The organism is Halioglobus sp. HI00S01 (genome assembly GCF_001635445.1).
Taxonomy (GTDB): domain Bacteria; phylum Pseudomonadota; class Gammaproteobacteria; order Pseudomonadales; family Halieaceae; genus Halioglobus; species Halioglobus japonicus.
Genome location: NZ_LWEE01000015.1, coordinates 114574 through 345259, shown reverse-complemented (window position 1 = coordinate 345259; position 230686 = coordinate 114574). Strand labels below are relative to the sequence as shown.

The window sequence follows — 230686 nt, the reverse complement described above, 5'->3', positions numbered from 1 at the left end:
CTTCAGATGAGATTTTTCGAATCTTCATGTTTGGTTCTTCCATGATCCTGTCCTTTTAGTGATTTAGTATGCATCCATGCTTTCCAGTCTGGATCTACTCATTACTCGGTAATCATTTTTATCTCCTTGGGGTCTAATGTTTATAAGTTGTGGGGCAGTTGAGATGTACTATTCTGTCGGCGAAACTGACTGTAGATTCTCGGTGGGCGACGATTATTCGGGACATGGGTAATCTGGAAATGTTCGCTGAGAGGATTTTCTCGCATAAAGTGTCTAGATGACTTGTCGCTTCATCCATGAAGAGGACCTTTGGCTTCCGATAGAGTGCTCTGGCAATGCAGATGCGCTGTTTCTGACCGCCGCTAAGGCTGGTGCCCATGTCGCCGACCAGCGTGTTGTACTGCATGGGTAGCCTGGTAATGTCTTCGTGAACGCATGCGGATATTGCCGATTGAACGATGCGGTCCATGTCCGGCACATTGTCGAAGAAGCAGATGTTGTCGGCGATGCTGCCGCTCAGCAATTGATCGTCCTGCATGACGCAGGCGATTTGCGCCCGGTAGTTATCGTGACTGAAGATATCCCGGTTGTTCCACAGTACTCGCCCTGAAGTGGGGTGAATAAGGCCCGCAAGGCATTGCAGTAGTGTTGTTTTTCCGCATCCACTGGCCCCGGTAATCGCCACTGCCTCGCCGGGCTCGATAAGCAGGTTTATGTCTTCGAACACCGGTTCTGAGGTGCCGTTGTAGGTGAAGGAGAGCGATTCGATTTTGAGGCAATGGTCGAGGGTTTGTTGCTCAGCGGATGTGCTTATCAAGGGTGTCGGTCGCGGCTCTGCGGCGGTGAGTGCGATGTCGGCCAGACGATCCAGGTGGACATTGAGCATTCGCAGCGACATCCATTGCTCGATCAGGCTGCCTACTCCCTGCACGAAGCGTTGCGAATAAGCGATGAAGGCGTAGAGCATGCCTATCGTCATAAGATTCGCCATGACAAAACCGGCTGCGAGATAGACGAGTAGCATATGGCCCGCGCCGAAAAGTGCGGTATTGATTCCTGTGTGGAGAATACCCAGCTTCTGTACGCCAATATCGGCGGCGATTGTTTTGGTCAGGCGGTGCTGCCATTGCTGCACCCGTTCTGTTTCACATTGGTGCAGTTTCACTGGCGTTATTGCGCGCACCGACTCCATCAGAGAACTTTGCGCCACCGCGTCAGCCTGAATCGTCGCCTCGGTACGGCGGCGTATCGCCGGGAACAGTGCGATTCGGATGCCCAGGTATAGCAGGGTGACCAAGAGCATCAGCAGCGTCAGTGGGGGGCTGTAAATAAACATGGCTACCAGCGCAATTGTAGATAGCACGCCATCGACAACAATGGCGACCAAGCCCTCAGAGAGAAGTTGTCGTATTGCGCCCAATGAGCTGTATCGCGATACGATGTCCCCTAGGTGGCGCGAATGGAAGTAGCTAAGGGGCAGGCGCAGCAAGTGGTTGACCAGATTGGTAGCGAGCTGCAGGTTCAGTCTGCTGGATAGGTTCAGAACCAGCATGGCTCGTAGACTGCGGTTGATGACCTCGAACACGAGCAGAACTGCGAAGCCCAGAGCAAGTGCGCGCAGGAGGTCAATGTCCCGGCGTGGAATCGCTTCGTCGACTACAAACTGCAGATATAGCGGTGATGCCAGCAATACAATCTGCAGCATCAATGATAGCGTGATCACCGCGCCGAGGCTGCGTCCCAGACCGTGAACACCTGTCCATAGGTCAGAGAGCCTGAGTTTGTGGCGATCCTGCAGAGGCTTGAAATCGATTGCCGGGGACAGTTCCATGGCGATGCCACTTACCGAAGTGGACAGTTCGTCATAAGAGCACAGCACCTTGCCCCGGGCAGGGTCGTGAATAACTGCTTGAGTTCCTTTCATGCCCCGGAGTACTACGAAGTGATTCATGTTCCAGTGCAACAGGCATGGCGTCTCCAGTTCCTTGATCACGTCCAACTCGAAGCGCAGCGCGCGTGGCATGAGATTTATCTGCCGGGCAATGTCCATCAATGTCTTCAGAGTGGCCCCCTGAATCGATTGCGGAAAACGACAGCGCAGCGAGCGCAAATCGATATCATGGCCGAAATAGCGGCCCACCATGGCCAGGCAGGCGAGTCCGCATTCGGCTGCCTCAGCCTGATAAATCACCGGCAGCCCGCTCGAGAAGGCGTTAGAGCCGCGGTCTGTGGCGAGTGCGGTCATGTTCACAGCAAACGCCCCTTGAGTACATAGATCGGGGCAAGCAGCCATTCGAGCAAGGAACGCTCGCCAAGAATAATGATGGCATCCAGTGTCATGCCCGGAAGCAATGGAAGTCGATCCCCCTGGGCCTCCACTTCCTGATTGCGAAGGCTTACCGTTAACTGATACACCGGTTCAGCAAGGACTAGCGGATTGTTATCGATGTGGCTGGGAATCAGGGCCTGGCCGGAGAATTGCGTAATCTCGCCTTCGAATGAGCCAAATTTCTGGTGTGGAAACGCATGGTATTGCAGAGCAACGGACTGCCCTTTGCGTAGAAAGCCGGCGGCGCGAACCGGGACGAGTAACTTGGCTTCAAGGTGTTCGCTGGTGGTGATTCGCATCAGCGGGCCTGCTATCCCTGCGACCTTTGCGCCACGCCTTGCCTGGAGGTTGCTGACTGTGCCCTCCCGGGGCGCGGTAACGGTGAAGTGACCATCAGCTTCGAGTTGGGAGATCGATTGCAATACCTGGCTAATCTGAAAATCCAGCGCGGCGATGGATCCTTCGGTGTCATTAGGGAGTAGTTCGAGTTCGCTTTGCTGTATCGCTATGCGCGATGCCAGGGCCCGCTCACGCTGCCGAAGCGCGGCAAGTTCCCTGACGCCAGTCAGATGACGCAGGTCGGCATTGTCAGCGCTGTGCTGGGGCAGGTGCCCGGCTTGAGCAAGAGCGCGCGCATCTCGCCCTCTTGATTGCAGAATATCGACCTCTGCGCTCGCAGCGAGAATTTGTTCAGCGAGGTAATCAAGCTCCTGTTCGGACTGTGACAGGGAATTTCGAGCGCGCTGAGCCAAATGGGTGAATCGCGATAGCGTTAACTCACGACGATTGATTAGCGATGCATGTTGCTCCCAGAATTGGTCGAGAAGGCTCTCTTCCATCACTACGCCAGAAGTCATTGTGCGTGCGCGGCGTAGTGAGAGCAGAGGCTTTCCTGGGGCGACATGCTGCTCGTCGCGAACGTGAATCTCGGCAATAGTGGCGTCGGCGGGCGCGGTGATATCGATGGAACCCTGTACCGGCTGCAGCCATCCCTGCACGATCTCACGGCTGGCGTAGCGGCCATTCATCAGGAGTGTGATGGTCAGCAAAAACCAGCCGAGTAGAAGGGCTGTACACACCAAATGCGGTACGCGAGGCATGAGCAGAACCTCGCCGGAGAGCCGCTGGCGCTGGGCGTCCAGCGCTTGCTGTCGAAAAAGTTGCATCGCTCACACATCCTTGTGTTGCCTGCAGTCCGTGAGCATCAGGTTAGGTACACCGGGCCCGAATCGCAATTACGCTGAACTGCCAATTTAGGTCGATTCGGCTCGATTATCTATCTGGAGTGTTAAGTTCGAGCCACCGGATCGACTTTCGGTCGTTACCGAAATTGTGGAGACAACTGCGATCTGGTGCTATCCATAGACAACACCTATGGATGGGAGAGTGAGTCGAGCACCACCGGCCTTTTCTTGGAGGTAGAGATGCAAGACTATGGAGGGAGTTTGCTATACGCGGCCTGTATCGGACTGGGACTGTTGTTTGCCTACTAAGATGGGTCTGATTTAGATGGGCTTATAGTCGGCGCGATGGTTGGCGTTGGTCTGGTGGTCGCGCTCTTGTCAGTGCAGATATTGGTGCAGCTGAATAAGAACAGCGAGTGGGATGATTAGCAATGCCAAGAACCAAAGGCCAAAAACTCGCCATAGCCCTGCCGTTGATAGTGGTGCTGTGCTCAGCATGGATCGTTGCCGAAAACTGGCTCACCCGCGGCACCCTGAATACGTCTTATCTTATTATGGGGGCTATTGCCCTGGTCCTGCTCTGGATCAATATCCACGAAACCAGGGAATAGCCACTCAGACGTGGGTGGCTGTCTCACCCGGTTCCAATACCAGATACCTGCGCAGATAGTGAACGCCCAGGTAGAACGGCCCAGTGTCGATTAAGGCGACGGTCGCTTTGAAGATGTAGTTGCTCGCCACCAGTACCATCATCATTTTGAAGGTGAGTTCGTCGCGCAGGAAGGCGGCGCCGAAGGTCACAGTAATCACCATAACCGAATCCACCATCTGGCTCATCAGTGTGGAGAAGTTGTTGCGAACCCACAGATATTTGCCTTTGGTGACGCGCTTCCAGAAGTGGAACAGCTGCACGTCGCAGTACTGCGCTGCGATATAGGCGAGCATAGATGCAAACACCGCGCCGGAGGTGGTGGCATAGATCAACTGATATAGCCCCACGGTTTGCTCCACCGTATCTCCGTTGGGCAGGTGTACGGGTGCAGCCAGTTGCAGGATCTGCCAGGGCGGCATCTGGTCGGCGGGTACTGAAGGCAGCGCGTTGCCCAGCAGCAATACACCCAGAATCATGAAGTTCAGTCCCAGCCCTACTGTGACCAGGAAGTTGGCGCGCTTGCGTCCATACAGCTCGCAGATAAGGTCTGTGCAGAGGAACGTCAGGGGGTAGGGCAGCACACCTACCGCGAGTGCCATCGGGCCCAACTGTACAAATCGGGTAATGCCGATGATATTCAGCAGCGTCATGGCGCACAGGAATGTTCCTGCCAGCACCAGAAAAACGCGTTCGCGGCGTTCGTTAAGTTGCCCGCTGGTCAATTCGCTCATCAGGATTCTTTCTGGCCGAGGTTCGCGTGGAGCACTGCACCGTTGATCACGGGGTTAGCGTGCGCCCAGTTAAGTAGCGCGGCGATCTCCGTGGGATCAATTAGCCTGCCGAAGCTGTTCATGCTGCCGATAGCCTGCTCTGTTTCGGGATCGGTGCCAATGTGGGTCCTAAGCATCTCGGTGTCAGTAAAGCCGGGGCAGACCAGCGCGGTGTGTATACCGCGACCCATGAGGTCCTGGCAGGTGGCGCGCATCATGCCCAATTGAGCGTGTTTACTGATGACGTAACTAAAGGAGCCTGATACGGCTTTCTCGGAGAGTGTCGAGCCAACATATAACAGGCTGGACCCTTCTGGCATGATCGGTAGCAGCGCCTGGTTGAGGCTGTTGATAGCCACCACATTGGTGTCCAGTACGGCTGCCAGGCTGTCACTGGCACAGTCGTCGGCGGCGTCTTTGCGCATCTGGCTGGCGTTGTGAATGAGGGTTATGCACTCGGCTCCCGCGAGGGCGGAGGTCAGCTCATTGCAGGCCGCTTCGATGGAGGCGGTGTCAGCAAGGTCGCAACTGATATTGTTGACCCCGTCCAGCGGGCAGGCCCGGCGCGAGAGGTTGTATACCTGGTAGTCCTGTTCCAGAAACAGCCGCGCTGTTTCCCTGCCAATACCTACACTGGCACCAGTGATAATTGCTGCCTTCATAAATCCGCCGTTGTTTTGATTGCGTAAAAGAGTCGATGATTTTAACCGGAGCGTCAAGCGAGCCCGGTTGCGCTCTACATACGCACGCACCACAATGGACGGATGACCAGAACAACAACCCTGCATATCGACAAGGAGAGCCACAAGTTCTCTGCGGCCCATTACACGATCTTCTCCGCCACGGAGCGAGAGCGGCTGCACGGCCATAATTACTCCGTGTCGGCCCGAATTGTTGCCCCAATGGGCGACAATGGCTTTGCCGCTGACTACAACGTATACAAGCGCCGTATTGCCTCGCTCTGTGAAAAATTGGATGAGTACATGATTCTCGCCGCCGATTCGCCCTATCAGGAGATCGAGGAGCAGGGTGAAAGCTATCGGGTCCGATTCAACGGCGAGGAAATGAGCTTTCTGAAGTGTGATAGCCTGCTGCTACCCTTGCGCAATGCAACCGTCGAGGAATTTTCCCATTACCTCTTGCAACAGCTGCTCGCAGAGTGTGCAGACGATGGTCTGGTGGAACTCGAGGTGTGGGTCGCCTCCGGGCCGGGGCAGCGGGCCAGCGCCCTGTGGAGGCAATAGGCCGCGGATCTCCCTGTGCCGCACAGCTTTGCTAATCTGTTTGTGAACACCGAATACCTGTAACGCCCGCAAGGCGACAATAAGAAAGGAGTGGTGAAAATGAGCATGAGCAAGAAACTGGGCGCCGAGTTCATCGGTACCTTCTGGCTGGTTCTGGGGGGGTGTGGTAGTGCGGTGCTGGCCGCCGGTGCCCCTGAAGTCGGTATTGGCTGGCTGGGTGTCTCCCTGGCCTTTGGTCTTACGGTATTGACGATGGCCTTTGCCATCGGCCACATATCCGGTTGTCACCTGAATCCCGCTGTGTCGGTCGGCCTGTTGGTCGGCGGGCGCTTCCCCGCGAATGAATTGGTGCCTTATATCATCGCCCAGGTCCTCGGCGGCCTTGTCGCCGGTGGCGTGCTATACGTCATCGCCAGCGGCGTGGCTGGCTTCGAGACAGCAGGATTTGCCTCCAATGGCTATGGTGAGCATTCACCGGGTGGCTACAGCCTGACCGCCGCGCTGGTCTGTGAGGTGGTGATGACCTTCATGTTCCTGATTATTATTCTGGGTGCCACGGATGAGCGCGCTCCGGCGGGCCTGGCCCCGATTGCGATTGGTCTGGGCCTGACGCTCATTCACCTGATCAGCATTCCGGTCACCAATACCTCGGTGAATCCTGCGCGCTCTACCGGCGTTGCCCTGTATGAAGGCGGCTGGGCGATCAGCCAGTTGTGGCTGTTCTGGATAGCCCCGATTGTCGGTGCTGCGCTGGCCGGTATTGTCTACAAGTGGCTGGGCAACGAAGACTGAAGGAACAGGCAGGTTGGCCAGCGCCACCGACGCGAGGCTGAAGGTTTATCAGGCGACAGCACTGTTCAGCGTGCTGTTTGCTCTGGTGGGTTTCTCCTACAACGTCTGGCGGCTGGAGGTTACCGAGCACAACAATAATGTGCGTGAGGCCTCCTTCGAGTTACTGCTGCAACTGGCCGAACTGGAACAAGTGGTTTATGCCGCTCACTACGATCGTGATCTGAACCGGGGCAGCCCCCGGGACGGTTGGGTCAAGGTAGGGTTGATTAACGATCTGAGCGGCAGCTGCAGCGAGGCCGTGGTGGCCTCTGCCGCAGCGCTTAAATCGGTGTGGAGCGCGAACTGGGCTGAGGTGGCCGAGGAGCGCACCGCGGCCGATGCGGTTGTCGCCGCCATCGATGGGGTGCGAGCCGAGGTGAGGGCGGTGCTGGCGGATTTAAACTAAGCCAGCAGGCGCTTCCTCAGGCCGCAATGCCGCTGTGCCTCAGCAGTGGTTCAATGCTCGGTTCGCGGCCGCGGAAGGCAATAAACGCCGCCATGGGTTCCTTGGAACCGCCGACCTCCAGCACCTCTTGCAAAAAAGACAAGCCGGTGTCGGCATTGAAAATACCTTCTTCCTCAAACCGTGAGAACGCGTCTGCGGAGAGCACTTCGGCCCACTTGTAGCTGTAGTAGCCCGCGGCATAACCGCCGGCGAAAATGTGCGAGAAGCTGTTCTGAAAGCGATTGAACCCGGGGATCGGCATCACGGCGACTTCGCTGCGTACAGCGTCGAGTATCTTTTGTACGTCAGTGCTATCGCCGCCTTTCCAGGTCATGTGCAACAGGAAATCAAACAGAGCAAACTCGAGCTGGCGAACCATCATCATGGCGCTTTGGAAGTTCTTTGCTGCCAGCATTTTGTCGAGCAAGGCCTGCGGTAGCGGCTCGCCGGTTTCATGGTGGCCGGAAATAAATGCCAGCGCCCCGGGCTCCCAGCACCAGTTCTCTAGAAATTGCGACGGTAGTTCCACCGCGTCCCAGGGCACGCCGTGAACGCCGCTGACGGCCGCCACAGTCTGCTGGGTCAGCATGTGGTGCACGCCGTGACCGAATTCGTGGAACAGGGTGGTCAGCTCATTGTGGGTAAGCAGCGCCGGCGCATCCCCCACCGGCGGCGTGAAGTTGCAAACCAGGAAGGCCACGGGAAGCTGGATGCTGTCGCCCGCCATTCGGCGGGGGCTGAAGCCGTCCATCCATGCGCCACCGCGCTTGTGGGCGCGGGCATACAAATCCAGATAGAAACGGGCGATCACCTCGTCGTCGCGCATTATTTCGTAGAGCTGTACGTCGGGGTGGTAGCTGTCGAAGTCGGCGACCTCGCGAATAGTGACGCCCCACAGACGCTTTGCCACTTCGAATAATCCGGGCAGTACTCGATTCACGGGTAGGTAGGGGCGAATGTCTTCCTGGGAGACTTCGTAGCGCGCCTGTTTGAGCTTCTCACTGTAGTAGCCCACGTCCCAGGCATTCAGGGTGGCCACGCCGTGCTCTTCACGGGCATAGGCCTCCAGCTCATTGAACTCAGCCTGTGCCTGGGGCCGGGATTTAGCCGCCAGCTCACGCAGGAAGGCCACGACCTGGTCGGGGTCATCAGCCATTTTGGTGGCCAGTGACAGCGCGGCGTAGCTATCGAAATCGAGGATCTCGGCAAGTTCCCGGCGCAGGTCGAGAATTTCCACCATGGTGGTGGCGTTGTCGAACTGGCCGGCGTGGGGGCCCAGTTCCGATGCACGTGTGGCGTTCGCCTCGTAAACTTCGCGGCGGAGCTCGGCATTGTCGCAGAACGTCAGTACCGGAAAGTATGAAGGGAACTCCAGGGTGATCAGATAGCCATCGAGGCCTTTTTGCTCGGCGGCCTGCCGAGCTACCGCCAGGGCGCTGTCGGGCAAACCTGCCAGCTCTTCCTCAGTGGCCTGGCGCGACCAGGCATTGGTCGCGTCGAGCACGTTCTCGCCAAACTTGGCCCCCAGCTCAGACAGTCGCGCCTTGAGCTCGCCGTAGCGCTGTTTCCGATCCTCTGGCAGCGCGACCCCTGCCAGTTTGAAGTCGCGCAGGGCGTGGTCCAGCGCTGTTCTTGCACCGGCATCCAGCGCGGCGTAGTCGTGGCTGTCGGCGATGCTCTGGTACGCCTGATAAAGGGATTGGTGTTGGCCGCTCCAGGTGCTGTAAGCGGAGAGTAGCGGCAGACAGGCGTTATAGGCATCGCGCAATTCGTCAGAGTTGCGCACGTGGTTCAGGTGCGACACGGGTGACCAGGCGCTGGCGAGCTCCTCATCCATGGCCTCGATAGCGCCCGGGAGATCGTCCCAGCTGAATGTGTCGCTGTTGGTGAGCAGGGTATCGATGTCGCGTTTGTTGCGCTCAATCAGGCCTTCAATCCTGGCCTTGATCTGGTCTACGTCAATCGTGGAGAAAGTGGGCAGCTTGTTGGCGGCCGTTGCTGGATACGTCATGGCGGGTTGTCCAATAGGCGGTGGTATCTGTTTACTGTGGGGGGTGTCCCGACCTTTTACAAGGGCAGCGCCCAGCTGGCCAGAGGGTGATAGCTGACGCCCTGACGTCCCTGGCGGGATTCGTAAAGGCTGAAGTGATCGCAGGTCATTGGCAGTGCTGGCGGCTGCGCCGGTGCGGAGGGTGGTGTATCGCAGCTGCGATAGAGGGTGACATGGGGCTGGTAGTTGTTCCGTTCGCGCCGGCCTCCCTCACTGACGCCAATGCGATTGAGTCGCTTGGCGAGGGCAGGGAGGTGGTCGGGCCAGCGGCTGGGCCCCAGCCAGCAGATGCGCGGCTTTGACCAGTAGCCGATGTTGTCCAGGGTGAGGGTGAGCCCTGCCGGATTCAACTGGTCAACACAGCTGTCAACCGCATCACACAGTCGCTCCAGGCGTCGCTGGTCCAGCTCACCCAGGAAAGCGAGGGTAATATGAAAATTCGCCGCCGGCACCGCGCGTCCATCCACGGGCAGGCTGCGGTCACGCCAATCGGCTATGGCCCGGGCTTCCCCGGGAAGCGGTTCCAGCCCGAAGAACAGCCGCATTAATCGTCGCTTTTCTTTTTCTTCATCAGGGGCGCAAAACCATCGTTGCTTAGCTGCTTGTTGCCGGGCTTGCCCTTGGCTTTCTGGTTGCGTGCGCGCGATTTCGCCTTGGCGGCCGGTTTCTTGGTTCTCTTTTTGCTACCGCTGGCCTTGCCGGACGACTTGGTCTTCTTGGGGCCCGAGTACTTGGCCTTCAGTCCAGGCAGGGCGCGTTTTTCGAATTCAGTCTTTAGGTAGCGCTGAATGCTGATCATCAGGTTCCATTCGTTGGCGGCCACCAGCGACACCGCGAGGCCATCGGCACCGGCGCGGCCGGTCCTGCCGGTGCGGTGCAGGTAGTCATCGCCGGACCGGGGCAGGTCGTAGTTCACCACCAGGTCGATGTCCTTTACGTCGAGACCGCGGGCGGCAACGTCCGAAGCGCTGATAATGTCAATTTTGCTGTCGCGATACTGCGTCAGAACATGCTTGCGCTCCTCGGTGCTGAGATCGCCGTGGAGCGAGCCACAGCGCAGGTCGTTGTGGCTCAGCAGGCCCGCGAGGCGCTCTGCTGTCACCCTCTTGTTGGCGAAGACCAGCGCGCGGGTAAAGCCACCTTTCTGCATCAAGGCCACCAGCAGTTTGTCCTTGTGCTCCTGGCTGTCTGCCAGAATGCGCTGGTGGTGAATACTGCTGTGGGGCGCCCGGATTTCGTTAATTGCGATGGTTTGCGGCTTGTTGAGCAGTTCGCGGGTGACTACCGCGAGGCCCTTGTGTTTGAGGGTGGCCGATAACAGGATGACCTGGCGCTTGTCGCCGCAGTACTTGGCGACATCCAGTACTTCCTCGCGAAAGCCCATGTCGAGCATGCGGTCGGCCTCATCCAGAATCAGGGTCTGCAGCGACGCGAGATCGGCACTGCCCTTTTCGCAGTGCTCCAGAAGCCGGCCCGGTGTCGCAATAATGACTTCCGGGTTTTTGCGCAGCAGGGCTTTCTGGTACTTGAAATCGGCGCCGCCGGTAATCGCCTGTGCCGACAGTTGGGTCTTGGTCATCAGGTCGCGGCAATTTTTGAGCACCTGGCGCGCCAGTTCCCGGGTGGGTACCAGAATCACCGCCAGGGCGCCGGCATTGCGATCGGGCTTACTGGTGAGAATGCGCTGCAGTGCTGGCAGCAGGTAGGCGAGGGTTTTGCCGCTGCCTGTTTCCGCGGTCACCCGCAGATCGCCACCTTCCAGGGCAGTGGGCACCACGGCCTGTTGCACCTCGGTGGCCTCGTCGAATCCCAGTTCAGCCATGCTCAGGCGCAGGCCGCGATCCAGTTCTAGTTGTTCCAGCACGGGCGCTGTCTCCCACAAATCATCATCTGCTATTATCGGCGACTATCTAGGGGAATAACAGCACAGCTATGACACTGTCGGGAAGAATACTGGTTGGCCTGCTGGCAGGAGTTGCCACAGGCCTGTTCTTTGGAGAGATGGTGGCGTGGTTCAAGGTTGTTGGCGATGTATTTGTCCAGCTGCTGCAGATTACCGTTCTGCCCTATATCGTGGCTTCGCTGATCGCCGGTATTGGCCATATGAGTATGGCTCACGCGCGCAACCTGGCCTGGCGCGGTGCAGTGGTGCTGTTGTTTATCTGGGCAATGGCCCTGGCCCTCATTTTCTGTGCAGCGCTGGCCTTCCCAGATGTCGATACAGCCTCCTTCTTTGGCAGTTCCACGCCCATGGTGGTGGAGGAGGCCAATCTGTTGGAACTCTATCTGCCGGCCAATATTTTCTACTCCCTGTCGAACAATCTGGTCCCCGCGGTGGTGTTGTTCAGTATACTGGTTGGGGTGGCGTTGATCACCATCGACGAGAAAGAAGGCATTCTCAAGGTATTCGATGCGGTCGCCGCTGCCATGGCCCGTATCAACCAGCTGATGGTGCAGCTTACGCCGCTGGGTATCTTTGCTATTGCCGCGGCTGCGGCCGGCACCATGACGATCGATGAAGTGGGGCGTGTACAGGTGTACCTGGTCACGTATATCGCCCTGGCATTGCTCATTACCTTCTGGATATTCCCCGGTCTGATCGCCGCCATGAGTGGCATACCCTTTAAGGAAGTCTTCAATACCTTCCGCGACCCTCTGGTGACAGCATTTGCCACAGGCAATCAGTTTGTGGTGCTGCCACAGATCGCCGAGAACTGTAAAGAGCTGCTCAAGCGCCATGGCGAGGACAGTGAGGAGTCCCATTCCGCGGTGGATATTCTGGTGCCGGTGTCGTTCAACTTTCCGTCGCTGGGCAAGTTGCTGGTGTTGCTGTTTGTGTTGTTCTCAGCCTGGTTTACCGACACTGCTCTGGATATGGGCGACCGGGCTTCGCTGGCATTTGGCGGGTTGCTGAGCCTGTTCGGCAGTATTAACGTGGCTGTGCCCTACATGCTCAATTCACTGCAGATTCCGGCGGATATGTTCCAGTTGTTCCTGGTCACGGGCATTGTCGCGGGTAGGTTCGGAGCGATGCTGGCGGCGCTGCATATTATTGTCATCTCCGTCATCGGCAGCCTGGCCCTGGTTGGCAGGTTGCGGGTCTCGATGCGCTCTATGGTGCGCTATCTGGGGCTCTCTGTTGCGGCTATGGTGCTGATGATTGGCGGCCTGCGCCTGTACTTTGCGCATTTCGTGCCGCCGCCACCGCCGCGCGATGAGGTGCTGGCCAATGTTTCGCTGGCGAACGAGTGGCTGCCGTTCACCGTGCATACCGAGCTGCCCGAGCCTGACTTTACCCGCCTCGAGGGAACGCGCCTGGATCATATTTTTGACACGGGTGTGCTGCGGGTGGGCTATCGCCCGGAAAATCTGCCCTGTAGCTTTATCACCCCGGACGGTGAACTGGTGGGCTTTGATGTCGAGATGGCCCAGTACCTCGCCATCGACCTCGGGGTCGCCCTCGAGTTCGTGCCGTTCTCGTTTGAAGAGCTCAAGCCCATGCTCGATTCGGGCCAGATTGATGTGGCTATGTCATGCATTGCCAGTCTGCCGGATCGCTTTGCCATGGCCAGCTTTACCCGGGCCTACCTGGAGCTGCGGCTGGGCTTTGTCACCCTGGATCACCAGCGCCAGATGTTTGAAGATCTGTACACCCTGCGCGCTCAGGGGCCCTTGCGGGTGGCGTTGATTCAGACCCACTATCACGAAGAGCGGCTCAAGCACCTGATTCCGGAAGCCGATATTGTCAGGCTGGAATCGGCCGAGGAGTTTTTCATCGATACCAGTCATGGGGCGGATGCCCTGGTGCTCTCTGTGGAAGAGGGTTCTGCCTATGCTTACCGCTACCCCCAATACACGGTAATCGAGCCACCCGTGCAAATTGGCTATCCCGCTGCCTATGCGGTACCCAAGGGCGATATCGAGACCATGGAGTTTCTCAATAACTGGATTGAGCTCAAGCGCATGGAAGGCACCATCGACGCCATGTACAACTACTGGATGCTGGGTGGCGCTGCTCAATCCCGTGAGCCGCGCTGGTCGATTATTCGCAACGTTCTGGGTTGGGTTGACTAAGCCTGCTGTCGGCGTGCCAATTCCTGGAATTGGCACTACACTTCTTCGAGCAATCTGACTTCAACTAGGGACGTTTTCATGCTTTCTCGTATTCTGTGTTTGTTGTTCGCTTTTGGATTGGCGCAGGCCGCGCATACTGCCGACTATGACATCAAGACAGATTCCCGTGTGGTGGCGTTTGGCGATGTCCATGGCGCCTACGACGACTGGATACAACTGCTACAGGAAGTAGGCGTCATCGACGCACAGCTGAACTGGACGGGCGGCAATACGCACCTGGTATCCGTGGGCGACCTGATTGATCGCGGCCCGGGTTCGCGTGAGGTCGTGGAACTGATGATCAAGCTGGAATCACAGGCCAGGCAGGCCGGTGGTGCTGTCCACATGGTACTCGGTAACCACGAAGTCATGGTGCTCACCGGCAAGCTCAACTACGTCTCGGCGGCGGAGTTTGCAGCCTTCGCCGAGGACGAGACAGCGGCAGAGCGCGACGCGCTCTTTAGCCAGTACCAGCAATTCAACCCCCAGGCCGATCGCGCCAGTTTCGACGAGGCGATGCCACCGGGGTACATCGGTCTGCGCAAAGCCTATGCCACAGATGGCAAGCTCGGGGCGTGGTTGTCTCGTCAGCCGTTTGCCGTGAAAGTGAATGACAAGCTGTATATGCATGGCGGTGTTGCGTCAAATATCACCGACATGGACCTCAAGGAATTGAACTTCAAGTTACAGGGTGAACTGCAGGGCTATCTGGCGGCCATAGATGCGCTGCGCAAGGCCGGGCAATTGCCGCTGTTTGTCAGTCGCGACGACAGCCTGACGTTTATCAACACCCAGGTAGAGGCGTATTCCGCCGCCAACCCGCGCTCCCGGCCCAAATGGTTTGAAGATGTGCGAGTCGCATTCGCCGCCCAGGAGTACCTGGTGTTTGATCCCTTTAATGCGCCTACCTGGTATCGCGGCACCAGTCGTTGCCACCCTCTGTCGGAGTCGTACAATGTCGAGAAATTTCTCAAGAAAGTCGGCGCCCGGCAGGTGGTTGTCGGCCACGATCCCAATCCCGGAACGGCGATCTCGCGGATGGATGGCCTGGTGATCAGGCTCGATACGGGTATGTACCGGCCGGTTTACCGCGGGCTGGCATCTGCCTTCATTTCCAATGATGGCCCCGATTACGTGCATTACCTCGGGGCGTCGGAACGCGCCGAAGTCGCCGAGGAGAACACCAGCCTTTCGCAGCGCCTGTCGGCGATGAGTGATGCCCAGGTGGAAGATTTTATGCGCACCGCCCCGGTCACCAATGTTGAGGAGATTGGTACCGGCGTCACCAACCCCTGGCGTGTGACCCAGGTGCGCGATGGCGTTACCAACGATGCGGTGTTCAAGTACGAGGACACACACCCGGGCATGGAGAACGCGAAGAAATTTATCAGCCGGCGCTATAACGACAGCGATCGCTACCAGTACGATGTGGCTGCCTACAAGCTGGATCGGATGTTGGGCATGGAAATGGTGCCGGCGTCTGTGATCACCGAGGTAGAGGGCAAGGAGGGTGCTTCCTCTGATTGGGTAACAGGTTCAATCAACGAGCGCGACCGTCTCGAACTCGACATGCCTTTTGACAGCTTTTGTAAGCAGTGGGAACAGTACCGGATGCGGTTTGTGTTCGACATCCTTACCCATAATACCGATCGCAACCTCACCAATATTCTCTGGGACAAGCGGTCGTTCATGCTGCGATTCATCGATCATAGCCTGGCCTTCCGCACTTCCGATCGTCGCCCCAAGCAATACGCCAAAGTGGATCTGGAAGTCTCTGACCTGCTTGCCGGACGCCTGCAAAGCCTGAACATGGACAACCTGACCCAGGAGTTGCGTCCCTATCTGCACCCGCGTCAGATTGAAGCCATTCTCAAGCGGCGCGACCGCATCCTCAAGGAAGCTGAGCGCACCGGCGACTAAGGGCCCCTTGCTGTGACGACCTCGTCTCCCGCCGGCGGTGGCTGGCTGCGCCAGACGCTGCTGCTCGGTGTGGAACTGCGCCCGGGCGAACTGCGCGGTGTGCTGGCCATGTTTGCCACGCTGTTTCTCATTCTCTTCACCGCGTATCTCCTCAAGCCTGCGCGGGAGATGCTGATCCTCACCGAGGGCACGGCGGAGATTCGCAGCTATGCGGTGGCGCTACAGGCGCTATTGCTGCTGGTGTTTATTCCCATCTATGGCAAGTTTTCCCGCCAGTTCGACAGCTACCGCTATATGCGCATTGTCAGTGTCGTGTGCGTGGCTACCCTGCTTGCATTCGCCGCGGCGGGACAGGCCGGCATGGCGATATCGGTGCCTTACTTTGTGTGGCTGGGCGCCTATAGCGTGCTCATCATCGCCCAGTTCTGGGCATTTGCCTCTGAGCTCTACAGCCGCGAGGCAGGGGAGCGGCTGTTCGTTATTGTCGCACTGGGGGCTTCGCTGGGAGCCTGGGTGGGGTCGGCCTTGTCGCGCGAACTGGTTAACTACATGAGCGCCTATGGCCTGATGATTGCGGGCGCGGTCACCCTGGCCGTTGCCGCACTGCCAGCGCGGTGGGCGACGCTCTCGGTGCCCAGTGAATCGCGTGCCACTGAAGCTACTGAACAGACCAGCCATCCTTCCATCTTCGCCGGCTTCCAGTTGGTGTTGAGTCGCCGCTATCTGCTGTTAATGGCGGCGTTTGTCATCATGCTTAATCTGGTGAACACCACAGGCGAATATCTGCTGTCTGCCATTCTTGAGCAGATGTACGCCGAAGGCAGTGCCAATGGCAGCATTGCCGTCGACAAGGGGACGTACGTTGGTCGTTTCTACGGCGGGTTTTATTTCACGGTGAATTTGCTCGGCGTTCTCATCCAGTATTTTGCGGTGTCCCGGCTGATCAGAATGGGTGGCTTAGCTGTGGCCTTTCTGTTGACGCCCTGTATTGTTTTTCTCGGCTACGCCTCGTTGGCGTTGTTGCCGATACTGGGCTGGTTCCGCTATTTCAAGGTGGCCGAGAATAGCCTGGACTATTCCCTGCAGAATACCGCGAGACAAATGCTTTACCTGCCGCTGTCCCGTCAGGAAAAGTACGAGGCGCGCGCGGTAATCGACCCCTTCGGTCAGCGCCTCGGCGATATGCTGCAGGCTGGAATCATTTTTGCTGGGCTGCACTGGTTGGGCTGGCAGTCTACCGACTTTATCCCCGCTGCAGCGCTGATGGCGGCCACGGGATTGGTGCTGGCCTTATTGATTGTGCGCGAGCGCGCGCGGATACTGGCGGCCCAGAAAAACGAACAGCAGCAGGAATAAATTATGGTTAAGCGCGTCAGTATCTCCGAGAACGGTGGGCCGGAAGTCATGCACTTGGTTGACGAGCCTCTGGAAGCCCCGGGTACTGGCATGGTTACGGTCCGCAATCACGCCATAGGCCTGAATTACATTGATACCTATCACCGCAGCGGTCTGTACCCGCTGCCGTTGCCGACTGGCTTGGGCGGTGAAGGAGCTGGGGTCGTTGAGGCGGTGGGTGAGGGTGTTGATCTGCCTGTGGGAACCAGGGTTGGCTACTGTTCAGCGGGCCTGGGCGCTTATGCAGAGGCAGTTAACCTGCCTGCGGCGCGCCTCGTGCCATTGCCCGATGGCATTGATTTCGACACTGCCGCTGCCTCCCTGCTCAAGGGACAGACCACCGAGTACCTGATTCAGCGTACCTACTCTCTCCAGGCCGATGAATACTGCCTGTTCCACGCTGCCGCCGGCGGGGTCGGACTGCTGTTTGGTCAGTGGGCCGCTGCCATCGGCGCCAAGGTCATTGGCACCGTGGGCTCTGATGAAAAGGCGGCGCTGGCACGCGCGCACGGCTATGCGCATGTGATCAACTATCGCACCGAGAACGTGGTTGAGCGGGTGATGGAGATCACCGGCGGCGCGATGTTGCCGGTGGTTTACGATGGGGTGGGGGCTGACACCTTCGATATGTCGCTGGACTGCCTGAGGCCCCGCGGGCTGATGGTGAGCTTTGGCAATGCCTCGGGTGCGCCTGCACCGCTGGAGCTGCAAACCCTTACCGCCAAGGGCTCTCTGTATATTACCCGGCCCACCATGGTCACCTATACCGCCACAGCAGAAGAGCTGCAGCAGTCCAGCACAGACCTGTTTAATCGTATTATGGCGGGTGATATTCGAGTGGAGATCAATCAGCGCTATGCGCTTGGTGACATACAGCAAGCGCATAGCGATCTGGAAGGACGCAAGACAACGGGTTCTACCGTCATCCTGCCTTGATCAGGTAATGGTCGCCTGCACGGTTTCGTTGTCGGAGAACTTGCCTTCGAACAGCGGAGATGTCAGGTAGCGCTCCCCCGAATCCGGCAGAATCGCTACGATGGTTTTGCCGGCGTTTTCCGGACGCTGGGCCAGGCGGTCTGCCACTACCATGGCTGCCCCGGAGGAAATTCCCGCCAGAATGCCTTCTTCCTGCATGAGGCGATGTGCCATGGCCATGGCTTCATCGCTGGTCACCTGCTCAACGGCATCGACCATGTCCAGATCCAGATTAGCGGGGACAAAGCCCGCACCAATGCCCTGGATCTTGTGGGGGGCGTGAGTGGGCTCTTCGCCGGCCAGTGAGGCAGTAATCATGGTAGTGGTGTCAGGCTCAACCGCCACGGTGGTAATGGCCTTGCCACGCGTGTTCTTGATATAGCGGGAGGTGCCGGTCAATGTGCCGCCGGTACCCACGCCGGAGACCAGAATGTCAATGCCGCCTTCCGTGTCGCCCCAGATTTCCGGGCCCGTTGTCTGTTCGTGGATGGCCGGATTGGCCGGGTTCTCGAACTGGTGCGGGCCCCAGTATTTGTCCGGGTCGGAGGCAATGATCTCCTCCGCAGCGCCAATCGCGGCGGCGATGCCCTGGGTGGCGTCGGTGAGGCGAATTTCTGCGCCCAGGGCCTTCATCAGCATGCGGCGCTCCAGGCTAAAGGAGTTGGGCATGGTCAGGATGCAGCCGTAGCCCTTGGCTGCGGCCACAAAAGCCAGGGCAATGCCGGTATTGCCGCTTGTGGGTTCGACAATGGTCATGCCTGGTTTGAGGCTTCCATCTTTCTCGGCCTGGTCCACCATGGCGGCGCCAATCCTGCATTTCACCGACATGGCGGGGTTGCGGTTCTCGAGCTTGGCGTAGATGGTGCTACCCTCGGGGCCCAGTCGGTTTATCTTCACCATGGGCGTGCGGCCGATAGTTTCGGCGTTGTCGTTGAATATTTTGCTCATTTTGATGTCCTTATTAAGCGAGAACCCGCGGGGCGGGCGAAACAGGCAAAGCCTAGTACTGGCGGGGGTTTCTGTCTATGTTTAGACGCGATTTCGCGCTCGCGAAATTTTCTCAGAAATATTTTGAACTAAGCCGAATGGGCCCGGTCTTAATTTATAGTTGCGGCGCTACATGAGACTCCAGTGCTGCTACTTACTGGATCCGTCCAGGTTTCATATCCCTTTGTTTTGAGATGAAGTGTGCATTCCGCTCCCCCGCAAGGGGGAGCGTTTTTTTTGTCTGGGAAATACGCCCTGACAGCGTTAGTTGCTCAATCAGGGCAGTTCGCTGGTCTCTGTTGAGGCAGGGTCTTCAACCGGCACCGCCACCTGGCCCGTGGCCATGGCCAGCGCTTCCAGCGTCTGCGGGCCTACTAGGCTGTGAACCAGTTGGCCATCGGGATTGAGAATGAATGTGGCGGGCAGAACCACGGGGCGCTCTACACCCAGCAGTGCGGCTGGGTCTTTGGCCATAATGGGAAATTCAATCCCCAACTCCTTGACCTGCTTGGCGAGGGGGACACCGGTTGCGCCGTCATAATTGACGCCCAGCACCGCTACCTGCGGGTACTTGGCATCGAGAGCGTTCAGCTCCGGAATCTCCTTGATACAGGGTTTGCACCACTCCGCCCAGTAATTAATAACCAGCCACTGGCCTTTGTAATTTTCCAGCTTTAGCGCCTGGGATTCGGCGGGAGGTTCTGCGCTACAGGCGGCGACCACGATGGCGAGGAATAGGGTGGCGAGGGTCTTCACTGTTGATATAACTCCACTAGGCTCATGTGCATCAGTTCCCGCTGCTGGTGACGCTGGCCGCGCAGCAGACGGTAGGCGTTTTCCTGCCAGTTCATGTCGGCAGTAATGTCTTCCCGCTCCAGGGGTTGTTCATCGTTAACCCAGGTTTTCAGTTGCCAGAAGGGCACCGAGTGCAGATCGCGTGCGAGCAGGTAGTGACCGCGATCGCTTTGGGTGATGACCTGTTGTTCGATCAGGATGTCGCGCAGTTCGCGCCAGGTGACGCTGTCCAGGCCGCGGGTGACGAGATGGCTGTTGTTGAGCAGCTCGGTTTCGCGCACGGTGTCGCCCGCCTGCTGCTTGGTCCAGAACAGGTACAGCACATCGAGGGCCTTTAACACGTTCGGCCGGCAGGCCTGTTCTTCGTCCTGGTAGGCCGACAGGCTGTGTACCAGAATGCCGCCCATCAGCACGATGTTCCACGACAGGTATATCCACAACAGAAAAAGCGGCACTGCAGCGAAAGCGCCATAGATAAACGTATAGCTTGAGCCCACCACCAGGTCGGTGAATACGGCACGGGCAGCGTGGAAAGCCAGCGCTGTCGCGAGGCCGCCAACCAGCGTGTGCTTAAAGGGCACCCGGCAATTGGGTACGGCAATGTAAAGTAGCGTGAACGACAGTGTGCTGAGAACTAACGGCGAGACTTTCAGCAGGACCGCCTTGGCACCAAATATGTCGTACTCGTCGAGTACATGGGAAAACGACGCGAGATAAGTGCTTATGCCCAGTGCCAGGCCCAATGCCACCGGTGCCAGGCTGAGTACGGCCCAGTAGAGCAGGAAGCTGGAAACCGCACTGCGATTTTCGCGGGCCCGCCAGATCAGGTTGAATGCCTTCTCGATGTTGCGCAGCATCAGCACGGCGGTAATGACCAGAAAGACAATACCCGGCCCAGTGAGGTTCTTGGCCTGGCGGGAAAACTCGCTCAGATAGGTTTCCACCTCGGAGCTGGTGTCGGGCATAAGATGCTGGAACAAAAATTCCTGCATTTGCTCTTCCAGGCCCTGGAACGTGGGAATTGCGGAGGCCATGGTGTACAGCACGGTGAGCAGGGGCACCATGGCAAACAGGCTCATGTAGGTCAGTGCCGCAGCGTTCTCTGAACAGCGGTCTTCCTTGAAGCGCGAGAGCAGGTAGCGAGTTCTTTGCCAGGCCCCACGCAGAATGTCCTGATACGGTTGCATCTGGTTATTATGCATGAATGATGGCCCCCCGGGTAAACCCCTTTGATATACTTCGTGGCCTGATCAATACAGTCTTCGGAGCCTCCCATGAGCGAATTCACCATTTACCACAACCCGCGCTGTTCCAAGTCGCGTAACACCCTGGCGCTGTTGGAGGAAAATGGCATAGATCCCGAAGTGGTGCTCTATTTGGAGACTCAGCCCGACGAGGCCGAAATCCGCGCTCTCCTGTCCAAGCTCGATCTCACGGCAGCGCAGCTGGTGCGCAAGGGCGAGGATGCCTACAAAGAGAACGGTTTGAGTAAAGATTCCAGTGACGCAGACATTGTTACGGCGATGGCGAGCCACCCCAAACTGATCGAGCGCCCGATTGTGGTTCGCGGCGATCAGGCTGTGTTGGGCCGCCCCCCTGAAAACGTTTTGGACCTCATCAACTGATGGCGGACCCGTACGTACTGGTGCTCTACTACTCGCGTCACGGCGCCACCACCGAGATGGCGAAACAGGTGGCGCGGGGTGTCGAATCGGTGTCGGGCGTTAGCGCCCGGCTGCGCACAGTCCCGGCGATCTCCGCGACCACCGAACAGACCGAGGATGATATCCCCGAGTCGGGCCCGCTCTACTGCGACGCCGACGATCTGCGCGACTGCGCCGGCCTGGTGCTGGGAAGCCCCACGCGCTTCGGCAATATGGCCGCGCCCCTCAAGTACTTCATCGACCAGACCTCCAGCCTGTGGCTCTCCGGGGCGATGATCGATAAGCCGGCGGCTGTATTTACCTCGACTTCCAGTATGCATGGCGGTCAGGAATCCACCTTGTTGAGCATGATGTTGCCGTTGTTGCACCACGGTATGGTGCTGGCCGGGCTGCCGTACAGTGAGCGCGGCCTGATGAGCGCGACCTCGGGCGGCACACCCTACGGTGCATCTCATTGGGCGGGTCCTCAAAATGACCGCGCTCTGGACGATAATGAAGCTGCCCTGTGCCGTGCCCTGGGGGCACGCGTTGCGCGGCTGGCTGGAGGAGAAAGCCTATGAGTTCCGTTACCGAGCGCACCCGGGTAATCGTCTGGCTCAGTTATTTCGTACTCTTAACTGCACAGGTACTGGAACTGTGGATGGGTGCCGCACCCTGGATCGTCTGGGTGGCTTTTCTTGTGCCATTGGTAGTTTTTGTTCCGGGCATGTGGCGGGACAACCTGCGCAGTTATATTTGGTTGTGTTTTGTGCTGCTGCTGTACTTTATGCGCCTGGTGGTCGCGCTGTTTGCAGACCCGGGCAGCCCGGTGGCGATCTCGGGTATGGTCGCTGTCGTCATTCTGTTTATCTCAGCGATGATGTATGTGCGCTGGCGCGCCCGGGAACTGAAAGAAGCTGCAGCCACAGCTGCAGGTCACGGAGAGTAAAGTATGAGTAAACCCTCGCTGATTCGGCGTTTCTTTGGCGGGATCTGGAAGGCCATTACCTGGGTACGTCTGGGGCTTGCCAATCTTTTGTTTCTGGCGATGTTGGCCATCATTTACTTTGTTTACTTTGGTGGCGGCCCCGAGCCTTTGCCGGAAAAGGCAGCGCTGTTGTTGAATCCTGTGGGCAGTATTGTCGATCAGAAGCGCCCCGTGGATCCCATGGTGGCTCTGGTCGGTGAACAGAGCCCTGCCGATCGCGAAGTACTGCTACAGGATGTGATTGACGCGATTGAGGCCGCTGCTGAGGACCCTGCGATCAACGCCATGGTGATGGAACTGGGCGGTCTCGCCGGTCTGGGTATCTCCCGTACGGGTGAAATCGGCAAAGCCCTGGAGGCTTTCAAGGCCACGGGCAAGCCGATTGCTGCACGAGCAGACTTCTATACCCAGAATCAGTATCTGCTGGCGAGTTATGCCGACGAGATCATCGCCCACCCGCTCGGCGGGGTCGCGATAGAAGGCTTCAGCAGTTACCACAATTACTATCTCGAAGCGCTGGAAAAACTGTCAGTCGATATGCACGTGTTCCGGCGTGGCAAGCACAAGTCTGCCGTAGAGCCGTTTATGCGAAACGATATGTCGCCCATTGAGAAAGAAGCTACGCAGGTCTGGTTGGATGACATCTGGGCCCATTACACCGCCCAGGTAGAGGCGCGACGTGAACTGGAACCGGGTGCCCTGAACGCCTACGTCAACGGCTTGCCGCAGCGCATGATTAATGGCTCAGGGGATACCGCGCAGGATGCGCTCGATGCGGGCCTGATCGATCAGTTACTGTCGCGTGGCCAGGCCAACGAATGGTTGGTTGAAATGGTCGGCGTGGCGGATGATGAGGGCCATTACGAGGCCGTTGAGTTCGAGTACTACCTCTCCCGCAAGGGACCGGTTAGTGATGCGGGCATCCCGGAAGGGCGGGTTGCGGTGCTAACCGCCCAGGGCAATATCATGCCGGGGGAGCAGCCGCCCGGCACCATCGGGGGTGATAGCCTCGCCTCGCTCATCAGTCATACCGTCGAGCAGGGCAATGCGGATGCGATTGTGCTGCGGGTCAATTCCGGCGGCGGAAGCATGTTTGCCTCTGAAATTATTCGGGAACGCGTTCTCCAAGCGCGGGCCAGTGGCATTCCAGTGGTAGTTTCGATGGGTGCAGTAGCAGCGTCCGGCGGCTACTACATTGCCGCAGATGCGGATGAAATATGGGCAACGCCCACAACCATTACCGGCAGCATTGGTGTTTTTGCCGCGTTCCCCACGCTGGAGGGATCCCTCAAGAAACTGGGCATTCACACCGATGGTGTTGCGACATCCGATATTGCAGGCTATTTGCGCCTTGACCGCACGCCCAGCGATGAGATCAAGGCAGCGGTGGATGCAGGCGTTGGCTACGCCTATGACAGCTTCCTGGCGGTCGTTGCTGAAGGGCGTGGCATGAGCCTTGACGAGGTCCAGGAGGTAGCCCAGGGGCGTGTGTGGAGCGCGGATGCGGCACTGGAGAACGGGCTGGTTGACCATCTCGGTGGCCTCCACGATGCCATTGCATCAGCGGCGGCGATGGCCGAGCTGGAGGCGTATGAACTTGAGTTTGTACAGCCACAGCTGTCACCCAAGGAGCTGTTCTGGCAGCAGTTGAGCGAGCGCGTGGCGCTGCCCGCAGTGTTGGGTGGTAGCGAGATCGTTTCGGTGTTGCGCAGTGTGTCCCAGCCAGTGGTTCAGGCCGTGACTGAAATCCAGTCACTGCAGGACCCGCGCAATATGTTTTATAAGTGCCTCGGCTGTTCAGTGGTGGAGTAAGCTTTGCGTTGGCTTTCGCAGCGGGTAATCAGCTTTGGCCACGCACTGCGTGGCGTCAAGACCCTGCTGGCTGAACCCCATGCCCAGATTCACCTGTCCGCTACCGTGGTAGTGGTGGCGCTGGGGTGGCTGGTGGAGCTGAGCCGCAGCGACTGGCAGGTCCTGGTATTGACGATCGCAATCGTGTGGTTGGCGGAGGGGCTTAACACTGCGCTGGAGCATCTATGCGATGCTGCTGTGCCTGACCACCACCCGTTGATCGGCAAGGCCAAGGACGTGGCTGCCGCCAGTGTTCTGGTCACGGCACTGGGTGCCGTGATCATTGGCACGCTGCTTTTCCTTCCCTATCTGACCGAGGCGGTTTCAGCTGCTGCCGGCGACTCGTCGGCATCGCTGAACAGCCTGCCCAGGTCGTCAAGAATCATATACAGGCTCGGTACCAGCAGCAGCGTGATGACTGTTGCGAAGACAATACCTACGGCCAGTGAAATCGCCATTGGCACCATAAACTGCGCCTGGGCGCTGCGCTCCAGCAGCATCGGGAACAGACCCAGGAATGTGGTCATCGAGGTGAGCATGATCGCGCGGAACCGGCGGCAGCCGGCCTCGATGATTGCCTGGTATTTGTCGCGGCCCTGGGCGACGGCCTTATTCACATAGTCGACCAGAATCAGGCTGTCATTCACCACCACGCCCGACAGCGCGATAATGCCCATTAGCGACATCATGCTGATGGCGTGGCCGAAAATCCAGTGGCCGACCACGGCGCCAATCATGCCAAAGGGGATCACACCCATGATGATGAGCGGCTGTAAATAGGACTTGGTCGGGATAGCCAGTAGTGCGTATATGCCAAACATGGACAGCGCAAAGCCGATGAGCATGCTCGTCACCATCTTGGTCTCTTCGTCCGCAAGGCCTGATTTATCCCAGGTGAGGCCGGGGTATTTCTTCGCTAACTCAGGCAGAACATCCGAGATCACCTCGCTCATGACCTTGGCGGGCTCAACAATCGTGGTGTCGGCCTCGGCGGTAACCTCGGCGGCGCGACGGAAGTTGATGCGAGTGATTTTCTGCAGACCTTCGCGGGTGTTGATCTGGGCTACTGTATCGAACGGCACCTCGTCACCCGAGGGCGTGCGGATATACATGTTGTCCAGGCTGGCGACGGTCTCACGGTCGGCGATCGGGTAGCGAACCATTACCTTGATTTCATCAATGCCCCGCTGGATGCGCTGTGCCTCGGCCCCGTAAAACGCATGTCGGACCTGGCTGCCGAGTTCGTAGCGGGTCAGGCCCAACGCCTCGCCCTCGGGTAGCAGATCGATATGGAACTCTTCACGTGTGTCGGCAGCGCCGTTGCGAATGTCACTGAGTCCATCGTACTTGCGCAGGTGTTCAACCAGTTCCTCGGATGCCTTGCGCAGCGCATTGAAGTCCGGGTGCATCAGGTCGAAGGAAACTTCGGGACCAAAGTTAGGGCCGTCAGATGACTGGAAGCCCAGTACGTCGGCGCCATGGATAATGCCCAACTTGTCACGAACCCTGCTGATCACCTCTTCGTTGGACAGCCTGCGCGTGTCCTGCTTGGTCAACTCGATGTCGATACGCCCTTCAGTGTCGTCATAGGCGAAGGCGCCCACATGGGCAACGAGGCCTGCATCGGTGTTGTTCTTGCGGCGGTATTCCCGGTCAACTTCGTGCAGCGTTGCCACAATGGTCTGTACCGCTTCGACGGTGCGCTCTTCCGGCGTGCCGTCGCGCATGCTTAGCTCGACCTGCACAAATTCACCCGGTGTGTGGGGCGATATCACGGTTCTGACGACCCCGCCTAGCACCAGGCCCGCGCACAGGATGAAGACGGCAAGGAAGCTCGCCAGGGTGACATAGCGATTGGCCACACACCGCTCTACCGTGGGGCGGTAGCGATTGTCGATAAAGTGGCGCAGCCGCGCATTTACTTTTTCCTGGACGTTGTCGATAGAGAGCAGAATAGGGTTCTTCGTCGGTCGGCTGTGGGCCAGGTGGGCCGGAAGAATCCACTTGGATTCGATCAGCGAGAACACCAGGCAAAGAATCACTACCCAGCCCATCGCTGCGGGCATGGGTGCGAACACACCTTGTACGAACAACGTTGGTGTGAAGGCGACGATCGTCGTCAGTACCCCGAATGTAGCGGGAGTGGCTACACGGTAAACGCCATTAATCACATTATTGACGCTGTGCCCGTGGGCCTCGGTTTCCGAATAGGCACTTTCACCCATAATGATCGCATCGTCGACCACGATACCCAGCACCAGGATAAAGCCGAACAGGCTGATCATGTTGAGACTGGAATCGATATAGGGCGTATTGATGATGGCCATGGCGCCCAGGAAGCAAACGGGAATACCTATCATGACCCAGAAGGCCAGTTTAATCTCCAGGAACAGGGCCAGGGTGATGAATACCAGTAGAGCGCCCACGGCGAGGTTTTTCACCATCATGCCCAGACGTTCTTCGAGGTAGTAAGTCGTGTCGGCCCAGATATCGAGCTTTACGCCATCGGGCAGAGAAGCTTGTTTCTGGGCGACGTAATCCTTGGCGATTTTGGCGGTTTCGACGATGTCCTGCTTGCCCATGGAGAACACGTTGATGCCGAGCGAGTATTCCCCGTTGAAAGAGGCATAGCCAGAGCCGTCGACAAACCCGTCGCGCACCGTCGCTATATCCCCGAGCATAAGGCGTGTGCCGTCTGGCCAGGTTTTCAGGACGATGCTCTCAAAGTCCTGCTGTACGTAGGCCTGGCCCAGGGTGCGCAGCATGATATCGCCATTGCGGGTTTGTACCGAGCCTGAGGGCAGGTCGAGCGACGATACCGAGATGGTGTTTGCCACTTCGGCCAGGGTGAGGTGGTACTCGCGTAGCAGTGGCTCGGAAATCTCCACGGAGATCTCGTAATCGCGGGCACCGACCACTGTTGCTGAAGAGACTTCTGGGAAGGTCAGCAGTTCGCGACGTACTTCATCCGCGAGGGCTTTCATGCTGCGCTCATCAAGAGCGCCTGAGATCTGGATGGTGACAGCGGCGAACAGCAGGTCTGGCTGGATGAGAATCGGCTCTTCAGCATCGGCCGGGAAGGTACTGATACCGTCGATGCGATTCTGGACATCGTTATAGAGTCGGGCTATGGGAACGCCGTCCTGGGGTTCAATAATCACCCGACCGAAGGATTCCAGGGAGTCGGATTCAATACGTTTAATGCCGTCGAGGTCGTTAATGGCCTCCTCGACCTTCATGATCAGGCCCTGTTCAACTTCCTCGGGCGCTGCTCCCGGATAGGGGATATTGATGAATATCACCTGGAAGTCGAAGGCTGGGAAAATGGCGCGCTGGATACTGAACGCGCTGCCGAGGCCGACGGTGATGATGATGAGCATTAACAGGTTGGCGGCAACCGGGTTGCGCGCGAACCAGGCGATAATGCCTGAGCGTGACTGATCCTGTGTGCTCATTCAGCGACCGCCGCTGCAACAGGCTCGAGCGTGCCTTCGAGTGTACCTTCCAGGGGGTCCTGAAAAAGGTCCTCCAGCGTTTCTTCCGGAATGACAGGTTCACCGCCGCCATTGAGTACATCGCTATCGGTGCTGGAGTTGATTTCTACCTTGGTGCCAATGAGTGACGCGTCAAGCGACGTCAGCGAGACACGATCGCCGTCATCCAGGCCGGCGCTAACGTAAATGGTGTCGCCGCCGGTACGCAGAACTTCGACTCTGCGGTTGCGCAGCAGATTGTCTTCGTCGATGACCCAGACCAGATTACCGGCGCGCAGAATATAACGGGGCAGGGCGACGATGTCGTCGAAGTTACGACCTGAAATATCGGCGTTCACGAACGTGCCCAGTCGCAGAGGTTCACGATCGGGGGTGTTGAGGGCGTAGGGATCATCGACGCGGGCCACGGTGTAAAGCACCCGGGAGCGTTCATCAAACACACCTTCGGTGCGATGCAGGCGCGCAGGCCAATGCTTTACCTCACCGGCTACGTCGGTGTAGAGATCGATGCTGGCGCCATCGTCGTACCCAGACACACCCGGCAGGGCCAGATAATCGAGCTTGCTCTGGGGAATGGGCAGTCGCACCTCGGCCTGGTCGACGGAGAATACGGCGGCGAGACGGGTGCCGGCGCCGACAAATTGTCCCAGTTCGCTGTCCTTGCTGCGAATGATCGCGTTGTAGGGCGCTTTGATCACGGTGCGTTCGAGGCGATCGCGCGCCGTGTTCAGGTCAGCCATGGCTGCCAGCAACTGAGCCTCGGCTTGTTCCAACTGGGGTTTGCGGAGGTACAGGTCCTTGGCTTCCTGACTGCGCTGGGCATTGGCGGGCAGTTTCTGCCACTCGCGCAGGGCGACTTCAGCACGGCCCTTTTCCTGGGCCAGGTTGCTCTCGGCAGACTCTACAGAGGCCTGGGCGCGGAGCAGGTCGGTCTGGTAATCGCGGGGGTCGATACGCATGAGCACATCGCCCTCGGAGACGAATCCGCCCACGAGGAAGTTTTCGGCCGTTTCGATAATGCGTCCGGAGACTTCCGACAGCAACGCCGTTTCACGCAGCGGGGTCACCGTTCCCTGCGCCTGAACGTGAACATTAATGGTTTCCTTGACGGCCACGGCGACATCAATGGTTACCGGCCGATACTCGGGCTCGGCCATTTGCGCCGGGGGGCGGTTCAGAAAAAGTATGGCCGCGATGGTAGCGGCACCGCCAAGCAGCAAGGCAGAAACTAGCGTTTGTTTTTTGATGGAAGCCACGGATCCGTCCGTTAGTGAAAGGCCTGTTTATACCACAGCGCGCCTTTTCGCTCTGTGAAAAACTTGTAATATCCGGTAGTTACGCGTGAGTTGGACGTTCTGGATTAGCGCTTTGGGGAGCCTGCTGGACCCCCGGGGGGAGTGGCGGGCGCAGCTCGCTGCGCCCGCGTCAGTGTCAGTCGGCGCTGTTGGCCTGATCCATGTGAATGTCCATCTGCGGGTAGGGAATGCTGATACCGGATTCGTCGAACTTCAGCTTCACCGCCTCGGTGGTGTCCCACAGTACCCCCCAGTAGTCCTCAGCGTTCACCCAGGGCCGTACCAGGAAATTAACACTGGAATCTGCGAGCTCGCCCAGGGCAACCACCGGTGCGGGTTCAGCCAGCACACGCTCGTCGGCGGCGACGATGGCTTCGAGGATTTCCTTGGCCTTTTTCAGGTCATCGTCATAGCCGATACCAAAGACCATATCGACCCGACGTGTGGGCCGGGCAGAGTAGTTGACGATATTGTTACCCAGCACAGCGCCATTGGGAACAATCACTTCTTTGTTATCCGGCGTTGTCAGCGTGGTTGTGAAAATGCTGATCGCATCCACCGAACCTGAAGTACCGGCGACTTCCACAAAGTGCCCCTTGGTAAACGGACGGAAAATAATCAGCATTACGCCGGAGGCGAAGTTCGACAGCGAGGATTGCAGCGACAGGCCAATGGCGAGACCGGCTGCACCGAGCAGGGCCACCAGTGAGGTGGTGTCGATGCCCAACTGGCTGAGCGCGGCAATAACAACGAACAGAAGAAGAACCCAGCGCAGAATAGAGCACAGGAACTTCACCAGAATGTCGTCCATGCCGCGGCCACGCATAAACTTGTCGGCAACGCCGACAACGCTGGCTACCAGCGCGCGACCGACGATGAAAATGGCCAGCGCTAGCGCAATTTTGATTCCCCAGGGGAGAATGTAAACGTCCAAGACAGAATTCATGTCCATAAAACGGATTCCTTAGGTTTTTATCGGAAAAGACTTCTTAAACTATAGACGAGGTCCTATTCTTTGCAATGTGCAGCTGGTGGTGAATCTGCTTAAACCGGCTGAGCTGAGATCAGCTGACAGCCGGTGCTATAGTCCTGCTGATTCACATGTCAGGGAGAGAGCGTTTAATGCCTACCATTTTTGAACAACCCGCCGATTTGCTGGGGGCCGTTGGCCAGCAGCTGGGTCACAGCGACTGGCTGGAAATTGACCAGCAGCGTATCAATCTGTTTGCCGACGCAACCTGCGATCACCAGTGGATTCACGTCGACCCTGAAAAAGCGGCCGAAGGCCCGTTTGGTGCAACCATTGCCCACGGCTACCTGACCCTGTCACTGGCCAATCTGTTTCTGCCGCAGATCATGGAGGTGCGAAATACTTCCATGGGTGTGAACTATGGCTGTGAGAAAGTGCGTTTCCCGGCCGCCGTACCCGTCGGCAGTCGAGTTCGCGGCGTGGGCGAAGTCATTAGCGCCGAAGAGCTCAAGGGCGGTGTACAGGTGGTGGTACGCATGACCATCGAGATCGAGGGCGGCGAGCGCCCGGCCTGTGTCATAGATACTATTAGCCGATTTTTTCCGTGAGAGACTGATTTGTCAGATTCCCCCGAACACTCAAAAGGCCTGAGCCGCCGCGCCCTACTCGGGGCCGGCGCAGCCGTGGTCACCTCCGCCGCGGCGGGTGCGGCTGCGCTGCCTGCGGCCTCGATTGGTGGCTGGGATCTGACGACAGACGTACTCGTGGCGGGCTCCGGTGCAGCAGGCATTTGTGCTGCACTGGAAGCGTCTGCTGCCGGGGCCAGGGTGCTGCTGATCGAGTCACTGGGGCAGCCGGGCGGCAGTTCAGCGATGTCAGGCGGCGTTATCTACGCAGGTGGCGGCACTGCACTGCAAAAGTCCAACAAGATCGACGATTCTGTTGTGGAGATGTACCGGTTTCTTAAAGATGTCAGTGGCCCGGGCGTCTCGCTCCCCAAGGTACAGCTGTACTGCGAGGAATCAGTGGCGCACTTTGACTGGCTGCTGCAACAGGGCGTGCCGTTCGGCGGGGGGTTCACTGCCGCCAAAGGTCTGCCGATGGGCGACGAGTCCCTGTACTTTTCCGGCACCGAGCAGGCCTGGCCTGCCCGCGACCTTGCCAGGCCCGCTCCCCGCGGGCATGTACCCGGTGTGCGGGGCATGAATGGCGGTCGCAAATTAATGGAGGTGCTACTTGCCAAGGCCGCCGCGGCGGGCGTGAGAATACGCACCAAAACCTCCGCGAAACACCTGGTGACCGAGAGTGATGGTCGCGTGGTCGGCATGCTGGTAGAGGATGGCGCTGGCAGGCGCCAGCGAATCAAGGCCTTACGCGGCGTGGTATTGGCCTGTGGCGGCTTTGTCCACAACCGGGAGATGCTCGAGTTGTATGCGCCGCAGCTGGCGGATTGCTCAGTGCCTTGGGGCAATGCCGGCGATCAGGGGCAGGGCATTAAGATGGGAGTTTCCGCAGGCGCTGCGGCATTGCGGATGCACGAGGGGTTTGCCATCGCGCCGATTTATCCGCCTGAACACACGCTGGCGGGGCTGTTAATCAATAACGTGGGTCAGCGCTTTGTGGCTGAGGATGCTTACCATGGCGTGCTCGGTCACCATATCGCCTTTCATCAGGGCGGTCAGGCATGGCTGATTACCGACCAGTTCAGCACCTTTGGCTACGATCAGGATAACTTCCCGATGGTGGCCCAGAGCAACTCTGTGGGTGGCCTGGCAGATCAGCTGCGACTGCCGCGCGGCAGCCTGCAAAACACGGTCGCCTACTTTAACCGGTTCGCCGCCCGGGGAGAGGATCCGATGTTTCGCAAAGCGTCGGCGTTTTTGCGACCGCTGCAGGCGCCACCCTTCCAGGCCTGGGACATGTCCGTCGACAAGGCGTTCTTCCCGGTACATACCTTTGGCGGCCTGCACACCAGCCTCGACGGCGAAGTCATCAGCAGCTTCGGTGAGTCGATTCCCGGCTTGTATGCCGCGGGACGCAATACCGCGGGGCTGCCTACCGCGCCCTATATTGCCAGTGGTCTTTCGCTGGGCGACGCAACTTTTTTCGGCCGCCGGGCAGGGCGCGCCGCAGCAGGAGCGGGTTGATGTTAAGAATGGTCTTGCTGATATCGCTGGCACTGTTCGCAGGTGTGGCACAAGCGCAGTTGCCCGAGCTCTCGAGCACGCTGCCCCAGGGAAGTGCCGAGCGTGGGCGATTGGTGTTTGCCCCCTGCAGGACCTGTCACTATCCAGAGGCCTATGTGGGGCACAATAACGGTCCCAACCTGAGCGGTATATTCGGAATGGTCGCGGGTAAGCAGAAAGGGTTTCGCTACTACTCCGAGACGTTTGCCCAGGCCGAATTTGTGTGGACACCGCAGCTGATGTACGCGTGGCTGGAGGCACCGATGGAGATGTTTCCGGATACCACCATGATGAGCTTGGGCGTGCCGGATCCGCAGGACCGGGCTGACCTGATCGCCTATTTGCTGCAGGCGACGGCGGTGCAGGTCGAGCAGTGAAGGCCGGGGCGACGCACCGTCGCCCCAGTGTGGGTTAACGTTTTACGATGACGGACGAGCCGTGGCCAAAGAGACCCTGGTTGGCGGTAATTCCTACCTTGGCGCCCTGTACCTGACGATCACCGGCTTCACCGCGCAGCTGCCAGGTTAATTCACATACCTGGGCCAGTGCCTGGGCGGGGACCGCCTCGCCAAAACAGGCCAGACCGCCGGACACGTTCACTGGAATCTTACCGCCAATCGCTGTGTCGCCGGCGCGCAGTAACGCCGCCGCTTCGCCGCGAGGTGCCAGTTGTAAATCCTCAATCCAGTCCAGCTCCAGTGCGGTAGAGAGGTCGTAGACTTCAGCCAGATCGACGTCTTCAGGGCCAATGCCTGCTTCCTCGTAGGCCTTCAGCGGCAGCGTGGAACGGAAAGAGTGGGCTTCAATGCCCGCTGCTGCCGCAGAGTCGGTGGCGATATCCGGCATCTCAACCACGCCGCTGGCAAACGTTGGCGTGGTGGTAGAGATGGCGGCGACGCGGGGAGCGTCGCCTTTGCCGAGCTTTTCAGCGTACTCAATGCTGGAAACAATCAGCGCCGCGCCGCCATCGGAGGTGGCGCAGATATCCATTAGGCGCAGCGGGTCGGCCACCATGGCAGAGGCGGCCACGTCTTCAGCGGTGAATTGTTTCTTGTACCGGGCGCGAGGGTTATGCGCGCCGATGCGCGAGTTCTTGACTTTAACCGCCGCGAAATCCTCCAGGGTGTCGCCATACACATCCATGCGTCGACGCGCGTACAGGGCGAAGTACGTGGGGTTGGTAATGCCGAGGTAAAAGCGGACCCAGTCTGGATCTTCCGGGCGATAGCCTTTGGCGGGTGCCAGGAAACCCTTGGGGGTGGTGTCTGCGCCAACCACCAGGGCAACGTCGCACTCACCGGCGAGGATTTTGTTACGGGCAGCCGCCAGGGCCTGGGACCCGGATGCGCAGGCCGCATAGGAGGTGTTGACCTCGGCGCCCTGCCAACCCAGTGCCTGGGCAAAGGTGGCACCGGCGACATAACCCGGATAGCCGCAGCGCACCGTGGCACCGCCGGACACAAACTTTACGTCCTGCCAGGGTACACCGGCGTCCGCCAGGGCTTCGCGGGCCGCAGCCACACCATACTGCACGAAGTTGTGGCCCCATTTACCCCAGGGGTGCATGCCGGCGCCGAGAATTGCTACTTCATTAGACATTGTCGTTCACTCCAGCTCAGGCCTCTGCGGGCTTCCACTTCCAGGTCATCTTGATATCGTCATCGGTCTCGTGCAGTTGTTCCAGTACCAGTTCGACCGGCATGCCGACCTTGAGGTCTTCACAGCTGACCCCTTCGATGACCTGGCCGAGGACGACCATTTGTTCTCTTTCCAGCTGTACCGCTGCGATGGCGTAGGGCTCGAAGGGCTCGGCGGCCACGAAAGGTTCGGGCGGCTTGTAGCAGGCGTTGGTATAGCTCCAGATATGCCCCGTGCGGCTCAGTTCCACTTCGTCAAAGTCGGTGGAGTCACACGCCGGATTGCGGCAGTAGTCGTGGTTCTTGGGGAAGAAGTAAGTACCACAGTGTTTGCACTGGGTGCCGATCAGGTGGGGCTTAACTTCCATGGTATGCCAGCCGTCAATGGCCGGCGCAAGCGGTTTGTCGCTCATGAGAACCTCCAGAAAAAACGCCGGTCAGGGTAAACCGCCCGCTGCAGGCAGGCAAGGCAGCGCCGGATTGACCCAGAGGGGGTTTACCTAAACAGACCTGTATTGAGCCCGGCGGCGGAGTTAGGCAAAGTGAGCCCCATGTGTGGAAGATTCAATGTCATTGATAGCCCAGGGTTGCAGTCGTTACTGCGCGACCTCGGAATTGATCTCAAGCTGCCCACTGCCACTAACATCGCGCCGACAGAAGGTGTGGGGTTGGTTCTCGACACGGGGGCGGGCAGACAGATGGATGCCGCGCGCTGGTGGCTGACGCCTTCCTGGGCGCCGGCGGTTGATCAGAAGTACAGTATGTTCAACGCCCGCTCCGAAAGTCTCTCGACCAGCCGCGCATTTCGCACGCCCTTCAAGCGTCAGCGCGGTATTGTGCCGATGAGTAGCTTTGTTGAGTGGCGCACAGTGGCGGGGCGCAAGAGCCCCTGGTTGATTTCCAATGCCCAGCATGCGCTCGCGGTTGCGGCGTTGTGGGATGTTTGGGATGGCGATGGTTCGCAGATGCTCAGCTGCACGCTGGTGACCACCGCTGCCGCAGAACCTTTTGCACCCTGGCATAAGCGCATGCCGGTGGTATTGGCGGAAGATGAATGGAGCCGGTGGTTGGACAATAGTCGGCCGATTGCTGCCAATGATCCGGTGTTCCGCAGCGAATTGAAATCGGAATTGTACCTGCAGGAACTGCCCGCAAGCATTGGTAATAGCAGAAACAAAAACCCCTCCGAGATGGAGGGGTTTGGAGAGCTGATCGAGCTCCGCCCCTGAGGGCGGAGTTCAATTAGAAGGAGTAGCGCAGATCCAGGCCGTAGGTCAGCTGGTCGTCGATGCGGGTGTGGTAGGCACCCAGTACATCAGCAGCCAGGCCGCCGGGGTTCACGGCGTACTCTTCGTCCAGCAGGTTGTTACCCCACAGCGCAATTTCGATGTTCTCATCGTCATTGGTCCAGGAGATACGTGCGTTCAGCAGCTTCTGGTCCTGGAAGTACCAGGGGCCAGTGGTGTAGATCGCAGTGTCTTCGTTGGGGCCGGTGTCCTCGTTATACACGTAGTGCGCGTGTACCAGCAGGAAGCCGGTGGGGATCTCAGGGGTCCAGTCGAACTTCAGCGTGTACTCTGTGCCGGAGTCGTCTTCGATGGTCTCGCCACCGGCGAGTTCACCTGCCGAGTTGAAGTAGGTGTCAGAGGTTTCTTCGGTTTCACGATAGGTGGTGAGTGCACCCAGGCGCAGGCTGTCGGTGACTGTCCAGGTCAGCAGCAGCTCGATACCGTCTACTTCCAGGTCTTCGCTGACGATACCGGGGGCCGCGGTGGGATCATCCGGGCCTTCCTTGATGTCGCGCTGAACCTGACGATCGTCCAGTTCGTGGCGGAACACAGACAGCTCGGTACGCAGTGTCTCGTTAAAGAAATCACCCTTCAGGCCGACTTCGAAAGATTGAATCTCTTCAGGTGCGAAGGAACCGGTCTGTACGGACTTGAAGCTCTGGCCGTCAAAACCGCCGGACTTGTAGCCGGTGGAGTAAGAGGCGTAGGCCATGGCGATATCACTGAATTCCCAGTCGGCAACGAGGCGGCCGGTGGTCTTGTTCCAGTCGTCGCTGGACTCAAACTTGCCAAACCACTGATCTTCCGGTGCGCCGGTCTCGGCAGGGTTGTAGTTCACGCGGGCAGGAGCGATCGGCCAGTCGATGGTCGAGGGATAGGTCTGCCAGGAGTAGTCCTTCTCATCATAGCTGTAACGCAGGCCGGCGGCGATGCGAATGGTGTCGGTGAGCTGGTAAGTGCCGTCAATGAATACGCCCCAGTTGACGAAGTCACCGGTGTTATCCATGGTTTCAGTGAAGTATTCACCGCTGAATTCGGGCGGCAGTACGGCTACGCCGGCAAAGTTGGATACGTCCAGCCACCACTGGTCGGGCTGGTCGCCGAAGATATCCCAGGCATGGGTATCCTGATCGGGTTCAATACCGACTTCTGGAAGAAGATCGATGCTGACGAACTGCATGTAGGAGTCAGCCAGCAGGCCGATGTCGGTGCGCTGGAATACGTTTTCCTGGCTGTAGTTCGCGCCGAGGATCAGGTCGAGGTTGTCCTGTACAAAGTTGAAACGGATTTCACTGTAAAGAATGTCGGAATCTTCGATGTTGTTGGTGTCGAGGTAGCGGCGCATTTGGGCAGTGCCGTCCTCTTCCTGCAGGTTGGTGGTTTCCCACTCGCGGTAGCTGACGATACCGAACATGGACCATGCATCGTTGATGACGTGGTCGATCTGTAACGATACACCGTACATTTCACGAGTTTCTTCCTCGTTGTTGCGGTTGCTGTCGTATGCATTGCCTGCACCGGCTACATCATGTTGGTCCTTGCTGCGGAAGGGATCTTCGCTGCCCTGGTAAGAGTACTTGGGGTTCACGCCGATAGCGGCGCGGGGCATTTCATCACGGTCTTCAAAGTCTGCCGCCAACTGGACGGAGGTGTCTTCGGACACGTCCCACAGCAGTACGCCGCGGCCGGCAATAAAGCCTTCATTGCGGAAGTCGTCACCGTTCGTGGCGGTTTCAGTAAAGCCGTCGCGCTGGTGAGAGAACAGGTTGCCGCGGAAGAATACATTGTCTGTAACTGGAGCATTCACCATGCCTTCCATGCGCAGCATGTTCTGGTTGCCGACGCGCGCTTTTACAAAACCCTCAAATTCTTCGTGGGGCTTGTTGGGCACGATGTTGATTACACCGGCGGTGGCGTTGCGGCCGAACAGCGTGCCCTGGGGGCCTTTCAGGACTTCAGTGCGCGAGATGTCGGTGAACGGGATAGAGGTTACAGCGCGGGGCATGTATGAACCGTCGTAGAACACGGCCACAGAGGCGTCCTGACCCGAGCTGATATTCGGGCTGGAGATGCCGCGAATCGAAATGCCGAACTGGGTGGTACCGCCGACGGTGTCCGCAATATCCACACCGGGCATGAAGGTGTCGATGTCCTGAATGGTGGCGGCGCCAGTGTTAATCATGTCCTGGGTGGTGAACGCGTTCACCGAGCCAGGTACAGACATGAAATCCTCTTCACGCTTCTGGGCGGTGACCACAATTTCTTCCAGGGCCAGGCTGTAGCCGCCGGCGCTGGTCTGGGCGAAGGCCGGAACGGCCAGCGTGCTTGCGCCCAGTGCAAACAGGGCAGTCTTTACGGCCTTATGCAGGGGCTTTTTCGTCGCAGCTTGCAGGCCGCGATCGGTGCTTGGGTTACTCATCGGTTATGTCCCGTAGTTCAATGTATTTGTATCGTTAATGCTGTCCGGCGCCCTGCGACTCTAAGCGGTGCAGTGACCTTCCGGCTTTCACGTATAAGTTGTTGTTATAAGGCCGGTTTCCCTACCAATTCTGGGGCTGATTCTACCTTCACAGGCGACCTCAAAGCCTGCGGAAAATCGACATCTCAGAAGTTTTTCCACGAAGGCGCGAATTGTTCGCACAAAACCTTAAACCAGGCTGAAAAAGAATGCCTGAGATGCCTTTATTGTACGATGGTACAGGATAAACCCCGGGTAGAATGTGAACCCTTTCACAATGTGGAGCAATCAAAATGGGTCTGTATGCAATGACCGGCGGCGCCACCGGTATAGGTGGTGAACTGAGAAAACAGCTGCTGGAACGTGGCCATGAAGTCATCTCTGTAGATATTAAAGAGGGCGATATTATTGCTGACCTCTCAAATCGCGAGGGGCGCGAGGCAGCCATTGCCGGCATCAGGGAGCGGGCGCCTGAGGGACTCGACGGATTCATTCCCTGCGCAGGCCTGCCGCCAGTGGCGCGCCCACTGGGATTGATTCCTGCCGTGAACTACTTCGCTGTCGTAGAAATGGCAGAAGGTTTGCGCGATCTGGTGGGGCAGCGCCGGGGCAGTATGCTGCTGGTGGCGTCGAATTCAGCGCCTATGGTTCCTAAGGACGACCCCTACGTCGAGCTCTGTTTGGCGGGTGACGAAGCCGCCACAATCGAAGATATCTCCGGCAAAGACGGCCACACTGCTTATGCGGGTTCCAAGCGCGCGGTAACCGCCTGGATGCGTCGCAATGTGGTGGACTATGCCAAGGCCGGTGTGCGGCTGAATGCGGTGGCTCCCGGGATTACCATGACCCCGCTGACCGAGCAGGTGTATGCCGATGAGGAATTGGGGCAGGCGATGCGCGACTTTGGTGGCATGGTGCCCTGGGGCGGCACTGCCCAGCCGGACCAGATCGCCAACGTGATGCGGTTCCTGCTGTCTGAAGAGGCGGACTTTGTCTGTGGGTCGGTTTATTTTATCGATGGCGGCTCAGATGCCATGCTGCGTCCCGACGATTTCTAGTCGAGCTGGCTGCGCACTGCGCCGGCAATCTCTTCGCTGAGTTGCCACAGCAATTCGCTGTACGCCCCGGCAAGTTGCGGGGCCAGCTCAGCCTGTCCATCCAGACCCGTGGTCAGTTGGGTCAGTCTCCGTTCCATTGATTCGCCGCTGGCGGGTCGATAAACCAGCCACTCTGCCACCAGGCTCGCTGTTCCGGGGCGTGCGTCGAGGCTGTGGATATGCAGCTTGATGCCAAATTCCGGCAAGCGCTTGGAGTGATAGGGGAAGGTCTGGACACTGTTGGTCTCGAGCAGGTCGGCCAGATTCAGGCTAACCACTCTGCCAATGCCGCCCTCCAGTGGCTCCGCCCAGCGCTGCACGCTATCGATCTCAATCTGGTTTCCCCCGGTGCTGTAGACCAGTTGTTCCCTGCGCAGATAGGCCGGGACTTCGACGGGCCCCACGCCGATTGACGGAGAGCTGTTGGCGGGGATACTGTTCACCTTGGTCTGCAGCAGGTAGTGATTGCTGGGTGTGCTGCTACAGGCAGCCAGTAACAGTATGCCGCAGGCCAGTGCAAATACTCTCATGATTAGTCTCCTTGCCTGCCGCGGAGCAGGGCCTCGGGTTGTTCCTCCAACGTGCGGCCCAGCTGTTGCAGCGCGCGCCCGGCCTGTGAGAGATCACGCAGAGCCCGGTTGAGTTCGTAAACAGTAGCGGAATCCTGGTCCAGCAGTGATTCCAGTTCTGAGACGCCGCTCTGGAATGTGCCTATGGCCTTCTCGAGTTGAGCGAGATTCCCTTTTACCAGCGCCGCCAGCTCAGGTAGCTCCTGGTTGGCGGTGTTGACCGTAGTGTTGGCGCCGTCCAATAGTTGATCCAGGCGCGGACCGCTGCTGTCTATCTGTGCCGACAAGCGTTCGCTGAGATCGGTGAGTGATGCCAGCGTGCTCTGGGCTTGGGCTGGGAGCCCCTGAAAGCCCTCGCTGGTCACGAAGTGGTTGAGGCCTGAAGCCACAGCTTCCAGATCGCCGGCGACGCGCGCAAAATCAATGGTTTCGAGCTTGCGTTGCAGCCGCTCCAGTTCGGTGGGAATCGTCGGTATCTGCAGGTAGGGCGAATCCACATCGGCGAGCTTGATCTCGCTGTTGGGGTGGAAATCCAGCTGAACATAGAGAAGCCCGGTCAGCAGGCTCTGGGTGTTGAGCTGGGCGCGCAGCCCGCGAGAAATCAGTTCCTCGGTGAGGGATTCGGTGCTGGTGCCACTGCGGCGCACGTTCTCGCCGCGAATCTCGGCTTCAACGAGCATGATCAGGTCGACGGTTTCCGTGTCCAGGATGAGTTCGATATCGGTGACCTGACCCACCTGAACGCCGCGCAGGGCGATGGGAGCGCCGAGTGTCAGTCCTTTCACGGAGCCTTCAAATACCATGACGACCTTGCTGCGTTCGCTGCCGAAACCGGTTCCGAGGACGAAAATAATCATCGTCACCGCGATCAGCAGGGCGCCGGTCACAAACGCCCCGATGGCTACCGTGTGGGGTTTTTCACTCATGGCTTACTCGCTTCTGGCTTTTTATGCTCAGTGCTCATCTTTTTCTGCTCAACTCGCCGCGGCCTGCTCTGAATCACTCGCGCTTTCCCTGGCCAGGAATTGTCGCACGACCGGCTGGTCGCTGTGATCACGCAATTCACGGGGATCGCCGTAGGCAATCATGGTTTTGCTTTGTGCATCCAGGTACACCGAGTTTGTGGCAATGCCAAAAATACTCGGCAATTCATGTGTCACCATGACCACTGTTGCGCCGATGGATTCCTGCAATTGTACGATCAGCTCGTCCAATAGCCGGGAGCTGATTGGGTCCAGTCCTGCAGAGGGTTCGTCAAAAAACAATATCTCGGGGTCCAGGGCTATGGCGCGGGCCAGGGCAGCGCGTTTACGCATGCCACCGCTGATCTCCGAGGGATAGTACTCCTGATAACCCGCGAGCCCGACGAGGGCGAGCTTATAGGCCACAATGTCGGCGATATCGTCCGCGGCAAAGTCTGTGTAGAGCTGCAGCGGCAGCGCGACGTTGCCACCCACGGTCATAGCACTGAACAAGCCTCCGGACTGGTAGGTAATGCCCCAGCGGCGGCGCATGGCCTCGCAGTGGTCAGCGGTGGCGTTCACGAAGCTGTCACCGGAATAAAGTATGTCCCCGGAGGCGGGAGGCAGCAGCCCCAACATGTGTTTTAGCAGGGTGCTTTTACCGCAACCACTGCCGCCCATGATGACGAAAATGTCGCCGCGGTGAATGTCGAAGTTCAAGTCGCGCTGAATCAGCAATGATCCATAGGCCATGGTCAGGCCGCGAACGGCGATATGGGTATCCATCAGATACCTACCTGCTGGCAAATGATATTGATCGCCGCATCAGCCACGATCAGATAAACGATAGACGTGACGACGGCCTCGGTGGCGGCCTGGCCGACTGCGGCAGAGCTGCGGCCGCTGTTAATGCCAGCGCGACAGCCAGCGGCCGCGATCAGAATGGCGAACACCACGCTTTTGCACATGCCAACCAGGATATGGTTCATGTGCAGAGCGGTCTGGCCTTCAGCGATATACATCAGTGGTGTGATTCCCATGCCGCCGGCGACGATACCGCCGCCAATAATGCCGAGCAGATTGGCGTACACGGTCAGCAGCGGCATGATGACCACCAGAGCCAGCATGCGTGGCACAACGAGAAATTCCATGGGCGAAATTCCCATGGTGGTGATTGCGTCAATCTCTTCGTTGGTCTGCATGGTGCCCAGTTGCGCGGCATAGGCGGCGCCGGTGCGTCCCGCCATCACAATTGCCGTCATCAATACGCCCATTTCGCGGAGCATGCCGATAACCACCAGGTCGGCCACATAGATTTCCGCGCCGAACTGCTGCAGCTGCACCGCACCCAGATAGGCCAGAATCATACCGACCAGCACGCTGGTCAGGCTGATAATGGCAAAGGCATTGGGCCCGGCCTGATAGCAAAACTGCCGGAAATCGGTGTAGCGGGTGTTGGCCCGGCCGCGGACGAGGTTGATCAGCGCGACGCTGAGTTCGCCGATAAAGGCCAGCGTTTCCCGTGTTCGCTTCCAGAATGTCCTCAGCAGCCCCGTTGGGTTCAATTGCTTCCATACGGATGTGGGGGGAGGGTCCGGGGGCGTGTGCTCGGGAACGGCAGTCGCCACGCTCAGCAGGCGCTCGACGCCCTCGGGCATCTCCCGGGTGCTGAACGCCAGTTCGGCATCGCGACATTGATTGAAACATTGCAGGAGAAACGCCATCAGGACTGAGTCCCACTGGCCAATGGCAGAGCCGTCGACGATCAGGCTCTTGCTCTGCACGAAGGGTAACTCGTCCCGGAGAATATCAAAGTCGCGGTGTGCGTTTCCCTGGGCCCAGTCGCCCGAGAGCTCCAGGATCGCCTGGTCGGGATCCTCAGTGAGAAGTTGGAAGCCAGCCGGGTTGGAGTCCATGCGGTTCGTGATCAGCCCTTTGCTATCAGTCTACTGCCAAGCTCAGAGAATACCAATGATTTACTGCTGGTAGGGCAGGGGTGGTTTGCCTGCCTGGATGGCGGCCTCGGCGCGGGCGTAGATATCAGCCACCGATTCGGTATTACCTACTTCGTAGCGCCTTGCAATCATGGTCATTGGGAACACAAAGGTATCGGTGTTGCGATAGCGCAATGCGCGGCTGCGCCCGATCTTATCCTCGTAAATGACCCAGTGCAGATCGTGCTCTTTTGCCAACAAGTCGCCCATTACTACACCCATTGCCTGCAGTTCGCGGGTTTGTCCCGGAGCAATGAGGCGGTCGTCGATAACCCGTTGTAGCAGCTCGAGATCATTGCGTTTCACCATCTGGAAACGGCGGCCATACTCGCTTGCCACGAGATTGCCCATGAGGTCACGCTGCTGCTGGAGATACCCCACGTCCAGTTTGGAGGGTTCGCTGATGTGCAGTTCATCCTCGTCGGCCGCCGCGATCGGTGTAGCTGTGATTAGCGCGGCCATGAACAGTGAGGCAAGGAATTTATACATAGGGACGATTCCATGGGGTTTGAGTAGCCATTCTAGGTCCCCCGCCGGCTTAGCGAAAGGGCGCTGCCGGGGCGTTGACGCGGTTGTTATTCCGCCCCCTACATGGATAATGGCCCTCTTCCCTCGGGCGAGCAGTTTCGGACGGCCCTGGATCAGTATCGGAGACAGTAAATGATTAGCGGTAGCATAGTTGCCCTGGTAACGCCCATGAATGCAGATGGTGGCGTGGACTGGGCGGCCCTGGAGCGGCTCCTGGAACTGCACATCGAGGCGGGTACAGGTGCTATTGGTGCGGTGGGAACCACCGGCGAAAGCGCTACATTGAGTGTGCCCGAACACTGTGAAGTGATTAAATTCTGTGTTGACTCTGTGGCTGGCCGCATTCCAATCATGGCTGGCACCGGTGCCAATGCCACTCGCGAGGCGATTGAACTGACACGCGCCGCTGCCGATGCCGGCGCCGATTGCTGCCTGTTGGTCACTCCTTACTACAATCGCCCCACTCAGCGAGGCCTCTATGCACACTTCAGGGCGGTAGCTGACGCTGTTGATGTGCCTCAGATTCTGTATAACGTGCCCGGTCGCACTGCTGTCGATATGGACAACGAGGTCGTTGCCGAGTTGGCGACACACCGGAATATTGTAGGCATCAAGGATGCCACGGGCGATCGGGAGCGCGGTCGTGACTTAATCGCCCGATGCGGCGATGAGATTGCCGTTTACTCTGGCGATGATCCCACTGCAATGGACCTGATGTTGGCCGGTGGTAAGGGCAACATCTCGGTTACCGCGAATGTTGCCCCCCGGCAAATGGCACAGCTGTGTGCGCTGGCCACGGCGGGTGATCGCGAGGGCGCCAGTGCCATCAACGAATTGCTGACACCACTCAACAGCGCGCTGTTCCTGGAAGCCAACCCAATCCCTGTGAAATGGGCCATGGCGCAACAGGGATTGATTGGCGAGGGCATTCGCCTGCCACTGATCGTGTTGGACGAGCAATACCACGCCGACGTTCGAGCCGCGCTGGAGGCTGCAGGAGTATAATGATTTCACTAAGCACAGCGATGCGCATTCCAGCGTCTATTGCCCTGGCGGCAGCACTGAGCGGCTGCGGCTATCTGTTTGGCGACGGGGGCATGTTCCCCGATCGTTCTCAAGACTATAAAAAAGCCGAAGAAGTCCCCGTGATCGCAGTTCCGGATGGCAAGGACTCGCGGTCGCTGCAGGAAATTTATCCAATCCCTGAAGTGGAACAGGATGTGGTACTGGCGGGCGACTTCGAGGTGCCACGCCCTACGCCACTGGTCGCGGGTAACTCCGATCAGCTGGTGCGTATTCAGCGGCTCGGTGCCGAGCAGTGGGCACTGGTCGCAGAAGCTCCTGGAGAAGTCTGGCCACAGGTGCGCAGTTTTCTGACGGGCGCGGGTATTTCGGTGGCCCGGGTGGACGCGCGTGCGGGTCTTATGGAGACCGGTTGGTTGGAGCTGGAGTCACAGCCTATTGCTAGCCGCTTCAGAATTCGCATCGACCAGGGGGTTCAGCGCGGTACCAGTGAGCTGCATGTGCTGCAGATGATTCAGGCGGGCGATGTCGATAACTGGCCCTCTACGTCGGATAACCCCGATCAGGAAACCGAAATGTTGCGCGCCCTGGCACAGTACATTGCCAACGCCGCAGGCAGCGCCCAGGTATCCATGGTGGCCAACCAGACCATTAATGCTACAGGTAAGATCGCCCTGCAGGAGACTGCGGCCGGTGAACCTTATATAGCGCTGGAACTGCCCTACGATCGCGCCTGGGCATCACTGGGCCGGGCGATTGAGAAATCGACCTTCGAGATTTCGGATCGGGATCGCAGCACCGGCGACTACTTTGCGGTATTCCTGGGTCAGGCTGCGCTTGAGGAAAGCAGCTGGTTCGATTGGCTGTGGGACTCTGACGATGATCAGCCTCACGTGGGCGAGACGTTTGTGATCAGCCTCAAGCGTGAAGACGACAACAATATGGCGATCTTCCTGCGGCCGCAAGATTCAGAGATAGCGTTCACCAAGCGTGAGCAACAGGCCATGCTCAGTTTGATCAAGGGTAATATCAACTAGGGCCTGTAGTGCGTTTTGCATCTCTCGGATCTGGCAGCAAGGGTAATGCGACCCTGGTCCAGGCCGGTGACACACTATTGATGGTGGACTGTGGTTTCTCCGTGCGGGAAACCACTCGCCGCCTGGCCCGACTGGGCCTTGTCCCTGACGACCTATCCGCGATTCTGGTGACTCACGAGCATAGCGATCACTGTGCGGGCGTTGCCAAGTTGTCACGCAAGTTCGACATCCCTGTATACCTTTCCTACGGCACTGCCGGCAGCGGGCGCTGTGACGGTGCCTATGAGTTGCGCTGCTTTAACAGCGAGGACTGTTTCGCCCTCGGTGATATTTCCGTGCAGACGGTGAGAGTGCCCCACGACGCAGCCGAACCCTGCCAGTACCGGTTTGATGCAGCTGGCCTCAGCCTGGGGATTCTGACCGATCTTGGCTGTATTACGCCGCATGTCGTCGAGGCTTATCGCCACTGTGGCGCGCTCGTGCTCGAGTTCAACCACGATCAAGACATGCTTCAGGCGGGCCAATATCCGCCCCAGTTGAAACGCCGGGTCGGCGGTGACTGGGGGCACTTGAACAACATGCAGGCCGCGGATTTACTCGGGCACCTGGCGCCAGCGTCCCTCAGCCACCTGGTGATTGCCCACATCAGTGAACAAAATAATGCGCGGCCGCTGGCGGAAGCCGCTCTGCAGCCGGTGGGTGAGCGTGCCCGCAATATAGTCTGGGCCTGTCAGGCTGACGGCTTTGGCTGGCTGGAGGTTTAGGAGGACGGTTCCTGAGCCTGCTCGGCGGCATCTTCGGCGGCGCGATCGCGCTTCCAGCGACGATTGCTCCACAGCCAGCTTTCCGGATCTTCGCGAATGGCTTTTTCAGCGAGCGCCACGTAGCGGTCGGTGATGAGGTGGGATTCCTTGTCGTAGGGCCGCTCGGCGAGTTCATGGAACTCGATTTCATAGCGTCCCTTGCTGCGTCTATGGCACTGGGCGAAAACCACGGGAAAGCCTGTCATTTTAGCGATGGTCTCCGTACCCAGGTAAAAATTGGCTTCCTGATTCATAAAGGTCGTCCAGTACCCGCGTTCGCTGCGAATGGGCGACTGGTCGGCCACCATGACAAAGATTCTGAATTCTCTGCGGCGTCCGAGAATGTCCCGGGTGGCCTTGTCCATGGCCAGTGGGCGTGAGCCGAACTGGCTGCGAATGTCATAGATCAGCTGATCAACCTGAGCGTTGTGCAGCGGCTTGTACACGGGGTCAATGGGAATGCCCAGCTCGGCTACCGCGCCATGCAGCATCCACTCCCAGTTACCCTGGTGGATGGTGACAACAATCACGGAGCGGGTGTGGTCCTCGCTGGCCTTGCGCAAAACCTCAGGGTTGAGCACCTTCATACGATCGAGAAATTCATCCCGCTGCATCCGGCGGGCTTTGAGGATCTCCAGCGCTACCTGGGCGAGGCGGCGATAGAAACGCCTGCCGATATCCGCCCGCTCGGCTGCTGACAGCTCCGGAAATGCCCCCGCAAGATTTTCGCTGACGACTTTGCGCCGATATCTGGTCACGTGGTACAGCAGTACATAGACCAACCACGCCGTGACATACAGCAGCGGGAATGGCAGAAAGGCGATGAGGCGATAAATCATCGTTGCGGGCAGTGGCCGGGCAGTGTCAGTGTGTCCAGTTGCAGCAGGGCGCCACCGCCGGGGCAGGTAAGGGAGCCGTTGCCGCGCAAGTCCAGGCTCTGCAGCGCTGGCAGGTCGTAAAGCGGGCGGGGGTCAACAATTTGATTGCTGCGTAAGTCCAGTTCAATCACCAGACTGAGTTTGCCCAGCGGTGCGACGCTGGCAATGCTGTTGTCCCGCAGGATGAGCCTGCTGAGCCCAGTAAATACTTCGATCCCGGAGAGGTCTGCAACGTTTGAATCCGAACAGTTCAGGTCGCGTAGTTGGCTGGCATGGGTGATGTTCAGGCGTTCAATCTCGTTTTGTACGCAGCTGGCCAGTGCCGGGTCCGCTATCGTGTATTCACTGAATAGCGGGCGGGGCGTGTACACCACGCGATCGTTTACCGAAAGATCGTAGCTGCCGCAGCCTGCCAGGAGCAGCAGCGCAGTCACCGTCAGAATTCTCTGGATCACTGCAGAGTTCTCCTTACAATGGGTGAGGGCCTTGGCCCGGTCACATCAGGGTTTCTATAATAACACCTGAGCACTAAGGAAAAGAGAATAGAAATGGACGAGAAAGGCAGTAATACTCATACCGATGCCGCCGCGATGTCCATCGTGCAGCGGGGTAATCTCAAAACTCTCGAGCAAACCCTGCGTAAGCAGTGGCGTCTTGGCCAGAATATTGTGTTGTGCTGGAGCGCTGACGAACGCGGTCTGCTGGTGGTCATGGTGCCCCACTACTTTCTCGGCAACTATTGTGCTGGCGATAACCATGACAACGAGGAATTTGTTCGCGAATTGATTTCCGGCAGTCGGCGGCGCAGTCGCGACGATATGTTTGCTATCTCGAAGCGTCTGGAGGTGGCGCCCACCTTTATTAAACTGAGCTCACCACTGAGTGATGAGGCCGCTGTGCTCAACGCAGTTGAACAAATGATTTGCCGCTATGGCGTCAGTTATGTTGATAGCCGTGCGGTGCTGCTGTTCGATATTGTTGAGTTTTCGCTGTTCACGCCGTTTGAACAGGCGAGCCAGCTCAACAGTCTGTCCTACTCCTTTAACTCCGCCTATAACAAGCTGGCATCGATTGGCATTGATATTGATTTTGCCCGCACCACCACCGGTGATGGCTACTACGTCTGGAACAAAAGTCTCGGGCCGGAGGCAAATCGCGATTTGTTCTACTTCATGTTACTGGTCGTTGCCGATAACGCGGTTGCTCGCGCCGCATCCAAAGGCAACACCGTCCCGAGAATACGCACGGCCTATCATGTGGGTGGGCACTATGAGCTCTACCAGGCTGCGGGCGTTAACCCGTCCGTGTTCAGCTATATCGTCGGTGATGTCACGATTGAGCTGGCGCGTATGGTCGACACCGCAGTGGCCGAGCAGATCTTGGTCGGAGAATTTGATACGTCGATTGTCGACAGTAATCTGGGTTCCCAGAAAGTGCCGGCGCCGGCATTTGTCAGCGCTTGTAACAGAGGGCTGGCAGCACTGGCAGGCGTGCAACTCTCCGGTAAACGCCTCAATGCCATGCGGTGCCAGCTCACTGAATATCTCGATTGCGATGCAACGCGCCAGATATTCCGCCTGCTGATTACCGATAAACACGGTCTGTCGCGGTACGCGCACAATCTTCAGGTGAGTCTCGACCTCGAGGGCAGAAGGCTTGAACTGGGTCTCGAACAAGCGCGCCTGAACAGCGCAATGACGGATACGGCGGCTCCCGAGCCGCGCCAGGAGGCTGTCGTGCCTGATTCAGCGCTGGAGCCCGCCGCGTCAGCTGAGGAATTGTTTGATGACCTGGCACAACTGCTCGCCAGGCGCAGGCAGGGTGGCGTTGGCGAGGAGTAATACGGCTGGCATTGTGCCGGCGGATCCTGTCTATTTGGTCACAGCGGAAACGCTGGGAGAGCAACTGAATCTGCCAGTTCTGCCGGTGGGTACCGTGGCCCGGGATTGCACTGAGTTTGATCTGCTCCTGCATTGCGGTGACGGATTGTCCCTGCAATTGACCGGGCGGAGAGCTCCGGGGCCAGTGACAGTGGATTTTGGCGCCGCAGATATGCGTCACAGGCGCCAGTCAGGTCACAATGAGTTACTGGGGCGTGCTGTCGGGGTTGGGAAAAAATCCAGCTTGCATGTGGTCGATGCCACTGCCGGGCTGGGACGGGACAGCTTCGTGCTGGCAGACCTTGGCTGCCATGTATTGATGTGTGAGCGCAACCCATTGATTCAGAGCCTGTTAAGTGATGGCCTGGCGCGGGCCGTTCGCGGTGACTCGTGGTTGCAGGAGGTCTCCGGAAGGATGGTGCTCTGGCAGGGTGACAGTACTCTGGCGCCGCAGCGGGTAGATGATCCTCGGGATGTGATTTATCTCGATCCTATGTTTCCCGCCCGCGACAAGAGCGCCGCGGTCAAGAAAGAGATGGCGCTGTTCCAGTTTCTGCTGCAGGACGACAACCAGGATCAGGCTGGATTGCTGCACTGGGCCCTGGCCCAGGATGTGGCCAGAGTCGTCGTTAAGCGGCCGCCCAAGGCGGGCTTTCTCGATGAGCTGAAACCCTCGCACAGTATAAAGGGCAAGGCTGTGCGCTATGATGTTCATGTGTTGCGCGCTCTGGCCTGACACCCACCCTGATCACGGGGTATGATCCTCGCCTCTTGAATAACACCTGATGGATATCGCATGCCTGATTCGAAAACTATCGCGCTGGTCACAGGCGCTTCGTCTGGCCTCGGCATAGAGTTTTGTCGCCAGTTGGCATCCCGTTGTGATGTGATTATCGCGGTAGCGCGTCGCCTGGATCGATTGGAGGCGCTGGCGGAGGAGTTGGCGGCAGAGTGCGAGGTTCACGCTGTGGCGGCGGACCTGGCGACTGTCGAGGGTGTTGCCCACACCATGGAGATGTTACGCCAGAAGGGGCCGGTCGATATTTTGGTGAACAATGCAGGTTACAGCCCTTACGGCCACTTCGCTGATTCTGCTATTGAAGAGCAGCGAGGTATGTTGGCCCTGCATTGCGATGCGACCATCACCCTGTGTCGCGCAGCGATTGGTTTTATGGTTGAGGCCGGTGGTGGCGCGATCATCAATGTGTCGTCGCTGGGCTCATTTGTGCCCGGACCGGGCCTGACCGTGTATGGGGCTACCAAAGCGTTCCTGAACTATTTCTCACAATCGCTGGCGGCAGAGGTTGCCGATCAGGGTATCGAAGTGCAGGCGCTGTGCCCCGGGCTGGTGCGCACCGAGATCCACGACTCAATGACCGAGCAGGGCTTTGACGGTTCCCGGTTCCCCGATGAGATGTGGGCGGAGAGCGAGGAAGTCGTCGCCGCCAGTCTGGCCGCATTGGGTAGCGGCCAGTTGTTTGTGATTCCCGGTACAGGCAATGGCGATATTGCCCGCATGGGTGCTCAGGCCATGCTGACGTCAGTTGGCGGTTAACAGCCGCTCCATAATGCCTTTGTAGATGGCGGTGAGACGCGGCAGGTCTGGCGCGTTAACCTCCTCGTTGAGCTTGTGAATAGTGGCGTTAATCAGGCCCAGCTCTACCACCTGAGCTCCGGTGGGCGCGATAAACCGTCCATCGGACGTGCCGCCTGATGTCGACAACTCGGTCTCTGTACCGGTGACATCTCGAATGCTCGCCACCGCCGCCTCTACAAGGGCGCCGCTGGAGGTGAGGAAAGGCTGGCCGCTGAGATTCCAGTCAATGCTGTAGTCCAGCGCATGCGCATTCAGAATGTCTTCGGTGCGGCGACGCAATTCAGCGTCGGTCACTTCGGTTGAGAAGCGGAAGTTGAACATCACCTCTGCCTCGCCGGGAATAACATTGGTGGCACCGGTGCCGCCATTGATATTGGATACCTGCATAGAGGTCGGGGGGAAGAAGTCGTTACCCTCGTCCCAGACTTCCCCGGTCAGTGCCTGTAGCGCCGGTGCCAGGGAGTGAATGGGGTTGGATGCCAGGTGTGGGTAGGCGATATGCCCCTGAACGCCGTGCACCGTGAGTCGCGCATTGAGTGACCCGCGGCGGCCGTTTTTGATCACGTCGCCGAGGGAGGCCGTGCTGGAAGGTTCACCCACCAGGCACCAGTCAATCTGCTCGCCGGCATTGGTGAGATGTTCGACAACGCGCACCGTACCGTTTACTGCCGGCCCCTCTTCATCAGAGGTAATCAAGAAACCAATACGTCCGTGATGGTCGGGGTGTTCAGCGATAAATTCCTCACAGGCCACGACCATTGCCGCGAGACTGGCCTTCATATCGGCAGTGCCACGGCCGAACAGGGTATCGCCGATCAGGGTGGGTTCGAAGGGCGGGGTATTCCACTGCTCCAGTGGACCCGTGGGAACAACGTCGGTGTGGCCGGCGAAGACCAGGATGGGGCCGTCTTCGCCGTGTGTGGCCCAGAAATTGTCGACTTCGCCGAAAGGCAGTGGGGTGCAGTCGAAGCCGATGGCCGTCAATCGCTCCATCATCATCGCCTGGCAGCCGGCGTCCTCCGGGGTTACCGAAGGGCGTCGAATCAGGTCGAAACATAATTCCAGGGTCTTATCCATGTTGGTCACTCAATCAGTTGTGAGCGTGCAGCTCTTCGTTCAATTCAATGGCGGAGCGGTTGGTCAGGCATTCCACCGCGCCATTGGCGGAGTTGCGGCGGAACAGCAGATCGTTCTTACCGGTCAGGTCGCGCGCCTTAACCGTCTCAACGGTGTTGCCTTCACTGTCGAGCATAGCAACCTTGGTACCCGCGGTGACAAACAGTCCTGCCTCCACGGTGCAGCGATCACCGAGGGGAATCCCAATGCCGGCATTGGCGCCGATCAGGCACTCCTGGCCAACGGAAAGCACAATGTTGCCACCGCCAGAGAGTGTGCCCATGGTGGAGCAGCCACCGCCAAGGTCTGAGCCTGCACCGACCTTCACGCCTGCGGAGATCCGCCCTTCGATCATGCCAGGGCCGTCGGTGCCCGCGTTAAAGTTAACAAAGCCCTCGTGCATGATCGTGGTGCCTTCGCCCAGGTGTGCACCCAGGCGCACGCGCGCGGTGTGGGCAATGCGCACGCCGCCCGGGACTACGTAATTGGTCATTTTCGGGAACTTATCGACGCAGCTTACTTCCAGTACTTCACCGCGCAGACGCGCGGCCATCTGACGCTCGGGCAATTCCTCGAGATCGACAGCGCCCTCGCTGGTCCACGCCACATTCGGCAACACGCCAAACAGACCGGTCAGGTCGGTACCGTGGGGCTTCACCAGGCGGTGAGACAGCAGGTGCAGTTTGAGATATCCCTCAGGTACGTTGCCGGGGGCCGTATCTTCCTTAAGTAACACTGCGGCGGCGGGGCGGCCGCTGTTGCGCATGCGATTCGCGAATGCTGCCAGCTCTGTCTCGCCGGCAGAAGTAAGCTTGTTTTCGATCTCGCGCAGTTGTTCTGGTGTCAGTACAGCGCCGCTGTCACAGTGATCTGCCGCAGCCGCCAGTTCTGCCGGTGGATTGAGAACCGGCTGCGGATAAAAAATTTCTAGCCACTCGCCCTTGGCGTTGAGTGTGCCGACGCCGAGGCCGAAGGCAAAGGCTGCATCTGTCATGTTTTTGTCCTGCTCTTACCCTGTCAGAGGGTGTGGTGATTGAATATCTGGGCGTACTGATCCGCTTTGAAACCGCAATGGTATTCGCCGCCGGTGTCCAGCAGGGGGCGTTTGACCAGTGTGGGTTCCTCGACAATCGCGCTCAGTGCGCTGCCTCGATCCATTCCCTCGCGCTGCTCGGAGCTGAGGCCCTTCCAGGTCGTGCTGCGACGATTGACCACCGTCTCCCAGCCCAGGCTATCCAGCCAGTTGGCTACCTGATCGGCGTCAACGCCGTCGGCGCGGAAGTCGTGAAAGCGGTAATCCACGCCTTTTTCGTCGAGCCACTTGCGTGCTTTTTTTACCGTGTCGCAATTTTTGATACCGTAGAGTGTAATCACTGGCGTTCCTGTGGCTAAGTATGAAAATCAAGGGGGCGCTAGCATAGCAAAAAAATCACAATAACCGAGGTGAAATAATGGAATCGATCGACCACTCCCTGGCGCTGCCTATGCTGGGTATGCTGAGCCTGACACTGCTGGTCTGGATCTACATGTTTGTCCAGCGTGGGGGGTACATGACAGCCAACGCCATTGATATCGAAGATGTGCGCTCGCCAGACCAGGTTGCAGCGCAGATTCCGCCGGAATCCTCCTCAGCCAGCCACAACTTCAAGAACATGTTCGAGCTGCCGGTGCTGTTCTATGTGGTCTGCCTGTACCTGATGGTCCTGGGGCAGGTGGACAGTATTCACGTGACCTGCGCCTGGGTATTCGTCGCGCTGCGAGCGCTGCACTCACTGATTCACTGCAGTTACAACCGGGTATTACACCGATTTTTGGCTTACTTGATCTCCAGCCTGGCCCTGTGGGCAATGGTGATCAGGGCGGTGCTCGCCGCGATGTAGCGGCCTTATGCTGCGCCGGCGCTCTTCAGGATGTCAGCGTAGGCGCTGCCATTGCGGTGCTCGCTGACAATGGCGAGTACCGTGCGGCCATCGCGGCCTGCAGCATTCACATCGCGCTGTTGCTCGGTAAACATGCCAAGAAATAGCGCAAAGTCGTCGGCGCGCATGCTCTGGTATGCCTTCAAAAGGATGTGGAAATCCTCATTGCTGCCGTCGTGAGGGCGGAAATTCAGGAAGCTGCGAACGTGGTCTTCGGTCCAGACTTCGTCGATAACTTTTTGTTTGTCTTTCTTCATTTCAGTTTTTGCGCAAGTAGTTTGTTAACCATGCCAGGGTTGGCCTGGCCCTTAGAGGCTTTCATAACCTGGCCGACAAAATAGCCGACCAGTTTTTTTCGTTTGGCGTCGTCAGCCGCCAGGTACTGCTCGACCTGTGCGGCGCTGTTGGCGATGACTTCATCGACCATAGCTTCAATGGCGCCTGTGTCTGACACCTGCTTCAGCCCTTTGGCGTCGATAATTTCATCCGCCGTGCCTTCACCCTGCCACATGGCTTCGAACACCTGCTTGGCAATTTTGCCCGAGATGGTGTTATCGAGAATGCGGGCGATCAGATTGCCCAGTGCATCCGCGCTGACGGGCGAGGCAGTAATCTCCTGTTCGACCTTGTTCAGCTGTCCGAGCAGCTCAACCTGCACCCAGTTGGCGGCAATCTTGGCATCGCCACAGGCCGCGACAACCGACTCATAGTAGTCGGCCAGCGCAATGCTGCCTGCGAGCACATTCGCATCATATGCAGACAGATTGTACTGCGCCATGAAGCGGTCGCGCTTGGCGGTGGGCAGCTCTGGCAAACTCTCGCGGACGGCCTGGACATAGGCTTCGTCAATGACGACAGCCAGCAGATCCGGCTCAGGGAAGTAGCGATAATCGTTGGCCACTTCCTTGCTGCGCATAGAGCGTGTTTCGTCGCGGTCGGGGTCGTACAGGCGGGTCTCCTGGATCACCTTGCCGCCGTCTTCCAGTATGTCGGNTTGACGTTCGATCTCGTGGCGAATCGCGCGCTCTACAAAGCGGAACGAGTTGACGTTCTTGATTTCAGCCCGGGTGCCGAATTCTTCCTGACCGTGCGGGCGCAGGGAAATGTTGATGTCGCAGCGCATCGAGCCCTCGGCCATATTGCCGTCGGAGATGCCCAGATACGTGACCAGGCTGTGCAGGGCCTTGAGGTAGGCCACCGCCTCCGCCGCCGAGCGGATGTCTGGTTCGGAGACAATTTCCAGCAATGGTGTGCCGGCCCGGTTGAGGTCGATGCCGCTCATGCCATGAAAGTCTTCGTGCAGCGATTTGCCGGCGTCTTCCTCGAGGTGGGCGCGGGTAATGCCGATTTCGCGAGTGCTGCCGTCTTCCAGTTGGATCTCAAACGTGCCCGTGCCGACGATCGGTGCCTCGAACTGGCTGATCTGATAGCCCTTGGGCAGGTCTGGGTAAAAGTAGTTCTTGCGATCGAATACTGAGCGCATGCCGATCTCGGCGCCGATACCCAGGCCGAACATGACGGCCATGTGCACCGCCTCTTTGTTCAGTACCGGGAGCATGCCCGGCATGGCGAGATCGACTGCGCTGGCCTGGGTGTTGGGTTCGGCACCGAACGTGGTTGGTGAGCCAGAAAAAATCTTCGACTGCGTGGCCAGTTGCAGGTGTACTTCAAGGCCGATGACTGTTTCCCATTGCATCAGGCGGCACCTCCTTCGGCGATGGCAGGCATGGCTTTGTGCCAGTCGGTGGCCTGCTGCAGGCGGTGTGACACGTTCAGCAGACGCGATTCCTCAAAGTGGCGACCAATCAGTTGCAGGCCCACCGGCTTGCCATCAACCAGGCCTGCTGGAGTGGAGATGCCCGGCAGACCGGCCAGGTTGACGGCCAGTGTGTAGACATCTTCCAGGTACATGGCAACCGGGTCATTGCTCTTGGCGCCCAGTGCGAAAGCCGGACCTGGTGTGGTGGGGCCGGCGATAACATCAACTTTGTCGAAGGCGGCCATAAAGTCGTCGCGGATCAGGCGGCGTGCCTGCTGTGCTTTCTTGTAGTAGGCGTCGTAGTAGCCGGCCGAGAGCGCGTAGGTGCCCACCAGAATGCGGCGCTTCACCTCGTCGCCAAAACCCTCTTCCCGGGTCCGGGTATACAGGTCGTGCAGGTCGGCCGGGTTGTCGCAGCGGTGGCCGTAGCGAACGCCATCAAAGCGCGACAGGTTAGTGGAGGCCTCCGCTGGCGCGATGATGTAGTAGGCCGGAATCGTCAGGGCGGCATTGGGAAGGGAAATTTCCACCAGCTCGGCGCCCTGGGCCTCAAGTTCCCTGAGCGCTGCCTGAATGCATTCGCCCGTTGCCGGATCCAGTCCGTCGCCAAAATATTCGGCGGGCAAACCGATGCGCAGGCCCTGCAGGTCGTTGTTCAGCGCAGCTGTGTAATCTTCGGTGGCCTGTTCGGAAGAGGTGGAGTCCAGAGGGTCGTGCCCGGCCATTACATTCAACAGCAGGGCGCAGTCCTCGGCGGTATGGCCCATGGGGCCGCCCTGATCGAGGCTAGAGGCATAGGCAATCATGCCCAGGCGCGAGACTCGGCCGTAGGTCGGCTTGAGGCCGGTGATGCCACAGAACGCCGCAGGCTGACGGATGGAGCCGCCGGTGTCAGTACCGGTGGCTGCCGGGGCGAGTCGGGCAGCGACGGCAGAGGCAGAGCCGCCCGAGGATCCGCCTGGAACCAGCGACAGGTCCCAGGGGTTGTGGGCAGCGCCGTAGAAGCTGTTCTCGTTGGAGGACCCCATGGCGAACTCATCCAGGTTGGTTTTACCCAGAATGACTGCGCCGGCGTCGCGGAAGCGGCGAATCACGGTGGCGTCGTAGGGGGGCACAAAGTTGTCGAGCATGCGCGAGCCGCAGCTGGTGCGCATGCCTTCGGTGCAGAAGATGTCTTTATGGGCAATGGGTACACCCGTCAGTGGGCCACCCTGGCCGCTGGCCAGCAGGGTGTCGGCCTCGGCTGCAGCGGCAAGCGCCGCTTCGCGATCTACGGTGATAAAGGCGTTCAGATCGCCGTTCAACCGCTCAATACGGCCGAGATAAGTGCTGGTGAGCTCGACACTGGAAAAGCGTTTGTTTCGCAATCCCGCGGACAGCTCGGCAACAGTCAATTGGTGCATGGAGATAATCCTGAGGCGGCGCAGGCCGCTTATTCGATAACTTTGGGGACGAGATACAGCCCGTCTTCCGTGGCGGGTGCGATGGCCTGGAAGGCGTCGCGGCGATTGAGTTCAGTGACCTCGTCCGCGCGCAGGCGCGCCGTGGCGTCCAGCGGGTTGGCCATGGGCTCCACCCCGGCGGTATCGGCGGCCTGGAGTTGGTCCACCATGCCGAGAATCTCGGTAATTCGCTGGGTTACTTCGCCGATCTGGTCGGCGCCGATGCGGATGCGTGCGAGTTCCGCAATTTTCTCTATTTCGTCTTGCTCGATAGCCATGCTTGTCTAACCAGAGGAGGGCCGCCCCGGAGGCGGCAGGGGGCGTAAACTTATCACATTTGCGCCTTGCCCAAAATCCCCGGCGTTGATACAGTTGCTCGAATAATCCGACAATATATAAGTCGGTCAAAATCGCCCGTAATCTGGCTCTCAGGGAGCAATTTGGTGCGGTTGGTAGGGAGCTTCGCGGTCTGTCCAGCCCAGTTCTCCATCCTAGTCATAAGGTAGTAAATTTTAATGCTGAAGAAATTGCGTGGAGTGTTCTCCAATGACCTCTCCATTGATCTGGGTACGGCCAATACCCTGATCTACGTTCGCGACAAGGGTATTGTGCTGGACGAGCCATCGGTAGTCGCCATCCGGATCCACAATGGTCAGAAGACCATCGAGGCCGTGGGCACCGAGGCCAAGCGTATGCTCGGCCGCACACCTGGTAATATCACCGCCATTCGCCCTCTCAAAGACGGCGTGATCGCGGATTTCCAGGTCACCGAGAAGATGCTCCAGCACTTCATCGCCAAAGTTCACGAAAGTAAATTTATCCGCCCCAGCCCCAGAGTGCTGGTGTGTGTGCCCTGCATGTCGACCCAGGTTGAGCGCAGGGCGATTCGCGAATCTGCACTCAGTGCCGGTGCGCGCGAGGTACGCTTGATTGAAGAGCCCATGTCGGCTGCCATTGGTGCAGGACTGGACGTGGAGGAAGCCACCGGCTGTATGGTGGTGGATGTGGGTGGTGGCACCACCGAAATTGCGATTATTTCCCTCAACGGCATCGTCTATCGCGACTCCGTGCGAGTCGGCGGCGATCGGTTCGATGAGGCTATTGTGTCCCACGTGCGGCGCCGCTATGGCAGCCTGATTGGTGATGCCACAGCAGAGCGCATCAAGGTCGAGGTCGGCTGTGCCTTTGCGGGCAGTGAGTTGCGTGAAATCGATGTTCGTGGTCGCAACCTGGCCGAAGGTGTGCCGCGCAGCTTTACGCTCAACAGCGATGAAATCCTGGAGTCACTGCAGGACCCCCTGACGTCCATCGTGCAGGCCGTGAAGTCCGCGCTTGAACAGTCTCCCCCTGAGCTCGCTGCCGATATCGCTGAGAGCGGTATCGTACTTACTGGCGGCGGCGCATTGCTGCGCGATCTGGACAGACTGATCTCCGAGGAAACCGGCTTGCCCGTGATTGTTGCCGAAGATCCCCTGACCTGTGTAGCCCGCGGTGGCGGCCGGGCCATGGAGTTGATGGATCGTCGAACCATCGATCTGCTCTCTACCGAATAAGGCGATTTCTGGCCGCGCAGCTAGCGCGGTCAACCATTGCCTGCGGCCGCGCGAATTTGTTCGCGACCCCGGTCGCTCCTGCAGTAGAATGGGGCTGATGCCTGAATTGCCAGAATAGGAATTGTCATCAAGCCACTGTTCGTCAAAGAGTCCACCCTGGGGTTGCGCCTGCTACTGGCAGTGGTGCTACTCGCCGCCCTGATTGTCGCCGATTTACGCTATAACGCCCTGCAATCCACGCGCTCAGTGATGGAAATCGCTGCCGCGCCGGTTTATTGGGTAGCGGATCTTCCCGGGCGGATGGCCGAGTGGAATGAGGACAATCTCGTCTCCCGAGATGACCTGCAGGAAGAAAATGCCCGCCTCAAGCGCGAGAATCTGGTACTTCAGGGGCGCTCCCACCAAATGGCATCGCTGCAGGCCGAAAATGTTCGTCTGAGAGCACTGCTCAATTCCAGCGCGATATTGCGCGATGACGTACTGGTTGCGGAGCTGATCGGCGTATCACCCGATCCAGTTCGTCACCAACTGGTGCTCAATAAGGGTGAAATGGACGGCGTATATGTCGGCCAGCCCCTCATTGATGCGGACGGTTTGTTGGGTCAGATTGTCGAGGTCAGCCCGATCAACTCGCGCGCACTGCTGATTACCGATGCTACCCACTCCATTCCAGTGCAGGTTAACCGCAACGGCGTCCGGGCCATTGCGGAGGGTACTGGTAGCCTCGGATCACTGGAAATCCATCACGTATCAGCGACGACGGATATCCAGGAGGGTGACCTGCTGGTGACATCGGGTCTGGGCGGGCGTTTTCCGGTCGGGTACCCGGTGGCGGTGGTCGACAAAATAGAGCGCGACCCCGGCCAGCCGTTTGCATACATTACTGCCATGCCCAGTGCGGCGCTGGATCGCAGTCGTCACGTGCTACTGGTATTCACTCCAACTCCTGCTCGGGAAGGCTGACCTTGGTTGAGCAGGGTGCACACGGTTATTGGGCCATTCTGGTCTCTTTTTTTGTAGCGCTGGTATTGGCCGTCATGCCCCTGCCGCTGTGGCTGGCATGGGGGCGCCCCGAGTGGGTTGCGGTGGTGTTGATCTACTGGGTCATTGCCTTGCCGCACCGGGTGGGTATGGTCACCGGGCTGCTGCTGGGGGTGATGCTCGATATTCTCGAGGGCGCCGTGCTTGGGCAAAACGCCTTCGCGCTGGCGGTGGTGGCCGCACTGTCCATGACCCTTTATCAGAGGCTGCGTGTGTTCAGCCTGGGACAGCAGGCGGGCGTCGTGTTTGTCCTGGTGGGCATTAACCAAATGATTTGCCAGTGGGTCCAGAACCTGCAGGGAGCGGGTGCAACGACGTTGTTGTTCCTGTTGCCGGCCTTCTCCAGTGCGTTGCTGTGGCCGTTTGTGCTGCATATTCTGCGTGGTGCCCGGCGCCACTATCGGGTGAGCTGAGATGCGCCTGCTGCTTGCATCGGCCTCGCCACGCCGTCGCGAACTGCTGGCACAGCTAGGCGTGCAGTTTGATCTGGAGCCGGCGGATATCGACGAAACCGTGAATGTCGGCGAAAAGCCCGCTGACTATGTACTGCGGATGGCCAGAGAGAAAGCCGCCGCGGTAGCCGGGCGGCATACCGGTGAAGCACTGGCCGTGCTTGCCGCCGACACCTCGGTGGTCATTGAAGATGATGTCCTGGGAAAACCGGTTGATCACTTTGACGGCCTTGCCATGCTGGCGCGCCTGTCCGGACGTTGGCACAGCGCCATGACGGCGGTTTGCCTGTGCTGTGAGGATGGTCAATCCGAAGAAATCCTGGTTGAGACGCGCGTGCGTTTCGGCCAGCTGACCCGGGCCCAGTGTGAGGCCTATCTGGCCACAGACGAGCCCTGGGACAAGGCCGGCGGGTATGGCATCCAGGGGCTGGCGGGGGCTTTTGTCAGCAGCATCGAGGGCAGCTACAGTAATGTCGTCGGCCTGCCTCTCCATGAGACCTGGCAGCTGCTGGCAGCGGCCGGTGTCACCACGCGACTGGAGCGGACTGAAGACATGGGAGGTAGTGAGTGAGCGAAGAAATCCTGGTCAATGTCACGCCCATGGAAACCCGGGTAGCGGTTGTCGACAATGGCGCCCCCCAGGACATCCACATCGAGCGCAGTGCGAATCGCGGTATCGTCGGGAATATCTATGCAGGCAAAGTTGTTCGGGTGCTTCCGGGCATGCAGGCTGCCTTTGTCGAAATTGGTCTGGAGCGAACCAGTTTTATCCATGTCTCGGATATTTATGTCGCTGGCGGTCGCAGTTCCGACTCAATTCGCGATCATCTGCACGACGGCAAGAAAGTCATTGTTCAGGTGACTAAGGAACCTCTGGGAACCAAGGGAGCCCGCCTGACGACCGAGCTCTCGGTGTCCTCGCGCTATCTGGTATTTATGCCGCAAACTTCGCATGTCGGTGTCTCGCAGCGCATCGACGATGCCGCTGAGCGAGAGCGTCTGCAGGCACTGTTGGCTGAGGGGCTGGAACTGGAGGATATGGCACAGGAAGGCGGTTACATTTTGCGCACCGCTGCGGAAGGAGCGGGTCTCGACGAAATTCGTGCCGATCTGCGTTTTCTCAAGCGTCTCTGGAAAGCAGTCACCCGGCGTGCCGAAGCGGCGACCAAAGCGGAACTACTGTACACCGATCTGCCGCTGCACATGCGCACTGTGCGCGATCTGGCTCGCCCTGGCGTGAGTCGCATCCTGGTCGATAGTCGTGAAAGTTTTACGGCCCTGCAGGAGTTCTGCAGTGACTATGTGCCGGAGGTATCGGGGCTGCTGGAGCACTATCCCGGTGAGCGCCCGCTGTTTGACCTGCACGGCATCGAAGACGAAATTCAGCGCGCCCTGGGGCGTAAGGTCGAGCTGAAATCAGGTGGCTATCTCATTATCGACCAGACTGAGGCGATGACGACCATCGATGTGAACACCGGTTCATTTGTCGGCCGGCGCAATTTGGAAGAAACGATTTACAAGACCAATCTCGAGGCGGCAACCATGCTCGCCCGGCAGCTGCGGGTGCGCAACCTGGGCGGCATTATTATCGTTGATTTCATCGATATGCGTGATGAGGAGCACCGTCGCCAGGTGCATCGGACCCTGGAAAAGGCCATGCAGAAAGATCCCGCGCGCAACAAGATTACCGGCGTATCTGAGCTCGGCCTGGTCGAAATGACGCGCAAGCGCACGCGTGAGAGCCTTGAGCATGTCCTGTGCGAAGATTGTCCCGTTTGCCAGGGACGCGGGGTACTGAAATCGGCCGAAACCGTCTGCTATGAGATATTTCGTGAAATTATGCGCGACGCCAGGGCCTATGACACGGCCGACATCATGGTGTTGGCCACCCAGGGTGTGGTGGACAGGTTGCTGGATGAAGAGTCTGCCAACGTCGCTGATTTGGAAGAATTCATTGGTAAGACCATCAGCTTCCGGGTAGAACCTCACAGTAATCCGGAACACTTTGACATTGTACTGCTCTAAGTCCTCACCATGAGTGAAGATACCTCGCCTCGCAACTCCTTTTTTCATCGTCTCAGTTCCCTGCTCTGGGCCGGGGCGGTGCTGGCGATTGTGCTGCTGGCCAGCTACGTCAGTCTGGGGCGTTTGCTCAGCCAGAATCTGCAGAATTTCCAGGTCGAGATCCTGGCAGAGCTGAATGGGCGAGTCCCCTTCGAGATTCAGGCGGATAGCCTGCGGGGGGAGTGGCGCTCCTTTACTCCGGAGATCGTGCTCGAGGGACTGCGACTCAAATTGCCCGGGGCCCAAGGTGACACGGTAGAACTCAGCGGTGGCCGCGTGGGTCTCGACGTGCTGGATTCGTTGCTGGCGAGAAATCTCCACATTACGTCCATTGAGTTGGACGCCCTCGAGCTCTACGGTGAGCTCGATGCTGAGGGACGGCTGGTTTTTCCGGGACTACAGGGTGGGAACACCCCGGTGGGCAGCTGGCTGCGAGAGTTCCTGCTCAACGTGGAGTTTGCGGCGCTCAATCAAAACAAGTTACGCCTGGCCTTGCCCAGCGGCGAACAGCGCACGTTTGACCTCAACCTGCAGCTGCAACGCGCCGGCAGCCAGCGGCAGTTTTCGGCCCAGTTGGCATCGACACGTGGTATTGATATTGAGTTGCGTGGCACGGGGGTAGGAAATCCCTTCGAGGCTGATGCGTTCACGGGGCAGCTATATCTTGCTATCGCCTCCAGTGATATCGCCGCTGCCGGGGAGATGCTGCCGACGCCGGCACTGTTGTCGGCTGAGGGCGAGCTCGACACCCAGGTCTGGTTGGACTGGCAGCGCGGCGTACTCGATGTCGATATGGACCTGCGCTTGCGCAACCTGATGCTGCAACCCGTGGCGGCCGAGTGGCGCATGCCCTTGGACGAATTGTCGATGTCCATGAGCCTGGTGGAGCACAGTAACCGCCGTACGCTGTATGCATCGAACGTGCTGGCGCGCAGCGGGGACGTGGAAGTATTGCTACCGCGCTTGCAGCTCGACACCTGGGGCGAGTCCGGGCGTTTACGGGCGCGGGACGTGCCGGTGGAACCGCTCAATCAGCTGGCCCTGACCTCCGGCGTACTGCCCGACAAGGTTGCAGCCGTGTTTTCCACACTCGACGCCAAAGGCGATGTCACTGCACTGGAATTGACCGTGGGTGAGTTGAGTAATCCCGTGGCGGACTGGCAGGTAGAAGCCAATTTCGACAACGTGCAGGTCAACTCGTGGAAGGGGGCGCCGGGCGTGACCTCCGGCGCAGGTTACCTGGAGCTGTCTGACAGCGGTGGCTATGTGGTTATCGACAGCCAGCAGTTAACGATGGACTTTCCCACCGTGTACCGGGAGCCATTGTTCTTTGACGACTTCAGCGGCACCCTCAATATCGACTGGGATGATCAGTCCCTGTTGCTTGACAGCGGCCTGATTACCGCAGCGGGTGTCGTCGGTACGGTGAAATCGCTGTTCCGCCTGAACATTCCCTTCAAACCGACACCGACCGGGCTGGAGATGGATCTGGTTATTGGTATCCAGGATACCCATCCCGTCCACCGTCTGAAGTACCTCCCCTATATCCTCAATGACAACCTGCTTGACTGGCTCAGAGGCGCCATTGGTGAGGGCGAGGTCCGGCAGGGCGCCTTTATCTGGCGGGGCAGCCTCAAGCGCGGTAGCGCACCGCTGCGCACCGTGCAGTTGTTCTTCAACGTGGCTAATACACGGATCAATTATCACCCTCAGTGGCCGCCGGTTAGCAAGGTGGCGGGCACTGTGCTGATTGACGATGTGGACGTCAGTGTCTGGGCCGATTCTGCTCAAATGTATGAGGCTGAGCTGAGCCAGTTGTCGGTTGAAGCCTGGATGAATCAGAGCAAGGAAATGCAGTTGGCGGTGCACGGCGAGCTGGCCGGCGATGCTTCAGACGGGTTGCTCATCGTCAATAATTCGCTGCTGGCAGACCTGACCAGCGATGCATTTTCCCGCTGGCAGGCATCGGGAGAGCTTGAGGCGGAGCTCGATTTACAACTTAATCTGGCGCGACCTGGGAGCGCCCCCACGGTGGAGGTCAATGCAGTCCTTGCGGATACCTCGCTCAGTATTGAGCCAGGCAATTTGGCCTTGGAAGCGGTGGCGGGCCGGGTGCGTTATAACTCCCAGTCGGGGTTCAGTTCCGAGGATTTGACAGGCCTGCTGTGGCAGCGCCCGGTCACCGCGCGACTACAGCAGCGCGCTCTGGATCCGGCGCTACCTGTTGCCGGATTCAGCAACGCTGTATTGGAGGTCGGCCTGGAGAGCACGGTAGATACCGCGGCGCTGCAAGAGTGGCTGCCCTTTGAGGTTATGCATCTGGCCAATGGTGAGGCTGATGTTTCCGGGCTGCTCGCGATTCAGGCGGGGCAGGCACCGCAGCTGCAACTGGATTCAATGCTCGAGGGGGTGAGCCTCGATCTTCCTGCGCCCTATACCAAAGCCGCCCATGAAGCCCGTCGCTTTCAGCTACTATTGCCGCTGGAAAGAGATCGCGTGAACCTGGATATCCGTCTGGGCGGCGATTTGAGTGTCAGTTTGCTACAGGCGCAGGGCAATTTACTGGGAGCATCTGTCGGGGCAGGGGTGACTGCCGCACCCGTGGAGCTTGGTATTGTTCAGGGGAATGGCCAGTTATCGTACCTGGACCTCGAACAATGGTTGGCGTTTAGCGACCGCTATCTGATACCGATGGAGGAGGGCGATGCTCGGGTCGAGCAAGAGCCGGACGTTGAGCCGCAGCTGCTACGGCTGCAACTGGACGAGATTTACGTGGACCGGGCGCGATTGTGGGGCAAGGAGTTTGCTGACGCCCGATTCAGCCTGGCGCTGGACCAGCAAATCATGCAGGTGCAGGCGGAAACCAAGTGGTTGCGCGGTACTTACTTCCAACCCACCGAGGGGCGAGCGGGGCTCAAGCTGGATTATCTCGATTTCACGGGCATGAGTGCCGCGCTGGGCGAGGTGGATGAGGAAGTCGCTGCAGAGGCAACTGCGCCACAGCTGCTGGAGATACCTGACATGCAGGTGGTGGTGTCGAATCTGGCGCGGGGTGAGGAAACTTTGGGTGAGTTCCAGTTCAGTCTGGCCTCCGAAGGCACGTCGGTGCACGCGCGCGATATTACCGGCGAGATCGCGGGACTGCGCTTATCCCCTGAGGCGCCTGCGCAGCTGCACTGGCGTCAGAATGAACAAACGGAACTTACTGCGCCGATGAGATTTAGCGACTTCGGCGATACCCTGGAGCAGTTTGATTACGGTCGCTTCCTGGAAACCGCCAGCGGTTCCCTGGAGATTGCGTTAACCTGGCCGGGCTCCCCCCAGGCATTCTCGCTGGCAGAATCCGACGGGCGCATTGATATTGGTATGGGGCGTGGGCGTTTCCTCGAGACGCCTGCAGGCGCGACGGGCGCCTTGCGCCTGGTGAGTATTTTTAATCTGGCTGAAGTCGCGCGGCGTCTCAGCCTGACGCATATGTTTGAGTCGGGGGTGCCTTTCAATAGTTTGCAGGGGCAGATGAATCTCGCCAGTGGAACCCTGGAAGTACCCGCCATAGCCATAGAGGGCAGTTCCAGTCGGTTTGTGTTCAGCCTTGAGACCGACCTGGAAGCAGAGACCCTGGATGGCGAACTGGTGGCAACCCTGCCAGTGGCCAATAACCTGCCCTGGGTGGCTGCGCTAGCCGGCGGCCTGCCGGTGGCAGCGGGCGTCTTCGTGGTGTCGAAGGTATTCGAAAAGCAGGTTAATCGACTATCCAGCGGGGTTTACGCCATCGGTGGTACCTGGAGTGAGCCCAGCATTGAATTTGATCGCATTTTTGACGATGAAACACGGCGCCAGGTCGAAGCCCTGGTCGAGGCGGTGGACCCCAACAACGTGCCCGATCCCAACGAGACGGCGTTAATCGCCGTAGAGCCGGTGGCCCCCAATTCACCCATTGATGAGGGTTCTACTGCCGACTAGGCGTGCTCTTGAAGTTCACGCAGGTAGCGAAATAGCTTGCGGCTGGCCGCCGGTGGCTTATTGTTTTTCTTCTCGCGCTGCGCCTGGAGTACCAGCTGGCGCAGTTGCTGACGATCCGCGTCAGGCCACTTGGCCATGACCTTCTCTACGCCATTTACTCCTGCCGCGAGCACGTCATCGCGCAGGGCCTCGAGCTCGTGAAATTTCTCATTGGCAACTTTGGCCGGCTTGTGCAGGGCTTCAAGCGCGTTTTCAATCGGTGTTGGGTCAACGTCGCGCATCAGCTTGCCGATAAACTGCAGGTGTCGCTTGCGGGCGTTATTACTGCGGATATTGCGCGATTCCAGGATGGCTTCCATCAGCCGGTCATCCTCGATGGGAATGCGCGCCAGCTCCTTGTCCTTGAGGCGGGTGAGTTTCTCGCCCAGGGCTTGTAGGGCCAGCATCTGCCGCTTTATTTCGGTTTTGCTGGGGCCTTCTTCGAGTTCGTCGTCAAATTCTTCGGGATCGTCACGCATAAAATAGAGTCGCCAGGCCGAGGAAAGAGACAAAGCCCACTACATCGGTCACGGTGGTGAGAATGACACCGCCGGCGAGGGCGGGGTCGATATTCAGGCGCGATAATAACAGAGGGAGGGCTGCGCCGGTAAAGGCCGCGGTAATCAGGTTAATCACCATGGCAGCGGCGATGATAATGCCGATATCCCAGTCATCAAACCAGAGTGAGGCGGCAACTGCCACCACGGCCGCCCACAGCAGGCCATTAATCAGCCCGATACCAAGTTCGCGCACCAATAGCCAGTTCTGGTTGTTCTTCCCCACCTGACCGATCGCAATACCGCGAATGAGCACCGTCAGGGTCTGGGTGCCGGCGATGCCCCCCATAGAGGCCACAATGGGCATGAGCACCGCCAGGGCAACGACCTTCTCGATGGTGCCTTGAAACATGTTGATCGTGGAAGCGGCGATAAAGGCGGTGACAAGGTTGATGCCCAGCCACACTGCGCGTCGTGGCGCTGCCTTTGCCAGGGGCGCAAAGGTGTCTTCTTCTTCATCCAGACCAGCCATGGACATGAAGGAGTGGTCGGCGTCTTCCCGGATCACGTCAACCACGTCGTCAATGGTAATCCGGCCGAGCAGTTTGCCGCTCTCGTCGACCACCGGCGCGGACACCCAGTCATTGCGCTCAAACAGGCGGGCAACCTCATCGTCGGGCGTGTCGACGGGGATAGGGTCGATGTCGGTGACCATCATTTCGCGCACAGTGGCCGAGGGGTCAGAAACCAACAGCGTCCGCAGGGGCAGCAGGCCGATATACTGATCGGTGCGGTTGACTACGATGAGGTTGTCGGTCATCTCCGGGATCTCATCGTGGCGACGCAGGTAGCGCAGCACAACGTCGAGCGTCAGGCGGGCACGAATGGTAATGGTGTCCGTGTTCATCAGGCCGCCGGCGATATCGTCGGGGTAGTGCATTACCTGCTCGAGGCGAGCACGGTCCTGATGGTCCATGGCAGTGAGGACTTCGCGGGTTACCCGGTCCGGCAGCTGCTGGAGAATGTCGGCGATATCGTCGTCTTCCAGGCCCTCGGTAATGGTGGCAACCTCAGCGGCGTCCATGCGAGACAGGAAGTGCGCCTGCAAGTCATCCGACAGCTCACCGAGCACTTCACCTTCGACCTCGACGTCGACCATTTTCCAGAGAATGTGGCGGAACTTTGGCGGAGAGGATTCCAGTAAATGGGCGATGTCGGCGGGGAGGAGGCCGTTCAGCATACGCCGCACGTCAACCATGGCGCCGCTGTCGAGCGCCAGGGTCAACCTGTCGAGGGTAGCCTGTGATTTGGCCAAGTTATGGGGCATGCCCGCACTCCCTATGTGGTCCGCGACTGCGCGGTAGCCGGGAAATTATCCGGCAAAGCGCCGTATTCAACAACGGGATTAGTTACGCGGCGTTATTCGGCTTCGTCAAAACGATTGGCGATAAGCGCGGTAATGGCTTCCAGCGCCTGCTGCTCATCGCGGCCGTCGATGCGTAAATCCAGCACCGTGCCCTTGCCTGCAGCGAGCATCATGACAGACATGATGCTTTTGGCGTCGACCATATTGCCGTCGCTGCCTGCTTCAATGGAGCTCGAGAATGCCGATGTGCAGCCCACAAGCTTTGCTGCCGCCCTGGCGTGCAGGCCGAGCTTGTTGATGATGGTCACCTGGGTTTCTATCACCTTACTGCAATTCCCTGTGGCGTAAGTGTATGGCTGGAAACTGCTCCTGATAGTGCCGGAACAGGCGGTCAGCCAAATATACTGAACGATGTTGACCGCCGGTACAACCCAGCGCAATTGTCATGTAGCTGCGGTTGCTGTCCTGGTAGCGCGGCAACCAATTGTCCAGGTAGGTCCTGATGTCGTTGAACAGTTCATCCGTGAGCGACTGGGCTTCGAGGAATTCACGCACTTGTGGGTCGAGCCCGGTCATGAGTCGCAATTCCTTTACCCAGTGCGGGTTGGGTAGCATGCGCACATCAAAAACCAGATCGGCATCAGCGGGGACGCCGCGTTTAAAGCCGAAGGATTGTACGAGTACTGACATGCTGCCGCTGGCTGCGCCCAGCAGCCGTTGTTTGATCGCATCGCGCAGTTCGTAAATGGTCATCTGGCTGGTATCCAGCACCAGTGATGCGGCGCTGGAAATAGACTCCAGCAGTTGCCATTCGCGCTCGATAGCCTCGGGCAGTGCCAGGGCCTCAGAGGTCAGCGGGTGCTTGCGCCGGGTCTCACTGAAGCGTTTGATGAGGGTGGCTTCCTGGGCGTCGAGAAACAGAATCTCGGTGCTTACCGAGGCGGGCAGCGATTCCAGAATAGCGCTGAAGTTGGCGAGATCCTTCCACGCATTGCGAGCGTCGATACACACGGCGGTGCCGCGAAAATGGGTAAAGTGGTCGCCGCGGGTTTCCTCTACCAGCGCAGGGAGTAGGGAGCAGGGCAGATTATCAATACAGTAGTAGCCTTCATCTTCGAGCTGATGCAGGGCAGTACTTTTGCCCGAGCCCGACCGGCCACTGATGATAATAAGCTGCATTGCGCTATCCTGTGGCCAGATCGTAAAGGGCCGCGGTGTTGTGGGCCTGGCGCAGGCGCTGACAGAACTCGGCGTCGCTGAATTTGCGGGCGATATGCGCCAGCGTATCCAGATGCTGCTGGTGCGCTTCACTGGGCACCAGTAACGCGAAGACCAGATCGACCTGACGGCCGTCCGGTGCGTCGTAGTCAATGGGCTCAGCGAGCGTGATCAGCGTACCCAGTGGCTGGGTGCAGTTGTCAATGCGGCTATGGGGAATGGCAATGCCGGCACCGAGACCGGTGCTTCCCAGCTTTTCGCGGGCGATGAACTGGGCGAAAATTTCGTCGTAACTGAGTGAGAGTTGGTCCTCGCTGATAATGCGGGCAATGGTTTCGAAAAGTCTCTTTTTGCTGACTCCGGGCGCCTGGCAGGCAGTGCGCTCCGGAGTCAGGAGATTATCCAGCGGTTGTTGCATGGCTGGGTTTAGTGTCCTCTGGTTTTTTCCTTGTGTTTAATAAGCTGGCGGTCAAGCTTGTCCGCTAGGGCGTCAATCGCGGCATACATGTCCTCGGACTCCGCATGGGCGAAAATGTCAGCCCCTGATATGTGTACGTTGGCTTCTGCTTTCTGAACCATTTTCTCCACGATCAGCGTGACCTGGGTGTTGGTGATCTGATCAAAATGTCGCTGCAGTCGTTCAAATTTACTCTCGACATACTCCCGCAGGGCTGAGGTGACCTCTACGTGGTGTCCGCTGACATTCAGTTGCATACACTTGCTCCTTCTTCTGATGAATCCAGGCGGTGGCCCGGAACCGGCAGTACCGGATTTAATCCTCTGAAGTAAAGTCTAGACCAAGCCATGGCCGGCGCGTAACTTTTTCCCGCAGGTAGCCCGCCGTCATCTAGACCAACCTCTTGCGTTCGTTCGACGGAGGAATCAGCAGGGTGTCGCGATACTTGGCGATGGTGCGCCTGGCGACTTTAATCCCCTGTTCCTCCAGCAGCTGGGTGATCTTATTATCACTCAGTGGTTTGCGCGGATTCTCAGCCGCGACCAGTTTTTTGATAAGGGCGCGAATAGCGGTGGAGGAGCATTCTCCCCCGGCCGTCGTGGCCACATGACTGGAGAAGAAGTACTTCAATTCGAAAATGCCGCGAGGTGTGTGCATGTACTTCTGGGTGGTGACCCGGGATATTGTTGACTCGTGCATTTCCACTGCCTCGGCGATATCGTGCAGCACCAGTGGCTTCATGGCTTCTTCGCCATATTCCAGAAAATTGCGCTGATGTTCGACAATTTTCGTGGCAACTTTCATCAGAGTTTCGTTGCGACTCTGCAGGCTCTTCAAAAACCAGCGCGCTTCCTGCAGGTTGTCCTTGAGATAAGTGTTGTCTGCACTGTTATCGGCGCGCTTGATGAGGCTGGCATACTCCGCGTTGATACGCAGTCGCGGGGCGATGTCCGGGTTGAGTTCCACCAGCCAGCGGCCGTCTTTCTTGCTCACGAATACATCCGGAACAACGTATTCGACTTCGCTCGGAGCGAAGGTTTCCCCGGGGTTGGGGTCCAGGGTCTGAATCAGCCCCAACACGTCTTTCAGTTGCTCTTCCTTCAGTCGTGTGCGGCGCATGATCTGGCTGAAATCGCCGCTGGCGAGTTGACCGAGATGGCGATTCAGTATTTGCCGGGCTTGTTCAAGGTAGGGGGTGTCAGCCGGTAGCTGCTGTAGCTGCACCAGAAGACACTCCTGCAGGTCGCGCGTGCAAACCCCGGCAGGCTCGAACTGCTGCAGCATATGCAGCACTGCGACAACCTCGTCCTCATCGATCTCCAGTTCATGCCCCTGCAGCGACTGATGGATGTCTTCAACACTTAACATCAGTCGCCCGTTGTCGTCCGTGGCATCGATGATCGCAAGCGCTATCACTCGGTCGGTGTCCGATAGCCGGCTCAGGCCAAGCTGCCATAGCAGATGCTCCTGCAGCGACTGGCGCGCACCGCCGCGGGTTTCAAAGTCGCTGCCGGGAACGTCCTCGGGAGGGGGTGGCGGGGCTGAGCCGGAGGGCAGTAGGTCCTCCCACTGGGTGTCTACGGGCAGGTCGTCCGGCAGGGTCGCCGAAGCGGTATCCTGGGGAGTGTTTTCCCCTGCGGTAGCGGTTTGCTCCAGGTTTTCGAGGGGGCCGTCGTGGCTGGGGGTGCTATCGGTGTCAGGGGGGCTGTCTACCGGCCCCGGCTCGTCTTCGCCGGCTTCCAGCAGGGGGTTGTTATCCAGCGCCTGTTGAATCTCCTGTTGTAAATCCACGGTCGACAGCTGCAGCAGGCGTATTGCCTGTTGCAATTGGGGGGTCATGGTCAGCTGCTGGCCCAGCTTTAACTGCAGCGATTGTTTCATGAGTGGATTTTGCGCCCTCAGGTGCACTTCGAGAGGTGCACTTCGAGAGGTGCACCGTGCTATACATCGAGAAGAAGTGTAGCTTCCCGCTGACGGGGGTGGCAAGGTTGTGGCGCGAAATTTGCTTGTTGACATGTGCCCCCAAAAGGGACAAGGGCTATAGCGAGAATTGTTCGCCCAGATAGATGTCGCGAACGCGCTGGTTGGACAGCACATCATTGGCGGTGCCAGAGGCGATAATATGCCCCTCGCCGACAATAAAGGCCTTTTCGCAGATATCGAGGGTATCCCTGACGTTGTGGTCGGTAATCAGTACGCCGATACCGCGGTCACGCAGATGCGTAATAATGTGCTTGATGTCATTCACAGAAATCGGATCGACGCCGGCGAAGGGTTCATCAAGCAGGATGAAGTCGGGCTCGGTGGCCAGGGCTCTGGCGATTTCAATGCGTCGCCGCTCGCCGCCGGACAAGGCCTGCCCGAGGCTGTCCCGTAAATGCTGGACATTAAACTCCTCGAGCAGCTGGTCGCAGCGCTCCCGGCGCTGGGCCCGGTTGAGGTCCGGCCGGGTTTCCAGGATTGACATAATGTTGTCGGTGACGGTGAGCTTGCGGAAAATGGACGCTTCCTGGGGCAGATAACCGATGCCGTGGCGGGCCCGCTCGTGCATTGAGAGTGGGGTAATGTCGTTGCGGTTGAGCTCAATGCTGCCCCGATCGGCCTTGACGATTCCAATGATCATGTAGAAGCAGGTCGTTTTGCCGGCGCCATTGGGGCCCAATAAGCCCACCACCTGGCCGCTCTCCAGTTGGATGGAAACGTCCTGTACAACCTCGCGACCCTTATACGCCTTGGCCAGATTACTTGCGATCAGTGTTGCCACTGGCTTCCTTTTCCTTTTGTACCGCGGCCGCTTCGATCACGACCTGTACGCGGCTGTCTTCACGGTTTTTGTCGGAGTCCGCCCTTACCAATTGTTCGGTGATAAAGTAATCGATGCTGTCGCCGGTCACGGTCGAACCTTCCTGCTCGATGCTGGCGTTATCGCGCAGCTGCACCCGATCTTCACTCTTGTGATACTCGATCACGTTGGCACGGGCTTTGATCAGACCCTTGTCGGGTTCCGGTTGCTGCTGCATGTGTGCCGGGGAGCCCTCGGCGAGGATACGGTCAGCTTTTTCCGCATCATGATAAACGGTGATGCGCTCCGCCTTGATGTGCAGGCTGCCCTGGTCCATGGTCACATTGCCCTGGTAAAGGGTGAACCCCTGTTTCTCGTCGCGCACAGCTTCGTCCGCCTCAATCAGAATCGGCTGATTACGGTCGTCCGGCAGGGCGATCGCGGCGGTGGTAGAGACCAGGCTCGCGACAATCAGTAAACACGCTGCCAGCGGGGCAGGTCGCTCATGGCGACGGAACATAAATGCTCTCCACATTGGGTTTCAGGCTAATTGTTTCATTCTCCAGGTTGGCGACCATGCCATCGGCAACCGTCTGGTTTTTCCCCTGGGTAATCGTCACCTGCCGATTGCTCTCGGCGATTTGGGTGTCCAGGAAAATATCCATAAGGTGCGTGTTCATGCGAGTGCCGGTCTGGTCGTGGGACAGTACCACATTTTTGCGTAACAGGAGGCGCTCATGTTTGTGCTCCCAGCGGCCGCGAGTGGCACTGGCAGACCAGGTCTTGCCATCGGCACTGAGGGAGTAAAATTTGGGGTTCATGATCATCGAGTAGTTGCCCTCGCGAAACCGGTCGACCCGCTCGGCCTCGAGAATATCGCTGAGGTAGCCCTGTTCATCGAATGCCCAGGTTCGAACGCCCTCAATGTAGGTGAGCGGCAGTGCCTCGTGACGCTCACTGGTCGCCACATCCGCGGTACTGGCGGTCCTTGGGTTCCAGTAGTAGGTGGCTGCGAGCAGGATGGTCAGCGCCAGCAGGATTTGCAGGGTGGGTCTTGGCATTAGTTGAACTCGGCCAGTAGCGTATCCAGTGAGCCGCGCATGTGCAGGATCCACTCGCCGGCTTCGCGGACTGCACCGCGCCCGCCAGCGGCCTCACTGACCCAGTCTGCGGCGTCGTGCAGCGCGGTGGCACCGTCGCTGACGGTCAGGCCAAGGCCGGCGGCCCTGACAGCGGCCAGGTCGGGCAGATCGTCGCCCATGTAAGCGCATTCGCGAAGCTCGATACCGCGTGAATCACACAGTGCCTGGAGGGCGACCAGTTTGTCTTCGCGGCCCTGTATGACGTCGGTAATGCCGAGCTCGCGCGCGCGTCTGGCGACGATCTCAGACTGGCGGCCAGTGATAATGACGACATCCACCCCGCCGCGCTGCAACAGTTTTATACCCAGGCCATCCTTGATATTGAAGCTCTTCAGTTCTTCGCCATTGTTGCCGTAGTAAATGCAGCCATCGGTGAGTACCCCATCGACATCCAGGGCGAGCAGCTTGAGTGATTGCGCGATTTCTGTGTGGATCATTAGGCTATTCCCGCATGCAGAAGGTGCATGAGATGGAGGACACCGCGAATCTCCCGGCTGTTGTAGTCGGTAATGATCAGCGAGGTAATTTCCGATTCTTCCATGGTCTTCATGGCTTCCGCGGCGAGTATGCCTGGCGCTGCGGTTTTCGGATTGCGGTGCATCAATTCGCCCATAGAGGTGGTGGTAATGTCTACCCTGGCATCGAGGGCTCGACGCAGGTCGCCGTCGGTAAAGACGCCTTCCAGCAGGCCGCCGCTATCGACAATGGCGGTCATGCCAAGGCCCTTGGCGCTGATTTCGAGCAGTGCGTCCGACAGCGATGTGGTTGTGGTCACCGTGGGAATGGCGTCGCCGGTCTGCATAAGGTCAGCCACCTTGAGCAGCAGCTTTTTGCCCAGCGTTCCGCCGGGGTGGGAGAAGGCGAAATCCTCGGCAGTAAACCCGCGGGCTTCGAGCAGCGCAATGGCCAGCGCGTCGCCCATCACCAGCGCGGTGGTGGTCGATGAGGTAGGCGCCAGGTTGAGCGGGCATGCCTCGGTTTCTACGCCGGTGTCGAGGTGGGCGTCAGACGCAAGTGCGAGCGTTGAGTCGGGGTTGCCGGTAAAGCTGATCAGCGCGGCTCCAATCCTTTTCAGCAGCGGCAGAAGGGTGACAACTTCGCCGACTTCGCCGCTATTGGACAGCGCGATAACGACATCGTCGCCGGTAATCATCCCCATGTCGCCGTGACTGGCTTCGCCGGGGTGGACGAAGAACGCCGGGGTGCCGGTGCTCGCCAGCGTTGCGGCTATTTTGCGGGCGATGTGCCCGGATTTGCCCATGCCGGTAACGATAACCCGGCCTCGACAGCCCAGCAGAATGTCACAGGCGCGATCAAATGCTTCGCCGATGCGCGATTCGAGTTCGGTGACTGCGGCCGCTTCCATACCGATGGTGCGCCTTGCTGAGGCGGCGTGGGAGGAGCTGGACTGTGTTGCCATAGACAGACCCTGTCAGATGGTGATGTACAGCCAGTAATAATACAGTCCGTAGAACGAGACTAACAGAGTTCCTATAGTGCGCCCGACATAGGCGTGACCTTCCTGGGAGCGACTGCGGCGCCGGCTGATGTAAATGGCCAGCGCTAGGAAAACTGTGAGAAACGTCATGGTGGGATAATCGCGCGTCACCACCGAGCTCTCGAGTGTCTCCGCACCGACAATGCCGGGGATGGACATAACGGCCAGCAGGTTGAACAGGTTGGAACCAATCACGTTGCCCAGGGCAATTTCGGTATGGCCGCGCAGGGCGCTGGCGATGGTGGCAGCCAGTTCCGGCAGACTGGTGCCGATGGCGACAATGGTCAGGCCGATGACAAGTTCGGATACACCCAGGGTTTCGGCCACTTCGACGGCGCCCCATACCAGCATGCGGGAGCTCGCGATCAGCAGTGCCAGGCCAAGCGCAAAGGTGAGCCAGGCGCGCAGGGGTTTGAGGTGGGGCAGGTACTCCTCTTCAGCCTCTTCGACCAGCACCTCGTCGTGAGTCTGGCTGCGCACCATGTGCACCATGATGAGGGCCAGTGAGCCGAGCATCAGCCAGCCATCGACGATGGAAAGGACATCGTCGATGAGCAGCACGCCAGCCCCAAAGGTGACGATGAGCAGGGTCGGCATTTCTTTCTTCATACAGCTCTCGTGCACCATCATGGGTGCCACGAGCACAGTAATACCAAGTACCAGGCCGATGTTGGCGATGTTTGAGCCAATAGCATTGCCAATGGCGAGGTCACCCGCGCCGGACAGGGCGGCGGTGAAAGAGACCAGCACTTCCGGAGCTGAGGTACCCAGGGACACGATTGTCAGGCCGATGATGATGGGCGACATACCCATATTTTCCGCAATCGAGGATGCCCCGGCCACGAACAGGTCGGCACTCCAGATGAGAATAATAAAGCCGACCAATATGGTGGCGGCAGCTAACAGCATAGAAAATCGTTTCCTGTTACAGTAAACGCCCTTCGCGCGGGGAACACTCCCGGCAAGCTGTTGTCTGACAGCTAGAGGACCTGTACCCCGCGCCCGATTTGTGGCGCAGTGCAAGTCGCGATTATACAGGGCACGGCCCGAGAGCATAGTAGCTTTGATGGTTAAGGGAGAAGAGATGAGATTTGTATCGCAGTTCACGTCACTGGCGGTGTGTATGATGCTGGCGTTTACCGTCAGCGCTGAGGGTGAAGCCCCAGGTGCGCACGACGTTGTTCGGGAGGCCAGCGAGAAGGTGATGCAGGTTGTCGAAGAGGCCCAGGGCTACGCCGAAGAGGACCCCGACCGCTACTACGGCGAGGTGCAAGCCATTCTTGATCCCGTTATCGACTTCCGCGGATTCGCTCGCGGTGTCATGGGTCCCTATGCCAGCAGCGACAGGTACCGCTCCCTCGATGAGGCCGGCCGCGCCGAGCTGCGCGACCAGCTGGATCGCTTTACTGAGGTGATGCGTGTGGGGCTGGTCCGCACCTACAGCAAAGGCTTGCTCGCCTTTGGCGGGTCGCGCATTGAGGTATCCGCTCCGGCGCCGGATGAAGCCGAGCAGCGCCGGGTGGCGGTTGAGCAGCTTATCTACACCGAGGGCACCCAGCCTTACATACTTATCTACCAGATGGGCCGGGACAAATCCGGCGACTGGAAGTTGCGTAATGTGATTATCGAAAGCGTGAATCTGGGCGAAATCTACCGCAACCAGTTTCAAGCGGCAGCACGCAAGGAGGATGGCAACCTCGACGCTGTCATCGACAGCTGGAGCGCCATTGAAGTCGAAGATGAGAGCGATAGCTGACACAGTCGCCAATCCCTGCATTTTCTCCTAAAATGCCGCCCTTTGTCCGCGGGCCGCTCTGGCCCTGCGGCCGACAGCTTAACGGGAGAGAACTATGGATGCCGCCACGGTAAAGAACCTGCTAGAACAGCACCTGCCGGATTGTGAGTTTCAGGTGCAGGGCGAGGGCAGTAATTACGACATCATCGCCGTGGGCAGCGTGTTTGAAGGTCTGCGTCCGGTCAAGAAGCAGCAGCTGGTATACGGCGCCCTGAGCGAAGAGATTGCCACCGGCGCTATCCACGCGGTGAACATTCGCACTTTGACGCCCGCGGAGTGGCAGGCCGAGGCCTGAGATTTCCACGCCGGGTCTGTCCATGCAAAAACTGCTGATCAAGGGTGGTGGCGCGCTGAACGGTGAGCTGCGCATTTCCGGCTCCAAGAATGCCGCACTTCCCATCCTGGCTGCGACCCTGTTGGCCGACGCGCCGGTGGTGGTGCGCAACCTGCCACATCTTCAGGATGTGACGACCATGATCGAGTTGCTCGGTTGTATGGGGGTGACCCTGACCATTGACGAGAAGCTTGGCGTGGAGGTGGATAGCCGCTCGACCTCGCGTTATGAAGCGCCGTATGAGTTGGTGAAAACCATGCGCGCCTCGATTCTGGTGCTCGGGCCGCTGCTCGCGCGCTTTGGCACGGCCAGGGTGTCTTTTCCCGGTGGCTGCGCCATCGGCAGTCGCCCGGTTGATCTGCACCTGCGAGCGCTCGAAGCCATGGGCGCCACGATAGAGGTTTTGGAGGGCTATATATACGCCCACGCCGACGGCCGTTTGCGCGGCGCGCACATCGTCATGGAGACGGTGACCGTCGGTGGGACCGAGAACGCCATGATGGCCGCGGTTCTTGCCGAAGGCCGTACGGTGATCGAGAACGCAGCGCGTGAGCCTGAAGTGGTGGATCTGGCAAACTGCCTGGTGGCTATGGGTGCGAACATCTCTGGTCACGGTACGGGTACCATTACCGTGGAGGGCGTGGAGCGGCTGCAGGGCGGCGAGTACACCGTTATGTCTGATCGGATAGAGGCAGGCACTTACCTGGTGGCTGCAGCAGCTACGCGAGGGAGCATACGCCTGCGGGACGTTAACGCGCATGATCTCGACTCGGTGTTGGCCAAGCTCGAGCAGGCGGGCGCAGTTATTGGCTCAGGNGACGATTGGATCAGCCTGGATATGGAGGGGCGCCAGCCTCGGGCGGTGAATATCCGCACGGCGCCTTTTCCGGGCTTTCCGACGGATATGCAGGCCCAGTTTACCGCCATGAATGCTGTGGCTCAGGGAACCGGTACCGTGACGGAAACGGTGTTTGAGAACCGCTTGATACAGGTCCATGAAATGAACCGTATGGGCGCGAACATTGTGCTCGAGGGGGCCACTGCGATTATTACCGGTCGGGACCGGCTGCAGGGCGCCCCGGTGATGGCGTCAGATCTGCGCGCCTCGGCCAGTCTGGTGATCGCCGGCCTGGTCGCCGATGGAGAAACGCAAGTAGACCGCATTTATCACATAGATCGCGGTTATGAATGTATAGAAGAGAAACTACAATCGCTGGGTGCCAATATTCGTCGCCTGCCGGACTGACTATGACTGAAACCATTACCATGGCCCTGACCAAGGGGCGCATTCTGAAAGAAACGCTGCCGCTGCTGGCGAAAGCGGGGATTGAGCCGACCGAGGACATTGCCAAGAGTCGCAAGCTGGTTTTCGAAACGACGGTACCTGGCCTGCGCTTGCTGGTCATTCGCGGTACCGATGTGCCTACCTATGTGCGCCACGGCGCGGCGGATATAGGCGTGGTTGGCAAGGACATCCTGCTCGAGCATGGCGCGGAGGGGCTGTATGAGCCACTGGATCTGGGTATTGCGCGCTGCCGCCTGATGACTGCGGGGCCCGTGGGATGGCGCCCGAGTGGTGCCCGTATCCGGGTGGCGACCAAGTTCGTCAACATCGCCCGGGAGCACTTTGCCCGCCAGGGCGTGCACGCAGACGTGATCAAGTTATACGGGGCGATGGAGCTGGCGCCGATCATGGACCTGGCAGATCTGATTGTCGATATTGTCGATACCGGCAATACGCTGCGGGCCAATGGCATGGAACCGATGGATGAAATTGCCACGGTGAGCTCGCGGCTTATCGTGAACAAGGCCGCCATGCGTTCCAGCTGCGCCGGCATAGAGCGCATTATTGCCGACCTCACCAGCGCGGTAGAGGCACCCTGATATGCAACGACTCGATTCCATTCAAGCTGATTTCGCGCAGCGCCTGGAGGCGCTGACCGCCTGGGAGGAAGAGCTGAACCTGGCGGTGAACGATACCGTGCGTGAGGTGCTGGCGGATGTGGCGCAGCGCGGTGACGCGGCGCTGCTGGAGTACACGGCGCGCTTTGACCAGCTCGCGGCGCAAACGATGGCGGAGCTTGAGATTTCCCGGGACCGCCTGCACGAGTCGTTGGAACAGATTCCCACGGCTCAGCGCGAAGCGCTGGAGGCGGCTGACTCTCGTATTCGCAGCTATCACGAGCATCAGGTGCAGGACAGCTGGCAGTATCGCGACGAACAGGGCAACTTGCTTGGCCAGCAGATTCGCCCCCTGGATCGCGCCGGCCTCTATGTGCCTGGCGGCAAGGCCAGCTACCCCTCCTCTGTGTTGATGAATGCCCTGCCTGCCAAAGTTGCGGGTGTGGGTGAAATTATCATGGTGGTGCCCGCCCCCGGCGGCGAACTCAATCCCATGGTGTTGGCTGCGGCGGCCATTGCAGGCGTTGACCGGGTATTCACGCTGGGGGGCGCGCAGGCGGTGGGCGCTCTGGCCTATGGGACGGCGACTGTGCCTGCGGTGGATAAAATCGTAGGCCCCGGCAATATCTATGTGGCCACTGCCAAACGCCAGGTGTTTGGCCGCGTGGGCATTGACATGATTGCCGGTCCCTCTGAGATTCTGGTGATCAGCGATGGCAGTACCGATCCTGATTGGGTGGCAATGGATTTGTTCTCCCAGGCCGAGCACGATGAGAATGCCCAGGCGATTTTGTTGTGTCCGGATAGTGCCTATCTCGATCGCGTTGCAGAGGCCATTGATCGGCTGTTACCCGACATGGATCGCCGCGACATTATCCAGGCCTCATTGTCGGGGCGCGGTGCCATGATCAAAACTCGGGATCTGGCGGACGCCGTCGCCATTAGCAACCAGCTTGCGCCAGAGCATCTGGAATTATCCGTGGCAGATCCGGAGCAGTTGCTGCCCGATATCCGCCATGCCGGCGCCATTTTCATGGGGCCTTATACATCTGAATCGCTCGGCGACTACTGTGCCGGCCCCAATCATGTGCTGCCGACCTCGCGCAGTGCGCGATTCTCCTCGCCGCTGGGCGTGTACGATTTCCAGAAGCGCAGCTCGCTGATCATGTGCAGTGAGCAAGGTGTGCAGACGCTGGGAGAAGTGGCTTCTGTACTGGCCCATGGGGAGTCGCTGCAGGCACATGCCCGCAGCGCGGAGCTGCGGCTCAAGAAGTAGCCTTACTATCTGACAGGGCTGGTCTGGCCCTGGACGCCAACCACAGCCCGCAATTCCAGGCTTTGCTGACGGCGCCGGATTGAGATCGCGATGGTGTCACCGGGCCGCAACTGGGCGATGTGGTGCATGGTCTGGCGACCGTCGAGAATCGGGTCGCCGTTAATGTGGGTAATAACATCGCCCTGGGCAAGGCCGGCGCGTTCCGCCGGACTGCTCGCTGCGACATCCATAACCAGCAGGGCCTGGCCTTCACCTTGTACGGGCCGGATTGGGTCCACACTGACGCCCAGCCAGCCGCGGATGACTTCGCCGTATTCAATCAGGTCGTGCATGACAAACGCGGCCATGTTGATGGGAATAGCCAGGCTAATGCCAATGCCTGTTGTGCCCTCGCTATCGCCGCCGCTGGTATAGATCAGGGTGTTAATACCCATTAGCTGGCCGCGGGCATCGATCAGAGCACCTCCCGAGTTGCCCTGGTGTACCGAAGCATCGGTCTGGATATAGTCTTCGTAAGCCGCGTTTGGCTGCAGCCCCCAGCGGCCCAGAGCCGACACAATACCCTGGCTGACGGTGTGTCCAAATCCGAGCGGATTGCCAATGGCCAGTACCACATCGCCCACCTGCAAGCGGTTGGAGTTGCCAGTGGAGATGGGTTTGAGATCCGGCAGGTCAATGCGCAGTACCGCCAGGTCGGTGGCAATATCTGAGCCTACAACCGCCGCGTTTGCGGTGCGGCCATCGTGCAGCAGGACCTGAATGGAATCGGCGCCGGCGATAACGTGGTGATTAGTGAGGATATGGCCTTCGGCGGTCATGATGACGCCTGAGCCCAACGAGCGTTCTATGCGTTCGCGCACGGACTGGGAGGGTGCCAGGACCAGGGCAGAGCGGCGGTCGAGTAACGGTGCGCGCTCGAGAATACGCTTGGCGGTGTAAATGTTCACTACCGATGGACTGGCGTCTTCGACGGCGTTGGCGTAGCTGCTGATAGCCTGCCCCGGTGCGGTGGCGTCACTGGCGGGTAACACCCAGCGATCCAGGATGAGTAAGGCGGCCAGGATGCCGGCGATGGTGGGCCAGGCGATAAATTTCAGGCTCTCTTGCATTGGATTTGTCAGCGCCCCTTCCTGCGGTAAAGTACCGCTTGATTTGCCGTTCGACGATTCGAGTGGTGGGACATTGTATCTGATGCAGCTCGGCTGCGAACAGGATTTGACCAAATGAGCACAACGCTGGACGAACTGCTGGCTTATATCGACACAACCTTGGAGCCTGGGAGGTTTCGCGATTACTGCCCGAACGGATTGCAGGTGCAGGGCCGGGACAAAGTGACCCGGATTGCCTCGGGCGTCACGGCCAATCAGGCCTTACTGGATGCCGCGATCGAATGGGGTGCCGATGCCATATTGGTGCACCACGGCTATTTCTGGAAGGGCGAGTCTGCGCCCGTTGTGGGGATGAAGCGCCGCCGCCTGGGTGCACTGCTGGGCGCCGATGTCAGCTTGCTCGCCTATCACCTGCCGCTGGATGCGCACCCCGAATTGGGCAACAACGCTCGTCTGGGGCAACTGCTGGGGATTGATGGCTTTGAGCCGCTCGACCCGGAGGATCGCCAGGGCGTGGGCAATATCGGCAATTTGCCGGGTGGTCAGACAGCCAGCCAGTTTTGTCGCCAGATTGAGGCGCTCACGGGGCAGGTGCCGCTGCTGATTGGTGAGGCTGACGCGCGTGTCAATCGTGTGGCCTGGTGTACCGGGGCTGCGCAATCCTATATCGATGCCGCCGTGGCCGCGGGTGCGGATTTGTTCCTGACGGGTGAAGTGTCGGAGCCCACGGTGCATACGGCGCGGGAGGAGGGTATTCAGTTTGTCGCCGCCGGTCACCACGCCACCGAGCGTTATGGTGTGCAGGCGTTAGGTGAGCGGCTGGCGCAGGTGTTCTCTATCGAACACCGGTTTATCGATATCGCTAACCCGGTGTGACGCCTAGACCCGCGGGGGGACGGTGGGGGACTCCTCGGCTGCGGTTGCAGTGCGGTCCAAGCCAAACTCTTCGTTCAGCATGCCTTTTTCATCAGGTGATGTTTTTGGCGCGTAGTCCAGGGGTTGTTGAATGTCTGCCAGGTTGGCAGGAATCTCGGCAGGGTCCTGGCTGGCAGCATTCACCATGGCGACTGGCCCCTTGCCCTGGCACAGGTCGCTGGCGCCCTTGGCGAGATGATTGTGCACATCGCGATAGCTGCTGGTAAGTTGGTTAAGCAGCTGTGCCGTCTCTGAAAAGTGCTCGACCACTTCGTCTTCGTACACTTTCTTGTCTTGCAGAACCTGGTCCAGTTTGCGCTCTACTTCACGGTGTTTCTGGCCGGCAGGAGAGGAGCGGCGACCGATGAGCAGGCCTGCGGCCAGGCCGGCAATCAGTGCTGCTGCGGCAGCGGCAATTACAATAGTCAGGTCGTACACAAATCAATCCTCTTGCCAACATCCCGCCTGAAGCGCGGGCCGCCAGTATACAAGGATTGCCTGAGTCGCCAAAGGGTCTGACCACATTGCCCCCCAGAAGGACGCGCTCGCGCTGCGCACGTGGCGGTTTGTCAAAGGGCGTGCATTGCCAACGGCAGGCGCGGTGGGTAAAGTGTGCCGCCAAATTTCAGCCGGTATTGTCATGTCTACACCCTGGCAGCGCTATCAGTCAGATCTCCAGCGGGAGGGGTTTAGTCACGACCCTGCCCAGGAGGAGGCCGTACGCCTGTTGCAGGACCTTTACGAGCGCCTGGTGGCGCGCTATCAGCAGCGCGAAACCGGTCTGGGCAGCTTTATCCGGCGCCTGCGCAAGCAGCCATTGGAGCCGGAGATCGGCCTTTATCTGTGGGGCGGGGTGGGGCGCGGCAAGACCTATCTCGTCGACACGTTTCACGACAGCCTGCCTTTTGAGCGCAAACTCAGAATCCACTTTCATCGCTTCATGCAGCGCGTTCACATTGAGCTGACGCAGCTGGAGGGCGAAAAAAATCCGCTCGAAATCGTCGCGGATCGCCTGGCAGAGGAGGCGATCGTAATCTGCTTCGACGAGTTTTTTGTCACCGACATTGGCGATGCGATGATTCTGGGAGGGCTCATGGAGGCCCTGTTTGCCCGTGGCGTCAGCCTGGTGGCGACTTCCAATATTGTCCCTGAGAACCTCTATGAGAACGGCCTGCAGCGCCAGCGTTTCCTGCCCGCGATTGCGCTGGTCCAGAAATACACCAAGGTGGTGAACGTCGACGCGGGTATCGACTACCGGCTGCGCACGTTGCAGCAGGCCGAGTTGTATCACTATCCATTGGATCAGGCGGCAGATCTCAGTTTGCGCAGTAGTTTTGAGGCCCTGGCGGTAGAGCCGGGTAAGCATTGGGAGCGTATCGAGATCAACGGCCGCTATCTGACCGTGCGCTGTCTTGCCGACGATGTGGCCTGGTTCGAATTTGCCGAACTTTGTGACGGGCCGCGCTCCCAGAACGACTACATCGAGCTGGCACGTATTTTCCATGCGGTGCTGCTGTCCGGCGTGCCCCGGTTTACCTCGGATCTGAACGATCAGGCCCGCCGCTTTATCAATCTGGTGGATGAGTTCTACGATCGCAATGTGAAGCTGGTGCTTACCGCACAAGCCCCGCTGCTGGAGCTCTATGCCAGTGGCAGCCTGGAGTTTGAGTTCCAGCGCACTCAGTCACGTTTGCAGGAGATGCAGTCTCACGAGTATCTGGCCCGTGAGCACCGGCCCTAGGCCCCGTCCCATTGGGGAATCGGCGGAGTGTGAAAATTCCCACAAACGTCCGCCGATAGGTGCCGATAAGTCGCGAAATAACTTCGATTTTCTGCTTGAAAAGGATGGGGGCAGCGGGTAGTATTCGCGCTCTCGAAATTGGAGCCCTCCAAGAGGCGGTTATTCTCATGAAAACTTATAGTGCCAAAGCAGAAGACGTATCCCGCGACTGGTTCGTGGTGGATGCCTCTGACAAAACCCTGGGGCGCCTGGCAAGTGAAATTGCGCATCGTTTGCGCGGCAAGCACAAGGCCGAATACACACCTCACGTAGACACTGGCGATTACATCGTCGTGATCAATGCGGAAAAGGTTCGTGTAACCGGCGCCAAGGCGACCGACAAGATTTACCACAGCCACACTGGTTACCCCGGTGGTCTGAAGTCCATCTCTTTTGAAAAGCTGATCGACAAGGCCCCTGAGCGCGTTATCCAGGGTGCAGTTAAAGGCATGCTGCCGCGTAACCCGCTGGGCCGCGCCATGTTCAAGAAGCTGAAAGTGTACGCGGGCAGCGAGCATCCGCACGCCGCACAACAGCCGCAAGCACTTAATATCTAACGGGTTTTATTATGTCAGCTACTCAATATTACGGAACCGGTCGCCGCAAGACCTCTACTGCACGGGTTTTCTTGCAGTCTGGTGCCGGTAACATCACCATCAACAAGCGTCCGCTGGACGAGTACTTCGGCCGCGAAGTGGCACGCATGATCGTGCGCCAGCCGCTGGAGCTGGTTGAGATGAACGACAAGTTCGACGTCAACGTGACCGTTGCAGGCGGCGGCAGCTTCGGCCAGGCCGGTGCGATTCGCCACGGCATCACCCGCGCGCTGATGGAGTACGATGAGTCTCTGCGCGGCACCCTGCGCGGTGCGGGCTACGTGACTCGCGACGCTCGTGAGGTTGAGCGTAAGAAGGTCGGTCTGCGCAAAGCGCGAAAGCGTCCTCAGTTCTCCAAGCGTTAATTCGCTTGTCGGTCCGGATTCGGGCCGAGACAGGATTCGAAACGTCCGCTCCCGGATGGGAGTGGACGTTTTTTTATGCCCACGTATTGCATAATTGATTAGGGCCAATTCACACCGTAAAACGCTTAAGAATCAAGGCGCTTACCTTGTAACAAAGGGCCAAAATCCGTACTATTTGCACGATTTTGTGAGGCGCGGATTTCGGGGCGACATTTCCCACGCCCGCCCGCGTCAAACCTAGGGGAGAAAAGCATGAGTAGTGATGGCGTAAACACCGGCAGGAGAAAGTTCCTGACGGCTGCCACCAGTGTGGTGGGCGCTGCCGGCGCAGTGGGCATAGCTGTGCCTTTTCTGGGTTCCTGGAACCCGTCAGCCAAGGCGAAAGCCGCCGGCGCGCCTGTTAAGGCAGACATCGGCAAGCTCGAGCCGGGCCAGATGGTAGTGGTCGAGTGGCGAGGTAAGCCCGTGTATGTCATGCACCGGACACCCGAGCAGGTCGCGGACCTTCCTAAGCTCGACGGCATTTTGAAGGATCCCCAGTCCGAGATCTCCGAACAGCCCGCCTACATCGGCGGTGTTGATCGCTCACTGCGTCCGGAAATTCTCGTGGTTGTTGGTCTGTGCACGCACCTGGGCTGTGCGCCCAAATTCCGTCCTGAAGTCGGCGCAGCCGATCTCGGCGGCGATGACTGGCTGGGCGGTTTCTTCTGTCCTTGTCACGGTTCCAAATTTGACCTGGCGGGGCGCGTCTATTCAGGCGTACCGGCTTCCGCCAACCTTGTGGTTCCCCCGTATTCCTTCGAGGGTGACAACGTCCTTGTAATCGGCGTGGATACGGAGGCTGCCTGATGATCAATATGCTTGTTGGATTGCGTGACTGGGTTGATGAGCGTCTGCCTATCATGCGCGCGTGGGACACCCACATGGGCAAATACTACGCGCCCAAAAACTTTAACTTCTGGTATTTCTTCGGGGTCCTGTCCCTGTTGGTACTCGTCAACCAGCTGCTCACCGGTATCTGGCTGACCATGAACTACACCCCCAGCGCGGAAGACGCGTTCGCCTCTGTCGAATACATCATGCGCGATGTCGATTACGGCTGGATTCTGCGCTATATGCACTCCACCGGGGCCTCGGCCTTCTTTGTGGTGGTGTACCTGCATATGTTCCGCGCACTGTTATACGGATCGTATAAGAAGCCGCGCGAACTGATCTGGATCTTCGGCATGCTGATCTTCGTGGTCCTGATGGCTGAGGCTTTCGTGGGTTATGTGCTGCCCTGGGGCCAGATGTCCTACTGGGGAGCCCAGGTTATTATTTCGCTGTTTGGCGCGATCCCGGTTGTCGGTGAAGACATTGTGACCTGGATTCGCGGTGACTACCTGATTTCCGGCGCTACCCTGAACCGCTTCTTCGCCCTGCACGTGGTGGCGTTGCCCATCGTGCTGCTGGCCCTGGTAGTACTGCACCTGCTGGCGCTGCATGAGGTGGGTTCCAACAATCCCGATGGTGTGGATATCAAGAAGCACAAAGACGAAAATGGGGTGCCTCTGGACGGCGTTGCCTTCCACCCCTACTACACCGTTCACGATCTGCAGGCGATTGCGGTGTTCCTGTTCATTTTCTGTGCGGTGATGTTCTTCCTGCCGGAAATGGGTGGTTTCTTCCTCGAGTTCGCGAACTTTGAGGAGGCCAATGGTCTTAAGACGCCCGAGCACATTGCCCCGGTCTGGTATTTCACTCCATTCTACTCGGTGCTGCGTGCAGTACCGGACAAGTTCTGGGGCTTCGTGGCGTTTGCTGCTTCAGTCGCTATTCCTTTCCTGCTGCCCTGGCTGGACCGCAGCCCGGTACGCTCCTGGCGCTACCGCGGCAACATCACCAAAGTGATGCTGGTGCTGTTTGTGGCTTGTTTCTTGATCCTGGGCGTTCTCGGCGTTCGTTCAGTGACCGATGGTCGTACTGTCCTGGCGCAGATTTGCTCGGTGTTCTACTTCGCGTTCTTCCTGCTGATGCCGATCTGGTCGTCTATGGACAAGACCAAGCCTGTGCCCGAGCGTATTACTACCGATGGCGGTATTGGCTTCTGGGGCAGCATGGGCGGTCTGGCGCTGATTATGGCGTTGACAATTCTGCCGCTCAAGGCCGTGGGTGCCGAATCCGCTTTTAACTGTGGCGAGATCGAATGTGATGAGTTTGTCGTCGATCTGGAGGACAAAGCTTCCCTGCAAAATGGCGCCAAGCTGTACATGAACTACTGCATGGGCTGTCACTCTCTGCAGTACTCGCGTTATAACCGTGTGGCTGACGATCTGGGCATTCCCGCTGACCTGATGGAAGCGAACCTGATGTTCGATCCCGCCAACAAAATCGGCGATCTGATGGAAAATGCCATGGACGACGGTACCGCCAAGGTCTGGTTTGGTGCGACCCCGCCGGATCTGACGCTTGTGGCACGTGCGCGCTCTTCGATAAGCCGTACGGGCCCGGAGTGGCTGTACACTTACCTGCGTAATTTCTACCGGGATGACAGCCGCCCCTATGGCGTCAACAACCGCGTATTCAAGGATGTGGGTATGCCCCACGTCATGCTTGAAATGCAGGGCATGCAGGAGTGTGCCATGGGGCCGGTCAAGGCCAGCAACGGCGGCATTAAGCGCGATCCGCTCACAGGCGAGAATATTCTCGAGGATCCCTGTGGCTCCTGGTCCATCGCTGAGCCCGGCACATCGACGCCAGAAGAGTTCGATGCGGCCATTTACGACCTGGTGAATTTCCTGGCTTATACAGCCGAGCCAATGGCAATGGAGCGCAAGCGCACCGGCGTCTTTGTACTGCTATTCATCGTACTGTTCTTTGTCTTCGCCTGGTTGCTCAACCGCGAATACTGGAAAGACGTACACTGATCCTGAGCAATCGCACTGCAGCAGCGTGGCGGGACGCCACGCTGCGTTTTTGTTTCTAGCTTATTTAAAGAGGAATTTTCCATGGGTGTTGTGGCAAAGCGGTCTTCAATGACCTTTTTCTCGGACCCCACCAGTCACTACAGCCACCGGGTACGCATTGTCCTGGCGGAGAAAGGCGTGACCGTGGACCTGATTGAATCCGACTCGGCACACCCCCCTGCGGAGCTGTCCGAACTGAACCCCTACAACAGCCTGCCGACGCTGCTGGATCGCGACCTGGTGTTGTACGAATCCAAAGTGATGATGGAATACCTGGACGAGCGCTTCCCGCACCCGCCGCTGTTGCCGGTGTACCCGGTGGCTCGCGCCGAGAGCCGTCTGCTGATTCACCGCATCGAAAAAGACTGGTGCGCGCTGGTGGATGCTATCCAGCACACCCGCAGTGAAAATGTGATCAAGAAGTCCACCAAGGAACTGAAGGAAAGCATCACCGCTATTGCGCCGATTTTTGCCGAGAAGCCCTTCTTCATGAGCGAAGAGTTCACCCTGGTGGATTGCTGCATTGCCCCCATTTTGTGGCGCCTGCCTTCCCTGGGTGTGGATATCCGCAATACAAAGCAGACCAAGCCGCTGTTTACCTATATGGATGCACTGTTCAATCGCGAGTCCTTCCAGGAAAGCCTTTCCGAGCAGGAACGGGAAATGCGCTCCTGAGGGAGCGCCAGTCTCTGCTCGATATCACGCCAGGATGACACCTAGTCGCCCCTACATCATGCGCGCACTCTACGAGTGGATCGTGGACAATAGCTGCACGCCCTATATTCTCGTCGATGCCACCATGGAGGATGTTTCGGTGCCCGAGCAGTATGTTAAGGACGGTCAGATTGTTCTCAATATATCGCCGACAGCGGTGATGGACCTGGACATGAGCAATGATGCCGTGGTCTTTAATGGTCGCTTCGGGGGTGTGGCTACCGATGTCTATGTGCCGGTGACGGCTGTGGTGGGTATCTACGCTCGAGAGAACGGCCAGGGTATGGTGTTTGAGTCGGAAGAGCCGCCGGAAGACGATCCCACACCGCCCGAAGACACACCACCGGAACCCTCCGGTAAGCCCGAGGGGCGCCCCTCGCTGAAAATCGTCAAGTAAGCACGCCCTGCGACGGGGCGTGCCGGCGACGCTTAATCGATGAGCTCAAACAGTTTTACTACTTTCTGCACGCCACCAATATCGGATGCCTCTGCCGCAATGCGCTCGGCTTCTTCGCGGGTGGCCAGACCCATAAGATAAACCACGCCGTTCTCGGTCACCACCTTGACGCGGTTCCCCTGGATATCGGTATTGCCCAGCAGGAATGATTTCACTTTAGTGGTTATCCAGGTGTCTGACGTGCGGGTCATGCCTGAACTGGGCGCCGAAATTTCCAATTCATTGTAGATGCGTCGCACACCACGAATCTCGCGGACCACATCCGTTGCCTTGCTTTTGAGTGCCTCGGAGGCGACCTGGCCGACCAGCAAAACGTAACCGTTGTAGCTGACGATGTTCAGGTGGGCATTGTCAAAGGCTTCATCGGCGGCGTGGATATTCACCCTGGCTTTGGTCTCTATGCTGTCGTCTTCAATCAGGCGGCCCCAGGTGCGCTCGCCCTGATCCTCCTCGATGGTGTTGGATTCCATAGAAGCGAGCATGTGGCCGCAACCGGCTAGGCTTAGCAGCGAGGACAGGAAGAGGCATTGCAGCAGGCGTTGGGTCATGAGTGTCCGATTCCGAATAAATTAGCTTCAATGAGTTGGCAAAGTGTCTGTAGCACCATGGTGTGTAATTCGACCACGGTGCGCCGGCAGGTTCCGTTCACCGCAATGGAAAAGTGCGCATCGGCCAGAGCGGCGCCAGCGCACAGTGTCAGGCTGGTCATGCCGCGATCGTTGGCGCAGCGCAGTGCCTCTAGTATGGCTGGGTCCGGATCGAGGCTGCTGCTGATGGCAAGCAGTACGTCGCCTTCCTGTCCCAGGGCACGCAAGCTGTGGCTGAATCGCCCTGCGGCAGGAATGCTTCCGGGGATGCTGTTGTCGGTACAGATGTTCAGCGCAGGTAGTGCCGGGCGCTCTTCGCCGACGCTGTAGAGCAGGCTGGTGCAGAGCAGCTGGGCGAGGGCGGCGTCCACGCCGCTGCCACAGCTGATAATTTTGCGGTCCTGCAGTAGCGCCTGGGTCGATAGTTCGGCGGCACTGGCGATGGGGTCGGCGAGCTGATCCACCGACATGGCGGCGCTCTCGAGTGTGCCCTGAAAGCGTTCAGCAATGATCTGGTAGTGGTCCACGGGTTCTCTTTCTCTGCGATTGGCGCCGCGTTTTAGAAGGCCGAACGAATCCAGCGAACGGCGGGGTTATCGGGGGATTGTCGCGGCTCAATGGCAACCACGTCAAATCTGCAGTGCACGGCCGTGGTTTGATAGCGTTGCAATAGGTAGTGGAGAGCGGTTCTGCGCAGCTTGTCTTGCTTTCGCTGATCGACCGACTCGGGGGCGCGGGCGTAACGTGAGATGCTGCGCGCACGGACTTCAACAAAGACCAGCTGGCCGCGGTCACATGCTATGAGGTCGATTTCGCCCAGCTTGCAGCGATAGTTTCTGCTCACTATCTGCAACCCCTTTTGCTCTAGCCAGTGGGCTGCCCATTGTTCGTAACTGTCCCCGAGAGATTTCATCTCAAAGGGATTCTAGTCAGCGCGGTGTCACCCTGCCTCTATCAAATTCAGCCGGCACCAGCTCGCGTTCAATCTGTAGCTGCGGGTTGAGGCTGAGCAGGCCCGTGTTGCCGCGAATTAGCAGATCAGGGCCAGCCTGGAGTTGCAGGAATCTTGATTGCAACAGATAAGCATCCACACCCAGTGCGTTCAGGCGGGGGTAGGCGTTGTTGCCGCCGTCTGCCAGTTCTGCCTGAAGCGCAGGACTTGAGCCCAGTAACCAGGGGAGTTCGACCAGGTTCAGGCCGTTGAGGTCCCGGTCGCGTTCGTCGGGGCTGCCGTGGTAGACGCTCGATGTGGCGTAAACCGGCAGTGCGCCAGCGTAGTGGAAGGCCAGCAACGGTTTAAGCGAGCGGGCTTCTGCGGCATTGCGTGCCAGCAGGAAGATGGCGTCGACATCCTCGCGGCGGCGCGGGGTAAATTCCACCGGTTCTGCGAGCATGTCACGGATCTGGCGTCGACGGGCCTCGCTGCTGGCGATGCCCAGGCCGTTCTTGATGCTGACGGAATAATCGTCCTGGCCGGTGTATGCAATGGCACTGCTAAAGCTGCCCCCCAGTGTCTGCCAGCGCTCGCGCAGGGCCTGCTCCATTTTGTCGCCCCATGCCCCGGCCGGCCGCAGTAGTAACGCGCGGCGGGCGCCATCGCCAAATGCCACCTCTGCGATTTGGGCTGCCTCGTCCTCGGGCGCCAGGGCGAACTGGATCAGGGCGCTATCGCCCGGTGGCAGGGCGCCGTCCATCTGGTTGAGAGCCAGTACGGGAACGGGACGCGAGGGTGACAGAGCAAGTTCGGCGACCGCGTTTTTGCTCAGTGGGCCGACCACCATGCCGGCGCCGCCAGTGACGGCGGCCTGATAGGCTTCGGAGATCGTCGCGTACCGGTCACTGTCAATAATCCGCACCTCGTAGGGCGCGGCATTGCCCTTGCGCGCCGTGAAATAGCTCGCCAGATAGCCGTCCCGAACGGCTTTTCCTGCAGGGGCGAGACGCCCGGACAGCGGGAGCATCAGTGCTACCTGTGAAGGTGCGGCGGGTGTGCCCTGCAGGTATTGCAGTCCGCCGGGCAGCGGCGAACCCGCGGGATGGGCGGGGTAGGTGGATTGCCACTGCGGCAGTTCGCTGGCGATGTGGGTGGGATCCTGGTTGGCAATCGCTGCCAGGGCCAGCCATCCGCGCCATTCGGTCTCGATGCTGGCGGCGGCCGCTTGTTCAATGTCCGTTGCTTTCACGCGCATCAAGTCGTGCCAGACACTGCGTTTCAGGGCGGGCTGGTCGGCGCTGGGCGCGATGGCGATTAACTGGGTGCCCAGTTGGGCGCTGGTGAGGTGGTCGCGCTGTAGGTCGAGTAAGTGGCGGCGAAAGTTGTAGACACGATAGGTAATAGCGGGGTGAACGCCGGGGGAGGCCGCTTGGTTCAGCAGCGAAAGTGCCCGGTCCTCTTCGCCGCGCATGTGCGCTATGCGCGCCTCGAGATAGTCCCAGAGTGCCTTGTCGTTTGTGCCCAGCGGTTCTTCCGACAGCGGGGCGAGTGTAGTTTCTGCGACCATCCACTCGCGGCGGGCCAGCGCCGCCTCCGCTACGCGAAACTCAGCATCGAAAGCACTGGGGGGCATGTTCAGTTCCTTCATGCCGGGCGTTATCTCAATGGTGGGTCCGGCCGTCGTGGAAGTCTCTTGCGGCTGCGGGCCGGCGCACGCGATTAACAGCGCGGACAGGGCGGCACCGAGTCCGGTTTTACAACGACGCCAACGGGGGGATTGAGTTGCTCTCATGCTATGCTGCACCGATTGAATTCTGGCAAGCCTGCCACAGAGTGCGGCGGCACGCGATAGTATAAGGGGTATTTGTGGACACCGGGTTGTATATTGTTGCAACACCCATCGGTAATCTCGGCGACATGGGGCAGCGGGCGATAGAGGTATTGGCGGGCGCTGACCTGATCGCCGCCGAAGATACGCGGCACAGCGCCAGGCTGTTGCAGCACTTTGGGGTGACCACGCCTGCTATCCCCTATCACGAACACAGTGGTGACCGTACCCCCGAGCGGATCATGCAAACCCTCGCTGAAGGTGGTGCGGTGGCGCTGATCTCCGATGCCGGTACGCCGCTGATTTCTGACCCGGGGTATCGTCTGGTCAGGGACGTACAGTCTGCGGGTTACCCGGTCGTCGCAATTCCCGGTCCCTGTGCAGCGATCGCCGCGCTCAGTGCTTGCGGTCTGCCCACTGATCGCTTCCGTTTTGAAGGCTTTCTGCCCGCCCGAGCCGGCCCTCGGGAGCAGCGGTTGCAGTGCCTGGTGGACGAATCAGCCACGCTGGTGTTTTACGAGGCGCCGCACCGCGTCCTTGAAGTGCTCGGGGCAATGGCGGCGGTGTTCGGGGAAGAGCGTGAGGCGGTACTGGTGCGCGAGCTGACCAAAACCTTTGAGACTTTGCGCCGGGCGCCGCTAGCTGAGTTGGAGGCGTTTGTTGCGAGCGACGCCAATCAGCAGAAAGGTGAAATTGTCTTAGTGATTGCCGGCCGCGATGAGCGCGATGTCACCCTGGATGCGGCCACGGCGAAGTTGCTGCAGCGTCTGGCCGAGGAAATGCCCGGCAAAAAAGCCGCTGCTATCGTTGCGGAGCACACGGGGCTCAGAAAACGTGAACTCTATGACTATTTACTTGCGCAGAAGGGATAGGTAGTCTTCGCCGCGAGTCGGTTGGGCGATCGCTCTTCACCTGGTGGAGGGAGGAAAGTCCGGGCTCCACAGGGCAGGGTGCCAGATAACTTCTGGGGGGCGCGAGCCTACGGAAAGTGCAGCAGAAAGGAAACCGCCTCTGCGTGCAGAGGTAAGGGTGAAAAGGTGCGGTAAGAGCGCACCGCGCGGCTGGTAACAGGCGCGGCGATGGTAAACCCCACTCGGAGCAAGACCAAATAGGAACTCGTGTGCCGCGGCCCGCGGTGGGTTCGGGTAGGTCGCTTCAGGCAGCTGGTGACAGTTGTCGCAGATGAATGGTCGTCCACGACAGAACCCGGCTTACAGACCGACTCGCTTACTGAAGCCCCCCGACCTGCCGGTCGGGGGGGTTCTTCATCTTTGTCACCCGGTTTTTATGGCCTCTTATTCCGATTGGAAATAAAGAAACTCCCTTAGATGAAAAACTAACCTGTAACTTAAAGTAAATCATTAAGTATTCGAGTTAGGGGGCTGTTTTCTAAAAATATTTAACTTGATAAATCTCGTTTTTCTCGTTGAAATCGTTCGTAAAGGCTTGAATTTACTGCGTTTTTTCTGGGAGGGCGCGGTTGACCTACTCCATCTGCAGGCCTATAGTGTCGAAAAGTGGGAATAAGTGGATAAATCTGTCTTTTTGTGGATCAAAAGGACGGTGGAGTGGGGAAGCACGCCGTGTTTCGTGGAGTACAGCACATATCAATGGATGCGAAAGGACGCCTGGCAATGCCGGCGCGTCAGCGCGAGCCGTTGCTGTCCCAGTGCGAAGGCAAAATTGTTGTCACCATTGATACCCAAACCGCCTGTTTGGCGGTCTATCCCCTGCCAGAATGGGAGCGCATCGAGCGCGAAATCCAGGCGTTGCCGGCTCTGAAGCCCGCAATCAAACGTTTCCAGCGCCTGGTACTCGGCTATGCCACCGATATTGACCTGGATGCCAGTGGGCGCATGTTGCTGCCCCAGTCCCTGCGCGACTACGCCGAGCTGGAGAAAAAGCTCGTGCTGGTCGGGCAGGGCAACAAGATGGAGATCTGGTCTGAAGCATTGTGGATGGCCGAACGGGAGCAGGCGCTGGCGGATGCAGGTCCGCTAACCGAGGTTCCCGACGAATTATTGTCGCTGACACTGTAGGTGGCCAGCATGCATCTGACAGTACTGCTACGAGAGGCAACTGACGCTCTGGTAACGGCGCCCAGTGGTTTCTACGTCGATGGCACTTTTGGCCGCGGTGGACACAGCCGCGCGGTGCTGGACTGTCTAGCCGACGACGGCCGGCTGTTAGGTGTTGATAAAGATCCCGTCGCGATTGACTCCGCTCGAGAGCTCGCAACCACTGACTCCCGCTTCAGCTTCTATCACGGCTCATTTGCCGACCTCCCTTCCCACTTGCACGAGATCGGCGCTGACCAGGTCGATGGTATTCTCGTGGATCTCGGCGTTTCCAGCCCCCAATTGGACGAGGCCGATCGCGGCTTCAGCTTCCTGCATGACGGCCCACTCGACATGCGTATGGATACCACATCCGGTCAAACTGCTGCCGAGTGGCTAATGTCTGCCGAAGAGCAGGATATCGCCCGGGCGCTTAAGGAGTACGGCGAGGAGCGTTTTGCCAAGCGTATCGCAGCGGCGATTGTCGCGGCTCGGCAAGAAGCGCCCCTGACCACCACAGGCCAGCTGGCGCGTATCGTCAGCGAGGCGAACCCCCGCTGGGAGAAGCACAAGCATCCTGCAACACGGGCGTTTCAGGGCATTCGCATTCAGGTGAATCGTGAGTTGGACGATCTGCGTGATCTGCTCGACGGCGCGCTCGATGTGTTGAGAGTCGGCGGGCGCCTGGTCGTGATCAGCTTCCACTCGCTGGAAGATCGCATGGTCAAGCGCTACATGCGCGATATGGCTCGCGGCGAGCAGTTGCCTCCGGGCGTTCCGGTCACCGATGCGGCACTGAATCGCCGTATGAAGTTGGTTGGCAAGGCCGTGAAGGCCAGCGCGGATGAGTTGGGCGAGAACGTCAGGGCGCGCAGCGCGGTCATGCGTGTGGCGGAGAAAATCGCATGAGCCCGCGAGTCAAAGGCAAGAAGATGATGACCGCCGCCGTGAGTGGCCAGGCACCTGCCCGGCGTGCAACGCTGTTCTGGGGCAATTTGGTGCTGGCCGTCCTGGTATTGGGCTCAGCTTTTGCCGTAATTCATTCGACGCACGCCTGTCGTGATCTGTATACCCACTTGCAGGCGCTGGAGGCGCGTCAGTGGCATCTGCAGGAAGACTACGGACGTCTGCTGCTCGAGGAGAGCACCTGGGCATCACATTATCGGGTTGAGAAAGTGGCGCGATCCGAGCTGAAAATGGCTGAGCCTGATCTGGCTCGCTATGAAGTGGTGGGTCGATGAAAACGGCCAGGAAGAAGTCTGTGCCTGCGGCGATCTCCATGTGGCGCCTGTATCTGGTTGCCTTTGCGTTGCTGTGCATGGCGGTGGTGCTGATTGGGCGGGTGCTGTCACTGCAGATTCTCGATACAGAGCGCGGCTACTCGTTCCTGCAGAATCAGGGGGATGCTCGCTCATTGCGCAGTGCCGAAATCCCCGCCTATCGCGGTGTGATTACCGATCGCCACGGCGAGCCTCTGGCGGTAAGCACACCGGTGGTGTCTATCTGGGCCAATCCGCGTCACCTGGATAGAGAGCGCCTGCCCGAACTTGCCGCAGCATTGGGGATGAGTCTGTCCTCCCTGCGCGAGCGGGTGGCGAGGTATGAAGGTAAGCAGTTTATGTACCTGGCTCGTCACCGCGTACCCCATGAGGCGCGCGAGATTCTTGCCAAGCGTATTGCCGGTGTTTATGGCGAGCGGGAATACCGCCGCTTCTACCCCGCAGGTGAGGTGGCCGCGCAGTTGGTGGGCTTTACCAACCTTGACGATGAAGGCATTGCCGGTATGGAGGTGGCTTATGACGAGCACCTTCGCGGCGTGCCGGGCAAGAAGAAGTACATCAAGGATCTGAAGGGGCAGATGGTCCGCGATATCGGCGTCGTGCAGCCTGCCCGTCCGGGCAAGCCGCTGCGCTTGAGTATCGACCTGCGCTTACAGCATCTTCAGCATCGCGAGCTGGCCAAGGCCGTGACGGCAGCGGGTGCAGAGAGCGGCACGGTGGTGACGCTGGACGCGCATACCGGTGAAGTGTTGGCCATGGTGAACTACCCGGTCTTCAACCCCAATAGCCGTAAGAACATGAAGGGCGGCACCACGCGCAACCGGGCGGTAACGGATACCTATGAGCCAGGGTCGACCATGAAAACCCTGACGCTGGTGGCCGCCCTGGAAAGCGGCCTATATACCACCGAGACCATGATTGATACTTCGCCCGGTTGGATTCGGGTGGGGCCAAAGACCTATCCAGACCCGCGCAACTATGGCGATATCAGCCTCTCGCGGGTCATCGAGAAATCCAGCCAGGTGGGCGTGACCAAGCTGGCGGTCGAGCTGGGGCATGAGCCTATCTGGGAAGTCTTTAGTCGCTTCGGTATCGGCCAGCCCCTGGGTACAGGCTTCCCCGGCGAAAGCGCAGGCCTGCTGCCAAACCGCCCGCGCTGGTATTCGACCGAGAAAATTTCCCTGGCCTTTGGTTACGGCATTACTGCAACACCTTTGCAATTGGCCCGCGCTTACAGTGCCTTCGCCAATAATGGCGTGATGCAGGAAGTGTCCTTGCTGGCCCACGATGGTGTACCCGAAGAGGGTGTACAGGTGGTAAGCCCCGATGTGGCCGCCCAGGTGCTGACAGTATTGGGGCGGGTCACTGGTGACAATGGTACTGCGCGCAAGGCGCGTGTGGCCGGTCACCAGGTCGGCGGAAAGACCGGCACGGTTCACAAGGTGGGTCCGCAGGGGTATGTCGACAACGCCTACGTGGCGCTGTTTGCCGGCGTTGCACCGGTCGACGATCCCCGGGTGGTCACCGTGGTGGTGATTAACGATCCGCAGGGCGAATCCTACGGCGGTGGTGCTGCAGCAGCGCCGGTCTTCTCCGCTGTGACCCAGGGTGCGCTGCGCCTGCTGGGTGTGACTCCGACTGAACTGCCCGAAGAAGTGGCCGTTGCCGGCGCCGGGCGCGGAGGTGCAGCGTGATGGGGCTGGCTGAGCTCATTGCAAGCCCTGGCTGCGAGGGTGGGGCAACTGCGGTGCGCGGCATTGAGCTGGATAGCCGTAAAGTCCAGCCAGGCGATGTATTTCTGGCGATGCCGGGCGAACTGCACGACGGCCGGCAGTTTATTGAGCAGGCTGTGGCCAACGGCGCTAGCGCAGTGATTGCCGAGCCGCCGGTGGCCGGTTTTGTAGATGCAGTGCCGGTGCCGCTGGTTGAGCTGCCGGAATTGCAGCAGGAGTCCGGTTACCTGGCGGCGAGATTCTTCGGTGAGCCTTCAAGCGCGTTGCACATGGTGGGCGTCACGGGTACCAACGGTAAGACCACAACCAGTCGTCTGGTGGCGCAACTGATGAGGGCGCTGGGTAAACCCTGTGGCGTGATTGGTACGCTGGGAGCAAGCCTGGAAGATGGCGTGGCGCAGGGCGGTAATACCACGCCGGATGCCGTGTCACTGCAGCGCCAGTTGGCGGCCTGGGTCGACGAGCAAGTGCTTGCCGTATGTATGGAAGTGTCTTCGCATGCGCTGGTGCAGGGTCGGGTGAATGGCGTGGCCTTTGAGACAGCGGTCTTCACTAATCTTTCGCGCGACCACCTCGACTACCACGGGAGCATGGAAGCCTACGGGCGGGCCAAGCTGGCCTTATTCGACACCGACGGCCTGCGCCAGGTGCTGGTGAATGCAGATGATCCGTTCTCTGCCCGTATTCTTGATGTCATAGGGCCTGACGTGCAGGCCTACCGCTACTCCTTACAGGATGCCTCCGCTGACGTTGTCATCGAGCAGACAGGCTTTGCGAATGGTCGTGTCCATGGCCGTATGCGCACGCCCTGGGGCGAGGGTGACTTCGCCAGCCCGTTGGTCGGTCACTTCAATCTCTCCAACCTGGCTGCTGCAGTGGCAGCGGTGGTGCTGGCGGGAGAAGAGCTGGAACACGTACTTGCTGCCGTGGCCGATCTGCAACCTGTTCCCGGACGCATGCAGGCCATCGAAAACTCGCTGGGTTTTCAGGTAGTGGTGGATTACGCGCACACGCCCGATGCCCTGGAGCAGGCGCTGGTGGCACTGCGCCCCTACGTAAGCGGCCAGCTCATCACCGTATTTGGCTGCGGCGGCGACCGTGATCCCGGCAAGCGCCAGGTGATGGGGCGCATAGCCTGTGCCCGCTCCGACCGGGTGGTTGTCACCAGTGATAACCCCCGAGGCGAGGATCCCGCTGCCATCCTGGCGGATATTGAAACCGGATGCAGCGGCAAATACATGTTGGAAGTGGATCGCAAAAAGGCTATCGATGCTGCCGTTGGTCTGGCCCGGCCTGGCGACTGTGTGGTGATTGCCGGCAAGGGGCACGAGGACTACCAGATTATTAACGGTGAAAAATTGTATTTCTCTGATGAGGCCGAGGCCCGCAGTGCGCTGCAAATGAGGGCCTCAGTATGATGCGGGCCTATAGCCTCAGTGAGTTGCGCGAACCCCTGCAGGCAACACTGCAGGGCGAGGATTGCACTATCGAAGGCGTATCCACCGATAGCCGCGATATAGCCGCCGGCGATTTGTTTGTTGCCCTCAAGGGTGAAAATTTTGACGGCCATGACTATCTCGAGCGCGCTGCCAATAGCGGAGCTATTGCGGCGCTGGTAATTGATAGCGCCGACGTGTCGATGCCCTGCCTGACGGTGGCTGATACCGAGCGTGGCCTGGGCTTGTTGGGAGCCTATAACCGCGCCCAGTTCGATGGCCCGCTGGTGGCGATCACCGGCAGTTCCGGTAAGACCACGGTCAAAGGCATTGTGCAGTCGGTATTGTCGCAGCGGGGTGAAACCCTGGCGACAGACGGCAACTTTAACAACGAAATCGGTGTACCCCTGACGCTGCTGCGTTTAACGCCGTCGGCGGAGTTTGCGGTGGTGGAAATGGGCGCGGCAGGCAAGGGTCATATTCGCTGGCTGTGTGACATTGGTCGGCCAACGGTATCGGTGCTGCTTAACGCCATGCCTGCCCACCTGGATGGTTTTGGCAGTGTCGAGCAGGTCGCTGACGCCAAGGCGGAAATCTACGATGGTCTGGATGGTGCAGGTGTCGCGGTGATTAATGCGGATCAACCCTGGGCAGACAGCTGGCGTCAGCGTGCCGCACAGGCGCGGGTTGTCGACTACTCCATCGTTTCCGGTGCGGCTGATGTCAGTCTCGTTCAAGCGCGCTCTCGCGGCATCGAGGGCAGTGAATTGCGGATTTCCACGCCCCGGGGCGAGTTCGATACAACCATTGCATTGCCGGGTGAACACAACCACAGCAATGCCCTGGCCGGTGTTGCGGTTGGTCTGGCCTGCGGGTTGAGTCTGGATGAAATCGCGGCCGGTATCGCTGCGGTGCAGCCTGTGTCAGGCCGCTTGTCTGCGGCGCGCAACGCCGCTGGCGCACTGGTCATCGACGATTGTTACAACGCAAACCCGGGATCTGTCCGGGCCGCCATGAAGACCCTGGCAGAGACGGCGGGTCGACGCACCATCGTGCTTGGTGCCATGCGTGAGCTGGGCGCCGATAGTGGCAGCCTGCACCGCGATATGGGTGAATATGCGCAGCAATTGGGTTTGGAACAGTTCTGGGGCGTCGGTGAGGAATTGCGCGATGCAACCGAGGCATTTGGTGCGGGCGGTCGCTGGTTTGCTGACTGCGCCGCAGTGCTCGAGGCATTGCCCGGCGCTTTCGGCACCGAGGATACGGTATTGATCAAGGGCTCACGCGGTGCGCGTATGGAGCGCGTGTTGGAAGGGCTTATGGTGCGCCGTGGTGGGGGAGAACACTGATGCTGCTATTGCTTGCTGAATATCTGAGTCAGTTTGAGGGCGGGTTCCAGGTCTTTCAGTACCTGACACTGCGCGGCATTCTGGCGGCGGGAACGGCACTGGCCATTTCCCTTATCGTCGGCCCCTTCATGATCCGTAAGCTCAGCTACTACCAGGTGGGACAGGCTGTGCGCGACGACGGGCCGCAAAGCCATTTGAGCAAGGCCGGCACGCCGACCATGGGGGGTGCGCTGATTCTGGTGGCGATAGCGATCTCCACACTGTTGTGGGCGGATTTGCGCAATGTTTATGTGTGGATTGCGCTACTGGTGACCGCGGTATTTGGCGCGGTTGGCTGGGTGGATGACTATCGCAAGGTGGTGGAGAAAGACTCCCGGGGCCTGCCTGCCCGCTGGAAGTACTTCTGGCAATCCGTGGCGGGCCTTGCGGCCGCGTTGTACATGTATTTCTACATTGATACACCGGTGACCACTGAGCTGTATGTGCCCTTTATTAAAGACTTTGCCTGGAATATGGGGCCGCTCTTCATCTTGCTCACCTACTTCGTGATTGTCGGCTCCAGCAATGCGGTCAACCTGACCGATGGTCTCGACGGGCTGGCAATCATGCCTACCGTGATGGTGGGCGGTGCGCTGGGCATTATTGCCTACCTCACCGGCCACGTGAATTTCGCCGAGTACCTGCAAATTCCCTATGTCGCCGGTAGCGGTGAGATGGCGGTCTTCTGCGGTAGCATCGCCGGTGCGGGGCTTGGCTTCCTGTGGTTTAACACCTATCCCGCCCAGGTCTTTATGGGTGACGTGGGTGCACTGGCACTAGGTGCGGCACTGGGTACGGTGGCGGTTATTACGCGCCACGAGATTGTGTTCTTTGTGATGGGCGGCATTTTTGTGTTGGAGACTGTGTCCGTGATTCTACAGGTGGCGTCTTTCAAGCTTACCGGTAAGCGGATCTTCCGCATGGCGCCCATTCATCATCACTTTGAATTGAAAGGCTGGCCCGAACCACGGGTCATTGTGCGCTTCTGGATTATTACCGTCATGCTGGTTCTGTTTGGGCTGGCGACGCTGAAGTTGAGATAAAGGTGAATCAGGCAGTGATACAAGGCGTCATAGCAAGCAGTGTGAACCGGGTCGTGGTGGGACTCGGGGTCACTGGTTTGTCGTGCGCGCGCTTCCTGCACTCGCAGGGGCAGGCCTTCTCCATTGTCGATACCCGCGAAGATCCGCCCGGCCTGGCGGAGATTGAGGCCGAGATGCCGGAGGTGCCGGTTTACGTTGGCCAGTTCCCCGCAGAAATACTGGCTGCCGCCGATGAACTCATTGTGAGCCCGGGCATTGCCCCCGACGATCAGATGCTGGCACCGGCGATCGCCGCAGGCGCGCGCATCATGGGCGATGTTGATCTGTTTGTGGCCGAGGCAACTGCGCCAGTGATTGGTATTACCGGATCCAATGCCAAGTCCACAGTGACCGAGTTGCTCGGCGCCATGGCCCGCGAGGCGGGGCTGGATGTTGGTGTGGGTGGCAACCTGGGTACGGCGGCGCTGGACTTACTTGCCCCGGAGCGAAAGCTGTATGTGCTTGAGTTGTCCAGCTTTCAGCTGGAGAGAGCCAGCCATTTGAACCTCGCGGTGGCCACCGTGTTGAACGTGAGTGCCGATCATCTTGATCGTCACGGCAACATGGTGCGTTATCACCAGGCCAAGCATCGTATTTTCCAGAGCTGCCACAAAGCCGTGGTCAATCGCGATGATCCGCTCACAGTGCCCCTGCTGCCGGACGCTGTTGAGGTTGTCAGCTGGCGTCTCGGTGAGCCTGAGCTGCGCGGTTTCGGTATTCGCGACGGGCAGTTGTGTTTTGGTAACGACGTACTCATGCCCGTGGCTGAGCTGGGTATTGTTGGGCGACACAACCAGGCGAACGCGCTGGCGGCCCTGGCATTGGGTAGCGCCGCCGGGCTGCCCGTAAGCGCCATGTGCGTTGCATTGAAAGCATTCCGCGGCCTGCCGCATCGCTGCGAGCTCGTGGCAGTGCACAACGAGGTGCGTTACATCAATGATTCCAAGGGCACCAACGTGGGAGCTACCCAGGCTGCCCTGGCAGGTCTCGGCGGTGACCACGACGTGGTCTTGATCGCGGGAGGTCAGGGCAAGGGCGCTGACTTTAAAGCCCTGCGAGCACTGGTAACACAGCACTGCAAGCGCCTACTTGTGTTGGGTGAAGACGCGCCGCTGATGGCAGATGCCCTGGCTGGCGCAACCGAGATCGAACGGGTCGAGTCGATGGACGAGGCGGTTGCGCTTGCAGCGCAATGTGCTGTCGATGGAGATACGGTGCTGCTGTCTCCGGCCTGCGCGAGCTTTGATATGTTCTCCGGGTTTGCCGCGCGCGGTGACGCCTTCCGCCTGGCCGTGCAAGCGCTTGAGGTGCAGGCATGAGTCGCGCTGTCGCGCCAAACCTGATGCCCGATGCGGGCATTCTGCTGCTCGGTGTGGCACTGATGCTGGTGGGGCTGGTAGCTATCAGCTCGGCATCGATCGAGTATGCTGACATCAACTACAAGAGCACCTGGTTCCACACGATTCGTCATCTGATCTATATGGCGCTGGCCCTGAGTGCGGCCTTTGTTGTGTACCGTATTCCGCTGCAATTCTGGGAGCAGACTGGCTGGATCTGGCTGTTCATCGCCCTGGCGCTGCTCATTCTGGTGTTGATACCCGGCGTTGGGCGCGAAGTGAACGGCAGTCAGCGCTGGCTGCCACTGGGACCTTTCACTCTGCAGCCTTCGGAGTTTGCCAAGCTGGCAATGGTGGTTTACCTGGCCGGTTACATGGTGCGCCGTGAGCATGAGGTGCGTCACGAGTGGCAGGGCTTTCTCAAACCTATGGCGGTGCTGTTTGCCGCTACCTTGCTGTTGATGGTGGAGCCCGATTTTGGCGCCACAGTGATTGTGGCGGGTAGCGCTTTCGGGATGTTATTCCTTGCCGGCGTGAAACTGGGTCACTTCATGGTAGTTGGTGCCGGCGCGCTGGGGGCGTTACTGGTGCTGGTCGTCAGTGAGCCCTACCGGGTCAAGCGCCTGACGGCCTACACCGACCCCTGGGCTGACCCCTACGACACCGGCTTCCAGCTGACGCAATCGCTGATCGCTTTTGGTCGAGGCGAGTGGTTCGGGGTTGGGTTGGGTAACAGCGTACAGAAATTGTTTTACTTACCGGAAGCCCACACTGATTTCGTCTTCTCTATCTGGGCAGAGGAGACGGGTTTCATCGGTGCACTCGCTGTCATTCTTCTGTATGTCGCTCTCATCGGCCGAATTCTCTGGGTGGGCCGGGCAGCGCAGCTGGGCTCACAACCGTTTGGGGCCTATGTCTGCTACGGAGTGGCGCTGGTCTTTTCCGGGCAGGCGTTCGTGAACATGGGCGTGAGCTCCGGTTTGTTGCCCACCAAGGGCCTGACCCTGCCCTTTGTCTCCTATGGTGGCACCAGTCTTACTGTGTGCTGTGTCATGCTGGCGTTAGTGCTGCGTATCGATCACAGCGTGCGCCATGGGGAGGTGCGTTCATGAGCGCGCCCATCCTGATGATGGCAGGCGGCACCGGCGGCCACGTCTACCCGGCACTGGCAGTGGCCAATGCGTTGCGCGACCGTGGTCACGAGGTCGAGTGGGTGGGTACCTCGCGTGGCCTCGAACAGCGCGTGGTGCCGGCGGCCGATATCAAACTTCATCACCTCGCAGTGCGGGGTGTGCGAGGCAAGGGTCTGTTGGACAAGTTCCAGAGTCTGCTGGCGCTGGGCTTCGCTTCGGTGCAGGCACTGTGGCTGGTGTTGCGCTTGCGCCCGGCCGCGGTTGTCGGCATGGGTGGTTATGTCGCGGGCCCCGCGGGTGTTGCTGCCTGGCTACTGCGACGTCCGCTGCTTATCCACGAACAAAACGCCGTTGCCGGGACAACGAATCGCATGCTGGCTCCGCTGGCGGACGTAGTTGTCACCGGTTTTCCGGGAGCCTTCAAAAGTGATGTGGAGGCGATCACGCTGGGAAATCCGGTACGCGAGGATATCGTCGCCCTCGGTGAAGCCCAGCACTATAACTACGACGGTAAGCGGAGCTTACACGTACTCGTGCTCGGCGGGAGTCTGGGCGCGAAGCCGCTCAATGAAACCGTGCCTGAGGCGGTGAGCAAATTGCTCGAAGAAGGCGTTGATTTATGTGTCTGGCACCAGACCGGTGAAGCGCATGTCGGTCCGGTCAGCCATGCCTATCCCGCCGATCACGCGCATGTGCGCGTCGCTCCTTTTATAGAGAATATGGCGGAGGCCTATGCCTGGGCCGACGTTGCGATCTGCAGGGCGGGTGCGCTGACAGTGGCCGAGCTCGCTGTGATGGGGCGTCCGGCCATTCTGGTGCCGCTCCCGCATGCCATCGATGATCACCAGACGGCGAATGCGCGGTCATTGGCAGACCGCGGAGGCGCCATCTTGTTGCGCCAGGCAGACATGTCGGTAGCTGCGCTGATGCAGTCACTGCGCGGTTATCTCAATCACCCGGAGCGCCTGCGCGCAATGGCTGCCGCGGCCAGGGCTGTGGCGGCACCGGATGCAACGGCCAGGGTCACTGACCGGTGCGAGGAGTTGTTCCGTGATAAGTGACAAGAATATCTACTCCGTGCCTGAAATGCGCCGCGTACGCCGCATCCATATGATTGGTGTGGGCGGAACGGGCATGAGCGGTATCGCGGAAGTGTTGGTGAATCTCGGCTACGAAGTCGGTGGCTCCGACCTGCGGGCTAGTCCGGTGACAAGGCGCCTCGAAGCCCGTGGCGTGGAAGTATTTATCGGCCATCAGGCCGAGAATGTCGGCGCGGCGGACGTGGTTGTCACTTCCAGTGCTGTAGACGAGTCCAACCCCGAGGTTGTTGCAGCTCGCGAGGCCCGTATTCCTATCGTGCCCCGGGCAGAGATGCTGGCAGAGCTGATGCGCTATCGTCACGGTATCGCGGTAGCGGGTACGCACGGTAAAACCACCACCACCAGCCTGATTGCCAATGTGTTTGGCGAGGCGGGTCTGGATCCCACGTTTGTTATCGGCGGCCTGGTTAACAGTGTCGGCAGTAATGCACAGCTGGGCGCCAGCAGGTTCCTGATTGCTGAGGCCGATGAAAGCGACGCCTCATTCCTGCACCTGCAGCCGATGGTCACCGTGGTGACCAATATTGAAGCCGATCACATGGATACCTATGGCGGCGACTTCTCTGTGCTGCGCCGTACTTTTCTCGACTTTCTTCACAACCTGCCGTTCTACGGTATTGCGGTGCTGTGTGTGGATGACCTTGTGATTCGCGAGATGTTGCCCGAGGTCAGCCGTCAAATCATCACCTACGGCTTTGCCGACGATGCAGACTATCGCATCGACGATATGCAGCGCGAGGGCCTGACCACGCGCTTCACCGTGCACCGTCCCGGTGACATGGCGCCGCTTGAGGTGAGCCTGAACATGCCCGGCGAGCACAATGTCCTGAACGCCGCGGCAACGATTGCCGTTGCCTGTGACGAAGGGCTGGACGATGCCGCGATCCTGCGCGGTCTGGCGGGCTTTGCCGGGGTGGGTCGCCGTTTCTCGCCGATGGGCGAACTGCAATTGCCTGCCCGGCAGGCCCTGCTGTTCGACGATTATGGCCATCATCCCACCGAGGTTCGGGCCACACTCGATTCTGCGCGCCAGGCGTTTCCCGAGCAGCGCATCGTCATGGTGTATCAGCCTCATCGATACTCGCGCACCCGCGACCTGTATGAAGACTTTGTGGCAACGCTGTCACGCTGTGATGTGCTGGTACTCCTCGATGTATATGCCGCGGGCGAAGAGCCCATTCCCGGAGCAGACAGCCGCAGCCTCACACGCAGTATCCGTCAGCGCGGCCAGCTGGAACCCATCTTTGCCGAGAGCATTGACGACGTGCCGCGCATTCTCTGCGACGTGGTGCGCGAGGGTGATGTGATTGTGACCCAGGGGGCGGGCAACATCGGCGCGTTGGCGAGAGATCTGGCTGGTTTGGATTTTTCAGAGGTAGACGGTTCATGAGTGCGGCGAATTTGAAACAGGGCGAGATAGCTGTGCTGCTGGGCGGAACATCCGCCGAGCGCGAAGTGTCGCTGAACAGTGGTGCTACCGTGGCTGAGGCGTTGCGCTCCCTCGACTACCGGGTGCGCGAGGTCGACCCCGCTGATGCGGGTTGGCTGGCACAACTGGACGGCGTCGACTTCGCATTCAATATCCTGCACGGCCCCGGTGGTGAAGATGGCTGTATCCAGGGTGCGCTGCAGGCCCTGGGTGTGCCCTATACCGGCTCTGGCGTGCTCGGCTCGGCGCTGGCAATGGACAAGCAGCGCAGCAAGGAATTGTGGCAGGGCATTGGCATATCCACCGGCGGTTTTGCGATGTTGCGCGCAGATACCGACTGGCAATCAGTGATCGATCGCCTTGGCCGGGTGTTCGTCAAACCTACCTGCGAGGGTTCCAGTATTGGCATGGCGCCCGCCAGTAATGCCGAGGAGCTTGAAGCCGCTTATCGCGAGGCGGCGCGCTACGGAGGCGCCGTGCTTGCCGAGCAGTTTATCAACGGACCTGAGTACACCGTGAGTATTCTCGGCGGGCGAGCCCTGCCTTCTATCTGCATGGAGACGGATAACGAGTTTTATGACTATGAAGCCAAGTACATATCCGATGACACCACGTACAACTGCCCCTCAGGGTTGTCCGCCAGCGATGAGGCAGAAGTGGCTGAGCTGGCACTGGCGGCGTTTAACTCCCTCGGCTGCGCTGTCTGGGGGCGCGTCGACACCATGCGCGACGCCGACGGCCGCTTCTATGTACTCGAAGTAAATACGATTCCTGGAATGACCTCACACAGCCTGGTGCCAATGGCGGCCCGGGAAGTGGGTATGAGTGTGCCGCAACTGGTCGAGCAGATCCTGCTCCTGAGCGCGGAGGCACAGAGATAGCATGGGCGTCGCGATTAAGTTGCCATTGTTCGGGCGCCGGCCCGAGGAGAAGCGCAAGCGCAAACCCGGCAAGCGGCCGGTAAAAAAGCAGGAAGCTTCCGCGCAGGCCAAGCGCAAGCCGCGCCAAGCGCCGGCCAAGGGCGCAACCCGCAAGCAGCAGGCGCAGGCCGAAAAGTCGCCGGCCAATTTTGCCTGGCTGAACCGCCTGCTGATCATCGTGGGCATTGGTGTGGTATCCGCCGCGGGGCTGCAGGCGTGGATTTTCCTGGCCGCGATTCCTGTCGAGCGCATTTCCGTCACCGGCGAGCTGGCCAATACCCGCACCACGGCCGTCCAGGACATGGTGCAGCCGGCACTGGTGGGGGGCTTTTTGGGGACCGACCTTGCCGAAGTGCGCGGTCAACTGGAGGCGCTGCCCTGGATATACGAGGCCAATGTGCGGCGCGTCTGGCCGAATGCGCTGGAGATACACGTGGTCGAACAGCTGCCGATCGCCCGTTGGGGTGATGGCGGTTTTCTCAATCATCAGGGCGAGGTGTTTCGGCCCAGTGATAGCGAGGCTTGGGGCAGTCTGCCTCAGCTGCGCGGCCCGGAAGGGGCTGCAGGTGAGTTAATGCGCACCTACCAACGACTGGTGGATATTCTCACGCCGCTGCGGCTGAGCGTGACCCAGCTGGTAGTCGATGAGCGGGGCCAGGTGGAAGCGGTGCTCTCCGGCGGTCAGTCGCTGATGATTGGCGGCGGTGAGTTCCGCGAGCGGATGCAGCGATTCAGTCGCCTTTACCGGGCGGAACTGGTGTCGCGCATGGACGAAGTGCAGCGGGTGGATTTGCGGTATCGCAAGGGTGTTGCGGTGGCTTACCGCGAGCCTGTGGCGCCAGAGCCACCTACGGATAACGAAAAAGCGTAAGGGGAGAGACTGCCATGGGCAGCGCGCAGGACAAAAGAATGATCGTCGGCCTGGATATCGGGACATCCAAGGTGGTTGCCATTGTGGGTGAAGTTTGCATGGACGGCGAGATTGAAGTGGTGGGCATTGGCTCGCACCCCTCCAAGGGCATGAAAAAAGGCGTGGTGGTGAATATCGAGTCCACTGTGCAATCGATCCAGCGCGCGGTGGAAGAGGCCGAGCTCATGGCCGGATGCCAGATTCACTCTGTGTATGTTGGCATTGCCGGTAGCCATATTCGCAGCCTTAATTCGCACGGCATCGTGGCGATTAAGGACAAAGAAGTATTCGGTCACGATCTCGAGCGGGTGATCGACGCGGCCCAAGCGGTGGCGATTCCCGCTGACCAGAAGATATTGCACATCCTGCCGCAGGAATACGTCATCGATAACCAGGAGGGCATTAAGGAACCCCTCGGAATGTCTGGCGTACGCCTGGAAGCAAAGGTGCATCTGGTGACCTGTGCCGTGAACGCGGCCCAGAACATTGAGAAATGTATTCGCCGCTGTGGGCTGGAAGTTGAAGAAATTATTCTCGAGCAGGTGGCATCGAGTTATTCGATTCTCACCGAGGACGAGCGCGATCTGGGTGTGTGCCTGGTCGATATCGGCGGCGGCACCAGCGACATTGCCATCTTCACCGAAGGCGCCATTCGTCACACCGGTGTGATTCCGATTGCCGGTGACCAGGTGACCAACGATATCGCCATGGCCCTGCGTACACCGACCCAGCACGCCGAAGAAATCAAGATCAAGTACGCCTGCGCGCTGACTCAGCTGGCAGGTGCCGAAGAAACGATAAAGGTGCCCAGCGTTGGCGATCGCCCGCCGCGGGACTTGTCCCGGCAGTCACTGGCAGAAGTTGTTGAGCCCCGCTATGACGAACTGTTTACGCTGGTGCAGGCCGAGCTGCGCCGCTCCGGCTTTGAAGACATGGTGCCCGCGGGCATCGTGCTGACCGGCGGCACCTCCAAGATGGAGGGCGTGGTGGAGCTGGCCGAGGAAATTTTCCATATGCCCGTGCGGGTGGGTTACCCCCAGAGTGTGCAGGGCCTCAATGACATTGTGCGCAACCCGATTTACGCCACCAGCGTGGGTTTGCTCCAGTACGGTGTCGATCATATGGAAGAAAACAATCAAGGGGGTGGGCGCAGCCAGAGTGGCGCGCCTGCCGAGAGTTGGATCAATCGGGCCAAGGCCTGGATCTCAAGCAATTTTTAAGCGGTAAACCGTCGCGCTGACACGCGGCTTTTTTACAAAAGGGGAGAAATAAACCATGTTTGAACTGATAGACAATGTACCAAGTAACGCGGTCATAAAAGTGATCGGCGTGGGCGGAGGCGGCGGCAACGCCGTGAAGCACATGATCGATAACTCGGTTGAAGGCGTTGATTTCATCTGTGCGAACACTGATGCCCAGGCGCTGTCGGACATTGAGTCCAAGACAGTGCTGCAGCTCGGTGGCGAGATCACCAAAGGTCTCGGTGCGGGTGCCAACCCGGAGATCGGCCGGGCGGCGGCCATGGAAGATCGCGAGCGTATCGCCGATTCCATCCGCGGCGCGGATATGGTCTTCATCACTGCCGGTATGGGCGGTGGTACCGGTACCGGCGGCGCGCCTGTGGTGGCGGAAGTTGCCCGTGAGCTGGGTATTCTGACCGTGGCGGTTGTGACCCGTCCCTTCCCCTTTGAGGGCAAGAAACGGTTAAAAATTGCCCAGGAAGGTGTGGGTGAATTGCAGCAGCACGTGGACTCTTTGATCACAATTCCCAATGAAAAATTGCTGGAAGTGCTAGGTAAAAATACCAGTCTGCTCGATGCCTTTAAGGAGGCAAATGATGTATTGTTGGGCGCAGTTCAGGGGATAGCCGATCTGATTATCCGTCCCGGCATGATCAATGTGGATTTCGCCGACGTGAGGACGGTAATGTCCGAAATGGGCATGGCGATGATGGGCACCGGCAGCTCCAAGGGCGAAAATCGCGCCCGTGAGGCAGCTGAAAGAGCCATAAACAGCCCCCTCCTGGATGATATTGATTTGCAGGGTGCACGCGGAATTCTGGTGAATATCACCGCGGGTCTCGATCTCGCACTTGGCGAGTTCGCCGAAGTTGGCGACACGATCGAGGAATTTGCATCCGAAGAAGCGACAGTTGTAGTAGGTACGGTTATCGATCCGGAGATGACGGACGAGCTGAAAGTAACCGTAGTAGCCACCGGTTTAGGTAGTGAAGCGGCGCGTGCGCCTTTGCAGGTCGTAGATACCGCACCTGCCAAACCGGCGGTCAGCACTGAGACCGAGCTGGATGAGCCCAATTACGCCGATCTGGACCGCCCCGCGGTACAGCGTCGGCAACGGGCCGCCGCAGGCGCTCAGGCTGCTGTTGCTGCAGACGCAAGCGAGGAGTATTTCGATATTCCCGCTTTCCTGCGCAGACAGGCCGATTGAGGCACGCCCTGGAGAAACCCGGTGGTGCCCAGGGCCGAAAGCTTATGGGCTACTGACGGAGTGATTATGATTCGACAGCGCACACTGAGAAACGCGATCAAGGCGACGGGCGTAGGCTTGCACACGGGTGATAAAGTCTACCTGACCCTGTCCCCTGCGCCGGTGGACACCGGTATCGTATTTCGCAGGGTCGATCTCGATCCCGTGGTAGAAATCCCCGGACGAGCGCACAACGTTGCCGAAACAACGCTCTCTACCAGTCTTCACGCTAACGGCGAGAAGGTCTCCACCGTGGAACACCTCATGGCAGCCATGGCGGGCCTGGGCATTGACAACGCATACGTGGATGTCAGCGCTCCGGAAGTTCCGATCATGGACGGCAGTGCCGGACCATTCGTCTTCCTGCTGCAGTCGGCAGGGATTGAAGAACAGAATGCGCCCAAAAAGTTTATCCGGATCAAACGCAAGGTCACGGTCGAGGACGGCGACAAGGTAGCCAGCTTCCTCCCCTTTGATGGCTTCAAAGTCTCCTTTACCATCGATTTTGACCACCCCGTTTTCCGCGATAGAGCACCGCATGCCGAGGTGGATTTCTCCACGACGTCCTTCGTCAAGGAAATCAGCCGGGCCCGTACGTTCGGCTTTATGCATGAAATCGAGTACCTCCGCTCCCAGGGCCTGGCCCGGGGCGGAAGTGTCGACAACGCCATCGTGGTTGATGATTACCGCATCCTCAACCAGGATGGCCTGCGTTACGACGATGAGTTCGTGCGCCACAAGATTCTCGACGCCATCGGCGATCTGTACCTGCTGGGTAACAGCCTGATTGGCGAATTTCGCGCCTACAAGTCCGGCCATGGGCTCAACAACGCCTCGCTTCGGGCGCTGATTGCCCAGCCCGATGCCTGGGAAGTGGTGACTTTTGAAGACGAAGCCACTGCGCCTATCTCCTACGCCTTCAACCCTGTTCCCGCGGTTTAAGGTCGATCGACGCTGATCGGCCCAAATTGGGTACCAGTTCACACCGTTTGTGGTTATTTCGTGGTCAATCATGCCGGTTTGTGGCATAGTCCGCGGCTCTGTGACCGATTTTTCCTGTAGATGAAAGTCATTCTCATAAATCGCAAGCACGGCGGATCCCGTTCGATTGAACTGGGTCGCTGGTCTCGTGCGCTGCTCTCCCTGTGCTGTCTGGGCCTGCCCCTGGGTATGGTCGGCGTAGGCTACATGCTGGGTCAGGACTCTGACGCCAATGCGATGCGCGAAGTAGCCCTGGATCGCCTCCAGGACGAGCTGGCTGAGCAGGAGCAGGAATTGGCGCAGCTGCAGGCTCAGGCCGAGCGCAAGATGGCCGCAATGACCCGTAATGTGGCCGAAATGCAGGCGCGGATGACCCGTCTGGATGCACTTGGTCAGCACCTCACCGCCATGGCAGATCTCGAAGAGGGTGAATTTGATTTCAGCCAGCCCCCGGCTATGGGTGGTCCGCTGGGCGGCGAATTCAGTGTTGAATACAGCACCTCGGACCTGATGGCCGAGCTCGGCCTGTTTCAGGCCCGGGTAGAAGACCGTGAGCAGCAGTTGGAAATTCTCGAGACGCTGCTCAGTAACCGTAAGCTAGATGAGCAGACGTTCCTCTCCGGGCGCCCGGTCGAAAAGGGCTGGATTTCCTCTTTCTATGGCAAACGCAACGATCCCTTTACCGGCAAGCCCGCCTTCCATCACGGCGTCGATTTCGCCGGTAAGGAAGGCACCAACGTCATTTCTGTGGCGGCCGGCGTTGTTACCTGGACGGGGTCCAAGAGCGGTTACGGTGAGACCATTGAAATTTCCCATGGCGATGGCTTTGTCACCCGCTATGCCCACAATAAAGAGAGCCTGGTCAAGCCGGGTGATGTGGTGCGCAAGGGCCAGCCGATTGCCTTAATGGGTTCCACCGGTCGCAGTACCGGTGCCCATGTCCACTACGAAGTCTACAAGCACGGTCGCTCAGTCGACCCGTCAAGTTACATACGACGAACCCGCCGCTGACGCGTATAATCCCTTCTTTTTGTTCCCGCCCGTCCACGTAGGTCCGGCGGGTTGTTTCGTATACAAGACAAGTTGAACAGCTATGATTGGCAATCCCCTGAAGATGATTTTTGGCACCCGCAATGACCGGGAGCTCAAGCGCCTGGGCAAGGTGGTCAAAAAGATTAATGCCCTGGCCGAAGACACGGCGGCGCTCAGCGATGAGCAGCTGAAAGCCAAGACGGAAGAATTCAAAGGTCGGCTGGCGAACGGCGATACCCTGGACAAGATACTGCCCGAAGCGTTTGCCGTTGTGCGTGAGGCTGGCGAGCGGGTTCTGGGCCTGCGCCATTTTGACGTGCAGCTGATCGGCGGCATGGCGCTGCACGAAGGCAAAATTGCAGAGATGCGCACCGGTGAGGGTAAGACGCTAGTAGCGACCCTGCCGGCCTACCTGAACGCGCTGGCAGGCAGCGTACACCTTATTACGGTCAACGATTACCTCGCCACCCGGGATGCTGCCTGGATGGGGCCCCTGTATGAATTCCTCGGTGTCAGTGTGGGTGTGATTCGCTCCGGGCAGTTGCCGGAACAGAAAACCGCCGCCTATAGCGCCGACATTATCTACGGCACCAACAACGAGTTTGGTTTCGATTATCTGCGCGACAATATGGCCTTCACCCTGGGTGACAAGATGCAGGGCAACCTGGCCTTTGCCATTGTCGACGAGGTGGATTCCATCCTGATCGATGAGGCCCGTACACCGCTGGTGATTTCCGGCGCCTCTGAAGACAGTTCAGAGCTTTACAAGCGCATTAACAAGCTCATTCCTTCTCTCCAGGCTGATGTTGAAGGCCAGTCCGGGCACTTCACTGTGGATGAAAAGGCCCGCCAGGTGGAGCTGACTGAAGACGGTCATGAGTTCATTGAGGGACTGTTGATTCGCGAAGGTCTGCTGCAGGAGGGCGACAGCCTCTACGCGGCCACCAATCTGAACCTACTGCACCACGTGTATTCAGGCCTGCGTGCCCACGCCATGTTCCAGAAGGATGTGGAGTACATTGTACAGGAAGGGCAGGTGGTGCTGATCGACGAGCATACCGGTCGTACCATGCCCGGCCGGCGCCTCTCTGAAGGTCTGCATCAGGCGATCGAGGCGAAAGAGGGCGTGGCGATCCAGAGTGAAAGCCAGACCCTGGCGTCCACCACCTTCCAGAACTATTTCCGCCTGTACGACAAGCTCGCCGGCATGACCGGTACCGCGGATACCGAGGCCTTTGAATTCCGCCAGATTTATGGTCTGGAAGTGTTGGTCATTCCCACCAACAAGAAGCAGGAACGCAAGGACCTCAACGATGTGGTCTACCTCAGCCGCGAAGAAAAGTTCGACGCCATTGTTGCCGACGTGAAGGATTGTATGGAGGCAGGGGCACCTGTACTGGTAGGTACGGCCTCTGTTGAAACCTCAGAAGAACTGTCGGCGCGTTTCCGCAAATCCAAGATTCAGCATAAGGTACTGAACGCCAAATACCACGAACAGGAGGCAGAAATTATCGCCCAGGCGGGCCGCCCCGGTGTTGTGACCATCGCCACTAACATGGCGGGCCGCGGTACCGACATCGTGCTCGGCGGTAATCTGGAGTCAGAAATGACTGCCGCTGGCGAAATCTCCGATGTGCGCAAAGCCGAGCTCAAGCAAGCCTGGGAGCAGCGTCACCAGCAGGTGCTGGAGGCCGGCGGCCTGCATATTCTCGGCACTGAACGACACGAATCACGCCGTATCGACAACCAGCTGCGCGGCCGTGCCGGGCGCCAGGGTGACCCCGGTGTGTCGCGGTTTTACCTGTCGCTGGAAGATAACCTCATGCGCATCTTCGCCTCTGACCGGGTGAAAAACTTCATGCAGGCCCTGGGCATGGAGAAGGGCGAGGCGATTGAGCATCGCATGGTGACCAACGCGATTGAAAAAGCCCAGCGCAAAGTAGAAGGCCGCAACTTCGATATCCGCAAACAGTTGCTGGAATATGACGACGTCGCCAATGACCAGCGCCAGATCATTTACGAGCAGCGCAATGACCTGCTTGGTGAAGCCGACATTTCCGACACTATTACGGCTATTCGCGCTGATGTGGTGAACGAGGCGGTCGACAGCTTTATTCCGCCGATGAGCGTGGAAGAGCAGTGGGATATTCCAGCCCTGGAAAAGCAGCTCGAAGCCGAGTTTGCGCTGCCGCTGCCCGTGCAGTCCTGGCTGGACGCCGACGACAAGCTTCACGAAGAAGCCCTGCGTGAGCGAATTGTGAATGAAGTTCAGGCGGCCTATGAAGCCAAGTGCGAATCTGTGGGCCCTGACATGCGCAAGATCGAAAAGCAGATCATGCTGCAGGTGCTCGATACGCTGTGGAAGGAACACCTGGCGACGATGGACCACCTGCGCCAAGGTATTCACCTGCGCGCCTACGCCCAGAAAAACCCCAAACAGGAATACAAGCGCGAGTCCTTTGCCCTGTTTGAAGACCTGCTTAGCAATCTCAAGCTTGAGGTGGTGAAATTCCTCAGCCATGTGCAAATCCAGCGTCAAGATGAAGCAGAGCTGATTGAACGGCAGCGCCGGGAAGCTGCCGAGCGTGAAAAGCTCGCCTTCCAGCACGCCGAAGCATCGGCGATGGGTGAGTCCGAGGCGGAAGAGCCGCAAGCGCCGCAGCAGCCCTCCACCTTTACCCGTGAAGCGCCCAAGGTGGGCCGCAATGATCCCTGCCCCTGTGGCAGCGGCAAGAAATACAAACAGTGTTGCGGCAAGCTCTAAGGTGATTTGATGGCCGTAGGAAACGATACGCTCCCCAAGCTCCTGCCCGTGCCAGGGCTGCGCCTGGCCACGGTATCTGCCGGTGTAAAGACACCGGGACGCAAGGACCTGGTATTGATGGAGCTGGCCCCGGGCGCCAACTGTGCCGGCGTGTTTACCCAGAATGCATTCTGCGCGGCGCCGGTAGCGGTGGCCAAGTCACATCTGGGTGCAAGCCAGGCACAGCCTCGTTATCTGCTCGTTAATACTGGCAATGCCAACGCGGGCACCGGAGAGACTGGCCTGCGTGACGCACGTGCCTGCTGTGCTGCTGTGGCAGAAGCCACAGGGTCAGATGCGGCAGAGGTTTTGCCGTTTTCGACGGGCGTCATCGGTGAGCCGCTGCCGGTAGAGAAAATCACCGCGGCAATTCCCGCGGCGGTAACCGGCCTTGATGCCGACGGCTGGGCCGATGCGGCGGAAGGTATTCTTACTACTGACACGCGGCCCAAGGGTTTGTCGGTGTCTTTCAACTGCGACGGCATCGACTATGTTGTGACCGGTATTGCCAAGGGCGCGGGTATGATCCGCCCCAATATGGCGACCATGCTGGGCTATATCGCCACTGACGCTGCAGTGGCTCCGGAGCTGCTGCAACGTCTGCTCAGCGAGGCGACCGACATGTCGTTCAACCGGGTCTCGGTTGATGGTGATACCTCCACCAACGACGCCTGCGTCTTGGTGGCAACCGGTGCCGCGGGCAATGCTGTCGAGAAAGATGCCGGTTCAGCATTGGCGCTGGCACTGCGCGATGCCGTGCAGGAAGTCGCGGTGACCCTGGCCCAGGCGCTGGTGCGCGACGGCGAGGGTGCCAGCAAGTTTGTCACCGTCGCTGTCGAAGGTGGCCTGAATGAGCAGGAATGCCTGGACGTGGCCTTTACGATTGCCCATTCGCCGCTGGTGAAAACCGCGCTGTTTGCCTCTGACCCCAACTGGGGAAGACTGCTGGCGGCCATCGGACGCGCCGGTCTGGCTGAACTCGATGTGGATCGCGTCGGCCTTTATCTCAATGATGTGCTGATTGCCGAGCGCGGCTGTCGTGCGGCCAGCTATACCGAAGAACAGGGTGTTGCAGCAATGGTGGCCGAAGATATCGTCATTCGTGTGTGCCTGAATCGGGGTGACGCCGCTGCCAGTGTCTGGACCACTGATTTTTCCTACGACTACGTGCGTATCAATGCTGAGTACCGTACCTGAATGACTGAGGTGCATGTCGCTGTGGGCGTTATTCTCGACGCCGAGCGGAATATTCTTCTCACCCGCCGCGCCGCCGATGCCCACCAGGGCAGCCTGTGGGAATTTCCCGGCGGGAAAGTGGAAGCCGGCGAAACTGTACAGGCGGCCTTGTCGCGTGAGCTTGCCGAAGAATTGGGAATCGAGGTCAGCGCTAGCGAGCCGCTGATCGAAATTCGCCACGACTACGGTGACAAGCGGGTCTTCCTGGACGTACATATTGTCCCGGCGTTTGCGGGGCAGCCCAGTGGGCTGGAGCAACAACCCATGGCCTGGGTGTCTGCTGCGGAACTGGCGGGTTATGAATTTCCGGCGGCCAATGTGCCGATTGTTAAGGCAGTGCAGGCCTACCTACGCTGATTGCGCGAGAAATTGCGCGTGCAATTGCTCGACGATACCGTCCAGGGCGTCCAGTGATTGCGAATTGTCGATCACAATATCCGCTTTCCCCACACGCTCCTCGCGCGACATCTGCGCCGTCATAATCCGTTTCACCTGAGCCTCATCATTATTGTCCCGGGCAACGGTACGCGACAGTTGAATATCTTCCGGTACATCAACAACCACAATGAGGTCGGTGAGGTCTTTCTGCTGCGTCTCCAGCAGGAGTGGCGAGGCAAGAATGGCGTAGGGCGATGTGGCAGCGGCGAGCTGGTCGCGAATTTCCTGGCCGATCAAGGGGTGGGTTAAGGCCTCCAGCCAGTGGCGTTCGGCTTCATCGGCAAACACAATCTTGCGCAGCGCTGCCCTGTCCAGGCTGCCATCTGGCAGTAGAATGGCTTCACCGTGGCGCTGGGCAATGGCCTCGAGTGCAGCGCCGCCGGGTTCTACCACAACGCGCGCAGCGATATCCGCGTCGACCACGGTTATCCCAAGCGCCTCAAACCGTGAGGTGACGGCAGACTTGCCGCTGCCGATGCCACCGGTCACACCGACAATCACTGGGGCGCAACTCCCAGCAGCGTGCTGTTCAGCGTGTCTCCCACGAGCAGCGCCAACCATCCGGCCGCGGCGAGATAGGGGCCAAAGGGGATGGGCACTTCGCGGCCGCGATTGCGGGCAATCATCAGCCCGATGCCGACGACAGCGCCAACCACGGAGGATAGCAGGATAATCAGGGGCAGCATCTGCCAGCCCAGCCAGGCCCCGAGGGCGGCCAGGAGTTTAAAGTCGCCATAGCCCATGCCTTCCTTGCCGGTGAGCAGTTTGAATATCCAGTAGACGCTCCACAGGCTCAAGTAGCCGCCCATGGCGCCGATGACGGCCTGCTCAATGGGCACAAAGGTACCGCACAGGTTAAACAACAGTCCGAGCCACATGAGTGGAAGCGTAATGTCGTCCGGGAGTAACTGATGATCGATGTCGATCATGGTGAGTGCGATCAGTGCCCAGGTCAGCAGCATGGCGCCCAGCAGTGCCGGCGAGGGCGGAAAGAACCAGGCCAATGCGAGTGTCATCAGGCCAGTGAGCAGCTCAATAATGGGGTAGCGAACTGAGATGCGCACTCCGCAGTTGGCGCAGCTGCCACCCAGCAAGAGATAGCTAAGCACAGGAATATTCTGCCAGGGTTTAATCGGTGCCTGGCAGGCCGGGCAGTGGGAGTTGGGTGTCGCGAGGCTGAGTTGCGGCTCTTCTTTTTCCGGCTCAACCTCGAGCAGCTCACAGCAGTCGCGCCGCCAGCGCGACTCCATCATGATGGGCAGGCGATGAATTACCACATTGAGAAAACTGCCGACAATAAGACCCAATGCCAGCAGCACGGTGTAGGTCAGCCCAGGGTGCAGGGCGAAGATTTCAGACATCGTAAACCTTGTTCCCGGAGCCGGGGCGCGTTAGATGACGGTACCGAGCATGAAGATGGGGAGGTACATGGCGATGAGCAGGCCTCCGACCAGGACACCTAGAATGGACATGATCATCGGTTCCAGCAGCGAACTGAGATTGTCCACGGCATTATCCACGGCTTCTTCGTAGTGATCTGCAACTTTATCGAGCATCTCGTCTAGTGAGCCGGACTCTTCACCAATCGAAACCATTTGCAGAAGCAGGTTGGGGAAAAGGCCCGTGGTCATGATCGAGGCGTACAATGTCGTACCCGTGGTTACGTCGTCTTTGATCTGCCTGATCGCTTTAGCATAGATCGCATTGCCAGCCGCGCCAGCGGTCGACTCCAGAGCGTCTACAAGCGGCACCCCTGCAGCGAATGTGGTTGACAGAGTCCGTGCAAATCTTGCGATCACCGCGTCGTGGACAATTCCACCGATAATGGGCGCCTTCAGTGCCATCTTATCCAGGAATTCCGCAAATTTGACGGATCGAAATTTGGCTTCCCTAAATGCAAAGAAGGCACCAATTCCGGCGAGTAAGAAAATAAACCACCATTCCTGCACAAACTCAGATATTTTCAGAACGAAAAGTGTGAAGGCGGGAAGATCTGATCCAAAACCCCGGAATGTTTCCGCAAAGGTGGGAACTACTTTAACCAGGAGAACCACAGTAACCACAACGGCCACGGCGATAACTGCCAGCGGATAGGTCATTGCCTTCTTAATCTTGCGCTTCAGCGCTTCGCTTTTTTCCTTGTATGTTGCCACTCTGTCGAGCATCACTTCCAGCGTGCCCGATTCTTCACCGGAGGCGATTAGGCTGCAGTAGAGATCGTCAAAATGCCTGGGAAATTTCTCCAGGGCGGGTGCTAGTCCAGAGCCGGATGCAACGTCATTTTTGATCGTATTGATCATGTCGCGCATAGTTTCTTTGTCGGCCCCATCAGCCACAATTTCAAAACTCTGTACAAGTGGAACACCTGCTTTCATCATAGTGGCCAGTTGGCGTGTGAAGGTCGCAATATCCTCAGGCTTGATGGGCTTGCCTTTGCCGCCGAAAAGAGGCTTGGGCTTTTTCTTCACCGATTTTGGTACAACACCCTGCCTGCGCAATTGTGCTTTGGCCATAGCCTGGCTGGAGGCACTGATTTCGCCCTTGGTATTGCGGCCGTTTTTGTCCGTGCCGCTCCAGATGTATAAATCGTTTCCGGTTGCTGTCGCCATTTGGTAACGCCTCGTCCCCTAGTCTTGTTATCAATCCACTGTGATTCGGTTGGCTTCTTCCAGGCTGATTAAGCCCATGGCCACTTTGCGCAGTGCCGAGACACGCAGAGTGTTAAAGCCTTCTGCTGTCGCCTGGTCCTGAATTTCAAGTGAATTCCCTTCTTCCATGATAATTCGTGCTATTGCCGGTGTGATTCTTACCACTTCGTAGACACCGACACGTCCCTTATAGCCGTCCTGACAAAGGCTGCAGCCTACGGCTTTCTTAATCTCAGCCCCAGCCAGTAAGTCTGCAGTGAATCCCTGTTTCAGGAGTACGTCTTCGGGTATGTCGTCTGCCGGCGCAGAGCATTCCTGGCACAGGCGCCTGGCGAGACGCTGCGCGATAATCAGATCCACAGAAGTGGCCACGTTAAAGGCAGGTACACCCATATTGAGCAAGCGTGTTACCGTTTCCGCGGCACTGTTTGTGTGAAGTGTCGACAGAACAAGGTGGCCGGTCTGAGAGGCTTTGATGGCAATCTCTGCGGTTTCCAGGTCGCGTATCTCACCAACCATAATGATGTCGGGGTCCTGGCGGAGAAATGACCTCAGTGCCTCAGCGAAGTTCAGGCCAACCTTCGGATTTACGTGGACCTGATTAATGCCCTCGAGATTGATTTCCACCGGATCTTCTGCGGTAGAAATATTTCGCTCTGCAGTATTGAGAATATTGAGACCAGTATAAAGCGACACGGTTTTACCTGAACCGGTGGGGCCTGTGACGAGAATCATGCCCTGGGGCTGGTCCAGTGCCTTCAGGTACATTGCCTTCTGGTCTTCCTCGTAGCCCAGAGCGTCGATACCGAGTTGCGCGCTCGTGGGATCCAGGATACGCAGTACAATCTTTTCACCGAACAATGTGGGCAGCGTGTTCACACGGAAATCGATGGCCCTGTTGCGCGACAATTTCATCTGAATGCGGCCATCCTGGGGGACGCGTCGCTCAGAAATATCCATTTGCGACATGACTTTCAGGCGGGCTGCCAGGCGATGGGATAGGTTACGAGGCGGCTTAACCATTTCCCGCAGCACGCCATCGGTGCGAAAGCGAACGCGATAGCTGTGCTCATAGGGTTCGAAGTGAATATCCGAAGCCCCCTGTTTGATCGCGTCGATGAGCACTTTATTGACGAACCGGACAATGGGCGTCTCGTCTATGTCGCTGCCTTCGTCGTCGTCGCTGCTGTCGCCTGTAGAGACGTCAATGCCATCCAGATCTGCAGCGTCGAGATCGTCTAGACCATTCGACAGTGTGTCCTGCATGTCCACCCAATTGCCAATCATCTTGGCAAGGGTGCGCTCCTCCAGTAGGACTGCGTCGGTGTTAATGCCGGTATGGAATTTTATTTCATCGAGGGCGGCTAGATTGGTGGGATCTGAGACCGCGATGAAAAGCCGATTGCCCCGGCGATAAAGTGGCAGCGCGTGATGTTTCGTGACCAGGTCAACGTCGACCAGACCGCTGGGCATGCTGGCCATATCAAAGCATTCGGTATCGAATTGTGGAACGCCAAATTCCTGGGAAGCCACTTCCGCCAGGCGATAGCCATCAACATTTTGCTTGTCCACGAGATATTGCACGAAGTGCATCTGTTCCATAGATGCACTTCGCTGGGCTTCAGCGGCAGCTTCTGCGGAGATGACTCCTTCGGCGACGAGTCGCCCTGCAAGACCACTCAGTTGCCCGATAGCTTTGTCGTTCATCTGCTCTGGGTCCCTTTGGCAGCGTAGACTTTTATTTGTTTATAAAGACTCTCAAGTATAACCAGCGCTCAGGTTGACTCCTAGCTTTGTCCGGTTTTAAGTCGAGAAATTTGCGGAAATGTGATGTATCCAGTTGGGGCGTTGCGGTTTGAGGCACCGGGCTCGGCGGAAGACTGACAAATTTTGTCACTTTGTGCGCCTTGGTGTAGCCGTTGGTTGTTTGATGGCAGATCCGTGCAGCCTGCGGGCGGGCGGTAACTTATTGTTTTTATAGCTATAATAATTTTATTTGGTTGTAGCGATGGTTTTGGCTCGCTTTCTGCATTGATGTTTTGGCACCATGGGGTCCGTGAGCAACTGTTGCTATGGCTCACGGCGCATAAACAAAACCTAGAATCTCGAATGGAGTAGGGATACATGAACATTCAAAAGAAAGCACAGCAGGGTTTCACCCTGATCGAACTGATGATCGTGATCGCGATTGTCGGAATTCTGGCTGCCATCGCGCTGCCGGCCTATCAGGATTACACGATCCGCGCGAAGATGTCCGAGCCTATGGCTTATATGTCTGAGCTGAAGACCAGTGTCACTGAATATTACTCAGCGACTGGTAGGCTGCCAAACGGTGACTCCCAAGCGGGTGTTGGCGATGCTCCCAACACGGATATCACGCAGACCGTATCTTACGATGCGACCAATGCCCCAGTGATCTATGCGAACGTTGTGGGTTCAGTATTCCCTGACGGCGATGCGAGATACTTTGTACTTTCCGGTATCACTGTTGGCGCTGAGCGCGAGATTCGCTGGGTTTGCAAGCCTTCTGCTACCACTGCTCCTGGTGGCGCAGTGAGCACTGACTTCTCTAACGACACTAACTGGCTGCCGGCTACCTGCCGTGGCTAATTAGCCGTCTGGTACAAAAAAGCCCGGCATTAGCCGGGCTTTTTTGTATCTGCATCAAAAAACTGTGGCATCATCCGCTATCAAGCCTGGCCGTTTGCCCGATCTGAATTTGACTCAATATATCCGTTCGCTTCCTTACGCAGCGCTCTTTGCGATGCTCCTGCTCGGCCTTGGGATCTATTGCCATGGCAGCGGGGACTATTGGTTGTACGATGACCACCCGAATCTGGTCAACAATCCTGACCTGCAGTTAGATGGCAGCGAGTTGGATGATTGGCGCACAGCGGCGCTCAGTTCCGGTTCAGGGCCGCTCCGCCGTCCAGTTGCGATGATCAGCTTCGCTGCGAATGCAGTTGTCAGCGGAGAGCTTGACGCCCCGATTCTTAAAATGACCAATGTTGTGATACACGCATTGGCTGTGCTTGCGCTGTGGGGCTTTTTCTCTACTCTGTTGCGTTACTTCCGAAGCTCCGGAAACAGGGAGTGGGCGCCATGGTTGGCCCTTGCTGCCGCCGTCGCCTGGGGTTTACACCCTTTGCATGTCTCAACCGTTCTCTACCCTGTGCAGCGGATGGCACAGCTCTCTGCGCTGTTGGTGATCACGGGTCTCTGGTTGTTTGCCTATTACCGCAACCGCTGGTCAGAATCCGGGGGCACTCCAGGCGAAGTGATAGCAGCCGCGCTTTGGCTTGGGCTGATTACAGCTTGTGCCGTGCTATCAAAAGAAAATGGCATTCTGTTACTTTGGATGATGGCTGCGCTCGAATTTGCTGTCTATCGCGGCCGGTGGCGGGGGCACGATCTTCCCTGGTTGCACAGATGCGCAGCGACGGCAGTAATGGTTCCTGCGCTGGTACTTCTAGCGGTTTTTGCTGTGGCCCCGGATTGGCTTGTGTCTCGCTACAGCATGCGCGAGTTTGACCTGTATGAACGAGTGCAGACGCAATTGCGCCTCCTGTGGATCTATCTGAGCTGGTTGCTGCTCCCTGATACTACTCAGTACGGACTTCATCACGATGCCATTACCTGGTCTCGCACACTGTTCAATCCGGTGACGACGGTATTGGCGTTGCTGGCCTGGGTTGGGATGCTTCTCACAGCCCTGTGGAAGCGACGCGAGCATCCGCTGTTTTTACTGGCGGTCTTGTTTTATCTGGTGGGTCACAGCATGGAGTCTTCTGTTTGGCCTTTGATGATGGTTTTCGAGCACCGCAACTATCTGCCGGGCATTGGCGTCTATCTGGCGTTGACGATTGGCCTCGTTGGAGCATTGCAACGGAGTCAAGCAAAGCATCCTGTGCTCCCCATATTGTTTCTTCCGCTTGTTCTGCTCGCGATGCTTGCGCTGCGAGTGGACGCGTGGTCTTCCCAGGATCGTCTGGGTGAGGCGGGGGTTCGCCACCACCCTGATTCTTCACTCTCGCATTATGTCTATGCCAATGCCCAGTTGCGTCATGCAGAATCAGGTGCGGCCTATGCCGAGCATGTGGAGGCAGTGACGCGCGCACGCTATCACTTTGACCAGGCTGCGAAACTGGATCCGCGCGACCTCGGAGCATTGGTCACACTGCACCAGCTGGATTCGACGTATTTTTCCCGCCTGGAAAACAGAACGGACTGGCTGGCACGCATTGAGCAGATCCTCGTAACAGCGTCATTGAGCAGGGAAGATGCCGCCGCATTGAAAAACCTGATGTCCTGTCTCGGTGACGACGGTTGTGAAGGGGGGCCGGTGGCCTATCGGAGAATTTCCGATGTACTCGCTTCGCGCTTTCCACGATGGAGTCAGCGCTACGTGCTGGAGCATGTTTACGCGACCAAGTCGCAGGTGTCGGCTGAGGACCGTATGCCGATCTTGCAGGCAGGTTTGGCGCAGCACCCTGGACATGTGACGCTGCTCCACAAAGCGCTTGTAGACGCTTTGGAAATCGGTGATATGGGTTTGGTTTACGATCTTGCGCTGCAGTTGTACCAGGCCGACCCTATGCGCTACCAGCTGTCGCGTATGACGGCGCTATTTCCTGCCACTGTGCGTTTAGAGCATCGGGGGAACTGAGTTGCGCCCGCGTTTCCTGCCTCTGCTGATATTTGTGCTGTTGCTTGTAGCGATCACCTGGGCCTATATACCCGGAGTAGCTGGGCCCACATTGCTGGACGACCACAGTAGCCTGAATGCACTGGTCGGCCTGGAAGACAACCCCGAGTTTGGTCTTGAGTATATTCAGGGAGAGCAATCAGGACCCCTGGGCAGACCCGTGGCAATGTGGACATTTGTCGCTGAAAGAATCTACCTGGGCAGCGACATTGCCGTCACCAAGTCGGTCAACATTTCAATACACCTGTTAAACGGTGTTCTCGTGGCCTGGCTGCTGCTGTTGATGTTCAAACCATTGCAGTTGCCGGGTGCGGGCTACCTGGCTGTGGTGTTGGCTGGGATCTGGTTGGCTTCGCCATTGTGGGTCAGCAGTGTGTTGTATGCCGTGCAGCGAATGGCGTTACTGTCGACCAGTTTCATGCTGATGGCCCTGGTGAGCTATTGCTACTGTCGCGGCTTTTTGCATCGACCGGTACAGTTTTTTGCGAGACTGGCCGTGCCGCTTGTATTTGTGCTGCTGGGCGTTTTCACCAAGGAGAACGCCATAGTCGTGATACCCATAATGCTTGTTTTGGAGCTGTTCTGGTTCCAATGCCGTGATCACCGCGGAGCCCAACTGCCTTGGTTCAAGCGAGGTGTCATTTTTTCAATTTTCATTGGTGCCGTTGCGCTTGGCCTGGCATTCGTGCTGAGTTTGGAGGGTATTGCTGCTTCCTATCGAGGTCGGGATTTCACGTTACCTGAGCGCTTGATGACTGAGGCGAGAGTGTTGTGGGACTATGTGCTGCAATTTGTATGGCCCGAGGTCGGGCGGATGGGTATTTACCACGACGACTTCATCATTTCCCGGTCGCTGTGGGAACCCGTTACCACACTGCCTGCCATACTTGCCTGGGTTGGTGTTGGAGCCGCGACGTTAGTGCTCGGCCTGGGTCCATGGCGATGGGGCAAGCTGGTCTCCCTCGTGCCCGCCTGGTATATGCTCGGTCATGCAGTTGAATCGACGGTCCTGCCGTTGGAGTTGTACTTCGAGCATCGGAACTACTTTCCCGCGATAGGCTTGCTCCTTGCTCCCGCGCTTTTGTACGGCAAAGCTGTGCGGGCCTGGCCGGAGACGGCCAGACCTCTGCTGGTCTATGCCGGATTGGCAGCAGGTTGCTTGTTGTTTCTGACCAGCTCTCAGGCGCAGGTTTGGTCCAGTAGGCCGCTGCTGGCGTTTAATCATATCTCCGGCCATCCAGATTCTTTTCGCGCCAATACTGATATGGCCGTCATCATGGCAAGCCTGGGGGACTACGAGCGCGCAGCGGGATATTCTTCCCGGGCAAGAGCGGTGAACCCTCACCGGCGCAGTGGTGATTTCAATGTGCGAAACATGGCATTGGCGTGCATGGCGAACGCGCCGGTGCCGGCTGAAGATATTGCTAGCATTGGAGTCAGAGAACAGCGTCCACTCAGTTCATCGCTGGGCCTGGTCGTTCTGGTAAGGATGTTGGAAGAGGATCGTTGTCCCAGCTTTGATCGCTTCGCTTTTGCCGACCGTCTCGAAAGTCTTTATCTGGGCGAGGAGGCCAGTGCTCGAGGAAACCGCTCTGTCTATCTCGGGCTAGCGCTGTTGGAGAATGCCCTCCAGCGCTTTGAATACGCCGACCAGTACATAGATGTTTATCTTGAACTGCTGCCCGGTGACGTCAGGGCATTGCTGATGAAATTACATTTTTCTGCAGCGATGCGAGATTCAGCGCAAGTGGAAAAGATGATCACCCAATTGCAGCAGCTGGATGCAGAAGGTAAATTGACTGAACGCCAACGCCAGACATTGGCCCTCTATCTGGAGAACTAACCCGTGGATTTTTCCATCGTTATACCTGCCAAGGACGAAGAACTGGGCCTGGCGAAAACGCTGCCGCGCTTGCGCGAGCACTATCCGGAAGCCGAGGTGGTGGTTGTCAATGACGGCTCTACCGACAACACGCTACAAGTTTGTGAAGAATACAGTGTGAAGGTGGTGACACACCCATACCCCAAGGGCAATGGTGCTGCAATCAAGTCGGGTGCGCGTGCAGCTAGCGGCAAATATATTGTGTTTATGGACGGCGACGGGCAACACAATCCGGCCGATATTGAGCGCCTGCTGTACAAGCTGGAGGAAGGGTACGACATGGTCGTCGGTGCCCGAAGCGGGCGCGAAGATCAGGCAAACATTGCACGCTGGAGCGCCAACAGTCTCTACAACTGGCTTGCCAGTTGGATGGTAAACCGTCGCATTGATGACCTTACCTCGGGGTTCCGCGCGGTGAATCGGAAGAAGTTTCTCAGTTTTCTCTATCTTCTTCCCAATGGCTTCAGCTACCCGACAACATCGACGATGGCGTTTTTTCGCGCCGGCTATTCGGTGGGTTTCATACCGATCTCTGTGGCGCCTCGCTTGGGCAACAGCCACATTAGTCTGGTGCGAGACGGGGTGCGCTTCTTCCTGATAATTTTCAAGATCGGCACACTGTATTCGCCGCTAAAAGTCTATTTCCCCATGTCGCTGCTGGTTTCGGGGATGGGCGCGTTGAACTACCTGATGGGCAGTCTTACATCAGGCGGCTGGCGGTTCACCAATATGAGCACGCTGCTGATTCTGGCGGGCATGGTGATGTTCTTGATGGGGCTGCTGGCAGAACAGCTAACTAACCTACAGTACAAGGACGCGGTGGAGGACGAGAACTGATCTTGTCGGGTGGTAAGCGAGCGCAGCTAACGCCGCGCTCACCGAGCCAGCAGAAATCAGGCGCCGTACTTGGCCTTGGCTTCTTTACGCCGGGCGTGCAATACGGGCTCGGTGTAGCCGCTGGGCTGCTCTTTGCCCAGGAATACCAGGTCGCAGGCGGCCTGGAAGGCCACGTTGTCGTCAAAGTCGGGTGCCATGTTGCGGTAGGCGGGATCGCCGGCGTTTTGCTCATCGACGATGGTGGCCATGCGCTCCAGGGTCTCGCGTACCTGCGCTTCGCTGCAGACACCGTGGCGAATCCAGTTGGCGAGATGCTGGCTGGAAATACGCAGGGTGGCGCGGTCTTCCATCAGGCCGACGTTGTTGATGTCGGGCACTTTGGAGCAGCCCACACCCTGGTCGACCCAGCGCACCACGTAACCGAGAATGCCCTGGGAATTGTTATCCAGCTCACGCTGAATGTCCTCGGCGGACAAGCCCTCGGCGCCCTTGAGGGGAATGCTGAGAATGTCATCCAGTGAGGCAATGTCCCGGGACTTGATCTCTTCCTGACGGGCAGCCACGTTGACATCGTGGTAGTGCATGGCGTGCAGGGTGGCGGCGGTGGGAGAGGGCACCCAGGCGGTGCTGGCACCGGCCATCGGATGGCCCACCTTGGCGGTCATCATTTCTGCCATCATGTCAGGCATGGCCCACATGCCTTTGCCGATCTGGGCTTTACCCAACAGGCCACAGGCCAGGCCCTGGTCGATGTTCCAGTCTTCGTAGGCGTTAATCCAGGGCTCCTGCTTCATGGCGCCCTTGGGCGTCATGGCGGCGGCTTCCATGCTGGTGTGGATTTCGTCACCGGTACGATCGAGGAAGCCGGTGTTGATGAACACCAGGCGCTCACGGGCCACACGGATACACTCCTTGAGGTTAACGGTAGTGCGGCGCTCCTCATCCATGATGCCGACTTTGAGCGTATTGCGAGCCAGCCCCAGTGCGTCTTCAACGCGGTCGAACAGTTCGCAGGTAAAGGCTACTTCCTCGGGGCCGTGCATTTTCGGCTTTACGATGTACACGCTGCCCTCGCGGGAGTTGCGCGGCTGATCGGCGCCCTTGTTGAGGTCGTGCATGGCGATCAGGGCGGTGAACATGCCGTCCATAATGCCCTCGGGAATTTCATTGCCGCTGGCATCGAGAATCGCATCGTTGGTCATCAGGTGGCCCACGTTGCGCACGAACAGCAGGCTGCGCCCGGGCAGAGTCAGGGTCGAGCCATCCAGCGCGGTGTAGCTGCGGTCCGGGTTGAGGGTACGGGTCATGGCCTGGCCGCCCTTCTGGAAGCTGTCGGCGAGGTCGCCGCGCATCAGGCCCAGCCAGTTGGTGTAGACCACGGCCTTGTCGTCGGCATCCACCGCCGCCACGGAATCTTCGCAATCCTGAATGGTGGTGAGAGCCGATTCCAGGGCCAGGTCCTTAACGCCGGCTTTGTCGATGGCGCCAATCGGACTGTTGGGGTCGATCTGAATTTCGATGTGCAGGCCATTGTGGCACAGCAGGATTGTGTCGGGCTGCGCTGCATCGCCGGTGTAACCGAGCAGCTGGTCGCTGTCGGCAAGGCTGACTGTGCTGCCGTCTTCCAGGGCCACCTGCAGCTCACCGCCTGAAATGGTGTAAGCGGTGGCCTGGGTGTGATCGCCCGCGGTGAGCGGGCAGTGCTTGTTGAGAAAGGCGCGGGCGTAGGCAATGACGCGCTCGCCGCGGACCGGGTTATAGCCGCCGGCGCGCTCAGCGCCACCGTCTTCGGCAATCACGTCGGTGCCGTACAGGGCGTCGTACAGGCTGCCCCAGCGGGCGTTGGCGGCGTTGAGCGCGTAGCGTGCGTTCATGACCGGCACTACCAGCTGTGGGCCGGCGAGGGTGGCCACTTCTGGATCGACATTTTCGGTGCTGATGGCGAAGTCATCGCCTTCGGGCAGCAGGTAGCCAATCTCCTGCAGGAATGCCTTGTACGCATCGCGGTCGTAGTCGGCGCCTGGGTTGGCCTGGTGCCAGGCATCGATGTTGGCCTGCAGGGCGTCGCGCTTCGCGAGCAGTTCGCGATTTTTGGGCGCCAGGTCCGCCAGAATGGCTTCCAGGGCGGCCCAGAAGTCCGCCGGGGCAATACCAGTGCCGGGGGCAATGTCATTTTCCAGCAGGGTGTGGAGTACGGGGGCGATCTGCAGCCCACCTACTTGAATGCGATCAGTCATGGCTTGTTCCTTGTAACGCTGGGGGAAGCCCGCGATGGCGGGCCCGAATCACAGCGGGAATTCTAGGAGACAGACCAAGATTTAGCTAATTTATCGTTTTTATCACTGCCATTGTTTGAGTGAATTTAAGTTCGGGGCACCTCGGTCAGGGGGTGGGGGCCTGGCCGTCCAGTTCCCTGGCGGTATCGGTAATCAATTTGCGCAGCCAGCGGTTAGCGGGATTGTGCTGCAGGAGCGGGCTCCAGGCCATTTTCAATTCCAGTGGCGGGATTTCCAGCGGTGGATCACGCAGCACCACCCGAGGGTTGTCCCGCTTCAGTTGCGCGGCGCGCGTGGGGATGGTCACAATCAGGTCATTCTGTTCTGCCAGGGTCATGGCCGCCTGGTAGTGGCGGGTGAAGACCCGGATCTGGCGTTTCTCGCCGAGTTTGTCCAGTGCGGAATCCACCCAGCCGAGGCGCTGCACATCGTCGGGATTCACACCTACACCCACGCCCATGCCAGTTTTACTTACCCAAACGTGGTCACTGCTAAGGTAGTTCTGCAGTGTGAACTCGTCGAGTAGCGGATGATTGGCATTCAATACGCAAGTGAAGGTGTCATTCCACAGGTGGATCTGGTGGAAGGACTGGGGCATGGAGTCGAAGCGGTTGATCACCATGTCGACTTTGCCGCGCTCCACATCCAGAAAGCTCACGTCCGAGGGCGTCATAATGTCCAGGGTAATGCCGGGGGCAAGTTCGCGCAGTTTGACCAGTACAGTGGGAAACAGCGTGGCCTCGGCGTAATCGCTGGCCATGATCCGGAATACCCGCTGGGCGTCGCCGGGCTCAAATTCACTGCGCGGTTGGACAGCGCGGTCTATGCTGGTCAGTACCTCGCGAACCACCGGTTCGAGTTCGAGGGCGCGTTCCGTGGGGGTCATGCCCTCGCTGGTGCGCACTAACAGCGGATCATCGAACAGCTCGCGCAGGCGACGCAGGCCATTGCTCATGGCGGGCTGGGATAAATTGAGCTGGTTGGCGGCCTGGGTGACATTGCGCTCTCGCAGCAAGGCGTCCAGGTAAACCAGCAGGTTGAGGTCGACTCGGTTGACGTTCACAGGTGCTCCGCATTCACTTGGTGAATGATGAAAATACTGGGTATTGCTTAGGCGAATTATACGCGTAACGCTAAAATTGCCAATCTCTATGGCATTGACCAAAGTCTGATCGTCGGTCGGCCTTCCCGCGTAGAAACGCGTACCCCGAAAAATACCGCCCAATACACTACGAAGTAGCAGGAGTTAGCATGGGAACTTACCGCGCCCCCGTTGAAGATATGAACTTTCTCGTCGATGAGGTGCTCGACGTTGAGGCTGTGCTTGGCAGTTTGCCAGACTTCGCTGACTACGGCCTCGGCCCCGAGCTGACCACTGCGCTGCTGGACGAAGCTGCCAAACTCGCCGGCGATGAGCTGGCGCCTTTGCGCCGGGTTGGCGACGAGCACCCGGCCACCTGCGCCGATGGTGTGGTGACCGCATCCCCGGGTTTTGAAGACGCTCTGAACAAACTGGGCGAGGGCGGCTGGATTGGTATTTCCTCCGATGCCAACTACGGCGGCCAGGGCCTGCCCGAAATCTACAATACCGTGGGCACGGAGATGTGGAACTCCGCCAACCTGGCGCTGGGCCTGGCCCCCATGCTCTCCAGCGGAGCGGCGTTGGCGATTCACGCCCACGGCACTGAGGCGCAGAAGCAGACCTATCTGGAAAAAATGCACACCGGCCAGTGGATGGGCACCATGAACCTGACCGAATCCGGGGCCGGATCCGATCTGGGTGTCATGAAGACCCGCGCTGTGCCTGAAGGTGACCACTACCGTATCACCGGACAAAAAATCTATATCACCTGGGGCGATCATCAGNCCACCGAGAACATTATCCACCTGGTGCTGGCGAAACTGCCCGATGCGCCCGCCGGTAGCCGCGGTATTTCCCTGTTTATTGTGCCCAAGTTCCTGGTGAACGAAGACGGGTCACTGGGTGAGCGCAATGATGTTTACCCGGTGTCCACCGAGCACAAGCTCGGCATTCACGGCAGTCCCACCTGTGTCATGGCCTTTGGCGACAATGAAGGCGCCATTGGTTACCTGCTGGGTAAGGAAAATAACGGCCTGGCGTGCATGTTCACCATGATGAATGAGGCCCGTCTGAAAGTGGGTGTACAGGGCCTGAGTGCCTCCGAAGGTGCACTGCAGAAAGCCGTGGCCTACGCTCGTGAACGCGTTCAGGGTGGCAAGCCCATTATCGAACACGCGGATGTGAAGCGCATGCTGCTGGTTATGCGCTCGCTTACCGAGGCGATGCGCGCGCTGGCTTACGCTGAAGCCATTACCATGGACCTGGCCCATCGCGGTCCCCAGGAAGCGCGTGGCGAACAGCAGCGCCGGATTGACCTGATGATTCCGGTGATCAAGGGTTGGCTGACCGAAGTGGGTCAGGAGGTCGCCTCGCTTGGCGTGCAGGTGCATGGCGGCATGGGCTACATCGAAGAGACTGGCGCCGCGCAGTACCTGCGCGACGTGCGTATTACACCGATTTATGAGGGCACCAACGGTATTCAGGCCGCGGACCTCGTGGCTCGCAAGCTCGGTCGCGATGGCGGTGCCACCATGGAAGCTGTCGCCGCTGAGATCCGCGCGACAATCGCCCAGCTAGAGGCCAGCGACGATGTGCGCCTGGCGCCCCTGGCCGCGCCTCTGGCTGCGGCCCTGGCTGAGCAGGAACACTGTACGCAACTCGTTCTGGCGGCCCTGAAAGAAGATGCCAGTGTGGCCATGGGCGCGAGTTTTGAATACATGATGCAAACCGGCTATTTGTTCGGCGGCTGGCAAATGGCGCGCAGCGCGCTGGTTGCCGCCGGCAAGCTGGCAGCGGGCAGCGATAATCCCTTCTATGAGGCCAAGATTGCTACCGCGGCGTTCTACGCAGAGCAGATCCTGCCGCGCTGTGCCGGGCATGCAGGTGCGGTTGCGGGCGCCGCGGGCCAGCTGCAGTCATTCCCGCTGGAGTGGATCTGATATGACGGCGGTCATTTCCACGCCTGACCTGACCGACGAGCACCCCGGCGCACGCGCCATCGAGTTGCAGTTCGTCAACTTTGGTAAGGTCGCTCATTTCGGGGGTCCTGTGGTGACCATTAAGTGTCACGAGGACAACTCGCTCGTCAAGCAGGCTGTCGGTGAACCCGGCGAAGGCCGGGTGATAGTGGTCGACGGTGGTGGCTCACTGCGGCGTGCGCTGCTGGGCGATATGCTCGCTGAGCAGGCGGCACAGAATGGCTGGGCCGGGCTGGTGATTAACGGCGCAATTCGCGATGTCGATGAAATCGGCGCGACGAACCTGGGCGTTCAGGCACTGGGGACGACGCCGCTGAAGACGGAGAAGCTGGGTATGGGCCAGCGTGATGTCACTATTGCTTTTGGTGGCGTTACCATTGCGCCGGGAGAGTACATTTACGCTGACAATAACGGTGTTATTGTCAGCGCTGAACCACTGCTATAGCAACCGCATGGAAAGATCGAGCGCCTTGCAGTCTTTGGTCAGGGCGCCGATCGAGATAAAGTCCACGCCGGTCTCGGCAATCGGACGCAGGGTTGTCTCGGTGACATTGCCTGAGGCTTCCAATTCGGCCCGGCCCGCGGTTGTTGCCACGGCTGTGCGCATGTCCTCCAGACTGAAATTGTCCAGCATCACGCGATCAGCGCCTGCCTGCAGGGCCTGTTTCAATTCTTCGAGGTTCTCGACCTCCACTTCTGCTGGTTTGCCCGGCGCAATTTCCCGGGCGCGCGTTACTGCTGCCGCGATACCGCCACAGGCAGCGATGTGGTTTTCCTTGATCAGGAAGGCATCGAACAGGCCAATGCGATGGTTGTGGCAGCCTCCACAGCTCACTGCATATTTCTGGGCGACGCGAAGCCCCGGAATGGTTTTGCGGGTGTCGAGCAAGCGCACACCGGTATCGGCAACCAGACTGGCGTAGCGTGCGCAGGTAGTTGCGGTGCCCGACAGCAGCTGTAAAAAGTTCAGCGCACATCGCTCGGCTGTGAGCAGTGATCTGGCGGGTCCTTCAAAGTGGAACAGAACCGTGTCCGGTTCGAGTACATCGCCATCCGCCACGCGCCAATCCAGGGACATGTCCGAGTCGACCTGGCGAAACGTTTCTTCCACCCAGGCCCGTCCACAGAGCACGCCCGCTTCACGGGTGATGACTCTCCCGGATGCGCGGCTGTCCGCCGCGATCAGGCGGGCAGTAATGTCGCCGTCGCCGACGTCTTCCGCCAGGGCCGCGGTAACATTTGCCTCGATCAGCGCGGGTGCCGGAGGTAGAAGCAGTGGGTTGGACTGGGTCATGCGTGGGTGCTCTTGCCTGGGGGCGCTGATTGTAACAGGGCTACCGGGCGCGAGCGAACCAAAGTGGTCGTTGAGCGCGCGAGGGAATGTGGCCTATGATGCATGCCATGGTGACTTCCCCGCATAAGTATTCAAGATGAGTCTCGTCGTCCAGGACGGTTGGCTGAAGGACGCCCGGCGCGCGACATCGCCGAACTTTGAGGCTCGCCCCGACGGTTGTGAGCCGGAGCTGCTCGTGATTCACAACATATCGCTGCCCCCCGGCGAATTCGGCGGGCACTGTATCGAAGAGTTCTTCTGCAATCGCCTCGATTGGGATGCGCATCCTTTTTTCGAGGAAATTCGGGATGTGCGCGTTTCTGCACACCTGTTAATTCGCCGTGATGGCGAGCTGATCCAGTTCGTCAGTTTTGACGATCGCGCCTGGCATGCGGGGCAGTCTCACTACGCCGGGCGCGACAACTGTAACGATTTCAGCATTGGTATTGAGCTGGAGGGCACCGATGTCGCAGCGTATACAGAGCACCAGTATCAGGCATTGCAGGCGGTTTCACTAGCGCTGTTCGCCGCCTATCCGAAAATGGCGCCAACCCGGGTAGCGGGCCATGCCGACATCGCACCCGGGCGAAAAACTGACCCCGGCGAGGCTTTCGACTGGGCGCGCTACCGGCGCACTATTGGTGTACAGGAGGTACCCGCATGACGTTTCTTGCCCTGATACTCGCACTGGTGCTGAGCCTGGTATGGCCGTATCGCCAACTGCTGCATCACGATGCCTGGTTTCGGCAACTGGGCGAGCGGCTCGCCGGCTGGGGGTTGACTGTGACCCTGGGGCTAGTGGTGCAGGTGGGCTTGCCCGTAGCCATCCTCTCACTGCTCCTGGACGAATTGAGGGGCGTGCTGTTCGGGCTGCCGTGGATCGCGGCTGCGAGTGTGGTGTTTCTCTATGCGCTAGGGCGGGGTAATACTGGCCAGGCCGCCGAGCAGTATCGCTCCCAGTGTCGACGCGGGGACTTCGAAGCGGCCTGGCATACGGCGATGGAAAACGACCCGCAAAACTTCGCCGAGGGAGACAGTCCGCAGGCAGTGGAGTATGTTCACATGGCAGTGCAACGCAATCTGTTGCTGCAGAGTCTGCGTGGCTGGTTCGGTGTGCTGTTCTATTTTGTCCTGCTGGGGCCGGCGGCGGCGCTGGCTTATCGGCTGCTGGATCTGGGGTGCAGCTCCGCCCAACACCGATCCTGGATGACCATCGTCGACTGGATTCCCTCGCGGCTGGCGGCGCTCTCCTTTACGGTCATGGGTAATTTTGTGGAGAGTATCGACGAGTGTTACGCCGGCTTTCGGCACCCGCGGCAGTCCGCCCGGGATCTGCTGCTGAGCGTGGGTAGGGCAGCGGTTGGTCACGACAAGAGCGCCACTCCTGAAGATGGCTTTGGCGACTATGCCGCGCGCCAGAATGAGGATCTCAGTGCCCTGGTGCAACGCGCAGCGGTCTGCTGGATAGTGGTGATTTCACTGTGGGCGCTGGCGGGCTGACGGCGGCCGATTAGCGAGCAGGATTTCCGCCAGCTGCTAAGCTTTCCTGTCATCTCCGACTGACCGGAGTAGCGACAGGAGCGAGCATGCCTGATCCCCATAGCGACGATGCCACCTTGCCCTCCCTGGACATGGCCCTGCCTGGCCTGCGCCCACGCCTGAGTCTGATCGCCACGATAGTTTTTCACCCGGACCTCACCCGGGTCGGCGAGTATGCTGTCATGCACCGCTCGCGCCTGCCTGTTGTACTTGGTCGCGAGACGCTGGACTTTCAGCGTGAACCCTCAGGTCCCACGCAATGTCTGGCTGAACCCTATGTCAGTCGACGGGCACTGAGCCTCGAATACAGTGCCCGTGGCTTGCATCTGCAGCGCGATCCCGGTGCCAGCCGTTGTCGCGTCAATGGTGTCGAACTGGATTCGGAGATGGCACTCATGCCAGAGCAGTTGACGACCGGCGTGGCCATTTTACTGGCCCACACGGTGGTGCTGTGGCTCGCGATTGGACACGAGCGCGAGCCGGCGGGCGCTACTCCCGGTCACGGCCTTGTGGGGGGCAGTGCCTATTCACAGGGGCTGCGACAACAGATCTCGACGGTGGCCGCGGCAGATATGGATATTCTGTTGCGCGGCGCCACCGGTACGGGCAAAGAAGTACTCGCCCGGGCAATTTATGCCGCCAGCGAGCGCAGCGGACGGCCCCTGGTGACTGTGAATATGGCCGCCATACCTGCTTCTCTGGCACCCTCAGCGCTGTTTGGCGCTAGCCGTGGCGCTTATACTGGCGCCGACAAGTCGCGCCGCGGTTACTTTCAGCAGGCGGCGGGCGGGACCCTGTTTCTTGATGAAATTGGCGATACCCCGGCCGAAATTCAGCCACAGCTATTGCGCGCCTTGCAGGAGCGGGAAATTCAACCGGTTGGCGGCGATGTGGAGAAGGTCGAGTTGCGGGTGATCTCGGCGACCGATGCGGATGTGGACAGCCGCGAGAGCAGATTCAATGCGGCCCTGCGCCATCGCCTGGCGGCCCTGGAAATTGTCTTGCGTCCGCTGCGTGCGCATCGCGAGGATCTCGGTGAGCTGCTGGGTCACTTTCTGCGAGATGCGTTTTACGGGCAGGGCCGCGCCTCGTTGCTGCCGGGGCCGGACAGCACCGCCCGACAAATTGCGAGCTGGGCCAATTTTTACTATGCCTGCCTGTGCTATACCTGGCCCGGCAACATCCGCCAACTGCAGAATGCCTGCCGGCAGGTCGCCGTCGCGAGTCGCAGTTCGCTGGTGTTGCCGACGATCCTGCTGGACCTGCTTTCACAAGCGCAGGAAGCTGCCGAAGAGACCGTTACGGCCGATGCGGTGGCCGAAAAATTGCGCCACATCGCAGAGGTGAGTGACGAGGAATTCGCCCGCGCGATGCATGACCATGGCCACGAAGTGCGGCCTGTGGCACGCAGCCTCAATGTCAGTCGGCAGGCGGTGTATCGCAAAATTGCGAGCGATGCCCGCTATCGTCTTGCCGGTGAAGTTGCTCAGGATGAGCTCGAACAGGCGCTCGAGCGCTGTGGCGGTAATACCGCAGAGGTGGCGCGGCAGCTGGAAGTGTCGGCCAGTGGTCTGCGAGCGCGGCTGCGCCAGGAGCAAGTTCGGCACCCCGTGCCGTGAACACCACAGTAGGTCCTTATGAACTTGTCCGTCTGATTGCCTCCGGTGGTCAGGGGCAGGTTTATCTGGGCTATGACGCGCGGCTCTGTCGGCAGGTGGCGATAAAAATTCGCCCACTGCCCGAGGGGCGTGCCATGCGTCGAACCGTGATGCGTGAGGCACGTCTGGTCGCCAGCCTGAACGACGAGCGCATCGTCAAAATTTTCGATGTCATCGAGACGCCAGCCCATCTTGCGCTGGTGATGGCCTATGTGCCCGGCACAGATCTGGAGCACTTGCTCGGGCATGTATCGCTGAGCCTGGCCAGCACCTTGAAACTCGCCTGCGATGTGGCTGTGGCGCTGGCGGCCGCTAGCCAGATAGGGCTGGTGCATGGCGACATCAAGGCGTCCAATGTGTTGGTGAGTGAGGCGGGTGGCATATGCCTCGCGGACTTCGGTACCGCCGCCATTCCCTCGTCCCCCGAGGCTGCACTCGCCGGCGGGAGCCTCTCTGCACTGGCGCCGGAGCACGTCCTGGGTGAACCGGTTGACTTGCGTACTGACCTGTTTGCCCTGGGCCGCTTACTCCACAGAATGCTTACCGGTGAGCACGCCTTCCCAATGACACTCCAGGCGGCGGAGCGGGCACTGGCTGCGAGTCGCTATGAACTGCCGGCGCTGACCGAGTGGGAGTCTCATTCCGGTCATCCGCCTGCGCTCGCTGCGCTGGTGCGACGGTTGTTGCAGGCGGAGCCCGCGCGCCGCCCGCAGGATACGCATCTCGTGCGTCGCGAGCTGCGCACCCTGAGACTGGAGTGTTCGCTGCTGAGTGAGCCCGGTCTGCAGGCACAGGCTGCGCCCTATTTCCGGCCCGAGTCGGCGACCGAAGAGCCCCTGGATATACCCGATGAATTTGGCCAGATCAGTGGCCGCAGGCGCGCGGGTATGGAGCTGCGTTCACTCTGGCGTCAGCGCATGCCAGTGTCAGGTGCTGCCAGGGCTGCGCTCGCGCTGATGCTGGTCGGCGGTATGGCCGGCATCATGTGGTGGACGCGACCGGCGCAGTCCGTGATAGAGGTTGATCTTGCTGATATCGAAATATCACCGTCGGCTGTGTCTGTATTGCGGGTCACTGCCGATGATGTGCTGGGCCTGGTGAGCCGTGAGTTGGAACAGCGCCTGCCCGGTGTGCGTTTGCTCGGAGCCGCTCGGCCCAGTGTCATTTATGGTGATGGAGACCTGCCACTACCGGCGGCTGCGAAGCTGTCTGTGCAGTTGCGTTGTGGCGACGATTTCTGCCTGTTGGTCATGCAGCGTGGTTTGCTGCCAGGCGAGCACCGAGTCCAGCGACTGCTGGTCGCCGACGCTGCACCTGAACGTTGGTCGGACGAAATCCGCCAGATGGTCGTGGCGGTCTACCCTGCTGAGTAGAAGCACACTGATGCCGCCAGTAGATACTGAGCAGCGAAGTACAGCGGCGTGCCCCACAGCTGGTTAATCCGTGAAGAGCTGATGAACTGGCGCCGCGCCACGGCCAGATCGGAGAGGGCGAAACCCCAGGCCCCGAGGATAATCAGCCCGGCACCGGCGAGGCCCAGCGTTCCCCCCGCCGCAACTAACATGACCGCAATAACACCGATATATGCGGGTACGGCATGCCGCATCGGGCCTTCAAGGTGCGGGCAGAGCCAGCGCAGTGTTATGGCTACCAAAATGATGGTGGGGGACAGCGACAACAGCACGCCATAAGTGTTAATGGGGAGCTGCAAAAACGCTGCCACATACGCCAGATGTCCGCAGAGAAAAGCCACCAGTCCGGTGAGAAACGCGCCTTCGGATTCGAACATCAGTGCGATGTCGCCCAGCATACACAGTATCAGCCCAGCGAGCATAACAAGGCCGTAATTCGATGCCGTGGCCCCCAGGCTCAGTGCCAGCCATATGAAGCACGCGGCAGCCAGGGGCTTGAGCAGGTAGCGACCGGGACGCCAGCCACCGAAGTCCGCGGCCACCAGTGCGATGGTTGCCGCCCCGCCTGTGAGGAGTGGCAATTTCGCAAGTTCCCAGAAAAATTCAGGCATTGCGGATCTGCTCCAGTAGGTCGCGATTGGCGGGCACCTCAATACCTAACTGCTCCGCGCGGTTAACAAGGTGGCCGGTGATAAATTCTATCTCAGTGCTGCGGCCGGCCAGTGTGTCTTGCAGCATGGATGAACGATTGGCCGCTGTGCGCTGGATGACGTCAAAGGCGTCTCCTTCGATGGAGTGGGCAATGTCATCAAAGCCCGCAGCGCGCGAGACGTCCGCGATTTCTTTACAGAGCTCGGTGACCTGCCGCGCAAAGACCGGATTATTGGCCAGTTCGCCGTTCTGGCAGCGGTGCCGCGCCGTCAGGGGGTTGATGGCGCAGTTGATCGCCAGCTTGTGCCAGAGTGCGGCGTGAATGGTGTTCGTCCAGCGACATTCGAGCTTGAGCGCCTGCCAGTCGTCGAACCAGTCAGGCGCACTCGCGCGTCCGGCAAATGCGCCCAGCAGCGTCTGGCCGCGGCCCGCATGACAAATGTGCCAGAGGGCGCGGCGAAATGCTCCTTCAGTGGTCGTTCCGCAGTACAGGTTGGCCCCGGGGACCAGACTGGCCACATCCTCGGCGTAGCCCAGCCCGTTGGCGAGGAGCACGATAGTGGCGCCCGCGGTCAGGCGGTGGCGGACTGAGTTGACCGAGCTGACTACGTCATAAGCCTTGGTGGTGACCAGCAAGTGGTCGATGGGGCTGACGTCGGGTGCGTTTGTGGAGGACAGGGAGCGTGTGTGGGTCTGGCCATTCCGCTCCATCTGCAACGGGGGCGCTGAGGGTGTATTGGCGCGCAGCACCAGTGTGGTGGGTGCGCCGCTGCTTGCCAGCGCGTCCGCAAACAGGCAGCCAATGGCTCCCGCGCCCAGTATATGCCAGCCTTTGGCCATAGGTATCTCTTGTCCGGTTGAGCGCGTCACTATGCCACTGTTCGGCCGCCAGGCCCAATCCGCGACGATTGCAACGGCGCTATCGGGGGCATAAACTAGTCCCATATAACAATCGGTCCGGTCCGATGTCGAGGTCAGGGCAGCGTGGGTGGTACATGGTAGATTCCGACGGCATCGGCCGTTTACAGCGCGAGGAAATCCAGGGTGCGCCCCCGGCGACCTCGCGCGCCGAACTGCGTGAAAGGCGCCTGACCGAGAGCGTTCAGCTCAACCGTTATCTCTATCTGCAATGCCAGCAGTTCGAGCACATGCTGCTCGACAGCCAGGACCTTACCTCCCTCCTGGAAATCCTGATATTCAATCTGCCGCGTCACTTTTCCTATCGTGTGGCCGAGTTGTGGTTGCTGGATCAGGATGGCGAACTCGGCGAGCTTATTGGTGGGGGAGAGCGGTTCGGGCACTATCTGCAGGTCCACAACGACGCGTTCGTCCTGCAAGAGCTCTATGAGCTGGAGCCGGATATTGAGCTTATCGACGCTACTGATTCGCGCATGTTCGAGGTGCTTAAATCCGAACATGGCATCGACTACGCGCTGATGCTGCCGCTGATGGAATCAGGGCGCCTGGTGGGCAGCCTGCACCTGGGGATTCAGGAGGAAGGGCTGAGTTTCGGGGATGCCGAGGAGGATCTTATTGCCCATCTGGCGGCCATCGTGTCCCGAAGCTACCTCGCTGCGGTGCAGCGCCAGCAGATCGATAATCTGGTGCGCCTCGATCCCCTGACCCGAGTGGCCAATAAAACCGGCTTTGAACAGGATCTGGCCCGGGAGATTTCCCGGGCGCGGCGCAACAACCAGCCGATTACCATTTTGCTCATGGAGGTGGATGAATACGCCGAACTGCATGATCACTATGGCGAGGAGCGCAGCCAGTTTGTGCTCAAACGTGTGGCCCAGCGGGTGGCGTCCGATCTGCGTTTGACAGATCTGATGGCGCGGCTCGAGCATTCCCGGCTGGCGGTGCTGTTAACCGGTTGTGGCGAGACACTGGGGCAGGATATCGCCGAGCGCATTCGTGAAGATATCGAGGATTTTGCCATTGACGATGGCCGTGGCGCGGTGCTGCAGGTGACGCTGAGTATCGGGCTGGTTGCCTGGGAGCCCCAGCACTATCCGGCGGTCGATATGCAGCAGTTGGCCCGGCAGATTGAGTCGGTTGCCGACAAGGCGCTCGAGGCTTCCCGGGCCAAAGGTGGCAACGCGACCATTATTTCCCGGCTCACCACCCTCATCGTCTGAGTTCTGCCGTGGTATTTTCCGCCATGGCCTGGCCGAGTCGTTCCTCGCTTCCCCATCTGGATACCCCGTAGATCATGACGCCTGAGCGGATTGCAAGGCTGCGGGGGGTGCTGGACCGTCGTCAGCCCGACCTGACTGTGGTCACCGACTTCGTCCACAAGCAGCGAAATTTATCTGCCATCGTGCGCAATTGTGATGCCGCGGGTGTTGCCCGCATGCACGCGGTGATTGGCGATGAGGACTACACCGCCTTTCGCGGTACGTCCATGGGTTCCCACAGTTGGGTTGAGGTGGTCAGGTACAGCTGTGCCGAAGACGCCCTGACGAAACTTCGCAGCGAGGGGTACCAGGTGGTCGCTGCCCACCTGGAGGATGATGCGGTAGATTACCGTGATGTTGATTACACCGTGCCTACGGCACTGGTCATGGGTGCCGAACGGCGCGGCCTGAGTGCGAGTGCTGCGAATTATGTGGATCGGTGCATTACGATACCCATGGTTGGCATGGTGGAGTCGTTCAATGTCTCAGTGGCAGCGGGGATTATCCTGGCCGAGGCGCAGCGCCAGCGACAAATCGCCGGGCTCTATGATTCGCCCCGGCTCGACCCTGCGACGTACGATAAGATATATTTCGAGTGGGGGCATGCGGCAATAGCACAATTCTGTCGCGAACGGGGCCTGGCCTATCCGCCACTGAACGCCGAGGGGGAGATCGACAACCCCTCTGACTGGTATGCAAGCGTGCGCCGCGGTGATGCGCCACGCTCTGGAGCAAACAATGGATAATTTACTCATCCTGCTGGTGGCCATTTTCGGTGGTATTGCCCTGATTTCGTTCGTGCTGGAGCGGGTCGCCAAGCCCATGGAGCCGGAGCAGGCACAGAAAATCAGCCGCTGGATTTATCCCCTGGTGGGTTTGTCTCTGGTGCTGGCCATCGGCCGGTATTTTTTGCAGGGCTAATCGTCTCGCATTCACTGCAATACCGCGGTTTTATCTTTAGCCTGCGCACCCTATAATCGAGCGAATCCATCAACCTGCGCGCCTCGCGTGTACAAAGAGAGCAGTCAGTCCTTGCCAGCCCAGTGGCTCACCACAACCAATGAAGTCTCGGGGAAACTCAGCCAGACCCTGAGCCCCGCGCTGCACCAGCTCGGTCAGCCGGCCAATCTTCGCCGTGCCCGTAATTTGACCGTCGTGCTAATGGTGGGCTGGTTGCTGTATTCCCTGGCGCGTATCGTGTGGGCCCTGGTGGTTCCCGCTGAAGAGGTTGCGTCGGTGGTGCCCGTGGTAAATCCGGTCGTGCAGCAGACGCGCAGTGCGGGACCGGCCGAGGTGGACATCGAGGCTATGCGTGGTTGGCACTTGTTCGGCGAAGCCGGAGTAGAGGAGGCTCCTGTGCCTGAGGTGGTGATAGCCGAGGCAAATGTTTCGGAGCGTGACGGCATCGAAAAAGGGGCTCGTGAAACCCGCTTGCAGCTGAAGTTACGGGGCGTGGTTGCCTCGACGGAGGACGGGTTCGGGCACGCCATTATTGAACATCGCAACAAGCAGGCTGTTTACGCCATCGACGACAAGCTGCCTGTGTCCAGCCGGGTCACGCTGGCCAAGGTGATGCCCCATCAGGTCGTGCTTGATAACGCTGGTACCTATGAACTGCTGGTATTGTTTGAGGAAACCGAGCTGGATGCCCAGGCGAACGCATCGGCGCAACCCAGGAACGTGCGCCGGGCGGCACCGGCAGCACAAGTCGATAAGCGCGAGGATGCCACCGCCACCGAACTGGCCCGAGGCTACCGTCAGCGGCTTTACCAGAACCCACAATCCCTGGCAGAGGTCGTGAATGTGGCTGCGGTGCGCAACGACGGCGACTTGCAGGGCTACCGGATATCACCCGGAAAAGACAAAGACCAATTTGCACAGCTGGGCTTCAAGTCCGGTGATCTTGTAACCAGCGTCAATGGAATAGCGCTGGATGACCCTTCCAATACCATGCGTCTTTACCAGACGTTGAGAACGGCCAGCGAAGCAGTGTTTGAACTGCAGCGGGGCGATCAGCCGGTGTCGCTGACCGTCAGCCTGGGCGAAGAGCAGGCGCGGTGACAAGCGCACAGAGGACAGAGGATACTTTTTAGTGAACGTGATTTCTACCAGACTGCGCCAGTCATGCGGTGCCCTTTTGCTGACCCTGATGATGTCAGCAATGCCTGCCGCCGGTCAGGACTTCACGGTGAATCTTAAAGAGACGGACATCCAGGAGCTGATCAAGTTTGTGGCCGAGGTGACCGGCACCACGATCGTTGTCGATCCCGCGGTGAAGGGCAAGGTCAAGGTCGTCTCTAGCAAACCCGTTTCGCGCGATGAACTTTACGATCTGTTCCTGTCGATTCTGGAGGTGCATGGCTATACCGCAGTGCGCAGCGGGGGCGTGGTCCGCGTTATTCAGAGTAAGGATGCCCGTTCGGCACCGGTCTCGCTTGCGGATGAGAAGGTCCGCCCGGGCGATGAGTACGTTACCCAGGTGATTCGTCTGGACAATATCTCCGCCGCCAAGTTGATTCCTGTGCTGCGGCCGCTGGTGCCCCAGCAGGCGCATATGGCGGCCTATGCCCCGAGCAATGCCATTATCATTTCGGATGTGTCTGCCAATATCGAGCGTATTCGCGGCATTATCGAGCGCATGGATAATTCGGCCGTGCAGAAAACCGACATTATCCAGTTGCGCTATGCAGTGGCTGAGGATGTGGTGTCCATGCTGGACCAGCTCAACAAGTCCGAGGCCAAGCAGAGTGGTGGCGCCGAACCCGAGGTGTTACTGGTAGCCGATTCCCGCACCAATAGCGTGCTTGTGACCGGTGATGAACTGGAGCGCGCCAGGGCGGCGCAGTTGATTCGCCATCTCGACACGCCCCTGGAGCAAAGCGGCAACGTGAAAGTCGTTTACCTTGAGTATGCCCAGGCCACAGAGATCGCCGAGGTCCTCACCCGGGTCATGCAGAACATAGACAAGCTCGACGAAAATGAGAACAAACGTCGCTCCGGGGGCAATACCTCCACGATTGAAGCTGACGAGGGCACCAATGCTCTCATCATCACCGCCGACGCCGATGAAATGGCCGCGTTGGAGGCAGTGATTCATCGACTCGATATTCGTCGCGCCCAGGTTCTTGTCGAGGCCATTATCGTCGAAATGACCGCCTCTGATGCCCAAGCGCTCGGTCTGCAATGGCTGTTCGCCAACGAAGAAGGCCTCTACGGAAGTAATATCAGCGACCAGAGCACTGCACGGCGACTGGCGGATGCGATTTCGCCCCAGGATGACGATGATGGAGATGTCAGTGATAACGAGTTTGACGCCACCGACCTGGCAGGCGCACTGGCAGGCATTCCCGGGCTCTCGATGGGTTGGGGCAGCGTCGATGATGAATTGACCATGACGGTGATTCTCAATGCACTGAAAACCGCGGGCAATGCCAATATTCTCTCCACTCCCAGCCTGCTGACCCTGGATAACCAGGAGGCTTATATTACCGTAGGCCAGAACGTACCTTTCATTACTGGCTCGTATACCAATACCGGCGCTAACAGCGGCTCGACCAACCCGTTCCAGACCATTGAACGTGAAAGCGTGGGTATTACTCTGTCTGTGACGCCGCGCATTAATGAGGGTGATTCGGTGGTGCTGGATATCGAGCAGGAGGTGTCCAATGTGATTTTGGGCGCCTCGCAGATTTCCGACGCGGCAGACCTGATTACCAGTGAGCGCCTAATCAAGACCACGGTGCTGGCCGACGATAATCAAATTGTCGTTCTGGGCGGCCTGATTGAAGACAACGTTCAGAATGGCCAGCAGAAGGTGCCCATTCTCGGCGACATTCCCATACTGGGGCGGCTTTTCCGTTCGGACAGTGTCGAGGTTGATAAGACCAATCTGCTGATTTTTATACGCCCGACCATTATTCGCGATGACGAAGCCCTGGACGGCGCCACGGCCGAGAAATACCGCTATATTCGTGAACAGCAGCTGCTGCGTCGCGAGCAGGGCCTGATGTTCCTAGACGATGGTAACTTGCCGGTACTGCCTGATTGGGACGCGCAGATCAAACAGCTCGAACAAATGACCGAAGAGGCTGCAGCCGATGACCGCTGAGGCTGACATAGCACCGGAACCGCTGCAGGCTTCACAGCCGGCGGGTCGCCGCAGTCTGCCCTTCACCTTTGCGCAGCAACAGGGCGTGTTGCTGGTTGACGGCAGCGAGGGGCCGGAAATTCTCTATCACCGTCAGCCCACGCTGCCGGTTCTGACGGAGCTTCGGCGTTTTCTGCAGGAGCCATTTACCTTGCAGGTAGTCAGTGCCGAAGAATTTCAGCGTCGTCTGACAGTTGCGTATCAGCGCGACAACAATGAGGCGGTGCAGATGGCCGAGGACATCAGCGCCGACGTCGATCTCGGTCGTCTCGCCGACGAAATCCCGGAGGCGGGCGATTTGATGGAGGCCGAGGACGACGCGCCCATTATCCGCCTCATCAATGCCATTCTCTCCCAGGCGGTGCGCGACCAGGCTTCAGATATTCACATTGAGACCTTCGAGGACCGCCTCAGTGTGCGCTACCGAATAGACGGTGTGCTGGCTGAAGTGCTTTCGCCCAAGCGCATGCTGGCGCCACTGTTGGTGTCGCGCCTCAAGGTAATGGCCAAGCTGGATATTGCCGAGAAACGTGTGCCCCAGGACGGCCGTATCTCGGTCAAAATTGCCGGTCATGCGGTGGATATCCGCATGTCGACCATTCCCTCAGCCCACGGCGAGCGGGTGGTGCTGCGTCTATTGGACACTGCCGCCGGGCAGCTGCAACTGGAGCAGCTCAATATGAACGAGCAGGTTCAGGAGGCCTACAGCCGCCACCTGCACAGTCCCCACGGTATTATTCTGGTGACCGGCCCGACTGGCTCGGGTAAGACCACCACGTTGTATGCAGGCCTTTCCAATATCAATGAGAGTTCGCGCAACATTCTCACGATTGAAGACCCGGTAGAATACATGTTGCCGGGTGTTGGCCAAACCCAGGTGAATACCAAGGTCGACATGACCTTTGGCCGGGGCTTGCGGGCCATTCTGCGTCAGGATCCCGACGTGGTGATGGTAGGTGAAATTCGCGACCTGGAAACTGCCGAGATTGCGGTTCAGGCCTCACTTACAGGACACCTGGTGTTATCCACACTACACACCAATACCGCGATCGGCGCGGTCACCCGCCTCAAGGATATGGGCGTGGAGCCCTTCCTTCTGTCCTCCAGCCTGCTTGCGGTCATGTCGCAGCGCCTGGTGCGCCTGCTGTGCAACGAGTGTAAGGATTCGGCTCCTGCCACTGAGGCTGAGCGGGAACTGCTCGGTATCGAGGGCGATGAGCCGGTTGCGCTTTGTCAGCCCCGCGGCTGCAAGCGCTGTAACTACACCGGCTATCGCGGGCGTACCGGTATTTATGAATTGATCGAGGTGGATGAAGCCCTGCGCGGCCTGATCTATGAAGGTGCCAGCGAGCAGGACATGCTGGCCCACGCCCGGCAGCACTACCCCGGTATCGAGAGCGATGGCCGGCGCCGTATTCTGGCGGGCGAAACCAGCATTGCCGAAGTCCTGCGTGTAACGGCCGTTAGCTGATCGAGACGTCGCCGTGACCGCCTATCGCTATCGTGCCCTCAACCCCGATGGAAAACTCGTCAAGGGGATTGTCGAGGGTGATTCCGAGCGTCAGGTTCGCGGACAGCTGCGCAGCCAGAGCCTGCGCCCGGTAGAGGTCGCTGAGGCGAATCGTCAGGCTGCCAATACGGGGAGCTTCCGCACATCGCTGTTCAAGCCGCGCATCAGCCCGGGTGACCTGGCCATGGTTACGCGGCAACTATCCACACTGGTGCAGAGTAACCTGCCTATTGATGAAGCGCTGCAGGCCGCCGCGGAACAAAGCCGCAGCCCGCGGATCAAAGCGTTGTTGTTACAGGTGCGCAGCCGGGTGGCGGAGGGCTATACGCTGGCCTATGCCATGGGTGAGTTTCCGCAGGTCTTTAACGAGATGTATCGGGCCATGGTGAATGCGGGTGAGCACGCCGGCTATCTCGGTCCGGTGCTGGAACAGTTGGCCGATTACACCGAACAGCGCCAGTACACAGGCCAGAAACTGAAGATGGCCATGATTTATCCGTTTATTTTGGTCGGTGTGGCGATAGCGGTGGTCACCGCGCTCATGGTCTTCGTGGTGCCTGAACTGGTGGGGATTTTCGCGCACTCGAGTCGCGAACTGCCGGCCCTGACCCGCGGACTCATAGCCACCAGCGATCTCCTGCGCGAATGGGGTGGCTGGATGTTGCTTGGCCTGGTGCTGCTGGCGGTGCTGGTGCAGCGCTTGTTGCGCAACGAATCGCGGAAGCGTGCCTGGCACGCACTGCTGCTGCGTACGCCGGGTATCTCGCGTCTGATTATTGCATTGGATACCGCCCGCTTTGCATCGACACTCAGTATTCTTATGGCCAGTGGCGTGCCGCTGCTGGATTCATTGCGCATCGCCGGCCAGGTCCTGACCAACCGGGTGCTGCGTGAAGACAGCCAGAAGGTGGCGGAAATGGTTGCCGAAGGTGGCAGCCTGCACCGGGCCCTGCGCGAGAGCGGTCGCTTTCCGCCGATGATGGTACACATGGTGGCTAGCGGTGAGGCCAGTGGCGAGTTGGAGACCATGCTGGAACGCTCCGCGACCAATCAGGAACGAGAGCTGGAGATGACGCTGGGCACAATCATGGCCCTGTTTGAGCCGCTGATGGTCGTGGTAATGGGAGGCTTGGTGCTGGTGATTGTGCTCGCCATTCTCCTGCCGATTTTTGATTTGAACACAATGGTGAAATGACAATATGAATGCTTCTAAACAGGCGGGTTTCTCGCTGGTGGAAATCCTGGTGGTGCTGGTCATCATGGGCCTGTTGATCAGCGTGGTGGCACCCACGGTGCTGAACCAAGCTGATGATGCCCGGGTCCAGAAAGTCCAGGCCGACTTCAAGGCCATTGAAACTGCCCTGAAAATTTATCGCCTGGATAACTACGTTTATCCCACTACCGAGCAAGGCCTTGAAGCCCTTGTTGAGGCGAGTACGCTCGACCCCGAGCCCCGCAACTTCAAGCAAGGTGGTTACCTGCCCGAGGTGCCACTGGATCCCTGGGGTCGCCCCTACCTCTACCTGAGTCCCGGCGAGAACGGCGAAGTCGATATTTACTCGCTGGGGGCCGACGGCTTGTCTGGCGGAGAAGGCCAGAATGCCGATATCGGCAACTGGAAAAGCCAAGAGTAAGTTGCATGGGGTTGCCAGCGCGGCGGATTGACCAGCGTGGCTTCAGCCTGCTGGAGTTGCTGGTGACCCTGTTTGTGGTCGTACTGGTCACATCGCTGGTCACGCTGAACGTCGGTTCCGGCGCCGGCGATTATGAACTGCAGGGCCAGATGGAAGAGATCGCGGATACTGCCGCCTATGCCCTGGATGAAGCCCAGTTTGTGGGCTGGGATTTCGGCTTGTTGCTGCTGCGCAGCGATGAGCCGGACAGCGCCTATTCACTGGACTGGCTGGAGCGCGGACCGGAGCGATGGCGGGCTCCCGCCAGTGGCAAGGACGTGTTCCGCCCCATGGATCTCCCCGCTGACATTACCCTGGAGTTGGAGCTGGATGGCGTGCTGCAGGAGCAGGAGGTCTTCCTGCCTACCCAGGAGTTTCCCGCCCCCCAAATGGTGTTCTATGCCAGTGGTGAAACACCGCCGGGCAATCTCTCGGTGATCGACGATCGCAATGGCGAATTACTGTGGCGCCTAGAATGGGACCTGCTCGGCAACTTCCGCGCACTCTATCGCGGCGAAGAACCGGAGCTGCAAGACCTGTGAGCAGGCTGACGAGCAAGGGCTTTACTCTCGTCGAAGTCATGGTCGCCCTGGCCATCGTGGCGCTGGCCTTGCCGGCGCTGCTGGTCGCGCTGTCGCGCCAGGTAGATGCAACTGCGTATCTGCGCGATAAGTCCATGGCCAATATAGTGGCCGCAAACAAACTCGCCGAATTGCGCCTGCTGTCGCGGGCCAGACAGGAATTGTTCAAGGGCAAGGAGAGTGGCTCCGAAGAATTGGCGGGCCGCGAGTGGTACTGGTGGCTCGAGAGTGCTGATACCGAGGTGCCGGATTTTTATCGCGTCGAAATTGATGTCGCCCTCGATGAGAACGGCGCCGATGAGCCGCTGTTTACGCTGGTGGCGTTTCTCAGCGGCGATTTGACATCGCTGCAAAACCCCGCGGAGGAGGCTGGCGGTGAATAAGGCACGCGGATTTACGCTGGTCGAAGTGCTGATTGCCCTCGCGATTACCGCCTTCGTGTCGACCATTGCCTATTCCAGCCTGTCCACCGTGATGCTCGGTGCTGAGGTCAATGAAGGTGCCGCCCGGCGCGGCTATGAGATCAATCGCGCCTGGATGATTCTCAGTCGGGATCTGGAGCACTTTGTAGAGCGCCCGGTGCGCGATGAATTTGGTGAGCTCGAATCGGCGCTGGTGGGAGGCCCCGCGGCCCGATTTCCGCTGAGCTTTAGCCGCGGTGGATGGCACAACCCCATTGGCGCGCCGCGCAGCGAAGTACAGCGGGTGAATTATCGCCTGGAGGATGACGTGCTGTGGCGCGATGCCTACCCGGTGCTGGACCGTGCCGATGATACCGAGCCGCAGTCGGCTCGACTGCTTGAAGGTGTGGCGTCAGTGAGTGTGTTGTTCCTGGAGTCGGAAGCGGCGCTGCAGGGCGGTGTCAGAGGCACCCAGATAGAGACCCGCAACTGGCCTGAAAATTGGGTCGCCGATCCATCGACGCCGGGCAGCCTGATAGAGCCGCCACTTGCGCTGGAAGTGCGCCTGGAACTGGAAGACTGGGGTGAAATGAGGAGGCTGTATGTCCTGCCGCCGCTCTAGTCCTCGTCAGCAACAGGGTGCAGCGCTGGTCTTGGCGCTGTTGGTTTTTGCCTTGTGCACGGTGCTGATTGTCGCCATGACGCGAGATTTCGACCGCCTTTACACCCAGGGCTCAAATACCTTTGTCATGGCCCAGTCCCGGGCCTATCTGCTCGGTGCCGAGGGGCTGGCGACGCTGGCTCTGCTGGCAGATGATGATGCCGACCGCGAAGCGCAATTAAACCGCGATGATCTCGGTGAGGTCTGGGCGCGGGAAGCACAGCCTTATCCGCTGGAAGAGGGCGGTTGGCTGGTCGGTGAGTTGGAAGACTTACAGGGGCGTTTCAATCTCAATTCACTGAGTGAACGTGCCCCGGAGCGTGAAGGCCAGCGGCCCCTGACTGCCAGCCAGAAGCAGTTCGTGCGGCTGGTGTTGGCTGTGGGTGTGGAAAATGTGGGCGAGTTCGAAGCCATTGCGATTGCGCGCGCTATTGGCGACTGGCTGGATGGCGATAGCAATGTGCGTCCTGACGGGGCGGAAGATGACTTTTACTCCGGGTTAGTTCCGGCCTATCGGGCCGCCAACCGGCCGATGATGAGCGTCAGTGAGCTGCGCGCAGTGCGCGGCGTCAGTCCCGAATTGTATACAGCGCTCGCGCCCTGGGTGACAGTATGGCCAACGCAGCCGGCGCTCCTGAATATCCACACCGCACCGGCCATGGTGTTGCGATCGTTGGGCCCGGACAACAGCCTGGAGCCGCTCAGTGAGTTTGATGCCCAGAGCATTGTCCAGTTCCGGGAGGAAACCGGGTTCAGCGACAAGGAAGATTTTTTCAACCACCCGATGCTGGTAGACCGAGCTGAGAACATGACCGAGGCGCGCGCCATGGTCACGGAATTCTCCTCCTGGTTTTTGCTGCGCGCCACGGTGGAAGTTGCCGACCGTCGAACGCAAATGTACAGTGTACTTGAGCGCGTTAACCGCCAGATCAACGTTGTACAGAGATCAACCGGCGGCCTGTAGCGCCGACCATTCCCGGGAGTAGGTACCACCTTGCAGAATACAGCGATAATCCGCAGGATCGACGGCGAACCGGCCTGGTACCCGCCGGGTGCCACCGAGGGTGCCCGCAGCCTGGGTCACGAGACCGAGCTCGCCGCCCTGCGCGCAGCCGTGGCGGAGCGCCGGCAGGTGCTGATCTTCGCCGTCCCGGGTGAAGATGTGCGCCTGTTACCCCTGACGATTACCGCGCCGGAAAAACGCCACTTCGCCAAGTCCTTGCCTTTTACGTTGGAGGAGGAACTGGCAGAGGACGTCGATGATCTGCACTTTGCCAGTAGCGAGGTCGCGCCCCTGGAATACGCCGTCGCTGTCTGTAGCGATGACCATATGCGTGAGTACGAGGCCCTGTTGTCCGGCCTGCCCGACGTTGGTCAGTGGATACCGGAACCGCTGTTGCTCCCCTGGCAAGCGAACGAGTGGTGTCTGGTATTGGAAGATGACAGCGCCATCGTGCGTACCGGGCGCTGTGAAGGATTTTCGGTTGAACGCGTCATGGTTCCCGCGCTACTGGCGGCTGCCTTGGCGGATACGACTGAGCCTGGAGCGGTGGTCATTTACGGCCAGCAGCAGGACAGCGATATCGAATTATTGCCCGCGTCGTTGCGCAGCAAAGCGCAGTGGCGGCGCGGTGACCTGTATGCGGCAATGATGCTGACGGACGCCCCTGAGCCTGCGCTCAATCTACGCCAGGGCGACTACGCAAGGCGTTTGCCCCTGCAGCGCTGGTGGCGTCAGTCGCGGGTAGCGGCGGCGTTGTTTGGCTGCGCACTGGCACTGCACCTGGTGGCGACCGGTCTCGATTACCGGCAGCTCAAGGAGCAGAACCTGGCGCTGCGCGGTGCCCGCGAGGCGAGCTTCCGTCAGGTGATTCCCCGCGGCGCCATATCTGACGTCGAGAAGCAGCTGCGCAATCAGCTCAATGGACTGACCGGTAGCGGCGCGGCCAGCGGCTTCGCCAGCCTGATGGAGCGCGTTGGGCGAGTGGTGAGCACCCGCAAGAGCACGGACATTGTCAGTATCAACTACAACGCCAAATCCGATGAAATGCGCCTCAATATCGTCGCCGCCGATTACGGCGAAGTGGAGCAGGTGCGCGAGGGTATTAACGAAACAGGACTGGAAGCGATAATGGAGAACTCCAGCGCCCAGGGTGAGCGGGTCCGCGCCCGGCTGCGAGTGAGGGATAGATCGTGAAGGACTGGTACGAAGGGCTGACACAGCGCGAGCAGCTCAGTGTGGTGGTGCTGGGGGTGGCCCTGGCGCTCTACATGATCTACCTGTTGGCGGTGGCGCCCATCGCGGGTGCGCGGGCCGAAATGGAGCGCCAGAACAGGGCGCTGTCGGAGTCACTGCAACGCGTGGACGTTATGGCGTCGCAGATTTTGCAGTTGCGTGCGTCCGGTGCCGGTAAACAGAATCGCCGTAATCTCACGGCAGTCATCAACCGCACCACCGGTGCGCTGGGGCTGCAGGTAGCGCGCCTGCAACCCAATTCCCGGGGCGAGGTGCAGGTGCGGCTTGAAGCTGTGGCCTTTGACGACCTGCTGGCCTGGTTGCACCAGATGGAATATCGCGAAGGCCTGCTGATTCAGGAAGCCTCGATAACTCCTGGAGGTGGCAGTGGTCGTGTCAACGCCACGGTTCGGCTGGCGCAGGCGGGATAATCATGCAACGTTTTAAGTTCGGGCTGGTGGCAGCCCTGTTTCTGTTGGTGTGTCTGCTGGTGTTGGCGCCAGCGCGACTGGTCACCGTGTTTATTCCCGCCGGACAGGCCCAGCTTCAGGGCGTCAATGGCAGCCTGTGGCACGGCACTGCAAGCCGTGCCGTTGTGAGTACCCAGGTGGGTGCACTGCAGTTGGGGCAGTTGGAGTGGCGGATCAAACCCTGGTCGCTGCTGCTGTTGGCGCCGCGTGTTGAGCTGCGTAGCCAATGGGGCCAGCAGTACCTGAATGCGCAACTGGTGGTGCGCGGCGCCGAAGACATCGATCTCAATGCCGTCGACATACGCCTGCCGGCAGAACTGGTCAAGCAGGTATTGCCCCTCGAATTGGCCGGTCTGGTGTCGTTGCAGGCATCACGGCTCAGCGTCCTGGCGGGGTTGCCGGTGGCGGCGGAAGGTCGCCTGGTCTGGCAGCAGGCCGGTTGGCGAGCCTCGGGCGCGATTCGGCCTCTCGGCGACTATGCCCTTGAGCTTACATCGAGCGAAAACGGCAACATTGCCGGCGAAGTGATCACGCTCTCGGGTGACCTGGTCGCCGAGGGCGGACTGGCGTTAGAGGGAAACCAGTACAGCGTCGATGTATTGCTGAGCGGCCCGGGCCTTGATGACCGTATGCTGCAGCAGTCGCTGCAACTGGTGGCGACCCCCGAGGGCCAGAACTTCCGGGTCAGGCTGACCGGTGCTTTGTAATTACTGGTTCACTAGCTTGAGCCGTATTTTTCGCCAGTGTGTCTGTCAGTCCCTATAATCGGGCTCAGCTGAATCAACCACACTGATCGATAACAACAGGGAGACTGACCATGAGCGACAGCGACTACAAAAAATACGAATGCGTGATCTGCGGTTTTATCTACGACGAGGCGGAAGGCCTGCCAGATGATGGCATTGCCCCAGGCACGCGGTTTGAAGATATTCCCGAGGATTGGGAGTGCCCTGACTGCGGTATCTCCAAGGCCGATTTCGACCTCTACGAGGAGTAATGTCCACCCATTTCGGGTAGAATCGCGGCACATTTTTCCGGGAATTCCCAAATGTCTTTGATTGCCGATCGTCTGGCCGCGGTTCGCTCCCTGATGAGTGAGCGCGGCTACGATGCACTAGTGATCCCCAGGGCCGATGAATACCTGGGTGAGTACCTCCCCGAGCACAATGAGCGCATGCTGTGGATGGCCGGTTTTACCGGTTCTGCCGGCGCTATTGTGGTGCTTGCCGAACGCGCCGCGATATTCGTCGATGGCCGCTACACCGTGCAGGTGCGCAATGAGGTCGATCCTGACCTGTTTGAATACCATCACCTGATTGAAGAGCCCCCTGTGGCTTGGCTGACCACTGTCCTCGGTGAAGGCAGCCAGGTTGCCTGTGACCCGCGCCTGCATACGCTGGCATGGTATCAGCACAGTGATCAGCATTTGGCTGCCAAGGGTATTACGCTGGTGGCGGATGCCGACAATATCGTCGACCGCTGCTGGCAGGATCGTCCTGCAGCCGCTATCAGCCCCGCAGTCATGCTCGACGAGGCCTATACCGGCGCCAGCAGCGCCCAGAAGCGCTCGGATATCGCTGAACTGGTGCGCGTCAAAGGTGCTGATGCTGCGCTGATTTTTGCCCCCGACTCGGTGAGCTGGCTGCTCAATCTGCGGGGCACGGACATTCCCTGCCTACCGATATTGCAGAGCTTTGCGCTGCTTGCGGTCGATGGCACATGCCAGGTGTTTGCCGAGCCTGGCCGCGTCCCCGACGGGTGGGAGCAGCACGTTGGCACAGGCGTCACATTTGTACCGGAAAGCGAAGCCGAGGCAGCGCTGCTTGGCTGCGCAGGGATGCGCGTACTTGCAGACCCGGACAGCGCCAATGCCTGGACGCAATTGTGCCTGGCGCGCGGCGGTGCCGAACTGGTCGCGGCAGAAGACCCGGTGCTCATGCCCAAGGCGAGTAAGAATTCGGTCGAAATTGAAGGCGCGAGGCAGGCACACCTGCGCGACGCCGTCGCTGAAATTCAGTTTCTGCAGTGGCTGGACGCTGAGGTTGCCGCCGGTAACTTGCACGATGAGGCAGTACTGGCTGACAAACTGGGCAGCTTCAGGGAGCAGGGAGAACACTATCGCGGACCTTCGTTTGACACGATATCCGCCGCAGGTGGCAATGCCGCGATGTGCCACTATAACCATCAGAACGTGGAGCAGCCCGGATTTTTGACACCCGACTCTGTGTACCTGGTCGACAGCGGTGGCCAGTACCTGGATGGCACGACCGATATCACCCGCACGGTGGCTATTGGCGACCCCGGTCCCGAAGTGCGGCGTATGTTTACCCTGGTGCTCAAGGGCCATATTGCGCTCGATCAGGCACGCTTCCCGCGCGGTACTACCGGCACCCACCTGGACGCGCTGGCGCGCCAGTTCCTGTGGCGTGAAGGCCATGATTTTGATCATGGTACCGGTCACGGAGTGGGCGCTTATCTCAGCGTGCACGAAGGGCCGCAACGCATCGCCAAGGCGCACAACCCATTCCCGCTGCAGCCTGGCATGATCCTCAGCAACGAGCCCGGTTACTATCGCGATAATGCCTATGGTATTCGCTGTGAAAACCTGGTGGTTGTGCAGCCCGTAGACGCAGACACCGAAGTTCCTATGTTGGGCTTCGAAGCACTGACGATGGTGCCGTTTGATCGTCGTCTGCTCGATGTCTCCCTGCTGACAGTTGAAGAGCTGGATTGGTTGAATCGCTATCATCAACAGGTATTTACCCTGATCGCCCCTCGTCTGGAGGGGGATGTACTGGCCTGGCTGGAAGACGCCACCGCACCTGTTGCGGCCTAGGGCCCCTTTGTAAGGCTAAGGGCGTGTGTGTAGACTGCGCCCAATAACAATTTTTCGGAGAACACACCATGGCTGCAGCCGGCGGCGCGCACTGGTCATCACGTTTTGCATTTCTCATGGCATCGGTTGGTTTTGCCGTGGGCCTGGGAAATATTTGGCGTTTCCCCTATGTCACCGGCGAAAACGGCGGTGGTGCATTTGTCATTATTTATCTGGGCTGCGCGATTCTGATCGGCGTACCCGTACTCATGGCGGAGCTGTTAATCGGTCGCCGCGGCCAGGCCAGCCCCCCGGCCTCAATGGCCAATGTCGCGATTGAGAACAAGCGTTCTCCCAGTTGGAAGATCGTCGGCGCCATGGGCCTGCTGGCGGCCTATACCATTGAAATTGTCTACGCCGGCGTGGTCGGCTGGGTACTGTGGTATCTGTTCAAGGCACTGACCACCGGCTTCGCGGGTGTGGACGCCGCGGCCGCGCAAGCCACCTTCAGTGGTGTCCTGCAGGACAACGTTGGTATGTTGTTCTGGACGCTGATCGGTCTTGCCATTACCGGTTTGATCATTTATTCCGGGGTCAAACAGGGAATTGAGCGAGCCGTTAATATCATGATGCCCCTCATGTTCATGCTGCTGTTGGGGCTGGCAGTGTTTAACTACTTCAACGGCGGTTTTGCGGAGGCGATCGACTGGCTGTTTACGCCTGATTTCAGCAAGATTGGTGCCGCGACGTTGTTGGCTGCCATTGGCCAGGCGTTCTTCTCTATCGGTGTGGGCATGGGCGGTATGATGACTTACGGCTCGTATCTGCCGCGGTCTATCTCTATATCCCAATCGGTACTGATCATCGTATTTGCCGACACTCTGGTTGCCATGTTGGCGGGTCTGGTGATCTTCCCTGCCGTGTTTAACAACGGCCTGGATCCAGCGGCCGGCGCAGGACTGATATTCCAGACCCTGCCGGTGGCCTTTGCGCAAATGCCCGGCGGCTATGTGTTTGCGGTCATGTTCTTCCTGATGTTGTCGGTAGCCGGTATTACCTCCATGGTCGGCCTGGTTGAAGCAGTGAATCACTGGGCCGAAGAACGGTTCGGTATTCCCCGGCATCGCAGTGCGCTCATCGTGGTGGGCAGCATCGCGGTGTTCAGTATTGTCAGCCTGATGTCCTACAACGTCATTGGTGACGTCTCCATGGGCGGCCTGAACTTCAACGACATCATGGATTACTTCTCCAACCAGATTCTACTGCCACTGGGTGGTCTGTTGATCGCTGTATTCGCCGGCTGGGCTGTGACTCGGGAGGTGACCCAGGATGAACTCGCGCCGATCGCGGGCTGGGCTTACACCCTGTGGCGCTTCCTGATCCGGTACGTGGTGCCACCGGCGTTGCTTATCATCTTCATTATGGGCGTTAGCGAGTAACGCCCCACCTCGCTACAGCACGGGTGCAAACAAGCGCGCGGTGGCCATGGCCACCGTAAACCAGGCCGGTTTATTGTCGAACTCGTCCAGGCTGACCTCGCGGCTGCGCCCGAGGTCGGTATTGAGCATGTCCTCGACCTTCCGAGCGAAGAATACATCGTTAACCAGCACCGTGATTTCGAAATTCAGGCGGAACGAGCGGTTGTCGAAATTAGCCGTGCCAACGCCGGCCAGTTGATCGTCCATCAGCAACACTTTCTGGTGCATAAAGCCGCCCTGGTAGCGATAGATCTTGACGCCGGCGGCCAATAGCTCGCGCGTGAATGACCAGTTGGCCATGGCTACCATCGGGCCGTCCGGCTCGTCCGGAATCAGCACGCGGACGTCGACGCCGCGCAAAGCTGCCAGTTGCAGCGCGGAAATAATGCCGCGATCGGGCACAAAATACGGGCTGGCAATCCAGATCCGGTGCTGGGCGGCGACGATGGCCTGGTGAAACATCAGTCCGGCTTCTTCGTATTCACTGGCGGGGTCCGAGGGAAACACCAGTACGGTGCTGGATCCTTCAGCGCTGCTGTTAAAGTCCCAGCTGATTTCGAGATCCTCGCCGGTCGCCCACAGCCAATCCGTGGCAAAGGCCTGCTCGGCGCCGATAACCGCCGGGCCCTGAAAACGCACATGGGTATCGCGCCAATGACCGAAACGTTTGCTCAAGCCCAGGTATTCGATTCCCACATTGTGACCGCCGATCCATGCCTGTTTGCCGTCGACCACGACGACCTTGCGGTGATTGCGGAAGTTGAGTTGAAAGCGATTTCTGCGGCCCTGGGTGGTGTTGAAAGGGGCGACCCTTACACCGCTCATATGCAGTTGCTTGCAGAGCCTTGAGCGCTGGAATTGACGACTGCCGATCTCGTCATAGGTGAGAAATACTTCGACGCCAGCCCGGGCCTTGTCCGCAAGAATGCGCCCCAGTCTGCGGCCGAGTTCATCGTCGCGAATAATGTAGAACTGAAAGAGAATATAGTCCTGGGCCTGCTCCAATCCCCGGCTGATATCGTCAAAGGTGGCATTGCCGTCGATTAATAAATCAACCTGATTGCCGCGGGTGGCAGGCATTCTGGCGAGGTTGAATAAGCTGGTGTAGAGGGGGTCACGACCGGTAACCGGGAGCACGAATTCCTGGACGTTGCCGCTGGTACGTTGGATGAGTTCCAGTGATTCGCGCTCCATGCGATCGCGTTTCTCTTGATAGCCTGCGAACCGGCTGCGACCGAAAATCAGGTACAGCGGTACAGTGATAAAGGGAAAGCTCAGGAGTGAAATAGCCCAGGCAATGGCGCCCTGGGGTGTGCGGGATTGCAGTATGGCCTCAATAGCGGACACCAGTGCCGCCACGTAAAACAGGGCAACGCCTACAGCGATTGCAGTGTTAACCCAGGCTGCGTCCATGGCTACTCCAGTAGGCTGTTCCTGAGGGCCTCTACCTGCTCGGTCGATAATCCCAGGCCCTGGGATACATAGTTGTCGAAACTGCCCCAACGGGCGTCTATTTCTGCAAACGCGGCTTCCAGCCAGTTTGGCTGAACGCCCAACAATACGGCGATCTTGTCGGCGGCTTCATCACCTTTGAACAGCCGCAATACTCGGAGCATTCCCTGTCGCCCCTCCAGAGCATAGTCGTTGCTGAGCATATAGTCTTCGCTAATCGAGGCCATCGGCACGCCGAGAATGCGCAACAGGATGGCGGCTGCGTAACCGGTGCGGTCCTTGCCGGCACTACAATGCCACACTACCGCACCGTCGCCGCTGTCGCCTACTTCGTCAATAAACTGGTTAAATTGTGGCGTGAAGGTGTATGCGAACTGACGGTTCGCCGCGATCATAAAGGCATTCGGATCGAAGTCAGCCATGTTGCCGTCTTCAATGCGCGCCATGATTTCCGTGGCGACATCATTGTCGCCACCATCCAGTGTGGGAATTTCCACGACGGCAAACGGCGGAAGTTCGGGGAACTTATTGGGCTCCTGTTTTTTTTCGGCGGATGAGCGAAAATCGATAATCTTGCTGATGCCGAGATCGCTCAGTACTTGCTGATCGGCTCTGCTGGCCGTATGAAAATTGGCGGAGCGATAGAGTTTTCCCCAGCGCACGGTGCGGCCATCTTCGGTGCGATAGCCACCTAGGTCGCGGAAGTTGTGGATGCCCTCAAAATTGAGCGTGCGGTGCTGTTCGCGTTCACTAACTGGCAATTGTGCGGGGACAATAACGGCGGGAGCAGGGGCAAACTGAATCGCTGCGNACAGGGTTGCGATGATGGCGAAGCTTCCCCACGCCAGGTATGTTTTGTTCAAGTTCGCTCTCGTTTGCCCGCTGGAATGGCCCAGAGCATAGCACCGCAAATATGAAAGCATCCAGTGGCTGAAACTATCTCCCGGTGGTGAGTTTCCCCTATACTGCCGGGCATGTCGGACACAACAACAAAACTGACCGATCTGAATACCACACTGGTGGTCATTTCCCGTGCCAGCGGCCAGGTGTTGGCCATCGAAGGCGCGTTGCCCAACCCCACGGGTGAGGAAAGAGTAGGCCGCGACTGGCGCGATGCCCTGATTGTCTCTCCAAACTGCACGGCTGTTGTTACCCAGGCTCTGGAAGCGGGGGCTGGCGCCGCATTGTCTCCCATGATTGTCGGCAGTGGCACGCAGAGTGAATGCGTCGTCGGTGGCATGGCGGTCCCGGAGTGGTTTGCGGGAGAGCCTGCACTGCTTCTGTTTCTGCGCGAGCTGGAACTGGATAATGCGCTGCTCGAACTGGAGTCAGTTACCGGCGATGATGTGGTTGCCGTACTCGGTATCGACCATCTCGAGTTCAGTCCCAGTTGGGGGGCGGTGGAAACCGAGCGACTGATGATGGACTTGCGCAGCGGCCTGCAGCAGGTGCTGCGGGATGAGGATTGGCTCGGTCTGCCGGCGGGAGCCACATTGACCCTGTTATTGCGTGGGCTGACACCGGAAAGTGCGCTGGATATCAGCCGGGCACTTTTGTCACACCTGCACCAGCGGCTGGAACAGATGAACTCCGGGGCGAGGGTGGCGCGGGCCAGTATCGGCCTGGCCCAACAGCGCCGGGAACAGGGCTCATTGGATGCCTTGCTGGCGGCTAACGGAGCCCTGCTTCACGCCCAGTCGACACCTGAGGAGCGTATCCGCTTTGCCAGTCCCTGGGATCAGCAAGGCCAGGCTGCGCGAGCATTGAATGCCGCCGGGGCATTCCCCGATCGCCGCCCTGATGTAGATGCTACTGTGGTCTTGCGCCGATTGGTTGGCATGCAGGTAGAAGCCATGTCTGCCCAGGAGGCCGTCGCCCGGGTGCTGGCGCTGCTAGTGAGTCAGCGCGGTCTGCATGTGGCGGCCCTGGCACAGTGGGATGCCATTGGCAAACTCAGTATCAGCGCCGCCTATCGCCAGGCCAGCGAGGGAGCGGTCGAGCTGCCTTCTTCACGGCTGCCCTCCCAGCTGCGGCGGGTGCTGCGAGGCGTGAGTGCCTTGCAGCTGCAGGGGCGCGACATATTGGAGCTTCCGGAGCAGCGGGCGGCCCTGGTGGCATTGCGCGGCGCGGGGCAACCTTGGGGTTGTATCGCATTGCTGGCAGAGCCGGATTGTGTGGATGCCTTCCGACCTTCGCCCTCGGCCCAGCACTATCTTGGCGTCACTCTGGGCGGCAAGTTGGGTCCGGCTTCCATGGTGGACGAAGTTGCTGAAGACAAGCCCCTGGCCAGAGAAATGGAGAAGGGCATCGAGGGCTATGTGCTCGATAACATGGAAGGCGCGATAGACCAGGCTGTGTTCCTGGCCGGCGTAGATATGCCCGTGGCGGTTATCGGTGCCCGCGGCACGGGCAAAATGTACGTGGCCCAGGTGATCAATACCGAAGCAGGTGGCGCCGCCGCGGATATCCTTCGGCTCGATTGTCGCGCCTATCGCAACAGGGCGGACGCTCTGCGTAATATTGTCCAGGCACTGGAGGCCAGCGCGGGCCGTACGCTGGTATTCAAGTCGCCTCATTTACTTCACGCCGAGACCCAGGGTCGCCTGGCACGTATTCTGTCTACCCGGACTCTGACGGGCGAGCGGGGCAGTCACTACCTGCCCCAGGCACGCTATGTGGGCCTTTTTCCCGAGAGTCTCGAGGCCCTGGTGAACCGCGGCGAGCTGGATGAACGCCTGGCGGGGGTGTTTGCGGGTTATCCCATCCAGGTGCCGCCCTTGCGCGACCGGGGTCGTGCCGTGCTGCGATGGGCGCACAAAATTCTCGAGCAGGAGGCTGAACATCTGGATCGGCGGGTACTAGGCTTTACGGCAGACGCCGAGCAGGCCCTGCAGCAGTACCACTGGCCGGGCAATATCAGCGAAATGCGCGACATGGTTCGAGAAGCGTTGGGGCGCACTGAGAATGAATGGGTCACCCCGGTGGACCTCGGTGTCTTCGCGGGCATCAGCGCTGATGGCAGTGCGGTCAGCGGGGCTCCCAGGCCTTTCCTGGAAGTGCTGCAGGAAGAATCCGCGGCAGAGCCGGAGGAATATGCGCCATCTGCGCTGGAGGAGATGCGAGCCGCACTGGCCAAGGCCCTGGCGAGCAGTCTCGAGCACGGGGTGATTCGGCCACTCGGTGCCTGGCTTGACGATGAAGTCGTGCTGGCGGCACTGGAGCGCTTTGGCGGTGACACCCGTGGAACGGCGCAGTTTCTCCAGACCCGCACGCGCAATATTGGCCGCTGGATGCCGAAAATTGAGGCGCGAGAGCGAGAGCGTGAGACCAGTTTGCTATGGCAGGATGCGCGCAGCCTGGTGCGTCAGTGGATTCTCGAAGCGGTGCCAGGCGAGTATGTGCTCCAACAGTTTGCTGAGGAATTGCTGCTGGGATTGGTTCTGCAGCAGTGCGATGAGATCAGCGTCGCCGACCGCGCCAGAATCATGGGGGTCTCTACGCCTACTTATCAAAAGCGGCTAAAACAAATTTTGCAGGAAGCATGAGCATGCCCCACGAATCCAAGACCCACCCAGCCCCCGGGGCGCCGGCTCGCTCCCAGCGATCGCCGGAAGAGCTGGCGTCCCAGTTCGAACAGTTGGCCCAGGAGGCACTGCCCGCCAGCCTGGGGTTTTCCGCCCGGTTGAATATGCTCTGGGATCTCTCCGGCGTCGTTCCGGCGCAGGCGGAGGGGCGGGTGCTGGCCGTGTTGGGCATTAATAGCTGCTGGCGCGAGACGGAAGTGCGCAAGTGGCTGCAGAAGGACATTCTGCCGCCGCCACTAGATTTGAGGAATATGGTGTCGTTTTTGCTGGCGCAAATGGATGAAGCGCAGGATGTGAGCCGCTGGGAGGCATTCCTGATCTACGGCTCGCCGGTGGTGTCATCCCCTGTGAATGCCAGCATGTATCGGCAGGACCAGGCCCGGCGCGAGATTGCATCGCTGATTTTTGCGCAATTGACCGATGAATACGGGATTGCCCCCTCAGCCTACGACGCCGACAAGGCGTTTCAGCGCTGTCTGACGCTGATGCACAAGTTTAATATCTACGAGTTGCAGGACTTTCAGCCCGGTCATCTGGAGCCTTTCAGAAACTATATGTTCCCCGTTGAATAGCCCCACCGGGCATTTCACTCAATACCACAACATCTTGTGCCTGGGCCTCTTTTCCGGGGGGGTGTGGAGTGCATCACAGAAACTGCTCCTTTCTGGAGAAAACTGCAGATTTTTGTTGCTGGGAGCGCCCCCTCTCTCAATACTGTGAAGACAACCCATGTATCTGACTCACAGTAACGAATAAAACTGAGGGCAAAAATGAGCGAACAAACTGAAGAAATGGACATCAGCGGCGTAAAAATCGCCATTGTTGATGACGCCAAGACCATCAGGATGATGATGTCCCACACGCTGAAGGGAATGGGCTGCGAGGTAGAGTCCGCCGAGGACGGCTACAAGGCCCTGGGCATGCTGCGTCGCTTCAAACCCGACCTGATTTTCCTGGATATCACCATGCCAGAGCTGGACGGGTATCAAACCTGTACCCTGATCCGAAACGCAGAAGCCACCCGCGATACCCCTGTGGTTATGCTGTCTTCCTCGGATGGTATTTTTGATATTGCCAAGGGGCAAGCCCGCGGCGCTACCGCTCACGTGACCAAGATTCCGCCGGAGAGTGTGCTCCGTCGGTTGATTTACACCCATACCCGGCAGCGAAAAATTGCCTCAGTCTAAAAAAGCCTGAAGCCCGCGTGCACCAGCAGTACCTATAAAGATAAGCGGCCCATAGTCCGCAAAAAAAAACAGGAAAACCGGAGGTTTGGTAGTGGCCAGCAAAACTGACATCGTAGCCCTAAAATGGGTCGTCGGCCTGATGAATAAGCAGGCGGAGAATGCTGAGGCGTCCCTGGTGGACTACAGCAATGACCCGTCCAACAAGCGCCCGCTCCTGCAATGCATGTGGGCCGTGCACCAGATTACCTCCACCCTGCGGGCATTGGGTATGCGCAAGGGGGAAATGCTCACGCTGGAGATGGAGCGCAGCCTCAACTACCTGTACAAGGACAAGGTCACCGGAGAGCGGCGCAAGCTCACCATGGGTGGCCTTATGCAGGCGCTCAAGGTATTACCTGCCTACTTTGCCCACGCCCAGAACGCCCGCGCAGACTCCGGTCAGGGACTCGAACAACACGTGAATGATATGCGCCGCTGGCTGGGCGAACGTCCCCGTCCGCCGGCCTACTTCTTCCACATGGAAATACCTGAAAATGCAGGTATTTCCGTGGGCGGACAGCCCGCTGCGGACGAGGAAATTCGCGAGCGCGCCAACGTCATGCTGGCCCTGTACCTGGAAATGGCCAAGATGGCCCTGCGCCGCAAAAATGTGAAGGAAAGCATGAAGACGGTGGCGCGGATTTCCCGCCGCATGCAAACCCTGTTTGTCGGCACCGAGCCGGAGCGCTTCTGGCTGACGATGATCGGCATTTGTGAGGGCGTTGCTGGTGGCCTGATTGTGCCCGACGAATGCATTGCCCAGATTTTCAAGACCGGCGCCTTTACGATCAAGTATGCCCGCGAGAATGGCGCGGCTATCGACCCCAACATGGATTACCAGGCGACGCTGCAACAGATGCTGTACTACATTGCTGCCTGCAAGGCGCGGCCGGTACATATCGGTCGAATTCGCGGCATTTTTGGTATCTCCGAGAACACGCTAAGCGATGCTAATGGCAACCTGATTCATGCCGATGCGCTGGTGACGGCGTTGAGTTCGGCGCTGGATCAGCTCAATACGGTGGTCGACCACCTGAATACCCACGATCTCGCCGAGGAAGCCAAGCGTGGCGACGGCCGTGAACTGGATAACACTGCCCTGGTGGGCATTGAGGCCACCCAATACCGCCTTGAAGCAGCCGGCCAGATGGTCCATGCAGACTCACTGCACGGTGTGCAGGGGCGTCTCGAGAAGCTGTATCGCGGCGATTTCAACGAATCACCGGAACAGCTTACCCAGGCAATCAGCGACATTATTCGCGGTATTGTCGACGTTAAACTGGATATCGAGCACAAGTTGGAGCACGGCCTGGGCAGTTCGTTCTCCAGTCGTGAATTTGAGCTGCGCGAAAGTGTCGTCGCTGCCACCTTCAATCACATGGGACTGGTGGAAAACTACATGCACCAGATCCTGCGCCGCAAGGAACTGGCCAGTGCCCTGGCGCGCAAACCCAAGGATGACGAGGCATTGCTGCGCCTCACGGTCGCCCTGAATCGCCACCTTAACAAGACCGATCAGGGCTATGAAGAACTGCGCGAGGCAGTGCGCCAGGCCGACGCCGGTGAGGCGGACGTCGATCGCTTATTGGAGCTCTCCAGAGTCTTCCTCAATGAGCAGGAAACCCTGCCCGATCGCAAGGCGATAGACCTGTCCCTGGAATTGCTGGACGAGATCGCCGGCGCACTGGGATTTGCGGGTATGGAAGAAGAGGCAAGCATCATCGACCGCTGCTCCGGGTGGCTGCGCGCCGCCAGCAAAGCCGGTGAGGTGCGTGAAGATGACGCCTTCCGCTGCTTTGCCGAGGCTTTTGCCCAGCTTGAGCTGCACCTGCAGCGTTCGGTGATTGACCCGCTGGATGATACCGAGCACATGCTTGCGATTGCTCGTCAGCGCGCCGCCGAACTGGACGAATTTGCGGCCAAGCTGTCATCTGGAGCCGAGGTTGTCGAAGGCAGCTGGGCCGAGCCCAAGAACTACGTGGAAGACGCAGATATTCCGCCGGAGTTTCGCGAGGTATTTATCGAGGAATCCGAGGAAATTGTCGCGGAAATTTCCACGCTCACGCCGCGTTGGCTGGAAACGCCCGACGATCAGGACGTACTGCGCGATATTCGCCGGCACTTTCATACGTTCAAAGGTAATGGGCGCGCAGTCGGTGCGAACATTCTCGGTGAGTTGGGCTGGGCGGTACAGGACATGCTAGACCGCGTCCTCGATGGCGACCTCGAAGTCGGTGAAAGCCTGAAACTGTTGATGGACGAAGTCGTTAATGAACTTCCCGTGCTGGTGGCTTCGTACAAAGATGGCACCAGCTTCGATGTTACCCGCACACGTGAGCTCACAGACCGCTGTTTCCGGATGGCCAGTGGCGCCGGTGAAGATCTCGCTGGCACCCTTCCCCAGATAGACGATCAGGCATCGGCAAGTGCATCCGATAGCTCGGTTGTTGAGCCTCTGGGCCACTAACCCGGCCGCTGCGCGGAAGGAGAAGCAACGTGCATACTGATGAGAACAAAGTCGGGTCGCAGGATGCGGCGGGCGGCCTGGATAGCGCTCAGGAGGCGATGGTCCACTGGTTGATGGACGAGCTCGACAAAGACGAGCCGACTGAGAAGCTGTTTGTCGTCGATCGCCAGGCTCCCGTGGATATGTCTCTCAGCGCATTTGAGGCTGAGATTGCTGCGCGTCCAATGCAGCGCGGCAAGGATGGCGCCGATTCGTTTGACGCCTACGTCGGCGAGGAAGTGGTCATGTCCTCTGACGGAGCGTCCAGCGATATCTACCGCGACTCGATGGATGAGAGCCGGAGTGAAGACCTCGAGATTGAAGAGGTTATGGCCCTGGATTTCTCCCGCGACGGAGACGTGGGGGTGTTTGAGGGCAAGATCGATGTACAGGATGGTGACGATATTCTCGGTCTGGAAGATGACGATGATATCGGTGAAACCTATCTGAAGGTCAAACGCGTCAAGCGCGGCGATCAAGTCGACGCGGCACCGGCGCCTGTGGCAGCAGAGCCTGTCGAGGCCGTGGCACCCGTAAATGTGACCGAGCCTGTTGAGGCAGCACCCGCTGCCACTGAACCCGAGACGCTGGCCCCCGCGGCGCAAGCCACTGAATCCGCCGTGGAGCAGGTAGATGAGGTCGAGTCAGCCGCTGCGGAGACCGAGCCTGCAGCCGATTCAGTAGAGGACTATATTGCCGAGAATCCGGCGCCTGTCGATGACGAGGCCTTTGATGACTACCTCGTTGCCGGCGGTGAATTAGGTGAAGCACAGGGTGATATTGGAGGCCTGGAACTGGTCGCCATGGAGCCGGTGGTTGATGTAGAGCCCGACGAGCCGGTAGACCTGCCCGAAGAAATTCAGGAAGTGGCCGAGTTGGGCGAGAGCATTTTGGCGGCGGTCACGCCGCTGATTGCACCGCTGATGGAAGAGCTCAACATGGCCCTGGGAGCACGACTGGTGGCCATGGGCCGCCCGGCAGACTCGGTCTACGCGGATTTCTCCATGGCCACGGACGAATCCAGTGCCAACCTGGCCCGGCAGCAGGACTATACCCGGGTGATGGATATCTTCACTGCCATCCCTGCCAGTCTCGCCGAATTGACGGACACGCAGCGCGACGCCATTTTCCTGCGTCTGTGCTGGATGGACAGCGGCGAGATCTGTAACAACCTGTTCCGCGAAAGCGGGGACAGGGGGGTTATCGAAATCGATACCCCGCCGGTGTTGCGCGCTGTCGATAACAATGTATTTGAAGAGAGCATTCTCGACGACGATCTCGATGCCGATCTCGCGCCCAGTGGTTGGGAACCAGGGCAAGAAGATACCGATATCGATGCCCTGTTTGACGAGTTCGACGGCGGCGATGATTTAGCGGCGGCAGAGCCTGCAGCTGAGTCATCCGCTGTAGAGACTGCGCCTGAACCCACGTTTGTTGCGAAGCCAGAACCGGAGCCGGAACCACAACAGCCTGTAGTCGCGGCTGCGGCACCTCAGGATGCTGCCTGGTGCATACCGGCGCATCTGTCCTTTATTCCGCGCGCCCCCGAAGGCGCCAATGCACTGGAAAATTTCCTCGACGCGTTTGTGGAGGAGGGTACCTCCGAAGTGGCCGCGTTGGCGCAGATACTGAACGCCTGGGAGGCCGAGCTTGATGGCGACGCACCCACAGCGGAAATCGCCCGCATTCTGCATACTTTGAAGGGCATCTCCAATGGTGTTGGCCTTGCCGGGTTCGGCACTTTGATGGAGAACTACGAAATTCTGTTTGAAGGCCTGCCCGCCCCCGCCGGCGACCTGGCCCCGGATTACTTCCGGATAATGCGCGCCTGGCAGGAAGCCGCTGCCCAGGGTGTTGCGGCTATCAAAGCCAATCGCTGTGATATCGGCAATGTCTTCCCTTATGCGGCGATGCCCGAAGAGCATAGCGCTGAGGCCGCTGTTGTCGTGGCGGAAACTCTCGAATTGCCGGAGGAGGCGGATACAGCGTCGCCAGAAGCACCCCCGGTGCCTGAGCCTATGGCGGATGAATCTGCGGCGCCGGCCGCACTCGGCGAGATGCCGGCGCTTACAGCCCAGGAAACGGATCTGCGCGCAGCAACAACCGACCTGTTTGTCGCCATCGAGGCACGACTGGGCACACTGCGCAGTCTTATCTACGCAGAGCAGAACCCGGCATTGCAGGGAGAGCTGGATGGTCTTGCGGAACTCATCGCTCAGGCCAGTCGCAATAACGCCAGCGCCGAGGCGTTGCTTGAGCAGCAGGCAGTTGCCATGCAATCACTCGGTGGGCAGGCTGAGCCCGCTGTGGCTGTAGCAGAGCCCGCAGAACCGGTACCCCCGGCGCCGCAGGAAGTGGTAGATGGCGTCTTTGCACTGGTCGTTGATGACTCCCGTACCCAGCGAATGGTCGCGACGAGCCAGCTGGGTGGCGTAGGTGCGGAGACCGAGACGGCCGAGAACGGCGCGCTTGCGATCGAGTGGCTTAACACCACGGATCGGCTGCCGAACATCATTCTGCTGGACGTAGAGATGCCCGTTAAAGACGGCATCCAGACGCTGCGGGAAATTCGCGAATCGAGCCGATACGGGCACCTTCCGGTGATTATGGTGACCTCACGCACCGGGGCCAAGCATCGCGCCCTCGCCGAGGAAGCAGGCTGTAACGGCTATATGGGCAAACCATTTAATTTCCGCGCACTGGTTGGCCAAATCAATGAATTGACCGGACAAAACCTTGAGATAAAAGGTTAGTTCGACCCATGACCCCAAGGAGCACTTCCGTGCATTTGCAACTGGACAAGTTGGTGGAAAGTATAGAGCTCGCATTTGGCGATGAACTGCCGTTCGTGACCGGGCCCCTGACCGAAGAGCAGAAATCGGTTCTGGTGCAGGTGTTCGGCGATGAGGGCTATCAGAGCTATTTGCAGGATCAGGTCAGTCGCCAGATTATTCGCGACTACCTGACCAACGCGGTGGTGCTGGGCTTTATCAGCGACCGTGACGTGGCGGATTTGCAGGGTAAGCTGGCCACGACGGAGCTGCGTTCAGCCATGTCACTGCAGATGTTGATGAGTGCTGTGGAACAGGCTGCCGAGCTGATGTCTCAGGGGGTACCCGAGCCACTGGAGGCCCTGGAGCCCACGCCAAAGTCCCCGCCTCACATGCAGCTGATTACGAATTAGCCGCTTAGGCGTCGAAAATTTGGCACATCAATCGCTCTCGGTCCCTAAAAATGATCAGGATGCGTAAAAAAATGGCCAACTAATACCGAATTTGGCAAATTCAGCGAAAATCTGGCCAAATTACCTTTGCCCCTTGCCCGATCCTCACATATAACTAGCGGGCATGTCGCGGAGTTGCGGCATCTTACGGGCTTATACCCGCCCAGCCAATGGAATGGGACTGACTATTTTTTGTGGGGGCAGAGATGTTGACTATAACACCAACAGCATCGCTAGAAAGCGAAACCGGCAGTGACCTGGAGGTCTTTGCCGTCATCGACGGGAAAAAGGTATTCCTTCCTGACGATGCCAATTACATCATGCAGGACCGCCGTGGCCTGTGGTATTACTCCAAGCGTAAGCCGCGCCCGAAAGAGGGTGATTGGACGCCAAACAAGACCAGTATTTCGTGTCGCAGTGAAGGCGGGTTTGTGCGCGCCTTGAAAACCGACACCGTCCAGCCCTGGCTGGATACCTGTCAGCGCACCGTGCGTATGGTAGGGAAGTCAGCAGGCGATCGCCGTCCGGCGGACGCCTGATCGGGATATCAGGACGCGATAGCGTGGTCGATCTCAGGCTCCGCTGTCGCTATCCACTGATCAAGTACCTCAGCCTGCTCCTCTAGCAGCGCACACAACTCCCTTGTCATGCGTCGGTAGGCTTCCTGCCAGACATCGATATACATCAGCATTGCGCAGCGCTGGCGCAGCGGCATGCTCTCGGGCAGAGCCAGTGGATCCAGGGGACGATTGCGAAAACCGGAGCTTAATACGCTGGCAATCACCTCGTTTTCGCGATGATCGCGCAATTCGCCCTCAAAGCGACGCAGGCACATAGCCAGCTTGCTGCGGCCGGGAAATTCACGGTCGGTCACAATATTGTGCACCCACAGGGGCAGGGCCTGGTCAAAATGCTGACGAAACTGTGCCGTGTCCATATCGGACAACTTCAGGCCGGCGGTGTCCGGAAAGACCCGTTTCATATTAAGCTCACTGCGCGTTTTGAAGCCCTGCGGAGAAAAGGCATCAATACGCGCGCCGACCAGCGCGACATGGGTTAGCTGGAATTCCGACATCTAGGTCGCATCCTTTTGTTTTTAATAGGGGAATTCAACCATAGGCGCCTGCTTTTCGACCAGCAAAAAAGTGGGAAAAGTTGATCTTTCGCCCCTTGGAAAACGGCGGTGGGATACCACATACTGTGAGCATAACAACAAGGGACAGGTGGACGCCGGATGACCATTGCCGGAAAGTTCAATGCGCTGTTAAGTACGATAGTGATCAGCGTGGGCCTGCTGGTCTGCGGGGTTAGTGCAACACACGAATTCAATGCCGAGCGCGAGCGGGCTTTTGCCCAGCTGGAGCGCGAGGTCCGTTCGCGGTACCAGATTGCCTACGCGATGTACCTGGGCGACAGCCAGGCCCTGTCGGCTGCCCTGAAGCCCATGCTGCAGACACCCGTGATCGGCATTACCGCCTATTCCACCCAGGGTGACAAACGCATCGTGCTCGGTCGCTCCTCGGACCTGGCCGGGTTCGATGAGGCGCGGGGCAATACGACCTCTGCAGAAACCAACTTGCAGTCCTTGAATCGCGATGGGACCGCCGCAGGTGTCGGGTTAGTCAGTGCCTTTTATCCTCCGGGTGCAGAGCTGCATCTCAACTTACCGGTGTTCTCCGGCGTTAATCCGCAGTCATCGGTGGATGCACAGGCTTTTGTACTGGCTCAGAGTGAAGTCTTTGCCGAGGGCAGCCGCCACGTGGTGGGCTATCTCCACTTCGTAGTACCCCAGCAGCAGATTCTGTTGCAGGTCACTCCCTATTTGTACCGTGTCTTCCTGATTAGCGCGCTGTTCGCTTGTGTCAGCATGTTGTTCAGTGCCGTCTTCACACGCCGGATTACCGCGCCCTTGGCCCGGCTGGCGCGGGCAGCGCAGGAGCTCGCAGAGGGGCGTTTGGAGAAGCCGGTACAGGCTCGCGGCAGCGGTGAGATCAGCGACATCGCGCGCATCATCAACGGCATTTTCAGCGGTATGTCCGACTACAAGACCCGTATGGATGTCGACCACCAACTGCTCAGCATGAAGGTGGAGGAGCGTACCGCGCAGTTGTCCAAGCGCAACCAGGAGCTCAATCAGGCGGTCAAGCAGGTCACCCAGGCCAAGAACCGGCTGCGTCAGTTCGCCTACTACGACAGCCTGACATCACTGCCGAATCGCCGCTTGTTTACCGAGCAATTGTCGCTGTTGTTGCGACTGGCTAAGCGCAACGAGGAGCAGCTGGCGCTGCTGTTCCTTGATCTGGACAACTTCAAGCGGATCAATGATTCCCTGGGGCATAGCGCCGGCGATTTACTGTTGCGAGAGGTCGGTGCACGGCTGGCGAACTGTGTGCGCGAGAGCGACGTGGTAGCGCACTACAGTGAGACCAGCGGCAAGATCGGGGTGTCGCGGCTCGGCGGCGATGAATTCACCGTGGTGCTCAACCATGTGGCGGGCCCCGAGGCGGCGGGGGTGGTTGCGCAGCGACTGCTCGACGCGCTGGTGGAACCCATGCTGATCGACGGCCATGAACTGGTGGTCACCCCCAGCGTAGGTATTGCCCTGGCGCCTGACCATGCCGACGATGTGGAGGGCCTGCTGCGCTGCGCGGATACCGCGATGTACCACGCCAAGAGCACGGGCAAAAACAGCTTCCTGGTTTACAACAACGATATGGATGCGGCAGGCCTGGATCGCCTGACGCTCGAGACCGATTTGCGGCGCGCTATCGAGCGCGATGAACTGGTGCTGTACTACCAGCCACAGGTGAACACCCGCACGGGTGCCGTGGAAGGCGCCGAGGCCCTGATGCGCTGGCGGCACCCAGAGCAGGGACTGATACCCCCGTTCCGGTTTATTCCCCTCGCCGAAGAAATGGGGCTTATCAATGATATGGGCGACTGGGCGATCCGCGAGGCCTGTATGCAGGTAAAGCGCTTCCGCGAGCAGGGACAGCTATTGCCGCGAGTGGCCGTCAATGTCTCTGCCCTGCAATTCACGCCTACCTTTGTGCGCAAGGTCAAAGACATTCTCGAAGAGACAGGGGTCGACCCCAGTGTGTTGCAGTTGGAGCTGACTGAGGGTGTTGTGATGGGCGATACCCACGCTTCGGTCAAGGCCTTGAGCGAGTTGCGGGAAATGGGTGTGAGTCTGTCCATCGACGATTTTGGCACCGGTTATTCATCGCTGAGTTACCTTAGCCGTTTCCCGTTAACCGAGCTGAAGATTGATCGTAGCTTTGTTATCGCCGCCGAGAACAGCGCCGAAGATGCCAGCCTGGTAATTGCGATTATCGCCATGGCCCGTGGGCTGGGGCTGGACGTTGTGGTGGAGGGTGTTGAGACGCTGGAGCAGTACCACTTTATCAGTGAGCACGGCGCCCACATTATTCAGGGCTACCTGTTCAGTGCGCCCGTGCCAGTGGATGAGTTTGCCGAGCTGTTAAAGCCCTGGCATTTTGTGCGTGAGTTGCAGGGGCTGGATGGGCGCGCCCGGCAGGTGCCGGGCGGCTGAGATTACATATTCTCGGGGCCCCAGTAGGCCTTCATGCTGACGACCTTACCCGCTTCATTGAATTCAAAGATATCGATGATATCGATGCTCATGTCACCCATTTTGACTTGAAATGGAAATGCTGCCGTGTTGGCGGCTGAGCGGACCGGGCCGCTGAGTACGAGTTTGGCACCCGACCCCAGGGCGCCTTCATAAAAAGCACACACCGCTTCAATGCCCACATGCTTATCACTGCCCACTGGGTCTTCAACAATAGCATCCTCCGCGTAGATATCGCGGATGATTGCCATGTCCTGTTTGTCGAAGGCCTCGACGTAGCGCCCTACCGCCGCGACTTTGTCTGCATATTCCATTGTTGCTCCTTAGTAGCCACACAGGGTGGCGTAGCGGTCCTTGTGAAAGCTGGTGTCGCCGAATACCTGCATGGCGACGCGTGCGCGCTTGAGGAAAAAGCCGATTTCCAGTGCGTCGGTGACGCCGATGCCACCGTGCATTTGCACCGCTTCGTTGGTCACCAGCTGCGCGAGATCGTTGAGACGAGCCTTGGCCAGGCTTGCCAGCAGCGGCAATTGTTCGGGGGTTTCATCGACGGCGGACAGGGCCTGCAATACCACCGAACGCGCCAGTTCAAGCTGGGTTTGCATAAAGGCGGCGCGGTGCTGTAGCGCCTGGAAGCTGCCGATAAGTGCGCCGAACTGTTCGCGTTCCTTGAGGTAGGCCACTGTGCGCTCAAAGCACTCCAGGGCAATACCCATCATTTCAGCGGCCATCGCTACCCGGCCGCGATCCAGCACCGGCTCCAGTACCGACCAACCCTGGCCAGCCTCGCCCACTAGTGCCTCAGGGCCCACCGCGACATTATCGAGCGTGATATTGGCAGCGTTGCGGCTGTCGGCCATCAGCGTACGCTGACGCTGTATGCCGGGGGCATCACCGGGCACCAGAAACAGGCTCAAGCCAGCGCTGTCGCCAGTGTTGCCCGCGCTGCGCGCCACGACCAGAATTTGGTTGGCGCTGTGACCGTCCAGCACAAATGTCTTGCGCCCGTTCAGTACGTAGCCATCGTCAGTGGTCTCGGCGGTAGTCGCAATGCTGTGGGGCTTGTGACGGTTGTGCTCTTCCAGGGCCAGTGCCAGGGTAGTCTCGCCTGCTGCAATGGCTGGTAGCAGCGTCTCTTTCTGGGAGGGCGTGCCGCCCAGCAAAATGGCCGAGGCACCGACAACGGCCGAGGCGAACAGCGGGGATGCGGTGAGTGTACGACCGGCTTCTTCCATGACCACACCGAGGCCGAGGAAGCCAAAATCTAGGCCGCCGTATTCCTCCGGCAGAATAATACTGGCCCAACCGAGCTCTGACATTTGCTGCCACAGTGCGCTGTCGTAGCCGGTTTTGTTGCGCTCGTCGCGCAGGGTCCGCAATGCCTCAACCGGCGCATTGGTTGTCAAGAATTCCCGGGCAGTATCCTGCAGGAATCGCTGTTCTTCATTCAGTACCAGTGCCATGTTGCCTCTCCTAGCCCTGGGGCAGTTCCAATACGTTTTTAGCGATCACGTTGAGCTGTACTTCTGAGGTGCCGCCGGCAATCGTCATGGCGTAGGACATAGCCCACAGCCGCAGTGTGTCGATTTCGGCACGGTTGAAGCCTTCGCCTTCCCAGCCAAGCCCCTGGCTGCCCATAATGGCCAGCAGCAACTCGCTCTTCTGTTTCTCCGCCTCGGTGCCCACATACTTCATGACCAGCGGTGCGGCGCTGCGCACGCCGGCAACTTTCTCTTCGAAGGTGCGGAAGTGGGTGAGGCCCACGGCGTGCATTTCCATGTCGTAGTCCACCAGGCGCGAGCGCAGCTCAGCGTCGGCGATCTTGCCGTCCTCAAACTCCAGGTACTGGCGCGCTGCCTGGTTGGGAACGACCACCTCGCGGGGTGAGTCGCTGCCAATCTCTGACATCAGCTTGCGTTCGTGGACCAGCAGTGCCTTGGCGACGCTCCATCCCGCGTTCAGTTCACCGACCAGGTTTTCCTTGGGTACCTTCACATTGTCGAAAAAGGTCTGGCAGAACTCGGATTCGCCGGAAATCAGCTCAATCGGGGTGGTGGTTATACCGGGGTCGTCCATGTCGATCAGCAGGAAGCTGATACCTTCCTGTTTCTTTGCATCCGGATCTGTTCTGACCAGGCAGAAAATCCAATCGCACTTGTCAGCGGCAGTGGTCCAGATCTTGGAGCCGTTAACCAGGAAATGGTCGCCCATATCCTTGGCCTTGCACTGCAGGCTGGCGAGGTCGGAGCCTGAACCGGGTTCGGAATAACCCTGGGCCCAGCGCACCTTGCCATCGATGATGTCGCGAATGTGTTGTTGTTTCTGCGCTTCATTGCCAAATTCCAGCAACGCGGGGCCGAGCATCCAGATGCCTATGCCGTACAGCGGCGTGCGCGCCCGGATGGCTTTCATTTCTTCCTTGATAACTTTGCCCTGTTGCGGGCTCAGGCCGCCACCACCGTACTCGGTTGGCCACTCGGGGCATACCCAGCCTTTGTCGCGGAACCGTTCAAACCAGATGCGGGCGTCTTCACTCGGGAACGTCGCATTGCGACCACCGAAGTACTGTTCTTCGGGGGTAATGGGTTGGCGCTGTGACTCGGGGCAGTTATCTTCAAGCCACTGGCGAACATCGAGGCGAAACTGTTCCAGGTCCTGCACAGTCGAACTCCTATCGGCAGCTGTCATGGTGTCTCCGTCAATAAAACGTAAGCGGGAGGGTCGGGCGCAGTTTATGTGCTCAAAGCCCGCTAGATGAAGGATCTTCAGGGTACTTACTGGTGATTTGCAGGCAATAGCCTAAGAAGTCAGTCTGGGTGACATATTGGGACATACTCGTGACCTGAGCGTCGGTCTGGGAACGGTTAGGCCCTTTCGAAACCGCTGCAAGGGTCATCCATGGCGCGCTTCGGCCTTCGCTATCCATGGCTACGGACGATTTCGAAAGGGCCTAACCGCTCCCAGACCTTGTTTCGGCGAGTCTGCGAGCCAGGAAAGACCCTATTGGCCCGTTCAACTAGTTGTTGCAGGGATTAGGTCTGTAGACAAATTCTGGCTTCCGAAATCGTGGGTAGGCAGGGATGGCGCGGCCGGCGCTCCGGGACGCCGAAGCGACCACATGGATATGCCCCGTAGCGTTTTCGGGAGGCAAAATTTGTCTACAGACCGACGGGCAGAAAACAAACCGTCACTGCGNCTCAATCAACCGAACCTCAAAGCTCAGCTCTTCCTCTTCCCGCCGTGTCCGAATAGTCACCGTATCCCCAGGCTTACGCTTCTCTAGTGCACTCAGGTAGTCATCCCTATTACTTACCCGGACCCCGTCAACGTGGGTGATGATGTCGCCCAGTTCCACCTCGCGCCGGGAGACCCGCCGCGCGCCTGTCAGTCCTGCTTCCGCCGCAGGCAGGCCCGGGTATACGTGCACGATAGGAACGCCATCAATCCGGTAGCGTTGAATCCAGCTATCGCTAGCCAGTTCCACGCCGATAATGGGATGGAGAATGCGGCCGTAGGCAATGAGCTGTGGCACCACGTCTTTGACCGTATTGACCGGAATCGCAAAGCCAATGCCCGCACTGGCGCCGCTCGGGCTGTAGATGGCCGTGTTCACGCCAACCAGTTGGCCCAAGGAGTTAAGGAGGGGGCCGCCGGAGTTGCCCGGGTTAATGGCCGCGTCGGTCTGGATAACGCCGCGTATGGTTCTGCCGCTGGGCGATTGGATTTCTCGACCCAGGGCGCTGACCACGCCAGTGGTCAAAGTTGTGTCCAGGCCAAAAGGGTTGCCGATGGCGAGTACCTTGCGTCCCACCGACAGTTCCGATGAGTCACCCAGAGGCAGGCTGACAAGATCCTCCGGCGGCTCTTCAAGGCGCAGTGCCGCCAGGTCTTTCTCCGGAGCCACGCCAATGAGCTCAGCTTCGAATTCGCGCTGATCATCCAGAGTGACGATCAGGCGGTGAGCGCCGGCGATGACGTGATAGTTAGTCACAATCAGGCCGCTGTCGTTCCACACAAAGCCGCTGCCCGCGCCACGTGGAATCTCCTGGACGTTGCGCGAGAACAGGCTGCGCCGCAGTGCCGTGTTGGTGACATACACCACGGAGGGGCTGGCCTTGCCGAAGATCTCGGTGCTGTTGCGTTCGTCTTCCGTGGCAAAGGTCAGGTAATCCACGTTTTTGGCCGTGCCCGGGAGGGATACGGCCAGCAGCATCAGGCTTAGCAGCGCCGGTAAAACAGACTTCATTTTTATTCCTGGTAGAACGCTTCGGTGAACTTGCGAATACGGGCGGCATTGGCGCCCAGATCAGAGCGGCCCACGCGGGACACCGAGCGCAGATCCACCATAGTGCCGGACTCGTTGCTGGTAATGCGAATGGCGACGTCGTCCTTAAAGCCCATGAGGGCCGTCGTGGAGACAGCCTCGAGATAACCTGTGTTGAGGTCCTCGCGATAAATATCCCAGCCCAGGTCCAGCGCTGTTTGCTTGGCCTTGGCGAACGCATCTTCGATGCTCAGGTTGGTCTCCAGTGTCGAGAGATCACTGTAGGCCTCACGGGCCATCTCAACGACATCCGGGGCCAGCGCCAGGCTGTTGGCGTCCGGGCCGCGTTGCTCCGGGGCAGCAGTGAAGCGGGGCGGATCATCCGGGTCTGTGGTGATGTCATGAATGGGCGGATAGTCGCCCATGCTGGCCACCATGCTCAGAAGCAGCGCTGTGCCGGGCAGTGCCAGCAGCGCGCGTTTCTGCAGGGCTTTCCGGTGCGGGCGGTAGAGTGGTAACAGGCCCAGCACCAGCGCCAGAACGAAGATAATGGTGGCACCCAGACAGCTTAGTGCGTACAGCATCAGACCTTGTTGCCATGCGCCTGAGCGCACCGTAAGAACGGCCAGTGGCAGTGTGACCAGCATGGTAATGGCCAGGTAACCCACCCAGTTGACCATCTTGGGAGTTGAAGTGTCCTGCATGTTATTGCTCTCTTGGGAGTTCGGGGGTTTAAGAATACTACTCGCACTGTGTCCTTGCGAGTGGGTGATTGTGACCGTTGTGTACATCTGATTTACTGGTGCGCTAAAGAATAAAGACAAAGCGAGTAAAACCTTGGAAAAACTGATCTTTCCCCTCTGGAAATCAACCCAGCAGTCAGGTGACGAATTTCGAGACACCCTGTTGGCCCGGCGCGAGGAGTTGAATGCCCTGGAGGGTGTGCGTGCCGGTCGCTTACTGGTCGTCGATAGCGATGTGGCGCTCTGTGCTCACCGTCGCCAGGATCACTCCAAACCGGTACCGGATGCGATCCTCACGCTGTGGATGAATCGCGCTGAAGAGGGCCGCGCCGTCGGTGACTTTCTGGCGCCGCTGGTGACGCGTTTTACCAGCTATCTGGCCACCGAGTCTGAACCGTTGATTAACGAAAAACATGCAGCCCAACCCGGCGAGCGGGTGCACGGATTTTGTCACGTGGTGTTTTTGCAGCGTCCGCCGTGGCTTAGCGAAGCACAGTGGCTGGAGATCTGGCACGGCAAGCACACCCAGATAGCCATCGACATCCAGTCCACGTTTGGCTATCGCCAGAACACCCTGGTGCGCAGCCTAAGCTACGCCGCGCCGCCGCTGCACGCCATGATCGAGGAAAACTTCCCCGCGTCAGCGATGACCTCGGACTACGCGTTTTACGACGTGGAAGAGGGCGACGACGAGGGCGTCGCCCGGCGCGGCAAGGAAATGATCGACAGCGTGGCGCGCTTTATCGATTTCGACAAAATCGATGTGATTCCCACCAGCGAGTATACGCTGAAGACGCTTTAACCGGCCTGGAGCGCTCGGATCCTGTTCTCCAGGGGCGGATGCGAGCGGAATAGCCCGGCAAAGCCTTCCTTGAGCTGCTCGCTAATGCCAAAGGCGGTGAGTTCACCGGGCAGGTCCTGCGGTAGGCCCTGCTCTTCGCGCAGTCGCTGCAGCGCAGCAATCATATCGCCATTGGTAGTGAGTTTGGCACCGGCAGCATCGGCCCGATACTCGCGCCAGCGTGAGAACCAGAACACAATCATGCTGGCGAGCATGCCCAGCACCAGTTCAGCCACGATAGTCACCACGTAGTAACCAATGCCATAGCCGCGCTCGGTCTTGAAAACCACCCGATCCACGGTGTGGCCAATGATACGCGCCAGGAACATCACAAAGGTGTTCACCACGCCCTGGATCAGGCTGAGGGTAATCATATCGCCGTTCGCGACATGGCCAATTTCGTGAGCCATAACCGCGCGCACTTCCTCTGGCCTGAAACGCTGCAACAAGCCGGCGCTGACTGCGACCAGTGCATCGTTGCGATTCCATCCTGTGGCAAAGGCGTTGGCCGCTTGTGAGGGGAATACGCCAACCTCCGGCATGCCGATGCCGGCTTCTTCTGCCAGTTCCCGGACGGTATCGACCAGCCACTGTTCATCGCGATTGCGCGGCTGCTCAATGATGTAAGTGCCGGTGCCGCGTTTGGCCATCCATTTGGAGAGCAACAGTGAAATCAGGGAACCGCCAAAGCCAAACACCGCGCAGAAAATCAGCAGTGAGCTTAGATTGAGGTCGACCCCATTGGCGGCCAGAATACCTTCCAGGCCGAGCAGGTTGAACACAAAGCTGACGAGGACCAATACCGCCATATTGGTCGCCAGGAAGAGCAGTATGCGCATGGTTTCAGTGCTCCGTGGTAGGGGCCGCTTCGACCGCTTGTTCGTGGTTCGCTTGTCCCGCTTCCTCGACGGGCTCCGGCTCGAGGTTGGGCAGGGGAACCTGGCTGGGCTCAACCACTGGCTCGCCTTTCTCTGACAGCGCCGTCGCTACCACTTCACCGCGCAATTCGGTGTCTTTTGACGATAATTCGAACAGGGTGTTAATCGCCTCATCCTCGTGCTTTACGCGCATGACGGCTTTGGCTTCACTGCCGCTCACCCACTCCTTGCTTTTGCCCCAGTAGTGGCCGTGCTGGTTGCGGATAACATATACATCTGACATTGGGTGGAGTCCTTCAAATCTGAACGCGGGAAGTGTAGCGGTGTCCTGCCGGGCGGGAAAGCCTTAGCCCAGCAGGAAATCCTTGGCCTGGTTGATTTTGGCGGCTAGGTAGTCGTTGCCTCCGCGGTCGGGGTGCAGTTTCTGCATCAGCTTGCGGTGGGCGGCCACGATATCGTCATCGCTGGCGCTTTCGTCCAGGCCGAGTACCGCCAGGGCTTCCTTGCGGCTCAGGCCTCCCGGGCCGGTCGGTTCCTCGTTAGCCGTCTGGTCAGCAGCGCCTTCGTAGCTGCCGAAACGCTGCTCTAGGTAGCCCTGCAGCAGCTGCACGGAATCCGGGTCGCGGGACTGGCAATACGCCATGAGTTCATCCAGTTGCTCGCGTTGCATATCTGCCAGGCGCCAGCCCTTGTAGGGGCCCTCCAGCACTTCGCCGTGGAGTTCACCGCTATCGTGATCCAGTTGCATACTCAGGATGTCGGTGGCGACGGTCGAGTGTTGGCCGCCGGGGGCTGCCTGGCCCATGCGTGAGGCGAGCAGCGGAAAGAATCGGATCAGTGTGGGACCCAGCTGACGCAACACGACCAGCAGACCGGTGAGTGCCACGCCGATCCAGTGCATCTTGCCGGCCAGTGCCAGAATAACGACCCCGACCACGGCCACACCGAGGGCCAACTTGATGTATTCACCGCGGCGTTTGTGCGGTGGTGCCGCCTGGGCGCGTTTTAGCAGGATGTAGAGGACGATGGCGACAGCCGCCAGCAGAATTAAACGGGGCACAGGAATCTCAGCGCTTCAATTGTTGAAGTAGCAGTTTATCACCCTGGCCGCCCTGTTTTTCAAGCGCCGCGATACCGCCGCGGGCGTAGCGAGCCACGGCACCGAGAAGTGCCGCGAGCGTATCGGCGCTGCGCTGGTCGAAACGCGCGTAAACACCGCCACTCAGCTTCGCCATGTGTTTGAAGGTGCGCTCAACCTGAGCATCTTGACCTTCCTGGAACAGGAACAGCGGTAATTTGAGCAGGCCGCATTCACCGGCCAGCTGGCTCAGGGTGTCGGGGTTTTCCTCCATGGCATCGCCGATAAACACCACTGCTTTTATGGGCTCAGCGCGATGTTCCTGCTGGGCGTGACGCAGCAGCCTGGCAATCTGTGTGTGGCCGCCTTCGCACTGGACTCGCCCCATGGTGCGGGTGAGTTGTTGGCTGTCATCCAGCCAGGGGCTGGCAAAGAAGTCATTGAACCCGCGGAAGTAGCACAGTTGTACCCGAAGGCTGGCAGTGCTGGAGGCGGAGCGAAACATTTCACCCTGCAGGTGGCTGGCCTGATCCCAGGTAGGCTGACGGCTGGCGGTGGCGTCGATGGCGAAAAGCAGGCGCGGCTGCTGGCGGCGGAACGCGGTAATGTCCCGGCTTTTTTTCAGGAAGAGATCAATGTCCCGACTCTGGGACCGTTGGCTGGGCGCTTTGGCCATGGCAGGCCTGTTACAGTTGGTGGCTGGAGTCTCCTAGTTTACCCATCTCTGCCAGTTCTGTCAGATAGTGGCGCCGCGCAGCAAGCTCACTGATGGCGCGCTGCAGGTCTGCGCTGTCCAGTGGACCGGCTTGTTCGCTGTTGACGATTTGCCACAGCTTCCGGCTGCACAATTCGCTGGGGTTAAAACGTGTCGTTTGCAAAATTTTCTCTCTCGTTCTCGTTGTTATCCGGGGTGAATCGGGCCCGGGAACCATCGTGAGTTCCAGATTAGGCCGGTGATATGACATGGATATGACAGGGGAAGGCGGTGCTTCCGCCCCGGGGAGTGCTTCGAGCTTACAACGATTGGCCAGGTTTTGGGAAGGGCAAGGCTTGAATTGGCCGGGTTTAGGGTGTCTACTGCGCCACATGAGCCTATTTGATATTCGTAAAAAACACGCCATGCCCTCCGCTGAGACTGCCCTGCCGGGCAGAAGCGAGGCAATGGCCGTACCCGACACCCACTTCGTCAGTGGCAATCCGCTGGTGGGGCCGTTCCCTGACAACCTGGCCTCGGCCATGTTCGGGATGGGCTGTTTCTGGGGCGTGGAGCGGATGTTCTGGCAGTTACCCGGCGTATACTCCACCGCGGCGGGTTATGCAGCGGGCCATACGCCAAACCCCACCTATAAGGAAGTCTGCAGCGGACAGACCGGCCACAATGAGGTAGTGCGGGTGATCTTTGACCCGGCGCAGGTGTCTTTCGCCGAACTTCTCCAGGTTTTCTGGGAGGGGCATGACCCCACTCAGGGCATGCGTCAGGGCAACGACCTGGGCACACAGTATCGCTCCGGCATTTATTGCTACGATGACGCGCAGGCCAGCGAGGCCGAACGCACTCGTGAAGAATTCCAGGCGTCACTCAGTGCCGCCGGCTATGGTGAGATCACCACTGAAATTATCGCTGCCCCGACCTTCTATTTCGCTGAGGAATACCACCAGCAGTACCTTGCCAAAAATCCCGGCGGCTATTGTGGCATCGGCGGGACCGGTGTCAGCTGTCCGATCGGACTGGGCGTGGAGTAGCGCTGGCTACACCGCTTAGAGCAATCGCCCCAAAAGCGATGTGACGGCATTTTCTACGCGCAGAATACGTGGGCCCAGCGAGACCGTCTTACAGCCCGCTGCCTCCAGTTTTGCCACCTCATAGGGTATGAATCCACCTTCAGGCCCCACGACCAGCAGTGTGCCGCTGTCGATGCTCCGGGGGCAGGGGGGGTAGTTGCCCGGGTGTGCCAGCAGGCTCTGACGCCCGCGTACGAGATCGGGCAATAGATCTTCCACAAAGGGCTTAAAGCGCCGGTGACAGCTCACCGGAGGCAGCACGGTATCGCGTGATTGCTCCAGGCCCTGTAGCAAGTACTCGCGAATCGTGTCAGGGTCGAGCACCGGGGTCTGCCAGAAGCTTTTTTCGACCCGCAGGGAATTGATCAGGTGCAGTTCGGCGACGCCAAACTCTGCCACCGCGCGCAGAATACGCCTCAGCATTTTGGGTCGCGGCAGGGCTAGCACCAGAATCAGCGGCAGCTTGGCCGGTGGCAATTGATCCAGTGTCGGTTCCAGTACGGCGACCTCGGTATTAATGGACAGGACTTTCCCGTGCCCCATGCGGCCGTTGATCTCGCCAATGCGGACGGTATCGCCCACCTCTTTGCCGTGAACTTCCAGCAGGTGCTGTAAGCGTCCGTCGTCAACGCTGAGCAGGCCATCGCTGCCCAGTTCGCTGCGCGAGAAGAGAAGCAGGTTCATTCAGCCTGCCCAGAGATCGTACTCGTCGGCGCCCGTCACTTCGGCTTCGACAAAGTCACCCGGGTTGAGGTCTGTTGCGCCATCGAGGAACACGCGACCATCGATTTCCGGAGCGTCGCCTTGGGAGCGACCAATGGCGCCCTGGTCATCAACTTCATCGATCAGAATCTCGATCTTGGAACCTACCTTTTGCTGCAGTTTGTTAGCGCTGATCTGCTGCTGCAGCGCCATAAACCGCTCCCAACGCTCTTTCTTGACCTCAGCGGGGACATGATCGGGAAGGTCGTTGGCCCGGGCGCCCTTGACTGGTGAATACTCAAAGCAGCCAACCCGATCCAGCTGCGCCTCTTCGATGAAGTCGAGTAGGGTCTCAAAGTCCTGGTCGGTCTCGCCGGGGAAGCCCACGATAAAGGTGCTGCGCAGGGTAATGTCCGGGCAGTCGCGTCGCCAGGCGGCAATGCGCTCCAGAGCTTTCTCCGCCGCAGCGGGGCGTTTCATCCGCTTGAGCACGTCCGGGCTGCCGTGCTGCAGAGGCACATCCAGGTAAGGCAGAATCTTGCCGTCGGCCATTAGCGGAATCACCTTGTCCACGTGGGGGTAGGGGTAGACATAATGCAGCCGCACCCACACACCGAACTCACCCAGTGCCTCACAGAGCTGTTGCATGTGGGTTTTTAGCGGACGGCCATTCCAGAAGCCGGTGCGAAATTTGGTGTCGATGCCGTAGGCGCTGGTGTCCTGGGAGATGACCAGCAATTCGCGCACACCGGCGCGCACCAGGCGCTCGGCCTCATCCATGACATCGCCGATCGGGCGGCTCACCAGGTCACCGCGCATGTCGGGAATAATGCAGAAGCTGCAGCGATGGTTGCAGCCCTCGGAGATTTTCAGATAGGCATAGTGGCGTGGCGTCAGCTTCACGCCCTGCGGAGGTACCAGATCGGTGTAGGGGTCATGGTTTACCACCGGTGGCACCCAGTTATGAACCGCGCCGACAACTTCTTCATAGGCGGCCGGCCCGGTCACCGAAAGCACCTTGGGATGCAGTTCCTGAATCACCTGGGCGTCGTCGCCCTTACCCATACAGCCGGTGACAATCACCTTGCCGTTCTCTTTCATGGCCTCGCCAATGGCGTCGAGCGATTCCTGCTTGGCACTGTCGATAAAGCCACAGGTGTTGACCACCACCACTTCGGCGTCTTCGTAACTGGGCACAATATCGTACCCATCTATTTTCAGCTGGGTGAGGATGCGTTCTGAGTCCACCAGCGCTTTCGGGCAACCGAGGCTGATGAAACCCACTTTCTGTTTGTCAGTGGTCGTCATGGGGAGTCTGGAATGAGGGGAGACAGACCCTATTGTAGCGCAGAGCCCAGAGTTCACGCCATGCTAACGGACCTGGATGGGTGCGTCGGCGTCCGGCGACACGGCCTGGCCAAACGGCTTCTGGAACCCCGTCGGAAGCTCCTCCGACATGTCGAGAAGTGCTGCCAGGCGTCCCATGCCAACGTAGAGGGCGCAATGCAGGATCAGTTCAATGACTTCGGCCTCAGTGAACTCATCTTTTAGGCGCTGAAAGTGCGCATCGTCAATCGACAGGTGATTGGTGGCAAAACGCTCGCCAAAGTCGATGGCCAGCTTTTCCCGGGGCTGAGATTCTCCGCTTCCGCCGGGCGCTCGAGGCTGCACACGTCGCCTTCGCTCACCGTGGCCGCGGCGCTGAAATAGCGGATCGCCATGCAACTGCGACACTGGTTGTGAAAGGCGATACGCAGGCGCATCAATTCAATCAGGCGCTCGTGCAGGGTGCGATTCGTTGTTACCGCAGCGCCAAATTGAAATGGCCCCATGGCCGCCGCCGGGGCATGGGCGAGCATGCGGGTAATGCCGAGCTCAATGTAGGTGGCGCTGTCCGCTGTGGTGAAGTTGCGCAACTCCTCGCTCCACTGCTCCGGTGGCAGTTTGCTGATTCTGCTCGTGATGGTGCCTCGTTGTTATGTTTTTTTGGGGCGTAACGTTATCGCTATAGCACGCGCTGGCTGATGATCACAGCGTCGTTGATGATAAAGGGTTCCGGCATCATTGATGTGCTGCGTGCTTTCATGTCTTCAAACAGTTCAGGCATATCATAGGCTGTTTGCAGCAATTTCAGTCCAAGCGGCGCGTCGGAATCGATGCTCAGCTCAACGGTCAGCGGCGCTAGCGGTGACGCCTGGGTATTGGTCAGTACGAATCCCGGTTTAAATTCGCCTTCGATCCATTGGTCAGACCGCTTGAATGGCTCGCCATTGATCCGCATTCTGCGCACCGTGAGGGGCGATGTCGTCACCAACTGCAATACCGCAGTTGGTCTCTGAGGTTGAATGCTGAGGGTGACGGTGCGTAACCCATCATCTTTGACATCGCCTGTGACGGTGACCTTGGCCGGGGCCAGCGGCAGCACCGGGGCATCCTGGTACCAGCGCACCCGGCTCGATCGATAGGCGGGATAGCGCTCCTGTGGCCAGCTGTCGCCGGTGGTAGGGTCAGTCAGGAACTGCCCGACAAAAGAATCCGGGCGGCGATTGCTGCTGGTCCACCACGCCTCGCCCGTGTCGCTGTCCAGAATGTAATTTATGCTGTTGGGCTTGCGACGATCTTCGCTGTAGCCCGACAGCATCATTGAGACAACCAGTGACCCACAAGCGATGACCGCGCTACTGCGGATCCCCAGTGTGAGCAGCCCCTGGTCGCTGCACAGGGGCAGCAGCAGGGCAAGGGTGAGCGCCGTTAGCACGGTCCCCACCGCCATGGCATTTAATCCCAGTCCAATGACGAAGGCCGGAATCAGCGGTGCCAGGATGAGCACGGGCAGCAGCGCAAGCAATAGCCGCGCGGCCGCCAGCCGCGGGGTGTCTTCGCTGGCCGGCCAAAACATCATAGCCGCCAGTGCAAGCAGGGGAGGGATGACCAGGAATCCTGCGCCCGGCAGACTGGTGGCAGCACCGCCACTGATCACCAGCCAAAGAGCCACCGGCGCCACGTACAGTGCCCGCATCGGCTGATCGGTTGTTGTGCGGCCTGCCCAGCGAAACAAAGCCAGTGTGATGGTGATGCCGAGGGCAATGAAGCTCGCCAGTATCCAGTGGCCGTTATAGGTGAAGCCGTGAGGGATTTCGGCATACTGGGGGAAGAGCGCTTTTAATATGTGCCAGCCGAAATGCGTGACTGCCCATACCAGTACAACTGCCAGTGACGTCGCCAGCACACCTCGCCACAGCTGACTGACACCCAGGCGACCCTGGCGCCAATCGCGCCAGACCACGCCCCCCAGGGCCATGACGCCGAGAGCCACTAGCCACAGATTCCAGGCAAACGGATAGCTGATCATGCCGATGCCTGGCGCGTTGAAATACACCCAATCAGCCTCACTCTCCAGTGAGGCGAGGTCGGCATCGGCGAAGTAATCGAGCAGCGTGGTGAGATATTCCGCCTGGTGATTGAGCGTGTTTGCATCCAGGCGTGGTATTGAATCCTGAGCTGTGTGGTAATCGAAGTGATCGTCGATAAACGCAAAATTAAAGCCGGGGATGTCACCCTGTTCCCTGAATACGGTCAGGTCAGTGTCATTGGGCAGTTGTTTGTACAGGCTGTACATCAGTGAATTGGCGGCGGGGTGTTTCAGGCCGGCGACGCTGAAGGCCCTGATCATGTCTGCATTGCCGCCGTTGGTCTCCATCAGCATATAGCTGGGGCCACCGGAACCGCGTGCCTCGAGATTGAGTACCAGTCGCGCCTGGCTGGCCCAGGGGTGATGACCAACAAAGGCCTCGGCGCCCAGCAGACCACGCTCCTCGCCATCGGTCAGCAGAATAACAATGTCGTTAAGCGGTGTTTCTCCCCGGGCGAGAAAGGCGCGTACGGCCTCAAGAATCGTCACAACGCCGCTGCCGGCATCTGAAGCGCCGAGAGATGAGTGCAGGCCTGAATCGTAGTGCGACATCAGTATCAGGGCATTGCCGGGTTGAGAGCCAGGTATACGGGCAATGATATTGCGCGTGTCGGCAGCGCTGTACTGGCGCCGGAAATGCGTGCCGACCTGGTGCTGTATGTCTGCGGTCAGGCCCATTTGCGCCAGCGCGCCAACGAGATATTCACGCACCCGCTCATGCTCCGCGCTGCCAAGGTAGTGCGGCCTGGCGGCGATAACGTTGAGGTGGGCCAGTGCCCGTTGCTGTGAGAATACCGTGTCGTCGCTGGCACTGTAGGCGTCACTGGCAGGTTGCTGGGCGCTGAAGCTCCAGCCGATAGCGGCCACTATCGCCAAGAAAACAAGCCAGGAGGAGAGCGTGATAGACGAGCGTGATCGATTCATAGTGTCCGCGAGAAATACGTGTAGTGAGAGGCGGCGCAGGTACGGCTGGTGCGTTGATAAGAGCCGCATTCCTGACAGGGGCAGAATAGCATTTCCGGAGGCGGTTTACGCTGTGGTGCGGGTATCCCCGAGCAGAGTATCGGGGATACCGCGTCGTCGAATGCCCGCCGCGTCAGGACGGGCGTTCAGTTCACGACAGGCTGGCGATCTCTTCGCCCAGCACTTTCAGGAAGTTGGCGCCGATGGCGCCATCGATGACCCGGTGGTCACAGGACAGGGTGGCACTGACGATCGTAGCGACGGTGACTTTGCCGTCTCTAACCACTGGCTGCTCACTGCCTTTGCCCAGCGCCAGAATCGCGCCCATCGGTGGGTTGATGATGGCGGTGAAATTATCGATGCCATACATGCCCAGGTTCGACACGGTAAAGCTCCCGTCGCTCAGATCTTCGCGGGTCAGGGCGCCGTTGCGTGCGCGTTCGGCGAACTCTGCGGTTGCGGCTGCGATCTCCTGTGTAGACAGGTTCTGGGCCGCGCGAAGCGTTACCGGATACAACCCGTCTTCGGTGGCGATGGCAACAGATACGTTGGAATCGCTGTACTGATGAATCGCATTGTCGATGACGTTGATGTTCACGCGCGGCTCGCGCTGCAGTGCCCGCGCCACGCATTTTACGAGCAGGTCATTCACTGACACGCGGGTGGTGCCATTGGCATTCAGGGCTGCCCGGTGGGCCAGCAGGCCATCGAGTTCGTAGTTAACGGTGAGGTAGTAATGAGGAATGTCCTGCTTGGCTTCCGACAGGCGCTTGGCGATAGTTTGGCGCGTGGCAGACAGCGGTATGACCTTTACCCCTGTCGGCGCTGGCTCGGCGCCATCACTGGCGGCGGCGCGCACATCATCTTCGGTGATGCGCCCGCGGCGGCCCGTGCCGGTGACCGTATTGAGATCAACACCCAGTTCCGCGGCAAGGTTGCGCACGGCGGGGGCGGAGCGAGTCGCAGCGTCTCCGCCGGGGCGGGCGTTGGCCGCGGCTGCCGGGACAGGGGCATCGTTGTCGGTTGCGCTGTCGTCCTCTGCTGCGGGCGCGCTACCACCGAAGTCAGCGATAAAGCTGTCGATACTGGCGTCATCGACGTTTGCAGCGGCAATCACACCGAGCAATGCACCCACCGGGCGCGCTTCACCTTCCTCGACGAGTACCCGGCGCAGCACACCGTCGGCGGGGGACTCCCACACGTTGACGATTTTGTCCGATTCCATTTCGAGGATTTCGTCGCCCTTGGCAACAGTGTCGCCGACGGTCTTGTTCCAGACGTTAATGGTGCCTTCGACCATTTCGATGCCCCACTTGGGCACTGCAATGGCAGTGATATCGCTCATGCCATGGTCTCCTTGATTGCGGCCATGATTTTTGCGGCATCCGGTATGTAGGCCGCTTCAAGTTCGGGTGAGAAGGGGGTGGGTGAATGCGGTGCACTCACCTGTTTGATCGGGCCTTTGAGTGACTTGAAGGCGCGGTCTGCTGCGAGGCCGGCAATATCTGCCGTCAGGCCACAGCGCGGCGGTGCTTCATCGACGACCACGAGTCGGCCTGTGGCTTCAACACTTTCGAGGATAGCATCGGTATCGAGGGGCGAGGTGGTGCGTGGATCGATCAGATCACAGCTAATCCCCTCGGCCTCCAGTGCATCGATCGCCTGTGCAGCGCGGGGCACCATCTGGCCGAACGCCACAATGGTACAGTCGTCGCCCTCGCGCACAAACGCGGCCTCGCCGAAGGGAATGGTGTACATCTCATCAGGCACTTCGCAGGCTTCCTGGTAGAGCACCTTGGGTTCAAAGAACAGCACTGGGTCATCATCCTGAATTGCCTGCAGCAACAGCCCCTTGGCGTCATACGCGTTGGAAGGCACGACGACCTTCAACCCGGGGAACGAGGTCATTACCTGGTACATGGCCTGGCTATGCTGGCCCGCGGCGGAGAAACCGCCGCCCGACGCGAAGCGGATGACGGCAGGGCATTTACTTTTGCCGCCAAACATGTAGCGGAATTTGCCCATCTGGTTGACGATCTGGTCCATGCACACGCCAATAAAGTCGGCGAACATGATCTCAGCGACAGGGCGCATACCCACTAGCGCAGCACCGGCTGCAGCGCCGACGATGGCGGATTCAGAGATCGGAGTGTCGATACAGCGATTCGGTCCAAAGGCTTTGTACAGACCAGAGGTCACACCAAACACGCCCCCGACTTCACCGACCTTGCCGCTGGGGCTGCCATTGCAGCCGGCCACATCCTCGCCGATGACGAATACGGATTCATCGGCTGCCATTGCCTGGTGCAACGCCTCGTTAATGGCGTCGCGCATTGTTTTTTCTGCCATGTTTGCTTACTCCTCAGGCGGCGCCGTAGTTGATGTAGACGTCTTCAGTGACTTGCTCGGGTGTGGGGCGAGCGGCGGCTTTTGCGCCGCTGACAGCTTCTTCAATCAATGCCATCACCTCGCTGTCCACCGCATCGAGCTCGGCTTCGCTGAGTTCGCCGGTCTCGGCCATGTGCGCCCGAAAGTTCTTCAGGCAGCAGGCATTTTCGCGCAAGTCGTTAATCTCGCCATCGGCCCGATAGTGCTCCGGGTCGCCCACGAAATGGCCGTGGAAGCGGCCCTGTTCGGCAAAGATGCCCGCGGGGCCATTGCCTTCACGGGCGTGGGCAATGGCTTTTGCGGCGGCTTCGTACACGGAGAAAAAGTCCGAACCGTCTGCGACGAACACAGGGAAGCCAAAGCCCTCGGTGCGGGCCTTGAGGTCGTCACAGCCGACGGCGTAGTCGATGTTGGTGTGCTCAGAGTAGTAGTTGTTCTCGATGACAAACACGGCGGGTACTTTCAGTACCACCGCCAGATTCATGGCTTCGAAGCAGGTGCCCTGGTTGACGGAGCCATCACCGGAGAAGGAAATGGCAACGCGGCCATTGTCGCTAATTTTGGCAGCCAGTGCCGCACCCACCGAGATGGGTGGGCCGCCGGCCACAATACCGTTGGCGCCGAGAATACCTTTCTCGACATCCGCGACATGCATGGAGCCCCCTTTGCCCTTGCACAAGCCCTCGGAGGAGCCGAACAGTTCGGCCATCATGCCGATTACGTCGGCGCCTTTGGCAATGCAGTGGCCATGGCCGCGGTGGGTGGAAATAATCGTGTCTTCATCGTCGAGGTGTTCGCACACACCCACGGCGTTGGCTTCCTGCCCTGTATACAGGTGGGTAAAGCCGGCGATCTGGCCATTCATGATTTCCACGTGGGTGCGATCCTCGAACTCACGAATGGTCTTCATCTGGCGATAGGCCCGCAACAGGCCTTCTTTATCAAGAGACATGGTTCTCTCCTCGGTTAAAACAGGTGACGATTATTGGCTTTCCAGTGTTCCCATGGACCAGCGTATTCCCCTGCGCAATAGTTCGTAGTATTCCGCAGTCTCCCAGGCACCCAACTCCTGTTGCGGGTATTCTTCTATGTCCGGCTGCATATCGTACTTGCCGCGTCGGTGTCCCAGCGTCAGGTAAAGGACTTCACCTTCCCCGAAAGCGTGCAAATACATCACGGGGCGAGGTTCATCTTCATGCCAATCTTTGTCGACAAATAGCTCGGTTTCCCCGGTCCATCGGGTGTGTAGCAGTGTTTTTACTTCGCCGTGGAACACGCTGAGGTAGAGTTCCTCATCTTCCACGGTGAAATTTCCCAGTCCTGCAACCAGTGGGTGATCAGGCTCGGTGACGGTCACGTCGTAGGGATCAAGCGGAGGGTGTGATAAAAATTGGCTGCCAAGCATCTCCATGAAAGGTTCGTTGTCACGCGGTGAATCCACGCGGCCATCTTCCACAAAACGCAGTATCGAGTTGGTACTGTGCAGGGCGAACCAACGCCTGCCAGCAGCCATGTACTCTCGCAGTCGCTCAGTCTGAACTGCATCGGGCACGACATCGCAGGTATAGGAGATGATGAAGTCCGCTGCACATATTGCATCGATATCGTTGTAATCATCACCGACCTTGACCTTAAGGCGGGGCTGCTCCGCAATGAGCTTAAGAAGTTCAAGGCGCGCAAAATCGATGTTGTGGTATTTGCCACCAACAATCAGGTAAACATCTAACCGGTCGCTTTTACTCATAGAAACTGCCCGCAGTGGAGTGGATTCCCACCCTGTTTTTTTATTAGAGCGGACGAAAATATCATGCACATTTGCAAAAAACAATCAGCTCTGACTGTATTTTTTGATCCTGCCCTGAGCTTGCCGCTATATCGCCCCCTCCCTACACTGAAGGCACTAAATCTGGAGCAAGCTATGACTGTGAGACTGGAAAAACGAGGAAAGATCGCTGTTATTACCCTTTCCCGGCCCGACGTGCGCAATGCCGTTGATGGGCCTACCGCCCAGGCATTGGCTGATGCTTTTAATGAATTTGAGGCTGATCAGGGCCTGGCAGTGGCCGTCCTGCATGGCGCTAACGGGGTTTTTTGTGCGGGCGCTGATCTAAAGGCGGTGGCCTCCGAGCAGGGGGCCAATCGGCTAGAAGCGGCGGGTGACGGTCCCATGGGGCCATCCCGTATGCTGTTGTCAAAACCCGTGATCGCTGCCATTGCCGGTCACGCAGTCGCTGGAGGCCTGGAACTTGCACTTTGGTGCGATCTGCGTGTGGTGGAGGAAGATGCGGTAATGGGGGTTTTCTGTCGCCGTTGGGGAGTCCCCCTGATTGATGGAGGCACGGTGCGCCTGCCGAGATTGATCGGCCACAGCCGAGCAATGGATCTCATCTTGACCGGCAGACCTGTGGACGCTGCAGAAGCGCTGTCGATCGGACTGGCCAATCGTGTTGTGGCGGCAGGAGGGGCTCTCGATGCCGCAATCGAATTAGCCCAGCAAGTAGCCGCGTTTCCCCAGACCTGTATGCGCTCTGATCGCCTAAGTGCCTATGAGCAGTGGGACCTGGAGTATGCGGCCGCAATGGCGAACGAATTTGAGCGCGGTCTGGAAGTGGTTGCGTCGCGAGAGACAGTGGAGGGTGCAACCCGATTTGCCCAGGGTGCGGGGCGACACGGTAGTTTCGAAGACGCCTAGAACGCGCGTTTGTCGCTGGCGCTGTGGGTGTCGACCCGGATTTCCCGGCGCAGCAACTCAATGAGTTCGCGGGTGTCGTCGGCGGTCAGAAATTCTCCCAGGATGACGTTCTCGGTGCGGTTGTGCAGGCTGAGTGAGGGGCTGTCGTGGGGGTGGCGCTCGGGGATGATGTTCAGGCCCGCCGTCTCCCGCTGAAACTGCCAGCACTGGCGAGGGAAGTAATGGCCTTTCTCAATGCGCACCTCGTCGTCGCTCAGGGTGATCACTTGGCGGTACTGGAGCTTCCAGTTGACGTAGTAGAGTGCACTTCCCAGGGCCAACAGCTCCAGTCCGGCAAACGGCAGAATCGGCCAGGCGCCCAGAAACGTAAAGCCGATCGCAGCACCCAGTGAGGGCACACACAGTGCCATCAGCACATACAGGTTGTTGCGCCATGTTGACGAGTAGTTGGGCCGGGCCACGATTGTGGTGGCTTGACCTTGGCGACTGCTGGTAACCAGGGAACATACCTCCTATTCAGTGGTTTCAGTCTAGTGAATAATACGTCGCTCGCATACCATCAGATATTGCACAGCAACCCTCCAGGAGATCACCTTGAAACATCTTATGCTGGTCGCCGCCAACGAGCTGAGCCTCAATGCCGACAATGTGATTGTCGATTGCCGTTTCAACCTTGCAGATAAGGGCGAGGGCGAGCGCCTCTATCATGAGGGGCATATCCCCGGCGCCGTTTATATGGACCTGGAGCGACACATGTCAGGCCCCGCAGGTGAGCATGGCGGCCGGCATCCCCTGCCTTGCGCCGCCGATTTTGTCGCGACTCTGGCCAGCTTTGGTATTGGCCCGGAGACGAATGTCGTGGCCTACGATGCCCATCGCCTGGCGTATGCAACCCGTCTGTGGTGGATGATGCGAAGCCTGGGTTACCGCCCACCGCGGCTGCTTGACGGCGGCTATCTGGCCTGGGTGCAGGCTGGCGGTGTGCCGGCGTCCGGCGCTGAGGCCGCCGTGCCACCGGTCGAGACAGCACCGAATCAACCTTCTTTTATGCGGGTATGCGACATCGAAGGCTTACGCACAGCGCAGGCGCAGGGCGCGACCCTGGTGGATTCCAGGGAGCCGCGTCGCTACGCCGGAGTAGAGGAGCCCATTGATCCGCTGGCCGGGCATATTCCCGGCGCGCTCAACCACCCATGGCAGGGAGTGACAGATGATAGCGGTGCCGTGCGCGACGAGGCTGGCCTACTCGCCCATTGGGGGGACACGCTGGAGGCCGATAGCCTGGTGGTGTACTGCGGTTCAGGGGTCACCGCCTGTGTAAATCTGTTTTCCCTCGCCCTGCTGGGGCGCGATGACGCCACGCTGTATGCGGGCAGCTGGAGTGACTGGTGCAGCTACCTGTAATGCTGCCACAAACCGGGCTAGGCCCGGGCAGCGGCCTAAGGTAAAATGCGCGCCTTTTTCGTTACCAATCGAGCGACAAGACATGCTTGAAATCAACCCCCTGAACCAGAAGCTCAAAGATATCGAGGCGCGTACTGACGTGCTTAGGGGGTATCTTTGACTTCGCCAATCGAAAGGATCGACTGGCAGAGGTAGAACTCGAACTGGCTGAGCCCAGCGTTTGGGATGATCCCGCGCGCGCTCAGGAACTGGGGCGGGAGCGCTCCTCCCTGGAAGCCATTGTCCACACGATTGAAGGCCTGGACAGTGGTCGCGGCGATGCCGCCGATCTGCTGGAGATGGCCGCCGCTGAGGACGACGAAGAAACCGTTGCCGAAGTGGAGGCAGACATTGAAGCGATGCTGAGCCAGCTGGAGAAGCTGGAATTTCGGCGCATGTTCAGCGGCGAGATGGACGCCAACAACGCCTACGTCGACATCCAGGCAGGCTCCGGCGGTACCGAGGCCCAGGACTGGGCCGAAATGCTGCTGCGTATGTACCTGCGCTGGGCCGATGACAAGGGCTTCAAGGCAGAGCTGGTGGAATGCAGTGCCGGTGAAGTCGCGGGGATTAAGAGTGCCACCATTTATATAGAAGGTGAGTACGCCTTTGGCTGGGTGCGCACTGAGATCGGCGTGCATCGTCTGGTACGCAAGTCACCCTTCGATTCCGGCAATCGTCGCCACACCTCGTTTACGGCGGTATTTGCCTCGCCGGAAATCGACGACAATATTGAGATCGAAATTGATCCCTCCGACGTGCGCACGGATACCTACCGCGCCTCCGGTGCAGGCGGTCAGCACGTCAACAAAACGGATTCGGCGGTGCGCCTGACGCATGAGCCCAGCGGCATTGTGGTGCAGTGCCAGAGCCAGCGCTCCCAGCACCAGAACCGGGACAAGGCCTGGCAAATGCTACGTGCCAAGCTGTATGAGCAGGAAGTGATGAAACGCCAGGAGGCGGCCCAGGCCAGCGAAGACAGTAAGTCGGACATTGGTTGGGGCAGCCAGATCCGCTCCTATGTGTTGGATGACTCACGGGTGAAGGACCTGCGCACCGGCGTTGAAACCAGTAATACCCAGGCGGTACTCGACGGCAGTATCGACCAGTTTATCGAAGCCTCGCTGAAAAGCGGGCTGTAAGAGTAGAGACCATGAGCGAACAGAACCAGGCTCCGGAAGCCCAGGACGAAAACAAGCTGATTGCAGAGCGTCGTGCCAAGCTCGACGCGATTCGCGAGCAGGGCATTGCCTTCCCCAATGATTTTCAGCGCACAGCCGAGGCAGCGCAGCTGCAGGGCGAGTATGGTGAGTCTTCCAAGGAAGAGCTGGAGGCGGCAGACAAACACTACTCCGTCGCCGGGCGTCTTATTCGCAACCGCGGTGCCTTCCTGTTGATTCAGGACGGTACCGACCAGATTCAGCTGTACGTTGATCGCAAGGGCCTGGACTCACACACCCTGGCATCGATCAAGTCCTGGGATCTCGGCGATATTGTGGCGGCAATCGGTCCTATCCATAAATCCGGCAAGGGTGATCTGTACGTTAATATGCGTGAGGCGCGGCTTCTGACCAAAGCCCTGCGCCCACTGCCCGACAAGTACCATGGCCTGGCTGACCAGGAGATGCGTTACCGCCAGCGCTACGTCGATCTCATCGTTAACGAAGAGTCGCGCAACGTCTTTCGCACGCGCTCCAAGATCATCGCATTTATCCGCAACTACATGATGGATCGCGGCTTCATGGAAGTTGAAACCCCCATGATGCAGGTGATTCCCGGCGGTGCGACTGCGCGTCCGTTCGTGACTCACCACAACGCGCTGGATCAGGACATGTACCTGCGCATTGCCCCGGAGTTGTACCTCAAGCGCCTGACCGTGGGTGGTTTCGAGAAGGTTTTCGAAATCAACCGCAGTTTCCGCAACGAGGGTCTGTCCACCCGGCACAACCCCGAGTTCACCATGCTTGAGTACTACTGGGCCTATGGCGCGTATGAAGATGCCATGGATCTCACCGAGGATATGCTGCGCAAGCTCACCCTCGACGTACTGGGTTCAACCACCGTCGAGTATCAGGGCAACAGCTACGATTTCTCCCAGCCGTTTACACGCCTGTCGGTGTTCGATTCGATTCTGAAGTACAACCCCGAGATTTCCGCCGAGCAACTGGCGGATGAGGCCGGTGCGCGCGAGATTGCCAAAGGCCTGGGTATTGAACTCAAGGATATCTGGGGCCTGGGTAAGGTGCAGATCGAGATCTTCGAGAAGACGGTAGAGCACCTGCTCGACCAGCCCACCTTTATTACCCGTTACCCGACCGAAGTGTCGCCGCTGTCGCGTCGCAACGATGACGATCCGTTCGTCACCGACCGCTTCGAGTTCTTTGTCGGTGGCCGCGAACTGGCTAATGGCTTCTCTGAGTTGAATGACCCGGAAGACCAGGCCGAGCGTTTTCTCGCCCAGGTGGCGGAGAAAGATGCGGGCGATGACGAGGCCATGCACTACGACGCAGATTATATTCGCGCCCTGGAATATGGCCTGCCGCCTACCGTGGGCGAAGGCATTGGTATCGATCGCCTGGTGATGTTCTTGACCGACTCGCCCTCGATCCGCGATGTGCTGCTATTCCCACATATGCGGCCTGAGTGAGGAGATTTCTCCACAAATAGTGCTCAGAGCCGATGTAATACGCTACACTCCCCCGAACTTGAATTCACCGGGGAGTGTGTGTTGTCACCCACATCCAGAGTACTGATTGTCGTCGCTGCCGCGGGCCTGCTGCAGGCCTGTGCCCAGGCGCCCGAAGCGCCGGCGCCGGTGACCCCGGTCGATCCCTCCGAAATCACGCTTAATTTGCCCGATCAACAGACCTGTGATTGCGCCGCCCCCGAACCGGTAAGCCTCGATTTTCTCGAGAAGGGCTATGTCGAGCTGGCAGAAGGGCGCCATGCTGAGGCGATGGAGTACTTCAATCGTTACCTGCGTATGGAGACCTCACGCACCGCAGGCTGGGAGGCAGAGGTCGCGATTGCCTTCGTGTATGCATTGCGTGAAAGCCCCCTGTACGACGCTGATGCTGCGCGCAAATCCTATCGTGACCTGCGCAAGGAAGATTGGCAGGCCATGGAATTACACCCGCAAACCCAGCTGGCCCGACAGGCCCTGGAAGGTTTTCTCAAGGCCGAACAGGAGCGCCGTGAGCTGACCGCCCAGAACAAACAGTTGCAGGAAGATCTGGTGAAGCGCGAAGAGGCGCTCAAGCGGTTGCGAGAGCTAACTCTGGGTCGGACGGGATCAACACAGTAAAGGTTGACCCTTTTCCAGGCTCGCTTTCCACGCGAATCTCACCACCCATCAGTTCACAGAAATCTCGGCAGATAGAGAGTCCCAGGCCGGTGCCACCGAACTGGGCCGTCGTGGAAGAATCCGCCTGAATAAACGCCTCGAATACGCGGCTCTGCTGAGCGGCGTCCATCCCGATGCCGGTATCGGTAACCGCAATTTCCACCCAGCCCGGGCGATCGCGCGGCACCCTGGCACTGACGCTGATACGGCCGTTCTCGGTGAACTTGCAGGCATTACCCAGCAGGTTGGTAAAAATCTGCCGGAACTTGTTGGCGTCGTTGTATAGCGTGGGCAGGCCACTGAAATCGGGTTTATCTAGCGTATTATTCTGGCTGCGCAGCTGGGGCCTGATTGCATCGCAGGCCTGATCGAGAAGCTCACCGGGCTCAAACGTCTGGCGATGCAGTGACATCTTGCCGGTCTCAATTTTGGACAGGTCGAGAATATCGTTGATCAGGGTCAGCAGCTGGCGCCCGGAGCGGATGATTTTCTCCAGATCCTGTTGGAACTGGGCGCGATTCACCTCGGCCTCGTCCGAAAGCTCGTCGTGGAGCATTTCCGAGTAGCCGATAATCGCATTGAGCGGCGTGCGCAGTTCGTGCGAGACATTGGCAAGGAAAATACTCTTGGCCGCATTGGCCTCGTCAGCCGCATCGCGCGCCTTGCTCACGTCGTACATGGCATTGCGCAACTTCTCCGACATGTCGTTAAAGGCCTTGGCCAGATCGCCCAGCTCACCGGAATCGACAATTTCTTCAATACGATAGGAGAGGTCGCCTGCGCCGATGCGCTCGGTGCCGCGCTTGAGTCGTTTCAGGGAGCGGTTGGTGTAGCGCACCAGGAAGAAACCGAGTGTGGCCGTGAGGAAGATCGAGGCAATAAAGCCTATCACTGTGATGCGGTCAGTCAGGGCAATAGTGCGGTCGATAATCGCCGCGCGCTGTTCGGCAATAAAGGTCTGGCGGGCCTCCAGTTCCTTCAGACGCTCGCTGGCTTCGAGATAGGGAAGGGGATCGTCGACATCGGCGCTGAAATCAGGATCGTTGTAATTGCGATAAAACGCTCGCCACTCGTCCAGCAGTGAGCTGCTGGATTCTTCCAGGCGTTCATAGTTAATGCGCGTGACATCATGACTCAGCCGGCCGAGCTTGCCGATGCGATCTTCAATTTCGTCTACCTGTGCCACCGCCTGTTCGATTTCCGTATCGTCGAACTGGTCGCTGGTGTTCTCGCGAATAGTGGAGAGCACCTGAATGCGCTGGCGCTGGTCGTTGAGCATCTGCTCAATTTCCGTCGACAGGCGCGCCGCCGCCACCGAACTGCGGTAGGCGCTCATACTTTCGTTCCGGGCGTAGGAGCCCCAGAAGTGGGTGCCGACGTTCACGGCGAACAGCACCAGAATCGTGACCAGGGAGAGGGTGAGTCGTCTGCGCAGGCTCATCGTGTCAGTTGCCGGTCTCGCTCAGCGATTCAATTTTTGCCAGCAGGCCCGGAAAATCGACGGGTTTGGTGGCGTAGTCGTCGCAACCGGCATCCATGGCCTGTTGCCGGTCGGCCTCGCTGGCGTGAGCGGTCAGGGCAATAATCGGGATGTGCTTGATCGAATCATCCTCACGCGCGGTCCGGCAGGCGGTCCAGCCATCCATGATCGGCAGGTTCATATCCATGAGTACTACCCGTGGCTGTGCCGAGCGCATCAGCTCCAGCGCCTGCTGGCCGTCGCCCGCCGGGATGACTTCAACGCCGGCGCGATTCAGCCTGCGAATGAGCATGTCGCGATTGAGTTCGTGGTCCTCGACCAGCAGCACCGGGGCGAGCTTACTCATGGCGCCTCCTCAAGAATCTGGCGAACCCGAACCAACTCATCTATTCCTTTCACCTTCAGTTCCTGGCTGGTGCCGACCCGGTAGTCCCGCGTCAGCGCCTGCAGCGTGCTCTCTGAAATCAGTATTTCTCCGCCGGCCGTGACATCCTCGATGCGCGAGGTGACGTTCATCGGGTGACCCACAAAGCCATACTTGCTGCGTCGCTCGGAGCCAATGTTGCCGGCAATAACGTCGCCGGTATTGAGCGCAACCCCGGTGCTGATCTCCGGAAGTCCGTCTTCCCGGTTGAGGCGGTTGATCTCTTCCATGGCCGCCTGCATTTCCAGCGCGCACTGTACCGCGCGGTCGGCGTCGTCGTCGCGCCGTTGGGGCGCGCCGAATACCGCCAGAATAGCGTCGCCGATAAATTCATCGATAGTGCCGTTGTGGGCCATGATGATATCGGTCATGGCGGCCAGGTAACGGTTGATCAGGGTGACCACCTGGGCGGGCTCCAACTGCTCGCTGATGGTGGTGAAGCTGCGGATGTCCGACATCATGATGGTGACCCTGCGTAGGTCGCCGCCCAGCTCGAGGCCCTCCGGGCGCTCGAGAATGTCGGTGACAATTTCGTCGGACAGGTAGCGGCCAAAGGTAGCGCGAATAAATTTTTCGTTGCGCTCCAATTGCTGGCGATAAAGCTCTTCGCGATCGTGCCAACGTTTGCGCTCGATACCGGCCTTGATGCGTGCCTGCAATAAAATCGGATTGAAAGGCTTGAACAGGTAGTCGTCGGCACCGGCCTCGATGCACTCGATAATGCCCTCCATGTCCTGTCGTCCTGAGATCACAATCACGGGGGTGGCGCGCCACTCCGGATGTTCCTTGATCCGGCGCAACACCTCACGGCCATCCAGGTCAGGCATCATCAGATCCAGTAGCACTACATCCACATCGGCCTGGTCGAGGGTTTGCAGAGCCTCTTCGCCGCCGGCAGCCGTTACCACGATATGACCGGAGCGCGACAGATAGCGAGCTACAAGCTCGCGATTTTCCTGCAGGTCATCAACGGCGAGTATGAAGCCAGGGTCGCTGGCAATCATGCGCTGCTCAGCTGCCGGGGCCTGCTCCACCGGCTCATCATTGTGGGCGGTGTGTACCGCGCTCAGCAATCGTGACAGGGCCGCGTCGAGCTCGGTGTATTGCGAGCCGAGATCTTCGCGCAGCAATTCGGCATAGCCACGAATCGCTGCTAGTACATTCATCAGGTCATGGCGATTGATGTCGGCGGCGGCAAGTTGCTCATTGAGGCGATCGGCGCCGTCGAACAGACGGGAAAAATCGTCCAGGGCCTCCTCGCTAAGGGCACTGTGTAAGCGTTTGTAATGCTCGCGCAAATCGGCCATTGCGCGCAGCAGGTGGTCGCTCCACTGAGTACTTGTCTGGCTTGAGCCCTGGCTCACAGGCGTTCCTTATGGTTAAGGGTGTCCAGTATAAATTGTGAATCGGATTGAGGAAACGGAGTTTTTGTTCGTCTCAGCGTTAAGGTCAGGGTGTTTTTTTGGCCGAAAAGTGCGCTTTTAATAGAAACATAGGTTACTATTGTCTGCATAGCTTTTAGGGACAAGCTAAGCAAGGAACCGGTTACGCAATGTTGCAGCAAGTTGAAATCTTTGAGGGGCTCTCAGCAGAAGAATTGGAGGCGCTCGCTGCGAGCAGCACCAGTCGATCCTTCCCCAAGAATACCGTCGTGATCCACGAGAACGATCCTGCCGACTCGCTGTTCGTCATCGAGACTGGCAAGGTCAAGGTTTACTGCTCGGACAAGAACGGCAAAGAATTCATTATGAACACCCAGGGCGCCGGCGATTATTTCGGCGAGCTGGCTCTGCTCGATGACTCCACCCGCTCTGCTTCAGTGCGCACGGTCGAGAAGTCCTCTTTCTGCATCATCTACAAGGAAGACTTCAACCGTGTCCTCGACGAGCATCCCAACATTGGCCGCCAGCTGGTTAAGAATCTCGCCGCGCGCGTCCGCAAACTGACCGCCGATGTTAAGAGCCTCGCCCTGCAGGATGTCTACGGCCGTGTTGCCAACGTGCTGATGGATCTCTCGGAAGAGCGCGGTGACGGCACGCTCTACATCCCCGAGAAGCTCACGCAGCAGGATATCGCCGACCGCGTCGGTGCCTCCCGCGAGATGGTTGCCCGCATTCTCAAGGATCTCACCATCGGTGAGTACATCCGCTTTGAGGGTCGCCATATCATTATAAATACCCGGTTGCCGGCTAAGTACTGAGTTAGCCGTAGCCGATAAAAGCCCCGGTCTGTTAAGCAGGTCGGGGCTTTTTTGTTGTGCTCTAGAATGGCCGATGCATGCGTCTGTTCAGGCCTTCTGAAACCACTACAAGCACATCCGTGTGGTCGTTTCGGCGTCCCGGAACGCCGGCCGCGCCATCCCTGCCTCCCGACGATTTCGGAAGGACCCTCCTGCTTCTGCCCCCTCCTACCGTCCTAAACCCTGATAAATCATGAGCTGTTCTAGGGGGGTAGGTATACGAGTTCTCACTCCCGGAGGGTTGAGAAAACGACAAACGAATCAAGAGTCCTTTTCAGAAACCGAGTCGACAGTGACCTCAAGGCTCCCCGACGCCAACCGGGTCGTCAGCGAAGTGCCTTTTGCAACCGAGGATGCGTCTGTGACGACCTTGCCGTCGGCGTCAGTGACAATGGCGTATCCGCGGGCCAGGGTGGCCAGTGGGCTGAGTGAGTCGAGCATTTGCGCCAGGTGGGCGAGGCGATTGCGGGCGTCGGCCAGTTTGGTTTGCATGGCGCCTTCCAGGCGCTGTTGGCTGACGGTCAGGTCTTTCTGCATTTGCTGGATGCGGGGTAGTGGTGAATTCGCGTGCAGCCGCGATTCCAGCAGTGCCAACTCGTTCTTTTTGCGGGCCAGCAGGTTTTTCTGGGCGAGGATGAGGCGTTGTTCCAGGTCGTCCAGACGCTGCGATTGCTCGCGCAGTTGGGCGCCAGGGTGCTTCAGGCGGGCGCGCAGGTGATCTAGTCGAGTCTGGGCGTCGGCCAGTTTGCGGCGCATCAGGCGTACCAGGTCCGCTTCCAGCTTTTTCAGGCGCGCCATTTGCTCGCGCTGATCCGGGCTCAGCATCTCGGCGGCGGCCGAGGGGGTGGGGGCGCGCTGGTCGGCCACCATGTCGGCGATGGAAAAATCCACCTCGTGGCCCACCGCGGAGACAATCGGCAGTTTGCTGGCGGCAATTGCCCGGGCCACGATCTCCTCATTAAAGGCCCAGAGGTCCTCCAGCGAACCGCCGCCGCGGCCGACGATGAGCGCGTCGAGCTGGACGTCGCCCGCTTCGTGGAGGCGATTGGCGCGCTCAATGGCAGCGACAATTTCCGGAGCGGCGCTTTCGCCCTGTACGGCCACCGGCAGAATGCTGACCTCAATCGCGGGGCAGCGGCGTTCCAGAACCGTGAGAATGTCGTGGATGGCGGCACCAGTGGGGGACGTGATGACGCCCAGATGAGACACGCTTTCCGGCAGCTGCTGCTTGCGATCGGCGTCGAACAGGCCCTCTGCCAGGAGTTTGGCTTTAAGCTTTTCGAAGGCCGCCTGCAGTGCACCGGCACCGGCCAGCTCCATGTGTTCGGCAATCAGCTGGAATTCCCCGCGCCCCTCGTAGAGCGAAACCCGGCAGCGCAGGCGGATATGGTCGCCATTTTCCGGGCGGAAGCGCAGGCGCTGGTTGCGGCCACGGAACATGGCGCAGCGTACCTGGGCATTGCCGTCTTTTAGCGAGAAGTACCAGTGGCCGGAGGAGGGGGCCGCGAAGTTGCTGATCTCGCCCTCGACCCAGACAAAGTCAAAATGGCTCTCCAGCAGTGAACGGGCCTGGCGATTGAGCTGGCTGACCGTCAGCGTGACCGGTTCCGGGGCGTTGTTAAAAGGGTTCGACAAGTTGTACTTCTATTTACGGGAGGGACACCAAAGTTTTATAATTGCACGTTTACCTCAACCCCGCCAGCCGGAGACCCTCCTATGTTGCGAATTGCCCAGGAAGCCCTCACTTTCGACGATGTACTGCTGCTGCCCGGGTACTCGGAGGTCGTCGCAACCGATGTCTCACTGAAGTCCCGCCTCACCCGCGAAATTGAGCTCAATATCCCGCTGATTTCCGCCGCCATGGATACCGTTACCGAGCACCGCCTGGCCATTGCCATGGCCCAGGAAGGCGGTATCGGCATTATCCACAAGAGCATGACCATTGAGGAGCAGGCTGAACAGGTCCGCCGGGTCAAGAAGTTCGAAAGCGGTGTTGTTAAGGATCCCATTACGATTCAACAGTCAGCCACGATTTCAGAGCTGCTACAGCTGACCAATTCACACGGTATTTCCGGGGTGCCGGTACTCAATGGCGAAGATCTGGTCGGTATTGTGACCCGCCGCGATCTGCGCTTTGAATCAGATCACACCAAGCTGGTCTCCGATATCATGACGCCCCGCGAGAAGCTGGTTACCGTCAAAGAAGGGGCGAGTTCTGCCGAAGTACAGGGCCTGCTGCACCAGCACCGGATCGAGAAGATCCTGGTGGTGAACGACAATTTTGACCTGTGCGGCATGATTACCGTGAAGGACTTCGACAAGGCCGAGAGCTTTCCGAACGCCTGTAAGGATTCCTACGGTCAGCTCCGCGTGGGCGCCTCGGTCGGCACCAGTCCCGATACTGATGACCGGGTCGCAGCGCTGATCGGTGCGGGCGTGGACGTGCTCGTGGTGGATACCGCCCACGGGCACTCCAAGAATGTGATTGAACGCGTGCGCATGATCAAGGATGCCTATCCCTCGATTCAGGTGATCGGCGGCAACATTGCCACGGGTACCGCGGCAATAGCGCTCGCGGATGCCGGCGCAGATGCGGTCAAGGTGGGTATCGGCCCCGGTTCTATTTGTACAACTCGAATTGTCACCGGTATCGGTGTACCGCAGATCTCCGCTATCGCCAATGTGGCCGAAGCCCTCGCAGATCGCGATGTACCGCTAATTGCCGACGGTGGCATCCGCTTCTCGGGTGACATCGCCAAGGCCTATGTCGCCGGTGCGCACTCGGTGATGATGGGTAGCATGTTCGCCGGTACCGAAGAGGCGCCGGGCGAAGTCGAGCTCTATCAGGGGCGTACCTATAAGGCATATCGCGGTATGGGGTCACTCGGCGCCATGTCCCAGACCCAGGGGTCCTCGGACCGCTACTTCCAGGATTCCAGCAAGGGCGCTGAGAAGCTGGTGCCCGAGGGCATTGAAGGTCGGGTACCTTACAAGGGTCCGGTGACAGCCATTATTCACCAGCTGATGGGTGGCGTGCGTGCTGCCATGGGCTACACCGGCAGTGTCGATATGGAAACCATGCGTTCCCGCCCCGAGTTTGCCCGGGTCACTGCAGCGGGCATGTCAGAGAGCCATGTCCACGATGTGTCGATTACCAAAGAAGCACCGAATTATCCGGTGCGCTAAATCACGGGGCCTGCGGGCCCCATTTTGTTTGTGGCCTATCACGCCTGATGTCGTGGCCAGAATGAATAAACAGGAAGCAGCATGAGCGCAGATATTCACGCCCAGAAAATTCTTATCCTCGATTTCGGTTCCCAGTACACCCAGCTGATCGCACGCCGCGTGCGTGAAGTCGGTGTGTATAGCGAGATACGCGCCTGGGACATGAGCGACGAGGACATTCGCGAGTACAACCCCCAGGGCATTATTTTGTCGGGCGGTCCGGAATCCGTGGCGGCCGAGGCATCACCACGGGCACCGGCGCTGGTGTTTGAACTCGGGGTGCCGGTACTCGGTATTTGCTACGGCATGCAAACCATGGCCGAGCAGTTCGGCGGCAGGGTTCAGGGCTCGGATGTATCCGAGTTTGGTTACGCCCAGATTCGCCACGTCGGTAATGGCGGCCTGTTGCACGATATTCGCGACCACATTGATGATCAGGGTCGCGCCCTGATGGATGTGTGGATGAGCCACGGCGACAAGGTGGTTGAGCTGCCAGCCGATTTCGAGCTCACCGCAGAAACCGACAGCTGCCCGATTGCCGGCATGGCCCATAAAGAGAAACCTTTCTTCGGTATCCAGTTCCACCCGGAAGTCACGCATACCCACCAGGGCAAGCGCATCTTTGAGCACTTCGTGCTGGAGCTATGCGGCTGTGAGGTGCTGTGGACGCCGGCCAACATTGTCGAGGATGCCATTGCGCGGGTGCGCGAAACCGTGGGCACCGACAAAGTGCTGCTGGGCTTGTCCGGCGGTGTCGACTCCTCAGTGGTAGCGGCGCTGCTGCACCGGGCTATTGGCGAGCAGTTGACCTGCGTATTTGTGGACAACGGCCTGCTGCGCCTTAACGAGGGAGACGCAGTAATGGAAATGTTCGCCAATAATATGGGGGTGAAGGTCATCCGCGCTGACGCTGAAGATTTGTTCCTCGGCAAGCTGGCGGGCGAGGCGGACCCGGAAGCCAAGCGCAAGATCATCGGCAATACCTTTATCGATGTGTTCGATGCTGAAGCTGCCAAGCTGCAGGATGTGAAGTGGCTGGCACAGGGCACGATTTACCCCGACGTAATTGAGTCCGCAGGCGCCAAGACCGGCAAGGCCCATGTGATCAAATCGCACCACAACGTAGGTGGCCTGCCCGAGGACATGAGCTTCGAGTTGGTAGAGCCGTTGCGCGAATTGTTCAAGGACGAGGTTCGTCAGATCGGTCTTGAGCTGGGCCTGCCCTATGACATGGTGTACCGCCACCCGTTCCCGGGCCCCGGTCTGGGTGTCCGCATACTCGGTGAGGTCAAGAAGGAGTACGCTGACTTGCTGCGTCTGGCGGACGATATCTTCATCAGCGAACTGCACAAATCCGGTTGGTACGAGAAAACCAGCCAGGCATTTGCGGTATTTCTCCCCGTAAAATCGGTGGGTGTGGTCGGCGATGCGCGCCGCTACGAATACGTCATCGCACTGCGTGCCGTTGAAACCGTGGACTTCATGACGGCGCGTTGGGCACACCTGCCCTACGATCTGCTCGAGCACGTGTCGAACCGGATCATCAACGAGATCTCCGGTGTTTCACGGGTGACCTACGACGTCAGCTCCAAGCCGCCTGCGACGATTGAGTGGGAGTAATTATGCGTACGCTAAAAATCAGCACCTATTTAGCAGCAGATTTAGAGACGGTTAAGAGTTATTTAATGACGCCAGCGCTACTCAATTATGTGGTGGCTGGTTTAATGAAATTCCATCCTATCGAACCAAATTTCTTTCCGTCAAAATGGGTTGAGGGGAAGTTCTCTGTAAAAATGTTCGCATTTCATTTTTTACCCATCGGAAAACAAATTGTAGGTATAGAATTTCCACAAAAATCCGATCATTGGGTTCTCAGAGATAATGGAAGTGGTTCTATAGCAAAAACTTGGGATCATCTAATTTTTTTAGAATCGGAGGGAGGCGGAACTCGATATACAGATGAGGTTTCTATCGATGCTGGTCTTTTCACATTACCAATCTATATCTACGCATTCATTTTTTACTCCTATAGACAAATGCGATGGCGGAAACTAGTAAATCTCAATTTTAGGCCTCTGAATGATCAACTAATCGAGTAGATGTTGCGGGGAAATGGTAGAAAACTGAAAGAGAGTAGCCAATCCTTTCAGTTAAGTTCCTATAGCGTAACTTTTTTAGAAAGAAATATTTGGAGTAGGGCATTAGCACTTGTAAAGTTTACAAGTCTAAAAGTGCTAAAATACTGATTACATTAGGAATTTGAGGGAGTTACAAAAGCAGAAATGAAGAACGAAACTTGTAAACTACTTGTAAACTCAGTTTTGCCCCTCGCAAACCCTTGCTACATAAGGCTTTGTAAAAGTGTAACTATTGAGTGGGAGTGAGTGGGCGAATCTGCTGCGGGTGAATGCCTGGCGCTGGAAGGCGCCGAGCTAACCCTGTACCGCCAGCCGTGGCCCGAGGTGGACACCGCTGGCCTGCTGGCGGAGCTGGTCGAGGCTACCCCCTGGCGGCAGGAAACCATCACCCTGTTCGGTAAGACCCATTTACAGCCGCGCTTGCTGTCCTGGTGCGGCGATGCCAATGCCAGCTACCGTTATTCCGGCAAAACCTATCAGCCGGAACCCTGGACACCGTTGCTCGATGATTTGCGCGGCCGCCTTGAGCGGTTGACGGGAGCATCGTTTAACAGCGTGTTACTCAACTACTACCGCGATCATCGCGACTCCATGGGGCTGCACGCCGACGATGAGCCGGAGCTCGGTCCACAGCCAACGATTGCATCCTTGAGCCTGGGAGAAGAGCGCAAGCTGATCTTCAGGCCGCGCGCCAAGGGCGAGGCCGGCAAGCTGGATATTCCGCTACCTGACGGCAGTGTGCTGGTGATGGCTGGTCAGACCCAGACCAACTGGAAACACGGTATTCGCAAGCTCAATCGGCCCTGCGGCCCACGGCTTAACCTGACGTTTCGCCAGATTATCTGAGCGCAGCTTCGACGTTGGCGTGCCGCGTCGCTGGGCAGGTCTATAGTGAATGTGTTCGCATATTGAGGATATGACGATGGCAGACTATATCCCCCCGCGCTGTACTGGGTGCGTAAACAGGTTGAGCTTTACGAGAGCAGTGGTGGCAAGGAGGGCTATCTCCTGGAAGGCACAGACATGCCCTGCGTTTTGTTTACGCACATCGGCGTGAAGTCCGGTGCGTTGCGCAAGCGCCTGTGATGCGGGTTGAAGTGGATGACGCCTATGTGTTGATCGGGTCGATGGGTGGCCAGCCCCAGAATCCCGCCTGGGTTGCGAAACTTCGCGCCAGTCCCGATATCACCCTGCGCGATCGTGAGAAGGTGTTTAAGATGACGGTGCGCGAAGTGGATGACCGCGCCGAGCGAGAAAAGCTCTGGGCAGCTGCCGTGGCTGCATACCCCGATTACGATGCGTATCAGGCCAAGACCGATCGTGTGATTCCCGTCTTTGTTGCAGAGCAACGCTGAGCCTAATATTGTTGCGACACTTATCAGGAACTTTTCACGGAGGAAAATCTCTGCATGTCGCAACTCCCCTCACTTGAATCGCTGGCCTGGCGAACGCGGCCGGGTATTCTCGGCGCTCATTCGGCAAGTCCCGAAAGCATCCATGCGTTGCTCGGCTACTATCTGCGCGATCGCAACTCGCCCAGCCCTTACCCGGGTAGAGATGGCTTGCTCGACGGCAGTCTGTTTGACTGGGGGGTGGCTCCGCCACTTGAAAAAGTTATCCGCGGTCCGGAGGAGCTGTCGCTGCTGTTAGGAATGCCCGAAGTGTACCGGCAGGCAGTGCATGTGGTGGAGCCCTGGAAGAATGTTGGCATTAATCTGCAGGGCGAGGAGGTGCGCGCCTCCAAGAACGTCGCTTATATTCTCCAGCAGGTTGCGGATCTCGATACCGTGCTTTACCCGATGTGGGACAGCGGTGTGTTCGACGCCAGGCGTCTCGCCCATGCCACCAGCGCTGGGATTGCCACTGTGGTGCAGGGCGGCAACCCCTCTGCCTACGATCCCGCAAGCTTTGCGGGAAGCGCCGCAAGCCTGGAGCAGATGCTTAGTTTCACCGACGAGCTGTTGCTGCGTCGATCAACCGACAGTGGGCCGAGTATTTTCATTTGCCTGGGGCATCAGTTGGCCGCGGTGTCGCAGATACGCCTGCTGCGCCGTGCGGTGAACGAGATCGAGGCACTGGCTTATCTTTCGCTGGATGACGAGGGTAGGGCGCTCGAGAGCCTGCGGCGTGTTGCCTGCAAAATCCGCGAGATGGGTGCCAGCCTGCAGGTGATTAAAAATGGCGAGTGCATTGCAGACGGTTGGGAGCATCCCATGTTCGCCGTCGCCCGCAACGAGGATGTAGAGGTTGGCACGCGGCAGTTACTGCCCTATCGCGATCGCGCCCACAGCCATATTCCGCTGGAACTCAACGATACCCATGCCCTGGTGGCCGATGATCTCGACGGGGTTATCGATACACTGATGAGCCATGAGCGCACGCTGGAAATCGAGATGTTCCACAGTGATGAGGTGAATCTGGAGGCGGCGCTGTTTGCCAACTGGGCCTTCAAGTTACTGCACGATTCACTGGTGCCACTGCGCTATCAGGTCGCAGTAAGTCCTCTGGCCTGGTTGTTGAGCCTGCCTTATGCGGTGGAGATACTCTCTCAGACCCAGGTGGATGAGGAACACTGGACTGAAGTCTCCACAACCTGCATTTACTATAAAGACTGGGAGACGCATACGCTGCGACGCTCCTTTACCTGCCAATTCCACCCCGAACTGATGGCTGATATTCGCGACATTGGCAAGCGTGAGGGGCCGCGTTATGCGGAATTGAAAGACAACGATGGTGCGCGCTTGCTGGTGCGTCTGCTTTACCACGGGATGCAGGAATAACGCCCGCAGGTGGTGTTTCTGCTGTGCCCACTTGGTACCATGCGCCCCCTGGAGGCCAGCGACCTGCGGCCGCGATCTGACTGAGTAGCCATGACATTAATAGCAGAACATGAGCAGTGGATGCGCCGGGCCCTGGCCCTGGCGGACCGCGCTGAGAATGAAGGTGAAGTGCCTATCGGCGCCGTGTTGGTGCGCGACGGCCAGCTGTTGGGTGAGGGCTGGAATTCGGTTATTGCTTACTCCGACCCCACTGCCCACGCAGAGGTGGTGGCCATGCGCGATGCCGCCAAATTGGTGGGTAACTACCGGCTGCCGGGCACAACCCTTTACGTCACGCTTGAGCCCTGCACCATGTGCGTAGGTGCCATGATTCACGCCCGGGTCGAGCAACTGGTGTTTGCCGCCCGAGAACCCCGGGCCGGTGCCGTGTGCAGTACCAGTAACCTGTTGGATGATCCTCGATACAATCACGCTGTGAAGTGGCAGGAAGGTGTGCTGGCCGAGGAGAGCTCCTCGCGCCTAAAGGCCTTTTTCAAGGCGCGTCGGGCTTAGGCTCCGCCGCCGCCCTCGGGGTAGTCCCCCAGCTCTATCTCGGGCGCGTCGTCGAGCTCTTCGGGCAGTTTACGCCCGCGCCAATACCACACCGACCACAGCGACAACGCGTAAATCAGCAGTAGCGGGCCGGCCAGCGCCGGGCGTTCGCTGGCCGCAAATTCGGCGATCTCGGCCATATCGAATTCAGCGATGACGGCCCAGCTGTGGCGACCAATGCTCAGCGGTGCAAAGCCCGACATCACCGGTATGCCGCGGTAGTCATCAATCACCATGCGACCCTGCTCGCCCGCCAGTGCGCGGGCGACCGAAGGTGAGTCCACCGTTTGCAACAGCACAGTGCTTTCCTCACTGAAGCGTGAGTTGCTGCGCATCAGCAGGTCCTCGCCCACCACGTAGGTCTCGCCGCTGTCGCCCATGCCATCGGTGGAATTCATGATGCTGAGAATGTGGTCGGTGGGCAGCTGCAGTGCCATGACACCCAGAAATTCCTCGTCGGGAGAGACGATGGCCGTCGCAATGAAAATAGCCGGTGCGTCGGCGCTGGGTCCGTAGCGGCGCATATCACTGACTGCGATGACCTGGCTGGCGGCACCATTGCGCGCAATGGTGAAAACTTCGCCCAGCCCGGTATCGGCCCAGGGGCCATCCACCAGATTGGTGGCGAAATCGTCTTCTTTCTCGACGGTGTAGTAAATGTCGCCCTCGGGGCCGATCAGGAAGAAATCATAATAGCCGCGGTGAGTCACGAACTGACGCGCGACCGGGTGCGTGCGAGCGTGCAAATCGCTGTAGGCGCTGCCGTCGCCAGGGTCGTCGAGGTTGAGTAGAAACCCGGCGGGGTGGGGGTTGTCATAGATATAGAGTGCGCGCAGACGCTGGTCAAAACCTTCGCCCTCGTCGTCCCACAGCGTGTTCAGCTGTATCTGGCTATTGACGATGCCCTCGTTGCGGCTCCAGAAGCGCAGCTCGGCCTGGGCCGTGGCGAAATATTCCTGCAGTGTGCCACGGCGCAACTCGGCGAGTAGCTGTGCACGGTCGCCGATATAGCCCTGGTAATAACGCAGGTTCCACTGACTGTATCCAAATATCAGGACCGCAATCATGACCGCCAGTGCCGCTGCCCAACCCAGCCAGAACTTCATGCTTTGGCCTCCTTGTCGACTTCGCCAACGCCGAACAGGAGCAGCCGGTCGCGAACGAGCGCGTCGACAGCCTGCCAGGTAAATGAAAACTGCTCGAACTCGTCCTGGCTGACGCGTTCCCGTTCCAGGTCGCCCACCACTTGTTCGAGAATATCCATCAAGCGGTGCTTATGCCCCAGCATGGACTGAATGTTCTGGTCGTGGCGAACGGTGGCCGCAAGACTCATCAGCTCCTTATTGAAATCATGCATGCGCATACGTCGCGACCGAACCCAGTGGGTACGCAGAGCCAGTAATGCGGAGCAGATAATTGCCACCATATACAGAATGGCCGATACCAGGCGCGCGTTCTGCTGCATGATGCCGGGCTTCTCCCGGTCGTACCACGCCTGTGCACCGGGGTGGGTGCTGATCACACTATTGGCGTCATCGGCAATGGGTGCGATAAACCCTGCCAGCAGGCTGTGGTCGAGAATTTCCGAGCGGTTCTGGAAAATTGCCTGGGTAAGCCGGTACACCAGGTGCTCATCCATATCGGTGCGAGTCACCAGCAGCCGGTTGACCACGGCCGTATCCAGGTGTTGCTCGGGCAGGGCGGGGCTGCCGCGGTATGAGCCTCGCGGAATAATGCCCGGCGATATGGCCGGTTGCTTGAGCCCCAGTGCCTCTGACTGGCCGATCTCAATCAGCCGTAATTGTTTGTCCCTGACCAACTCACGAATGGCCTCGTTGCCTGGCGCCCGCACGCGGAACACGGCGTCTATCTGCCCCTGCTCCATGGCAAAGTTGGCCGCGGCCTCGGCCATGGGCAGTGCCTCGGGAATCTCGTTGGCGATGCCGTAGTGTCTGGCCAGGAACTGGAATGAGCTGAATTGACCGCTGCTGGTAGGCGGCACGGCGATGCGCTGGTTAGCCAGGTCACTGAAAGCGGTAATGCCACTCCCTTCACTGGCAATCAGATGATAGGCGTCCTGGTACAGCGAGGTGACGGCGGCAATTTCATCGGAGACCCGGGAGTCGGCCTGGATAGTGGCGAAGGCGACTCTATTGTCGTTCAGGAATTGTACGTTCTGGGTGCTGCCGCCACTCTCGAACACGATGAGCGTAAACCCGAGGTCCTTTTCGTTGAGCACCGTGGCAATGGCCTGGGTCAGTGCCAGTGATTCGCTGCCGGCGGTGCCGCCGGCAATCGCCAGGCGCTGGTCGCGGGCGGTGCCCAGCCAGATCACCAGTGCGGCGAGTGTCATCAGCCAGACAGCGGCGATGAGAATCACTCTGAGGCGGGGCGATAGCAGTTTCAAGACGGGGGTCTCTGGTGTTGAAGGCGAAGATTATAAGCACCATTGAAGGTGTATTGGAATGACTCTGGCGGTCTTCTACAGCGCTTGCAGCTGCACTGACCTGACTTGCTCAGGCACCAGCGGCGCTACATCAATCGGCGGCAGTGGTTGCTGTGCCGCGATGTCCTGCCAGGCCAGAATGCCCTGGTAGTGGCGGATATTTTGCACGTAGGTGGCGGCTTCCTGGCCCCTGGCGTAGCCGTAACGCAGGGTTTCGAAATAGCGGCTCTTCTCCAGCAGCGGGATGTATTGCAACACGTCTTCCCACAGGTGCGGGTCGCCACCCATGCGCTCGGTAAGCACCCGCGCATCTGACAGGTGACCACGGCCAATGTTGTAGGCCGCCAGGGCCATGTAGGTGCGATCGGGTTCGTAGATATCGTCCGGCAGCCGGCGCTTCAGGGTTTTGAAGTAGCGCGCGCCGCCGCGCAGGCTTTGCAGGGCATCGGTACGGTTGGTCACGCCCATTTCGCGCGCTGTGGGCAGGGTCAGCATCATCATGCCGCGCACGCCGGTGGGTGATTCGGCCTTCGGGTCCCAGTGTGATTCCTGATAGGCAATGGCCGCCAGCAGGTGCCAGTCCAGCTGGAATTCCCGGGCCACTTTTTCGATCATGGGTCGGTATTCTGGCAGCGTGCGCTCCATGCTGAGCGTAAAGGTGTGCGAGCCAATGCGGGGGATAATTCGGGTGTTGCCAAAGTGCTCCTTGCGCAGCTGTTCCAGGGTGCCGTCGGCCTGCAATTGTTCCAGGAAAACATCCATCTCAGCCTTGAGGCGCGTGTTGTCGCTGATCGGCGGCAGATACCACACCATGTCCTGGGCGGAGCCCAGATCGAACGCCACTTTTAAGCGCGGATAAAGGCGCTGCTGCACTTCAAATTCGTTGGAGTCCACCAGCGCCACGTCAGCGCGCTGCTCGTTGATCTCCTCCAGGAGTTCCATGGAGTCCGCTTCGGCCAGCTCCCGCCACTCCAACTCCGGGTAACCGCCATCGCGCAGGGCCTCCATAGCCCGCGCATGGCTGGAACCTGCCAGTACAACAATGTCCATGTCGAGCATGCCTTTGACATCGCGGGGCCGAAAACTGCCCGCCCGGTAAACGACCTGCGGTTGAATTTCGTAGTAGGGCACGCTGTGTGGATAGCGGTCTTCCCGCTCGCCTGTCAGAGACAGACCCGCGGCGGCGAAGTGGGCTTCATTGCGATCCAGGGTGGTAAAGATATCCGCCAGGGAAAAGGCGGGCTGCATATGGAGTTCGACACCGAGGTGCTCGGCGAAGCGGCTGGCGAGGGCGTGCTCAAAGCCGGCCGGCTCACTCTTGTCGATAAACCAGGTGGTAGGGCTGTTGCGGCTGATAACGTGGAGCTCGCCGCTGTCCTGGATCTGGCTCAGGGCATCCGGTCGGGCACAGCCGACGAGGAGCATCGTGCAGGACAGGTTGAGAATAAACAGTAGGCGAAACATGGTTTTATTCTAGCGCGTTGGCGGTGCGCTCCACAGGCACTATTACCGTGGCACCGGGGGCTGAAATCAGTTACGGACGGCGGTCAGTTGCTGTACAATGCCGCCTCGAAAAATCACCCCTTTCAGGACACTAGAATGCTGACCCTGCGCGGTGCACCGGCCCTCTCTGCTTTCCGTCTGGACAAGCTGGCACAGAAACTTTCTGCAATTCACCCTGAGATCAAACTCCTGCACACGGAGTTCGTTCATTTCGCCGACCTGGCAGCGCCGCTGGCAGCGGACCGCGAGCAGGTGCTGGCCCGGCTCCTCGAGTACGGCCCCACCATTAGCGAGGACGGCCATGTGGGTGAGGGCGAGGCCAGTCAGCTGGTACTGGTGACGCCTCGCCCGGGCACGATTTCGCCCTGGTCGAGCAAGGCCACCGACATTGCCCACAACTGTGGCTTGCAGGAAGTCACCCGGGTTGAGCGCGGCCTGGCGTATCATCTGGCGCTGCCGGCGACCTTGTCCGACGAGCAACATCAGGCTGTCATCGGTTTACTGCATGACCGCATGACTGAAAGTGTCTTCAGCCGTCTCGAAGATGCCGAGGCCCTGTTCAGCAACGCCGAGCCGGCACCCATGACATCCGTCGACGTACTTGGCGGTGGCAGGGCGGCACTCGAGCAGGCTGACCAGACCCTGGGTCTGGCACTGGCCGACGATGAGATCGACTACCTGGTGGAGAGCTTCCAGCAGCTGGGCCGCAACCCCAACGATGTCGAGCTGATGATGTTTGCCCAGGCAAACTCCGAGCACTGCCGCCACAAGATATTCAATGCCAGCTGGAGCATCGATGGCGAGGAGCAGGAACTGTCCCTGTTCAAGATGATCCGCAATACCAATGAGCAGGGCGGTGAGAATGTTCTCTCCGCCTACTCTGATAACGCTGCGGTGGTGGCTGGTCATCACGCAGGTCGTTTTTATCCCGACCCGGACAGCTGCGAATACAGCTTCTCTCAGGAGAACATCCACCTGTTGATGAAGGTGGAAACCCACAATCACCCCACGGCCATTGCGCCGTTCCCGGGGGCGGGCACCGGCTCGGGCGGTGAGATCCGCGACGAGGGTGCTGTGGGTCGCGGTTCCAAGCCCAAGGTGGGCCTTACCGGTTTCTCTGTGTCCAACCTGAATATTCCCGGCTACGAGCAGCCCTGGGAGAGTGCCTACGGCAAGCCCGGCCGTATCGTGTCTGCCCTGGACATCATGCTCGAAGGTCCCATCGGCGGCGCCGCATTCAATAACGAATATGGTCGTCCCAATCTCTGTGGTTACTTCCGCAGCTTCGAGCTGGAGGCGCCTGGCGTTAACGGCGACGAAGTCCGCGGATATCACAAGCCCATCATGATTGCCGGTGGGTACGGCAACATTCGTGAAGAGCATGTCGAGAAGGGTGAGTACCGCCCCGGCGCCAAATTGATTGCCCTGGGTGGCCCGGCCATGCTGATTGGTCTGGGTGGAGGCGCGGCCTCTTCCATGGCCAGTGGTCAGAGTGCTGAAGATCTGGACTTTGCCTCCGTGCAACGCCAGAACCCGGAGATTGAACGCCGCTGTCAGGAAGTGATTGACCGCTGCTGGCAGCTGGGCGAAGACAACCCGATTGCCTTTATTCATGACGTGGGTGCCGGCGGTCTGTCCAATGCCTTCCCCGAGCTTGTCAAAGACGGCAACCGTGGCGGTAAATTCGAACTGCGCAACGTGCCCAACGATGAGCCGGGTATGTCGCCCCTGGAAATCTGGTGCAACGAGTCCCAGGAGCGCTACGTGATGGCCGTTGAGCCTGAGAACCTGGCGCGCTTTAAAGAAATCTGTGAGCGTGAGCGCTGCCCCTATGCTGTGGTCGGTGAGGCTACTGAGGAAATGCACCTCAGCCTGACGGATGCCCACTTCGGCAATGCCCCGGTCGACCTGCCCATGTCGGTGTTGTTCGGCAAGCCGCCGCGTATGCACCGCGAAATCAACCGCGTGAACGTTGCCCAGCAGTCGCTGGACATTGGTATAGATATCAACGAAGCCGCGGAGCGCGTCCTGCAACTGCCCGCCGTGGCCAGCAAGAACTTCCTGATCACCATTGGCGACCGCACCGTTACCGGCATGGTTGCGCGCGACCAGATGGTCGGCCCCTGGCAGGTGCCGGTAGCAGATTGCGCCGTAACCACCGTGTCCTACGATTCCTTTGCTGGCGAAGCTATGGCCATGGGCGAGCGCACACCGCTGGCCCTGCTCGACGGCCCGGCCTCTGGGCGTATGGCTGTGGCCGAAGCAATCACTAATATTGCCGCAGCCAGTATTGCCGATATTCGCGACATCAAGCTCTCCGCTAACTGGATGTGTGCCGCCGGCTACGGCGCTGAAGACGAAGCGCTCTACGATACCGTGCGCGCCGTTGGCATGGAGTTCTGCCCCGAGGTGGGCCTGACGATTCCGGTGGGCAAGGACTCCATGTCCATGCGCACCACCTGGCGCGATGGCGATGAGGACAAGGCGGTCACCGCACCGATGTCCCTCATTGTGTCTGCCTTCTCGCCGGTGACTGATGCGCGCCTTTCCGTCACACCGCAACTGCAGCCCGAAGCGGATGCCAGCCTGGTCCTGATTGATCTTGGCCGCGGCGCAAACCGCCTGGGTGGCTCCGCTCTGGCCCAGACCAGTGGCCAGCTGGGTGACACCGCACCGGATATTGCCGCTGCCGACCTGAAAGCCTTCTTCAACCTGGTGCAGGAGCAACTGCAGGCGGGCAAACTGCTGGCCTACCACGACCGCTCCGACGGCGGCCTGCTGGTGACGCTGGCGGAAATGGCCTTCGCGGGGCACTGTGGCTTGGCGGTGGATGTGGCGTCAGTTCCCGGTGACGATGTTGCCTGCCTGTTCAACGAAGAGGCCGGTGCCGTACTGCAGGTGGCTAATGCCGACCTGGCCACGCTGCAGGCGCGGGCCACGGAGCTTGGCCTGGGTAATTGCACACACGTGATTGGCGCCGCAGTGAGCGGTGATCGTTTGGCAATTAATGACGGTGAGCGCGAAGTGATTGCCGGCCAGCGGGCGGATATTCAGCGTATGTGGGCGCGTACCAGCTACGAGATTCAGGCGCTGCGGGATAACCCGGACTGCGCCCGGGAAGAATTCGAGCGCATTGGTACCGGCGAGGCAGGGCTGTCTGCCAGCCTGAGCTTTGACCCCGCCGAGGATGTGGCCGCGCCGATGATTAACACCGGCGTGCGGCCACGGATTGCCGTGCTGCGTGAGCAGGGCGTCAATGGTCACGTGGAGATGGCCGCGGCCTTCCACAAGGCAGGCTTCGCCCCGTATGACGTGCACATGAGCGATATTCTCGGTGGTCGTGTCGGCCTCGCGGACTTCAAGGGCCTGGTGGCCTGCGGCGGTTTCTCCTACGGCGACGTCCTCGGCGCCGGTGAGGGCTGGGCCAAGAGCATTTTGTTCAACGAGGCGGTGCGCGAAGAGNTCAGCGCATTCTTCGATCGCGCCGACAGCTTCACGCTGGGGGTGTGTAACGGTTGCCAGATGGTCTCTACCCTGAAAGACCTGATTCCGGGTGCCGGGCACTGGCCGCGCTTTGTGCGCAACCGCTCCGAGCAGTTTGAGGCTCGCCTGGCGCTGGTGCAGGTCCAGGAGAGCCCCTCCATCCTGCTCGACGGCATGGCCGGTTCACATATGCCGATTGCCGTGGCCCACGGCGAAGGTCGCGCCGAATTTGCCGACGCCAACGCGCTGGCGACCTGTGAGAGCAGCGGCACCATTGCCACGCGTTATGTCGAGGGTGATCTGGCGGTAGCCGAGCGCTATCCCGCCAACCCCAACGGCTCGCCCAATGGCATTACCGGCCTGACCAGTGAAGACGGCCGCGCCACCATCATGATGCCGCACCCGGAGCGGGTTTTCCGCACCGTGCAGTATTCCTGGGAGCCCGAGGGCTGGGGTGAAGACGCGGGCTGGCTGCGTCTGTTCCGCAACGCGCGCCGCTGGTTAGGGTAATTTTCCCATTCGCCGGCCCTTGAAGCCCGGGGCCGGCGCCCCCATCGACTCCATAACGGCCTTTGTGGCAGACGGTCTAACACCTATATAATGTCGCCTTTTTTCGCCGGCTGAACCGGCACATGAAGTGAATACATGCTGAATAAATATCCCCTGTGGAAATACCTGTTGGTACTGCTCGTGGTCGGTTTAGGCCTCGTATACGCAGCCCCCAACCTCTACAAGCCCGACCCTGCGCTGCAGATTACCGGCGAGAGCAGTGCCCAATTGATTGATGAAGACATCATGGGCCGTGCACTCACGGCTCTGGATGAAGCCGGTATCGAGCATTTTGGCGAGTTGATTGATCCCAAGGGGCGCAACGGTCTGGTCCGGCTGCGCGACGCCGAGGAGCAGCTCGTGGCTCAGGCCCGGGTTTCACGGGTATTGGGCGATGGCTTTATTGTCGCGTTGAACCTGGCCCCAACCACGCCGCAGTGGCTCAGCGATATCGGCGCGCAGCCGGTCAAGCTCGGCCTCGACCTGCGTGGTGGCGTGCACTTCAAGCTCGAAGTGGATGTCGATGCCGCGATCGAGCGGCGCATGGAGTACTACCTCAACGCCACCAAACGCGCTCTTCGTGAAGACCGCATCCGCGGCTACGTGAACCTCGATCAGCAGGGCCGCCTGGAAACCAAATTCAAGAGCGAGAGCCTGCGTGAACAGGCCCGCGCTATCATCGCCGAAAACCACCCCGAGCTGGTGCTGGACCGGGTTGATGAAGAGGGCAGCTGGAATCTCTACGCCAATATGACCGAGGCCTCGCGCAAGGAAATTGCCGATTATGCGGTCAGCCAGAACCTCACCACCCTGCGCAATCGTGTGAACGAGCTGGGTGTATCCGAGCCGCTGGTACAGCGCCAGGGCCAGAACCGCATTGTGGTTGAGCTGGCGGGTATTCAGGACACCGCCGAAGCCAAGCGTATTCTCGGCAAGGTGGCCAACCTGGAATTCCGCATGGTGGCGCGTCTGGAAGCGCCGGCAGCTGACAAGCAGCGGTTTGAATATCGCAGCGCCGATCGCGCCGGTATGAGCGAATGGCTGGAGCGCGACGTAATTCTCACCGGCGAGCGGGTTAGCAATGCCCAGGCCAGCTTTGACCAGAACGGCATGCCCAACGTCCAGATCAGCCTCGACAACGAGGGCGGCACGGCCATGTCACGGGCCACGCGCAACAATATCAAGCGTCGCATGGGCGTCCTGTTTATCGAGCGCAAGTACCGCACTCGCTATGAGATGCAGGAAGACGGCACCGAAATTGCCATCAAAACCCCCTATGATGAAAAGAAACTGCTGACCGCTCCGGTTATTCAGAGCGCCCTGGGTGCCCAGTTCCAGATCACAGGCCTGGACAGCCCCATGGAAGCGGCCGAACTGGCCCTGATGCTGCGCGCCGGTGCACTGGCCGCCCCTATTTCATTTGTTGAAGAGCGTACCGTTGGCCCCTCACTGGGTGCCGAGAACATTCGTCTGGGCGTAAAGTCAGTGCAGATTGGTCTCGCCCTGGTCGTGGTGTTCATGATCCTCTACTACCGTGTATTCGGCGTGGCGGCGGTCATTGCCCTGTCTGCGAACCTGGTGCTGCTGATCGCCTTTATGTCCATTATCGGAGCCACCCTCACACTGCCGGGTATTGCCGGTATCGTGCTGACGGTTGGTATGGCGGTGGACGCCAACGTGCTCATATTCTCGCGAATACGCGAGGAGCTCAGAAATGGGCTATCGCCACAAATGGCCATTCACGCCGGTTACGAGCGTGCCGTCTCCACCATTCTTGACGCCAATATCACCACCCTGATTGTTGCCGTCATTCTTTACGCCGTGGGCACCGGCCCTGTGAAAGGCTTTGCGGTGACCCTGTCTGTGGGCATCGTGACCTCCATGTTCACTGCGATCATGGGTACGCGCGCCATTACCAACCTGATTTACGGCGGCCGCCGTGTCGAGAAGCTGTCCATCGGGGGAGGCGTATAACATGAAGGTCATTAATTTCATGGGCCAGCGCAAACTGGCTATCCTGTTCTCCATCGCACTGCTGGTCACGGCCATTGGTTCACTGGCCACCAAGCAGCTTAACTGGGGCCTGGATTTCACTGGCGGAACGTTGGTAGAAGTGCATTACTCCGAAACCGCAGACCTCACTGCCATCCGCAACACCCTGGAAACGCAAGGGTTCGCCGGCGCGGTGGTAGTCAGCTTCGGCACCGACAAAGACGTGCTCATCCGCCTGCCACAGGGCTATTCGGATAAGCAGGGCGCCGAACTGCTCGGCAAACTGCAGGCGGCCTACGACGGCACGGTTGAGTTGCGCCGCATCGAGTTTGTGGGCCCGCAGGTAGGTGACGAACTCCGCGAGCAGGGTGGCCTGGCTATGCTGTTGGCTCTGGGCCTTGTCATGCTCTACATCGCCTTCCGCTTCCAGTTCAAATTTGCTGTCGGCGCGGTAGTGGCTCTGGTTCACGACGTACTAATCGTGCTGGGCTTCTTCTCGGTCATGGGCATGGAGTTCGACCTCACAGTACTGGCGGCATTGCTGGCGGTAATCGGTTACTCCCTGAACGACACCATTGTTGTCTCCGACCGCATTCGCGAGAACTTCCGCAAGCTGCGCAAGGCGGATTCGGAAGAGATCATCAACATCTCCCTCACCGAAACCCTGGGCCGTACCTTGGTGACCTCGTTGACCACCATGATGGTGCTGGTGGCCCTGGCGCTGTTCGGTGGTGAAATGATTCACGCCTTTGCCATTGCCCTGCTGGTGGGTGTGGCCATCGGTACCTACTCATCTATCTATGTGGCGGCGAACACGCTGTTGATCATGGGTGTGAGTAAAGAAGACCTGATGATCCCCATCAAGGAAGGTTCAGAGCAAGAAGATCTGATGCCCTGATACTTGTTGCAGGTTGGCCGGGCGAGGCTCGGTCAGCAGGCATCGACATGGCCCTGTTGAGGTTGTTGCTGGACCGGTTTTGGTTTGCGATATTTTCTGCAGGGCTTTTTTGTGTATTTTTGGTTGTGATCTGGGTGGTCGGATTGAAATCGAAGTAAGCCCTTCCGAGACCGCTGCAAGGCCATCCATGGCGCGCTTCGGCCTTCGCCATCCATGGCTACGGACGATCTCGGAAGGGCTTACTTCGATCTCAATCCTTGTTAGGTTCTAAACTGGGCGCTTTGCGGTATTTGCGTTTATAACTCTAGGAGTGGCGCATTTTTGTTGTGTGGGCTGGAACCTTAGTTTGGCCTTACGATCCAGTAGTTCCCGTTCGATTTATCTACACGCAGCGCTTTGTAGCTCAATGGAAGAGCGCATCCGTCGTGGGTTAAGGTTTTGCGAACAATCAGGCCGCGCTCAAGCGCAGCGGAGAGGGCGGAGGGCTTTCCGCGGTGGGTGTTTGAGGGGTGCTTGAGGATTGCGCAGCAATCCCACCCCGAGTTACGCCGCGGCCGTAGCCATCGGAGCTGTGCTTGCGGCCGTGAGCAAAACTTTAACCCACGGCGGATGTGCGTGCAGCAATAAAGAAATCAGCCAAGCAGGGGTTTAGTAGCCTGCAATACCGCCTTAAAACACTTAGGGTTGCCGGCAACAATATTGCCAGACTCCAGATAGTTCTCTGAGCCATTAAAGTCGCCAACCAGACCGCCAGCTTCCTTCACCAGCAGGGCGCCCGCAGCGATATCCCACTTGGCCAGGCCCACTTCCCAGAACGCGTCGAAGCGTCCCGAAGCCACATAGGCCAGGTCCAGCGCCGCAGAGCCCGCGCGGCGGATGCCTGCGCACTGGCCTGCCAGTACTTCCACTGACTTGGCGTAGGCCCCAAGCTTGTCGTCGCAGTGTCCCTTGAAGGGGATGCCCGTGCCCAGCAGGGCGCCGTCCAGAGAGTTGCGCTTGGTGACGCGGATACGGCGGCCGTTGAGAGAGGCGCCACGGCCGCGTGAGGCAGTGAATTCCTCGCGCAGTACCGGGTTGAGTACAACCGCGTGTTCCAGCTTGCCCTTATGCAGGCAGGCAATGGAGATCGCGTAGTGGGGGATGCCGCGTGCGAAGTTGGTGGTGCCATCGAGAGGGTCGATGATCCAGGTGTATTCCGCGTCGGCGTCGCCGTCCAGGCCGCCTTCTTCACCCAGAATCGCGTGATCCGGGTAGGCCTTCTTCAGGTGGTACCGAATTTCCTGCTCGGCGTTAACGTCCACTTCGCTGACAAAGTCGTTAGTACCCTTGGACACCACGTCGATACGATCCAGATCATCGGAGGCGCGCACGATGTTTTCGCCGGCTTTACGGGCGGCTCGCAGCGCAATGTTGACCATTGGTTCCATGGTGTTTTCCTGAGTCAGTGTTCGGGCGCGCGATTATAGAGCAAGCCGCACAAAAAATCTGCTAAACTTCGCGCCCCCAAATCAGGGCAGATTAATGAATCTCGACAACATTCGCATCGTGCTGGTAAACACCAACACGCCGGGCAATATCGGCGGAGTGGCTCGCGCCATGAAAAACATGGGTCTGCGCCGCCTGTATCTGGTGGAACCCAGGCAGTATCCGCACGAGGAGGCCACCTGGCGTGCCGCTTCTGCGGGTGATGTGCTCGATGGTGCCGTGGTGACCGAGACCCTGGATGAAGCTATTGCCGATTGCCAGTTTGTCGTGGGCACCAGCGCCCGGGGCCGCCGTATCCCCTGGCCGCTGCTTGATCCACGTAAATGTGCCGAGCGTATCGACGGTATTGCGGACGATCAGCAGGTGGCGATTCTGTTCGGGCGTGAAGACCGCGGCCTCAAGAATGAGGAGTTGCAGGCCTGTAACCTGCACCTGAATATCCCGACCTCGGAGGATTACAGCTCACTCAATCTGGCCATGGCGGTGCAGGTGGTGTGTTACGAGCTACGGATGCTGCTGGCGGCGGACAGTGTGCCAGCCACGGAAGACGCCGAGTGGGATGCCCCCTTTACCACTCGCGAGCAGATGGAGCTCTTTTACGAGCACCTGGAGCAAACCCTGATCGATGTGGAATTCCTCAATCCGACGGCCCCGCGCCAGCTGATGGCCCGCCTGCGCAGACTCTACAGCCGGGTGCGTCTGGATGAGATGGAATTGAACATTCTGCGGGGCATTCTGACCGAAACCCAGAAGCGGATTGGCAAGCGCTAGTCGGAGCTTTGTCCGACTAAATTGGTCGGGCTTATACTTGACCAAAAAGGTCGGTTATTGCATACTCGCTCCGCTAAATTAGATGGGGGGGTGAGACTATGCGTCTTACAACCAAAGGGCGTTATGCCGTAACTGCGATGCTGGATCTGGCGCTGCATGGCAGCAAGGGTCCGGTGAGTCTCGCGGACATCTCAGGACGACAGGATATTTCGCTGTCCTACCTGGAGCAGCTGTTCGCGAAATTGCGCCGCAATGAGCTGGTGACCAGCGTGCGCGGCCCTGGCGGCGGTTACCGGTTGAGCCGCGAGCGCGATGAGATTTTCGTCGCCCAGATCGTTGATGCGGTCAACGAAACCGTCGATGCCACGGGCTGTGCCGGCAAAGGGCATTGCCAACAGGGCGAAGTGTGCCTCACCCACCACCTTTGGGAAGACCTCAGCAAGCAGATTCACGGCTTCCTGAGTGACATCAGCCTGGCCCAGCTGATGGAAAAGCGAGAAGTGAAGACAATTTCCGCGCGTCAGGACGCGCGTCAAGATCGGGTAGAGACCCTGGCGCTCAGCGAGATCTGAGGCCGAATAACGGAGTTGTAGAAAATGCAGAAACCGATTTACTTTGACTATCTGGCCACCACCCCCTGCGACCCTCGGGTTGTAGAGAAAATGGTCCACTGCCTGTCGGTGGAGGGTAACTTCGGTAACCCGGCATCCCGCTCCCACCTGTACGGTTGGAAGGCGGAAGAAGCCGTTGAGAATGCCCGTCGCCAGGTGGCTGATCTGATTGGTGCCGACCCTCGCGAAATCGTCTGGACGTCGGGTGCCACCGAGTCCGACAACCTTGCCATCAAGGGCGTCGCCCACTTCTACGGCAAGAAAGGCAAGCACATCATCACCTCCAAGATCGAGCACAAAGCGGTGCTGGATACCTGCCGTCAACTCGAGCGCGAAGGCTTTGAGGTTACTTACCTCGACCCGGACGCCCACGGCCTGATTACCCCGGAGGCGGTGGCTGCGGCGCTGCGCGAAGACACTATTCTGGTCAGCATCATGCACGCCAACAACGAGATTGGCACCGTGAACGATATCGCCGGCATCGGCGAAGTCACCCGCAATGCCGGCGTGCTGTTCCATGTGGATGCAGCCCAGGGCGCGGGCAAAATCGCCATCGACCTGAAAGAAATGAAAGTGGACCTGCTGTCCATGTCAGGGCACAAAATGTATGGCCCTAAGGGTATTGGCGCACTGTACGTTCGTCGCAAGCCCCGCGTGCGTCTGGAATCGCAAATGCACGGTGGCGGTCATGAGCGCGGTATGCGCTCCGGCACCCTGGCCACTCACCAGATCGTGGGCATGGGCGAAGCCGCCCACATCGCCAAAGAAGAAATGGCGAGCGAAGCGGAGAAGGTTAACGCCCTGCGCCAGCGTTTCTGGGACGGCATCAAGGATATTGAAGAGGTTCACGTCAACGGTGATATGGACCAGCGCCTGCCCGGTGCGATTAACGTCAGCATAGCTTTCGTGGAAGGCGAATCCCTGATCATGTCGCTGAAGGATCTGGCTATTTCCTCAGGTTCCGCCTGTACCTCGGCGAGCCTGGAACCTTCCTACGTGCTGCGGGCACTGGGTCTGAACGACGAGCTGGCTCACAGCTCACTACGTTTCAGCTTCGGCCGCTTCACCACGGAAGAAGATGTAGACGTGGCAATCGAACAACTGCGCGGCGCCGTCGGCAAACTGCGCGAACTGTCCCCGCTCTGGGACATGTACAAAGACGGCATCGACCTGGACACAATTGAATGGGCCGCGCACTAGCGGTAGAGGAGAACCATCATGGCATATAGCGACAAAGTACTGGATCACTACGAGAATCCCCGCAATGTCGGCAAGCTGGACGCAAGCGACGAAAGCGTTGGCACCGGCATGGTTGGCGCTCCGGCCTGCGGCGACGTCATGCGCCTGCAGATCAAGGTAGACGACAACGGTGTGATCGAAGACGCCAAGTTCAAAACCTACGGCTGTGGCAGCGCCATCGCCTCCAGCTCGCTGCTCACTGAGTGGGTGAAGGGCAAGAACCTGGATGAAGCCGAGCAGATCAAGAACACCGAGATCGCTGAAGAACTGGCCCTGCCGCCCGTGAAGATCCACTGCAGCGTACTCGCTGAAGATGCGATCAAGGCAGCCGTTAAGGACCTGCGCGAAAAGCGGGGTGACAGCTAATGGGTGTTTCTGTCACTGCCTCCGCTGCTGAGCATATTGCTGCGCAGCTCGATGGTCGCGGCCGAGGCCTCGGTATTCGCCTGGGAGTGACGACATCCGGCTGTTCCGGCATGGCCTACGTGCTGGAGTTTGTCGATGAGCAGGCACCGGAAGACGAGGTGTTTGAAGATCATGGCGTCAAGGTGTTTATCGACCCCAAGAGCCTGACTTACCTCGAGGGTACCGAGCTGGACTTCGTCAAAGAGGGTCTCAATGAGGGCCTGCAGTTCAAGAACCCGAATGTCTCCGCCGAGTGCGGCTGCGGCGAGAGCTTTACCGTATAATCCGTCACCCCGATCCGATCAGGCCGAGGTGGTATGAGCTCTCCCGACTTTTCTCAGAATTATTTCCAGCTGTTTGAACTGCCTTTGCAGTTCGAGCTGGATACGTCTGCGCTGGGTACTCGCTACCGGCAGTTGCAGCAGGAGCTGCACCCGGATCGCTTTGCGACCGCCGGCGAGCACGAACAGCGTGTTGCCGTGCAGTACTCCGCCTTTGTCAACGAGGCGCACGCCGCGTTGAAAGCGCCGCTGCCCCGGGCGCTATATCTGCTCGAGCTCGCCGGTATGAGCCAGGAGCAGGTGAGCCGCCAGCAGGTTGACGGCGGATTTTTGATGGAGCAGATGGAGCTGCGCGAAAAGCTTGAATCCATGCACGATCTGGTGGATCCCGACACTGTGCTCGATCATCTGCTGGAAGAGATTGCGGGCGACATCAAAATGCACCGGGCGGAATTCAAAGCCGCCTATGAACAATCAGATCTGCCGGCCGCCGCCAGTGCCTGCGTGAAGATGCAGTATCTCGAGAAGCTGCAGCTTGAGGCCGAGCAGATCGAAGCCGACTTAATGGATAGTTAAATGGCGCTGTTACAGATAGCAGAACCCGGCCAGTCGCCGGTACCGCACCAGACTCGGCGCGCTGTCGGCATCGACCTGGGGACTACCAATTCGCTGGTCGCAACCGTGCGCGGTGGTCGCGCTGAAGCCCTGCCTGATCACGATGGCGCCGTTATGCTGCCGTCGGTGGTGAACTATTCATCCGCGCTGCCCGTGGTGGGTGTGCCTGCCCAGGCGCTGGCCAGCGCGCATCCGGCGGATACACTGGTGTCGGTAAAGCGTTTTATGGGGCGCGGGCGCGATGAAGCGCAGGCGGATGCCGAGCGCTCCCATTACCAGCTGGCTGAGAGCGATGAAGGCATGGTGCGCTTAGTCACGACCGCCGGTGAAATTTCACCCGTACAGGCCTCCTCCGAAATACTGAATTCCCTGCGTCTGCGCGCCGAGGAAACACTCGGTGGCACCATTGAAGGCGCCGTGATTACCGTCCCTGCCTACTTTGATGAGCCCCAGCGTCAGGCGACCAAAGACGCGGCCACGCTGGCCGGCCTGCCCGTATTGCGCCTGCTCAACGAACCTACTGCGGCGGCGGTGGCCTATGGCCTCGACTCTCAGGAAGAGGGCGTTATTGCCGTTTACGACCTCGGCGGCGGCACCTTTGATATTTCCATTCTGCGCCTGCATCGCGGCGTATTCGAAGTACTGGCCACCGGCGGCGATACCGCCCTCGGCGGCGATGATTTCGATGCGGCTATCGCCGGGTGGGCGCTGGAGCAGGCCGGTATCGAGACGATTGAGGCGGGTCAACATCGCGCGCTGTTCAGTCTGTCACGCGCGGCCAAGGAGCAGCTTTCCGAGCGTGAATCCGTTGAATTGGCGCTCGCAGATATTGTGCCGGGTGCCCCGACACTGACCCTGGATCGCACCGCGTTTGAGGCCCTGATCCAACCCCTGGTAAAGCGCACGCTGCGCGCGTGTCGCCGCTGCCTGCGCGATGCCGAGGTTGATGAGGTTGCCAATGTCGTCATGGTGGGGGGGGCTACCCGTGTACCCATGGTGCGCGAAGCGGTCGGTGAGTTCTTTACCCGTGAACCGCTGATCGATATCGATCCCGACAAGGTCGTGGCTGTTGGCGCTGCGATTCAGGCGGACATTCTCGCCGGCAATCGCCCCGAGGGTGACCTGTTGTTGCTGGATGTTCTGCCGCTGTCGCTGGGCTTGGAGACCATGGGTGGCCTGGTAGAAAAGATCATTCCGCGCAATACCACGATCCCGGTGACCCGCGCCCAGGATTTCACCACTTACAAGGATGGCCAGACCGCCCTGGCCGTGCACATTGTGCAGGGCGAGCGGGAAATGGTCGCCGATTCGCGCTCACTGGCGCGCTTTGAGTTGCGCGGCATTCCGCCCATGGTGGCCGGTGCGGCCCGTATCCGGGTGACCTTCCAGGTGGATGCCGACGGCCTGCTCAATGTCTCTGCCCGGGAGGAAACCACCGGTGTGCAGAGCAGCGTTACCGTGAAGCCGTCCTTCGGCCTCAGCGACGAGCAAATTACCGATATGCTGCAATCGTCCTTTACCAATGCCGCCGACGACAAGAACGCCCGGCAGCTGGCCGAGCAGCGTCTCGATGCCCAGCAGTTGCTGGAAGGTTTGGAAGTCGCTATCGCCGCAGACGCTGCCGAACTATTGAATGAAGCGGAATGCCGGGCACTGCACGAGCGTATGGACGCGCTGCGAGAGCAGGTAGCTGGCACCGATGTCGCCGAAATTCGAAAACTGACAGAAGAACTGGGTCGGGCCAGCGAAGCCTTTGCTGCCCGTCGTATGGACAAGAGCATTAAACAGGCCCTGGCGGGAGTCAGCCTGGAAGAGCTCGACGAGGAGGAATCGTCATGACCCGCATTGTGGTCCTGCCCCATGAGAACCTATGCCCTGAGGGCGCCGTGCTCGAAGCTGAGCCCGGCGAGAGCGTATGCCGGGCGCTGTTGCGCAACGATATCGAGATTGAGCATGCCTGTGAGATGTCCTGCGCCTGCACAACCTGCCATGTCGTTGTGCGTGAGGGCTATGACTCAATGGAGGAACCGGATGAGCTCGAGGACGACTACCTCGACAAGGCCTGGGGCCTGGAGCCGGATTCGCGCTTGTCCTGCCAGGCGATTGTGGCCGATGAAGACCTCGTGGTAGAAATCCCCAAGTACACCATTAACATGGTGTCAGAGCGTCACTGAGGTAGCCGCCATGCGCTGGACTGACATTACCGATATAGCCATCGAGCTCACCGAGGCTCACCCGGATGTAGACCCCCTGGCGCTCAACTTCGTCGACCTGCGCAACTGGGTGGTTGCCCTGCCCGGTTTCGACGACGACCCGGGCCGCTGTGGCGAGAAAATCCTCGAGGCCATTCAGGCCGCCTGGATCGAAGAAATGGACTGATATCCCGGTCCGTGAGAGGGGGCGTAAGGGTTTTTCCCGGGGAAAAACACAAGCGTCCCCTTTTTTATTCCATGTGCATTTTGTTGCTTTTCATAAGCGGCTGATTATAAAGGTCTTTTTCAGGCCGCAATTGGCCCCGGCAGGGTGAAACCTCACCCTGAAACCCGTATAATTGCGCGGTTTTAACCGCACCTGCCTGCAGCGGGGCCCACAAGGCTCTCCGCCGGGCGGGTGTTTATCTTTGAAATACTCATTTGGAGACCCCCATGGCTGTAGAACGCACCCTGTCCATCGTCAAGCCCGACGCCGTAGGCAAGAACATCATTGGCAAAATTTACTCCCGTTTCGAAAGCAACGGCCTGCAGATTGTTGCAGCAAAGATGCTGCAGCTGGACGACGTGGTTGCCGGCGGTTTTTACGCTGAGCACCGTGAGCGCCCCTTCTTCAAGGACCTGGTTGAGTTCATGACTTCCGGCCCTGTGGTTGTACAGGTATTGGAAGGTGAAAACGCCATCGCCAAGAACCGCGAACTGATGGGTGCGACTAACCCGCAGGAAGCCGACGAAGGCACTATCCGCGCTGACTTCGCGTCCAGCATCGACGCCAACGCGGTACACGGTTCTGACTCCCCTGAGTCTGCTGCTCGTGAAATCGCCTACTTCTTCGCTGCCAGCGAGATCTGCGCACGCTAAGAGGACGAATCAGTGACGTCGGTGATTGCCAGTTCAGCAGATCAGCAACAGCAGGTTGAGAAAACCAACCTGCTGGGCCTGACCCTGCCTGCCATGGAAGCGTTTTTCCTCGAGATCGGGGAGAAGAAGTTTCGCGCGGTGCAGGTGCTGAAGTGGATTCACCACCACGGCGTCACGGATTTCGAACAAATGACGAACCTGGGCAAGGCCCTGCGCGAGAAGCTCGCCCGCCGCGCCGAGATTCGTCCCCCCGAAATTGTCAGCCAGCACGACTCCAACGACGGTACGCGCAAGTGGGCCATTCGGGTCGATGGTGGCGGCCTGGTTGAGACCGTCCTCATTCCCGACGGCAACCGGGCCACCCTGTGTGTTTCCTCACAGGTGGGCTGCAGCCTGGACTGCAGCTTCTGCTCCACTGGCAAACAGGGTTTCCAGCGCGATCTGAGCGCCGCGGAAATCATCGGCCAGGTGTGGTTGGCCATCAAATCCTATGACGCTTTCCAGCAGAGCAACAGTCGGGTGGTCACTAACGTCGTCATGATGGGTATGGGTGAGCCGCTGCTGAACTTCGACAACGTGGTGGCGGCCATGGACCTGATGATGGAAGACAATGCCTACGGTATTTCCAAGCGTCGGGTAACCCTGAGCACCTCTGGCGTAGTGCCAGCCCTGGATGCGCTGGCGAAGGTCTCCGAGGCCTCACTGGCGGTCTCCCTGCACGCGCCTAACGATGCGCTGCGCAATGAACTGGTGCCGATTAATCGCAAGTACCCCATCTCGGTACTGCTGGAAAGCTGCCGCAACTACATCGATGCCCAGAGCGACAAGAAGCGCGTGGTCACGGTGGAGTACACCCTCATCGCCGGCGTTAATGACCAGCGCGAGCACGCCCTGGAGCTGGCGGAATTGCTCAAGGATTTCCCCTGCAAGATCAACCTGATCCCATTCAATACCTTCGATCAGTCGGATTATCAGCGCCCCAGCGGCAATGCCGTGTCACGTTTCTGGCAAGTACTGGTAGATGCAGGATATATTGTCACTGTGCGCACCACCCGCGGTGACGATATCGACGCCGCCTGTGGCCAGTTGGTAGGCCAGGTGGTGGATCGCACCCGCCGCGCCGAGCGCTATCGTCAGGCTGCGGACCAGAATAACGAACAGGCAACGGGGCAGAGTTAAGTGACCATAGGGGTGATGAAAATAACAGCGTTCAGGATGATCGCCGCGGCGGCCACTGCGATGTTGCTGGCCGGCTGTGTCTCAACCAAAGAGACCGTGTTTACCGAGAAGGCCGATCCTGAAAAAGCCCTGGAATATCGGGTTGAGCTGGCGCGTAAGTATATCGGCGAAGGCGACTGGGACAATGCCAAACGCAACCTGCGCCTGGCCAGTGAAATAGACCCCAAGAACGCCGAGGTGCACGAGGCCTTTGCACTGGTGTACCAGAGCACCGGCGAATTTGAGCTGGCGGAAGACAGCTACCAGACCGCGCTGCGGCTGGACAAGAATTTCTCCCGGGCCAGAAATAATTACGCGGCCTACCTCTACTCGCAGGGCCGTTACAAGGACGCCCAGCGCGAGCTGGAAATCGTGGTACAGGACACTCTGTACCCGGGGCGCCCCCGCGCCTTCGTAAACCTGGGTTTGTGCCGGGTGCAGAACTTTGAGCCCCAGGGTGCTGAAGAGGCTTTCCGCCGGGCCC

At 59.0% G+C, this 230686-nt stretch carries 217 protein-coding genes, 1 other RNA gene and 2 pseudogenes (1 of these 220 cut by a window edge); 132 read left to right on the top strand and 88 right to left on the bottom strand.

Features of this window, described 5'->3' with window-relative positions; translation table 11 throughout:
- Window positions 1-133: 133 nt before the first annotated feature.
- Both A3709_RS04655 and A3709_RS04650 read right to left on the bottom strand, forming a co-directional pair.
- Window positions 134-2245: a peptidase domain-containing ABC transporter gene (locus A3709_RS04655; RefSeq protein ID WP_066050751.1), complete on the bottom strand. Its 2112-nt coding sequence runs from the start codon at window positions 2243-2245 to the stop codon at window positions 134-136.
- 2 nt (window positions 2246-2247) lie between these two features.
- Entirely contained in the window at window positions 2248-3495 is a 1248-nt protein-coding gene (locus tag A3709_RS04650; RefSeq protein ID WP_066050748.1) for an HlyD family secretion protein, read from the bottom strand.
- A 449-nt stretch (window positions 3496-3944) separates the two neighbouring features.
- Between A3709_RS04650 and A3709_RS04645 the strand changes: the two genes are divergently transcribed.
- The gene (locus A3709_RS04645) at window positions 3945-4124 is read left to right on the top strand and encodes a hypothetical protein (RefSeq protein WP_066050745.1); all 180 of its coding nucleotides are present in this window, start codon (window positions 3945-3947) and stop codon (window positions 4122-4124) included.
- A 4-nt stretch (window positions 4125-4128) separates the two neighbouring features.
- Here A3709_RS04645 and A3709_RS04640 read toward each other — a convergent pair whose 3' ends face one another.
- Both A3709_RS04640 and A3709_RS04635 read right to left on the bottom strand, forming a co-directional pair.
- Window positions 4129-4896, bottom strand: a complete 768-nt coding sequence (locus tag A3709_RS04640) for a queuosine precursor transporter (protein ID WP_066050740.1) — start codon at window positions 4894-4896, stop codon at window positions 4129-4131.
- Window positions 4896-5597: an SDR family NAD(P)-dependent oxidoreductase gene (locus tag A3709_RS04635; protein WP_066050736.1), complete on the bottom strand. Its 702-nt coding sequence runs from the start codon at window positions 5595-5597 to the stop codon at window positions 4896-4898. The genes A3709_RS04640 and A3709_RS04635 overlap by 1 nt, the downstream gene beginning before the upstream one ends.
- Before the next feature lie 102 nt (window positions 5598-5699).
- On the opposite strand from A3709_RS04635, the gene A3709_RS04630 reads away from it, so the two are divergent.
- The 3 genes from A3709_RS04630 (at window position 5700) to A3709_RS04620 (ending at window position 7416) form a co-directional block, all read left to right on the top strand.
- Complete coding sequence (locus A3709_RS04630) at window positions 5700-6179, top strand: 6-carboxytetrahydropterin synthase (RefSeq protein WP_066050734.1); 480 nt, start codon at window positions 5700-5702, stop codon at window positions 6177-6179.
- A 105-nt stretch (window positions 6180-6284) separates the two neighbouring features.
- Complete coding sequence (gene aqpZ, locus A3709_RS04625; RefSeq protein ID WP_197484065.1) at window positions 6285-6971, top strand: aquaporin Z; 687 nt, start codon at window positions 6285-6287, stop codon at window positions 6969-6971.
- A 13-nt stretch (window positions 6972-6984) separates the two neighbouring features.
- The gene (locus A3709_RS04620; protein WP_066050729.1) at window positions 6985-7416 is read left to right on the top strand and encodes a hypothetical protein; all 432 of its coding nucleotides are present in this window, start codon (window positions 6985-6987) and stop codon (window positions 7414-7416) included.
- A 16-nt stretch (window positions 7417-7432) separates the two neighbouring features.
- On the opposite strand, the gene prlC is transcribed toward A3709_RS04620, so the two are convergent.
- The 3 genes from prlC to A3709_RS04605 are packed head-to-tail and all read right to left on the bottom strand — an operon-like array spanning window position 7433 to window position 11369.
- Entirely contained in the window at window positions 7433-9466 is a 2034-nt protein-coding gene (gene prlC / locus A3709_RS04615) for an oligopeptidase A (protein ID WP_066050726.1), read from the bottom strand.
- 56 nt (window positions 9467-9522) lie between these two features.
- Window positions 9523-10050 carry an RNA 2',3'-cyclic phosphodiesterase gene (thpR, locus tag A3709_RS04610; RefSeq protein WP_066050723.1) on the bottom strand — a complete coding sequence of 176 codons (528 nt, stop codon included), beginning with the start codon at window positions 10048-10050 and terminating at the stop codon, window positions 9523-9525.
- On the bottom strand, window positions 10050-11369 hold the full coding sequence (locus tag A3709_RS04605; RefSeq protein ID WP_197484064.1) for a DEAD/DEAH box helicase: 1320 nt from the start codon (window positions 11367-11369) through the stop codon (window positions 10050-10052). The genes thpR and A3709_RS04605 overlap by 1 nt, the downstream gene beginning before the upstream one ends.
- A gap of 68 nt (window positions 11370-11437) precedes the next feature.
- Between A3709_RS04605 and A3709_RS04600 the strand changes: the two genes are divergently transcribed.
- From A3709_RS04600 to A3709_RS04585, 4 genes are all read left to right on the top strand, one after another.
- Window positions 11438-13579 carry a cation:dicarboxylate symporter family transporter gene (locus A3709_RS04600; RefSeq protein ID WP_066050720.1) on the top strand — a complete coding sequence of 714 codons (2142 nt, stop codon included), beginning with the start codon at window positions 11438-11440 and terminating at the stop codon, window positions 13577-13579.
- 78 nt (window positions 13580-13657) lie between these two features.
- On the top strand, window positions 13658-15538 hold the full coding sequence (locus A3709_RS04595) for a metallophosphoesterase (protein WP_066050716.1): 1881 nt from the start codon (window positions 13658-13660) through the stop codon (window positions 15536-15538).
- A gap of 12 nt (window positions 15539-15550) precedes the next feature.
- A complete protein-coding gene (locus tag A3709_RS04590) occupies window positions 15551-16894 on the top strand; it encodes an NTP/NDP exchange transporter (RefSeq protein ID WP_066050710.1) in 1344 nt (447 codons plus the stop codon).
- A 3-nt stretch (window positions 16895-16897) separates the two neighbouring features.
- On the top strand, window positions 16898-17869 hold the full coding sequence (locus tag A3709_RS04585) for a quinone oxidoreductase (RefSeq protein WP_066050708.1): 972 nt from the start codon (window positions 16898-16900) through the stop codon (window positions 17867-17869).
- On the opposite strand, the gene cysK is transcribed toward A3709_RS04585, so the two are convergent.
- From cysK to A3709_RS04570, 3 genes are all read right to left on the bottom strand, one after another.
- The gene (gene cysK / locus A3709_RS04580) at window positions 17870-18856 is read right to left on the bottom strand and encodes a cysteine synthase A (protein WP_066050704.1); all 987 of its coding nucleotides are present in this window, start codon (window positions 18854-18856) and stop codon (window positions 17870-17872) included.
- Window positions 18857-19171: 315 nt separating this feature from the next.
- A complete protein-coding gene (locus tag A3709_RS04575; RefSeq protein WP_231871104.1) occupies window positions 19172-19651 on the bottom strand; it encodes a TlpA disulfide reductase family protein in 480 nt (159 codons plus the stop codon).
- Entirely contained in the window at window positions 19648-20892 is a 1245-nt protein-coding gene (locus tag A3709_RS04570; protein ID WP_231871103.1) for a YihY family inner membrane protein, read from the bottom strand. The genes A3709_RS04575 and A3709_RS04570 overlap by 4 nt, the downstream gene beginning before the upstream one ends.
- A gap of 72 nt (window positions 20893-20964) precedes the next feature.
- On the opposite strand from A3709_RS04570, the gene arsC reads away from it, so the two are divergent.
- From arsC to A3709_RS24945, 5 genes and pseudogenes are all read left to right on the top strand, one after another.
- Window positions 20965-21315: an arsenate reductase (glutaredoxin) gene (arsC, locus tag A3709_RS04565; protein ID WP_066050696.1), complete on the top strand. Its 351-nt coding sequence runs from the start codon at window positions 20965-20967 to the stop codon at window positions 21313-21315.
- Window positions 21315-21914, top strand: coding sequence for an NAD(P)H:quinone oxidoreductase (wrbA, locus tag A3709_RS04560; protein WP_066050690.1), 600 nt, complete (start codon window positions 21315-21317; stop codon window positions 21912-21914). The genes arsC and wrbA overlap by 1 nt, the downstream gene beginning before the upstream one ends.
- Window positions 21911-22282, top strand: coding sequence for a DUF2069 domain-containing protein (locus A3709_RS04555; protein WP_082849890.1), 372 nt, complete (start codon window positions 21911-21913; stop codon window positions 22280-22282). Before wrbA ends, A3709_RS04555 begins: the two co-directional genes overlap by 4 nt.
- A 3-nt stretch (window positions 22283-22285) precedes the next feature.
- A complete protein-coding gene (sppA, locus tag A3709_RS04550; RefSeq protein WP_066050687.1) occupies window positions 22286-24133 on the top strand; it encodes a signal peptide peptidase SppA in 1848 nt (615 codons plus the stop codon).
- 3 nt (window positions 24134-24136) lie between these two features.
- Window positions 24137-24460: pseudogene (locus tag A3709_RS24945) on the top strand (diacylglycerol kinase family protein); the annotation flags it as partial.
- Window positions 24461-24477: 17 nt separating this feature from the next.
- On the opposite strand, the gene A3709_RS04540 reads toward A3709_RS24945, so the two are convergent.
- The 3 genes from A3709_RS04540 to A3709_RS04530 form a co-directional block, all read right to left on the bottom strand.
- Window positions 24478-27627 carry an efflux RND transporter permease subunit gene (locus A3709_RS04540; protein WP_066050682.1) on the bottom strand — a complete coding sequence of 1050 codons (3150 nt, stop codon included), beginning with the start codon at window positions 27625-27627 and terminating at the stop codon, window positions 24478-24480.
- Window positions 27624-28922: an efflux RND transporter periplasmic adaptor subunit gene (locus A3709_RS04535; RefSeq protein WP_066050678.1), complete on the bottom strand. Its 1299-nt coding sequence runs from the start codon at window positions 28920-28922 to the stop codon at window positions 27624-27626. Before A3709_RS04535 ends, A3709_RS04540 begins: the two co-directional genes overlap by 4 nt.
- 175 nt (window positions 28923-29097) lie before the next feature.
- Complete coding sequence (locus A3709_RS04530) at window positions 29098-29913, bottom strand: mechanosensitive ion channel family protein (RefSeq protein ID WP_066050676.1); 816 nt, start codon at window positions 29911-29913, stop codon at window positions 29098-29100.
- A gap of 170 nt (window positions 29914-30083) precedes the next feature.
- Between A3709_RS04530 and A3709_RS04525 the strand changes: the two genes are divergently transcribed.
- Genes A3709_RS04525 through A3709_RS04515 form a run of 3 tightly spaced genes read left to right on the top strand, consistent with a single transcriptional unit; the run spans window position 30084 to window position 32494 of the window.
- Complete coding sequence (locus A3709_RS04525; protein WP_066050673.1) at window positions 30084-30539, top strand: MaoC family dehydratase; 456 nt, start codon at window positions 30084-30086, stop codon at window positions 30537-30539.
- 9 nt (window positions 30540-30548) lie between these two features.
- Complete coding sequence (locus A3709_RS04520) at window positions 30549-32078, top strand: FAD-dependent oxidoreductase (RefSeq protein ID WP_082849888.1); 1530 nt, start codon at window positions 30549-30551, stop codon at window positions 32076-32078.
- Window positions 32078-32494 (top strand): cytochrome c family protein, encoded by a 417-nt coding sequence (locus tag A3709_RS04515; protein ID WP_066050670.1) that lies wholly within the window; start codon window positions 32078-32080, stop codon window positions 32492-32494. The genes A3709_RS04520 and A3709_RS04515 overlap by 1 nt, the downstream gene beginning before the upstream one ends.
- 34 nt (window positions 32495-32528) lie before the next feature.
- On the opposite strand, the gene A3709_RS04510 is transcribed toward A3709_RS04515, so the two are convergent.
- Complete coding sequence (locus tag A3709_RS04510; protein ID WP_066050667.1) at window positions 32529-33716, bottom strand: lipid-transfer protein; 1188 nt, start codon at window positions 33714-33716, stop codon at window positions 32529-32531.
- A 16-nt stretch (window positions 33717-33732) separates the two neighbouring features.
- A complete protein-coding gene (locus A3709_RS04505; protein WP_066050664.1) occupies window positions 33733-34167 on the bottom strand; it encodes a Zn-ribbon domain-containing OB-fold protein in 435 nt (144 codons plus the stop codon).
- Window positions 34168-34305: 138 nt separating this feature from the next.
- On the opposite strand from A3709_RS04505, the gene A3709_RS04500 reads away from it, so the two are divergent.
- Window positions 34306-34983: an SOS response-associated peptidase gene (locus A3709_RS04500; protein ID WP_066050661.1), complete on the top strand. Its 678-nt coding sequence runs from the start codon at window positions 34306-34308 to the stop codon at window positions 34981-34983.
- A gap of 13 nt (window positions 34984-34996) precedes the next feature.
- Here A3709_RS04500 and A3709_RS04495 read toward each other — a convergent pair whose 3' ends face one another.
- On the bottom strand, window positions 34997-37462 hold the full coding sequence (locus tag A3709_RS04495; RefSeq protein ID WP_066050659.1) for a TonB-dependent receptor: 2466 nt from the start codon (window positions 37460-37462) through the stop codon (window positions 34997-34999).
- A 332-nt stretch (window positions 37463-37794) separates the two neighbouring features.
- Between A3709_RS04495 and A3709_RS04490 the strand changes: the two genes are divergently transcribed.
- Window positions 37795-38559 carry an SDR family oxidoreductase gene (locus A3709_RS04490; RefSeq protein WP_066050656.1) on the top strand — a complete coding sequence of 255 codons (765 nt, stop codon included), beginning with the start codon at window positions 37795-37797 and terminating at the stop codon, window positions 38557-38559.
- Here A3709_RS04490 and A3709_RS04485 read toward each other — a convergent pair.
- Genes A3709_RS04485 through A3709_RS04465 form a run of 5 tightly spaced genes read right to left on the bottom strand, consistent with a single transcriptional unit; the run spans window position 38556 to window position 42612 of the window.
- On the bottom strand, window positions 38556-39128 hold the full coding sequence (locus A3709_RS04485; RefSeq protein ID WP_066050654.1) for a membrane integrity-associated transporter subunit PqiC: 573 nt from the start codon (window positions 39126-39128) through the stop codon (window positions 38556-38558). The genes A3709_RS04490 and A3709_RS04485 overlap by 4 nt on opposite strands.
- 2 nt (window positions 39129-39130) lie before the next feature.
- Complete coding sequence (locus tag A3709_RS04480; RefSeq protein ID WP_066050651.1) at window positions 39131-40093, bottom strand: MlaD family protein; 963 nt, start codon at window positions 40091-40093, stop codon at window positions 39131-39133.
- Between the two features lie 48 nt (window positions 40094-40141).
- Window positions 40142-40915 (bottom strand): ABC transporter ATP-binding protein, encoded by a 774-nt coding sequence (locus A3709_RS04475; protein ID WP_066050648.1) that lies wholly within the window; start codon window positions 40913-40915, stop codon window positions 40142-40144.
- Window positions 40915-42045 carry an ABC transporter permease gene (locus A3709_RS04470; protein WP_066050645.1) on the bottom strand — a complete coding sequence of 377 codons (1131 nt, stop codon included), beginning with the start codon at window positions 42043-42045 and terminating at the stop codon, window positions 40915-40917. Before A3709_RS04470 ends, A3709_RS04475 begins: the two co-directional genes overlap by 1 nt.
- 60 nt (window positions 42046-42105) lie before the next feature.
- Window positions 42106-42612 carry a DUF3806 domain-containing protein gene (locus tag A3709_RS04465; RefSeq protein WP_082849887.1) on the bottom strand — a complete coding sequence of 169 codons (507 nt, stop codon included), beginning with the start codon at window positions 42610-42612 and terminating at the stop codon, window positions 42106-42108.
- Window positions 42613-42783: 171 nt separating this feature from the next.
- Here A3709_RS04465 and dapA point away from each other — a divergent pair, with 171 nt between their 5' ends.
- From dapA to A3709_RS04450, 3 genes are read left to right on the top strand one after another with little or no spacing between them, the layout of a single operon-like run.
- A complete protein-coding gene (dapA, locus tag A3709_RS04460; RefSeq protein WP_066050642.1) occupies window positions 42784-43656 on the top strand; it encodes a 4-hydroxy-tetrahydrodipicolinate synthase in 873 nt (290 codons plus the stop codon).
- Window positions 43656-44711, top strand: coding sequence for an outer membrane protein assembly factor BamC (bamC, locus tag A3709_RS04455; RefSeq protein ID WP_066050640.1), 1056 nt, complete (start codon window positions 43656-43658; stop codon window positions 44709-44711). The genes dapA and bamC overlap by 1 nt, the downstream gene beginning before the upstream one ends.
- An 8-nt stretch (window positions 44712-44719) precedes the next feature.
- A complete protein-coding gene (locus A3709_RS04450; protein WP_066050638.1) occupies window positions 44720-45475 on the top strand; it encodes an MBL fold metallo-hydrolase in 756 nt (251 codons plus the stop codon).
- Here A3709_RS04450 and A3709_RS04445 read toward each other — a convergent pair.
- Together A3709_RS04445 and A3709_RS04440 are read right to left on the bottom strand one after the other, a co-directional pair.
- Window positions 45472-46353, bottom strand: a complete 882-nt coding sequence (locus A3709_RS04445) for a lysophospholipid acyltransferase family protein (protein WP_066050635.1) — start codon at window positions 46351-46353, stop codon at window positions 45472-45474. The genes A3709_RS04450 and A3709_RS04445 overlap by 4 nt on opposite strands.
- Window positions 46350-46847: a leucine-rich repeat domain-containing protein gene (locus tag A3709_RS04440; protein ID WP_082849886.1), complete on the bottom strand. Its 498-nt coding sequence runs from the start codon at window positions 46845-46847 to the stop codon at window positions 46350-46352. Before A3709_RS04440 ends, A3709_RS04445 begins: the two co-directional genes overlap by 4 nt.
- Before the next feature lie 93 nt (window positions 46848-46940).
- Here A3709_RS04440 and A3709_RS04435 point away from each other — a divergent pair, with 93 nt between their 5' ends.
- From A3709_RS04435 to A3709_RS04425, 3 genes are read left to right on the top strand one after another with little or no spacing between them, the layout of a single operon-like run.
- Window positions 46941-48233 (top strand): hypothetical protein, encoded by a 1293-nt coding sequence (locus A3709_RS04435; protein WP_066050632.1) that lies wholly within the window; start codon window positions 46941-46943, stop codon window positions 48231-48233.
- Window positions 48178-49008 carry a class I SAM-dependent methyltransferase gene (locus A3709_RS04430; protein WP_066050628.1) on the top strand — a complete coding sequence of 277 codons (831 nt, stop codon included), beginning with the start codon at window positions 48178-48180 and terminating at the stop codon, window positions 49006-49008. Before A3709_RS04435 ends, A3709_RS04430 begins: the two co-directional genes overlap by 56 nt.
- Before the next feature lie 60 nt (window positions 49009-49068).
- Entirely contained in the window at window positions 49069-49827 is a 759-nt protein-coding gene (locus A3709_RS04425) for an SDR family oxidoreductase (protein WP_066050625.1), read from the top strand.
- Here the strand turns inward: A3709_RS04425 and dapE are convergent.
- From dapE to A3709_RS04410, 3 genes are read right to left on the bottom strand one after another with little or no spacing between them, the layout of a single operon-like run.
- Window positions 49813-50946, bottom strand: a complete 1134-nt coding sequence (gene dapE, locus A3709_RS04420) for a succinyl-diaminopimelate desuccinylase (RefSeq protein WP_066050622.1) — start codon at window positions 50944-50946, stop codon at window positions 49813-49815. The genes A3709_RS04425 and dapE overlap by 15 nt on opposite strands.
- 13 nt (window positions 50947-50959) lie before the next feature.
- The gene (gene dapD / locus A3709_RS04415; RefSeq protein WP_066050620.1) at window positions 50960-51979 is read right to left on the bottom strand and encodes a 2,3,4,5-tetrahydropyridine-2,6-dicarboxylate N-succinyltransferase; all 1020 of its coding nucleotides are present in this window, start codon (window positions 51977-51979) and stop codon (window positions 50960-50962) included.
- Between the two features lie 23 nt (window positions 51980-52002).
- Window positions 52003-52359: an ArsC family reductase gene (locus A3709_RS04410; protein ID WP_066050617.1), complete on the bottom strand. Its 357-nt coding sequence runs from the start codon at window positions 52357-52359 to the stop codon at window positions 52003-52005.
- Window positions 52360-52436: 77 nt separating this feature from the next.
- Between A3709_RS04410 and A3709_RS04405 the strand changes: the two genes are divergently transcribed.
- Window positions 52437-52865, top strand: coding sequence for an MAPEG family protein (locus tag A3709_RS04405; protein ID WP_066050613.1), 429 nt, complete (start codon window positions 52437-52439; stop codon window positions 52863-52865).
- A gap of 5 nt (window positions 52866-52870) precedes the next feature.
- Here A3709_RS04405 and A3709_RS04400 read toward each other — a convergent pair whose 3' ends face one another.
- The 4 genes from A3709_RS04400 to gatC all read right to left on the bottom strand — a co-directional run bounded on the left by A3709_RS04400 (window position 52871) and on the right by gatC (window position 56383).
- Entirely contained in the window at window positions 52871-53161 is a 291-nt protein-coding gene (locus A3709_RS04400) for a PA4642 family protein (protein WP_066050610.1), read from the bottom strand.
- Entirely contained in the window at window positions 53158-54600 is a 1443-nt protein-coding gene (gene gatB / locus A3709_RS04395) for an Asp-tRNA(Asn)/Glu-tRNA(Gln) amidotransferase subunit GatB (RefSeq protein ID WP_066050608.1), read from the bottom strand. The genes A3709_RS04400 and gatB overlap by 4 nt, the downstream gene beginning before the upstream one ends.
- Window positions 54600-56066 carry an Asp-tRNA(Asn)/Glu-tRNA(Gln) amidotransferase subunit GatA gene (gatA, locus tag A3709_RS04390; protein ID WP_066050605.1) on the bottom strand — a complete coding sequence of 489 codons (1467 nt, stop codon included), beginning with the start codon at window positions 56064-56066 and terminating at the stop codon, window positions 54600-54602. Before gatA ends, gatB begins: the two co-directional genes overlap by 1 nt.
- A 29-nt stretch (window positions 56067-56095) precedes the next feature.
- On the bottom strand, window positions 56096-56383 hold the full coding sequence (gene gatC / locus A3709_RS04385) for an Asp-tRNA(Asn)/Glu-tRNA(Gln) amidotransferase subunit GatC (protein ID WP_066050602.1): 288 nt from the start codon (window positions 56381-56383) through the stop codon (window positions 56096-56098).
- A 237-nt stretch (window positions 56384-56620) separates the two neighbouring features.
- On the opposite strand from gatC, the gene A3709_RS04380 reads away from it, so the two are divergent.
- The 6 genes from A3709_RS04380 to A3709_RS04355 all read left to right on the top strand — a co-directional run bounded on the left by A3709_RS04380 (window position 56621) and on the right by A3709_RS04355 (window position 65178).
- Window positions 56621-57658: a rod shape-determining protein gene (locus tag A3709_RS04380; RefSeq protein ID WP_066050600.1), complete on the top strand. Its 1038-nt coding sequence runs from the start codon at window positions 56621-56623 to the stop codon at window positions 57656-57658.
- A 105-nt stretch (window positions 57659-57763) separates the two neighbouring features.
- Window positions 57764-58621, top strand: coding sequence for a rod shape-determining protein MreC (gene mreC, locus A3709_RS04375; RefSeq protein ID WP_369795120.1), 858 nt, complete (start codon window positions 57764-57766; stop codon window positions 58619-58621).
- Window positions 58622-58623: 2 nt separating this feature from the next.
- Window positions 58624-59112 carry a rod shape-determining protein MreD gene (gene mreD / locus A3709_RS04370; protein WP_066050595.1) on the top strand — a complete coding sequence of 163 codons (489 nt, stop codon included), beginning with the start codon at window positions 58624-58626 and terminating at the stop codon, window positions 59110-59112.
- A gap of 1 nt (window position 59113) precedes the next feature.
- Entirely contained in the window at window positions 59114-59722 is a 609-nt protein-coding gene (locus tag A3709_RS04365) for a nucleoside triphosphate pyrophosphatase (protein ID WP_066050593.1), read from the top strand.
- Window positions 59719-61176, top strand: a complete 1458-nt coding sequence (gene rng / locus A3709_RS04360; RefSeq protein ID WP_066050591.1) for a ribonuclease G — start codon at window positions 59719-59721, stop codon at window positions 61174-61176. The genes A3709_RS04365 and rng overlap by 4 nt, the downstream gene beginning before the upstream one ends.
- Before the next feature lie 9 nt (window positions 61177-61185).
- On the top strand, window positions 61186-65178 hold the full coding sequence (locus A3709_RS04355) for a YhdP family protein (protein WP_066050588.1): 3993 nt from the start codon (window positions 61186-61188) through the stop codon (window positions 65176-65178).
- Here the strand turns inward: A3709_RS04355 and yjgA are convergent.
- The 13 genes from yjgA to A3709_RS04290 form a co-directional block, all read right to left on the bottom strand.
- The gene (gene yjgA, locus A3709_RS04350) at window positions 65175-65696 is read right to left on the bottom strand and encodes a ribosome biogenesis factor YjgA (RefSeq protein ID WP_066050585.1); all 522 of its coding nucleotides are present in this window, start codon (window positions 65694-65696) and stop codon (window positions 65175-65177) included. The two genes, A3709_RS04355 and yjgA, sit on opposite strands and share 4 nt — an antisense overlap.
- Entirely contained in the window at window positions 65689-67041 is a 1353-nt protein-coding gene (gene mgtE, locus A3709_RS04345) for a magnesium transporter (RefSeq protein ID WP_066050582.1), read from the bottom strand. The genes yjgA and mgtE overlap by 8 nt, the downstream gene beginning before the upstream one ends.
- Before the next feature lie 92 nt (window positions 67042-67133).
- A complete protein-coding gene (locus tag A3709_RS04340; RefSeq protein ID WP_066050579.1) occupies window positions 67134-67403 on the bottom strand; it encodes an HPr family phosphocarrier protein in 270 nt (89 codons plus the stop codon).
- A gap of 1 nt (window position 67404) precedes the next feature.
- On the bottom strand, window positions 67405-68259 hold the full coding sequence (gene rapZ, locus A3709_RS04335) for an RNase adapter RapZ (protein ID WP_066050577.1): 855 nt from the start codon (window positions 68257-68259) through the stop codon (window positions 67405-67407).
- Between the two features lie 4 nt (window positions 68260-68263).
- Window positions 68264-68716, bottom strand: a complete 453-nt coding sequence (gene ptsN, locus A3709_RS04330; protein ID WP_066050575.1) for a PTS IIA-like nitrogen regulatory protein PtsN — start codon at window positions 68714-68716, stop codon at window positions 68264-68266.
- Window positions 68717-68724: 8 nt separating this feature from the next.
- Window positions 68725-69012, bottom strand: coding sequence for a ribosome hibernation-promoting factor, HPF/YfiA family (gene hpf, locus A3709_RS04325; protein WP_066050572.1), 288 nt, complete (start codon window positions 69010-69012; stop codon window positions 68725-68727).
- Window positions 69013-69145: 133 nt separating this feature from the next.
- On the bottom strand, window positions 69146-70636 hold the full coding sequence (locus A3709_RS04320) for an RNA polymerase factor sigma-54 (RefSeq protein ID WP_066050569.1): 1491 nt from the start codon (window positions 70634-70636) through the stop codon (window positions 69146-69148).
- A gap of 157 nt (window positions 70637-70793) precedes the next feature.
- Window positions 70794-71519, bottom strand: coding sequence for an LPS export ABC transporter ATP-binding protein (lptB, locus tag A3709_RS04315; protein WP_066050566.1), 726 nt, complete (start codon window positions 71517-71519; stop codon window positions 70794-70796).
- Window positions 71497-72057 (bottom strand): lipopolysaccharide transport periplasmic protein LptA, encoded by a 561-nt coding sequence (lptA, locus tag A3709_RS04310; protein WP_066050563.1) that lies wholly within the window; start codon window positions 72055-72057, stop codon window positions 71497-71499. Before lptA ends, lptB begins: the two co-directional genes overlap by 23 nt.
- A complete protein-coding gene (gene lptC / locus A3709_RS04305) occupies window positions 72041-72598 on the bottom strand; it encodes an LPS export ABC transporter periplasmic protein LptC (protein WP_066050560.1) in 558 nt (185 codons plus the stop codon). Before lptC ends, lptA begins: the two co-directional genes overlap by 17 nt.
- Window positions 72598-73116 (bottom strand): HAD family hydrolase, encoded by a 519-nt coding sequence (locus tag A3709_RS04300; RefSeq protein ID WP_066050557.1) that lies wholly within the window; start codon window positions 73114-73116, stop codon window positions 72598-72600. The genes lptC and A3709_RS04300 overlap by 1 nt, the downstream gene beginning before the upstream one ends.
- Window positions 73116-74099 carry an SIS domain-containing protein gene (locus tag A3709_RS04295; RefSeq protein ID WP_066050553.1) on the bottom strand — a complete coding sequence of 328 codons (984 nt, stop codon included), beginning with the start codon at window positions 74097-74099 and terminating at the stop codon, window positions 73116-73118. Before A3709_RS04295 ends, A3709_RS04300 begins: the two co-directional genes overlap by 1 nt.
- 12 nt (window positions 74100-74111) lie before the next feature.
- The gene (locus A3709_RS04290) at window positions 74112-75086 is read right to left on the bottom strand and encodes a calcium/sodium antiporter (RefSeq protein ID WP_066050550.1); all 975 of its coding nucleotides are present in this window, start codon (window positions 75084-75086) and stop codon (window positions 74112-74114) included.
- 175 nt (window positions 75087-75261) lie between these two features.
- Between A3709_RS04290 and A3709_RS04285 the strand changes: the two genes are divergently transcribed.
- The 5 genes from A3709_RS04285 to hisD all read left to right on the top strand — a co-directional run bounded on the left by A3709_RS04285 (window position 75262) and on the right by hisD (window position 79484).
- Window positions 75262-75933 carry a phospholipid-binding protein MlaC gene (locus A3709_RS04285; RefSeq protein ID WP_066050547.1) on the top strand — a complete coding sequence of 224 codons (672 nt, stop codon included), beginning with the start codon at window positions 75262-75264 and terminating at the stop codon, window positions 75931-75933.
- A gap of 94 nt (window positions 75934-76027) precedes the next feature.
- Entirely contained in the window at window positions 76028-76267 is a 240-nt protein-coding gene (locus A3709_RS04280) for a BolA family protein (RefSeq protein WP_066050543.1), read from the top strand.
- A gap of 22 nt (window positions 76268-76289) precedes the next feature.
- Entirely contained in the window at window positions 76290-77552 is a 1263-nt protein-coding gene (gene murA, locus A3709_RS04275; RefSeq protein WP_066050540.1) for a UDP-N-acetylglucosamine 1-carboxyvinyltransferase, read from the top strand.
- Window positions 77553-77554: 2 nt separating this feature from the next.
- The gene (hisG, locus tag A3709_RS04270) at window positions 77555-78190 is read left to right on the top strand and encodes an ATP phosphoribosyltransferase (protein WP_066050537.1); all 636 of its coding nucleotides are present in this window, start codon (window positions 77555-77557) and stop codon (window positions 78188-78190) included.
- A gap of 1 nt (window position 78191) precedes the next feature.
- Complete coding sequence (hisD, locus tag A3709_RS04265) at window positions 78192-79484, top strand: histidinol dehydrogenase (protein ID WP_066050534.1); 1293 nt, start codon at window positions 78192-78194, stop codon at window positions 79482-79484.
- Window positions 79485-79489: 5 nt separating this feature from the next.
- On the opposite strand, the gene A3709_RS04260 is transcribed toward hisD, so the two are convergent.
- Window positions 79490-80593, bottom strand: a complete 1104-nt coding sequence (locus tag A3709_RS04260) for a S1C family serine protease (RefSeq protein ID WP_066050531.1) — start codon at window positions 80591-80593, stop codon at window positions 79490-79492.
- A 114-nt stretch (window positions 80594-80707) separates the two neighbouring features.
- On the opposite strand from A3709_RS04260, the gene A3709_RS04255 reads away from it, so the two are divergent.
- Window positions 80708-81469 (top strand): Nif3-like dinuclear metal center hexameric protein, encoded by a 762-nt coding sequence (locus A3709_RS04255; protein WP_066050528.1) that lies wholly within the window; start codon window positions 80708-80710, stop codon window positions 81467-81469.
- Between the two features lie 3 nt (window positions 81470-81472).
- Here the strand turns inward: A3709_RS04255 and A3709_RS04250 are convergent, their stop codons facing one another.
- Window positions 81473-81946: a YhcB family protein gene (locus tag A3709_RS04250; RefSeq protein WP_082849882.1), complete on the bottom strand. Its 474-nt coding sequence runs from the start codon at window positions 81944-81946 to the stop codon at window positions 81473-81475.
- Between the two features lie 202 nt (window positions 81947-82148).
- Here A3709_RS04250 and zapE point away from each other — a divergent pair, with 202 nt between their 5' ends.
- From zapE to A3709_RS04215, 7 genes are all read left to right on the top strand, one after another.
- Window positions 82149-83249 (top strand): cell division protein ZapE, encoded by a 1101-nt coding sequence (gene zapE, locus A3709_RS04245; RefSeq protein ID WP_066050900.1) that lies wholly within the window; start codon window positions 82149-82151, stop codon window positions 83247-83249.
- 167 nt (window positions 83250-83416) lie between these two features.
- On the top strand, window positions 83417-83845 hold the full coding sequence (rplM, locus tag A3709_RS04240) for a 50S ribosomal protein L13 (protein WP_066050897.1): 429 nt from the start codon (window positions 83417-83419) through the stop codon (window positions 83843-83845).
- Window positions 83846-83856: 11 nt separating this feature from the next.
- Window positions 83857-84249: a 30S ribosomal protein S9 gene (gene rpsI / locus A3709_RS04235; RefSeq protein WP_066050525.1), complete on the top strand. Its 393-nt coding sequence runs from the start codon at window positions 83857-83859 to the stop codon at window positions 84247-84249.
- Window positions 84250-84501: 252 nt separating this feature from the next.
- Window positions 84502-85098, top strand: coding sequence for a ubiquinol-cytochrome c reductase iron-sulfur subunit (gene petA / locus A3709_RS04230; protein WP_066050522.1), 597 nt, complete (start codon window positions 84502-84504; stop codon window positions 85096-85098).
- The gene (locus A3709_RS04225; protein ID WP_066050520.1) at window positions 85098-87155 is read left to right on the top strand and encodes a ubiquinol-cytochrome c reductase; all 2058 of its coding nucleotides are present in this window, start codon (window positions 85098-85100) and stop codon (window positions 87153-87155) included. Before petA ends, A3709_RS04225 begins: the two co-directional genes overlap by 1 nt.
- Before the next feature lie 81 nt (window positions 87156-87236).
- Window positions 87237-87869, top strand: a complete 633-nt coding sequence (locus tag A3709_RS04220) for a glutathione S-transferase N-terminal domain-containing protein (protein ID WP_066050517.1) — start codon at window positions 87237-87239, stop codon at window positions 87867-87869.
- A gap of 34 nt (window positions 87870-87903) precedes the next feature.
- Window positions 87904-88305 carry a ClpXP protease specificity-enhancing factor gene (locus A3709_RS04215; RefSeq protein ID WP_066050514.1) on the top strand — a complete coding sequence of 134 codons (402 nt, stop codon included), beginning with the start codon at window positions 87904-87906 and terminating at the stop codon, window positions 88303-88305.
- 32 nt (window positions 88306-88337) lie between these two features.
- Here A3709_RS04215 and A3709_RS04210 read toward each other — a convergent pair whose 3' ends face one another.
- The 4 genes from A3709_RS04210 to A3709_RS04195 are packed head-to-tail and all read right to left on the bottom strand — an operon-like array spanning window position 88338 to window position 91519.
- A complete protein-coding gene (locus tag A3709_RS04210; protein WP_066050512.1) occupies window positions 88338-88913 on the bottom strand; it encodes a BON domain-containing protein in 576 nt (191 codons plus the stop codon).
- On the bottom strand, window positions 88910-89479 hold the full coding sequence (locus A3709_RS04205) for an SIS domain-containing protein (protein WP_066050509.1): 570 nt from the start codon (window positions 89477-89479) through the stop codon (window positions 88910-88912). The genes A3709_RS04210 and A3709_RS04205 overlap by 4 nt, the downstream gene beginning before the upstream one ends.
- Before the next feature lie 32 nt (window positions 89480-89511).
- Window positions 89512-89865, bottom strand: a complete 354-nt coding sequence (locus tag A3709_RS04200; RefSeq protein ID WP_066050506.1) for a YraN family protein — start codon at window positions 89863-89865, stop codon at window positions 89512-89514.
- A 16-nt stretch (window positions 89866-89881) separates the two neighbouring features.
- Entirely contained in the window at window positions 89882-91519 is a 1638-nt protein-coding gene (locus tag A3709_RS04195; protein ID WP_197484063.1) for a penicillin-binding protein activator, read from the bottom strand.
- Between the two features lie 245 nt (window positions 91520-91764).
- On the opposite strand from A3709_RS04195, the gene rsmI reads away from it, so the two are divergent.
- From rsmI to mutT, 22 genes are all read left to right on the top strand, one after another.
- Window positions 91765-92586: a 16S rRNA (cytidine(1402)-2'-O)-methyltransferase gene (rsmI, locus tag A3709_RS04190; protein ID WP_255359714.1), complete on the top strand. Its 822-nt coding sequence runs from the start codon at window positions 91765-91767 to the stop codon at window positions 92584-92586.
- Between the two features lie 13 nt (window positions 92587-92599).
- Window positions 92600-92944, top strand: an RNA gene (gene rnpB / locus A3709_RS04185) — RNase P RNA component class A.
- A gap of 353 nt (window positions 92945-93297) precedes the next feature.
- The gene (gene mraZ, locus A3709_RS04180) at window positions 93298-93753 is read left to right on the top strand and encodes a division/cell wall cluster transcriptional repressor MraZ (protein ID WP_066050892.1); all 456 of its coding nucleotides are present in this window, start codon (window positions 93298-93300) and stop codon (window positions 93751-93753) included.
- A gap of 9 nt (window positions 93754-93762) precedes the next feature.
- The gene (gene rsmH / locus A3709_RS04175) at window positions 93763-94680 is read left to right on the top strand and encodes a 16S rRNA (cytosine(1402)-N(4))-methyltransferase RsmH (protein WP_066050888.1); all 918 of its coding nucleotides are present in this window, start codon (window positions 93763-93765) and stop codon (window positions 94678-94680) included.
- Complete coding sequence (ftsL, locus tag A3709_RS04170; RefSeq protein WP_082849880.1) at window positions 94677-95012, top strand: cell division protein FtsL; 336 nt, start codon at window positions 94677-94679, stop codon at window positions 95010-95012. The genes rsmH and ftsL overlap by 4 nt, the downstream gene beginning before the upstream one ends.
- On the top strand, window positions 95009-96745 hold the full coding sequence (locus A3709_RS04165; protein WP_066050498.1) for a penicillin-binding protein 2: 1737 nt from the start codon (window positions 95009-95011) through the stop codon (window positions 96743-96745). The genes ftsL and A3709_RS04165 overlap by 4 nt, the downstream gene beginning before the upstream one ends.
- The gene (locus A3709_RS04160) at window positions 96745-98202 is read left to right on the top strand and encodes a UDP-N-acetylmuramoyl-L-alanyl-D-glutamate--2,6-diaminopimelate ligase (RefSeq protein ID WP_066050495.1); all 1458 of its coding nucleotides are present in this window, start codon (window positions 96745-96747) and stop codon (window positions 98200-98202) included. Before A3709_RS04165 ends, A3709_RS04160 begins: the two co-directional genes overlap by 1 nt.
- On the top strand, window positions 98199-99569 hold the full coding sequence (gene murF, locus A3709_RS04155) for a UDP-N-acetylmuramoyl-tripeptide--D-alanyl-D-alanine ligase (RefSeq protein WP_066050492.1): 1371 nt from the start codon (window positions 98199-98201) through the stop codon (window positions 99567-99569). The genes A3709_RS04160 and murF overlap by 4 nt, the downstream gene beginning before the upstream one ends.
- Window positions 99569-100651 (top strand): phospho-N-acetylmuramoyl-pentapeptide-transferase, encoded by a 1083-nt coding sequence (mraY, locus tag A3709_RS04150; RefSeq protein WP_066050489.1) that lies wholly within the window; start codon window positions 99569-99571, stop codon window positions 100649-100651. The genes murF and mraY overlap by 1 nt, the downstream gene beginning before the upstream one ends.
- A 14-nt stretch (window positions 100652-100665) precedes the next feature.
- On the top strand, window positions 100666-102009 hold the full coding sequence (murD, locus tag A3709_RS04145) for a UDP-N-acetylmuramoyl-L-alanine--D-glutamate ligase (protein WP_231871101.1): 1344 nt from the start codon (window positions 100666-100668) through the stop codon (window positions 102007-102009).
- Complete coding sequence (ftsW, locus tag A3709_RS04140) at window positions 102006-103139, top strand: putative lipid II flippase FtsW (RefSeq protein ID WP_231871100.1); 1134 nt, start codon at window positions 102006-102008, stop codon at window positions 103137-103139. Before murD ends, ftsW begins: the two co-directional genes overlap by 4 nt.
- Window positions 103136-104221, top strand: a complete 1086-nt coding sequence (gene murG, locus A3709_RS04135; RefSeq protein WP_066050486.1) for an undecaprenyldiphospho-muramoylpentapeptide beta-N-acetylglucosaminyltransferase — start codon at window positions 103136-103138, stop codon at window positions 104219-104221. The genes ftsW and murG overlap by 4 nt, the downstream gene beginning before the upstream one ends.
- Entirely contained in the window at window positions 104214-105650 is a 1437-nt protein-coding gene (murC, locus tag A3709_RS04130) for a UDP-N-acetylmuramate--L-alanine ligase (RefSeq protein ID WP_197484070.1), read from the top strand. Before murG ends, murC begins: the two co-directional genes overlap by 8 nt.
- On the top strand, window positions 105647-106570 hold the full coding sequence (locus tag A3709_RS04125) for a D-alanine--D-alanine ligase (protein ID WP_066050480.1): 924 nt from the start codon (window positions 105647-105649) through the stop codon (window positions 106568-106570). The genes murC and A3709_RS04125 overlap by 4 nt, the downstream gene beginning before the upstream one ends.
- A gap of 1 nt (window position 106571) precedes the next feature.
- A complete protein-coding gene (locus tag A3709_RS04120) occupies window positions 106572-107480 on the top strand; it encodes a cell division protein FtsQ/DivIB (protein WP_066050477.1) in 909 nt (302 codons plus the stop codon).
- A gap of 14 nt (window positions 107481-107494) precedes the next feature.
- Window positions 107495-108739 carry a cell division protein FtsA gene (gene ftsA / locus A3709_RS04115; RefSeq protein WP_066050474.1) on the top strand — a complete coding sequence of 415 codons (1245 nt, stop codon included), beginning with the start codon at window positions 107495-107497 and terminating at the stop codon, window positions 108737-108739.
- A gap of 55 nt (window positions 108740-108794) precedes the next feature.
- Window positions 108795-109967 carry a cell division protein FtsZ gene (gene ftsZ, locus A3709_RS04110; protein WP_066050472.1) on the top strand — a complete coding sequence of 391 codons (1173 nt, stop codon included), beginning with the start codon at window positions 108795-108797 and terminating at the stop codon, window positions 109965-109967.
- Window positions 109968-110033: 66 nt separating this feature from the next.
- Window positions 110034-110948, top strand: a complete 915-nt coding sequence (gene lpxC / locus A3709_RS04105; RefSeq protein ID WP_066050468.1) for a UDP-3-O-acyl-N-acetylglucosamine deacetylase — start codon at window positions 110034-110036, stop codon at window positions 110946-110948.
- Window positions 110949-111068: 120 nt separating this feature from the next.
- Window positions 111069-111998, top strand: coding sequence for a M23 family metallopeptidase (locus A3709_RS04100; protein ID WP_066050465.1), 930 nt, complete (start codon window positions 111069-111071; stop codon window positions 111996-111998).
- An 82-nt stretch (window positions 111999-112080) separates the two neighbouring features.
- Window positions 112081-114783 carry a preprotein translocase subunit SecA gene (secA, locus tag A3709_RS04095; protein ID WP_066050463.1) on the top strand — a complete coding sequence of 901 codons (2703 nt, stop codon included), beginning with the start codon at window positions 112081-112083 and terminating at the stop codon, window positions 114781-114783.
- 9 nt (window positions 114784-114792) lie between these two features.
- Window positions 114793-116019, top strand: a complete 1227-nt coding sequence (argJ, locus tag A3709_RS04090; protein ID WP_066050460.1) for a bifunctional glutamate N-acetyltransferase/amino-acid acetyltransferase ArgJ — start codon at window positions 114793-114795, stop codon at window positions 116017-116019.
- Window positions 116020-116415: an 8-oxo-dGTP diphosphatase MutT gene (mutT, locus tag A3709_RS04085; protein WP_066050457.1), complete on the top strand. Its 396-nt coding sequence runs from the start codon at window positions 116020-116022 to the stop codon at window positions 116413-116415.
- On the opposite strand, the gene coaE is transcribed toward mutT, so the two are convergent.
- Genes coaE through pilB form a run of 4 tightly spaced genes read right to left on the bottom strand, consistent with a single transcriptional unit; the run spans window position 116407 to window position 120851 of the window.
- A complete protein-coding gene (gene coaE, locus A3709_RS04080) occupies window positions 116407-116997 on the bottom strand; it encodes a dephospho-CoA kinase (protein WP_066050454.1) in 591 nt (196 codons plus the stop codon). The genes mutT and coaE overlap by 9 nt on opposite strands.
- Complete coding sequence (locus A3709_RS04075) at window positions 116994-117857, bottom strand: A24 family peptidase (RefSeq protein ID WP_066050451.1); 864 nt, start codon at window positions 117855-117857, stop codon at window positions 116994-116996. The genes coaE and A3709_RS04075 overlap by 4 nt, the downstream gene beginning before the upstream one ends.
- Window positions 117858-117887: 30 nt before the next feature.
- Window positions 117888-119105, bottom strand: a complete 1218-nt coding sequence (locus A3709_RS04070; RefSeq protein WP_066050448.1) for a type II secretion system F family protein — start codon at window positions 119103-119105, stop codon at window positions 117888-117890.
- Window positions 119106-119135: 30 nt separating this feature from the next.
- Complete coding sequence (gene pilB / locus A3709_RS04065; protein WP_066050445.1) at window positions 119136-120851, bottom strand: type IV-A pilus assembly ATPase PilB; 1716 nt, start codon at window positions 120849-120851, stop codon at window positions 119136-119138.
- Between the two features lie 417 nt (window positions 120852-121268).
- Here pilB and A3709_RS04060 point away from each other — a divergent pair, with 417 nt between their 5' ends.
- The 4 genes from A3709_RS04060 to A3709_RS04045 all read left to right on the top strand — a co-directional run bounded on the left by A3709_RS04060 (window position 121269) and on the right by A3709_RS04045 (window position 126568).
- Window positions 121269-121754 carry a pilin gene (locus A3709_RS04060; protein ID WP_066050442.1) on the top strand — a complete coding sequence of 162 codons (486 nt, stop codon included), beginning with the start codon at window positions 121269-121271 and terminating at the stop codon, window positions 121752-121754.
- Window positions 121755-121848: 94 nt separating this feature from the next.
- On the top strand, window positions 121849-123810 hold the full coding sequence (locus A3709_RS04055; protein WP_156507564.1) for a hypothetical protein: 1962 nt from the start codon (window positions 121849-121851) through the stop codon (window positions 123808-123810).
- Between the two features lie 205 nt (window positions 123811-124015).
- On the top strand, window positions 124016-125692 hold the full coding sequence (locus A3709_RS04050; protein WP_197484062.1) for a hypothetical protein: 1677 nt from the start codon (window positions 124016-124018) through the stop codon (window positions 125690-125692).
- A 3-nt stretch (window positions 125693-125695) separates the two neighbouring features.
- Entirely contained in the window at window positions 125696-126568 is an 873-nt protein-coding gene (locus A3709_RS04045) for a glycosyltransferase family 2 protein (RefSeq protein ID WP_066050434.1), read from the top strand.
- Window positions 126569-126624: 56 nt separating this feature from the next.
- Here A3709_RS04045 and A3709_RS04040 read toward each other — a convergent pair whose 3' ends face one another.
- Together A3709_RS04040 and A3709_RS04035 are read right to left on the bottom strand one after the other, a co-directional pair.
- Window positions 126625-128805, bottom strand: coding sequence for a malate synthase G (locus A3709_RS04040; RefSeq protein ID WP_066050431.1), 2181 nt, complete (start codon window positions 128803-128805; stop codon window positions 126625-126627).
- 145 nt (window positions 128806-128950) lie between these two features.
- Window positions 128951-129907 (bottom strand): LysR family transcriptional regulator, encoded by a 957-nt coding sequence (locus tag A3709_RS04035; protein ID WP_066050428.1) that lies wholly within the window; start codon window positions 129905-129907, stop codon window positions 128951-128953.
- Window positions 129908-130095: 188 nt separating this feature from the next.
- Between A3709_RS04035 and A3709_RS04030 the strand changes: the two genes are divergently transcribed.
- Together A3709_RS04030 and rraA are read left to right on the top strand one after the other, a co-directional pair.
- The gene (locus A3709_RS04030) at window positions 130096-131865 is read left to right on the top strand and encodes an acyl-CoA dehydrogenase (RefSeq protein WP_066050425.1); all 1770 of its coding nucleotides are present in this window, start codon (window positions 130096-130098) and stop codon (window positions 131863-131865) included.
- A 1-nt stretch (window position 131866) separates the two neighbouring features.
- Window positions 131867-132349 (top strand): ribonuclease E activity regulator RraA, encoded by a 483-nt coding sequence (rraA, locus tag A3709_RS04025; protein WP_066050423.1) that lies wholly within the window; start codon window positions 131867-131869, stop codon window positions 132347-132349.
- On the opposite strand, the gene nadC is transcribed toward rraA, so the two are convergent.
- Window positions 132344-133198, bottom strand: a complete 855-nt coding sequence (nadC, locus tag A3709_RS04020; protein ID WP_066050420.1) for a carboxylating nicotinate-nucleotide diphosphorylase — start codon at window positions 133196-133198, stop codon at window positions 132344-132346. The two genes, rraA and nadC, sit on opposite strands and share 6 nt — an antisense overlap.
- 136 nt (window positions 133199-133334) lie before the next feature.
- Between nadC and ampD the strand changes: the two genes are divergently transcribed.
- From ampD to A3709_RS04000, 4 genes are all read left to right on the top strand, one after another.
- A complete protein-coding gene (ampD, locus tag A3709_RS04015; RefSeq protein WP_066050418.1) occupies window positions 133335-133901 on the top strand; it encodes a 1,6-anhydro-N-acetylmuramyl-L-alanine amidase AmpD in 567 nt (188 codons plus the stop codon).
- Window positions 133898-134737, top strand: coding sequence for a regulatory signaling modulator protein AmpE (gene ampE / locus A3709_RS04010; RefSeq protein WP_066050415.1), 840 nt, complete (start codon window positions 133898-133900; stop codon window positions 134735-134737). The genes ampD and ampE overlap by 4 nt, the downstream gene beginning before the upstream one ends.
- An 86-nt stretch (window positions 134738-134823) precedes the next feature.
- The gene (locus tag A3709_RS04005) at window positions 134824-136395 is read left to right on the top strand and encodes a sigma 54-interacting transcriptional regulator (RefSeq protein WP_066050412.1); all 1572 of its coding nucleotides are present in this window, start codon (window positions 134824-134826) and stop codon (window positions 136393-136395) included.
- Window positions 136392-137807 (top strand): serine/threonine-protein kinase, encoded by a 1416-nt coding sequence (locus tag A3709_RS04000; RefSeq protein WP_066050409.1) that lies wholly within the window; start codon window positions 136392-136394, stop codon window positions 137805-137807. The genes A3709_RS04005 and A3709_RS04000 overlap by 4 nt, the downstream gene beginning before the upstream one ends.
- Here the strand turns inward: A3709_RS04000 and A3709_RS03995 are convergent.
- Window positions 137792-138457: a lysoplasmalogenase gene (locus A3709_RS03995; protein ID WP_066050406.1), complete on the bottom strand. Its 666-nt coding sequence runs from the start codon at window positions 138455-138457 to the stop codon at window positions 137792-137794. The two genes, A3709_RS04000 and A3709_RS03995, sit on opposite strands and share 16 nt — an antisense overlap.
- Entirely contained in the window at window positions 138450-139337 is an 888-nt protein-coding gene (locus tag A3709_RS03990; RefSeq protein ID WP_066050403.1) for a 2-dehydropantoate 2-reductase, read from the bottom strand. The genes A3709_RS03995 and A3709_RS03990 overlap by 8 nt, the downstream gene beginning before the upstream one ends.
- A gap of 155 nt (window positions 139338-139492) precedes the next feature.
- Between A3709_RS03990 and A3709_RS03985 the strand changes: the two genes are divergently transcribed.
- From A3709_RS03985 to A3709_RS03900, 18 genes are all read left to right on the top strand, one after another.
- The gene (locus tag A3709_RS03985; protein WP_066050399.1) at window positions 139493-140635 is read left to right on the top strand and encodes a diguanylate cyclase domain-containing protein; all 1143 of its coding nucleotides are present in this window, start codon (window positions 139493-139495) and stop codon (window positions 140633-140635) included.
- A 74-nt stretch (window positions 140636-140709) separates the two neighbouring features.
- A complete protein-coding gene (trmH, locus tag A3709_RS03980) occupies window positions 140710-141420 on the top strand; it encodes a tRNA (guanosine(18)-2'-O)-methyltransferase TrmH (RefSeq protein ID WP_066050396.1) in 711 nt (236 codons plus the stop codon).
- Window positions 141413-141595, top strand: coding sequence for a hypothetical protein (locus tag A3709_RS03975; protein WP_066050393.1), 183 nt, complete (start codon window positions 141413-141415; stop codon window positions 141593-141595). The genes trmH and A3709_RS03975 overlap by 8 nt, the downstream gene beginning before the upstream one ends.
- A 111-nt stretch (window positions 141596-141706) precedes the next feature.
- Window positions 141707-142735: a type II secretion system protein GspC gene (gspC, locus tag A3709_RS03970; protein ID WP_156507562.1), complete on the top strand. Its 1029-nt coding sequence runs from the start codon at window positions 141707-141709 to the stop codon at window positions 142733-142735.
- Window positions 142736-142823: 88 nt separating this feature from the next.
- Window positions 142824-144782 carry a type II secretion system secretin GspD gene (gene gspD, locus A3709_RS03965; protein WP_082849898.1) on the top strand — a complete coding sequence of 653 codons (1959 nt, stop codon included), beginning with the start codon at window positions 142824-142826 and terminating at the stop codon, window positions 144780-144782.
- Entirely contained in the window at window positions 144772-146292 is a 1521-nt protein-coding gene (gspE, locus tag A3709_RS03960) for a type II secretion system ATPase GspE (protein ID WP_082849876.1), read from the top strand. The genes gspD and gspE overlap by 11 nt, the downstream gene beginning before the upstream one ends.
- A gap of 13 nt (window positions 146293-146305) precedes the next feature.
- On the top strand, window positions 146306-147526 hold the full coding sequence (gspF, locus tag A3709_RS03955) for a type II secretion system inner membrane protein GspF (RefSeq protein ID WP_066050386.1): 1221 nt from the start codon (window positions 146306-146308) through the stop codon (window positions 147524-147526).
- Between the two features lie 4 nt (window positions 147527-147530).
- On the top strand, window positions 147531-147965 hold the full coding sequence (gene gspG / locus A3709_RS03950; protein ID WP_066050383.1) for a type II secretion system major pseudopilin GspG: 435 nt from the start codon (window positions 147531-147533) through the stop codon (window positions 147963-147965).
- 5 nt (window positions 147966-147970) lie between these two features.
- On the top strand, window positions 147971-148546 hold the full coding sequence (locus A3709_RS03945; protein ID WP_066050380.1) for a prepilin-type N-terminal cleavage/methylation domain-containing protein: 576 nt from the start codon (window positions 147971-147973) through the stop codon (window positions 148544-148546).
- Window positions 148543-148968, top strand: a complete 426-nt coding sequence (gene gspI / locus A3709_RS03940) for a type II secretion system minor pseudopilin GspI (protein WP_231871099.1) — start codon at window positions 148543-148545, stop codon at window positions 148966-148968. Before A3709_RS03945 ends, gspI begins: the two co-directional genes overlap by 4 nt.
- The gene (gspJ, locus tag A3709_RS03935; protein ID WP_066050377.1) at window positions 148961-149608 is read left to right on the top strand and encodes a type II secretion system minor pseudopilin GspJ; all 648 of its coding nucleotides are present in this window, start codon (window positions 148961-148963) and stop codon (window positions 149606-149608) included. The genes gspI and gspJ overlap by 8 nt, the downstream gene beginning before the upstream one ends.
- Complete coding sequence (gene gspK / locus A3709_RS03930; protein WP_156507561.1) at window positions 149589-150611, top strand: type II secretion system minor pseudopilin GspK; 1023 nt, start codon at window positions 149589-149591, stop codon at window positions 150609-150611. Before gspJ ends, gspK begins: the two co-directional genes overlap by 20 nt.
- Window positions 150612-150641: 30 nt before the next feature.
- Window positions 150642-151844: a type II secretion system protein GspL gene (gene gspL, locus A3709_RS03925; protein ID WP_066050375.1), complete on the top strand. Its 1203-nt coding sequence runs from the start codon at window positions 150642-150644 to the stop codon at window positions 151842-151844.
- Window positions 151841-152314, top strand: coding sequence for a type II secretion system protein GspM (gene gspM, locus A3709_RS03920; RefSeq protein WP_066050372.1), 474 nt, complete (start codon window positions 151841-151843; stop codon window positions 152312-152314). The genes gspL and gspM overlap by 4 nt, the downstream gene beginning before the upstream one ends.
- Window positions 152315-152316: 2 nt before the next feature.
- Window positions 152317-153060 carry a type II secretion system protein N gene (gene gspN / locus A3709_RS03915; RefSeq protein ID WP_082849873.1) on the top strand — a complete coding sequence of 248 codons (744 nt, stop codon included), beginning with the start codon at window positions 152317-152319 and terminating at the stop codon, window positions 153058-153060.
- A gap of 110 nt (window positions 153061-153170) precedes the next feature.
- Window positions 153171-153350, top strand: coding sequence for a rubredoxin (locus A3709_RS03910; RefSeq protein ID WP_066050367.1), 180 nt, complete (start codon window positions 153171-153173; stop codon window positions 153348-153350).
- Window positions 153351-153401: 51 nt separating this feature from the next.
- Window positions 153402-155189, top strand: coding sequence for an aminopeptidase P family protein (locus tag A3709_RS03905; RefSeq protein WP_066050365.1), 1788 nt, complete (start codon window positions 153402-153404; stop codon window positions 155187-155189).
- Between the two features lie 68 nt (window positions 155190-155257).
- Window positions 155258-156607 carry a sodium-dependent transporter gene (locus A3709_RS03900; RefSeq protein ID WP_066050363.1) on the top strand — a complete coding sequence of 450 codons (1350 nt, stop codon included), beginning with the start codon at window positions 155258-155260 and terminating at the stop codon, window positions 156605-156607.
- Between the two features lie 12 nt (window positions 156608-156619).
- Here the strand turns inward: A3709_RS03900 and cls are convergent, their stop codons facing one another.
- Together cls and A3709_RS03890 are read right to left on the bottom strand one after the other, a co-directional pair.
- Window positions 156620-158059, bottom strand: a complete 1440-nt coding sequence (gene cls, locus A3709_RS03895) for a cardiolipin synthase (protein ID WP_066050359.1) — start codon at window positions 158057-158059, stop codon at window positions 156620-156622.
- Window positions 158060-158061: 2 nt separating this feature from the next.
- Entirely contained in the window at window positions 158062-158961 is a 900-nt protein-coding gene (locus A3709_RS03890; protein WP_066050356.1) for a tyrosine-protein phosphatase, read from the bottom strand.
- Between the two features lie 111 nt (window positions 158962-159072).
- Here A3709_RS03890 and A3709_RS03885 point away from each other — a divergent pair, with 111 nt between their 5' ends.
- The 7 genes from A3709_RS03885 to A3709_RS03855 all read left to right on the top strand — a co-directional run bounded on the left by A3709_RS03885 (window position 159073) and on the right by A3709_RS03855 (window position 169176).
- A complete protein-coding gene (locus tag A3709_RS03885) occupies window positions 159073-161643 on the top strand; it encodes a diguanylate cyclase (RefSeq protein WP_066050353.1) in 2571 nt (856 codons plus the stop codon).
- Between the two features lie 2 nt (window positions 161644-161645).
- A complete protein-coding gene (locus tag A3709_RS03880; protein ID WP_066050349.1) occupies window positions 161646-162254 on the top strand; it encodes a hypothetical protein in 609 nt (202 codons plus the stop codon).
- 198 nt (window positions 162255-162452) lie between these two features.
- Entirely contained in the window at window positions 162453-162869 is a 417-nt protein-coding gene (locus A3709_RS03875; RefSeq protein WP_066050347.1) for a PleD family two-component system response regulator, read from the top strand.
- 91 nt (window positions 162870-162960) lie between these two features.
- Window positions 162961-165375: an Hpt domain-containing protein gene (locus A3709_RS03870; protein ID WP_156507560.1), complete on the top strand. Its 2415-nt coding sequence runs from the start codon at window positions 162961-162963 to the stop codon at window positions 165373-165375.
- Window positions 165376-165404: 29 nt separating this feature from the next.
- A complete protein-coding gene (locus tag A3709_RS03865; protein WP_066050341.1) occupies window positions 165405-168167 on the top strand; it encodes a response regulator in 2763 nt (920 codons plus the stop codon).
- Window positions 168168-168196: 29 nt separating this feature from the next.
- Window positions 168197-168598 carry a hypothetical protein gene (locus A3709_RS03860; RefSeq protein ID WP_066050338.1) on the top strand — a complete coding sequence of 134 codons (402 nt, stop codon included), beginning with the start codon at window positions 168197-168199 and terminating at the stop codon, window positions 168596-168598.
- 245 nt (window positions 168599-168843) lie between these two features.
- Window positions 168844-169176: a hypothetical protein gene (locus A3709_RS03855; protein WP_066050335.1), complete on the top strand. Its 333-nt coding sequence runs from the start codon at window positions 168844-168846 to the stop codon at window positions 169174-169176.
- An 8-nt stretch (window positions 169177-169184) separates the two neighbouring features.
- Here A3709_RS03855 and A3709_RS03850 read toward each other — a convergent pair whose 3' ends face one another.
- Window positions 169185-169712 (bottom strand): hypothetical protein, encoded by a 528-nt coding sequence (locus tag A3709_RS03850; RefSeq protein WP_066050332.1) that lies wholly within the window; start codon window positions 169710-169712, stop codon window positions 169185-169187.
- A 159-nt stretch (window positions 169713-169871) separates the two neighbouring features.
- Between A3709_RS03850 and A3709_RS03845 the strand changes: the two genes are divergently transcribed.
- Window positions 169872-172190 carry a bifunctional diguanylate cyclase/phosphodiesterase gene (locus tag A3709_RS03845; RefSeq protein WP_066050329.1) on the top strand — a complete coding sequence of 773 codons (2319 nt, stop codon included), beginning with the start codon at window positions 169872-169874 and terminating at the stop codon, window positions 172188-172190.
- 2 nt (window positions 172191-172192) lie between these two features.
- Here A3709_RS03845 and A3709_RS03840 read toward each other — a convergent pair whose 3' ends face one another.
- The 5 genes from A3709_RS03840 to A3709_RS03820 form a co-directional block, all read right to left on the bottom strand.
- Window positions 172193-172543: a nuclear transport factor 2 family protein gene (locus tag A3709_RS03840; protein WP_066050324.1), complete on the bottom strand. Its 351-nt coding sequence runs from the start codon at window positions 172541-172543 to the stop codon at window positions 172193-172195.
- 9 nt (window positions 172544-172552) lie between these two features.
- On the bottom strand, window positions 172553-173692 hold the full coding sequence (locus A3709_RS03835; RefSeq protein ID WP_066050320.1) for an acyl-CoA dehydrogenase family protein: 1140 nt from the start codon (window positions 173690-173692) through the stop codon (window positions 172553-172555).
- Between the two features lie 10 nt (window positions 173693-173702).
- The gene (locus A3709_RS03830; protein WP_066050317.1) at window positions 173703-174917 is read right to left on the bottom strand and encodes an acyl-CoA dehydrogenase family protein; all 1215 of its coding nucleotides are present in this window, start codon (window positions 174915-174917) and stop codon (window positions 173703-173705) included.
- A gap of 499 nt (window positions 174918-175416) precedes the next feature.
- Window positions 175417-176475 carry a S1C family serine protease gene (locus tag A3709_RS03825; RefSeq protein ID WP_066050315.1) on the bottom strand — a complete coding sequence of 353 codons (1059 nt, stop codon included), beginning with the start codon at window positions 176473-176475 and terminating at the stop codon, window positions 175417-175419.
- A 2-nt stretch (window positions 176476-176477) separates the two neighbouring features.
- The gene (locus A3709_RS03820; RefSeq protein ID WP_066050312.1) at window positions 176478-177197 is read right to left on the bottom strand and encodes a DUF1499 domain-containing protein; all 720 of its coding nucleotides are present in this window, start codon (window positions 177195-177197) and stop codon (window positions 176478-176480) included.
- A gap of 133 nt (window positions 177198-177330) precedes the next feature.
- Here A3709_RS03820 and A3709_RS03815 point away from each other — a divergent pair, with 133 nt between their 5' ends.
- Window positions 177331-178038, top strand: a complete 708-nt coding sequence (locus A3709_RS03815) for a hypothetical protein (RefSeq protein ID WP_066050309.1) — start codon at window positions 177331-177333, stop codon at window positions 178036-178038.
- Here A3709_RS03815 and htpX read toward each other — a convergent pair.
- The 5 genes from htpX to A3709_RS03790 all read right to left on the bottom strand — a co-directional run bounded on the left by htpX (window position 178035) and on the right by A3709_RS03790 (window position 180911).
- The gene (gene htpX, locus A3709_RS03810) at window positions 178035-178916 is read right to left on the bottom strand and encodes a protease HtpX (protein WP_066050307.1); all 882 of its coding nucleotides are present in this window, start codon (window positions 178914-178916) and stop codon (window positions 178035-178037) included. The genes A3709_RS03815 and htpX overlap by 4 nt on opposite strands.
- A 4-nt stretch (window positions 178917-178920) precedes the next feature.
- Window positions 178921-179238, bottom strand: coding sequence for a hypothetical protein (locus A3709_RS03805; protein WP_066050304.1), 318 nt, complete (start codon window positions 179236-179238; stop codon window positions 178921-178923).
- A gap of 63 nt (window positions 179239-179301) precedes the next feature.
- Window positions 179302-180015: a DnaJ domain-containing protein gene (locus tag A3709_RS03800; RefSeq protein ID WP_066050301.1), complete on the bottom strand. Its 714-nt coding sequence runs from the start codon at window positions 180013-180015 to the stop codon at window positions 179302-179304.
- A gap of 7 nt (window positions 180016-180022) precedes the next feature.
- Window positions 180023-180709, bottom strand: coding sequence for a hypothetical protein (locus A3709_RS03795; RefSeq protein ID WP_066050299.1), 687 nt, complete (start codon window positions 180707-180709; stop codon window positions 180023-180025).
- Window positions 180710-180719: 10 nt separating this feature from the next.
- Window positions 180720-180911, bottom strand: a complete 192-nt coding sequence (locus A3709_RS03790) for a hypothetical protein (RefSeq protein WP_066050296.1) — start codon at window positions 180909-180911, stop codon at window positions 180720-180722.
- 208 nt (window positions 180912-181119) lie between these two features.
- Here A3709_RS03790 and msrA point away from each other — a divergent pair, with 208 nt between their 5' ends.
- A complete protein-coding gene (msrA, locus tag A3709_RS03785; protein WP_066050292.1) occupies window positions 181120-181776 on the top strand; it encodes a peptide-methionine (S)-S-oxide reductase MsrA in 657 nt (218 codons plus the stop codon).
- A gap of 15 nt (window positions 181777-181791) precedes the next feature.
- Here msrA and A3709_RS03780 read toward each other — a convergent pair whose 3' ends face one another.
- From A3709_RS03780 to A3709_RS03745, 8 genes are all read right to left on the bottom strand, one after another.
- Entirely contained in the window at window positions 181792-182499 is a 708-nt protein-coding gene (locus A3709_RS03780; RefSeq protein WP_066050289.1) for a 16S rRNA (uracil(1498)-N(3))-methyltransferase, read from the bottom strand.
- Complete coding sequence (gene rimO, locus A3709_RS03775) at window positions 182500-183825, bottom strand: 30S ribosomal protein S12 methylthiotransferase RimO (RefSeq protein WP_066050287.1); 1326 nt, start codon at window positions 183823-183825, stop codon at window positions 182500-182502.
- Window positions 183826-184064: 239 nt separating this feature from the next.
- Window positions 184065-184433, bottom strand: coding sequence for a hypothetical protein (locus A3709_RS24435; protein WP_231871098.1), 369 nt, complete (start codon window positions 184431-184433; stop codon window positions 184065-184067).
- 89 nt (window positions 184434-184522) lie between these two features.
- Window positions 184523-186853: a M28 family peptidase gene (locus A3709_RS03765; protein WP_066050286.1), complete on the bottom strand. Its 2331-nt coding sequence runs from the start codon at window positions 186851-186853 to the stop codon at window positions 184523-184525.
- Window positions 186854-187043: 190 nt separating this feature from the next.
- Window positions 187044-188237, bottom strand: a complete 1194-nt coding sequence (locus A3709_RS03760) for a dihydrolipoamide acetyltransferase family protein (protein ID WP_066050283.1) — start codon at window positions 188235-188237, stop codon at window positions 187044-187046.
- Window positions 188234-189241 (bottom strand): alpha-ketoacid dehydrogenase subunit beta, encoded by a 1008-nt coding sequence (locus A3709_RS03755; RefSeq protein ID WP_066050281.1) that lies wholly within the window; start codon window positions 189239-189241, stop codon window positions 188234-188236. Before A3709_RS03755 ends, A3709_RS03760 begins: the two co-directional genes overlap by 4 nt.
- A 13-nt stretch (window positions 189242-189254) precedes the next feature.
- Window positions 189255-190232, bottom strand: coding sequence for a thiamine pyrophosphate-dependent dehydrogenase E1 component subunit alpha (locus tag A3709_RS03750; RefSeq protein ID WP_066050276.1), 978 nt, complete (start codon window positions 190230-190232; stop codon window positions 189255-189257).
- Between the two features lie 30 nt (window positions 190233-190262).
- The gene (locus A3709_RS03745; RefSeq protein ID WP_066050273.1) at window positions 190263-191024 is read right to left on the bottom strand and encodes a ThuA domain-containing protein; all 762 of its coding nucleotides are present in this window, start codon (window positions 191022-191024) and stop codon (window positions 190263-190265) included.
- 174 nt (window positions 191025-191198) lie between these two features.
- On the opposite strand from A3709_RS03745, the gene A3709_RS03740 reads away from it, so the two are divergent.
- A complete protein-coding gene (locus A3709_RS03740; protein ID WP_066050270.1) occupies window positions 191199-191972 on the top strand; it encodes a crotonase/enoyl-CoA hydratase family protein in 774 nt (257 codons plus the stop codon).
- Here A3709_RS03740 and A3709_RS03735 read toward each other — a convergent pair.
- On the bottom strand, window positions 191969-192433 hold the full coding sequence (locus tag A3709_RS03735; RefSeq protein WP_231871097.1) for a DUF2244 domain-containing protein: 465 nt from the start codon (window positions 192431-192433) through the stop codon (window positions 191969-191971). The genes A3709_RS03740 and A3709_RS03735 overlap by 4 nt on opposite strands.
- Window positions 192434-192566: 133 nt before the next feature.
- Here A3709_RS03735 and A3709_RS03730 point away from each other — a divergent pair, with 133 nt between their 5' ends.
- The 4 genes from A3709_RS03730 to A3709_RS03715 all read left to right on the top strand — a co-directional run bounded on the left by A3709_RS03730 (window position 192567) and on the right by A3709_RS03715 (window position 196719).
- Complete coding sequence (locus A3709_RS03730; protein ID WP_231871096.1) at window positions 192567-193376, top strand: sulfurtransferase; 810 nt, start codon at window positions 192567-192569, stop codon at window positions 193374-193376.
- Window positions 193377-193458: 82 nt separating this feature from the next.
- A protein-coding gene (prfB, locus tag A3709_RS03725) for a peptide chain release factor 2 (RefSeq protein WP_156507558.1) occupies window positions 193459-194557 on the top strand; the annotation gives its coding sequence in 2 pieces (ribosomal slippage) (window positions 193459-193533 and window positions 193535-194557; 1098 coding nt in all).
- 11 nt (window positions 194558-194568) lie between these two features.
- A complete protein-coding gene (lysS, locus tag A3709_RS03720) occupies window positions 194569-196062 on the top strand; it encodes a lysine--tRNA ligase (protein WP_066050258.1) in 1494 nt (497 codons plus the stop codon).
- A gap of 78 nt (window positions 196063-196140) precedes the next feature.
- Window positions 196141-196719 carry a hypothetical protein gene (locus A3709_RS03715; RefSeq protein WP_082849869.1) on the top strand — a complete coding sequence of 193 codons (579 nt, stop codon included), beginning with the start codon at window positions 196141-196143 and terminating at the stop codon, window positions 196717-196719.
- Here the strand turns inward: A3709_RS03715 and A3709_RS03710 are convergent.
- Genes A3709_RS03710 through A3709_RS03700 form a run of 3 tightly spaced genes read right to left on the bottom strand, consistent with a single transcriptional unit; the run spans window position 196670 to window position 200026 of the window.
- Window positions 196670-198199 carry a HAMP domain-containing sensor histidine kinase gene (locus A3709_RS03710; RefSeq protein ID WP_066050256.1) on the bottom strand — a complete coding sequence of 510 codons (1530 nt, stop codon included), beginning with the start codon at window positions 198197-198199 and terminating at the stop codon, window positions 196670-196672. The two genes, A3709_RS03715 and A3709_RS03710, sit on opposite strands and share 50 nt — an antisense overlap.
- Before the next feature lie 4 nt (window positions 198200-198203).
- Window positions 198204-198584, bottom strand: a complete 381-nt coding sequence (locus A3709_RS03705; protein WP_066050254.1) for a response regulator — start codon at window positions 198582-198584, stop codon at window positions 198204-198206.
- Window positions 198581-200026 (bottom strand): adenylate/guanylate cyclase domain-containing protein, encoded by a 1446-nt coding sequence (locus A3709_RS03700; protein ID WP_082849868.1) that lies wholly within the window; start codon window positions 200024-200026, stop codon window positions 198581-198583. Before A3709_RS03700 ends, A3709_RS03705 begins: the two co-directional genes overlap by 4 nt.
- Window positions 200027-200214: 188 nt before the next feature.
- Here A3709_RS03700 and A3709_RS03695 point away from each other — a divergent pair, with 188 nt between their 5' ends.
- Entirely contained in the window at window positions 200215-200862 is a 648-nt protein-coding gene (locus tag A3709_RS03695; RefSeq protein ID WP_066050251.1) for a Crp/Fnr family transcriptional regulator, read from the top strand.
- Window positions 200863-201162: 300 nt separating this feature from the next.
- Here A3709_RS03695 and xseA read toward each other — a convergent pair whose 3' ends face one another.
- Entirely contained in the window at window positions 201163-202536 is a 1374-nt protein-coding gene (gene xseA, locus A3709_RS03690; protein ID WP_066050248.1) for an exodeoxyribonuclease VII large subunit, read from the bottom strand.
- Window positions 202537-202617: 81 nt separating this feature from the next.
- Here xseA and guaB point away from each other — a divergent pair, with 81 nt between their 5' ends.
- From guaB to tadA, 7 genes and pseudogenes are all read left to right on the top strand, one after another.
- Window positions 202618-204087, top strand: coding sequence for an IMP dehydrogenase (gene guaB, locus A3709_RS03685; protein WP_066050246.1), 1470 nt, complete (start codon window positions 202618-202620; stop codon window positions 204085-204087).
- A gap of 81 nt (window positions 204088-204168) precedes the next feature.
- Complete coding sequence (gene guaA, locus A3709_RS03680) at window positions 204169-205746, top strand: glutamine-hydrolyzing GMP synthase (protein ID WP_066050243.1); 1578 nt, start codon at window positions 204169-204171, stop codon at window positions 205744-205746.
- 2 nt (window positions 205747-205748) lie between these two features.
- Complete coding sequence (locus tag A3709_RS03675; protein ID WP_066050240.1) at window positions 205749-206225, top strand: hypothetical protein; 477 nt, start codon at window positions 205749-205751, stop codon at window positions 206223-206225.
- A gap of 285 nt (window positions 206226-206510) precedes the next feature.
- Entirely contained in the window at window positions 206511-207110 is a 600-nt protein-coding gene (locus A3709_RS03670; RefSeq protein ID WP_082849867.1) for an alpha-ketoglutarate-dependent dioxygenase AlkB, read from the top strand.
- Between the two features lie 108 nt (window positions 207111-207218).
- Window positions 207219-207619: pseudogene (locus A3709_RS24425) on the top strand (nitroreductase family deazaflavin-dependent oxidoreductase).
- A gap of 54 nt (window positions 207620-207673) precedes the next feature.
- Window positions 207674-209044: a hypothetical protein gene (locus A3709_RS03660; protein WP_066050237.1), complete on the top strand. Its 1371-nt coding sequence runs from the start codon at window positions 207674-207676 to the stop codon at window positions 209042-209044.
- A gap of 90 nt (window positions 209045-209134) precedes the next feature.
- Window positions 209135-209596 (top strand): tRNA adenosine(34) deaminase TadA, encoded by a 462-nt coding sequence (tadA, locus tag A3709_RS03655; RefSeq protein ID WP_066050234.1) that lies wholly within the window; start codon window positions 209135-209137, stop codon window positions 209594-209596.
- Here the strand turns inward: tadA and A3709_RS03650 are convergent.
- From A3709_RS03650 to mltF, 3 genes are all read right to left on the bottom strand, one after another.
- The gene (locus A3709_RS03650) at window positions 209593-210741 is read right to left on the bottom strand and encodes a cache domain-containing protein (protein ID WP_066050232.1); all 1149 of its coding nucleotides are present in this window, start codon (window positions 210739-210741) and stop codon (window positions 209593-209595) included. The two genes, tadA and A3709_RS03650, sit on opposite strands and share 4 nt — an antisense overlap.
- Window positions 210738-212042 carry a TAXI family TRAP transporter solute-binding subunit gene (locus A3709_RS03645; RefSeq protein ID WP_066050227.1) on the bottom strand — a complete coding sequence of 435 codons (1305 nt, stop codon included), beginning with the start codon at window positions 212040-212042 and terminating at the stop codon, window positions 210738-210740. The genes A3709_RS03650 and A3709_RS03645 overlap by 4 nt, the downstream gene beginning before the upstream one ends.
- A gap of 75 nt (window positions 212043-212117) precedes the next feature.
- Window positions 212118-213545, bottom strand: a complete 1428-nt coding sequence (gene mltF / locus A3709_RS03640) for a membrane-bound lytic murein transglycosylase MltF (RefSeq protein WP_066050225.1) — start codon at window positions 213543-213545, stop codon at window positions 212118-212120.
- A gap of 135 nt (window positions 213546-213680) precedes the next feature.
- On the opposite strand from mltF, the gene purL reads away from it, so the two are divergent.
- The 3 genes from purL to secF all read left to right on the top strand — a co-directional run bounded on the left by purL (window position 213681) and on the right by secF (window position 220506).
- Complete coding sequence (gene purL, locus A3709_RS03635) at window positions 213681-217577, top strand: phosphoribosylformylglycinamidine synthase (RefSeq protein ID WP_066050222.1); 3897 nt, start codon at window positions 213681-213683, stop codon at window positions 217575-217577.
- Window positions 217578-217712: 135 nt separating this feature from the next.
- A complete protein-coding gene (gene secD / locus A3709_RS03630; RefSeq protein WP_066050219.1) occupies window positions 217713-219590 on the top strand; it encodes a protein translocase subunit SecD in 1878 nt (625 codons plus the stop codon).
- 1 nt (window position 219591) lies between these two features.
- On the top strand, window positions 219592-220506 hold the full coding sequence (gene secF, locus A3709_RS03625; protein WP_066050216.1) for a protein translocase subunit SecF: 915 nt from the start codon (window positions 219592-219594) through the stop codon (window positions 220504-220506).
- A gap of 632 nt (window positions 220507-221138) precedes the next feature.
- On the opposite strand, the gene A3709_RS03620 is transcribed toward secF, so the two are convergent.
- Window positions 221139-221933: an inositol monophosphatase family protein gene (locus tag A3709_RS03620; RefSeq protein WP_066050213.1), complete on the bottom strand. Its 795-nt coding sequence runs from the start codon at window positions 221931-221933 to the stop codon at window positions 221139-221141.
- Window positions 221934-222027: 94 nt separating this feature from the next.
- Here A3709_RS03620 and A3709_RS03615 point away from each other — a divergent pair, with 94 nt between their 5' ends.
- The 12 genes from A3709_RS03615 to pilW all read left to right on the top strand — a co-directional run.
- Window positions 222028-222762 (top strand): RNA methyltransferase, encoded by a 735-nt coding sequence (locus A3709_RS03615; RefSeq protein ID WP_066050211.1) that lies wholly within the window; start codon window positions 222028-222030, stop codon window positions 222760-222762.
- A gap of 98 nt (window positions 222763-222860) precedes the next feature.
- The gene (gene iscR, locus A3709_RS03610; RefSeq protein ID WP_066050208.1) at window positions 222861-223334 is read left to right on the top strand and encodes a Fe-S cluster assembly transcriptional regulator IscR; all 474 of its coding nucleotides are present in this window, start codon (window positions 222861-222863) and stop codon (window positions 223332-223334) included.
- Window positions 223335-223358: 24 nt separating this feature from the next.
- Window positions 223359-224573 (top strand): IscS subfamily cysteine desulfurase, encoded by a 1215-nt coding sequence (locus A3709_RS03605; protein ID WP_066050205.1) that lies wholly within the window; start codon window positions 223359-223361, stop codon window positions 224571-224573.
- Window positions 224574-224591: 18 nt separating this feature from the next.
- A complete protein-coding gene (gene iscU / locus A3709_RS03600; protein ID WP_066050202.1) occupies window positions 224592-224978 on the top strand; it encodes a Fe-S cluster assembly scaffold IscU in 387 nt (128 codons plus the stop codon).
- Window positions 224978-225301, top strand: coding sequence for an iron-sulfur cluster assembly protein IscA (gene iscA, locus A3709_RS03595; protein ID WP_066050199.1), 324 nt, complete (start codon window positions 224978-224980; stop codon window positions 225299-225301). Before iscU ends, iscA begins: the two co-directional genes overlap by 1 nt.
- A gap of 33 nt (window positions 225302-225334) precedes the next feature.
- Window positions 225335-225874, top strand: a complete 540-nt coding sequence (gene hscB / locus A3709_RS03590) for a Fe-S protein assembly co-chaperone HscB (protein ID WP_066050196.1) — start codon at window positions 225335-225337, stop codon at window positions 225872-225874.
- Complete coding sequence (gene hscA, locus A3709_RS03585; RefSeq protein ID WP_066050190.1) at window positions 225875-227752, top strand: Fe-S protein assembly chaperone HscA; 1878 nt, start codon at window positions 225875-225877, stop codon at window positions 227750-227752.
- Window positions 227749-228087 (top strand): ISC system 2Fe-2S type ferredoxin, encoded by a 339-nt coding sequence (gene fdx / locus A3709_RS03580; RefSeq protein WP_066050187.1) that lies wholly within the window; start codon window positions 227749-227751, stop codon window positions 228085-228087. Before hscA ends, fdx begins: the two co-directional genes overlap by 4 nt.
- Before the next feature lie 10 nt (window positions 228088-228097).
- Entirely contained in the window at window positions 228098-228292 is a 195-nt protein-coding gene (gene iscX, locus A3709_RS03575; RefSeq protein ID WP_066050184.1) for a Fe-S cluster assembly protein IscX, read from the top strand.
- A gap of 266 nt (window positions 228293-228558) precedes the next feature.
- Window positions 228559-228984, top strand: a complete 426-nt coding sequence (ndk, locus tag A3709_RS03570; protein ID WP_066050181.1) for a nucleoside-diphosphate kinase — start codon at window positions 228559-228561, stop codon at window positions 228982-228984.
- A 12-nt stretch (window positions 228985-228996) separates the two neighbouring features.
- Entirely contained in the window at window positions 228997-230163 is a 1167-nt protein-coding gene (rlmN, locus tag A3709_RS03565) for a 23S rRNA (adenine(2503)-C(2))-methyltransferase RlmN (RefSeq protein ID WP_066050178.1), read from the top strand.
- A gap of 15 nt (window positions 230164-230178) precedes the next feature.
- Window positions 230179-230686, top strand: partial view of a type IV pilus biogenesis/stability protein PilW gene (gene pilW, locus A3709_RS03560; protein WP_156507567.1) — the 5' portion only. 260 nt of this gene lie beyond the right edge of the window; 508 of the gene's 768 nt are visible here — the first part of the coding sequence; the start codon lies at window positions 230179-230181; the stop codon falls past the right edge of the window.

Coding starts and splice junctions, on each gene's coding strand:
- A3709_RS04655 (WP_066050751.1), bottom strand. CDS start 2,245: ATGACCGCACTCGCCACAGACCGCGGCTCTAACGCCTTCTCGAGCGGG.
- A3709_RS04650 (WP_066050748.1), bottom strand. CDS start 3,495: ATGCAACTTTTTCGACAGCAAGCGCTGGACGCCCAGCGCCAGCGGCTC.
- A3709_RS04645 (WP_066050745.1), top strand. CDS start 3,945: ATGCCAAGAACCAAAGGCCAAAAACTCGCCATAGCCCTGCCGTTGATA.
- A3709_RS04640 (WP_066050740.1), bottom strand. CDS start 4,896: ATGAGCGAATTGACCAGCGGGCAACTTAACGAACGCCGCGAACGCGTT.
- A3709_RS04635 (WP_066050736.1), bottom strand. CDS start 5,597: ATGAAGGCAGCAATTATCACTGGTGCCAGTGTAGGTATTGGCAGGGAA.
- A3709_RS04630 (WP_066050734.1), top strand. CDS start 5,700: ATGACCAGAACAACAACCCTGCATATCGACAAGGAGAGCCACAAGTTC.
- aqpZ (WP_197484065.1), top strand. CDS start 6,285: ATGAGCAAGAAACTGGGCGCCGAGTTCATCGGTACCTTCTGGCTGGTT.
- prlC (WP_066050726.1), bottom strand. CDS start 9,466: ATGACGTATCCAGCAACGGCCGCCAACAAGCTGCCCACTTTCTCCACG.
- thpR (WP_066050723.1), bottom strand. CDS start 10,050: ATGCGGCTGTTCTTCGGGCTGGAACCGCTTCCCGGGGAAGCCCGGGCC.
- A3709_RS04600 (WP_066050720.1), top strand. CDS start 11,438: ATGACACTGTCGGGAAGAATACTGGTTGGCCTGCTGGCAGGAGTTGCC.
- A3709_RS04595 (WP_066050716.1), top strand. CDS start 13,658: ATGCTTTCTCGTATTCTGTGTTTGTTGTTCGCTTTTGGATTGGCGCAG.
- A3709_RS04585 (WP_066050708.1), top strand. CDS start 16,898: ATGGTTAAGCGCGTCAGTATCTCCGAGAACGGTGGGCCGGAAGTCATG.
- cysK (WP_066050704.1), bottom strand. CDS start 18,856: ATGAGCAAAATATTCAACGACAACGCCGAAACTATCGGCCGCACGCCC.
- A3709_RS04570 (WP_231871103.1), bottom strand. CDS start 20,892: ATGCATAATAACCAGATGCAACCGTATCAGGACATTCTGCGTGGGGCC.
- arsC (WP_066050696.1), top strand. CDS start 20,965: ATGAGCGAATTCACCATTTACCACAACCCGCGCTGTTCCAAGTCGCGT.
- wrbA (WP_066050690.1), top strand. CDS start 21,315: ATGGCGGACCCGTACGTACTGGTGCTCTACTACTCGCGTCACGGCGCC.
- A3709_RS04555 (WP_082849890.1), top strand. CDS start 21,911: ATGAGTTCCGTTACCGAGCGCACCCGGGTAATCGTCTGGCTCAGTTAT.
- sppA (WP_066050687.1), top strand. CDS start 22,286: ATGAGTAAACCCTCGCTGATTCGGCGTTTCTTTGGCGGGATCTGGAAG.
- A3709_RS04540 (WP_066050682.1), bottom strand. CDS start 27,627: ATGAGCACACAGGATCAGTCACGCTCAGGCATTATCGCCTGGTTCGCG.
- A3709_RS04530 (WP_066050676.1), bottom strand. CDS start 29,913: ATGGACATGAATTCTGTCTTGGACGTTTACATTCTCCCCTGGGGAATC.
- A3709_RS04525 (WP_066050673.1), top strand. CDS start 30,084: ATGCCTACCATTTTTGAACAACCCGCCGATTTGCTGGGGGCCGTTGGC.
- A3709_RS04515 (WP_066050670.1), top strand. CDS start 32,078: ATGTTAAGAATGGTCTTGCTGATATCGCTGGCACTGTTCGCAGGTGTG.
- A3709_RS04510 (WP_066050667.1), bottom strand. CDS start 33,716: ATGTCTAATGAAGTAGCAATTCTCGGCGCCGGCATGCACCCCTGGGGT.
- A3709_RS04505 (WP_066050664.1), bottom strand. CDS start 34,167: ATGAGCGACAAACCGCTTGCGCCGGCCATTGACGGCTGGCATACCATG.
- A3709_RS04500 (WP_066050661.1), top strand. CDS start 34,306: ATGTGTGGAAGATTCAATGTCATTGATAGCCCAGGGTTGCAGTCGTTA.
- A3709_RS04495 (WP_066050659.1), bottom strand. CDS start 37,462: ATGAGTAACCCAAGCACCGATCGCGGCCTGCAAGCTGCGACGAAAAAG.
- A3709_RS04490 (WP_066050656.1), top strand. CDS start 37,795: ATGGGTCTGTATGCAATGACCGGCGGCGCCACCGGTATAGGTGGTGAA.
- A3709_RS04485 (WP_066050654.1), bottom strand. CDS start 39,128: ATGAGAGTATTTGCACTGGCCTGCGGCATACTGTTACTGGCTGCCTGT.
- A3709_RS04480 (WP_066050651.1), bottom strand. CDS start 40,093: ATGAGTGAAAAACCCCACACGGTAGCCATCGGGGCGTTTGTGACCGGC.
- A3709_RS04475 (WP_066050648.1), bottom strand. CDS start 40,915: ATGGATACCCATATCGCCGTTCGCGGCCTGACCATGGCCTATGGATCA.
- A3709_RS04470 (WP_066050645.1), bottom strand. CDS start 42,045: ATGGACTCCAACCCGGCTGGCTTCCAACTTCTCACTGAGGATCCCGAC.
- A3709_RS04465 (WP_082849887.1), bottom strand. CDS start 42,612: ATGTATAAATTCCTTGCCTCACTGTTCATGGCCGCGCTAATCACAGCT.
- dapA (WP_066050642.1), top strand. CDS start 42,784: ATGATTAGCGGTAGCATAGTTGCCCTGGTAACGCCCATGAATGCAGAT.
- bamC (WP_066050640.1), top strand. CDS start 43,656: ATGATTTCACTAAGCACAGCGATGCGCATTCCAGCGTCTATTGCCCTG.
- A3709_RS04445 (WP_066050635.1), bottom strand. CDS start 46,353: ATGATTTATCGCCTCATCGCCTTTCTGCCATTCCCGCTGCTGTATGTC.
- A3709_RS04435 (WP_066050632.1), top strand. CDS start 46,941: ATGGACGAGAAAGGCAGTAATACTCATACCGATGCCGCCGCGATGTCC.
- A3709_RS04430 (WP_066050628.1), top strand. CDS start 48,178: ATGACCTGGCACAACTGCTCGCCAGGCGCAGGCAGGGTGGCGTTGGCG.
- A3709_RS04425 (WP_066050625.1), top strand. CDS start 49,069: ATGCCTGATTCGAAAACTATCGCGCTGGTCACAGGCGCTTCGTCTGGC.
- dapE (WP_066050622.1), bottom strand. CDS start 50,946: ATGGATAAGACCCTGGAATTATGTTTCGACCTGATTCGACGCCCTTCG.
- dapD (WP_066050620.1), bottom strand. CDS start 51,979: ATGACAGATGCAGCCTTTGCCTTCGGCCTCGGCGTCGGCACACTCAAC.
- A3709_RS04405 (WP_066050613.1), top strand. CDS start 52,437: ATGGAATCGATCGACCACTCCCTGGCGCTGCCTATGCTGGGTATGCTG.
- A3709_RS04400 (WP_066050610.1), bottom strand. CDS start 53,161: ATGAAGAAAGACAAACAAAAAGTTATCGACGAAGTCTGGACCGAAGAC.
- gatA (WP_066050605.1), bottom strand. CDS start 56,066: ATGCACCAATTGACTGTTGCCGAGCTGTCCGCGGGATTGCGAAACAAA.
- gatC (WP_066050602.1), bottom strand. CDS start 56,383: ATGGCTATCGAGCAAGACGAAATAGAGAAAATTGCGGAACTCGCACGC.
- A3709_RS04380 (WP_066050600.1), top strand. CDS start 56,621: ATGCTGAAGAAATTGCGTGGAGTGTTCTCCAATGACCTCTCCATTGAT.
- A3709_RS04365 (WP_066050593.1), top strand. CDS start 59,114: ATGCGCCTGCTGCTTGCATCGGCCTCGCCACGCCGTCGCGAACTGCTG.
- A3709_RS04355 (WP_066050588.1), top strand. CDS start 61,186: ATGAGTGAAGATACCTCGCCTCGCAACTCCTTTTTTCATCGTCTCAGT.
- yjgA (WP_066050585.1), bottom strand. CDS start 65,696: ATGCGTGACGATCCCGAAGAATTTGACGACGAACTCGAAGAAGGCCCC.
- mgtE (WP_066050582.1), bottom strand. CDS start 67,041: ATGCCCCATAACTTGGCCAAATCACAGGCTACCCTCGACAGGTTGACC.
- rapZ (WP_066050577.1), bottom strand. CDS start 68,259: ATGCAGCTTATTATCATCAGTGGCCGGTCGGGCTCGGGCAAAAGTACT.
- ptsN (WP_066050575.1), bottom strand. CDS start 68,716: ATGCAACAACCGCTGGATAATCTCCTGACTCCGGAGCGCACTGCCTGC.
- hpf (WP_066050572.1), bottom strand. CDS start 69,012: ATGCAACTGAATGTCAGCGGACACCACGTAGAGGTCACCTCAGCCCTG.
- A3709_RS04320 (WP_066050569.1), bottom strand. CDS start 70,636: ATGAAACAATCGCTGCAGTTAAAGCTGGGCCAGCAGCTGACCATGACC.
- lptA (WP_066050563.1), bottom strand. CDS start 72,057: ATGTTCCGTCGCCATGAGCGACCTGCCCCGCTGGCAGCGTGTTTACTG.
- lptC (WP_066050560.1), bottom strand. CDS start 72,598: ATGCCAAGACCCACCCTGCAAATCCTGCTGGCGCTGACCATCCTGCTC.
- A3709_RS04300 (WP_066050557.1), bottom strand. CDS start 73,116: ATGATCCACACAGAAATCGCGCAATCACTCAAGCTGCTCGCCCTGGAT.
- A3709_RS04295 (WP_066050553.1), bottom strand. CDS start 74,099: ATGGCAACACAGTCCAGCTCCTCCCACGCCGCCTCAGCAAGGCGCACC.
- A3709_RS04290 (WP_066050550.1), bottom strand. CDS start 75,086: ATGCTGTTAGCTGCCGCCACCATATTGGTCGGCTTTATTATTCTCATC.
- A3709_RS04285 (WP_066050547.1), top strand. CDS start 75,262: ATGAGATTTGTATCGCAGTTCACGTCACTGGCGGTGTGTATGATGCTG.
- A3709_RS04280 (WP_066050543.1), top strand. CDS start 76,028: ATGGATGCCGCCACGGTAAAGAACCTGCTAGAACAGCACCTGCCGGAT.
- hisG (WP_066050537.1), top strand. CDS start 77,555: ATGACTGAAACCATTACCATGGCCCTGACCAAGGGGCGCATTCTGAAA.
- hisD (WP_066050534.1), top strand. CDS start 78,192: ATGCAACGACTCGATTCCATTCAAGCTGATTTCGCGCAGCGCCTGGAG.
- A3709_RS04260 (WP_066050531.1), bottom strand. CDS start 80,593: ATGCAAGAGAGCCTGAAATTTATCGCCTGGCCCACCATCGCCGGCATC.
- A3709_RS04255 (WP_066050528.1), top strand. CDS start 80,708: ATGAGCACAACGCTGGACGAACTGCTGGCTTATATCGACACAACCTTG.
- zapE (WP_066050900.1), top strand. CDS start 82,149: ATGTCTACACCCTGGCAGCGCTATCAGTCAGATCTCCAGCGGGAGGGG.
- rplM (WP_066050897.1), top strand. CDS start 83,417: ATGAAAACTTATAGTGCCAAAGCAGAAGACGTATCCCGCGACTGGTTC.
- rpsI (WP_066050525.1), top strand. CDS start 83,857: ATGTCAGCTACTCAATATTACGGAACCGGTCGCCGCAAGACCTCTACT.
- petA (WP_066050522.1), top strand. CDS start 84,502: ATGAGTAGTGATGGCGTAAACACCGGCAGGAGAAAGTTCCTGACGGCT.
- A3709_RS04225 (WP_066050520.1), top strand. CDS start 85,098: ATGATCAATATGCTTGTTGGATTGCGTGACTGGGTTGATGAGCGTCTG.
- A3709_RS04220 (WP_066050517.1), top strand. CDS start 87,237: ATGGGTGTTGTGGCAAAGCGGTCTTCAATGACCTTTTTCTCGGACCCC.
- A3709_RS04215 (WP_066050514.1), top strand. CDS start 87,904: ATGACACCTAGTCGCCCCTACATCATGCGCGCACTCTACGAGTGGATC.
- A3709_RS04210 (WP_066050512.1), bottom strand. CDS start 88,913: ATGACCCAACGCCTGCTGCAATGCCTCTTCCTGTCCTCGCTGCTAAGC.
- A3709_RS04200 (WP_066050506.1), bottom strand. CDS start 89,865: ATGAAATCTCTCGGGGACAGTTACGAACAATGGGCAGCCCACTGGCTA.
- A3709_RS04195 (WP_197484063.1), bottom strand. CDS start 91,519: ATGCCCCCCAGTGCTTTCGATGCTGAGTTTCGCGTAGCGGAGGCGGCG.
- rsmH (WP_066050888.1), top strand. CDS start 93,763: ATGCATCTGACAGTACTGCTACGAGAGGCAACTGACGCTCTGGTAACG.
- ftsL (WP_082849880.1), top strand. CDS start 94,677: ATGAGCCCGCGAGTCAAAGGCAAGAAGATGATGACCGCCGCCGTGAGT.
- A3709_RS04165 (WP_066050498.1), top strand. CDS start 95,009: ATGAAAACGGCCAGGAAGAAGTCTGTGCCTGCGGCGATCTCCATGTGG.
- A3709_RS04160 (WP_066050495.1), top strand. CDS start 96,745: ATGGGGCTGGCTGAGCTCATTGCAAGCCCTGGCTGCGAGGGTGGGGCA.
- murF (WP_066050492.1), top strand. CDS start 98,199: ATGATGCGGGCCTATAGCCTCAGTGAGTTGCGCGAACCCCTGCAGGCA.
- mraY (WP_066050489.1), top strand. CDS start 99,569: ATGCTGCTATTGCTTGCTGAATATCTGAGTCAGTTTGAGGGCGGGTTC.
- ftsW (WP_231871100.1), top strand. CDS start 102,006: ATGAGTCGCGCTGTCGCGCCAAACCTGATGCCCGATGCGGGCATTCTG.
- murG (WP_066050486.1), top strand. CDS start 103,136: ATGAGCGCGCCCATCCTGATGATGGCAGGCGGCACCGGCGGCCACGTC.
- A3709_RS04125 (WP_066050480.1), top strand. CDS start 105,647: ATGAGTGCGGCGAATTTGAAACAGGGCGAGATAGCTGTGCTGCTGGGC.
- A3709_RS04120 (WP_066050477.1), top strand. CDS start 106,572: ATGGGCGTCGCGATTAAGTTGCCATTGTTCGGGCGCCGGCCCGAGGAG.
- ftsA (WP_066050474.1), top strand. CDS start 107,495: ATGGGCAGCGCGCAGGACAAAAGAATGATCGTCGGCCTGGATATCGGG.
- ftsZ (WP_066050472.1), top strand. CDS start 108,795: ATGTTTGAACTGATAGACAATGTACCAAGTAACGCGGTCATAAAAGTG.
- lpxC (WP_066050468.1), top strand. CDS start 110,034: ATGATTCGACAGCGCACACTGAGAAACGCGATCAAGGCGACGGGCGTA.
- A3709_RS04100 (WP_066050465.1), top strand. CDS start 111,069: ATGAAAGTCATTCTCATAAATCGCAAGCACGGCGGATCCCGTTCGATT.
- secA (WP_066050463.1), top strand. CDS start 112,081: ATGATTGGCAATCCCCTGAAGATGATTTTTGGCACCCGCAATGACCGG.
- argJ (WP_066050460.1), top strand. CDS start 114,793: ATGGCCGTAGGAAACGATACGCTCCCCAAGCTCCTGCCCGTGCCAGGG.
- mutT (WP_066050457.1), top strand. CDS start 116,020: ATGACTGAGGTGCATGTCGCTGTGGGCGTTATTCTCGACGCCGAGCGG.
- A3709_RS04075 (WP_066050451.1), bottom strand. CDS start 117,857: ATGTCTGAAATCTTCGCCCTGCACCCTGGGCTGACCTACACCGTGCTG.
- A3709_RS04070 (WP_066050448.1), bottom strand. CDS start 119,105: ATGGCGACAGCAACCGGAAACGATTTATACATCTGGAGCGGCACGGAC.
- pilB (WP_066050445.1), bottom strand. CDS start 120,851: ATGAACGACAAAGCTATCGGGCAACTGAGTGGTCTTGCAGGGCGACTC.
- A3709_RS04060 (WP_066050442.1), top strand. CDS start 121,269: ATGAACATTCAAAAGAAAGCACAGCAGGGTTTCACCCTGATCGAACTG.
- A3709_RS04050 (WP_197484062.1), top strand. CDS start 124,016: ATGTGGACATTTGTCGCTGAAAGAATCTACCTGGGCAGCGACATTGCC.
- A3709_RS04040 (WP_066050431.1), bottom strand. CDS start 128,805: ATGACTGATCGCATTCAAGTAGGTGGGCTGCAGATCGCCCCCGTACTC.
- rraA (WP_066050423.1), top strand. CDS start 131,867: ATGACGGCGGTCATTTCCACGCCTGACCTGACCGACGAGCACCCCGGC.
- nadC (WP_066050420.1), bottom strand. CDS start 133,198: ATGACCCAGTCCAACCCACTGCTTCTACCTCCGGCACCCGCGCTGATC.
- ampD (WP_066050418.1), top strand. CDS start 133,335: ATGAGTCTCGTCGTCCAGGACGGTTGGCTGAAGGACGCCCGGCGCGCG.
- ampE (WP_066050415.1), top strand. CDS start 133,898: ATGACGTTTCTTGCCCTGATACTCGCACTGGTGCTGAGCCTGGTATGG.
- A3709_RS04005 (WP_066050412.1), top strand. CDS start 134,824: ATGCCTGATCCCCATAGCGACGATGCCACCTTGCCCTCCCTGGACATG.
- A3709_RS03995 (WP_066050406.1), bottom strand. CDS start 138,457: ATGCCTGAATTTTTCTGGGAACTTGCGAAATTGCCACTCCTCACAGGC.
- A3709_RS03990 (WP_066050403.1), bottom strand. CDS start 139,337: ATGGCCAAAGGCTGGCATATACTGGGCGCGGGAGCCATTGGCTGCCTG.
- A3709_RS03985 (WP_066050399.1), top strand. CDS start 139,493: ATGGTAGATTCCGACGGCATCGGCCGTTTACAGCGCGAGGAAATCCAG.
- trmH (WP_066050396.1), top strand. CDS start 140,710: ATGACGCCTGAGCGGATTGCAAGGCTGCGGGGGGTGCTGGACCGTCGT.
- A3709_RS03975 (WP_066050393.1), top strand. CDS start 141,413: ATGGATAATTTACTCATCCTGCTGGTGGCCATTTTCGGTGGTATTGCC.
- gspD (WP_082849898.1), top strand. CDS start 142,824: ATGATGTCAGCAATGCCTGCCGCCGGTCAGGACTTCACGGTGAATCTT.
- gspE (WP_082849876.1), top strand. CDS start 144,772: ATGACCGCTGAGGCTGACATAGCACCGGAACCGCTGCAGGCTTCACAG.
- gspG (WP_066050383.1), top strand. CDS start 147,531: ATGAATGCTTCTAAACAGGCGGGTTTCTCGCTGGTGGAAATCCTGGTG.
- A3709_RS03945 (WP_066050380.1), top strand. CDS start 147,971: ATGGGGTTGCCAGCGCGGCGGATTGACCAGCGTGGCTTCAGCCTGCTG.
- gspK (WP_156507561.1), top strand. CDS start 149,589: ATGTCCTGCCGCCGCTCTAGTCCTCGTCAGCAACAGGGTGCAGCGCTG.
- gspN (WP_082849873.1), top strand. CDS start 152,317: ATGCAACGTTTTAAGTTCGGGCTGGTGGCAGCCCTGTTTCTGTTGGTG.
- A3709_RS03910 (WP_066050367.1), top strand. CDS start 153,171: ATGAGCGACAGCGACTACAAAAAATACGAATGCGTGATCTGCGGTTTT.
- A3709_RS03905 (WP_066050365.1), top strand. CDS start 153,402: ATGTCTTTGATTGCCGATCGTCTGGCCGCGGTTCGCTCCCTGATGAGT.
- A3709_RS03900 (WP_066050363.1), top strand. CDS start 155,258: ATGGCTGCAGCCGGCGGCGCGCACTGGTCATCACGTTTTGCATTTCTC.
- cls (WP_066050359.1), bottom strand. CDS start 158,059: ATGGACGCAGCCTGGGTTAACACTGCAATCGCTGTAGGCGTTGCCCTG.
- A3709_RS03885 (WP_066050353.1), top strand. CDS start 159,073: ATGTCGGACACAACAACAAAACTGACCGATCTGAATACCACACTGGTG.
- A3709_RS03880 (WP_066050349.1), top strand. CDS start 161,646: ATGCCCCACGAATCCAAGACCCACCCAGCCCCCGGGGCGCCGGCTCGC.
- A3709_RS03875 (WP_066050347.1), top strand. CDS start 162,453: ATGAGCGAACAAACTGAAGAAATGGACATCAGCGGCGTAAAAATCGCC.
- A3709_RS03855 (WP_066050335.1), top strand. CDS start 168,844: ATGTTGACTATAACACCAACAGCATCGCTAGAAAGCGAAACCGGCAGT.
- A3709_RS03850 (WP_066050332.1), bottom strand. CDS start 169,712: ATGTCGGAATTCCAGCTAACCCATGTCGCGCTGGTCGGCGCGCGTATT.
- A3709_RS03845 (WP_066050329.1), top strand. CDS start 169,872: ATGACCATTGCCGGAAAGTTCAATGCGCTGTTAAGTACGATAGTGATC.
- A3709_RS03840 (WP_066050324.1), bottom strand. CDS start 172,543: ATGGAATATGCAGACAAAGTCGCGGCGGTAGGGCGCTACGTCGAGGCC.
- A3709_RS03835 (WP_066050320.1), bottom strand. CDS start 173,692: ATGGCACTGGTACTGAATGAAGAACAGCGATTCCTGCAGGATACTGCC.
- A3709_RS03830 (WP_066050317.1), bottom strand. CDS start 174,917: ATGACAGCTGCCGATAGGAGTTCGACTGTGCAGGACCTGGAACAGTTT.
- A3709_RS03820 (WP_066050312.1), bottom strand. CDS start 177,197: ATGCAGGACACTTCAACTCCCAAGATGGTCAACTGGGTGGGTTACCTG.
- htpX (WP_066050307.1), bottom strand. CDS start 178,916: ATGCGCATACTGCTCTTCCTGGCGACCAATATGGCGGTATTGGTCCTC.
- A3709_RS03805 (WP_066050304.1), bottom strand. CDS start 179,238: ATGTCAGATGTATATGTTATCCGCAACCAGCACGGCCACTACTGGGGC.
- A3709_RS03795 (WP_066050299.1), bottom strand. CDS start 180,709: ATGGCCAAAGCGCCCAGCCAACGGTCCCAGAGTCGGGACATTGATCTC.
- msrA (WP_066050292.1), top strand. CDS start 181,120: ATGAGCCTATTTGATATTCGTAAAAAACACGCCATGCCCTCCGCTGAG.
- A3709_RS03780 (WP_066050289.1), bottom strand. CDS start 182,499: ATGAACCTGCTTCTCTTCTCGCGCAGCGAACTGGGCAGCGATGGCCTG.
- rimO (WP_066050287.1), bottom strand. CDS start 183,825: ATGACGACCACTGACAAACAGAAAGTGGGTTTCATCAGCCTCGGTTGC.
- A3709_RS03765 (WP_066050286.1), bottom strand. CDS start 186,853: ATGAATCGATCACGCTCGTCTATCACGCTCTCCTCCTGGCTTGTTTTC.
- A3709_RS03760 (WP_066050283.1), bottom strand. CDS start 188,237: ATGAGCGATATCACTGCCATTGCAGTGCCCAAGTGGGGCATCGAAATG.
- A3709_RS03755 (WP_066050281.1), bottom strand. CDS start 189,241: ATGGCAGAAAAAACAATGCGCGACGCCATTAACGAGGCGTTGCACCAG.
- A3709_RS03750 (WP_066050276.1), bottom strand. CDS start 190,232: ATGTCTCTTGATAAAGAAGGCCTGTTGCGGGCCTATCGCCAGATGAAG.
- A3709_RS03745 (WP_066050273.1), bottom strand. CDS start 191,024: ATGAGTAAAAGCGACCGGTTAGATGTTTACCTGATTGTTGGTGGCAAA.
- A3709_RS03740 (WP_066050270.1), top strand. CDS start 191,199: ATGACTGTGAGACTGGAAAAACGAGGAAAGATCGCTGTTATTACCCTT.
- lysS (WP_066050258.1), top strand. CDS start 194,569: ATGAGCGAACAGAACCAGGCTCCGGAAGCCCAGGACGAAAACAAGCTG.
- A3709_RS03710 (WP_066050256.1), bottom strand. CDS start 198,199: ATGAGCCTGCGCAGACGACTCACCCTCTCCCTGGTCACGATTCTGGTG.
- A3709_RS03705 (WP_066050254.1), bottom strand. CDS start 198,584: ATGAGTAAGCTCGCCCCGGTGCTGCTGGTCGAGGACCACGAACTCAAT.
- A3709_RS03695 (WP_066050251.1), top strand. CDS start 200,215: ATGTTGCAGCAAGTTGAAATCTTTGAGGGGCTCTCAGCAGAAGAATTG.
- guaB (WP_066050246.1), top strand. CDS start 202,618: ATGTTGCGAATTGCCCAGGAAGCCCTCACTTTCGACGATGTACTGCTG.
- guaA (WP_066050243.1), top strand. CDS start 204,169: ATGAGCGCAGATATTCACGCCCAGAAAATTCTTATCCTCGATTTCGGT.
- A3709_RS03675 (WP_066050240.1), top strand. CDS start 205,749: ATGCGTACGCTAAAAATCAGCACCTATTTAGCAGCAGATTTAGAGACG.
- A3709_RS03660 (WP_066050237.1), top strand. CDS start 207,674: ATGTCGCAACTCCCCTCACTTGAATCGCTGGCCTGGCGAACGCGGCCG.
- tadA (WP_066050234.1), top strand. CDS start 209,135: ATGACATTAATAGCAGAACATGAGCAGTGGATGCGCCGGGCCCTGGCC.
- A3709_RS03650 (WP_066050232.1), bottom strand. CDS start 210,741: ATGAAGTTCTGGCTGGGTTGGGCAGCGGCACTGGCGGTCATGATTGCG.
- mltF (WP_066050225.1), bottom strand. CDS start 213,545: ATGTTTCGCCTACTGTTTATTCTCAACCTGTCCTGCACGATGCTCCTC.
- secD (WP_066050219.1), top strand. CDS start 217,713: ATGCTGAATAAATATCCCCTGTGGAAATACCTGTTGGTACTGCTCGTG.
- secF (WP_066050216.1), top strand. CDS start 219,592: ATGAAGGTCATTAATTTCATGGGCCAGCGCAAACTGGCTATCCTGTTC.
- A3709_RS03620 (WP_066050213.1), bottom strand. CDS start 221,933: ATGGAACCAATGGTCAACATTGCGCTGCGAGCCGCCCGTAAAGCCGGC.
- A3709_RS03615 (WP_066050211.1), top strand. CDS start 222,028: ATGAATCTCGACAACATTCGCATCGTGCTGGTAAACACCAACACGCCG.
- iscR (WP_066050208.1), top strand. CDS start 222,861: ATGCGTCTTACAACCAAAGGGCGTTATGCCGTAACTGCGATGCTGGAT.
- A3709_RS03605 (WP_066050205.1), top strand. CDS start 223,359: ATGCAGAAACCGATTTACTTTGACTATCTGGCCACCACCCCCTGCGAC.
- iscU (WP_066050202.1), top strand. CDS start 224,592: ATGGCATATAGCGACAAAGTACTGGATCACTACGAGAATCCCCGCAAT.
- iscA (WP_066050199.1), top strand. CDS start 224,978: ATGGGTGTTTCTGTCACTGCCTCCGCTGCTGAGCATATTGCTGCGCAG.
- hscB (WP_066050196.1), top strand. CDS start 225,335: ATGAGCTCTCCCGACTTTTCTCAGAATTATTTCCAGCTGTTTGAACTG.
- hscA (WP_066050190.1), top strand. CDS start 225,875: ATGGCGCTGTTACAGATAGCAGAACCCGGCCAGTCGCCGGTACCGCAC.
- fdx (WP_066050187.1), top strand. CDS start 227,749: ATGACCCGCATTGTGGTCCTGCCCCATGAGAACCTATGCCCTGAGGGC.
- iscX (WP_066050184.1), top strand. CDS start 228,098: ATGCGCTGGACTGACATTACCGATATAGCCATCGAGCTCACCGAGGCT.
- ndk (WP_066050181.1), top strand. CDS start 228,559: ATGGCTGTAGAACGCACCCTGTCCATCGTCAAGCCCGACGCCGTAGGC.